Below are 224,707 nucleotides of genomic sequence, written 5' to 3' on the forward strand. Positions count from 1 at the left end.
GCCGAGCAGACTAAGGTGCCGGCAGGGCGCTGGCGGGGTATCGCTTGCGTGTGCTCGATGGAACGTCGATCTGCCACCCGGGCGCTGACCGCACGACATGGCGGTTGCATGTCGGCTACGACCTGGCAACGGCTCAAGTCGATCAGCTTGAGTTGACCGACATCCATGGTGCCGAGAACCTTCAGCGCCTCACCTACGCACCCGGTAATATCGTGCTGGCCGATCGCTACTATGCAAGACCGCGCGATCTGCGGCCGGTGATCGACGCCGGCGCAGACTTCATCGTGCGAACCGGCTGGAATTCGTTGCGTCTGCTGCAGCCGAATGGCGATCCCTTTGATTTGTTTGCCGCGCTCGCTGCTCAGCAAGAACAGGAAAGTGAACTCAAGGTTCGTATCCACGAAGGCGTGAAGGCGGCGACGCCACTGGTCCTGCGCCTGGTTATCCGGCGCAAGGATCCGCAACAGGTGGAAGCCGAGCACAAACGCCTGCTCAAGGACGCCAGCAAGCGCGGCAAACAACCCGATCCGCGCAGTCTGGAGGCGGCGAAGTACATTCTGCTGCTGACCTCGCTGCCGGCCACCTTCCCGCCGACAGATATTCTCACCCTTTATCGCTTCCGTTGGCAAATCGAGCTGGCGTTCAAACGCTTCAAGAGCCTGGCCGGTCTCGACAGCTTGCCGGCCAAGAAGCCAGAACTGGCGCAGGCTTGGCTCTACGCCAGACTGATCGTGGCCATCATCGCCGAACAGATTGCCGGGCAAGTCCCGGACTCTCCCCCCTCTGGATACGCCAATCCCACAGGCAAGCCCGTCACGCTGGCGTCTCATGAAGATCGCCCTGAGCACCATTCACGCCGCCATCCGCGGATCGCTGCTGTGGCAGGCCGTCTGTAATCTCGTCACCCGAAGTCGGCGCCACCTCTGTGAGCCGCCACGCCGACGTCGAAAACAATGCGATTATCTGAATGCCCGCCTAACCTAGCGCATATGAGGGTTAGGGTGAGGGGCAGCTCTCTGGCTCATCGAACCGAAACCTCACCCCTCCAGCTCCACAATCGCACAGCCATACCCCCCAAGCTCCAGCCTCCCCATCACCCTCTTCTCACCATCCAGCAAATCCCGCCCGGCCGGCACGCCGCCGATTGTCGCCGGCTGATCGGTATAGTTCTGCACGAAGAGCAGCCGCCGCTCGGTATTCATTCGCATCGTTACCTCAACACCCTCGGGCAGGCCGCCGACCAGTGGCTCGATGCCGGCTGAGGCAAACAGGCGTTCGGTCAGCGCCTCGGTCAGATCGGGCGTCAAATAGGTGCCGAGATAGACCACCTGGCCTTTGCCGACCTTGCGGGAGGTCGCCATCGGCTGGCCTTCGGCATAGCGGTTGGACCAGGCGGCGATGACTTCGACGTCGGGGTCGATGGTGAGGTTTTCATAGAAGTGGCCGCCGACCATTTCGCGGTTGCCGATCTTGAAGCGGCGCTGGCGGCGGTTGCTTTCGGCCGGCTTGTTCGGCGGGATGACCAGGCCGCCGGAGCGCTCCATCACATCGAACAGGCCGTTGGCGCCGGGGGCTGCGAGACGGCCGAAATCTTCGACGCGCACGCCGGTCAGTTTCGAAAGTGCGGTGCCCGGCGCGGTCTCGCGGATGACGTGGTTGTCTTGCGTGCGGGTGCCGGTGCGGGCGCCGATGACGACTGTGCCGCCGGATGCGGCGAAAGCTTTGAGCTTGGCCGTCCATTCGTCCTTCCACATCACCCAATGGGGGATATAGAAGAGCTTCAGCCTGGAAAGATCGTCCTCGGGATGGATGAAGCCGCAGGCGATGCCGCGATCAAAGCAATATTGGTGCAGCAGGATCGCATCGTCCTGCGGGCTCGGCAGACCGATCGGATAGGTCTTGTGGGCTTCCTGATTGTCGAAGTCGGAGCCGGCGATGCCGACATCCATGCGCACATAGGTGCCGAGGATCTTCGGCTGCAGCGCCGTCATCTCGGTCGCAAAGCGCGTGGCCTCCTCATAGCGATGGCGGCCGATATCGTCATGGTCGATGATGCCCATCCAGTAGATCTCGGCGCCGAAATGGGCCGGCCGCCAGCGGAAGAACATCAGGCCGTCAGCGCCGTGGGCAACGGAGGAGAGCGCCATGCGGCGCAGCTCGCCCGGCTCCGGCGTCAGCGTGCAGAAGCCCGGCTGGCTGCCGAAGCCCGATTGCTGCTCGGGCACGATGTAATTGCCGGAAAAGCCGCGGCAGATATCGAGGTGCAGCGCCTGCACCTTGGCGTGGTTGCCGAGCCGCATGAACTCGTCATAGAGCATCGGATAGATGTCATAGCCGACGAAATCGAGATCCTTGCTGAACTGGCCGCGGAAATCGATATCCCTCAAGCCGCCGAGATTGTGGAAGACGAACCAGGACGGTTTGACGGCGCGCAGGATCTCGACCTGGTCGTGCTGGAAACGCGCCGTCGAGAAGGCCAGGAAGCGGTGGTAATCCTGCAGATGGCCAGGGCTTGGGAAGGTCGGGCCGAACTCGATCGGCAGCACCACCTGGTCGAAGCTGTCATAGGCCGTCGCCCAGAAATCGCCGCCCCAGGCGGTGTTGAGCTTTGATATCTCGCGGTATCTGTCGGCGAGGAAGGCTTGGAATTCGGTGAGCGTCGCCTGGGAAAAACTCTCCGGCATGCTGGTGTTCAGTTCGTTGTCGGTCTGCCAGCCGACGACGAAGGGATTGTCGCGATAGTGCTCGGCCATAGCCTGGGTGATGCGCTTGCTGTGCTCGCGGAAGACCGGGCTTGCCGTGTCGCAGTGCTGGCGCGAGCCGTGGCTCATCGGCCGGCCCTTGCCGTCGACCCTTAAAATCTCGGGGTGCGCGGATGTCAGCCAGCGCGGCGGTGTCGCCGTCGGCGTGCACATGATGGTGTCGATGCCGTGGCGCCCGAGGATTGATATGGCGCGGTCGAACAGGTCGAAGTCGAAGGTGCCGAGCTTCGGCTCGAGAATGTGCCAGGCGAATTCGGCCATTCTGACGACGTTGAAGCCGGCTTTGGCCATGCGCTCGGCGTCGCGCTCCCAATAGCTTTCATCGACATGTTCGGGATAGTGCGGCGCACCGACGAGGAAGCGGTCGGTCTTGACGGTGTTCCATACGGAGAGGGTCTTGTCGGACACGGATGTCTTTCCTTATCTGTCGAGAATGGTCTTGCGGGCGCTGATCGTGCGGCCGCCTTCGGATGAAAAGAGATAGAGTTCGCGGGCGTCGAGCTTCAGCGCGACGTTCTGCTCGGCGGCAAAGGGCGCGACGTAGGAGAGCTGCGCCGTGATGTTGCCGGTGCCGCTCTCCGAGGCGATGGTGCGGAGATTGCCGGCATCGACATAAAGGATGGTTTCGCGGCCGAGATGCTCGACCAGCCGGATCTGGCCGTGGATCGCCCCGCCCTCGCCGCCATCGGCGACCATCGAGATCGCCTCCGGCCGGACGCCGAGCGTGAGATCGCTGCCTTTCGGCAGCGCCGTCGCCGCCGCCAGCTCGACCGTTACCGGCACGAGGCCCGGTGCGGAGACGGTGACGTTGCGGCCGGAAACCTCGTCGACGGTGACGCCGAGGAAATTCATTCTGGGTGCACCGAGGAAGCCGGAGACGAAGAGATTGTCGGGGTTGCGGTAGAGCTCCAGCGGCGAGCCGACCTGCTCGATGATGCCCTGGTTCAACACGACGATCCGGCTTGCCATGGTCATCGCCTCCACCTGATCGTGGGTGACATAGACCATGGTGGCGCCGAGTTCGGCATGCAGGCTGCTCAATTCGACGCGCATCTGGGTGCGGAGCGCCGCATCGAGGTTCGACAGCGGCTCATCGAACAGGAAGACCTCGGGCGAGCGGGTGATCGCCCGGCCGATCGCCACGCGCTGCCGCTGGCCGCCGGAAAGCTGTTTCGGCCGTTTATCCAGCTGGTCGGTGATCCTGAGGATTTTGGCGGCGCGCGCCACGGCGGCCTCGATTTCGGCCTTCGGGCGTTTCGCCATCCTGAGGCCGAAGCCCATATTCTCGGCCACCGTCATATGCGGATAGAGCGCATAGGATTGGAAGACCATGGCAATACCACGATCGCCCGGCTCCTGCTTGCTGACATCACGGCCGTTGATCAGGATCTGGCCGGAGGAAATCGCCTCCAGGCCGGCGATCGACTTCAACAGCGTGGACTTGCCGCAGCCCGACGGCCCGACCATGACGATGAACTCGCCTTGCGCCACGGAAAGATCGATACCGCGCAGCGCATGATAGGCGCCGTAATTCTTGTTGATATCTAGGAGTTCGAGACTGGTCATATCGCGGCCCTCTCTTGTTGAAACTGAAGACGCTCGCTCATCCCTTCACCGCGCCCATGGTCAGGCCGGCGATGAAGTGACGCTGCATCAGGAAGAACATCACGACCGGCGGCACGGCGACGACGATGGTGCCTGCTGAAATCAGGTTCCAGGCCGAGACCCATTCGCCGCGCAGATTGGCAAGGCCCGCCGTCACCGGCTTGACGCTGTCGCTGACGGTCAGCACCACGGCCCAGAAATAATCGTTCCAGATGAAGGTGAAGATCAGGATGGCAAGGGCTGCCAGCGCCGGCCGCACCAGCGGGATCGCCACATGGATGAGCGTCTGAAACGGCGACGCCCCCTCGGCGCGGGCAGCCTGGAACAGTTCGTCCGGAAGGGCGGCGATGAAATTGCGCATGAACAGCGTCGCAAAGCCGGTCTGGAAGGCGACGTGGAAGATGATCAGCGCCGCCGTGGTGTCGATCAGGTCGAGCTGCACCATCAGGTCGCGCACCGGGATCATCATGATCTGATGCGGCAGGAAATTGCCGCCGACGAACAGCGCGAAGATCAGCATATTGCCGGGAAAGCGGTAGCGCGACAGCACGTAGCCGGCGAGCGTCGAGAGCGCCAGCACGCCGATCACCGAGGGGATGGTGATGATCAGGCTGTTGAGGAAGTAGCGGGCCATCGGCGTCTGGGTGAAGACATCGGTGTAATTGTCGATGACGCCGATGCCGGTCGGCCAGCCCCACAGATTGCCGCCCATGACATCCTCGGTCGAGCGGAAGGAGGTGAGGATGATCGCAAACAGCGGGCAGAGCCAGAGCAACAGCACGATGACGACGGCAAGCACATAGAGGCGGCGCTGCCAGACGGCGGCTTCGGGAATGGGACGAGGATACATCAGCCTCCCCTTTCTTCGCTGCGGATGATGTGGCTGAGATACCAGGCGATGAAGACGGCCATGATCACGAAGAGCACCGAGGCGATCGCCGCGCCGTAACCGAAGCGGTAGGAGAAGATCGACTGCTCGTACATCTGGTAGGCGAGCACCGAGGACGAGCCGAACGGCCCGCCCGATGTCATCACCGACACCATGTCGAAGGAGCGCAGCGCACCGACGACGGTAACGGCAATGGCGATGAAGGTGACCTGCGTCAGCTGCGGCAGCACGATGTGCCACAGCATGTTCCAGCCCCGTGCGCCATCGACGCGGCCGGCGCCGATCAGCTCTTCGCTCAAATTGTTGAGGCCGGCGAGATAGAGCACCATGCAGAAGGTGATCTGCGGCCAGAGCGCGGCAATGACGATGGCGAAGGTGACGAAATGTTCGTCGGACAGCACCGCCGGCGCCGTCGCCCCGAAGGCCCGGAAGATCAGCGCCAGCAGCCCGAATTCCGGCGTATACACCCAGGTGAAGACGACACCGACCGTCACCGAGGCGAGCACCAGCGGAATGAAGAACAGCGACTTCAAAAAGCGCATGCCGCGGATTTTCTGATTGACCAAGAGCGCGATGGCGAGCCCGATCGGCGGGGCGGCCATGAACATCACCAGCCAGATCAGGTTGTTTTTCAGCGACACGTAGAATTGCGGATCGTTGTAGAGCTCGACGTAATTGCCAAGCCCGATCCAGACCATCGGCCCGAAACCGTCCCACTCGTGAAAACTGATCCAGACGCTGCGCACCGCCGACAGCAGGATGACGGTGAAGAAGAGCAGGATCGCCGGCGCGATCAGCAAAACCGGGGTCAGCCACCAACGCTGGCGGCGCCATAATGTCTGCATGTCCAGAACCTCATTTAGGACAAGGCAAGCGGCGAAGCCTGCCCCTCATCCGGCTGCCCGTGTCGGGCTGCCCCTCATCCGGCTGCCGCCACCTTCTCCCCGTAAACGGGGCGAAGGGGAAATGCCGCAACCTCTCCGTCCCTCGCCAACGTCGCGCAGGGCACGTCCCCTCTCCCCGCAAGCGGGGAGAGGGTTAGGGTGAGAGGCAGCCTCAAGGCGCCTTGGCTCAAATCTTGTAAATCCGCTTGCGCGTGCCCTCGAGCCGGGTGAGGATCGCCTTGCGCCGGTCGGGCTTGGCCATGAATTCCTGGAAGCCGACCAGGCCGGCCTGGGCCATATCCGGGTCGCTGTCGCGGTCGTAATATTGCGAGGTGCCCTGCACCGTCTTCATCGTCTCCACGGCGATATTGACGAGCGGATCCTTGCTCGGCGGCAGGTCGTTGCGCGGCGGCACGTTGCCGCCCGGCTCCAGATAGGTGGCCAGGTTTTCCGGCCGATAGAAATAGGCGAGGAATTCGCGGGCGCCCTGCTTGTTCTTCGCCTTGGCGGGAATGTGGATCGAATTGACCGAGAACTCCTCGAAGTGGCCGACCTTGGAATCGAGCACCGGGAACGTCGCGTAGCCAAGCTGCGGCAGGTCCGCTTCGGTGAAGGCCGAGCGCAGAAAGGCGCCGAGGTTCATCATGCCGGCCTTCTTCTGCGCCAGCAGCGCTGCGGCCTCCTGCCAGCCGAAGGAGGTGTGGTTCGGCGTGAAGAAGCCCTTTGATATCATCGCTTCCCACTGGTCGAAGACGGGGGTGAGCGCCGGATCGAGATAGCTCATCTCGCCGTTCATCAGCGCCAAATGTTTGTCGAGGCCATTGATGCGCAGATTCATCTGGTCGAACCAGCCGGCCGCCGGCCACAATTCCTTGGTGCCCATCGCAACCGGGGTGATGCCGGCGGCCTTGCACTTGTCGCCATAGGCCATGAACTCCTCGGCCGTTTTCGGCACGGTCAGGCCATGCTGCTCGAACACGTCCTTGCGGTAGAACATGCCCCAGAGCGTGCCGCCTGTGGGAAGCCCGTACTGCTTGCCGTCTTCGGTGACGGCGCCGGCCGTCGCCCCCAGCACGTCCTTGTATTTTTCCTTCTCGAAGAGATCGGAGATATCGTCGAACAGGCCGCGCTTGACGAAGGCGCGCATGCGGTTGCCTGAGAACCAGGAGCAGACATCGGGGGCGCCGGCGACGAGATAGTTGCGGATCGCCGTCTTGTGGGCCTCGTGATCCATATTGTTGATGACGACATTGACGCCAGCTTCCTTGCTGAAGCCAGCCGCTATCGCCTTCAGCGCGTCGAGTGCGGCCGCATTGTTTTCGTCGGAGATCATCGTCACCTCCTGGGCCTGCGCGATCGCAGGAATGGGAAAGCTGCCGGTGACGGCTGCGGCAGAAACCAGGCCCGCGCCCTTCAGGAAGCGTCTGCGGGTGGTCGACGGAAATTGCTTCAAAAATGTCATTGAATTCCTCCCAGTTGATCGATCGACATCTCCCGACCGCCGCCTCCTCCGTGAAACGACCGACCAGGTTTTCAGCGTTGCGATCCACCCGCAATTCCAGCGATAATCCGCTTGGCTGAGTTGATCGGCGGCCGAACTTATGCATAGATCTCAGCAGCCCGCAATAATTAATTTACAAAATTAAGGAATGCATCGTGAAGTTAAAAGGCGACCAGACCACGGCGAGAGCCATGAACCGACGCCTCATCCTCAACCTTCTCCGCCGTGAAGGGCCGAGGAGCCGCGCCGACATCGCCACCGTCATCGGCCTGAGCCCGGCCGCCGTCACATTCGTCGTCACCGACCTTCTGGAGGAAGGCATCGTCGTCGAAGGCAAGACCGTGCCCGGCCTCACCGGCCGCCGGCCGATCCCGGTCGATATCAACTACGAACACGCGCTTGCAGTCGGCTTCAAGCTGATGGTGGATTCGGTGGAGTGCGTGGCGACCGACCTTGCCACCAACCCGGTCGCCGCCATGCGGGTCAGCCTTGCCGGCCACGATCCTGACAAGGTCGCCGACCTCTTGGCCGGCACCGTGCCCGAACTGGTCAAACTCGCCGGCCGGCCCGACGCCAAGCTCGCCGGCATCGGCATCTCCATGCCCGGCGTCATCAATCACGAACAGACCGCCTGCGTGCGCAGCCACCGCTTCGGCTGGAACAACGTCCCCCTCGCCTCGCTGCTGGCTGCCCGCGTGCATGTGCCGGTCTGGCTGGAAGACGATACCAACGCCTATGCCATCGCCCAGCAGTTGTTCGGGCTCGGCCGCCAGCACCGCAACATGGCGGTGCTCGCTGTCGGCGTCGGCATCAGCTGCGCGCTGGTGATCGACGGCAAACTCTATCGCGGCGCCAATGGTGCTGCCGGCAAATTCGGCCATACGCTTTTTGAGGAAGGCGGCCGGCTCTGCGAATGCGGCAAACGCGGCTGTCTGATGGCCTATCACTCGGAACTGTCGATGCTGCGCCGCTGGCGCGAAGCAACCGGCGGCGGCGAGGAACTCGGCCTCCCCGAACTCTGCGACGCCCTCGCCTCAGGCGACGCGACCGCCACCGCCCTCGTCGGAGATTCCGGCCGCGGCATCGGCACCGCCCTTGCCAATCTCGTCAACATCACCGACCCCGAAGTCATCGTCGCCGGCGGCGAAGCCGTCTCGCTCGGCGACCCCTTCCTGACGCCGCTCCGCGAAGCGCTCGCGGCCCGAACCTTCCGCACCGCCCCGCCGCTTTTGCCCGACTGGGAGGACAACTCCTGGGCCCGGGGCGCCGCCGCGCTGGTGACGCAGAAGATCTTCGACTTCGAATCATCGGGCGGGGTGACGGATATTGCGACTCTGGCAGGAGTTAGAGGCTCGACGTCGGCGGCTTGAGATACGGGTGAGCGGCGGGTCGCCTTGTCGGACAGACCGTGCGGCGCCCCCCTCTGCCCTGCCGGGCATCTCTCCCACAGGTGGGGAGATCACAAGCCGCCCACTCTTCCTGCCCACTTACCAATTCGTCTGGCAGAATCGGTGATTGTTTGAGGAAGCCCGTGCGCCCAGCCGATCTCCCCACCTGTGGGAGAGATGGCCGGCAGGCCAGAGGGGGCTTGTACGGCACGACCTCAACCTTACGCAGATCACCCAGCCGCACCGCAGATACACTGGCTTACAAAAATGCCGGTTTCCCGACACATCCCAGGTTCAATCATCGACTGAAATGACGATGCGACCCGATGAGGCCGCGAAAGGTCAATTCAGGAAGGATGACAAAATGAAAATGATCCAGGCAATAGTGCTCGCCTCTGTTCTCGGCGGCGCGGCAGCAGTGCAGGCGGAACAGCCGATAGAGCGTACCGATCTTATCAGCAACGATATCGATGTGCCCGGCCACGAGGCCGTTCAGGTGCGCGTTGATCTGGCTCCCGGCGTTCTCGCCCCCAGGCATTCGCACCCCGGCGAAGAGATCGCCTTCGTCATCGAGGGAACGCTGGAATACCAGCTCGACGGCCGGCGGCCAGTGACCCTTAACGCCGGCCAATCCCTGTTCATTCCTTCAGGCGTCGTCCACTCGGCAAGGAACGTCGGCAGCGGCAAGGCTTCGGAGCTGGCGACCTATATCGTCCGCAAGGGAGAGACACTGGTGGTGCCGGCCAAGTGAGACCTCGCCAGAATTGGCACGGCGGCGCGAAGGCGCCGCAGGTCACGAGATAGGCCTGTCATGCGGCCTTTGCCTGAGATATTCTCGGCCGATGAAACTCAGCCAGACCATACGGTTCTGCACCTCTGAGGACGGCACGCGGATCGCCGTTGCCTCTTGCGGGAAAGGACAGGTGATCCTGCGGGCGGCGCACTGGCTGAGCCATGTCGATTACGATCTGGAAAGCCCGGTGTGGCGGCCGTGGCTCGAGGCGCTTTCAGCCAACAATCGCTTCGTGCGTTACGATCCGCGCGGCTGCGGCCTTTCGGACCGGCATGTCTCCGACCTCTCGGTCGAGGCCTGGCACACGGATCTCGATGCCGTGGCGGCGTCGATCGAGGAGCCGCGTTTCGTCCTCCTCTGCCTCTCGCAGGGCGGCGCGCTCGGCATCGCCTATGCCTTGCGCCATCCCCAGCGGGTATCGCATCTCGTCCTTCTGAACGCCTACGGCCAGGGCTCCCGCGCCAGGTCCCAGACCGATGCCGAGCGGCTGGAGTCCGAGATGCTCGTCAATTTCGTTCGCGTCGGCTGGGGACGCGACAATCCAGCGTTCTGCCGGTTCTTCACCAACCTCTTCATCCCCGATGGCACGGCTGAACAGCATCGCTGGTGGGGCGATCTCGAGCGCCATACGGCAGCGCCCGATGTCGCCGCGCAACTGCTCTGGCAGATGCAGGGGATCGATGTCATGGACCTTGCCGCCAAGCTTTCCGTGCCGACCTTGATCGCGCATTGCCGCGGCGACATGCGTGTGCCGTTCGACCAGGGCTGCAAGCTTGCCGCCACGATCCCCGGCGCAATCTTCGTGCCGCTGGAAAGCAAGAACCATGTGCTCCTGCCCGACGAGCCCGCCTGGAGCGTCTTCCAGGGAGAACTTGCTGCCTTCCTGGGACAGGATCAATCCGTGCGGTCGCGGGCCGTCCGGGACGCCGGCCTGACGCCCGCCGAGACGGCGCTTCTCGACCTGGTCGCCGAGGGGCTCGACAACCGCGCGATCGCGGAGCGGCTCGGCAAGAGCGTCAAGACCGTGCGCAACCAGCTGTCGGTGATCTTCAGCAAACTTGGTGTGCATAGCCGCTCACAGGCGATCGTCATCGCGCTCTCGGGATAGCTGGCGCAGCAGACAGATACTGCCTTTATCCGGCGCGGACGGGACATCCGTCCTCCCGCATAGGCACATTTCCGGGCTGGCGTGGGACGGCCGACCCATGACCGCCCAGACGATGGGCTTCATGCTTGGAATGATCGGCGGCAGGAGGCCGTCCGAAGTCCGGGAGGAATTTCGACATGACAGCTATCAATGAAACGACGCTCAATGAACTCGTGGGCCGTGTACTTGGCGATCTTGGCGGAGCCGTCAGCGTGCCGCTGGTGCGGATCGGCGATGCGCTCGGCCTGTACAAGACGCTGAAGGAGATCGGGCCGGCGAAGGCCGACGAACTTGCCGATGCGGCGGGATGCGCGTCGCGTTATGTGCGCGAGTGGCTGTCGGCACAAACCGCCTCGGGCTATATCTCGCACGAGCAAGGGCGGTTCTCGCTGACGCCGGAGCAGGCCTTCATCTTTGCGGAGCCGGACAGCCCGGTCAATCTGATCGGCGCCTTCGATACCGCTGCCGCCATGGTCGAGAACCAGCCGAAGGTGCAGGCCGCGTTCAAGACCGGCCGGGGCGTTGCCTGGGGCGATCAGGCCGGCTGCATGTTCTGCGCCGTCGCGCGGCTGTTCCGCCCGGGTTACGTCAATGCCCTCGTCCAGGACTGGCTGCCGGCACTCGATGGCGTCATCGACAAGTTGACGTCAGGTGCTGAGGTGGCCGACGTCGGATGCGGGCATGGACTGTCGACGATCCTGATGGCGCAGGCCTTTCCCAAGTCCCGGTTCACCGGCTACGACTTCCATATGGGCTCGATTGCGGCGGCGAAAGCCCATGCCGAGGCGCATGGTTTGACGAACCTGCATTTCGAGGTCGGCCGGGCGCAGGATTTTAACGGGCGGGACTTCGATCTGATCACCTGCTTCGATTGCCTGCACGACATGGGCGACCCGAAAGCCGCAGCCTCTCACATAAGAAGGGCGTTGAAGGACGGCGGCACCTGGATGGTCGTCGAGCCGATGGCCGGCGATACGCTCGAGGAGAACATCAATCCAGTCGGACGGCTCTACTACTCGGCCTCGACGATGATCTGCGTTCCCACTTCGCTGGCGCAGGAGACCGGGCTGGCACTTGGCGCTCAAGCAGGCGAACGGCGGCTGGCTGACGTAATCCGCTCGGGCGGTTTCACCCAGATCAGGCGCGCGGCCCAGACGCCGCTCAACATGGTACTCGAGGCAACGTGACGTTAAAGGCTGGGGCAATCAAGCCAGGGCATCGCTTGGGTCAAGCGATGCCCTCGCTCCGCCAATCAACAATTACGCCAGCCAACCGCAGCAACTCCCCTTCTCCGCTCGTCAGCGACAGATGCCGGCCGTTTGACTGATGCGGTAACATTTTGAATTACCGCATCATTTTATCGTTCAATCTATTCCGATTTAAGGATTATGCAGAAGCGCGCAGCCCTATTGCTGCTGCTGTGCCGGCGCGGGCGGCGGGGTACCGATCTTTTCCAGAACCTTCTTGGCCAGCGCCGGGTCGCTCTGGGCGGCGGTCAGGATCGAGGAATATTCCTCGACGGAGATGTCGTTTGAGGCTTGGACGGTGTCGACCATCTGCTTCTTGGCTTCTTGCTGCAGCTTCTGCTTTGCAGCCTCGTCCTTCGTCGCGCCGATCTTGGCTGAATATTCCTGCCTGACCTTGTCGACCTGCAGATAGGCAACGGCAAAGGCCTCGAGTTTCTGATCGCTGACGGCGGCGGGCGCAGCCGTGCCGCCGCTCTGCCCCTGCATCGGCGCCTGGCCCTGTGCCGGCGGCTGGGCTTGCGCCTGGGCCGTCTCCACGGCGAATGCCGGGCTGAAAGCAAGCAGGCTGAAGACCGCAGCGGTCATCGTTGCGACGGGTGTGTAACGAGTTATCATATTCGTTCCTTTTCACGTGCATGATTTGATCGGCAGCAAGCCGCCTCGGTCGACCGCCAGCCGCTCAAAGGCTGGCGAGGTCGCGACGATGGAACCTTTAAGAGGGCACGATGCGGCGGCAACGCGGCCATTTGCTGACGATTGAACGGCGGCTTTGTGACCGTCGACATGCCGGCCAGTGTGAAATTCTGCTGCGGCAGAGCGCTACAGATCCTCTCCTAGAGCGGGTCAGGTTTTTACGGAAGCGACCGAACTGCCCTTTTGTTTTTACGCAATCCCGGACGGAAAACCGCTTCGCACTTTTCCTGGAATTGCTCTAGCGCGCAAATCTCCTTGCCCCGGCCACGCACAAAATGACAGCGACCGTCACGGCCAGCATGCTCCACGTCACAGACTCATGCAGCAGGGTGGCGGCGAGCGCCAGGCCGAAGAACGGCTGGAGCAGCTGCAGCTGGCCGACGGCGGCGATGCCGCCCTGCGAGAGGCCGCGATACCAGAAGATGAAGCCGATCAGCATCGAGAACAGCGAGACATAGCCAAGGCCGATCAGCGCCGGCGTTTCGATGCCCGCCAAGCTTGCCGGCCGGTAAAGAAACGCCACCACGGCCATAACCGGCAGCGACAGCACCAGTGCCCAGGAAATCACCTGCCAGCCGCCGAGCGTGCGCGAAAGCCGGCCGCCTTCGGCATAGCCGAGGCCGCAGACAACGATTGCCGCCAGCATCAGCAGGTCACCGATCGGTGATGCCGTCAGGCCCTGCGTCAAGGCGAAGCCCGCCACAAGCGCGCTGCCCAGAACGGAGAACAGCCAGAAGGCCGGTTTCGGGCGTTCTCCGCCGCGGACCACCCCGAAGATCGCCGTTGCCAGCGGCAGCAGGCCGATGAAGACGATGGAATGGGCTGATGTGACATGCTGCAGGGCCAGCGCCGTCAGCAGCGGAAAACCGACCACGACGCCGAACGCCACGACGACAAGAGAGAGAAGATCGCGCCGGCACGGCCGCTTCTCTCGGAAGGCGATCAGCAGGCCAAGCGCCAGAATGCCGGCGATCGCCGCACGCGCGACGGTCAGAAAGACCGGATCGAACTGCATCACCGCCACGCGGGTCGCCGGCAGCGATCCGCTGAAGATCACCACACCGATAAAACCATTGATCCATCCCGATGCCATGCGGTCCATGCTGCGCTGCGCTCCTGCTATTGTTGCCCTGTTTATCGGCCGATACGACTGACTAAAACAGTGACAGTCTGATACAGTTTGGCAAAACTGTTATGGTGCGCAGGCCAGTACGGATGGATGAGAGCATAGCGGGACGCACCCGCGTCGAGATGGTCATGGCGACGATTAGGCAACGCATCGCCGGGCGCAGCCTGACGCCGGGCGCCAAGCTGCCTTCCGTCCGGGGACTGGCGGCGTCGCTGAAACTGTCGACATCGACCGTCGTCGACGCCTATGAGCGTCTGGTCGCTGAAGGCGCGATCCTGGCAAGGCCGGGCTCGGGCTTTTACGTCGCCAACCAGGCAGCACCCTTTGCCCTTGCCGAGGTCGGGCCGAAGCTCGAGCGGGCAGTCGACCCCTTCTGGATATCGCGGCAATCGCTGGAGGCTGATGAAACCGACCTGAAGCCCGGTTGCGGCTGGCTGCCGCCCTCCTGGCTGCCTGGGGAAGGCATGCGCCGCGGGCTCAGAACGCTTGCCCGCGCCGACGGGCCAGCACTTGCCGATTATGGCTCGCCGCTTGGCCTGCCGCCGCTGCGCCAGCTGATTTCGCGGCGCATGGGCGAACGCGGGATCGAGGCCTCCCCGGATCAGATCATGCTGGCCGATTCCGGCACGCAGGCAATCGACCTGCTCTGCCGCTTCCTCCTGGAACCCGGCGACACAGTGTTGGTCGACGATCCCTGCTATTTCAATTTTCACGCTTTGCTGCGAGCCCACCGGGCAAAGATCGTCGGCGTCCCCTATACGCCCTCCGGCCCCGATATCGAGCTGTTTGCGCAGGTCGTCGCCGCGGAGCGGCCGCGGCTCTACATCACCAACTCCGCCATCCACAATCCGACAGGCGCAACGCTTTCCCCGGTGACGGCCCACGGGCTTCTGAAACTCGCCGACCAGTTCGACCTCACCATCATCGAGGACGATATCTTCGCCGATTTCGAGTACACCCCGGCACCCCGCCTGGCCGCCTTCGACGGGCTCGAGCGGGTCATCCACATCGGCAGCTTTTCCAAAACCCTGTCGGCCTCGGCCCGCTGCGGCTTCGTTGCCGCCAAACCCGAATGGATCGACGGGTTGACCGATCTCAAGATCGCCACGTCCTTCGGCGGCGGCCGGTTGACGGCGGAACTGGTGCTGAATGTCTTGAGTGACGGCAGCTATCGCAAACACATGGAGACGCTGCGACAGCGGCTCTCCCGGGCGATGAGCGAGGTGACGACAAAGCTGAAGAACTTGGAGATAACGCCTTGGCTGGAGCCGCAGGCCGGAATGTTCCTCTGGTGCCGCCTGCCCGATGGCATCGACGCGGCTGATGTGGCGCGGGCGGCACTGGAAAAGAGGATCGTTCTGGCGCCGGGAAACGCCTTCAGCCTGTCGCAATCGGCGACGAATTTCATGCGGTTCAACGTGTCGCAGATGTTGGATGCGCGGGTGTTTGCGGTGCTGGGGGATGTGTTGCGCAGGCATAGCGGATGAGAGCGAACGGAGTCGTCGTTGCCCGTCGCTTACGCTTCGTGCATTCGCTCCGACCGTCGCTCACCCCCTCATCTGCCTGCCGGCATCTTCTCCCCGCTGGGGAGAAGGGGAATCGTGCGGCGTCTCGCCCTCTATATCCGCACAGCTCCGGAACAAGGGAGTAACCCCGCGCTCCCCTCTTCTCCCCAGCGGGGAGAAGGTGGCCCGAAGGGTCGGATGAGGGGGCAACACGGCACAACCGTAATCATTGTCTTTCAGCAGCACCCATCAAAACGATCGATTGACCGCCTTGTCGTTACCCAGACGGGTCACGCAGCCTTCGAGCTTGGCGAGCAGCAGATCGAAGTCGAGTGGTTTCGTCAGGTAGTCTGCCGCCCCGGCGCGTAAGCCGGCCAGTGTGTTTTCCCGGTCGGTCAGCGCCGTCAGCAGGATGAAGGGGATGTTGGAGAGCTCGGGGTGATTGATCTGAATTTCGGCCAGGAGCTGGTGCCCGTCCATCACCGGCATGGAAATATCGCTGATGACGATGTCTGGCCATTTGGACAGGATCATTTCCAGCCCTTCGGCGCCGTTCGAGGCCTCGAGCGTCCTGTAGCCGGCTTCGCTCAACTCTTCGACGAGGAGGTTCCGGATCTCGACTTCATCTTCTATGCACAGGACTGTAACCATAAGCTTTTCCCTAAGCTGCGACGTGTTGATCCGACAATAGGGAGCCTATTGGCAGACGAATGGTAAATGTTGTGCCGTTACCGAGCTCGCTCGTCACCTCGACAGTACCGCCATGCAGTTCGACGACCTGCTTGACGACGTTGAGCCCGATGCCGGTTCCGGCAATGCCCGTCGCGCTGCGGGCGCGATAATAGGGCTGGAACAGCTTCGGCAGATCATCGGCATCCATACCGATGCCGCTGTCGGAGATGGCGATCTCCAGCGTCTTCTCATCGGCCCGGGCGCGAACATGAATGTCAGGCGCGTTGGGCGAATATTTGACGGCGTTCGAAATCAGGTTGGTGAAGACCTGTTCCATCGCGCTGCGGTCGAACGTCAAATTCTCGGGTATCGGCGCGAGATCGAGATGGAACAGATGCGAGCGGCTGAGCTGGCGCTGTCTGTCGCAGCAGCTGAGGAGCAAGGCTTTCAGATCACCTTCACTCCGCTTCAATGTAATCTGTCCGGTTTCGAGCCGACCGCTGGCGAGGATGCTCTCCATCAGATCGACCATGCGCACCACCGCGCTGCGGATCACGCCGGCTTTTTCGTGAACGTAATCGCCGCTGACATTGGTGGTCGAGCGGCAGAGCCGCTGGGCGGCAGCGTCGATGATCGCGAGCGGCGTGCGAAACTCATGCGAGGCCATGGCGACGAACTGGCGCTGCAGCGCATTCACCTGGCGTTCGTGCACCAGCAGCCGGTCCAGTTCCTCCCTCTGCCGTTCGATCTCGGCCGTTCGATCGGCCACCATTTCTTCCAGGTGGTTGCGGTGGTGGGTGAGTTCAGCCTGGCTGTCCAGCAGGGTCAGCGAGGTGCGATGCAGACCTCGTCCGAGCCAGAAGACGACAGCGATCAGCAGCGCCAGGCAGCCAAGCCCAGCCGGCGCGATCTGTTGAAGCAGCATGAATCCGGGCAGGATCGGCGGCCAGACGAGATAGCCGATCGTGCCGCCGTCATAGGACGAAATTGGCACTTGGGCCCGCTCGTCTTTACTTTTCAGCGCGAAATGCAGCCCCTCGAGGCGCGCATAATGGGAAATGCTTTCGGCGGCTTTTCCATCGATGAACTTGACCGAGACGGCGATGAACTCCTCGCCCGCCTCGATCTGCATTCTGGCCGAGCTCGGCAGAATGGGCCGCGCACTTGCGATCGCCGGCCGATTGCCGATCATGATGGTGCGAACCGTCGCCAGTTGACCAAGCGGTTTAATGCCGGGATTTGCAGCCTGCTCGACAAGAACTGCGCGCATCGCTCCGGCGAGCGCGGTCATTTCCTGGCCGTCGTCGCTGCCAAGCCGCGGCGGCATGGCGTCCGCGCCGTCGCGGAACGCAAACATCAGGCGATTGGTATCGTCAAAGATATAGGTCCTGTCGTGCCCGAAATACCGGCTCGTCCACAGGCCGACATTGTCGAGCAGCCATTCATGGTTCCGCTGCTTGGCATAAAGGAAGGCGTCGTCCCATTTGGCAATGCTTTCCTGCTCCCGAGGAAGCGCCGCGATCTGCTCTTCCAATCCTTGGCCGACAAAGTCGGCCTGCCGGCGCAGCGAGAGATCGTCGACCTTTATGGCGGCGAGCCACGCAAATCCGCACAGCAACACAGCCGCCGCACAGGTGAGCGTCACCAGGACGAAGGTAATGTGGGATGTTAGCCTGACCTTCAATATCTGCAACCTTTTGATGGCACCCGCCGCCGAGAAATTGACACGCAAAGGTTGACGGACCGTGAATTATACGCTCCCCTGAGATCCGCGGCATGTCTCCGAAGGCAGTCGCGATCGTTGAAGGAGAAGCGCATGGACATCGTAGCGTCGTCAGATACGGCAGGCATCAGGATCGCACCGATCGCTGCCGCGCACATCGACAGCTTTCATCGCGCGCTCGACGTCGTCGCGCGGGAGAAAAAATACCTGTCCATGCTGGAAGCAACGCCGCTGCCGGAGACGCGCGCGTTCGTGATGGGCATGATTGCAAAAGGCAATCCGCAATTCGTTGCTATCGCCCAAGACGAGGTTGTCGGCTGGTGCGACATCAGCCGCCATTTCTTTCCGTCGCACGCCCATCGCGGAAAGCTTGGAATGGGGATCCTTCCCGCCTATCGGGGCAAGGGCCTGGGAAGAGCACTGATCGAAACGACATTGAAAGCGGCGCGAGAGGCCGGCTTCATGCGGGTTGAGCTCGATGTCTACGAAGACAACAACCGCGCGATCGCTCTCTACGAAAAAGTGGGATTTGCCAGCGAGGGAATAGTTCGGTGTGCAGCGCGTATCGACGGTCGGTATATCGATGCGGTCAGCATGGCGCTTTTGTTCGATGATAGTGGGTCGGCGTAGATCAGCGTAACGTCGGCACGCTATTTATGCCCGTCGGGGCATTGGCTCCTATTGGCGCTCCCCGCCTCATCCGGCTCCGACACGAAATCAACATCTTAACCGAGAATATCGCAACGAACGGAACAAATTCTTCCGTCCTGCGATTAGTCCGAGGCGAAAGCATCGCCGTGCATAGTCAGCGAGGAGGCAGCCATGCACATCACCCGCCGACAGTTTGCAGCCGTTGCGGTTGTGCCTTTCCTGCCGGAAATGGCGTTTGCCGCAGACGAGGAGAATGCCGTCTTCTGGCGCGTCAAATCCCCCGGAAACGATCACGTGCTCTTCGGCTACGTGCGCATCCGCGCCGACACTTTTCCAGACATCGTCGCCGAAGGAAAAACCCTGGTCGATCAGTCCAAGACAATTCTCATCGACATCAATCCGAACCTCACCTTGTCGACCGCCAAGTTCAAGAACAGCGATCTCAAGCCTGTCCTGCCGGGCCTGACGCAGCCCTATCAGGAGGAGTTCAAGACCGTCCTCGGCGCATCGCCGGCGAAGGGTTCGCTCGACAAGATCTCCGGTTTCGAGGTGAGCCTGCTGCTCCTTGGCGAAGGACAGCATGCCTTCGGGCCGGGCGCGCCGAGCATCGGCCTGGCGCTTGCAAAATACGGCGCATCGATCGGGCGCGATGTGAAGTCGCTCACATCAGACGCCGAAGTGCAGGCCGCACAAAGGCCGATGACCCTGGAGACCATCAATTCCGTTGGCCCTGCCCCGATCAGCTATCTCCTCGACCTGCGCCGCCGGATCGGACCGATCGGCGGCTATTTCGACGAACTCTACAAAGGGCGGAAAAGCCGCGAGATCGCCAGCCTCGGAGAGGAAATCACCGCCAAGGGCGTCGTCACGCCCACCGATCTGATGGACACGGACAAACTGCGAACGCTTCTGATCGAGCGGATCGCCAAGCTGCCGGCAGGCACGAATGCCTTCATTATCCTGCCGATCGGTCTGCTGAACGGTCCCTACAGTATCCTCGGCGACCTCCGATCCCGCGGCGCCGAAGTGACGGCGATCGGTTAGCTGCCGCTTTGCCGAGTGGCGTATGTTCACACCGGCGGCGCACCACCTCACCCCGGCCGCCGCACCGCGCGGATCTTGCCGCTGCCTCCGCCGCCGCAGAAGAAGCAATCGCCGCCGTCGGATTCGAGGCCGGAGACGCCGGTGCCTTCGGGCATGTCGAGCCGCTCCAGCACTTCCCCCGTTTCAGGGTCGATGCGCCTGACGTCGCTGTCGTCGCCCTCCCATGTGCCATGCCAGAGCTGGCCGTCGACCCAGGTGACGCCTGTCACGACGCGGTTGGATTCGATGGTGCGCAGGATCTTGCCGGTCTCCGGGTCGATCTGATGGATCCTGCGGCCGCGGTGCTGGCCGACCCAGAGCGTGCCTTCGGCCCAGGCAAGGCCGGAATCGCCGCCATTGCCGGGCGCCGGGATGGTGGCAAGGATGCGGCCGGTCTTCGGGTCGACCTTGTGAATGACGTCCTCGGCAATCTGATAGAGAAACTCACCGTCGAAGGCGGTTCCGGCATGAGACGCGACCTCAATGGAGTGCACCACCTCGCCGCTTTCGGGATCAAGCGCGCTCAGGCGGTCACCCGAGGCAAACCAGACGTGCTCGCCATCGAAGGTGACGCCGTTGACGCGCTCGGCGCCGGGAAAAGGTCCATATTCACGCAGGATATTCGCAGCTGATTTTTTCATCTCTTCTTTCCCTGTCATTCCACCCTGTAACTTGCGCCATCCTAGTCGCTCGGCAGCGGTCCGGGGAGTAACAAGATGGTCGGGAAACCCGATAATGGCGGGCTCATCCAGCGCCGCACTCGCCCGCGCCCCAGCGATTGCACCTTGCCTTCGCCGGCAAGCGAATCCAACGCCCGCTGCACGGTGCGGGAGCTGGCTCCGAGCGCGATCGCCAGCGCCGAACTCGACCACGCCTCTCCGTCGGCAAGAAATGCCAGCACCGCCCCGTAAGGCCCTTCGACCAGTGGCGCCATCACGGAAATCTCACCGGCGCCGCAGGGCGAAAGCGAGAAACCGCGCTTCGTTGCCGAAACCTCCGCCAGTCCCCGCAGTTCAGCGCGCAGCCGGCCGATCTCGACCCGCAGCCGCGCACGATGCGATTCATCGGCATGCTTGCCGCGAAAGGCGCGCGTTATCAGCGTGCCCCTTGCCACATCCCCCGGCCAGGCTTCGGCGAGCGTGCGGGCAAGGGCAAACAGCACCGGACGCGTCGCCAGCGAGACGGCGGCGCCCGCGTTCCACACCACGTGGCGGCAGGCATCGACGACAAGTGTGCCGGAGGAAAGCAGCGCCTCCACCTCGGCGAGCAGCAGCGGGTGTTCCTCTCCGTGTGACATCAGCCGTGCCGCCGGGGTGTCAAGCACCAGCGCGGCGGTTTCGACCTCCGCCGTCAAAGCGGGGATAGCGGCCGCGCGCGCCGCCAGCCTTGCCCGATCGAGGGCGGTGCGCGCTGCCTGCGTCTGTAAGCGCCGAACGGCGATGCCGACGCCCACCAGCTCGTGGGCAGCCCGCAGCGCCGGCGGCAGCGGTGTTGGATCGAGGGCTGCGAGCGCGCGCTCGGCCTCGTCGAGGCGGCCGATCAGCACCAGCCTGCGAATGGCGACATTGCCCGCATGGGCGGCATTGATCCTGTCGCCATGCGCTTCCAGCACCCTGCGCGCCGCTTCCAACGCCTTCGGCGGCCAGATGAGGTCGCGCGAGACGAGTGCGATCTCGGCCTCGGCGACCACGCAACGCGCCCGCGCCACCGCCTCCCGCGGGCCGAAGGCGCGCGCCGCACTCTTCAACAGCGCCTTGGCGCGCACGAGGTCGCCAAGCTGCGCCATCGCAATGCCGCGCAGCGCCAGCGCCGGCGCGTCGTCACGCAACGCCACCCGCTTCAGCGCGCCAAGCGCATCACCCGATGCCAGCGCCCGTGCCGCGGCTGTGATCAGCGAGTCCATTCAAATCCCGTCACACTTGTCACTCCCGCCATTTCGCTGCCCGGCCGTAATCTGCTTGGGACCGGCAGGCAATCCGCGCCGGATGCTACGACGATAAACAGGCAAAGGAGAAGACCCATGACGGCACAGCTCAACGCAACACGCCAGCAGTGGCTGGCAGCAAGGCTCGATTTGCTCGAGGAGGAGAAGGAATTGACGCGGCGGAGCGACGCGCTGGCGGTCAAGCGCCAGCAATTGCCGCGTGTTGGGATTGACAAGGAATACCGCTTCGACACCGACGGCGGCAACGTCTCGCTGAAGGATCTCTTCGGCGGCCGTTCACAGCTTCTCGTCTATCATTTCATGTTCGGGCCGGATTACAGCGCCGGATGCCCGTCCTGCTCGTCAATTGCCGACGGTTTCAATGGCGTCTTCGTCCATCTCGAAAACCACGACGTCGCCTTTTGGGCGGTGTCGCGCGCGCCCCTCGCCAAGCTTCAGGCGTTCAAGCGGCGGATGGACTGGAGCTTCCCCTGGGCCTCGTCCTTCGGCAGCGATTTCAATGGCGATTTCAGTGTCTGGTTCAGCGCCGAAGAGCAACGTCAGGGCGATATAGAATACAACTATCGCCGCGAGCCGCCCGCCCCCGAACCGCTCGCCGGCCAAATCGTGCAGCAATGGCAGCAGCCTGAGGGAGAAGGCCCGGTCGCCCAAATCGCCGCCATGACCGGCACCGATGTCATGACCTACACCCGCGACCGGCCGGGCGTCAGCGCCTTCGAGCTGATCGACGGCGCCGTCTATCACAGCTATTCCAGTTATGCCCGCGGGCTGGACGGGCTCTGGGGCATGTATCAATGGCTCGACCGGGCACCCAAGGGCCGCAACGAAACCGGCATCTGGTGGCGCCATCACGACCGTTACGGCAAGGAGTGAGGCCGATGTTCGCTTCCGCTCACACCCCGAAGAAAGGCGACGGCAACGCCGCTATCAACGCCGCCGAATGGCTGTCGCTGGCCGCCGCCGCCGACGGATCAGTTGGTAAGGCGGGCGCGAGTATGGCTAGCCCAGCCGGCAGGATCGCCGCCCTCTCCGACCGGCTGTCGCTCGCCGCCGCCCCGACATTCGCGCTCATGGCGCTGCTGACCGCTGCGTCCGGCGGAGCCGACATGATCTGCACGATGACGCCGGATACCTTCCAGATCGGAGGAATGGTGCCGATGTATCTGCTGATGAGCGGCTTCCACCTGGCCCCCTGGTTGCGGCTCGCCGCCGGCTGGCGGGCCTGAGCCGTCGGTAATGGTGCCAAGCGCCGCCACATCTCTCCTCCGTCATTCCTGTGCTCGTCACAGGAATGACGGAGATTGGGATGGCGTTCTCGCCAAACTTTCTGCTGAAGAGTCATGACGGGGCGATAGGCTTTCCCGCTGAACATCGCCGCTCAGCCGTCTCCGGCATTATCTCCCTGCCGACGGACCCAAGTTCATGCCCTCACCTCGATAAACCCGATCGGACCGCCGGCAATATCGTCATCGAACACTGCGCACGAGAGCTTGCCGCCAAACACGCAGGCGCTGTCGATGTTGGTGCGGTTTCCTGTCGTCACCGGGTTGGACAGTGACGGTGTATGGCCGTGAACGAGGTGTTTGCCCCAATAGTCGCCAGACTCACCGGGAGGGAACCGGATCCAGAGAAGATCGTCCTCACACTGCTTCTCCAACGGCACTGCCGGATCGACGCCGGCATGGACGAAGATGCGATGCTGATCGACATACAGCAGCGGGCGATTGGCCGCCCATTGCAGGTGCTCGGGCGGAACCCTACCGCCATAGGATATTTCGGTTTCCAGCCCGCCATTGCCGAGCCATTGGGCTCTGTTGTCGCTGTCGGCATAGGCAGCGACCATCATGTCCTCATGATTGCCTTTGAGGCAGATCCACGACCACTGGCCCGATGGACCGGCAATGATCCGGTCCAGGACACTTTTGCTGTCAGGCCCGCGATCGATATAGTCGCCGACGAAAACCACTGTCCCCTCGGGGGCATAAGTCTCGATGCGATCGATCATGCTGTCGAGCGGATCGATACAGCCGTGAATATCGCCTATGGCAAACGTGTAGCGCATGTTCCAACCCTTTCGACGGCAATGCGATGGCCGGCGGCGAATAACCAAAAGGCGCGCAGGGCGTGGCACCGGAGCGCAGGCCCCCTCGCCGTCGGCCGCATCATAACAAACGCAAAACGCGCCGCATCGCGAAAACCGACTCCGTCTCCGGCATTTACCGCGATTGCTTCTCCTTCCGCTTCAACTGCATCCGGCCGAGCACCGCGCCGAAGCGCGACCGATACTATCCCTCCGCAAACACTTGCCGGATCGCTTCCCAGCTTGCCGCATCCGGCGCCAGCAACAACCGGCCCCTGGTCATCGTCGGGTGATAAGCTTCGCCAGTGAGCAGTGCGCCATAACCGCCGGCTTCGCGGTGGATCAGCACGCCGGCGGCGTGGTCCCAGGGTTTGAGCTCGGCGTTCAGGGCAAAGCTCATCGCCCCAGATGCCACCGCCCGGTATTCATAGGCCGAGCAGCGCCATGTGGTGGTGCGGGCAAAGTGCAGCAGGCGCTGCGCATGGACCGGCTGCTCCTCAATCGGGAACATGTGCAGGGGTACGAGGCCGTGCATCTCCTCCACAGGTGCGGGTGCGGCGACGCTGAGCCTTGTCTCCGTGCCATCGCGGGCGATGTGCCATGCGCCCGCGCCCTTCCGCGCGGCGAGAAAATCACCGGTGACGGGGTAGTGGATCAGCCCGGCGACAATTTCTCCGCCTGAAACGATCGCCACAATCATGCCGAACAGCGGCAGGCCGTGGGCGAAATTCCAGGTGCCGTCGACCGGATCGATGATGACGGCGAGATCGGCTTGCCCAAGCCGTGGCAGAATGGCGGGATCGGCCGAGACCGCTTCTTCGCCCACGATCAACGCCTCGGGGAAACGCGCCGAAAGCGCCTCGGTCAGCCGCCGCTCGGCGCCGAGATCGGCATCGGTCACCAGATCGTCAGGCGCGGTCTTGGTGCGGATGCCCTCGGCGGTGACGCCGAGGAAGCGGGGCAGGATCTCTGCCTCCGCCGCCCCGCGCATATCCTGCATCACTGCGGAAAATAGCTCGTCCGGGATCTGCCTCACTTCTGGCGCGCCTCGATATAGGTCTTGAGCGCCGCCGGCTGGTCGGTCTGGATGACACTGATGCCAGCTGCCATCATCCTGCCCCAGATCGCATCAGGATCGGCAAGCGCAGCACTATCGGTGAGGCCGCAGCAGGAGACCGGATCGAGCGTATTGACCCAGAGCGAGATGCCGGCGCTACGCAGGCGCTCGTGCTGGCCGGCGAGGGTTTCCAGCTGATCGAACTTGGCTTCGCACATGAAGGGGCGCGCCGAAAGAACCGCTTCGGCAGTCTGATCGGCGCTGCCGTTCCGGAAGAACGCCTGGCCCATGAACGGAACCCCATCGATCCCATTCTGCCTTGCAAGCCAGGCCAGCGCCTCCGGCGTGCCGGCGGGGGCCTTGAGGTCGACCTGATCGGCCATGCCCATCTCCCTGACCTTGGCGGCGACGATATCCATCATTTCGAGATGCTTGAGGTCGAGGTCGACGAAGATGCGGCCGCGCACGGTTTCGAGCACCTGTTCCAGCGTCGGAATGGTGTGCGTCGTGAACGGCTGGTCCGGCCCGCCATCGGCCATGCGCAGCGGCAGGCTGGTGATCTCGGCGATCGTCATCTCCTCGGGAATGCGATCGACGCCGGCCATGCGCTCGAGCGTATCGTCATGCAGGATGAACAGCACGCCGTCGGCGCTCTGGCGGATATCGATCTCGACGATGTCATAACCGCCGGCAATGGCGTTTTCGATCGCGGCAAGGCTGTTCTCGGGAGCATGATGCCAGGCGCCGCGATGGGCAACGATGGCGCAGGGACGCGACGGGTCGGCAATGTGGTCGATATATTTCATGGTATTTCCTTTAGTTTGCGCCGAGTGCGCCTGGTATGGCCCCGCCGCTCGCCGCATCGAAGAGATGCAGGCGGGAGGCCGGGAAATGGAGAGTGAGCTGGCTATGGTCTGATATTTCGACGCCGAAGGGTGTGGCGATCCGGACGAGTGATTCGCCGAGTTCGGCCGCCAGGATCGCGTGCGAGCCGAGATCCTCGCGAAAACGCAGGGCCGCGTTAAGCGCAGGCGGCTGCCCCACCCCCTGGCCGCCGATGAGGATATCCTCGGGCCGGATGCCGAGCTGATAGGCGCCTGTGAGCGGCGCTTCCGCCACCACCTGCCCGTCGGCGAGCCTGAGCATGGCGCCGTCGCCGCTGACGGGCAGGATGTTCATCGGCGGCGCGCCGATGAATTTTGCGACGAACACCGAGGCCGGGTGATGATAGATCGCCTTCGGCGTATCGAACTGCTCGATCCGCCCCTTGTTGAGAATGAGGATGCGGTCGGCAAGCGTCATCGCCTCCACCTGGTCGTGGGTGACGAAGACGGTGGTGGCGCCGATACGGCGGTGCAGTTCGGCGAGCTCGACGCGCATGTCATGGCGCAGCTGCGCATCGAGATTGGAAAGCGGCTCGTCGAACAGCAGCACGCCCGGTTCGCGCACGATGGCGCGGCCGATCGCGACGCGCTGGCGCTGGCCGCCGGACAATTGCCCCGGCTTGCGGCTGAGATAATCGGCAAGCCCGAGCATCTTTGCCACCGCGCCGACCCGCTCGGCCCTCTCGGCCTTCGCCATGCCTGATACTTTGAGGCTGTAGGCGATGTTGTCGAAGACGCTCATATGCGGATAGAGCGCATAATTCTGGAACACCATGGCGCAGCCGCGATGTTTCGGCTCCAGATCCTGCACCTCGCGGCCGCCGATCAGTATCCTGCCGCCGCTCACCCGTTCGAGACCGGCGATCATCTGCAGCAGCGTGGACTTGCCGCAGCCGGACGGGCCGAGCACGACGGTGAATTCGCCAGCTCTCAGTTCCACATCCATTGCAGGAATGACCGTGGCTTCGGCGTCATAGGCCTTGGTGACGCCTGAGAGCGTGATGTCGGCGGCAGCGGCGCGGATGGCCATGTCGATGGCGTTCATGGTCATTTCTCCGTGAGAACGAGGCCCTGGACGAGGTAGCGCTGCAAAAGCGCGATCATCACGAGCGGAATGATTGAAACAACGACGGTGGCGGCCATGATCATCGGGAAATCGGGGATCTGCCCGTCAGCGTCGGGAATGAGCCGCGCCAGGCCGACGACGGCGGTCTGCATGTCGGGTGTCGAGGCGGCGACCAGCGGCCAGAGATATTGCGTCCAACCGCTGAGGAAGGTCAGCACAAAGAGTGCTGCGAAGCTGGTGCGCGACAAGGGCAGCAGGATATCGAACAGGAAGCGGATCGGCCCTGCCCCATCCATGCGCGCCGCCTTGAACAAATCCTTCGGCAGAGTGAGGAAGAACTGGCGGAACAGGAAGGTGCCGGTGCCGTGCGCCAAAAGCGGCGCGACGAGGCCGAAATGCGTGTTCAGCACGCTCCATTCGAGCTTCACCGGCGCGCCGAAGGTCTGGGCGATCAGCCCGTTCAGGCCGGCGACATCGAGCAGCGCGTTGATGGGCGAAAACACGTTGGCGGCCACCTGGTAGGTGGTGATGACGCGGATATCGAGCGGCAGCATGATGGTCGCGAGGATCAGCGCAAAGGCCGCCCCCGCCCAGCGGATACGGAAATAGACGATGGCATAGGCCGAGAGAAACGACAGGATGCAGGTAAAGATCGCGATGCTGAAGGCGGTCAGCATGCTGTTGAGCATCTGGACCGGGATATGCGTTTCGGCAAACACCCGCGCCATGTTGGAAAACAGCCGGTCGCCGGGATACCAGGCCAGCCCGTTGCGCAGCATGAATTCGTAGGATTGCGAGGCGGTCGACAGCGTCAGGTAGAGCGGCCCGATGATGTAGACGATGCCGACGATCAGGATGAGGCTGGCGGCGATGTTGAGAGAACGTGCGTTTTCGATCATGGTTCACCTGTCGTAATTGACGCGCCGGCCGAGCAGGAAAAACTGGGCGGCGGTGAGGATGATGACGAAGACCATCAGGATCGCCGTCTGCGTCGAGGCGCCGGACAGGTCGTAGCCGGTGAAGCCGTCGGAATAGATCTTGTAGACCAGCAGCGTCGTCGAGCCGCCCGGGCCGCCTTTGGTGATCGTATCGATCAGCGCGAAGGCCGAGGTGACGCTTTCGGTGAACTCCAGCACCAGCGTCAGGAAGAGCTGCGGCGCAATCAGCGGCAACTGTACGTCGAAGATCCGCCGCCACGGCCCTGCCCCATCCATCGCCGCTGCCTGGTGCATGGTGCGCGGGATCGACTGCAGGCCGGCGAGCAGGATGACGAAATTGAATGGGATGCCGCCCCAGACATGCGCCGATATCAGCGTGATGAAGGCATCCGTGCCATTGATGCCGGGCGCCCATATGCCGGGAAAGGCGGCGTTGAGCGGCGCCAGGATGCCGACGAAGGGATTGAAGATGAAGGTGAAGACGACGCCGATCGAGGCGCCGGCCACGGCCTTCGGCCAGACCAGAACGTTGCGCGCCGGCAGCGACATGCGGATCTTCCGGTCGGCCGCGACCGCCAGGATCAGCGGGATCAGCACCGACAGAGAGGAGGCGGTGACCATGAAGATGATGGTGCGCCTGCCGGCCTCCCAGAATTCGGGATCGGACAGCACGCGGGCGAAATTCTGCCAGCCGACGAACATCGATCCGCCGCCGAACGGGCGCTCGAGGAAGAACGACCAGTAGAAGGCCTGAAAGACAGGCACATAGAAGAACAGCACGATCAGCAGCATGAGCGGCGCCACCAGGAGAAGCGGCAGCCAGCGATGGCTGAAAAGCGAAGATTCCGAGGTCATGGAGAAGCCCTGCATTGGAAGGCCGCACGGAACGGGGGGAGCGCTCCGTGCGGGAGTTCGGATCAGAGCAGCTTCACGCCCTTATAGGTCTGCTCGAAGCGGCGCAGCAGTTCGTCGCCGCGCTTCTTGGCGTTATCGAGCGCTGCCTGCATGGTCTCGTCGCCGGCAAAGGCCTTCTGGGTCTCTTCCATGAAGACCTGACGAAACTGTACGTAGAAGCCGAGGCGGATGCCGCGAGTATCCGGCGTGCGCGGTTGGTTCATCGATTGGATGCCAACGGCGGCCGTCGCATATTTCGGAGAATTCGCCTCGCCGCTTTTTGCGATCGCATCCATCACGTCGTTGGTGACGGGCACGTAGCCGGTGGCTGATGTGAAGGCCATCTGCTGTTCGGGACGGCGCACGAAATCGAGGAAGGCCTTGGCGCCTTCGACTTCGGTCTTGTCATGGCCCTTCATGATGTAGATCGAGGCGCCGCCGACGAAGGTGTTGTGGCGCTCATAACCCTCATACATCGGCGCCAGGGCGACGGTGAGTTCATATTTGCCGTCGAAAGCCTTGGCGGAAGCGGTGTAGGAGCCCGACGAATTCTCCATCATGGCGCATTCGCCGGCGTTGAAGGCGGCGGTGAAATTGCCAGCCTTGGTGTCGGTCCCGAGCTTGACGAGACCTTCCTTGCGCCAGTCGACCAGGTTCTGCAGATGCTTGGCGGCAAAGGTGGTGTTGAAGACATATTCGGCATCGAGGCCGTCAAAGCCGTTATGTTTGGAGGCGATCGGCAGGCCGTGGCGGGCGGAGAACTGCTCCAGCACGCGCCAGGTGTCGCCATCGGTGGCGAACGGGCAGGCATGGCCCGAAGCCAAGCTTGCGGGCAGCCTCGATGATCTCTTCCCAGGTCGTCGGCGTCTTGGTGATGCCGGCTTTCTCGAGTTCGGTCTTGTTGGTGTAGAAGAGCAGCGTAGAGGCATTGTAAGGCTGCGCGAAAAGCTCGCCGGCGGAGGTTTCGTAATAGGCGCGCGCGCCGCTGATATAATTGTCCCACTTCACATCGGGCAGCACGTCCTGGACCGGGAGGACGGCGTCCGACAGCATCAGGTCGAGCGTGCCGGCGTCGAAGAACTGGATGAGCACGGGATGGTTGTTGGCGCGGAAAGCGGCGATCGCCTTCTGCATCGACACTTCGTAGCTGCCCTGGCCGACGCAGGTGATGTGATGCTCGGATTGCGCGGCATTGAACGCCTTGCACTGGTCCTGGATCGCCGTCTCAACGACACCCGTATTGCCATACCAGAATTCGATATTGGCGGCCTGCGCAGAACACGCCCCCGCCATCAGCGCGGCCGCAGCCGCCACAATGGTAATCTTCATCTTGCCCTCGCCTGTTTTGATCGGCCGGGTTCGAGCCCGTCGCCGTGACGGCCGGATTACTACACATTACGTGTAACAATTTAGTGACGGCGCGACCACTCTTGCGGCGAAGCAACGGCGCTGCTATGGGCTGCATGAGGGAAACGCCGGCGGCAGCGACGGAAATTATTACACGCCTATAGTAATTTACTGACGAAAGAGGTGCTGAAATGGCCTATTTCCCCGAGCCCCTGATCGGCCGGAATTTCCTGCGCGAAGGCGGCGGCACCGTTTCTTCCAACGAACGCGACCTCCTCAAGTTGATCTGGCGCAATCCCGGCCTTTCCCGCTCCGAAGTCACCGCCCACACCGACCTCACCCAGCAATCCGTCTATAGGATCATCGACCAGCTGGAGGAACGCGGCATCGTTTCCTTCGGCTCGCCCAAACCCGGCGCCGGCCGCGGCCAGCCGAGCCCGACGCTGCGGCTCAACGGCCGTCACGCCTATTCCTGCGGCATCTCGGTCAATACCGATGTGATCGGCATCTGCCTGATGGATATTTCAGGCAATGTTCTGGCCGAAAGCAGTGTCGTCCTGCGGGAGCGCACGATGGCCGAGGCGCTCGCTCTCGTGCGCGAGCAGCTGAGCGAACATCAGAAGGCGAACGATCTTTCGGAAGAGACCTTCTTCGGCATCGGCTTTGCCATTGCCGGCTTTCACGTCAGCGGCACGCGTTACAACGCGCCGCTGCCACTGCACGAGTGGTCGCTGATCGAGCTCGGGCCGCTCTTGACGGAATTCTTCGGCAAGCCGGTCTGGGTGCAGAATGGCGCCAAAACCGGAACGGTCGCCGAATCCATGTTCGGCGCCGGCCGCTATATCAAGCACTTCGCTTATCTGAGCTTCAATTACGGCTTCGGCGGCGGCCTCGTCAGTAACGGCGAATTGCTGCACAACGGCATCGGCAATGCCGGCGAATTCTCCGGCATATATGACCCGGAGGAAAGCAAACGCCGGCCTGCCTTGCAGTATCTGATCGAAAGGCTCACCCAAAACGGCGTCGATGTTCCCTCGATCAGCTATATGCGCAAGCATTTCGATCCAAAATGGCCAGGTGTCGCGGAATGGGTCGATGAGGTGACGCCGGCCTATAGCCGCCTCATCAATGCGATCTGGGCGATTTTCGATCCGCAGGCGATCGTCTTCGGCGGCCAAGTTCCCTACCTTCTGGCGCAGATGCTGATCGACCGCACCGAGATCTACGACCGCCCGCGCTACGGCGTGCCCCGCCCCCGCCCGAAGCTGATCATCACGGAAATTTCAAGCGACGCCTCGGCCATGGGGGCGGCCATCGCCCCGTTCAAATCGGCCTATTATTGACCTCCGGGGTTTATTGGCGCGAGCAGAAACCGACTCCCGCTCAAACGCTTGCGGCGATTGCCTCTGCTTTCGCTTGAGAAGCTCGTACATTTTTCGCCCGGAGACGACGCTGCTGATTTTCGCCGGACCGATCCTCCGCTATGATCTGATTCCGGCGCTGCCCACGCCTCCTCCCTCCGCTCGGGAAAGCAGATATCATGCGGGGCTACCTCACATCGAACCGACTGTTCGAGCACCTGGCATAAGGAGGGATTGCGAAAGCCGCTCGCAATAGGAGGTTTATGAATGAAGATGTCCGCGCCTATCTATCACCTCAAGCGCAAGGCCAAGACGCTGTCGCGCACCGAGAAAATACCGCTCAACCAGGCACTCGACCGCATCGCCCGTGACGAGGGCTACGGCAGCTGGAGCCTGCTGGCAGCAAAAGCATCGGCGGAGCCACCCGCCGGCAAGCTCTTTGCGCGGTTGCTACCGGGCGATCTCCTGCTCGTCGGCGCCCGGCCCGGCCACGGCAAAACCCTGATGGGCCTCGAACTCGCGGTAGAGGCGATGAAATCGGGCAGTCCCGGCGTGTTCTTCTCACTGGAATATACCGAAAAGGACGTGCATGACCGCTTCCGCGCCATCGGCGTGGAACAGACTCAGTTCGACCACCTGTTCGAATTCGACGGCTCCGACGCCATCAGCGCCAGCTACATCACCGGAAGACTGGCCTCTGCCCCGCGCGGCACCCTCGTGGTCATCGACTACCTCCAACTGCTCGACCAGAAGCGGGAAAATCCCGAACTCTCCGCCCAGATCCGCACTCTGAAAGCCTTCGCCCATGACCGCGGTTTGATCATGGTCTTCATCTCTCAGATCGACCGATCGTTCGAGCAGTCGCAGAAGCTCCTGCCTGACATCGCCGACATCAGGTTGCCGAACCCGCTGGATCTGACGCTGTTCGACAAGACGTGTTTCCTGAACGACGGCAAGGTGGCGTTCGGCGCTGTGGGATAGGGCTCAGAGTAGAATCCGGCCGCGGGCCTTGCGTAAGGCCCGCGATTGCAATGCGTGATGCTGCCTCAGGGATGAAGCTCACCGCGACGTCCTCCGGCGAGGCAAGCCGCAACCTCCCTCCGCCCTCATCCTTGCCCCGCAGGGGCCTCGAAGGACGAGGGCGGCCATCGCCGGTTCCGATTGTCTTCTGGGCCGAAACTGTGCGATGACCGGTCGAACCCAGATACAACGGATCAAGGTGCGGCATCGGCATGAAGAAGATCGGTTTCCTCTCGTTCGGGCACTGGACGCCCTCGCCTCAATCGCAGACGCGCTCGGCCGGCGATGCGCTGCTGCAGTCGATCGACCTTGCCGTCGCGGCTGAAGAACTCGGAGCCGACGGGGCGTATTTCCGGGTGCACCACTTCGCCCGGCAGCTGGCCGCGCCCTTTCCACTGCTATCAGCCGTCGGCGCAAGAACCAGCCGGATCGAGATCGGCACCGCCGTTATCGACATGCGCTACGAAAACCCGCTTTATATGGCCGAAGACGCTGGTGCGGCCGACCTCATCGCCGGTGGCCGGCTGCAGCTCGGCATCAGCCGCGGCTCGCCGGAACAGGTGATCGATGGCTGGCGCCATTTCGGCTATGCCCCGCCCGAAGGCCAGAGCGAGGCAGACATGGCTCGCCACCACGCCGAAGTCTTTCTTGAGATCCTGCGCGGCGAAGGTTTTGCCAAGCCGAATCCGCGGCCGATGTTTCCGAACCCGCCCGGCCTGCTGCGTCTCGAGCCGCATTCGGAGGGGCTGCGCGAGCGGATCTGGTGGGGCGCAAGCTCCAATGCCACCGCTGTCTGGGCGGCCAAGCTCGGCATGAACCTGCAGAGTTCGACGCTGAAGGACGACGAGACGGGAGAGCCGTTCCACGTCCAGCAGGCCGACCAGATCCGTGCTTACCGCGAGGCCTGGAAGGAAGCCGGCCATACGCGCCAGCCGCGCGTTTCGGTCAGCCGCAGCATCTTCGCACTCGTCGACGACCGCGATCGCGCCTATTTCGGCTATGGCAACGACGAGGACGACAAGATCGGTTTCATCGATGAGAAGACCCGGGCAATCTTCGGCCGCAGCTATGCCGCCGAACCCGACGTTCTGATCCGGCAGCTTGCCAAAGACCAGGCGATCGCCGAGGCTGACACGCTGCTGCTCACCGTCCCCAACCAGCTCGGCGTCGCCTACAACGCCCATGTCATCGAGGCAATTCTGACCCACATCGCCCCGGCGCTTGGCTGGCGCTGACGCGCCGGGCAATGGCACCGGGTGCTCACATCCGCCTGTATCGAGCGCGGAATTCGCGAGGACTGCAGCCCTCGCGCTCGTGGAAGACCCGTGAAAAATAAAATGGGTCATCCAGACCGATCATGGCGGCAACCGTTTCGATTTTTTCGTCGGTGGTGGCCAGCAGCTGTTTGGCATGGTCCATGCGGGCCCGAAGCTGAAATGTCTTGGGCGGCAGTCCTGTTTCAAGCGTGAACCGCCGGCGCAATGTTGCCGGAGACATCCCGTGCTCGGCGGCAAAGGCGGCGAGGTCGAGCGGTTCCATCGCCCGCCGCCGCAGCGCTTCCACGATCACGGCCATGTCGGGTCTTTCCCGGCGTCGATCTTCCACCCCAATTGCCTGCCTGGCGGCTGATATGACGATGCGATGCAGCATCAATGCCGCCGACGCCTGCCCCAGATGAGTATCCTCAAGCAGATCGGAGTGCAGCGTCCCGAAAAGCCGCGCCACTTCATCGAGGCGATGCAAGGCGACGACCGGGTGTCGCTCGGCAATGATCCTTAGCCTCACGAAGTCCCGCGTGAAGGATCCTTCGAAAAGCGCCCAGCGCTCGTCCCAGCCGCCTTCGTCAGGAGCGTAGGAATGGGAGCGGTTGGGAAACAGCCAGAACAGAGCAGGCCCGGTCAGGCTGAGGCGCCCGCTGGCGGCGGTCTCCAGCCAGCCCTGCCCGCGCTCCACCAGCACGACGGCGAAACTCGGAAGTTTTCGGTCGGTCACGGCATGGCGGGCATGCTGCCTGCCACTTCCGGTGACCGCCAGTCCGCCGGCTGCGCCAAGCGGAGTTCTGTAGATGGCCTCGGCGTCTCTCATGATGAGCGAAAAGTCCAGCTAGCTATTTCCTCTATGTCGGTTATCCCTGCAGATCAGCTATTTCATGGCAAGTCAATTCAAGCTGGAGAAGGCTGAAATGTCGATTGCCGCTAAAGCCATGCAGGCCCGAACACCGGAATTTCCCCTTGCCGCCCACGGCAAGACCTTGGCTGCGGAGCGGATGGGCTGGCTCACACCGACCGATCTCGCCATCGGCGTCGACGCCATCCGCCGCCGCTACCAGAACGACGGCTATGTCTGGCTGAAAGGGCTTCTGCCGCGGGCCGATGTCATCGATTTCCGCGGCTGGGTCTTCGAACGCCTCGCCGTGACGGGACTGGTCGAGCCCGGCAGCGATTTTTCCCAAGGCATTGCGTCGGCCGCCAGCTTCGACTGGAGCCTGGCGGACCGGCGCCTGATGTCGCTTGTCCGTTCCGCCGCCTATGAAGGTTTTTGCGCGCAGCCGCCGCTCACCCGTTTCATGGATGATTTGCTGCAAGGCATCTCCTATCTGCACAAGCGCAAGATCATGCGTTTCACCCAGCCGGGATCGCCGACCGCCACACCCGCTCACTACGATCTCGTCTATCTCCGCGGCGGCACCCGTCGCCTGGTGACGGCCTGGATCCCGATCGGCGACATCCCTGCCGAGATGGGCGGCCTCGTCTACCTCGAAGGCTCGCACGCGCTGGGCGTCAAGATGGAGGCCGAGTTCCAGGCCGCAAGCGGCAATCTTTCCCCTGAAGAGCGGATCAGTGCCTATAACAGCTACATGAAGGAAGGCGGCTGGGTCTCGAAGGATCTCCCAGATATGGCCGAGCGCTTCGACACCCGCTGGCTCGCCGCCGATTATGAGGCCGGCGACGTTGTGCTCCACTCGCCCTATATGATCCACGCCTCGACCACCAACCAGGACAGCAGCCGGCGGCTGCGCCTCTCCACCGACATAAGATATCAAAATGTCGACGACGAGATCGACGCCCGATGGAACAACCATTGGAGCCTCGGCGATATGCTGTAGCCCGGTTTCAGCGCCCCCGGCGGCCAAATTCCGCTGCGGTCAATACCAGCGCCGGCTGCGCAGCAGACGCGCTCTCGGAGAGGTCGGACCGGCGGCTGCCAACAGAGCAGCCAAGCGTCGGGACCTTACTGCCGCCGTGAGCGTTGATGGTCCGAGCCTTGAATCGGTTGCATGACTGACCGACTTATGGCTGGGACCGAACCGCTCGAGTTGCCTGATGCCGCGCACGAACCTGAACGACATCCTGATCTTCATGGCCGTCGTCGATGCCGGAAGTTTTATCGCCGGCGGGCAGGCCATGGGCCTGTCCCGCTCGGCGGCGGGAAAGGCCGTCATCCGCCTGGAAGACCGGCTCGGCGCCCGTCTGCTCAACCGCACGACGAGAACGCTGAGCCTGACCGATGAAGGGCGGGTATTCTACGAGCGCGGCTTGCAGATCCTCGCGTCGGTCGACGAGGCCGAAGCGAGTGTGGGAGGCCAGAGCGGCGTGCCGCGCGGCGTTCTCAGACTGACCGTACCCGATGCCTTCGGGCGGCTCGTCGTGCTGCCGCTGCTGGAGAAATATCTTCAGGCCTGGCCCGACATCCAGGTCGAAGTGAGCTTTTCCGATCACCTCGCCGACATCATCGAGGAAGGCTTCGATCTGGCGATCCGGATCGGCGCCGCGGCGTCGGACACCCGGCTGGCCTCGCGCGTGATCGCCACCTACGGTACGCGCCTCTGCGCCTCGCCGTCCTATCTTGCCGAGCGCGGCGAACCGCGCGAAATCGACGACCTCGCAGCCCATGACTGCCTGATTTTCGCCAGCCGCAACCAGAGGCAAGGCTGGCGTTTTCGCGGCAAGGGCAGTTCCTGGATCAAGGCGCAGGGACGCAGCCGCCTGAGGCTCGACAGCGGCGAGGCGATCCGCGACGCTGCCCTGGCGGGATTGGGTATCGCGCTCCTGCCCGATTTTCTCATCGCCGGCGATCTCGCAGCCGGGCGTCTTCGGCAGGTCCTGCCCGACCTTGAAGCCGATGATGCCAAGATCGTCACGCTCTATCCCGATAAGCGGCTGCTGGAACCGCGCATCCACCGGTTTATCGATCTGATGGTCGAGGCGCTGGGGCACGAGAGGTCGGGCGCGCGCTCATCGCCTTGATACGGAAGCACCGGCATCGGCAAGCGCCCGGTCGAAACCGCGGAAACTTTTCAGGCCAAGGGGAAGCAGCGTTGCGACGAGATAGGCAAACCCGGTGAACAGCAGCGCCGCGGCAAGACCGATCGTGCTGATGAGCGCGCCGCCGACGAGACCGCCGAAGGGAATGAGGGCGAAGCAGAGGGCGGTGTTCATTGCGATGACGCGGCCGGTCAGCAGTTTGGGGATGCGCTCGAAGATCACCGCCGACAGGATCGGGTTGAGGAAGCCCGAGGCGAAGCCTGCTATGGCCAGGATTGTAAAGACGAGGCCGAGCGGCGCATCCAGCGCGGTCACGAGAAAACGCGGAAAGCCGGTCAACAGGAATGCCACGGTGTAGACGATCAGGCGCGGCATCCGTTCGCCGACCGCTGCGGCAATCGCCGCACCTGCGATCGAGGCGCCTGTAAATGCCGCAAACATCGCTCCCAGCAGTTCCGGACCGTGGCCGGAATCGCGTGTCCAGACCGGCAGCAGCACCGCATGATAGGCCTGATCCAGCAGATTGGTGATCGCCACCATGACGACGATGCTGACGAGCACCGCATCGCCGCGCAGAAAGCGCCAGCCTTCGCTGAGATCGTCGAGATAGGAGGCTTTTTCGGCCGGGCGGCCGCCCGGTGCACCGGATAACTCGGGCTTGCGCCGCATATCGGGGATGCCGACTGCAACGATCAGAGCGGCGGCGGCGAAGGTGGCGGCATTGACGAGGAGCGCCTGACCCGGGCCGATCAGGCCGATCAGTGCGCCGGCACCGGCAGCACCCGCCGTCGAGGCCAGCCGCTCGATGGCGCTGGCAACGCCAGTCACCCGCTCGAGCGGCACATTCGCGAGCCTGGCGATGTCGGGAACCATCGCCTGTTTGGCGGCGTCGGACGGCCCACGCAGCACGCCCATGGCAAAGACGATAGGCAGCAGCACCGGCATGCCGAGCAGGCCGAAAAAATCGAGCAGCGGCACCAGTCCTACAACGGCCACCGAGGCGGTGTCGCAGGCAATGGCGATGCGCTTGGCGCCGACGCGGTCGATCAGCGGCCCGCCGAGCGCCTTTGCGACGACATAGGGCAGCATCTCCATCATCGCCGTCAGCCCTGTCAGGACAGGGCTGCCCGTCGTGCTCAGCACCAGCCAGGGAATGGCGATGGTCGATAGCCGCGTGCCGGAAAGCGAACACGTCTCGGCTGCGGCAAGTGCCAGGAAAGGCCTGGCCCTCCTCACGGCTCGTCCTCCGCTTCGCGATGCGGAAGGCGACCCGGAAAGGGGAAGGCGTGCAGCATGACATAGAAAGGCACGATGTCAGAATTCCGATGCGCCGCCTCGCCCAGCGGCGGGGCAGCCCGCATCGCTTCCAGGATGATGTCGGTCAGCCGTTTCGTCAGAGCCTCGGCCTGTGCCGCCGTCATTGGAATAATGATGTCATCGGCAGCAGTCGCCTTACGCCATTCGGCCGGCAGTTCGGCATATTCCTCCAGCGCCTGCTGCATCTGGCCGACCTGCAGCGAGAGTGCCGCCTGGTTGAATGCGAGGTCGAGATCGAGCGCCTCCCCCTCGGCCTCGCTTGGCGGCACCGAGGTAAGCTCATGGCTGGCGCGCCACCAGCGGTCGCGCCGTGACGCATGCGGCGCCTCCTCTATGAAGCCATATTGGGCAAGCTGGCGCAGATGATAACTCGTCGCCCCGCTGTTCAAGCCCAGCCGCGCGGCCAGCTGTGTCGCCGTGGCAGGACCGTCGATCCTCAGCATGCCGAGCATGCGCAGCCGAACAGGATGCGCCAAGGCCTTCAGCGCGGTCGGTTCGGGCACGACGCGGCTGACGGTGCGGGAGGCGACGGCATCTGCGGATGGCTTAGGGTTCGGATCTCTCATGCTTCAAGCATATAATTGCAAACATATATTTGCAAACATTTCTTTGCAAAAATGATGCGCCTGCCCGCAGGCTCAATCCTCCCGCAGGGTGAAGACCGCGCAAGGGTCGGCGATGCCGCGGAGGCTGTGTTCTCCGAGCGGCATCAAGGCGGTCGTCGTATTCGCGGCAACCGCGCCGGAAATCAGCACAGTTCGGCCGAGCGGTTTGCAGAGCCCTTCCAGCCGGCTGACCAGATTGACCGCGGGGCCGATAGCGGTAAAGTCCAGCCGGTCGGCCGCGCCGATATTGCCCCACAGGATCTCCCCGAAATGCAGCGATGCGCCGAACGGCAACGGCGCCAGCCCCTGCGCCTGGCGCAGCTGGTCGAGATGGGCCATGCCGGCACGGCTGGCGGCAACGGCCCGCAATGCGGCCTCGCAGGCGTCACGGTCGCCCTGGGCCTCGCCTGCAGCAGGCGTGACCGGAAAGATCGCCAGCACGCCGTCGCCGATGAATTTCAGCACCTCGCCGCCGAAGGCGTGCACGGCGCCGGCGACGCGGTCGAAATAGGCGTCGAGTATCGCAATCATCGCATGCGGCTCGGTCACCTCGGAGAGCGCGGTGAAGTCGCGAAGATCGGCACAAAGAAGAGCGGCGCGGATGGTCTCGCCGGTGCCGCGGGCAAGTGCGCCGGCCTGCACCCGGGCGGCACTGCGCCGGCCGAGATAGGCTTCAAGCAGCGCGGCCCGCGCCTCCCGCGCAGCAAGTGCGGCGAGCGGCGCGGCAGCAAAACGCGCGACCTCGCGCAGCCTGCTGATCTCGGCCGGGCCGAATGCGCTGTCCCCTGCCCCGTTGGCAACCCCCGCCCAGCCGAGCAGCGGGCCATCCGATGCCTGATTATCCCGCCCGATCCTCTCTTCCCACACCGGCCCGAGCCCGGCCAGCCACTCGCGCCCGGCCTCGCTCTGCGGAGCTGCAGCAAAGGCCAAGGCCTCAATGACGGCCCCGGTCTCGGCCCGCCACAGCCAGGTGCGCCGTGCGATGATCGGATGCGGCACCGAAAGCGTCAGCGCGCCGCCCGAAAGCGGCAGGCCGTCAGCCAAAAGCCGGCGCCCGAGCTCGGCCAGAAATCGTTCGGGACCAGGCGAGGCACCGGCCTCGTCAACCAGCCAGGCAAGGGGAGACGGCAGATCCATGCCGCAACATGACATCGCTCCGGGAGGTCCGCAAGAACCCCTCCCGAGGCCCTGATCCTGTCGAGAATCTCATCTCAGAGCAAAACGAAAAATAACACTTTAAACTTGCGCGGTTTTGATTCCATATATGCGGCATTCGTCATCGTGTGATTGAGGGGTACATGGGCACGATATTCTGGCCGAAAGATCCGCTGGATGGCAATGACATGACGCTGCTGACGTCGATCCTTCGGCGGTGGTGCGAAAGGTATCAGGTCGAGCTGACCGCGGAGGAGAGCAGCCGCAAGGCGAAGGAACTTGTCGAATGGTATGAATTCGGCGTCAAGGATCCTGTCGAACTCGAAGAATTGATCGACGGCAAACACTGGCTCGTCAGCACGATCTGACCGAACCGGACAATTGCCAGCTTTCATGAAAAAGGCCGGGCGAAACATCGCACCGGCCTCTCGATATTTACCTCTGAACGAGGGTCTTAGTCATCATCACGCCAGCGGCGGTCGCGATCCCAGCGCCGCTCATGGCGGCCGCGCGGGCCATCCCAACCCCCGTGGCGCCGCTCCCAGCCCCAGCGGGGCGGGCCACCGTAGTAGTAAGCCACCGGCGGGCGTCGCCAGCTGCGCCGGCATTCACCCCAGCGGGTCAGATGCCAGCCGCGGCCACAGGCGTAGTCGACCTTCGTGACATCGCTTGTGACTTTGCTCTCTACATTGATTGTCCCCATCGGCATCGCCTCAGCCGTGCCGATCGAAAGGCTGCCAGCGAGCAAGGCAGCCGCGATAGAAAGTGCCTTCATAACGAACTCCAATTCAATCCAGCCATGACCACCCTAGGGCTGCCAAATTGAACTGGGGATGAACTGTGCGTTCATGTTTGCGGGTAGAAAACGAGCGCTTTCAGACGGCCGATCGGACTCCAACCGGCCGCTTTGCCCGCACCGACAGGCGCTTCAGGTCGCCACGCCACCTGCAAGACATCGTTCATGTCCTGCCATGAAAACGGTCAGGACCCGGATCGCGCCCGGCGGCGACCTCGATCAGCCGCCCGAGATAATGCGCCCAGCCTTCGGCATGGCCGGCGCATTGATCGGCGCTCGGCAGGCCGCTATGGGTGAGCCGCAGCAGCGTTCCGCCCCCTTGCTCGATCAGGTCGATCTCGACCAGGCTGGAGCCCGGCGGCACCACCTCGCTGCCGTCCCAGCCGAAGCTGTAGGCAAGGCGATGAACCGGCACCACCTCGCGAAACGAGCCGCGCGCAAAGCGGGCGCCGGTAACGTTGACGAGGTAGAGCCCGCCCGGCTGCGGCTCGACCTGAGCCTCCGTCCCCATCCAGCGCAGAATCTTTTCCGGGTCGGTCATCAGCGCAAACACCGCGGCCGGCGGCGCCGCGATATGCGCCTCGCGGTGAACGACGAGGGGATCTTGCATGTCTCTCTCCCATGGTTTGCTATGGCGCTGCCCTCGCCTCAGGCGGGATCAGCGGGTCATGCTGTTTTGACGTGGGTGTCCTCATCGGAAGCATGTAGGCAAACGTGTACACTCAGCAAGGGCGACGGCGACATTCCTCTCCGACGCCGGCTGCTCACTGTGTCCTTCGCTCGCGCTCTGCGCACTCGCTCCTATTGTCGCTCACCCCCACAATGAAAGCATTTCACCCTATTGCCAGCCCGCCACCTTGCCCCTATTGTCCCCGCCGTTCTCAGGGCGGGGTGAAAGTCCCTACCGGCGGTATGCAGTTTCGATTGCGAGCCCGCGAGCGCCTTCTTCGGAAGGGTCAGCAGATCAGGTGAGATGCCTGAGCCGACGGTTATAGTCCGGATGAAAGAGAACGTACGTTCCTGCCGCCCTTGCGGCTGTCGGGGACGTTCGTGATCGCCTTGGGTGATGTGTCTGTTCGCCAAAGGAGATTACCATGACACCCACCCGTTATGCCTTTATCAAAGCCAGCTGGCACGCCGACATCGTCGACCGCGCCCTTGACGGCTTCTACCAGCTCGTGCCGCCCGAGCAGGTCGATGTGTTCGATGTTCCAGGCGCGTTCGAAATGCCGTTGCTGTCGCGCGACCTCGCCGCAACCGGCCGCTACGGCGCCGTCATTGCCGCCGCTTTCGTTGTCGACGGCGGAATTTATCGCCACGAATTCGTCGCCCAGGCCGTGGTCGATGGGCTGATGCGCGCCGGCATGGATACCGGCGTGCCGGTGCTGTCGGTTTCGCTGACGCCACATCAATATCAGGAAACCGAACACCATAAGCAGATCTATCGCGCGCACTTCGTCGAGAAGGGACGTGAGGCCGCAAAGGCCGCGCTCACCATCGGGAAGACTCGCGCCGCTCTTGCCGCGTAAGAAGGCGGCTCCTTCGAACCGAGGCGGCGGGATCGATCCCGCCGTCTCACCGGGTCTATTTCGACAGAATAATTGATTCGACGCCCTCGCCGCGCTGTGGTCCACTCATCGCCGACATGTATCGCCATTCTTAATGCATCCAAACCTCAAGGAGCTGAAGATGAGCAATGCAATGCGCAGTGAACCCCCCATCGAAATTCCGAAAACACGGCCGGTCGACACCAAACTCGAAGTGGTCGTCATCCCCGTTGCCGACGTCGATCGCGCCAAACGCTTTTACCAGAGCCTGGGCTGGCGGCTTGACGCCGACTTTGCCAATGATGCCGATTTCCGGGTGATCCAGTTTACCCCGCCCGGCTCCGGCTGCGCGATCATTTTCGGCAAGAACGTTACCGCGGCGCCGCCCGGATCCGCCCAGGGGCTCTACCTCATCGTCTCCGACATCGAGGCCGCCCGCCGCGATCTCATTGCCCGCGGCATCGAAGTCAGCGACGTGTTCCATGACGCTGCCGGCGTCTATGCCGGTAAGGACGAGCCCTATCTGTTCGGGCGGCTGCGCGTCGCCGGCCGCGATCCCGAGCACCGCAGCTATCGCTCTTTCGCTTCGTTCAAGGATCCCGACGGCAACGGCTGGCTGTTCCAGGAAGTCACCGCGCGCCTGCCGGGACGCATCGACGCCGATGAGACGGCCTTTGCGACTTCGAGCGACCTGGCGTCCGCCCTCCGCCGCGCGTCAATCGCCCACGGCGAACACGAGAAGCGCAACGGCGGCAAGCATGACGAAGGCTGGGCGGACTGGTACGCCGAATACATGGTCAGCGAACAAGCCGGCAGAGAGCTGCCATTGTAGGAGGCGGCAGACGCTGGGAGCACCCGCCCCGCTGGAGGACGGCCGGGGAACCATACGGCATGTCATTGCATCCCAAGTCGCATCCGCAGCGCGCAACTCAGCGCTCGAACATGTCCCGCCACTGCTTTTCGCCGATCAGGCAGTCGGTACCGGTGTCAGCGCCGGCAATTCTCTGCACCGTCACCGGTGGCGAAAGGCCGCTGATCTCCAGCACCAGCTTGCGGCGCACGGCAACGGCGAAATCCTCGATCTTGCGGACCGGCAGGACGAAGGCGCCGGGGCCGCCGATCACGCAGTCGGCATAATATGTGTCGAGCCCGTTGGGGGCATCGGAGGGCCGCAGCATGATGGCAAGGCCATTGATGATCATCCCGGCTTCAACCGCCCTATCTCGGGCCGGCGTGACCGGATTGCCCGAGTTGTTCGGGCCGTCGCCGGAAACGTCGATGACCTCCCGCCTGCCCCGAAACGGGCTGGCGATGATCATGCTGGCGCCCTGGCTGATCGCCGTGGATATGGAAGTACGCCGTTGCGTGGCGACCGGCCGAGCTTCGAGCTTGCCGGCAAAAGCGATCGCGTCCTCTTCCGTCTCGATCACCTGCCAGTCGATCACCGAATCCTCGACGACATAGCCTGCCCATTCGAAATAGCTGATGGCAATGCGGCCGGTCAGACCGCCTTTAACCGCATCAAGGAATTCCTTGTGCTTGAGCGCCTCGACATAGCCCTCGCGCTGAATGCCGATCTCTTCGAAATCCATCGACCGCGAGGTGTCGACGGCAAGTACGAGGCTGACGTCGACCTCGTTTGCCGCTGCCTGCGCTGTCGGGACGAGGCCGGAAAGACCCATGAGCACCGCAACTGTCGTCAGCATCGGCAAATCCCCGCGCCATCTAAGTCAGCGAACTCTAACACAGCTGGATCGACTCGGGACTCCCGCCCAGGTGCGCGGCTTCAATTTTCGGTGATGGCATCAGGAGGCTCAATGCAGGGGAAGCCACAAGGGCGTCTTCCACGCCTTCAGCGCCTCCAGAAAGACCTGCAGGCGCAGGGGCAGGAAGCGGCGTGTGGGATAGACCGCATGCACGAAAATTTCCTCCGAGGACCAGTCCGGCAGCAGGCGGATCAGTTCGCCTCTTTTGATCTGCTCGTCGCAATAGGTGGAAGGCAACAGCCCGATCCCGTGTCCTCGATAAGTGAAGGCGCTCACCGCCTCGAAATCCCGGCTCGAGACCGGCCCCGACACCTGCTGGCGGACCGATTTGCGGCCGCTGACGAGATGCCATTCCGCTTCGCCGTTGCGGCCGTTCAGCAGCACGCACTGGTGGTCCTTCAGGTCTTCGGGCTTTGAGGGAGGCGCCCTACCCTTCATATAGTCCGGCGCGGCGACCAGATAGCGCACGCTCTTTCCAAGCCGCTGCGCGACGATCGAGGAATCCTTGAGCTCGCCGAAGCGGATGCCGAGATCGATATTCTCGGCGATCAGATCGAGGAACAGGTTGGTGACGAAGAGATCGATCCGGATTTCGGGATAGGTCTTCAGGAAAGCCGAAACGAATTCGTAGAAGACCTCCTGCCCGAAGATGACGGGCACGGAGATCTTCAGCAAGCCTTCCGGCTTTCTCTGTGTTTCCGTCAGTGCCTGCTCGGCGTCCATAAGATGGGCGAGCGGCTCGCTGCACTGATCAAAATAGGCACGGCCCTGGGCGGTCAGGCTGAGCTTGCGGGTCGTCCGCTGCAGCAGCGTCACGCCGAGTTGCTCCTCCAGCGACGTCACCTTCCGGCTGACGGTCGACACCGGCATGCCGAGGGAATGGGCGGCGCGGCTGAAGCTGCCGTACCGCGCCACCGTCACGAAAACGGCGATGTCGTTGAGGTCTGCCATGTCGCCATTTTTGCATGGATGCAAAAGAGATTCCAGATATTTCCATCTAATCGGGGAATGAAGTTTTCGCCATATTCACCCTGCGAAAACAATCACAACCCGATGGAGGCGCATTCGCAGCCGCCCCGTCTCGAGCGACCCGGCCTCGCAAGCGCAAGACCTCCGTTGCCCGACCAAATTATGGAGTTCAACATGACTACGAGAAAGACTGTCATCGTCACGGGCGCCTCCCAGGGTATCGGAGCCGGGCTCGTCAACGCCTTCATCGAGCGCGGCTACAATGTTGTCGCCACCTCGCGCCAGGTCAGCGCCTCGGATGCCTTTCAAGTTTCGGAAAGACTGGCGGTTGTCGACGGCGACATCGGCGATGCCGAGACCGCGGCACAGGTAGCTAAAACCGCGATCGCCCGGTTCGGCTCGATCGACGCCCTCGTCAACAATGCCGGTATCTTCCTGGCCAAGCCGTTCGTCGATTTCACCATGGACGACTTCAGGAAGTTGTCGTCGACCAATCTCGAGGGCTTCATCCACCTGACGCAACGGGTCGTCGCACAGATGCTCGCACAGAAAACCGGCGGCAGCGTCGTCAGCATCACCACGCCATTGACCGATCACCCGATCGCCGGCTTCTCCGCCTCGGTGTCGATGATGACAAAGGGCGGCATCAACGCCATCTCCAAGAACCTGGCGATGGAATATGCGAACCAAGGAATTCGCTTCAATATTGTCGCTCCCGGTGTCGTGGACACGCCGCTGCACAAGGACAATCCGAAGGACTTCCTGAGCACGCTGTCGCCGATGGCTGGCATTTCCAACGTCGAGGAAATTGTCGATGCGGTCGTCTTCCTAACCGAAGCTCCGCGCGTAACCGGGGAGGTGCTGCACGTCGACGGCGGCGCACATCTGGGCAAATGGTAAACCAAGTGAAAGCGTTGGCAGCCGGCGCGGAACGACGGCTGCAGGAACTCGGCATTGTGCTTCCCCCCCAGCCGACACCCCTGGGGGCCTATGTCGAGGCGGTCAGATCAGGCAATCTGGTCTTCTTCAGCGGCATGTTGCCGGTTATCAACCGCGAGCCGCGCTATATCGGCCGCGTCGGTGGCGTCCTGACGGCTGAAGACGGCAGGAAAGCCGCCGAAACGGCGGCGCTCAGCGCACTTGCGGCCGCCAAGGACTATCTCGGCTCGCTGGACAGGGTCGCAAAAGTCGTCAAGCTCGGCGTCTACATCGCCACCGAAGGCGATTTCCGCGATCATCCGAAGGTCGCGGACGGAGCGTCGCAAATGCTGCTCCAGGTCTTCGGCGAGGAAAAGCTCTCCGGCCGAGTCGTCCTCGGCGTCGCCAGCCTGCCGCTTGGCGTGCCTGTCGAACTTGAGCTTGTTCTTGAGGTCGATGGTTGAAAGCGGGCCGCCCCTCATCCGCCTGCCGGCACCTTCTCCCCGCACGCGGGGCGAAGGGGATATGCCGCGACCTCTCCGTTCCTCGCCAACGTCTCGCAGGGCACGTCCCCTCTCCCCGTCAGAACGGGGAGAGGGTTAGGGTCATATGCGCTAGGTTAGGCGAGCATTCAGATAATCGCATTGTTTTCGACGTCGGCGTGGCGGCTCACAGAGGTGGCGCCGACTTCGGGTGACGAGATTACAGACGGCCTGCCACAGCAGCAATCCGCGGATGGCGGCGTGAATGGTGCTCAGGGCTATCTTCATGAGACGCCAGCGTGACGGGCTTGCCTGTGGGATTGGCGTATCCAGAGGGGGGAGAGTCCGGGACTTGCCCGGCAATCTGTTCGGCGATGATGGCCACGATCAGTCTGGCGTAGAGCCAAGCCTGCGCCAGTTCTGGCTTCTTGGCCGGCAAGCTGTCGAGGCCGGCCAGGCTCTTGAACCGTTTGAACGCCAGCTCGATTTGCCAACGGAAGCGATAAAGGGTGAGAATATCTGTCGGCGGGAAGGTGGCGGCCGGCAGCGAGGTCAGCAGCAGAATGTACTTCGCCGCCTCCAGACTGCGCGGATCGGGTTGTTTGCCGCGCTTGCTGGCGTCCTTGAGCAGGCGTTTGTGCTCGGCTTCCACCTGTTGCGGATCCTTGCGCCGGATAACCAGGCGCAGGACCAGTGGCGTCGCCGCCTTCACGCCTTCGTGGATACGAACCTTGAGTTCACTTTCCTGTTCTTGCTGAGCGGCGAGCGCGGCAAACAGATCAAAGGGATCGCCATTCGGCTGCAACAGCCGCAACGAGTTCCAGCCGGTCCGCACGATGAAGTCTGCGCCGGCGTCGATCACGGGCCGCAGATCGCGCGGTCTTGCATAGTAGCGATCGGCCAGCACGATATTACCGGGTGCGTAGGTGAGGCGCTGAAGGTTCTCGGCACCATGGATGTCGGTCAACTCAAGCTGATCGACCTGAGCCGTTGCCAGGTCGTAGCCGACATGCAACCGCCACGTCGTGCGGTCAGCGCCCGGGTGGCAGATCGACGTTCCATCGAGCACACGCAAGCGATACCCCGCCCAGCGCCCTGCCGGCACCTTAGTCTGCTCGGCAATCAGCGTGGCCACGATGTCGCCAAGCCAAGGGGCTGCTTTGCATAGCCGCTCGAGCAGCGATGGGTCGGACAAGCGGGCGATCCCGCCCGCTTCGGCCCATGCACAGGTCTCGCGTAGCGACATACCAAGGCCGCCATAGGCAAGCGCCAGCCGCAACAGCGTCTCGGCGTTCTTGATTTCCCGCACCCGCGTGAAAGCGCCGCGCAACCGCGCCGTTGCTTCCAGGTCAAAACCCGCCGGAAGCCAAGCGCTCACTTCCGACCAATGATCCAAAATCTCAGGACGAATCGTCATCCCAAGCTTGAATCATAACCAGATTCCTCATGTCCAGCCCTAACCTAGCGCATATGAGGGTTAGGGTGAGGGGCTGGCATCGGGTTCGTCTCCCCATCGCAACCTCAAACGATACGGGTGACGAAGAAGGTCGCTGGCGCCAGCCAACCAATAGGCCCAATCGCCAACAGCACCTCACACCGCCACCAACAACAACACATAAGCAATGACACTCACCATCAACCCGCGAAACGCGAAGGTGACGCAGCGGTATTTGTTGCGGGCGATGGTGGAGAGGATGTTGGCGTTTTCGAGATATTGATCGAAGAGATAGCGCTCGTCACGCCTGAGCGCCGCGTCGAAGAACAGATCGCGGTGGTTGTGCCAGGCGCCCCAGAACAGCGAGGTCGAGGTATCGAGACGGCGCGGCAGCACCACGAGGATCGCCGACAGAATGGAAAAGACCGAGGCTGCGGCCAGCAGGCCAGAAAACAGCATGCTCCCCGACGTGCCGGCGATATAACGCGCCGGGCTGAAGACCGCCCTCACCTCGCTGGAACTTACCAGGAAAGCCAGCATAAAGGTAAAGATATAGGCGGCCTTTTGATCGGATATCTTGATCTGATCGTAAAATATATCATTGATTTTCTTGATATGGTCGAAATACTCGACACCTATATCCGCGCTCGACGGCTGACTCAGCATAACCTCAGTTGCAGTTTCGAAGTCGCTCACGTGAATACTCCACCCTCAAGTGTTTCCCTGATATTACACTTGGCAGAGAAAGCAAGAACACGTGTGCAACGAGCTTGACTTTTCTTTTCTACACCGACAAAGGGGAAGCGGGATATGGGGTTGAGGTCATGCGGGGGCATTCCAAACACATCTTTCGCGCAGGAGTGGCGCTGGCGCTTGCTCTGCCTGGTTTCGCACCGCCGGCGATGGCCGAGCCGCTGCAGCGTGCAACACCGGTCGCCGGCTCCGTCATCGCCCGCAAGACCGGCGAAGAGGTCCGCTTTATCGACGTGTCGAATTGGCGTGTCGTCGACATCAATCAGGATCTCCTGACCGGCGACGTGCTGCGCACCAATGCCAACGGCCAGCTCGCCATCGTCTTTTCCGATCACACCCAGGTTCGCCTCGGCCGCAATTCATCGCTGCAGGTCAAGAAAATGGCCGCCACCGGCGACACGACACTGGAGCTGCAATCGGGAACGATCTGGGCGCGTGCCGAGCGCGGCGGCCAGGGCCTGACGGTCGAGACCCCTGCGGCCGCAGCCGCCATCCGCGGCACGGACTGGACGATGACCGTCGAGGGCAGCAAAACCTCGATGATCGTGCTCGAAGGCCGCGTGGCGCTCAGCAACCCGCAGGGCAGTGTCGAGGTGAACGAGGGCGAAGGAGCGGTGGCGACCATTGGCCAGGCGCCGCGCAAGCTCGTCATCGTCACGCCTGATGACCGCGAGCAGATGCTGTTTTACCTGAACCTGCGCGACGGCTTCGGCCTGATGCCGACCTCGCCGCTGCCGGCAGGCCGCATGGCCGACGAACGTCGCCGGCTGCTCGCCTTGCCGCCCGAGCGCCGCACCACCGAGGACTGGCTGGTGCTCGCCGAAGTGCAGAGCGCCTTCGACGGAAGGCAAGTGGCGGCAGCAACCCTCCAGGAGGTTCGCCGCCGCAAGCTGACATCGGCCCAGAAGGCGCGTGCCGACCTGATCGACGCCACCATCGCCGGTTCCGAAAAGCGTTATGACGACGCCGCAAGGCTGTTTGCATCGGCGATGCCGCATCTCGACCCGGCCCGCCGCAGCATGGCGCAATATGGCGGCTATTTCGCCCGCTCGCTTGCCGATCCCGCCCATGTCGAAAAACCGCCATCGGAAGCTGTCGGCCCCTATGGCGCGATCATGCAGGCCTATACGGCAGGCTTCCTGGAAAATCCCCGCGCCGCCATCGACATCATCAGGCAAGCCGAGAAACGCTTTCCCGACGATCCCACCCTGCCCGCGATCCGTGCCCAACTCGCACAGTTGATCGACGATCGCGAACAAATGCAGCAGGCGGTCGACCGTGCTTTGGCGCTCGACCCGAACCATCCAATCGCCCTTGCCGCGCGTGCCGCCTACAAGGCCGGATACAAGAGCGATATCGACGGCGCCCTTGCCGACCTGAACCGCGCCATCGAGCTTGCGCCCGGCGCATCCGGGTCGCTGAACTCGATGGGCCTGCTGCAGAGCGCCCGCGATGCCAATGGCGAGGCAGAAGCTGCCTTCCTCAAGGCGATCGCGCTCGACCCGCAAGATCCCGTCCCCCACGCCAATCTCGCCATCCTCTATCTCGACCAGTCAAGGATGAAGGATGCCAAGCGGGAGATTGATGCGGCACTCGCCGCCGATCCGGGCTTCGACATCGCCCTTCTCGCCCGCGGCCGCTACTACCTGCAGACCGGCGAGCGCGATAAGGCCCTGGACGACCTGCTGGCGGCCAGCACCGCCAATCCGGCGCATTCTCAATCGCAGCTGATGCTCGCCGCCGCCCATTACGAAAAGGGCGACCGCATCCCCTCCGAGCAGGCGCTCGACAATGCCGACCGGCTCGACAAGAACGATCCGGTCATTCCGGCCTTCCGCACCGCCGTCGACATCGACGATTATGACGCCGAGGGCGCGATCCGCAATGCGCAGGAGTTTCTCCGCCGCTCCAGGGCGCGCGGCGGCGATTACAGCGCGCTCGGCGCCAATGCGAGCGCCGGCTCGACGCTGAACGACGCCTTCCGCCTGCAGGGGCTGGATGCCTGGGGCCGCTATTATGGTGATGCCGTCTTCGATCCTTTCAAAGGCAGCGGTTATATCGATCAGTCGATCAAGGGCAGCATCTTCCCTTTCGTCAACGCGACGAGCTTCAGCGACGACAATGTCATCCAGAACCGTGGCAACGCGTCGAGCTACTCCTCCTTCATCCAGGGCTTGCTTCTCTCTCCGCACATGCTGTCCGGCCGTTCGCGCTCCGCATCGCTGTTCGAAGTGCCCTTCATCGAAGGCTCGCTCGGCGGCGGCATCAACAGCGTCGACGGCCACACGCGGCGCATCGGCGAAGCCGAAATCCAGGGCTATTCGAACGCGACGATTCCCATCAGCTTCTACGGCAACCTGACCTGGGAAGAGCTAGCGCTCGATGGCGACTACCGTGACGTCGGTGGATATGCGACCGACAATAAACTGCTGAGCGCCAACGGCTATCTGACGGCAACCGTCACGCCTGACGATCGCGTGGTGACCTTCGTGAACCATGGCAAAAACGATGGAACGTTAAACGCGCAGTCGGAAAGTACGGCGCTGACAGACCTTCTCATCTTCGGAGGCGTGCCGATTCGGACCATCGACCTGCCTCTATATACCGACCGGCGCGATGTCATCGAGAGGACCAATGCCGGCGTCGGCTGGAGCCATACCTTCGGCTATGAAAACATATTGAACGGTGCCTTGCTCTATTCGGAAAGCAAATCGCAGACAACAAGCGCCCTTCGGTTTGATGATTCGTTGCTTCTCGGCTTGCCCGATCCCGATATTATCCCCTTCCTGGACACCAGCGAGGATCTGTCCTCCAGAACCTATATTGCAGCTCTGAGCCATTCTATCGGCAGTGGACCGCTGACCTGGCGATACGGGATCGAAGGTGGCTGGGTCGATTCCAGCGTGACGACGTTCTCCCGTCTTCATGAACTTGTTCCCCTTGTCCCGATCTTTCCTGAAATCACGGATGGCCCGGATACATTCAGCAACCGCGTCAACATTGGCCGCGCCTATGTCGACGTGCTGCACGAGATCACGCCCGATCTGAAGGGCGAATATGCGCTGTTCGCCACGCGCCTGGAGGGCGACGGCATCGATATCAGCCGGCTGGAGCCGCGTTTCGGCCTTGCTTGGGCGCCCGTCCAGAACCATTGGCTGCGCGCCGCCTTCATGCGCCAGAGCCTCGATACCGGCGTTGCAACCCTTGCCCCGATCGGCATCCTCGGCTTGCAGCCAAACCAGTTCTCGGTCGGCATCGAAGGCTACACCGATACGGTAGCGCTGCAATGGGATGCCGAATGGACCGACCGCTTCTTCACTTCGGTCGAGTACCAGCATCAGGAACTGCATGATTTCTCGATCGATTTTCCGCTGATCTCGCTTCCCTCGGATACCAGCCTGCCAATCTCACGCGGTAGCATCGATCGCGCTGCCGTCACCGCCAACGTCGCGCTCGGCAACGGTTTCGGCCTTTCGGCCACCTACGCCTATATGGATTCGGAAAACAGGGATCCGCTTGAGCCGATCTATGGCGGCCCCCTTCCTTTCATACCGCAGAATTCCGGGCAGATTGCGCTGACCTGGGTCAATGAAGCCAAGGTCAAGGCAACGGTTGCCGCCAACTATATCGGCGAGCGCGACGGCGATCGGTTCGGCACGAAACTCGACGATTACTGGAGCCTCGACGCCCACTTGATCTGGGAACCATTCGACAAGCGCATGGCGCTGGAGGCATCCGCCTATAATCTGCTCGACGAAGATTTCGAGATCACGCCGGGCGTGCCCGGCTGGGGCCGCGCCTTCAAGGGCACGCTCAAAGTCCGCTTCTGATGCGGGTGCGGGACAAGCCTCGGCAGGCCAGGCAGATCAGGAGCCGGCATCTGAGGCTGCTGGTGCTGTCGCTGACCACGCTGATCGCCATTTCGCTGCTGTCGCGCCTGCCCGCCTGGTCGCTGCTGGAACTCAGAAGCTTCGACTATCTCTCGACCGTCGACGATCCCCGTCCGCCCGCGGACGGGCCCGTCATCGTTGCGATCGATGAGCCTTCGCTTGCCGATATCAATGCGCAATGGCCTTGGCCGCGCAGCCTGCATGCCGCGCTCGTGAACCAGCTGCGTGCGGCCGGCGCCCGCGTCATCGGCCTCGACATCATCATGGCCGAACCCTCTAACTCCGACAACGACGCGGCGATCGCCAAGGCGGTCGGCCCGGATGTCGTGCTCGCCGGCGATGAAACGCTGATCGAAACACCGCAGGCGTCGCAGCTGATCCGTGCCACACCGCTGCCGCAGCTGACGCAAGCGGGTGCTGTGACCGGCATCGCCTCGATCGATCTCAGCGGCGATGGCATGTTCCGGCGCATTCCGGGCTATGAGGACGGCTTTGCCGCCATGCTGATGAAGGCGGCGTCGGGAGCAGCAAACGCGGACTTGCCGGCCGGCCGGCTTATCCAATCCTTCGGCCCGGCCCGCAGCTATCCCACCGTCTCCTATTACCAGGCGCTCGATCCTGAGAATTTGCTGCCGCCGGGTTATTTCAAGGGCCGCGTCGTTCTCGTCGGCCTCAGCCTGCAGAATGCGCCCGCGATCGACAAGGGGGGTGTCGATGCCTTTGCGACACCCTATACCGTCCACACCGGCAAGCTCGTCTCCGGTGTCGAGATTCAGGCGACGATCTATGACAATATCCGCGCGGGCCTGTCGATCGCGGAAGCCCGCCTGCCGACGGTTGCCGCCTGCATCCTGATATCGGTGCTGCTGGCCGCCACAACCGTCTGGCGCTCGACGGGATGGCTGACGATCGTGACCAGCGCGGCGGCCCTCCTCGCCTTCGCGGCCGTCAGCTTTGCCGGCATCCGGCTTGCCCATGTCTTCGTCTCGCCGCTCGGGCCCACGATCGCTTATATCTCGGTCGTCTTCGGCCAAGCCGCCTTCGATTATGCCGAGGAGCGCCGCAACAAGCGCCAGATCATCCGCGCCTTCGCCCAGTATATCTCGCCCGATCTCGTGAAGCGGCTGTCGAACGACCCCTCGCAGCTGAAGCTCGGCGGCGAGCGGCGCACGCTCTCGGTGCTATTTTCCGATGTGCGGGGGTTCACCACCATTGCCGAGACGCTGAAGGACGATCCGGAGCAACTGACCGGCCTGATCAACCGGCTGCTGACGCCGCTCTCCGACGTGGTGATGGATCACGGCGGCACGATCGACAAATATATGGGCGACTGCATCATGGCTTTCTGGAATGCGCCGCTCGACGATCCCGACCACGCGCTTCACGCCGTGCGCGCCTCACTCGCCATGCAGGCGGCGATTTCGAGGTTGAATACCCAGCTGGAGCGGGAGGCGGCCACACTTGGCCGCAAGCCGCACGTCTTGAAGATGGGCGTCGGCATCAACACCGGCGAATGCATCGTCGGCAACATGGGCTCGACCCGCCGCTTCGATTATTCCTGCCTTGGCGACAGCGTCAACCTTGCCTCCCGCCTCGAAGGCGCTTCGAAGAATTACGGCGTAGCGCTCCTGCTCGGTGAGGAAACCGCAAGGCTCGTCGCCGACACCTACACCGTCGTCGAACTCGACCGCATCATCGTCAAAGGCCGCACCGTCCCCTCACCCGTCTTCACCGTCGTGCACAAGGCCGACGCAGAAGCGCTCACCGCCCACCAGGCCTTCATCGAGGCGAAGTATGCCGGGACGCTGGTGCCGTTGGATGTGGTCTTCGACAGACTGGCCGCGGATATTCCCGAACTTTCCGGCTATTATGCGATCGTCAGGGACGCGCTGACCGAAGGCGGAGAATGACGGATCTGCAGGGCGGGGTTCACGCAACCGGAGGATCTCAATCGCCTGTAATCGACTGCTTCTCGATGTCAAACCCATAGGCCCGCTGCACGAGCGCAACGCGAATTTCATATCGGGAATACCAATCTTGGCGTCCTCGACGCTGTGCCTCGACGTGATCGACGACGGACTTCCAATTGCGGATGCTTCCTTCGTCCTTCCAGTAAGAGATCAATATCCCGAAGCCATCTGCTCCGCGGGCACTTTCGAAACCAAGATAGCCCGGCTGTCGACTTGCGAGTTCGGTCATTGCATAACCCATCTCACCGTAACCGTCGGCTATATCGGTTCGCTGAGACGTAAAGCTCACCATGTAGTATGGAGGTTCCGGTAGAGAAGAAATGCGCATTCAGCATCTCGCTTGTAGTCAATAGCAATTCGATCACACTCTCAGAGAGTGCAGGCGTATTCAAGCGCTACCAAGCCGAGCCGTCAGCAGATGGCGCGAAAGAAACCATAGCAGGGCATTCGGTGTGAGCGTTGCTATCAGATCCTACGTTCATCAATCGCATAGAGGTTGGTCGGCGCGTCATGGAGCATGACCTCGCGTTCAAAACGGAAGCCGCATTTCTCAAGAACCTGTTTTGACGCGGCGTTGGCCGAGCGGACCAACCCGATCTCACGGTCCACATGTAAGTCGTCAAAGGCAAAGGCCAGGGATTCTCTGACCAGTTCTGTGGCATAGCCCCGCCCCCAGCTTTCGGGCTGCAGATGATAGGAAAGATTGAGGCCATCGAAATCTCGGGAAATGGTCACGCCGCCGAAACCGATCAGCGCCCCCTCCGTCTCGACCGCCCAGCGCCCGAAGCCGTGCTCTTTCCAATGCTTGATATCGCGCGCAAGCCGCGCCGCACTTTCTTCCGGCGAGTCCGGCCGGGGCACGGGCCGATGCGCGACCAGTTCCGGACGTGAAAAAAGTTCGGCCAGGAAATGAATGTCCGCTGGCTGAGGAATTCTGAGCCTCAACCTCGTCGTCTGCCTCGGCGCCGGCGACGCAGCGCCATGGAACTCCTTTTCGCGCATCTCTCATCCAATTCCGGAAACCGCTATATGAATATCCGGACGTCACGCCTCGACGAGCCTCAGCTTATCATTGTCCGACGCCCTAGCGACCGATTGCCCGCAGCCTCGCAACTTCAGGGGCAACGACTGCGATGAAAAGCCCGGGATCGCCAAGCGCCCTCGCCGAGAGCATCGCCCCATGAACCGAGGCCATCAGCATTTGCGCTTGCTCTTCCGGCCGCTTGTCCAACTGGAACTGGCCCTGCTCGACCCCGTCCTGTAGCACTGAGCTAAGCCATGCCGCGAGACCCTGGAAATGGGCGCGGACAGGGGAGGCAACCTCGTCCGGCAGCATCTGCATTTCGCTGGCAAGCATCGCGCAGACGCAGAAGGGCCGCGAGGCGTCGCGAATGCATGTGTTCCAATAGCCGATATAGAATTGCAGCTGATCGGCCGGGCTTGCGGCCTGCTCGCGCACCGACTGCAGACCCGCCTGCGCCTGGTTGATGTAGCGCTCCACCAGCGCCGCGACCAGCTCGGCCTTGGTCGGAAAATGATGGTGGATGCTCGCTTTCCTGATACCGATCGCAGCCGAGATGTCGGCATAGCTGAAGCCGTTATAGCCTCCTGCCACGATGAGCGACTGCGCGATGTCGAGGATTTTGTCGGACGTCGAAGCCATTGATTTCATAACGTCGCCTACCTTCTGGTAGGCAGATTGTCAAGCCTCTCACTGCATCACGGCTATCACAACAAAGTGTGCGGACGGCGCGTTGACTCCACCTTTCTATCTACCTACTAGTAGGCAGGCAAATCATAAGGAATCTCCCGATGCAAACTCCAGCCTCCTTCCAGTCCAACTGGCTGAGATCCTATTATTTCACCCGCGCCGCCTTCTCGATGGTCTGGATTGCCGCCGCCATCCTCCTTGCCGGGCAGCCACGCGCCGTGGCCTTTCTGCTGGTGGCCTATCCCTTGTGGGATGCGCTCGCCAATCTGATCGATGCCCGGGTGAACGGCGGCCTGCAGGCCAACCCGTCTCAGACGCTGAATGTCGCGGTCAGCACCGTCACGGCACTCGCCGTCATCATCGCGCTCAGCAATAGCACCTACGCGGTCCTCGCCGTGTTCGGGGCTTGGGCGATCCTCTCGGGCCTGTTGCAGCTCAATACCGGCGTGAGGCGCTGGCGCACCTACGGCGCCCAATGGGTGATGATCCTGAGCGGTGCGCAATCGGCCCTTGCCGGTGGCTTCATGATCAGCCAGTCGTTTGCCGCCACCGCGCCGACGATCCTCGATATCTTGCCCTATGCCGGGTTCGGCGCCTTCTACTTCCTGTTGTCCTCGATCTGGCTCGTCGTCGCAGCCCGCCGCAAGGCACATGCATAGGCGCTGCCCGGTCCGCGCGGCGGCGATCCGAAGTATTGCCGCCGCCGCTCATTCCTATGCTCTCGGCCCCATGCTCTCGGCGGAGATTTGCGGGAGACGACCACCTTCTTTCGCGCTATGAAGGGTGATCGCAGTTCCTGCCCATAGACCCCGAGGTCACCCCCATGGCTTTGAAAGTTCTCTTCATTGGCGGCACCGGCCAAATCTCCTATCCATGCGTCGAACGCGCCATTGCCGCGGGCCATCATGTCAGCGTCTTCAATCGCGGCTTGCGAAGCGCCGCCTTGCCTGCCGGGGTAACCTCGATCGTCGGGGAGCTCGGATCGAGCGCCTATGCCGATCTCGCCAAGGCCAATTGTGATGTCGTCTGCCAGTTCATCGCCTTCACGCCGGATCAGGTTGGGCGCGACATCGAGGTATTCTCAGGCCATTGCGGCCAGTACATCTTCATCTCCTCGGCCTCGGTCTATGAAAAACCGCCGCGTCACTACGTGATCACCGAGGAGACGCCGGCGATCAATCCCTACTGGCCCTATAGCCAGGCGAAGATCGCCTGCGAGGAACTGCTCCAGAAATCCGGCAACCTCGGCTGGACGATCGTCCGCCCCAGCCACACCGTCCGCACCGGCCTGCCGATCATGATGGGCGACGCGGACGTCATGGCGAGACGCATGCTGGATGGCGAGCCTATCATTGTCGCGGGCGACGGCCACACGCCCTGGACGCTCACCCGCTCAGTCGATCTCGCCGTGCCTTTCGTCGGCCTTTTCGGCAAGCAAGCAGCGCTGAACGAGATTTTCCACATCACCTCCGACCGCGCCCATACCTGGGACGACATCCAGAAGACCATCGCCAGACTGCTCGGCGTCGAGGCGAAGATCGTCCACGTGCCGACCGACACGCTAATCCGGTACAATCCGGAATGGATCGGCCCTCTCCTTGGCGACAAGGCCTGGACGGCCATTTTCGACAACTCCAAGGTCAAGCGCGTGGCGGGCGATTTCACCTGCGCCGAGAGCCTGGATGAAATCCTGGCCGACTCGATCATGCACCTCAAGCAGCGCATGGCGAAGAGCCGCCCGCCGCGGGGTGAACTGGATGCTCTGGTCGACAGGATTTGCGCGGAGCAAGGTGCTCTCGGCTAGGCATATTTTCCAAGGCAGCGCACCTGCAGATGCGCCACTGCGTCGCTTGAACGACCGATTTGGAAAGTACCGGCGGCTTACGTCAGTTCTTTATCACGTTGATATTGACGGTTACGTCCTTGATGGTTCCTTCGCCGTAGGACACTCTGACCTTATACATATCCTTTCCAGAGTATCCGCTGTTGGACGTATAATATTCGGACACGCCAGGAGATTTCCTGGAATTGCACCTGATCTGCGGGGCACCTGTCGGGTAATGTGAAGAAATCTTTTCGTTAACGAATTCAACCGAACCGTGCGCCGGGGCTTGCACCAACTTTATCTTCGCCATCGTCGCCGCGGTGCAATCCGCATTCAAATTGTAAGACTGGCCCATTTTTGTCCGCTCGCCACTGACGGCGCGACTGTGATCCGCGGAAACCTGGACACCATTCTTGGTAGTGACACATCCGGAAAGACCTAAAGTTACGGAAAGTATGGGCATTAGAATATGGCTTGCTCTGAAAAATCGCGCCCCCGGCATTCTTCTTTCATCCTCTGGTTTTAATAATATTACAATTCAGCTTTAACCAACTGGCAGGGTATTGCAATGGCGCGAGCCGTTCACTTGCTCGCTGTCCTAAAGAGATGGCATGACCACTGACTGCAACCGATGGGAAGCAGAATTGTGATGGAGGCTGCACACTGGAAGCTTCCGACCAGTACCAGCAAATCAACTCGCCAAAGTCAGCCCGCCATACCGGCTGATTTCATTCTCGATCTCGGCGACCAGCGTATCGAGCGCCGGATTTCGCGCCTTTCGGGCGCGGCGCACGACATAGGCCAAGGCGGGAGGCGCCGGCAGGTGGTTGGTGATGATCTCCATCTCAGGGCGGAGGTGGCGCCCGTTGAGAAGCGCCACGCCAAGGGCCGAGGTGACGGCCGAGACGATGCCGGCGGCGCTTGCGCATTCGAAGACCGTTTCGAGCAGCGTATCGCCATCCTGGCCGATATCGAGCGCCCATTGGCGGTAGAAGCATTCGTCGTCGAAGGACAGGAAAGGGATGGGGCCACCCGGCGGCAGAACGAGATCCGGATGCTTCACCCAGTAGAGCTGCTCGCGGAAAAGCACGGTGTCGGTCGGGCGAACCTCGTGGGCAAAGATCTGCACGATTGCGGCGTCGAGTTCTCCCCGCTCCAGCATCGCCCTCAGCACCAGGCTCATCCTGACCTTGGTGCGCACGGCGACATCGGGATGCAGCCGTCGAAACCGGCCCAATATCCGGGCCAGATCGCTGCAGGTCGTATCCTCGGTCAGCCCCAGCGCGATGCGCCCGGCGAGTGGCGTTTTCGTCAGGCTGAGAAGCGCTTCGTCATGCAGGCCGAGGATGCGTTCGGCATAATCGAGCAAATCCTCGCCGGCAGCGGTAAACATCGGCGCTCCCGGCCTGCGGCTCAGCAGGTCGCAATCGAGGCTAGTCTCCAGCCGCTTGATCTTGTGGCTGACGGCCGATTGCGACAGGCCGAGCGCCTCGGCGGCGCGGGTGATCCCGCCGTGGCGGCGAACGGACCACAGGACGCGCAGCGCGTCTATTTCCAATCGTCGACTGTTGAGTTCCGTCACGAGAAGCCCTCGGCTGACTGTATTGCCAAGCTATGCATGGAGGCCGTGACGCTTGCAAGCCACCATCGACAAATAGGCAGATGTGTCATATCGCGATCGAAATTTGTCATGTGCGATGCCGTTCCGCTTGGCCTATGGCTCAACGAACTTATCAAATAGAGCATCCCATGACCGATCAAGCCATCGCCCGATCCGCGCCGCATCACCGCTTCCTCTGGCCGGTTCTGGCCACGCTTCTGGTGATCAGCTGGAGTTCCGGTTTCGTCGGCATCCGCTATGCCAGTGAAGAGGCGAGCGTCGTGCTGGTCCTGTTCTGGCGCACCCTTCTCTCGGGTCTGATACTGCTGCCCTTCGCCTTGGCCATCGGGCCGCGGATGTCTCTGCGCGGCGTGTTCGGTGAGATGCTCTTCGGCGTGATGTCGGTCTTCCTCTATCTCGGCGGCTTCGCGCTCGCCATCGAGCAGCGTGTGCCGACAGGGCTGGTCGCGCTGATTTCCGACCTCCTGCCGCTGGCGATTGCCTGCCTGTCGCAACCGCTCCTCGGCGAGCGGCTGACGCGGCGGCAATGGCTGGGGACGGCGATTGCGGTGGCGGGCGTATTGCTTGTTTCGCTCGAAAGCCTGAGCTTCGGCGAAGCTCCGTTCTGGGCCTATGGGCTGACGGTCGGCTCGATGCTGGTTTTTGCGCTGGCCTCCGTTCTCTACCGTCGCCGGCGCACGGAGCATATGCCCGTGCACCAGAGCCTCTGCATCCAGACGCTGACCGGCTCGGCCCTGTTTTCCCTCTGCGCCCTACTGCAGGGCAACATCGCCCCGCCGATGACCGCCGAATTCGCCATCGGCATGGCATGGCTCGTGCTGTTTGCGACCTTCTGCGCCTATTCCGTCTATTACACCAGTCTGCGGCTATTCCCGGTGGCGCAGGTCAGCGCCGTCATCTACCTCAGCCCGCCCGTCACCATGTTATGGGCGTGGGCTCTCTTCTCCGAGCCGCTGACGGCAACGATGTTCATCGGCCTGGCGGTGACGATGGTGGGGGTCTGGATGACCACGCGGGGGTGAATGCCCTGTCTCTTGCCGCAATGCGAGAATCGCCCATCCGGTGAAGGTAAAGCGGCATCCTCCAGGGCTCCTCATCGTGAGGCGCGCAGGCCAAGGCCGAAGCTCTAAGGACACGCCGTACGCCGCTCCTTGCAATCACCCGACGTCGCCGCACCCAACCCGCCCTTCGAGCCCCTAACAGTGCATCTCAGGATGAGGTTTTCTCGGGCCTTACCTTCGCTGACAGCACGTCTATTCCCGGCGTCGCGCATCCAGCGGAGCGTCCTGCCTGTATCCATCAAAATAACGGCCGCCGTGCGAAGCGAGCGTCCGGTCGGCCAGATCGAGGAGCCGGGCTCCGTCACCCTGGACCGCCAGTCTGAACGCCGTGTCGAATTCGCTCGCCAATTGCGGGTCGAATTTGATGAGAACACGGGGCGCCCATTTTCCCCGGCCGGCCCATTGGCCATGCCCGAGCAGAATGAGATCGGCGAGCTTCTGGTAGAGTTGTGCGGCAATGGCGGCAACCTCTTCGGGCGGGCGCTTGCCGCGCAGATCGTCGGCAAGATCAGTCACCTGATAGCGCAACGCGTCATAGGTCGGACCGGCCAGCGGTTTCGGCCCCGCCGCCAGCATGCCTGCCGCCTTTTCCTGGATAGCGCGGGCACGCTCGAAATCCGGCCCCAATATGCTGCCCGTCGTAACCATATTGCCCATGATGGGATAACCGCTCTCGGCATCCTGATGGAGATAATGCGCCAGCGTCTGCGGATCATGGATGAAGGTCTCGACCGGAAACTCGTCCTCCGTGAATGATTCCCGCCAAGCTCTTTCCAGCGCCGGAAACACGACGACCAGATCGATATCCGAAAACTCGGTCCCCTCGCCGCGCATAATGGAGCCGGAGACATAGGCGAAGGCGGCCCCGGCATAGCGGCTGGCGAGAGAGCGGCGGGCGGCGGCGAGCGCCCGCTCGGCAAGTATCTGTTTCGCAATATCGTCCATGTTCTCGTCCTCGAATGCGGGAGACGAGCGGCAACAAAAAGCCCGCTCGTTTCCGGCGGGTTGGTGTCTTCTGCAATGAACGGAATTCAGTTCACGCGCCTGCCACCCACCGCCAAACGGTGGTCGTAGACATCGTGGAGACTGTGAAAATCCTGCTCATGAATGCAAGTTATCGATCGTCGGCAACAGCGTCAATCTGTCAAGCACGCTTCCCCGCCGCACTGTTTTCCGTCTAAGATCACCGAAAGACTCGTTGAACAGGAAGGCCCGCCATGCCCCATCCCGCCACCGTCATTCCGCGCCCCGCACCGGTTCTGCTGCCGGTCGAGGGCACCGATGAGCGCTTTCCGGTGCGACGCGTTTATTGCGTCGGGCGCAACTATGCTGACCATGCGATCGAGATGGGCCATGATCCCTCCCGCGAGCCGCCCTTCTTCTTCCAGAAGAATGCCGATAACCTGCTGCCGGCAGGTAATGCTTTTCCCTATCCGCCGCTCTCTAATGATGTGCATTACGAGGTCGAATGCGTGCTGGCGCTGAGATCCGGCGGCGCTGACATTCAGGCCGCAGATGCGCTCGACTGCATTTACGGTTATGCCGTCGGCATCGATTTCACCCGTCGTGACCTGCAGGGAGAAGCCAAGAAGCTCGGCCGCCCCTGGGAGCTCGCCAAGGCCTTCGAACGTTCCGCCCCCGTCTCGGCGATCGTGCCGGCAAGCCGCCTCGGTCATCCCGCCGATGGCCGGATCTGGCTGGAGCAGAACGGCAAGCGCGTCCAGGACGGTGACCTCAACCAGATGATCTGGAAGGCGCCTGAGATCATCGCCGAGCTCTCGAAGCTCTTCGTGCTGGCGCCGGGCGATGTGATCATGACCGGCACACCAGCCGGCGTCGGCGCGGTTGCCAGGGGCGACCGCATCACCTGCGGCATCGACGGCGTGGCAACGCTGTCGGTCGAGGTCATCTGAGCGGAGGATACCATGCCGATCTACGCCCTGGGCGGACTGACCCCGAAGCTACCGCCCGCCGGCTTTCACTGGATCGCGCCGGATGCGCATGTGATCGGCGACATCGAGCTCGGCGAGAATGTCGGCATCTGGTTCGGCTCGGTGCTGCGCGGCGACGATGAGCGGATCACCATTGGCGCCGGCACCAACATCCAGGAAGGCGTGATGGCCCATACCGACATGGGCTTCCCGCTGACCACGGGCAAAGGCTGCACCATCGGCCACCACGCCATCCTCCACGGCTGCACGCTCGGCGACAACGTGCTGATCGGCATGGGCGCCACCATCCTGAACGGCGGGAAGATCGGCAGCAACTGCCTGGTCGGCGCCAATGCGCTGGTCACCGAAGGCAAGGAATTTCCCGACAACTCCCTGATCGTCGGAGCACCTGCCCGCGTCGTGCGCGTGCTGGATGAGAAGGCTGTCGAGAGTATTCGCCGTTCGGCGGAAAATTATGTGGCGAACTGGCAGCGGTTTGCGCGGGATCTGAAGGTCATTGGGTGATTAGCTGGGAATTGCGGGCGTCCTCGCCCTTCGAGGCCCTTTGCGGGCTACTTCAGGATGAGGCCGGAGAGAGGTGATGGGTGTCCCACGGCACGCCTGCAAAGAAGAGAAGTAAAGTCTGGCGCTCACCAAATCCCCGGAATCCAGCGCCAGCGCACCCGCCCCATATACTCGGCATATCCCTCGAGCCCCTTGCGCAATTCCGCCTCCTCCCCCAGCGTCCGGCCGAAAAGCACCACGACCAGCAGCCCCACGGGGATCAGCGCGTAGAGCGAGCCAAGCGACAGCGCCATTCCGATGCCCAGCACGATGGCGAAGGCGTATCCGGGGTGGCGGATGACCGCATAGGGGCCGGTGTCGATCACCTTATGGTCGCGATCGGTTTGGATGCGCACCGTCGGCTCGAAGTGCCGGTTGACGGACTGCGCCCAGGTCGGGCCCAAATAGCCCGATGTCATCAGGATATAGCCGATGAAAACGACCCAATCGGGCTGCGGCGCCCAATGGAAACGCCCGTCATCGAAGGCGCCGACCGGAAGAAGAATGGCCGCAAAGAGGATGATCGTCAGTGTCGCCACCACGGCGTCCCAGGCCTTGGTGCCTTTCTGGTATCGGCTGCGCGCCGCAAACAGTTCCGGGTTCACGCGCCAGATCCAGATCATCGCGACAAATGTCAGCGCAAGAAAGAGGCCGAGAAACATCCAGCCCCGCGGCCAATCGAGCCTGCCGGCTGGCCAGAAGAGCGCGGCAAACATCAGGGCGATGGTTATCGCAAGCGATCCGAGCGATGGCGCTGCGGCTGCGAATATCTGAACGGGGCGGATGTCCTGCCGTGTCATGACCGCCGCTCCTTTCTCCTCGGGATATACGCCCACTTCAAGGTCGGGCGATCAGCTCTCGCCCCGAAGCTGGGCTTCGATCGCCGCCTTGTCGATGACCGACCAGACCTCGACGATCTTTCCGCCGCGAAATTCGTAGATCACGTTCTCGGCGAAGGAAAGGCGTCGGCCGTTCACGTCGAGCCCGAGGAACTTTCCCTTCGGCGCGCAGTCGAAGCCGAGCCGGCACGCAACGTAAGGCGGATCGGCAACCAGCGTCACAACATTGAAATAGAGATCGGGAATGTCATCGAAATCCCGCTCCAGCATTTCGACGTAACCCGACACCCCGAGCCGCCGGCCGTTATGCACCGCGCCATCATCGACGAACTGCCCGAGTTTCGGCCAGTCCTGCCTGTTCAGGCAGGCGATGTAGCCGCGATAGAGGTCCGAGAGTTCAGTCTTGGTCACGCGACTGCTCCTGCTTGTCGGCAGTTTCTGTCAGAAAGGTAGGGTCGCGGGTTGATTTGGTTATGGCAGTTCCGCTGTCGCCATCCACATCGCCGTATGTGACACGGGCCGCCAGCCCCCGTCCTTCGACGGTCAGGCACGGAACGAGATTTGAGACGGTGCCTCAGTTCTTCCCGTCGTTGATGGAGAGTTGAGGCTGCCGGTTGCTCCCTCTTCTCCCCAAGCGCAACCCGATGGCAACCCAACGTATCCCGCGTTCGCGTTGCCGGAGACTGCCGTGGCGGCAATACCTTATATCGTTGAAAAACCGCCCTACTCGGCCGCTTCCAAAAACTGGCTGTTTCGTGAGGAAGCGGCAAGCGCCTGAACCCTGGCTTCCGCCTTGGCGATCAGCTGATAGAATTCGTCCTGGGCTTCGACATCCAGTTGAATGACAGCGTTGACGTCGTCGGGCGTATCACAGACGCAGGCGACGGCAGAAATGGGACAGATGCCGCCGGGGTAACGCTTGCCGGTTCCGGTATAGGCGCGACGGCCCCAACGCTCGGAATAGATCGTTTCTTCCCGCTCGAGATGCAGGATCGTTCCCTTGCAGGCGGTCACAATGGCCGCTTTGCCGTAGGCGAACCAATGATAGTTCAGCCTTCGGAGAATATATTTGCCGGTGATATCTTCGCCAGCCAGTTCGGCAGGGTTTTCAATCATTCTGATCATGAAGGCTTCCCTCAACGTTTGCAGAATATCCTTCATCTCTGCTGACGCGGCAAGTCAAAAAACGCTGCTTTTGGAGACACTTAGTCACAAAGTGTTTCCGATTCTTACACCAGGCACTCGCCGAGGATCTCGTTGGACACACAATTCTTCGTCGAATTTCCCGCTATCTGCACCCGATTTGGGCGTTGATCGAGGTAGCGCCAGGCTTGGCGTTTGAACGACGCCGCGTCCGGTTCAGGAGAACTCACCTGCCCGCGGACCGGCAAGCGTCACGCGCCAGCCCGTGCGCGATTGGAAATCCTGAGTGGCCAGAAACGTATAGCCCGTCATGCGCCAGGGCCTCACGGCACTGGTCAGATTGTCGAGCACGTAGTCACCGCCATCCGTCCGGGCAATGAGAACGACATGGTTTTGATCATGCGGTCCAATGACCACGGACAGCGCCAACCTGTGCGATGGAAAACCAGCCTCGATCAGGTCCTTCATCTTCTGGAGGGCGTAGTCCTCACAGTCGCCACGGCCGGCAACCGGCAGGGACCAAACATCCTTGTTTCCGGAAGACGGGCGATCTTCCGCAGGGATAATGCGTCCATTTACAGCACGATTGACCTTTTGAAGAAGCGCCATCCCTGCCGTGTCGTTCGGCTGTTGCGCCGCCGTCCTGCCGCACAGCCACTTGTACTTGGCGCAGGCTGCGGCGAATCCAACTGGTGCGCCGATGCTTCTCGTCACCGGCAGCGATGATCCAGCAACCGCCTGAAAAGGCACAAGAATGAATAAAACTGCAGCAAGAGAAAAGAGACGCTTCATAGCCGATTCCCTTATTTGTCCCGCGACTATAACAGAGGCGGGATAAAAATTTATTAAAATTTTATACTTACGAATTTAACCGTATTATATAACAGATACAGATTAACCATTGTTTATTCTTCACGTTAATTCATTGTTAGTATAAGAACTCTCCCCATTAACATTCGGTTAACCTTGGGAGACGCGTAAAATGATCAGCAGAGCATCGAAATTCGGCCTTGCCATTGCTTCCCTTCTGGCAAGCAGCAGCTTGGCAACGGCAGCCCCGGCTGTCGTTAATTGCGGCAGCGCAGTTCGCGGCACACTCGAATACAGGTTGTGCATGCCGACCAGAGCAATTCAGGCCGATAGCAAATTCAGTCCCAACGATAGCGATCACGGCAGCCAAAACGTTGGCGGCGGCAAGAAGACATCCAACACCGGTTCGGTCGCCAGCAATGGGAACGATGGCAATAGCAACAGCGGTGGCAGCGGCGAAGGCGCCGATCAGGGCGACGACACCGGCGGAAAAGATCAAGACCCGGGCAAGGATGACCACCACGGAAAGAACGACCACGGCGGCAAGGATCACGATGATCACGGCGGCGGCAAGGGCGGAAAAGACCACGACCACGGCAAGGATGGCAAGGGCCACCACGGAAAGGACGATCACGGCGGCAAGGACCGCGATGATCACGGCGGCGGCAAGGGTGGAAAAGACCGCGACCACGGCAAGGATGGCAAGGGTGGTCCCGGCAAGGGCGACAACGACGGCCCCGGCAAGAACGACAACGGCGGTTCCGGCAAGAGTGACAATGGTGGTTCCGGCAAGAGCGACAATGGCGGTTCCGGCAACAGCGACAATGGCGGTTCCGGCAAGAGCGACAATGGCGGTTCCGGCAACAGCGACAATGGCGGTTCCGGCAACAGCGACAACGGCGGTTCCGGCAAGAGCGACAATGGCGGTTCCGGCAACAGCGACAATGGCGGTTCCGGCAAGAGCGACAATGGCGGCTCCGGCAAGAGCGACAATGGCGGTTCCGGCAACAGCGACAATGGCGGTTCCGGCAAGAGCGACAATGGCGGCTCCGGCAAGAGCGACAATGGCGGCTCCGACAAGGGCGACAATGGCGGTTCCGGCAAGAGCGACAATGGCGGCTCCGGCAAGAGCGACAATGGCGGTTCCGGCAAGAGCGACAATGGCGGTTCCGGCAAGAGCGACAATGGCGGCTCCGGCAAGAGCGACAATGGCGGCCCCGGCAAGAGCGACAATGGCGGCCCCGGCAAGGGCTGACCTAACGCTGGCCGGGAGTAAACTCGACCGGCGAAAGAATGCAAAAGATGAGGCCGGTTTCCGGCCTCATCTTTTGTCACGTTTGAGTTTCCGTCGACTCCATCACTTTCAGGAAGATAAGCGAAAGACACTTCGCATTCATAGGAGCCATTCACCGCTCGGACGCGCGGTGGTTGGATTCCCGCGACAAGCATAGCATTGAGCCAGGTGAAGCGACCTCATTCCGGCCCGCGCTTTACGCAGCACAAGCCTGACACAATCCGCGGATCTCGATCGTCGTCTTCTCCGGCTTGAATTTTTGGCCTCGCACCCAGCCCATCAGCCGGTGGTCGACCTCGTGGTCGTGGAATTCCATCACCTGGCCGCAGCTTTCGCAGATGGCGAAGGCGACGATGCCGTGGCTGTGGCAGTCGTCGCCCGGATGGGCGCAGGCAACGAAGGAATTGATGCTTTCGAGCCGGTGCACGACACCGTATTCGAGCAGCTTTTCCAGCGCCCGGTAAACCTGCAGCGGTGCGCGAAAACCGTGGTCACGCAGCTTGTCGAGGATGGTATAGGCGCTGAGCGGCCCTTCGGCCTTTTCGAGCACGTCGAAGACCAGCGACTGGTTCTTGGTGAGTTGCGGTGTCGTCATGAGCCTTATCCTTGCATGACTGCGCGGTGCCGCCTGAGGGGAAGCAGGCTGAGAATGAAGAGGATCAGCGCCGCGACCACGATCGACGGACCCGACGGCGTGTCGTAGGTGAGCGAGCCGAACAGCCCGCCGACGACGGCAATGGCCCCGATGACCGAGGCGAGCACCGCCATGATCTCCGGCGTCGCCGAAAAGCGCCGCGCCGCAGCCGCCGGAATGATCAGCAGCGAGGTGATCAGCATGATGCCGACGATCTTCATGGCGATGGCGATGACGACGGCCATCAAAAGCATGAAGAACAGCCGCGCCCGCTCCGGCTTCAGGCCCTCGGCCTCGGCAAGCTCGGCATTGACTGTCGCCGCCAGCAGCGGCCGCCAGAGCCAGGCCATTGCCACGAGCACGAACAGCCCACCACCCCAGATCAGCGCGATGTCGGTCGAGGAAACCGCGAGAATGTCGCCGAACAGGAAGGCGATAAGATCGATCCGCACCCAGCTCATGAAGGCGACCATGACGAGGCCGATCGCCAATGTGGCATGCGAAAGGATGCCGAGCAGCGCATCGGCCGACAGCGCCTGACGTTTCTGCAGGAAGAGCAGCAGCACCGATACGAGGGCTGCGACGGCAAAGACGGCCAGCGTCAGATTGAGTTCGAAGAGCAGCGAAAGTGCGACGCCGAGCAGCGCCGAATGGGCGATCGTATCGCCGAAATAGGCCATGCGCCGCCAGATGATGAAGCAGCCGAGCGGCCCCGTCGTCAGCGCCAGCCCGACGCCAGCGAGGATGGCGCGCACAAAGAAATCGTCAAGCATGGCGGCCCTCCCCACGGTGGGAATGGGCATGCGCGTGTCCATGTCCATGGTGGTCGTCGTGATCATGAGCATGGTCGTGCGCATGACCGTCATGCGCGTGCTCATCGCCAGCATGAGCGTGCTCATGGCCAGCATGAGCGTGATGCCCGTCATCGGGGTGGCAATGATCGGTCACCGTGCCGTCGGCATGCTGCACACGCCCATCCGGCAGGTGCGTATGGTCATGGTGATGGCTGTAGACGGCAAGCGTCTGCGCTGCGCGGCTGCCGAACAGGCGCACATATTCCGGGCTGCGGCTGACGGCTTCGGGCGTGCCGCGGCAGCAGACATGGCCGTTGAGGCAAATGACCGTGTCGGTCTCGGCCATGACCACATGCAGATCGTGCGAGATCAGCAGGATGCCGCAGCCGCTGGCGTTGCGGATCGATTTGATCAGATCGTAGAGCGCGATCTCGCCGGAGAAATCGACGCCCTGCACCGGCTCGTCGAGCACGAGCAGATCGGGTTTGCGGGCAATGGCGCGGGCCATCAGCGCCCGCTGGAATTCGCCCCCGGAGAGATGGTGCACCTCGGCGTCAAGCATATGGTCGATGCCGGCGGCTTCGAGTGCCGCACGCATGTCGCTTTCCGGCAGGGGCCCGGTCAGCGTCATCAGCCGGCGCACCGAAAGCGGCAGCGTCCAGTCGATCGCAAGCTTCTGCGGGACATAGCCGACCTTCAGACCGGCAAGACGCTCCACCCTGCCCTCATTCGGCTTCAGCACACCGATCGCCGCCTTGGCGCTGGTCGACTTGCCGGAGCCGTTCGGCCCGATCAGAGTGACGATCTCGCCGCGCGAGACGGAAAATTCGACACCGCGCACAAGCCAGCGGCCGTTGCGCAGAACGCCGACATTTTCGAGCGAAACCAGCGGTTCGCCCTTCGTATTTGCGGGAGAGAGCATCAAATTTTCCGACAGCGCTGTTGCATCCTGCTATTGCACACGTTATAGCATAACGCAATTGATGTAATAACATAACATCTGCAATTCAAGCGGAGCATTCGATGAAGCGCACCCTGGGCCCAGCCCTGAAGATCTTGGCCTTGAGAATTCCGGTCGCTCTCGCCCTGCCGGCGCTGGCGGTCCCTGCCTTGCTTTTTGCCGGCACGATGCGAGCGGCCGACGCGCCGGTCGTTGTCACCTCGATCAAGCCGATCCATTCGCTGGTTGCGGCGATCATGCAGGGCGTGGGCGAACCGGAACTGATCGTCGATGGCGCCGCCTCCCCGCATACCTACAGCCTGAAGCCGTCGAATGCGCGCGCGCTGCAGGAGGCCAAGGTGATCTTCTGGACCGGGCCCGGCCTCGAGGCTTTCCTGGAAAAACCGCTGGAGGCGCTGGGCTCGAAGGCCAGCATCGCCGAACTCGACCATGCCCCCGGCCTCGTCAAGCTGCCCTTCCGCGAAGGCGGCGCCTTCGAGCCGCATGAAGATGGTGATGAGCACCATGACGCTTCCGCCGAAGGTGAGGATCACGATCATGCCGCCGACACCGGGCATGATGATGACCACGGACAGGACAGTGACCATGACCATGGCGCCTTCGACACGCATCTCTGGCTCGACCCGATGAATGCCAAAGCCATGGCTGCCGTGATCACCACGACGCTGGTCGCCGCTGACCCCGCCAATGCGCTGACCTACCAGGCCAATGCCAAGGCGCTTGATGATAAGCTGACGGCGCTGGACACGGAAATCGCCGCCACCGTCGCTCCCGTCAAGGACAAGCCCTTCATCGTCTTCCACGACGCCTACCAGTATTTCGAGCACCGCTACGGCATCCGCGTCGCTGGTTCGATCACCGTCAGCCCGGAAACCATTCCCGGTGCCGAGCGCGTTTCGGAAATCCACCGCAAGGTCGGCGAACTCGGCGCCACCTGCGTCTTTGCCGAACCGCAATTCGAGCCACGCCTGGTCAATGTCGTTATCGAGGGCACGAACGCCAGATCCGGCGTGCTCGACCCCGAAGCCGCAACGCTGAAGGCCGGTCCCGATCTCTACTTCACCCTCATGCGCGGCATCGCCGAGAGCATGAAGGATTGCCTCTCCAGCGCATGATTGTCATGCGGCACTGCGTGGAGAACTGAGGCGGAAAGAGGCGGATGACCCCGTTCCGCCTTTTTTCGGCTCCATCTATGTAATGATATAACATTAACATGTGAGGTTTCATGGACAACAGACTTCCGGTCACGGTGCTCTCCGGCTTTCTCGGTGCAGGCAAGACGACGCTGCTGAATCACGTGCTCGCCAATCGCGACGGCTTGCGCGTCGCCGTCATCGTCAACGACATGAGCGAGGTGAATATCGACGCCGCCCTCGTGCGCGATGGCGGCGCCAATCTCTCTCGCACCGATGAGCAGTTGGTCGAGATGACCAATGGCTGCATCTGCTGCACGCTGCGCGACGACCTTTTGAAGGAGGTGCGCGATCTGGCGACCCAAGGCCGTTTCGATTACCTGCTGATCGAATCTACAGGCATCGCCGACCCCCTGCCGGTCGCCACCACCTTCGAATTCCGCGACGAGAACGGTCAGAGCCTTTCCGACGTCGCAAGGCTCGATACGATGGTGACCGTCGTCGACGCCGCCAACCTGCTTGCCGATTATGCCTCGGCCGATTTCCTCGCCGACCGCGGCGAAACGGCAGGCGACGGCGATACCAGAACCATCGTCGACCTGCTGGTCGAGCAGATCGAATTCGCCGATGTCGTGGTGCTGAACAAGATCGGCACGGCAAGCGAAAAGGAACGCGACGCCGCGCGAAAAATCATCACCGGCCTCAACCCCGATGCGACGCTGATCGAGGCGGATTTCGGCAAGGTGGCGTTAGAGGAGGCGCTCGGCACCGGCCGCTTCGATATCGACAGGGCCGAGACCCATCCGCTCTGGTACAAGGAACTGCACGGCTTCAAGGACCACGTGCCGGAGACCGAGGAATACGGCATCCGCTCCTTTGTCTACCGCGAAAAGCGGCCCTTCCATCCGGCAAAATTGCAGGCCTTTCTCGATCTCACATGGCCGGGCGTGGTGCGAGCCAAAGGCTTCTTCTGGCTGGCGACGCGGCCGCATCATGTCGGCGAGATCAGCCAGGCGGGCGCGCTCGTGCGCACCGGCAAGATGGGTCTCTGGTGGGCGGCGGTGCCGCGCGAACAATGGCCGGATGAACCGGGCTTCAAGAATGCCATCGACCCCTATCTCGACCCCGTCTGGGGCGACCGCCGCCAGGAAATCGTCTTCATCGGCGCTGATCCGATGGACGAGGCCTGGATCAGGAGAGAACTCGACGCCTGCCTCATCGAGACCGAGGTCTTCGCGCCCGATCGCTGGCGCAACCTACCCGACCCCTTCGCCAGCTGGAGCCGCCAGGCGGCATGAAGGCACCGGTTATCAAACCCTACCGCTGCGTCTGCACGGAGTGTGATCCGTTGCCGCCGATCGAGGGGCTGCATCCGTCGACGCATGAGGGAGCGACCGAGACACAGCGCAAAGCAAGGGGATTGCTCGGCATTATCGCGGAGCGGGTGATGCCACGTAGGCAGGAGTGACGGGAATGGCTGGAGGATGGGCAAAAGGCTTATTACGCGTGATTTTGAGCAATTTGCCATGCCTTTCCTTCCACCAGCGTCAGTGTGCTTGACACCCCCCTCTGCCCTGCCGGGCATCTCCCCGACAAGGGGAGAGATCGGACGTGGCCTGACCTTCCTGCACATACCGCTTCGTCAGGCTAACGCTAATTGTTTGGGGAAGCCGTTGCGCCCAGCCAATCTCCCCACCTGTGGGGGAGATGCCCGGCAGGGCAGAGGGGGGTGCCACACGGCACGCCCCTTTCCGCCCTTCGTCTCAAAACCGGAAAGGGCGGCCGAAGCCGCCCTCCTCGTATCCACAATCAACGACCACCAACAATGCTGGAGATCACGCCACTGGTGACGCCGATCAGCAGGTAGTCGTTGTCGGCGCGGACCCAGCGATAGCCGCGCGGCGGCGGTGCCAGACGGTAGCGGCGGTAGTCGTTGACGTCGTGGAAGCGGCGACGCTCGCTGGCGTTGACGCGATATCCCTTCTTCCAATGCGGCCGGATGACCGTCTTCTGGACGACGACCTTCTTGTGCACGACGACAGGCGGACGGCGATAATCGTCGGCGCTGGCTTGGGAGACAACCATCGGCGACAGAAGGAAGGAGGCGGAAAGCAGAGCTGCAAAAATCTTTTTCATGTGGGGGTTCCTCATGTTGGGCACGGGAGAAAACTAGGGCCGAAAAGATGAACCGAAACTGAAATTAAAATTAAACTTTCGTAATGGAATCCGGGAGCTTGTGGCCAGATTCTTGTATTTTAGATGAGGCTTACACACCTTACGAATAGCCGTTTTCCCAAGCCGGCACGGTCGACGCACCGCCCTGTCGATCGGATTCGATTTTCGGAGAGAATGAGCGCAGATTCAAAATCATCGCGCGTCTTGCGCACAGCCGATCAGGGCCCTCAGCTTCATCGGAGGTCGCGAGTGCGTTCGAGACAACGCAAAAAATGATGGAGGAAACCATGCCCGGCATCAGCATGCGCTATATCGTCGACGACGTCGACGCCGCCTTGGAATTCTACACGAGACATCTCGGCTTCCAGGTCGCTCTTCACCCCGCCCCCAGCTTCGCCATCCTGACCCGGGACGGTTTTCGTCTGCTCATCAGCGGCATGCTGGGGCCGGGCGGAGCCTCCCAGGCAATGCCGGACGGGCGAACGCCGGAACCCGGCGGATGGAATCGCATCCAGATCGAGGTCGCGGACCTGGAGGCGGAGGTCGCAAAGCTGCGCCAGGCCGGCGCGTCTTTTCGCAACGAAATCGTCCAGGGCATTGGCGGCAAGCAGATCCTGCTCGAAGACCCGGCTGGAAATCCGATCGAACTCTTCGAACCGCCGAAGAGATGATTGCCGCGGCAGCGATCATGCTCTCCGTATCGGGCAAATCGCCCGCAAGATCCTGACGAGCAGGCCGACACCGACATCGCTCGCAGCAAGAATGGCCGCCGCGCCTTGCTACCTCTGTCCGAGCGTGTAGTTTCGGACTCGGATCAATTCAGAGGTAGGGAAAACATGTCCGAATCCGCGGGCGGGGTCTTCGACTATGTCGGGATATTAGCCGTGCTTCTTCTCGTCGCCGCCAACGGCTTCTTCGTCGCCGCGGAATTCGCGCTGGTTTCGGTCAGGCGCAGCCGTGTCACCGAACTTGCGGCGGCAGGCCGGATGAATGCCTCCGCCCTCCAGCGCGCCGTCGACAATCTCGACGCCAACCTCGCCGCCACCCAGCTCGGCATCACCATCTCGTCGCTGGCGCTTGGCTGGGTCGGCGAGCCGGCGCTTGCCCACCTGATCGAGCCCCTGCTGTCCTGGCTGCCGGGGCAATGGGCGGCAACGGGCGCGCATACCGTCGCCATCGTCATTGCTTTCGTCATCATCACGGCCCTTCACATCGTGCTGGGCGAGCTGGCGCCGAAAAGCCTGGCGCTTCAGCGTAGCGAGGCCACTTCGCTTGCCGTCGTGCGTCCACTGGGGCTCTTCCTGGTGCTGTTCAAGCCGGCGATCTTTGTTCTGAACGGCATGGGCAATCTTGTGCTGCGGGGCGTCGGCCTTCGCGCCGGAACCGGGGAATCGTCGTTCCATTCGCCGCAGGAGCTCAAGCTGCTGGTCGCCGAAAGCCAGGAAGCCGGCCTTCTGAACCAGGTGCAGCAGCAGCTCGTCGAGCGGGTCTTCAACATCGGCGACAGGCCGATCTCCGACATCATGACCCCGCGTCTCGATATCGAATGGTTCGATGCCGACGACAGCGAGGCCGAGATCCTGAAGACCATCCGTGAATGCGGCCACGAACAATTGCTGGTCGCCCGCGGCTCGATCGACGAACCGATCGGCATGGTGTTGAAGAAGGACCTTCTCGACCAGGTTCTCGACGGCGGCAAGGTCCGGCCGATGGAGGTGATCAAGCAGCCGCTGGTGCTGCATGAGGGCACCTCGGTCGTGCGCGTGCTCGACAGTTTCAAGGCCTCACCCGTGCGGCTCGCCATCGTCATCGATGAATATGGCAGCCTGGAGGGTATCGTCACCCAGACCGACCTGCTCGAAGCCATCGCCGGCGACCTGCCGGGATCCAACGAAGAGCCGGACATCGTCGTGCGGGAAGACGGGTCGTTGTTGATCGATGCGATGATGCCGGCCTTCGACGCCTTCGAACGGCTGGGCCTGCGCGATCGTCCGGATGCCGATTTCCATACGCTTGCGGGTTTCGCGCTGCATCAGCTCCAGCATATCCCCGAGGCCGGCGAAACCTTCGTTTTCGATAGCTGGCGCTTCGAAGTGCTGGATATGGACGGCATGCGCATCGACAAGATGCTGGCGACGCGCATCCCCGCGGAAGGCTAGCCCACCGCAAGCGTCCAGAGCATTCCCGATATCGCGCAGGCAAGCAACGTGGTGATGACCGACGTCTTGAACCGGAAGATCGCGATGGCGCCGGCGGCCGACAGCGCCATGGCCGCCGGCACCGCCGATTGCAGCACCGGGATATCGAGCCGCAAGCCTGCGAGGCTGACACTCGCGACCTCGGCAAACAGCGTGTGCAGGCCGAACCAGATGGCGAGGTTGAGAATGACCCCGACCACCGCAGCCGTGATGGCCGACATTGCGCCTGCGAGCGCGACATTGCCGCGCAATTTTTCGATGAACGGCGCGCCGAGAAAGATCCAGAGAAAACAGGGTACAAAGGTCACCCAAGTCGTCAGCATCGCCGCGAGCGTGGCGGCCAGCATCGGGTTCAGCGCTCCCGGATCGCGGTAGGCGCCCATGAAACCGACGAACTGGACGACCATGATGAGCGGCCCCGGCGTCGTCTCGGCCATGCCGAGACCGTCGAGCATCTCGCCGGGTTTCAGCCAGCCGAAATGCTGCACGGCCTCCTGCGCGACGTAGGCCAGCACCGCATAAGCCCCACCGAAGGTGACGACCGCCATCTTGCTAAAGAACAGACCGATCTCGGTAAGGACGTTGCCCGGCCCAAAAGCGAGATAGACCGCCGCAACAGGCACGATCCAGAGGGCAAGGAACACCGCCGACATGCGCAGCGACCATGCAAGGTTCGGACGCGCGTGCGCTGGGATGCCCTCGCCGAGCGCCGACTCGGCATCCGAGAGCACCGGGCCGCTTCCCGCCTTGTGGCCGCCGCCCGCCTTGAAGGCTGAAAGCCCGAGCCTGCCGCCGAGGAAACCTGCGATGCCGGCGGCGAGCACGATCAGCGGGAACGGCACGTGCAGAAAGAAGATGGCGATGAAGGCCGCGGCCGCGATGCCGACCATCACCCGATTTTTCAGCGCCCGGCTGCCGATGCGGATGACCGCCTGCACGACGACGGCAAGCACCGCCGCCTTCAGCCCGAAGAACAAGCCGGCGACGATGCCGACATTGCCGTAGGCCGAGTAGATATAGCTGAGGCCGAGGATCGACAGAAAGCCCGGCAGCACGAACAGAATGCCGGCGACGAGGCCGCCCAGCGTGCGATGCATCAGCCAGCCGATATAAATGGCGAGCTGCTGCGCCTCCGGCCCGGGAAGCAGCATGCAATAGTTCAGCGCGTGCAGGAAACGGTGCTCGCCGATCCAGCGTTTCTCGTCGACGATGATCCGGTGCATGACGGCGATCTGGCCGGCCGGGCCGCCGAAGCTTAAGGCCGCGACGCGCAGCCACACCCTGAGGGCGTCGGCGAACGGGACACCGTGATAATGCCCCTCGCCCGCGTCCTTCTCCGCCGTCTCACCGGCAGGCGTACTCCCTGTCATCTCTGCCATCTCACGCCCCCTTCTTCGGCGAGGGCCAGTTGTGGGTTTCCTCGGTCGCATCACGGCACCAGCGGTAGAAGGCGTCGTAGAGAAGCATTCCGGCCTCGAGCTGCTCCAGATCGTCGGAATACATTCTGGAGAGGCCGAGCGAAGCGGCGAGCAGGCCGGGCGCCTCGGGCGCGAGATCGAGCCTGGCAGTATCGGCCGCCCGGACGATCCTTGCGAGGTGCAGCAGCGGCGCCGATGCCAGCCCGAACTCCTCGATCATCACGTCGAAGGTGCAAAGCTCGTCGCGATGGCTCCAGAACACGCCTTCGATATCGAAGGGCACGGCCTCGAAGCGGTCGCCGACCGCAAGAACCTCGGAGGTCGGCACGAACAGAAAGACGGCATCTGGATCGACGAAGCGCCGGATCAGCCAGGGACAGGCGATGCGGTCGATCTTCGGCCGCGACCGCGTTACCCAGACGGTGCGACCTTGTGCGTCTCGGCGCGGTAGCTTTGCCTCGGGCACCGCCAGCCCGCCGGCGATCCAGGCTTCGAAGCCGCCTTCGAGGCTTTCCGCGTCGATCCCGGCATGTCTGAGATAAGCCGCAACGCCGTGGCTGAGCTTGGCGCCCCTCTGGCAGACCACGACGACGGCATCCGCATCGATGCTGGACGCCCAGGATGCAACGTCGGCATGGCTGCGCCGGATCGAGCCCGGCACCAGGCGCGGATCGAGCGCGAAATCCTCCTCCGTGCGCACGTCGACGATGGCAGGCGCACCGGGAGTTCCGATGAGGCGGTTGAGCTTGTCGGGAGAAATTTCGAGAAATGACGGCATGGCGCGTCCTCCGTTGATCGGTTTACTGGACGCGATTCTTCAGCATGACGCCTCGTGGGGTGATCGCAACCCCATGCAGAAGCATTGGCAAACGGACCCCACCCTGTCAAGCACGCGCTTCAGCTGTGGCGCTGCGATCCCGCGGCCCTTCGAGGGCGGAGCCTCGAAGAGCCCGCCGCAGCATTGCTCGTTGCAGCAATCCACCGCCGGCAAACCGCCCTCCCGCCAAAGGCTCACCGGACTGCCAAAAAGCTGCTCTCGCCCACCGCCCTCACGCTGAAATTCCTGCCAATACAGACGCTTCAGTCCCGACATGGAACAAAAAGCCCACTTCGGCATTCTTCTGTCACCGAAAGAGGAGAAAGTACCATGACGTACGACCCCAATAATGCCAACGACCCCAACCGCCCGCTGAACCCAAATCTGGATCTGCGCACCACGCCAAGCGCGCGCACCAATAATACGTGGGTTGTCTGGGTCGCTGCATTGGCCGTGATCGCTGTCGCTGCATTCGCCTATTCGCAGTGGAGCACTCCGGGCACATCTCCGGATACGACAGCTTCCACGACCCAATCCGAGCCCGCGCCGGTCAAGCCGATCGCTCCGGCTGACAACAGCGCTACACCGGCACCGGCAGCACCTGCCACGCCGGCACCTGCTACACCGGCTGCCCCGGCCCAGCAGTAACGCGGTCGAACGAAGCCGGCCTAGCGCCGGCTTCGCCGCTGCGCGCTCTTGAAGAATTTTTAAGCAAACCCTACTTAAGGGCTATCATATCTGTCTCTGACGGCTGACCACGGATGTACTGGCAGCCGTCATGGAGACTGATCGAGGAAGGTCGGTGCGAATTTCGCCCGGCCTTTTTTCTTGACCTGGTCATCGACGCGAGTCCGGTATTCACACCGATTTGTCCGAGGAAATCCGAAAGAATGCCGGGAACCGTATTTGGCCGGGCTTTGATCGGAACTTATTTCGGGATCCTGTTATAGAAGGACTGGGGATCGTACACGCACTCGTAGTCGAGGAGGCACATCTTGCCGTTCGCATCCCTGACCCTTGCGGTGTCGTACTTGTCGCCGAGATTGCACCTGGCCGGCGGATAACGGAAACTGCGGCCGCCAAATCCCATGCGCAGGAACACCGCCTTGTCCTTGCGGATGATCTGCGCAAGCTGCTCGCAACTATGATCCCTGGCATTGACCTCCACCGCTTCGACGGCAAGGGCCGCCGACGGAGACAACAGAGCGACGGCTAGAAAAATGCTTTTCATGAAAACTCCTGACTGTGAGAAGCGAAGGTAGAGCGCAAGGCCCCCTGCGGCGAGTCGGCAACCACCCAAGTCATGCCGTCTGAATCGCCCGTCTCCTTCGTGCTCCCACACGCTTTAGAGAAAGGTGGATCGCTCTTCAACGGATTGTCGGGAACGCCCGCGCAATGAACTCCCGCCTCGCCTGCGATGCCCTCATCCTATCCATTAAGATGTTTCGTCTATGCTGCCGACCATGAAACCGACCTTCGGACGCAGACGCCCCGCATCACCTGAGCCACGGATTAAGGCGGCCGCGGCGCAGAAGATCGGTGCATCGCCCGACTGGCCAAAGATCAGGCAAAACGTCAGAAATGCCGCCCTCGCCCTTCTGATCGCCGCAAAGCTTGCCATTGTGGCGGTCCATGTCACCAGACTCAACGCCTCGCAACCTCTCTCGGAATATGGACCGCCGATCGCACTGATGGCGGGCTCGGTGATTGTCATCCTCGGGGGCCTTTGGCTGGCCGGCGTGAAACTCAGCGGTGGCGATTGAAAACATGGAACTTCAGGGAAAATTGTAGGACGAGGCGGGATCGAGGACGCAGGCATAGTCGAGAATGCACTGCTTTCCCTCAGCATCGCGAAAACTGGTCGTGGTGCGCTTGTCGCCAAGGCTGCATTGAGCCGGCGGATAACGGAAGCTGCGGCCGCCGAAGCCGACACGGACAAACACCTTTTTGCTCTGGCGAATGATCTGCGCAATCTCGCCGCAGCTATGATCGCCTGCTTTGACGTTCGTCACGCCGGCGGCGAAGGCCGGCAACGGCAGAGACAGGGCGATCGCAAAAATGACGCTTCTCATGGCCCCCTCCCGATATGCGAGAGGAAGATAGGGCGCGCTGGTCGATGCGGCCAGCCCGGCGCACAACTCCGACCATGTCGCCCGCTTCCACAATCATTTCCAGCAGGCCGGAAAATCCGGCCTGAATTCGAAAACATCAATCTTTTCAAGAGATTTGGTGGGTGATGTAGGGCTCGAACCTACGACCCGCTGATTAAGAGTCAGCTGCTCTACCAACTGAGCTAATCACCCGTTCGCGCTTGGCTGCGCGGTGTGACGGGGCGTATAAACAGGATCGGCAGGCTTGTCCAGCGCATCGGCGAAATTTCTTTGGTTAATTGCAAAGATTTTTCGGCATGACTGAAATGCAGCACGCAGCCCCGAAAATCGGACCCGGTTTTCGCAAAGGATTATCCGCAGATTCAAACGCATAGAGCGTCGTTGGCGCGGCCTATCGGCACGCGGGCCGCTCTGATGAAATCAAAGGTCGAGCGTGCCGCTGGCCAGCCGCACTGCCTGGCCGCCGATCCGCGCGTTGGAGATCGTCCCGCCGTCGACATCGATATGCAGATGGATGAAGGATGGCCGGCCCATCTCGACGCCTTGCTCGATCATGATCGGGTGATGCCCGTCCGTCAGCCGGTCGAAATGGTGGATCGCGCCGGAGAGTGCCGCCGCCGCCGAACCGGTGGCCGGGTCTTCGACGATGCCCATGCCGGTTGCGAACATGCGCGCATGGAACTTCGCCACGTGGTTGACGCCGCCGCGGCAATAGACATAGGCGGAAGCCAGCGCGCCGTCGACGAAGGGCACGATCTTTTCCCAGAGCTGCGGATCGAATTCCACCCGCTGCGCCGCGCCGACGTCGTGGACGGGAATAAGCAGGAAGGGAACGCCGGCGCTCCAGATCGAGGGCACGTGATTTTCGAAGCCGATCTCGGTGACCTTCAGCGACAGCGCATCGGCCATCCCGAGCTTGTCGAGCGGCATGACCGCCTGCTGCGATTTGCGCGGCAGATCGAATTCGGCAAAGCTCGCCTCGCCCTCCCTCAGCCGCACGGCGCAGCGCACCGGCCCGACATTTTCCTCCAGCACCGTGACGAGATCGCGGGTCGTGGCGCCATTCGCCCGTTCGGCGAGCGCCACGGCCGTTCCGACCGTCGGATGGCCGGCAAAGGGCAATTCGCGGCCCGGCGTGAAGATCCTGAGCTTCGCCGCATAAGCGGGATTGCTCGAAGGCTGCACGAACACCGTCTCGGAGAGATTGATCTCCCGGGTAATCGCCTGCATCGCCTCGTCGCTGAGATCGTCTCCGTCGAAGATCACCGCCAGCGGGTTGCCCGCAAGCTTTCGATCGGTGAACACGTCATAGACGCTGTAGCTTCGCGCCACATCGGCCTCCTTGAATCGGTCATCGCGCCGCCAACCTGCCCGACCAAACGGCCGAGTGCAAGGCGGTAAGTCAGATGGATGCAAGGAGCCAAGCTGGAGCGTGTCATTCGAGGCTCCAGCTTCCGCCTCTTATGAGCCCGCCTTGCCGAAATACCACTCAATCACCGGCAGCATGGCGACGTTATAAGGATGCGCCGTCGGATCGGCGGAGCGGATCGCCACCGCACCGGCGATCTCCTTGTCCTCGGCGACCAGCATGTGGGCCTCGATCCGCTTCACCATCTCATCCGCCGTCATGTCGAAGCGGAAGAGCCGCATGAGCGTTACGGTGCGCCTGGCGTGGCTGGCGTAGAGCCCCGGCCCCGCCACCGCATGGGCCAGATCCAATCCGGTCTCCTCATGGACCTCGCGGCGCATATTGGCCTCGATGTCACAACGTCCGTCGACGATATCTTCAGGCTCCAGCGAGCCGGCGGCGAAATAGACCTGGCCGGGATTGGCAGTATGGGCGCCCATACGAATCGCCACCAGCGCGCCGTCGGCGCTTTCGAGCACCGGATAGGCGAAGATGTGCAGGCCGCCTTGGCGCTGCGGCTGCCGGCGCCACCACATGAAAGCGGAAAAGGGAGTGACGTAGCCCTCCCCCGATATCCCGTCTTCACCGAACGACAGCCCCTGCTGGAACACCAGACGCCCATCGAAGAGCGCCGGGTTGGCGGCGGTTTCCTTGGCCCAGTTCTCGCGGATCGCCGCTTCCTCGGCAAGGACCAAGGGGTGGCTGCCGGGCAGGATGCGCAAATCGACGCCGGCAATCGGAAAGACGGTAGCCTCCGGCGGCCAGCCGGCGAAATCATCGGAGAAATCGCTGTTTGCAAAATTCATGTTCAAATTGGTTTTCATGTTCGCTTTCAAGGGAGATCCAGTGTCATGACGACGGGGCAGTGATCGGACGCCTTCGGCCGGTCCCAGCCGGTGCGCGGATAACGTTCCACTTCCTGCCCCGGCGGGAAGATGGTGCGATAGGGCTGGCCGCTGCGGATGATGTCAGGCAGGCGGCTGGCATTGTGGGCGGCGAGATCAGGCGAAAGCCAGAGATAATCGAGCTGGCAGAGCCACTGCTCCTGCGGCCCGCGCGTATGATAGAGCGTCCAGCGGTCGAGGGGCGCACGGCGGCGCACGACGTTTTCGGCAAAACCGTCATGGCTGAAAACGTCGAGCGCGCTTTCGGCCTCGTCCTGATGCTCGAAACGATAGCCGGCCCCGCGGCGGCCGATGACATCGACGCGCTCCTGGTAGTCGTTCATGTCGCCACAGATGGCAAAACTCTTCTTGCCCGTATGGCCGGCCCCGAAGCGATCCTCGATGATACGGCGCACGGCGCGCGCCTCGGCGCGGCGGATCGGCATCGTCGATTGCCGCCCGTCGAGCCCGTCGCGCGGATTGCCCATCGATTTGAAATGCACAACATAGAGCGAGAACGGCCGGCCGCCGATCAGCAGATCGAGCTCCAGGCAGTCGCGTTTGAAGATCTTGTCGTCGATGCGGTTGGTGAGCGCCAGTTCGTCGTCGAAGAGATCGAGATCGCGATAGGTCGTCATCGCATGGCTGCGGATGTCCTTGAGCTCGATCTTCTGGCCGTCGCGCGTTTCCTCGCGCATCAAGACGGCGACATCGATGCCGCGGCTGTCATTGCCCTCGACCAGAAATTTCTGCCGGTAGCCGTTTCCGACCATGCGGAACAGATAGCCGTATTCGAAGGCCTGCAACGCGGCCATGTTGTCGATTTCCTGCAGGCAGAGGATATCGGCATCCGCATCGGCGATCGCCAGCGCCGTCATCTGCCGCGTGTCGTCGGTCGCGGCGATCACCCGCGCCTGCTCGAGCTGCTGATAGACGCCCTCGCTCGACACCTGGAAAAGCTTGATGACGCGGTCCTGGCGCAGCTGGTTGCGGAAGCCGGTGAAATCGAAACGGGTCAGCAGGTTTTCGACATTGAAGGTGCCAAGGCGAAGCGACATGAAAAGGATCCGGTTGCGTGCGGTACCTTATCCAGCAAAAGCCGCAGGAAAAGATGGCAGGGCCAAGAAAAATGCGAATAACCGCCCCTCTTACAGCTCCCGATGCGATTATCTCGATCAAAGCCGCCACCCGGCACGGATGACGACGCGTACCGCTTCACCGGGCACGAGAGCCACGCGGCTGAAGGCGCGCAACGTCTGGCCGTTGCCGAGCGTGAGCTTGACGGCATGACGCTCGCCCTCGAAAAGCACGGCTTCGACGGTCGCCGGAGCCCCCTCACCGCCGATGGTCACATCCTCCGGCCGCACCAGAATATCGGCGCCATCGGTATTGGCCGCTTGTAGCGCATCCTGCAGCTCGTCCCACTCCAGATGACGCTCGCCGCCCAAGACCGGCAGCGTGAGAACGGCGCCGCGTCCGATCAGGCCGCCGACAATGCGCCCCTCCGGCCGGGCGTAAATTTCGGCCGGCGGCGCCACCTGCAGCAGGCGCCCCTCGGACATCACGGCAACGTCGGTCGCCAGCGCCATCGCCTCGCTCTGGTCGTGGGTGACGTAGATCATCGTCGCGCCGGAGCGCTGGTGGAACTCGCGAAACGTCTCCTCCATCTCCTGCTTCAGATGCCGGTCGAGATTGGCGAGCGGCTCGTCGAGCAGCACGACATCGGGCGATGTCACCAGGCAGCGGGCGAGCGCCACGCGCTGGCGCTGGCCGCCGGAGAGATCGGCCGGCCGCCGGTCGGCGTAATCGACGAGGCGCACGGTGGAAAGCGCCTCGCGCACTTTCGCCCGATAGGCCTCACCCGAGACACCGCGCACTTTCAGGGGGTAGCCGACATTGTCGGCGACGCTCATATGCGGCCAGAGCGCATAGGACTGGAAGACCATCGCCATGTTGCGCTTTTCCGGCGGCAGCGCTTGCGCTGCATCGGCAAGCAGCCGTTCGCCGAGATGGATCGAGCCGTCGGAGGGCGTCTCGAAACCGGCGATCATCCGCAGTACCGTCGTCTTGCCGCAGCCGGAAGGCCCGAGCAGCGCCAGGAAGCCGCCCTCGCGCACATCGAGCGAAAAGCCGCTGACGGCGGCCCGGCCGGTGCCGAAATCCTTGGCCACCTGGTTGAGGATCAGCTTCGCCATGGGACCACCCCTTTCGGCAGGCGTTTGGCCAGCAGTTCGAGCAGCAGCATCATGACGACGACCATGAGCACGACGAGCACGGAGAGCGCCGAAGCAAGGTCGGAATTACCGCTGTCGTCGAGATTGTAGATGGCGACACCGAGCGTCTGCGTGCCGGCCGACCAGAGCAGCGCGGAGATCGTCAACTCGTTGCAGGCGATCAGGAAGACGAGGATGACCGAGGCGCCGGCGGCGGGCGCAATCAGCGGCACGATGATATCGAAAAGCCTGCGGAAGAAGCCGGCGCCGGAAAGCCGTGCCGCCTCTTCCAGCGCCGGGTCGAGCTGGTGGAAAGCGCTGACGACGGGTTTCAGGCTGACGGCGAAGAAGGAGGGGAAATAGGCAATCAGGATGATCCAGATGGTGCCGTAGAGCGAGATGTGCAGGAACGGGATCGGGGCGGCGAATACCAGGATGAAGGACACGGCCATGACGATGCCCGGCAGCGAATAGGGTATCTCGATCAGGCTGGAGACGATGCGCGAAGCCATATCCTTCCGCCGCGTCAGCGCGTAGGCCGCAAGCACTGTCACCAGCAGGAGACAAAGTGCGGTGGCGGTCGCCAGCGACAGCGAATTGATAAAGGCGGTGCGCGTCACCGCCTGGCGGAAGAGGATCTCCTCGAAGGCATGCAGCGACATGGTCTTGAAGGTGAGCGGCACGCCATAGGCCGGCACCAGCGCGCCGGCGACGAGCGCAAAGAAGGGTGCGGCCAGCATGAAAAACAGGATCGCCCAAAGCAGCGGCGTGAAGAGGAAGCGCCAGGCGCCGAGCTCGAAGGCGGCACTCGCCCCCGATAGCCCGATCACGCGATAATCGCGGCCGCGCAGCGCCCGATCCTGGATCATCAGGCCGGCGACCGAGATCATCGCGATGATGCCTGAGAGCACGGCGACATCGCCGAAGGTGCGGCTGGTGAAGGCCGAGAATTTGGTGAAGATCAGCGTCGGCAGCGTGAAGATCGAGGCTGGAATGCCGAGAATGGCGGGAATGCCAAAATTGCCGGTGCAGGAGACGAAGGAGATCGCCGCCCCGGCAATGATGCCGGGCAGCGATAAGGGCAGGATGATATCGCGGAATACCCGCACGCCGGAGGCGCCGGAAAGCCGCGCAGCCTCGACCCCGTCGCGCGGCAGCGTCATCAGGCCGGCCCGGAGCGCCAGATAGACCAGCGGCGCATGCTGCACGCCATAGAGCAGCGCGATGCCACCCACCGAATAGAGCGGCTGCGGCGAGCCCATTGGCGGGGCGATCGAGAGAGCCTTGAGGAGCGGGCTCGATGGCCCCGACATCTGCAGCCAAGCCAGCGCGGTCACCTGCGGCGGGATCATCATCGGCAGCACGAAGAAGAAGCTGAGCAGCCCCTTGCCGCGAATATCGGTCAGCGTCAGCAGAAAGGCGAAGAGGCAGCCAATGATAAGCGAGATGATCGTGCCGAGAATTGCAGCGACGATGGTGTAATAGGTCGCCGACCAGAGCGACGGGTCGCCGAGCACAGTCAGAACGCTGCCATTGGCGAAGGCCGCTATCCCGGCCATGGTTAGGCGGGCGAGCGGCAGCACGCTGAGGATCAGGACCGTAAAGACGACAAACGGAAACAGCCACGCGGGCTGGCTGTTTCCGGTTTTGACATAGCCGCGCATGGAAGGATCAGTTCGAGCCGTAGATGCCCGAGAAGGTCTTCAGATCCTGGTCGGTATTCTTCAGCGCCTCTGCGGCCTTGATCGGCAGGACGTTGATGGTGTCGCGCGCCGGGAAACCTTCCGGCACCTTCATGCCGTTGCGGGCCGGGATGTAGCCGAGCTTGAGGAAACCCTCCTGGCCCTTTTCGGAGAGCACGTAATCGACGAACTTCCTGGCGGCATCGGCGTTTTTGGTGCTGGCAAGGATGCCGACCGGCTCGGTAACGGCCGATACGCCTTCGCTCGGGAAGACGAACTCGACGGGAGCGCCTTTGGCCTTCTCGCGGATCGGCAGGTAATCGACGACCATGCCGTAAGCCTTCTCGCCTGAGGCGACCGACTTCAGCACGGCGCCGTTGCCGCCGGCAGCGATCGCACCGTTTTCCGCGAGCGACTTGTAGAAGTCCCAGCCGAGGCCGGGAACGGCGGCAAGCGTCTGGGCGTGGATGAGCGCTGCACCCGAAGCAAGCGGGCTCGGCATGGTGACGAGGCCCTTGGCTTCCGGCTTGGTCAGATCCTTCCAGCTCGCAGGCTTCATCGCGGCCGAGGTGTTGTACATGATGCCGGTGGTGATGAGCTTGGTCGAATAGTAATAGCCGTCGGCGTCATAGAGCGCGGCGTCGTACTGGGCAGCCTCCGGCGACTTGTAGGCCATCAGCTTGCCGTCTTCCTTGAGGCGTTCCAGCGTGACCACGTCGGCGATCAGGAGAATATCGGCAACCGGATTGCCGGCCTGGATCTCGGCCTGGAGTTTGGCCATGATCTTCGGCGTACCGTCACGGACCCAGTCGACCTTGATATCGGGATTGGCGGCCATGAAACCATCGACCGTCGCCTGAGCATCTTCGTTCGGCTGGCTGGTATAGAGAACGAGGTTTGCGGCCGAAGCCGGAATGGCAAACAGGCTCGCGGCGAGAAGCGCTGCGGCGGAAACGATCGTTTTCATGGGAGGGGTCCTCGGGATTGCGTCGCCCCTCCCTTATTAGGGGTCGTTGACAGAGATGTGACAGGGCGCAGCGGCTGCTCACGCCCTGCGCCACTGCGTTGGCGTTACTTCGCGGCCTCTTCGATGAGCTCCGCCACCTTCTGCGGCTGCGAAACCATCACGACATGGGACGCGCCCTCGACCACGACAGTCCGCTTGGAGCCTGCCCTCTCGGCCATGAACCCAAGGGCTGCGGCCGGGATGTTCTTGTCGCCGGTGCCGTAGACAAACCATGACGGCAGCGTCTTCCAGGCGGGCTCGCCGGATTTTTCGGTCAGGGCCGCTTCCGTGATCGGCCGCTGGGCCGCCGCCATCAGGGCGGCCTGTTCGGCCGGCACGTCGCTGGCGAACTGGTCATGGAATTTGGCCTGGTCGATATAGAGATCGACACCGCCTGCGCTGAGTTTCACCGGCGCCGCCAGCGCACCGGCCAGCGAGCCGCCGGGAAACTTGCCGGCGAGATCTGCGACCGATTCCCCGGCTGCCGGCGCGAAGGCGGCGACATAGACCAGAGACTTGACGTTGTCATGGCCATTCGCGGCGGTCGAGATCACCTGCCCTCCATAGGAATGGCCGACGAGGACGACGGGGCCGGCGATGCTGCCGACGACATCGGACACATAGGCGGCGTCGCTCGAGACGCTGCGCAGCGGATTGGCGGCAGCAACGACCGGGAAGCCATCCTTGCGCAGGATTTCGACGACGCCGTTCCAGCTCGATGAATCGGCAAAGGCGCCGTGGACGAGGACGACGGTCGGCTTGGCCGGCTGAGCGACGGCAGCACCGGAAAGAAGTGCGCCCGCCAGGGCGGCGACAGCGGCAAACTTGAACATGGGTCATTTCCTTTCGTCGGTTGAGCAATGGGAGCCGAACCAGGAGCCACAGGCCGTAACCTACTCCCTTCAGCATTTAATTTGTAAGCGATTTATTTGTACGCTATATAAATAGTCTCCCTTGTTTGCGGCGTCAATAGCTTGCAAATAGATCGTGCACAAATTATATTGAAGTTAGAGGAGAGCGTGATGAAAGACACCCCATCGAATGATCTCGCCGACGTGCCGAAGATCGATGAAATGCTTTGCTTTTCAATCTATTCGGCAGGCCACGCCTTCAACCAGCTTTACCGTCCCCTGCTCGACGAGCTGGATCTGACCTATCCGCAATTCCTTGTGATGACCGCCCTTTGGACGCGTGACGATCGCACGGTGAAGGATCTCGGCGAGACGCTTTTTCTTGACTCCAGCACCCTCACTCCGCTCTTGAAGCGGCTGGAAAATGTCGGCCTCGTCACCCGCAACCGAAATCCCGCCGATGAGCGCCAGGTGCTCTTGCGTCTGACACAGAAGGGGCAGGCCCTCAAGAGCCGCGCCGCCCATGTGTTCCACTGCATCGGCAAAGCCGTCGGTCTCGACGCCGAGACCGTGAGCAAGATTCGCGATACGATCGCGTCGCTCCGCGACAACATTCACAAGAAGGACAAGGACGAGAGCTGAGGCAAGGCGGCGCCCACCGCGTCGTCGCCACGCCAGGACGATTTCCATCGACAAGCCGATCCCATATTGTACGATCTGCCGCGTGGCCCAGCGACCCTTGACCGATCGGAGTCTCAGCGCCCGCAATCTCGCCTACCCCTCACGCCGGCGTGAACACGCCACCATATGTCATTCTACAGCGTTGAGGTACGTCAATCCCGTTTCGGTGAAGGAGGAGTTTCAATGGAATATCGTCTGCTTGGCCGTTCCGGCCTGAAGGTTTCGACTTTGACCATGGGCACGATGACTTTCGGCGGCGTCGGCTGGGCGAAGATGGTCGGCGATCTCGGCGTCTCCGAGGCGAAGAAGATGATCGATATGTGCATCGATGCCGGCATCAATCTGATCGACACCGCCAACGTCTATTCCTCAGGCGAATGCGAAAACATCATTGGCGATGCGCTCGCCGGCAGGCGGCCGCAAGGTGTCCTGCTCGCCACCAAGGCCCGCTTCGGCATGGGTGACGGCCCGAACGACCGCGGCCTGTCGCGCTACCATCTGATCCGCGAATGCGAGGCGAGCCTGAAGCGCCTGAAGACCGACGTTATCGATCTCTACCAAGTGCATGAATGGGACGGCCAGACGCCGCTCGAAGAGACGATGGAAGCGCTTGATACCCTGATCCGGCAGGGCAAGGTGCGTTATGTCGGCTGCTCGAACTATTCCGGCTGGCACATCATGAAGGCGCTCGGCATTGCCAACGAGCACCGCTACCAGCGCTTCGTCAGCCAGCAGATCCATTACACGCTGGAAGCGCGCGACGCCGAATACGAGCTGCTGCCGATTTCGATCGACCAAGGCCTCGGCGTGCTGGTCTGGAGCCCGCTTGCCGGCGGTCTGCTCTCGGGCAAACACCGCCGCAACCAGGCAGCACCGGAAGGCACGCGCCAGTTCGCCGGCTGGACCGAACCGCCGATCCGCGACGAAAACCGCCTCTGGAACATCGTCGAAACGCTGGTCGCGATCGGCGAGGAGCGCGGGGTCTCGGCCGCTCAAGTGGCGCTTGCCTGGCTGATCGGCCGAAAAGCGGTGACTTCGGTCATCATCGGCGGCCGCACCGAAGCCCAGTTCCGCGACAATATCGCCGCCGCCGAGCTGAAGCTGACAGAGGACGAGCGCAACCGCCTCGACGCCGTCAGCCTGCCGCCGGTGATTTATCCCTACTGGCACCAGCTGAACACGGCGAGCGACAGGCTCGGTGAAGCCGATCTCGAACTTTTCGGCCCGCATCTCAAGCAATAGGCAATCATGGATCACGCTTTGCACGGCGAAGGATAGCGTCATAAAAGATGCACTTTCGCCGTGTTACCGTAGGACCCCGCTACTCCCCGCGAGGTTCGCCGTGCTGAAGAATTACAAGGTCCTGAAGGGTACGGCGAGCGCACTCGCTCTGGACGACGACAACGATCCCCACATCGAGATCCGTATCGAGGCGAACGGCATCAGCTACCGCATCGCGCTCAACGTCCGCTCCAAGGAATCGCCGCACGACCTACTCTACGCCAATATCGTCGATTTCAAGCACCTCGCGCTGACCGAGGCGCTCGAAGAACTGCCGATGGGCCTGACCGACATCCGCAAGGACCGTCCGGAGCTTGCGATCGATTATGTCCGCGGCGGGCTGATCGAACGCGAAGACATGGATGTCGCGCCCTTCCAACTGTCCGGCCCGAAGAACGACCTGCGTGATTTCATCGAGCCGATCGTCCAGGAAGGCATTGCCGATTCGGACGTGCATTTCTACGCCTTCGGTGAGGCCTGGGGCCCGGAGAACAACAAGCCCGACCAATATTTCGATTTCGAGCCGGGCAACGGCATTCACGACATCCACATGAACCAGGGTGACGGCGGCAGCTTCAAGGCCACCAACGGGCCGAACCAGGACGGCGCACTGCTCGTCCATTTCAACGATACCGACGAATGGGCGGCGATCTTCCTCTGCTTCCAGTCGCAGAACTGGAACACCGATGCGGCAACCGGCCATCCGGTTTCCGACAACCGCGGCGGCCAGGGCCGCGGCGAAGGCACCCGCCGGCCGCAACCGGTCGTCGCCTCGTCCCTACGCATCCTCGCCGCGCTGATCAATCCGGTGAACGGCGAAGGTGGCACCGAGGCCGAGACGGTGACGATCATCAACCGCTCCGACATGGCGGCATCGCTGGACGGCTGGAAGCTGGAGGACGAAAATGGCAGGACCCAGACACTGTCGGGAACGCTTGAGGCCGGCGAGATCCGCACCATAGCGCTCGATGCCGGAAGCGGCGGCCCGCAGCTTGCCAACAGAGGCGGCGACATCATCCTGCGCAATGCCGACGGCGCCGTGGCCGACCGCGTCGGCTACGGCAAGAGCGAGACGGCAAATGAGGGCTGGACGACGATCTTTTGATTGGCGTTTGGCTGGCTCCCTCTCCTCCCTCATTCCTGTGCTCGTCACAGGAATCCAGTGCGCCCAAGTCTTTGGGCGCGGGAGACTTCCTTCCCGAATGCGGAGTCATTCACGGCGCGGGCGCGCCGTGGCTGGATTCCTGTGACGAGCACAGGAATGAGGGAAGATAGTGAGGTGCCCCTCCCTCAATCAAAAACGATCACCCACCAATCTCGGCCGAGATCAACGCGCCCAGACGGCCGATCCCGTCCTCGATCATCTGCTCGTTGGCGCAGGAGAAGCTGACGCGGAAGGTGTTGGCGCCGGAGCCGTCGGCGAAGAAGGCCTTGCCGGGCACGAAGGCCACCTTGGCGGTTTCGAGCGATTTCGCCAGGAGCTTGGCGCCGTCCATGCCTTCCGGCAGCGTGATCCAGATGAACATGCCGCCTTCCGGCTTGGTCCAGCTCGTGCCCTCGGGCATATATTTTTCCAGAGCTGCCAGCATGCAGTCGCGGCGCTTCATGTAAGCGGCCTTGATCTTGGCGACCTGGACATCAAAGCCGCGCTCGGCAACATCAGCGATCGCCATCTGGTTGATCGTCGAAGAATGCAGGTCGGCTGCCTGCTTCATCAGCACCAGCTTGCGGATGACGGGCGCGTTGGCGACGATGAAGCCGACGCGAAGGCCGGGCGCCAGCGTCTTGGAGAAGCTGCCGCAATAGATCGTACGCGTGGTGTTGATGTCGCCCTTCTCAGCGATCTCCAGCGCCAGGATCGGCGGGATCGGATCGCTATCGTAGCGCAGCGACTGATAGGCCGCATCCTCGATGACGGCGATGTCGAGCTCTTCGGCCAGCGCCAAAACCTTCCGGCGGCCCTCGAGATCGACCGTTTCGCCGGTCGGGTTGGAGAAGTCGGCGGAGAGATAGGCGAACTTCACCTTGCCGCCGGCAGCGCCCGCAGCCGCGCGGTAGGACTCCGGCGTCCGGTTGCCGTTCGGCGTCAGCTGGTCGTAGGCCGGCTCATAGGCGTTGAAGGCCTGCAGCGCGCCAAGATAGGTCGGCCATGTCACGAGCGCGGTATCATCAGGCGACAGGAACAGCTTGCCGAGATAATCGAGACCCTGCTGCGAGCCGGAGACGATGAAGACATTGTCGAGTTCGCAGGGGATGCCGAGATCGGCCATCTGCCGCACCAGCCACTCGCGCAGCGGCTTGTAGCCCTCGCTGACCGAATATTGCAGCGCCGAATTGACGGCAGCGCCATCGAAAATATCGGCATAGGCCTGTTTGAATTCCTGATCGGGAAACAGCGCCGGATCCGGAATGCCGCCGGCGAAGGAAATGATGTCGGGCCGGTCGAGAAGCTTCAGGAGCTCGCGGATTTCGGATGCGCGCATGCGCGACGAGCGCGACGCAAACATGGTGTCCCAGTTCAGCATGGGGTTTCCTCGTATTTTCTAATATCCGTAGCTGATCACGGGGGGGAATTTATGTCAATAATACTGACCTATTTTCTTGTCGCTGAGACAAAGTTTGAAGATCCGGCATTCGAGAGCCCGAACCAGTTGGGTAGGCGTTGGAGCTTTCACGCAATGGCCTGCCCGGTTGCGTGAAAATTTGCCGCTTCGAGCGACTATTCCTCTGATCAAAAGCGGAAACCGGCCGATTCAGACCTTTCCAAAACCGGCCCGGGGGCAGTAGTGTGCCGCCCATTATTCAATGGACTATCAAGGTGCCAGCATGACCGCGACGTCGACCTCTCCTGAAATCAACATCGAACTCCACAAGTCTCCCGTCCCCGACGCCGATCGCATCAAGGCACTGGAAACACCCGGCTTCGGCAAGATCTTCACCGATCACATGGTGCTGGCACGCTGGACGGCCGACAAGGGTTGGCACGATGCGAAGGTGACGCCGCGCCGCCCCCTGGAACTCGATCCGGCAAGCGCCGTGCTGCACTACGCTCAGGAAATCTTCGAGGGCATGAAGGCCTACAAGGCAGACGATGGCCGGATTCTGCTCTTTCGGCCTGAAGAGAACGCACGCCGCTTCGCGCAGTCGGCGACCCGCATGGCGATGCCTCCTGTGCCCGAGGAACTCTTCCTGAAGGCGGTCGAAGCACTGGTCAGCATCGACAAGGCCTGGATTCCGTCCGGCGACGCCAGCCTGTACCTTCGCCCCTTCATGTTCGCCAACGAGGCGTTTCTCGGTGTCCGTCCGGCTCAGGAATATGTCTTCTGCGTCATCGCCTCTCCGGTCGGCGCCTACTTCAAGGGCGGCGCGAAGGCCGTCTCCCTTTGGGTCGAGACCGAATACACCCGTGCAGCCAGCGGCGGCACCGGCGCTGCGAAATGCGGCGGAAACTACGCAGCCAGCCTCGTGGCGCAAGCCGAGGCTTCGAAGAAGGGTTGCGATCAGGTCGTCTTCCTGGACGCCGCAGAGCATCGCTGGGTCGAAGAACTCGGCGGCATGAACGTCTTCTTCGTGATGAACGATGGATCGATAGTGACCCCGCCTCTTGGCGGCACGATCCTGCCGGGTATCACCCGGGCCTCCGTCATTGTGCTCGCCGAAGAAAGGGGGTTGCGCGTGGAGCAGCGTCCCTACTCCTTCGCGGAATGGCAAGAGGATGCCGCCAGCGGCAGGCTCGTCGAAGCGTTCGCTTGCGGCACTGCCGCAGTCCTGGCGGGCATCGGCCTGGTTCGGCATGCCGGCGGCGAGTTTCTGGTCGGAGACGGACAGACCGGCAAGCTGACCAGCGAACTGCGCCAGCAGCTCGTCGGTCTGCAGAAGGGCGTAACGAATGATGAGCACGGCTGGACGCGCCTCATTCCGGCCTGAACTCCAGACCTTCCACGCGAACGGCGGCGCCGACACCGACAGGGTGGGCGCCGTTCTCGGCCTCGCCCGCAATGCAGTCGGGCTGGCGGCAGCTCTCAGACTCGCCCCCCCGCCAGCGCGATCATCTATGCGACTTGATGGCTGAGATCCTGACGCGCGCGACGCCCGTTTCAAGGGTCTCGAGCGCATCATCGATATGGATAAAAAAGACCGACCTTGATGTGACCCAAGTGCTCGACGGCGGCGCACAACGCTTCTATCACAATGCGGGGAATGGGAATCTGGCAGCAGGGGCGCTGAGCCGGCATCTACGGACGGCACCGAATTCAATGGCAAAAATGACGATCATGCTTCCGGATAATCTGGCGGACTACGTCGCACGCCGTGTTGCAAGCGGCAGATACAGCAGTGCCGGCGCATATCTGGCGGAACTCGTCCTGAAGGATCAGAACCACCGCAAGCTCGACGACGACGAACTGCGTGATATCCTGAGGCAGGCTGAGGAGAGCGGCATCAGCGACCGGCGCATTGCCGACATTCTGCTGGAAACGAAGGCGAAGCTGCGTGACACCCCGCTATAGGCTGACCCGGACCGCAGACGCCGTGCTGTCAGGCATCGATGAATATGCCAGCCTGCATTTCGGCGAGGCGCAGGCGGATGCCTATCTTCTCGATTGGGACAGGATTTTCGTGCTTCTTTCGCGCGTGCCCTCCATGGGAGACGAGTGCGACGAACTCGGATCCGGCCTCCGCCGCCTCCTCCACATGCGCCACGTCGCTTTCTACCGCGAAATACCGGACGGCATCCTCGTCATCGACATCATCGGCGCCGACCGGCTTCCCGATAGACACCTTCAATCAAACCGACGATCGGCCGGCCCGCATGCCCAGTGACAGCACTTCCGCCTTTTACGAGGAAAATGCCGCGACATACGCCAGCCGGGCGCGCAGCCTGCCCAAACAGCAGCTCGATGCCTTCCTCGCCGGTATCGCACCGGGTGGCGCAATCCTCGAACTCGGCTGCGGTGGCGGCCAGGACAGCGCCTATATGCTGTCGCAGGGTTTCGACGTGACGCCGACGGATGGCTCGGCCGAGCTTGCAAGGCAGGCGGAAGTGTTGATCGGCAGGCAGGTGAAGGTCATGCTGTTCCAAGAGCTCGACGCCGACCGCGCCTTCGACGGCGTCTGGGCGCATGCGAGCCTTCTCCACGTCCCGCGGGCTGGGCTGCCCGATGTCTTCGCCCGCATCCACCGCGCGCTCAGAACCGGCGGCCTCCTTTACGCAAGCTTCAAGGCGGGGGAAGCCGAGGGCCATGACGGCTTCGGGCGTTACTACAACTACCCCTCCGGCGGATGGCTGTCGGAGCTTTTAACGAAAGACGGCTGGCGCAACCTCGCCATCGAGGAAAGCGATGGCGGCGGCTATGACGGCAAGCCGACCCGCTGGCTGACTGTGAGCGCAGAACGATAAAGGCCGGAGCTTTCGCCCCGGCCTCTCGCAATCGTCTAGAACGACTTAGTTGACCGACTTGTCGACCAGCTTGTTCTTGCCGATCCAGGGCATCATGCCACGCAGCTTGGCGCCGACTTCCTCGATCTGATGGCTGTCGTTGTTGCGGCGGATGCCCTTGAAGCGGGCAGCGCCGGAGCGGTATTCCTGCATCCACTCGGAGGTGAACTTGCCGGTCTGAATGTCCTTCAGGACGCGCTTCATCTCAGCCTTGGTTTCTTCGGTGATGATGCGCGGACCGGTGACGTATTCGCCCCACTCGGCCGTGTTGGAGATCGAGTAGTTCATGTTGGCGATGCCGCCTTCATAGATCAGGTCGACGATCAGCTTCACTTCGTGCAGGCATTCGAAATAGGCCATCTCAGGCGCATAACCAGCTTCCGTGAGCGTTTCGAAACCGGCGCGGATGAGCTCGACCAGACCGCCGCAGAGAACGACCTGTTCGCCGAAGAGGTCGGTTTCGCACTCTTCGCGGAAGTTGGTTTCGATGATGCCCGAACGGCCGCCGCCGACGCCGCAGGCGTAAGAGAGCGCCAGTTCAAGCGCATTGCCGGACGCGTTCTGGTGAACGGCGACGAGGCAGGGAACGCCGCCGCCCTTCTGGTATTCGCCGCGAACCGTGTGGCCCGGGCCCTTCGGCGCGATCATGACGACGTCGACCGAAGCCTTCGGCTCGATCAGGCCGAAGTGAACGTTGAGGCCGTGAGCGAAGGCGATGGCAGCGCCGTCGCGGATGTTCGCAGCGATATCGGTCTTGTAGATGTCGGCCTGCAGTTCGTCGGGGGTTGCCATCATCATCAGGTCGGCCCAGCCGGCAGCTTCGGCAACCGTCATGACCTTGAAGCCATCGGCTTCGGCCTTCTTGACTGTGGGCGAACCGGCCTTGAGGGCGATGACGAGGTTCTGGGCGCCGCTGTCCTTGAGGTTCAGCGCATGGGCACGGCCCTGCGAGCCGTAGCCAATGACGGCGACCTTCTTGGCCTTGATGAGGTTGAGATCGGCATCACGATCGTAGTAGACGCGCATTTGAAGTTCCTTCCCTTGTGCTTGTCATGTTGACTGTCATTAAGGCGAAATCAGCCGAGAACCGGCATCTCCGCCAGAACCTTGTCCGTGCCGTAGAGCCGGAGGAAGGCGGTGACCGCCCTCTCCGCCTGGCGCGCGGTATCCTTGAGGCCCGGTTCGCCGAGCAGCATGCGCACATGCAGGTCGGAAACAACAAGGCCGTAAAGCGTGTGATAAGCCTCATCGGCATCGGAAAAACGCAGCAGCCCTGCCCTCTTTCCGGCATCGATCAGCGCCATGGCGCGGCGGTCGATCTGGCGGCGGCCGCGCTCGAGCAGTAGCTTTCCGAGCTTCGAACCGTCGCGGTTCGACTGGCCGATCGCCAGCCGGTTCAGCGCCAGCGAGACATCGCCGGCCAGCACCTCCAGCAGGTCACGCGCGAAAATGACGACATGGTCGTGCAGGCTCGCCGCCGTCAGCCGCTCGCCATTACGCTCGAAGGTGCGCACCTTGCTCGCCTGATAGGCAATCATCGCCGACAGCAGTCCGTCGCGGTCGCCGAACCACTTATAGAGGCTTTCCTTCGAGCAATTGGCGGCACGCGCGACACCCGAAGTCGTCAGCGCCTTCTCGCCGCCATCGACAAGCAGCCGCAGCGCCTGCTCCAGAACGGCGTTCTGGCGCGGCGAAAACTCGCTCGGCTCTGCGGTATCGACGGACACGGTCAATGCTCCCATATACGTACCGTACGGTACGGTTCGTGAGGTTTATGCGACAAACCGATCGAGCCGTCAAGCAGGCCCGGCAGATTTTTAACGGGAAAGCTCGGGGAGACACCAGAATGGGATAGGCGCGCATCCGTCAGCATCGCATAATGTCGCCCATGCCATTGCCGGGAGCTTTCCATGTCGCGCTTGCCTGCCGCCTTTCTCGTCGCCGGAGCAGTCATCCTGGGAGCATCGCTCCTCAGCGCCGGCGCCTTCGCGCAGTCGGAAAACGAGGTCTATAACAGGATCGAGGAGCTGCACGGCAATGCCGAGGCCTTCGACCGGCCGCTGCGCCAGCTCGTGCAGGCCATGCGCTCACATGACGCCGAATCCATCGCCGGTCTTGCCGAATATCCGCTGACCGTCAAAGCCAACGGCGAGACTTATGAAGTCGAGAACGCTGAGGATTTCATCGAGAATTTCGACGATCTGGTGACGCCGGAGACGCGCCGCGCCGTCGGGCGACAGCAATATCAGGATCTCTTCGTCAACAGCGACGGCGTCATGCTCGCAAACGGCGCCATCTGGATGGGCGCGGTCTGCGAGGATAATGCCTGCGACAACAGCCATTGGGCGATCATCGCCATCAACAATTAGACGATGCCGACCATCGGACGCGACAAACCTGCTGCGACGCTGTCAGCCATCGCTGCGAAGCTTGCGCGCCAGTGTCTGAAGCTCCTTGAATGCTTCGTAACGCTTGCGGTGGAGATCGGAAATCTCACCCTCGGACGGCTGAAAACGTGTTTCCACCCTGGTGAGCTCGCTCATCGCCGCGCCGACATCGGCAAATCGCCGGCCGGCGACGGCGGCAAGGATGGCCGCTCCCAGCAACACCGGCTCTTCGGCCCTCGTGGCCACCACCGGCTTGCCGCTCGCATCGGCGAGCACCTGGCGGACGAAATCGTGCTGGCCGGCGCCGCCGCTGATGACAATGTTATCGACGGTCACGCCCGCCTCGGCCTGCGTTTCGATGATTTGCCTGAGGCCGTAGCCGATGCCGCAAAGCCCGGCGATGTAGAAGGAGACCAGGTTGTCGACATCCCGCTCCATGCCGAGACCGGCAATGATCGCCCGGGCATGCGGATCGGCAAAAGGCGCGCGGTTGCCGAGGAATTCGGGAACGACGTGCAGCCCCGTCGTCAGCTTGACGGCATCGGAAGAACGGCCCGCCTTGCGGGCGGCCATGTCAGCAAGCAGAACCGGCAGCGGAACGCCCGCGCTCTTCGCAAGCTCCCTCGCCTCGCCGGCCGCCGGATGGAACGAGAGGAGATGGTCGATCGCCGCGCCGGCAGCACTCTGGCCGCCTTCATTCAGCCACAGACCCGGCACCATTGCCGAATAATAAGGTCCCCAGACACCGGGAACGAAAGACGGTTCTGTCGTTGAGGTCATCGTGCAGGACGAGGTCCCGAAGACATAGGCAAGGTTGGCCTGCGGATCGGCGCCGACCGTTCCGACACCCCCGGCATGGGCATCGATCAACCCGGCGGCGACGGCCGTTCCGGGTGTCAGGCCGAGCTCTTCTGCCGCATTAGCGGTCAGTCCCTCACCAAGCGCCGAACCGGGCTCGACGATAGTCTTGCCGATGCGGGCAAAACCTTCCTCCGCCAGCACGCCGAGGCCGATCTGGTGGAAATAGCTGCTGTCCCAGCGCTTTTCATGGGCGAGATAGGTCCACTTGCAGGTGACCGTGCAAGTCGAACGCGACAGATCGCCGGTCGCCCGCCAAGTCAGGAAATCCGCAAGATCGAAGAATTGCCAGGCAGCATCGAACACCTGAGGCCGATTTTCCTTGAGCCAGAGGAGCTTCGGCGTTTCCATCTCGGGCGAAATGCGGCCGCCGACGTAACGCAGCACGTCATGCCCGAACGCATTGATGCGCTCCGCCTGCGCGACGGCGCGGTGGTCCATCCACACGATGATATCTCGGTCCGGATTCTCCGAAGGCCCGACGGGGAGCGGCTTGCCGCCTTCGCCGAGCACGACGAGCGAGCAGGTGGCGTCGAATCCCAAGCCGAGCACGGAAGCCGGATCGACACCGGCTACGGCAACCGCCTCCCGCACGGCCGCACACACGGCGCTCCAGATTTCGCTGCTCGATTGCTCGACGATGGAACCCGGTTCGTGAAACAGGCTGATATTCCGCTTGGCAGAGGCAAGCATGCTGCCGGCCATATCGAACAGGCCCGCCCGGGCGCTGCCGGTGCCGACATCGACGCCGATGACATATTTGGCGCCGGCTTCCGGGGTATGAGATGTATCGCTCATGGTCTCTCGTTTCAGATCGGGTTGATTGGCAGCTGCGGCCGATCTTCCAGGTCTATTTCTGGAAAGATCGCCGCGTCATGACATTACGCAGTCGCGATGACATGACAAGGAGAGCGAGGCGCGGGCCTGGCCAAACGCGACCTCTTCCCGAGACGATCGTCGTCACAGCTTCTCTCCGACATTTTCCAGAATGGCGGCGAGCTCATCTGCCCCGGTCGCAATGGCGACCGCTCCGGCAGCGTCCAGCACCGCACGGCGGCCAGCTCTCGGATCGGCCGGGTCGACGAATCCAACCGCCGTCATGCCTGCGGCTACAGCTGCCGCAACGCCATGAGCGCTGTCGTCGATCATGACGCATTTGGCCGGGCGGGCCCGGAAACGCTCGGCGCAATGCAGCAGGAGGTCCGGCGCCGGCTTCGGCCGGGGAACGAGTTCGGCACTGAAGACACTCTCGCCGAAGGCGCTCCACAGATCAAGTTTGCCCAGGCTGTTGCGCAGCCGCTGCATCGTGCTGTTTGATGCGACGCATTTCGGCCGGTTGAGATTATGGACGATGGCGGAGATACCTGGAATTGGCGTCAGCGAGCGCGCGAATTCGTCGAACAGATGCAGATGCCATGTCTGAAACAGCGCGGCTATATCGATAATTCCGTAATCGCGCCGGCACATCTCGGCGATGATGCTTTCGGAATTGCCGGTGAATTTGATATGGGCCTCCGCTGCGCTGATCGCGATACCGGCGCCTTGCAAGGTTTCGGCCAGTGTGCGGCTGGCGATCGGCTCGCTGTCGATCAGCACCCCATCGCAATCGAAGATCACGAGGTCGATGTTATCCATGGCCCCCGGCATACCGGGATAATCGATGCGGCTATTGAGCATGCCTCACCCCCGCGCCTGCAAGGCGAGATCCGGCCGGTCGGTGGTGATCTGCCGGATCGGTTTGGCAAGCCAGTATTCGAGATCGCTCAATTCGTTCGGAACCCAGGCGCCGAGACGGTCGAGCGGCACGAGTTGGGTGATCTCATCCCACTGCGCCTGAAGCAGCGACTTTTCGATGGCGATAATATCCGAACATTGTTTCATCAGGCTGAGGCCGCTCGTCAGGCCGAGACGCTCTGCCGATTTGGCATCGAAGGACGACAAGGTGCGAATTAAAGGGGCGGCCTTGCGAATATCGACAAGTACATCAGGATGAAAGCTCGTCAAGATCGAGCGCTCAGCCAGATCAAGCCGCTCGACGACGGCAAATGCCCTGGCGGCAAGCCCCTCATAAGGCGTTCCATCGGCATGGCTCTTCAGTTCGATATGAAGCTCGAGCCCCGTGCCCTTGAAGACGGCAAGCACCTCTTCCAGCGTCGGGATCGTCTCCCCGTCGCTCTCCTTGAGGTGGACGTCACGATGTTTTCCGGGGTCGAGATCGGCGACCGGGCCTTGCGCATCCGTCGTACGCTCGAGCGTCGGGTCGTGAATAACGAGCGTCTCGCCCGAACGCGTCAGGTGGATGTCGAACTCCACGCCGTCAACCGGCATTTGCGCGAGTTTGCGAAAGCCAGAAAGACTGTTTTCGGGCCAGAGGTTGCGGCCACCGCGGTGGCCGATGATATGCACCATCGTCTGAATATCCTTGAGATCGGCGTGTTACTTTCCGGAGTCCACCAGCCCCTTGGTGAACCAGCGTTGCATGAAGAGAATGACGGCCGCAGGCGGAAGCATGACGAGCAGTGCAGCGCTCATCGCAATGTTCCAGGCGGGTGCGGAGTCCGAGACGGGGACGAGTTGCTTCAGCCCGAGCACCGCGGTTCCCATCTCCTTGTCGGTGGTAAAGAGCAGCGGCCACAAATACTGGTTCCAACCGTAGAGAAACAGGATGATCGACAGGGCTGCGATGTTGGCGCTCGACAGCGGAAGGAGGATATCCTTGAAAAATTTCAGCGGGCCGGCGCCATCGAGTTTGGCCGCCTCGCAGAGTTCGTCGGGAACGGTCAGGAAGAACTGCCGGAACAGGAAGGTTGCCGAGGCAGAGGCGATCAGCGGCAGGATCAGGCCGGCATAGCTGTTGACCATATTCCATTTCAACGAGGCTTCGATGCTGTATCCCGTCAGCCGTTCGACGACAGCGGAAAGACCGATCGTCCCCGCGAACCACCGAACCGGCCCGGCGGCATCGGCGACCGCTTCATAGGTCGGAATGATGCGGACCTCGACCGGCAGCATCAGCGACACGAAAATCAGCCAGAACGCCGTCATGCGAAACGGGAAGCGGAAATAAGTCACGCCGAATGCGGCGATCAGCGAGATCGCCAACTTGCCGATGACGATGCCGGCGGTGACGATGATCGAATTCAGGAACAGTTTGGAGAACTCGCCCTGCTGCCAGGCGGCGGCGAGATTTTCGAAAAAATGCGAACCCGGCGTCAGCGGAAACGGCGCCTGCTGAACCTCCTGCAAGGTGAGCGAGCCGGCGACGAAGGCGAAGTAGAGCGGCAGGCAGACGAAAACTGCGCCGATGAGCAAGATCGCATGGCAGCAGATCGAAAGGCCGAGATGACGTTCGGGCATGACTACACCAGGTAATTGACCCGGCGCTCGAGGGCGCGGAATTGAACGATGGTGAACAGGACGGCGATCAGCATCAGCAGCACGGACTGGGCGGCCGACGAGCCGAGGTCCAGTTGCACGAAGCCGTCCTGATAGACTTTGTAGACCAGGCTGTTCGTTGCCCCCGCGGGGCCACCGCGGGTGACCGCGTCGATGATACCGAAGGTTTCGAACAGTCCGTAGACGAAGTTCATCACCACGAGGAAGAAGATCGTCGGCGAGATCAAAGGGAGCGAAATCGTGAAGAAGCGGCGAACGGGTCTTGCGCCGTCGAGCTTTGCTGCCTCCAGCAGCGAGACGGGCACGGCCAGCAACGCGGCGACGAGGAAGATATAGTTGTAGCAGACGTTCTTCCAGACCGAGGCGATGGTAACCAGCAGCTGCGCATCGAACGGACGCCGGTTCGGATCCCATTCGACCCCGAGCCCATGCAGAAACTGCGCAATCGGCCCCACCGCAGGATTGAACAGGAAGGCCCAGATCACCCCTGAGATGACAGGGGCGATCGCATAAGGCAACAGAATGATGCTCTTATAAATACCCCTGCCCCTGATCACGAAATCGGTCGCGAAGGCAAAGAGACCGGCAAGCAGAAGCGTCGCGGCGTTCTGGGCAATGGTGAACCACAGCGTGAATAGCGCGCTTCCGCGATATTCCGGACTTGCGAACAGATTGTAGAAATTCTCCAGACCGACGAAGATCTCAGTGCCGCCGAAGGGATCGACCTGAACGAAGGCCAGCGACAGTGCCTTGTAGGACGGGATGAAAAAGAAGAACAGGAGGATCAGCAGCTGCGGCGCGACAAGGCCGAAGGCGAGCCACGGCTTGTTGAAATGAGCCGACTTCAACCCGGCCTCCGAGGGCTGCACGCTCCTGCGGCCTGCCGACAGAATATTCGGGATGCGAAGGCGCCTGGCGGCGCCCCCCATCTTTCCGAAGGTGCTACTTTGCTGCATGAAGCTGCTCGTACTGGCGAAGGATCTGGTTTCCACGGGCCGCCGCCGCATCCAGCGCCTGCTGCGGTGTCTTCTGGCCGGTCCACACACCCTGGATCTCTTCCACCAGAAGCGCCATCGACTGATTGTGATTGCCGAAGCGGAAGCCGCGCGAGTTGTCCGTCGGCGTGCCCCGCGTGAGCTGAAGAATGGCAATCTCGCGGGTCGGGTGATCCTTGAAATAGCCCTCGGACTTGGCCTGTTCATAGGCGGCGTTCGTGACCGGAACGTAACCGGTCTGCTTACTCCACCAGACCTGAGTCTTCGGTGAAGCGAGGAAATTCAAGAAGGCGGCAGCACCGGCATATTCTTCCTCCGACTTGCCTTTCAGGACCCAGAGCGCGCCGCCACCGATGGTGCTGTTCTTCGGCTCGATGCCCTCTTCATGCGGCAGGAACGTCGCGCTCCAATTGAATTTTGCGCCGCTCTCGACGGCGGCATGCGCCGCGGTGGAGGCGACATAGGTCGAGCAGGTGCCGGACGTGAACAACTGGTCGGGCGAGAGGCCCTGGCCGGCAATCTGCAGGATGCCGGCATCGAGCCACGTCTTGAGGCGCGTCAACTGACTAACGACCAGTGGGCTCTTGTTGAAGATGAACTCGGTATCGAGACCGCCGAAGCCATTTGCCTTGGTGCCGTAAGGCTGGTCCTGGATCGCCGCGTAGTTTTCGATCAGGCTCCAATAGAAGTCGTTTGCGAGTGCCATCTGGCACTTCGAAATTCCCTTCTCCTTGATGGCGCTGAGCTGCTTGTCGAGCTCCTGCCAAGTCTCGCCCGGCTTGTCGAAGCCGGCTGCCTTGAAGTGATCGGCATTGTACCAGAAGATCGGCGTCGAGCTGTTGAAGGGCATCGCCGCCGGCTTGCCGTCGACGAGGTAGAAGCCGGCCACCGGGGCGAGGAAATCGTTCCAGTCGATCTTGTAACCTTCCTTCTCCATCAGCTCCGGCACCGGAATGATGGCGCCGGAATTGTACATGGTCAGGAAGCCCCGCTCGGCTGCCTGGATCAGCACCGGCTGCTGGTGGACACGGTAGGCGGCCACCATCGCCGCCATGGTCTCCTCGTAATTGCCTTTGCCGATGCCGACGACCTCATATTTGTCCTGCGAGGCGTTGAAGTCGGCAATCAGCTTGTTGGTGATCTCGGCGAGGCGGCCGCCGGCCGCATTCCACCATTCGATCTTGACGCGATCGGCCGCGCTGGCGTCGCCAGCATTGGCCAATCCCAGCGTCATCAGTGTAGCACCTGCCGCGAACGACCGGATCGTCCGCCCAATTCGGGCGCCCATCGAAGACTTTGCCGTCATTTCGTTTTCCTCTCCATTGCCGTTGTTCGCCGACCGGCACGTCCAGCGCCGGTCAACCCCTCCCAGAGTGGCGAAAACAAGGTTGGGGTTACTTGTTACAAATGTCAATAGCATGTTACAAATGTATGACGATGCTGGAGGAGGATGCCATGGCAGCTATCGAACTGATCGATCTAAAGAAGAATTACGGAGCGGTTCCGGCGGTAAAGGGGATCAATCTCACCGTCGCAGACGGCGAAATGATCGTGCTTGTCGGGCCTTCGGGATGCGGAAAATCGACCTTGCTGCGGATGATTGCCGGCCTCGAAGCCATAAGCTCCGGGCACCTCAGGATATCAGGCAGCGATGTCGGCCACATCGATCCGGCCGATCGCAACATCGCCATGGTGTTTCAGAATTACGCGCTCTATCCGCACATGACCGTTCGGCAGAATCTCGAATACGGACTCAAGAATCGCCGCGTGCCGCGCGACGAGATTGACCGGCGGATCGCCAACGCCGCCGGCATCCTGGAAATCGGAGACTTCCTCGAGCGCCACCCCCGCCAGCTCTCGGGCGGACAGCGCCAACGCGTGGCTATGGGACGTGCCATCGTCCGCGATCCCGCCGCCTTTCTGTTCGATGAACCCTTATCCAACCTCGATGCGAAGCTTCGCGTGCAAATGCGGGTCGAAATCCGCCGGCTGCAGCGGCAGCTGAAGACCACAAGCCTCTATGTCACGCATGACCAGCTCGAGGCCATGACGCTCGCCGACAGGCTGGTCGTCATGAACGGCGGCCGGATCGAGCAGATCGGGACACCAATCGAGGTCTATCGCCGTCCTGAAACCGTTTTCGTTGCCGGCTTCATCGGCTCTCCGCCGATGAACCTGATCGATCTCGACGAGCTGGGAAGCTGCGAGGTCGCGCTTCCCAGAGACACGGACCTCATCGGTGTGCGGCCGAGTGCCATCAACCTCGGCGATGGGTCAACGCATGATCTCCGGTTCGACGCCCATGTCGAATTGATCGAAACCGTGGGTGACGAGAACAACGTGCATCTGCGCATCGATGGCAGCGACAAGCGCATCGTGGCGAGCGTCCCTACCGATCGGCGTCTGCAGGAAGGCGATCGAACTTCGTGTCATGTAAAAAGGGACGGTTTGCATCCGTTCAACAAGATGACTGGCCGGCGAACCGATTGAGGGGAGTGAAGCGGATGACGACTGCCCCTTGCGATTGACAAGCGTCAGGGATTTGAGATCGATGGCCATCGAATTGGAGGCGCAGATTATTGCATGTCACAGAACAGAGGTGCTTCTTTGCAGCCCATAGCGCTCCCCGACGAGCAGATGCAGGTGCGCGTGGTCTGGCTCTATTACATGGAGGGACGTACCCAGGGTGAGATTGCAGAGGCGCTTTCAACCAACAGGCTTCGCGTCAACAAGATCATTGCCGAGGCGCGCCGATCGGGCCTTGTGACGATCACCCTCAATTCCCGGCTGACCTCCTGCGTCGCCCTGGAACAGCAGCTGGCGGCGGAATTCTCGCTCAACCGCGCGATCATCGTGCCGACCCCCGAAGACCAGGAGCTGATCCCCGTCCTGCTCGGCCAGGCGGCAGCCGATTATCTCGTGCAATTGCTGAACGGCGGCAATATAACCGGCGTCGGCGTCGGTTGGGGAGCGACGCTTCGCGAAATGGTGCGTCACATGCCCTCGCTCAGGCGGCCTGATATCTGCGTCAACTCGGTCATGGGCGGGCTGACGCACGGCATCGAAATCAATACCTTCGACATTGCGAGCGATCTTGCCCGCCAGCTCAATGCCGAGTGCTCTTATCTTGCTGGGCCGATCTATGCCGGCAGCCCCGAGTCGCGGACGGCGATTATCAGGCAGGATGTCTTCGAGACGGCCTTTCGGCAGATCGAGGCCAATGACGTCATCGTGCTCAGCATCGGTGACATGACCGAACGTTCGCTGCTGATGCGTTACGGCTTGCCGAGCAGCACAAATATAGAGGAACTGATCGCAGCCGGCGCCTGTGGTGACGTGCTCGGCCAGTTCGTCGACAAATCCGGGCGGCCGATCGAACACGCGATCAACAAATGCGCAATCGCTCCCGAACTCGAAGCCCTGCGCGCCATTCCGAACGTCATTTTCGCGTCGGGGGGCCTGAACAAGGCGCAGGCTATCGCCGCCGTGTTGCTGTCCGGCTTGGGAAACGTGCTGATTTGCGACGAAGAGACGGCCAGGCAAGCACAACAGCTTGCGCTCGATCTCCGGGCGCGCAGCGGTTCATAGAGCCGTAGCGCAACCGGCGGGGACCGAGAGAGGCGCTGCCGGCGCCGCCTTGTCGATTGCGTAGAGCTTCGCGAAGCCGGCGTCCTCGATCAGCGTCAGCCCTGCCGGCATCAAGGCGCCGACATACCGGTCGGGAATATCGGCATTGGCGACGAGGATGAAATCGAAACGCCTGCGCCAGTCAGAGAGATAAGGCGCATAGCCTCTATATTGCTGCATCATGTCGGGGCATGAGAGCACACTGATCGGCACCAGATTTCCCTCGGGAACCGCGATCTCCGACCAAGGCGGCAGAACGGAGAGCGGCTGCTTGCCTTTTGCCGTGAAGAGCGTCGGTACGAAAGCATGCGAGAAGGGTACGGCAAGCGTTGGCAGGTGCCGGAAGGTATCCAGTCCCCAGGCAAAATGCCGGTTGGAGTGGGCAAGATCGCCGACTATCTCGGCTTCGTGTCCTAGAGGCAGAACGGCCGCGCCGGCCGGCACTTTTTTCAACACGGTCTCAACGGCAGCGGCATCCTTCTGCGCCAGCCACCAATTCCAGCCGATCCAGCCCGTCCGGCCGAAAACCGCGAGATTGACGACAAGCGCCAACAACAGAGCCTGCCGGCGGGGCAAATTGGCGAAGGGGCACGCCATCGCCATGGCGACCAGCGCCGTCATGATCGGAAAACGCCAGCTGATCCACCCGGTGCCCAGCATGTGGAGCGGTGCGGCACAAGAGAGAAGCAGCAACCCGCCGGCGACGACAGCAAGGCCCGCATGCATGCGAATATCGCCGGCGCGAACGGCGCGGGTGCAGACGAGGATCAGCGGCAAAAACAGCAGGACATCCACCATCGGGACGTAGGTGGTGATGGCGGAAAGCAGGTTCATGACGATGGGGACGACGCCATCGTTCCAGACAAGGCCAAGGCCATCGCCGCCGGCGTTCGGCAAAGCGGTCGTGCGGAGATAGAGCGCGAACGGCGGCAAGGCGCAGGCGCCAATCGCCAGCGTCAAACGGCCGGCAAGCCTCAGCAGCCCTGCCTTCGATCGCACTATGTCGAAACGCCAGGAAAATTCGAGGCCGCAGACGATCGCCATATAGAAGCCGAGCGAGAAGATGTGCATCACCGTCAGCAGCAGTGCGGCGGCAAGCCGCCAGGCAAAAAGCAGAACCGGATTTCGGCGCTGCAGCCGCAGGTCGGCGCAGGCGAAGAACAAGGCCATGCCGAGGCCGATCTGGAAGTTAATGAAGCCGCCGATCATCGTGGCGCACCAGCCAAGCGACAGCATGGCGATCTGCCAATAGTGCCGGCCGCCGAAAAGCGCGCGGTGCAGGGCGATCGCGCCGAGCGGCGGCAGCACGATGGCCAGGAAAAGCAAAGCCCGCGCCAGCCTGTCGGCGCCGGCCAGCGGCCCTACCGAAGTCGCCAGAAGATCGATCCCGACATTGGTGAAGGTGCGGTTCCAATCGATCGCGTAGATTTCGGGAAACGGCTGCTCGCCGATCCCGCCGGAAAGGAGCCAAATGCGGGCGTAATGATTGGGGTAGTCGAGCACCGGCGGGAAGCGAAACAGCACCACCAGGGCCGCGGCAAGCGCGACGAAAGCAAGGATCGCAACGGTGGAATCCTGTCGGGCGATCAATTCCGCAGGCTCGGCCGCGACAAGAGGAGGAGACCCAAAAATCCGGTCCATCAGCCGATCCGACTGTTCCGTTGCGGCCCGCTCTTCTGCGGCGCGGATGACTCGCCGGATGCAAAGGCCGCATCCAGCGCGGAGCGCTTGTCGCCGGCGTTCATCTCCGAGAAAGCCGTCGGCAGCTCGACATGATCGCCGCCGCGCAGGATGGTCTCGATCATGAACATCGGCCGCCGCTTGCTCTCCTGCACAAGACGGCCGAGATATTCGCCGATGATACCGATGCAGATCAGCTGGATGGCGCTGAAGGCGCTGACAGCGGCCATGATCGACGACCAGCCGGTGACCGTCTCGTTCTGCAGCCAGCGAACGAAGGTAAAAACGAGCAGCGCTATCGCGACGCCGGCGCTGATCATGCCGAGCCATGTGGCGATGCGCAGCGGCGTCGTGGAAAAGCTGGTGATCGCATCGAGCGCGAAATTGATCATCTTGCGCAGCGGATATTTCGTCGTGCCGGCAAAACGGGCGTCCCGCTCATAAGGCAGTGCCACCTGCCTGCCGCCGATCCAGCTGACCATGCCGCGAATGAAACGATCGCGCTCCGGCATCGCCAGCAGAATATCGACGACGCGCCGACGCATCAGCCGGAAATCGCCGGTATCGCGCGGGATGGTCACCGAAGCGAGCCTGGAAAGCGCGCGATAGAAAAGCGAAGCGGAGGCGAGCTTGAACCAGCTTTCGCCGTCGCGGCGCGTGCGCTGGCCGTAAACGACATCGGCGCCGCGTTCCATGATCGGCATCATCATCAAAAGCAGCTCGGGCGGATCCTGAAGATCGGCGTCGATCAGGAGCACACGTTCGCCCCGTGACGCCGACAGCCCCGCCGTCGATGCCAGCTGGTGGCCGTGATTGCGCAGCAGACGAACGCCGAGCACCTGCGGCACTTTTGCCGCCAGATCCGAAATGATCTCCCATGTGCCGTCGGACGAGCCGTCATCGACGAGGATGAGTTCGAAGGCGTCGCCGGCAACGCTATGCGCGGCAGCGGCAGCGCGGCGGCAGAACTCGCGCAGCCCCTCTTCCTCGTTGTGACAAGGCGCGACGATGGAAAGAGACGGTGCTTGCGTCATGCGGACGGCGGTGCCTGCTTGATTGATAGCGCCAGCCTAGCTGGGAAACGTCAAACATCCTTTAATGACCGGAGCGCTGCCGCCGAACGTCCTTTGACGCTATTCCGCCGCCATGATCTCACGCCCGCCGTCGACATCGCGGGCGGGCGATGCACCGTAGAGGCGGCTGTATTCGCGGCTGAACTGCGACGGGCTCTGATAGCCGACCCGGTGGCCCGCCGTGCCGGCATCGAGACGCTCCACGAACATCAGCCGGCGCGCCTCGTGCAGGCGGAGCTGCTTCTGATACTGCACCGGCGTCATCGCCGTGACCGATTTGAAGTGATGGTGGAAGGAGGAGACGCTCATGCTGACGCGCTCGGCAAGATCCTCGATGCGCAGCGGCCGCGCAAAATTCTCCTTCAGCCAGGCGACGGCGCGCGCGATCCTGTTGCTGTGGCTGTCAGCGGTCGCGATGTTGATCAGCCGGGCACCATGCGGCCCGGTCAGAACCCGGTAGAGGATTTCCTGCTCGATCAGCGGCGCCATGGCGGGAATGTCGCCTGGACGATCGAGCAAGCGCAGCAGGCGGACGGCGGCGTCCATAAGCTCCGGCGGCGCGACGTTCACCACCATCCCGCGCTGCCCGTCGGTATGGGCAGCCGGACGCGGAATATCGATGCGGCTGAGTAACTCCAAAAGTTTTTCGGAATCGATAGCCAGCCCCAGGCAGAGATGCGGAACCTCGGGACTTGCCTCCGTGACCCGCCAGGCGACGGGCAGGTCGAGCGAGGTCAGGAGATAATCCCCGGTGCCGTAGCTGATCAGTTCCGTGCCGAGCTGCAGGCTCTTGGCTCCCTGCAGCACGAAGGCAAAACAGGGCCGGTAGCTGCTGTGCAAGGGATCGCTGGGCCTAGACCGGCGGCTGACGTGAAGATTGCCGATGGCAGTGGAGAACTCGCCGTCGCCAGGCGCGAAGCGCATCGCGATATCGACGATTTCCTGATAGGGGCTGAAAGGCAAAGTCATGCGGCAACTCTCTCTGTCAGCTGTCTGATTGTAAGCTGGCTGACGCGGCGATACTGCCCTTATCTAGAGTGTCTTTGCCATTTCGCAAACAGGCGGGCGCCTCACTTTTGCAGGATCGTGCAAGAAGCTGAGAGGATCGCTCTAACGCCCTTGCCCACATCCGGGCAATAGTCCGCCATCCGCTCAACCCCCTCGCAAAACGAAAAGGAAGGTTCCCATGCCTATTGCAAGAGGCTACGCCGCCACCGACGCTTCCAAGCCGCTGACCCCTTTCACCTTCGAACGCCGCAACCCGAACCCGGATGACGTCGTCATCGACATCAAGTTTGCCGGCATCTGCCATTCGGACATCCATACTGTCCGCAACGAGTGGAAGAACGCCGTCTATCCGATCGTGCCCGGCCATGAGATCGCCGGCATCGTCTCGGCCGTCGGCTCCGCCGTGACCAAGTTCAAGGTCGGCGACCGCGTCGGCGTCGGCTGCTTCGTCGATTCCTGCATCGGCTGCGCCGAACGCGACCTCGACCGCGAACAGTACATGCCGGGCTTCAGCGGCACCTACAATGACTTCGAAGCTGACGGCAAGACGCGCACCCAGGGCGGCTATTCCGACTCGATCGTCGTCAAGGAGGGCTATGTCATGTCCATCCCGGACAATCTGCCGCTCGACGCCTCCGCGCCGCTGCTCTGCGCCGGCATCACGCTCTATTCGCCGCTGCGTCACTGGAATGCCGGCCCGGGCAAGAAGGTCGCGATCGTCGGCATGGGCGGCCTCGGCCACATGGGCGTGAAGCTGGGTTCGGCCATGGGCGCTGATATCACCGTTCTCTCCCAGAGCCTTTCCAAGAAAGAAGACGGCTTGAAGCTCGGCGCTAAGGAATATTACGCCACCAACGACCCGGAAACCTTCACGAAGCTCGCCGGCACGTTCGACCTGATCATCTGCACCGTCAGCGCCGAGATTGACTGGAATGCCTATCTCAGCCTTCTGAAGGTGGATGGTTCCTTCGTGGTCGTCGGCGTTCCCGAAAACCCGATCCCGGTTCACGCCTTCTCGCTGGTCCCCGGCCGCAAGAGCATTTCCGGCTCGATGATCGGCTCGATCAAGGAAACGCAGGAAATGCTCGACTTCTGCGGCAAGCACAACATCGTGTCCGAGATCGAGAAGATCAACATCGATCAGGTCAATGAAGCCTATGAACGCGTCCTGAAGAGCGACGTCCGCTATCGCTTCGTCATCGACATCGCCTCGCTGGCGGCCTGAGGAAAATGGAAGGCGGCTCGAAAGGGCCGCCTTTTATGCGGCATACGCAACCTCCCTCATGCTGAGGTGCGCAACCCATAGGGATGAGCCTCGAAGCATCGCCCGCAAAAACCGCTCCGGCCCGGGCCAGTGCTTCGACAGTTTTCTCTTTTTCTTCTGTGCGGACGCGCGATGGCTGGATCCTTTACCGGCATGCCGTGGGCACCCCCTCTGCCCTGCCGGGCATCTCCCCCACAAGGGTGGAGATCGGCTGGCTTCCCCAAACAACCGACCGTCACATGAACCGCCAATTTAGGGCGAAGCATGGCTTCTTGCCGATCTCCCCACTTGTGGGGGAGATCCCGGGCAGGGCACAGGGGGTGCCCCCATCCCATGACCAAATGCGCCCGTTACGCACTCCCCCGCAAACGCAGCAGATATTCGACCGGGTTGAACGGATCAGGCCCTGAGCGCAGCCGCAAGCGCGGCGGGCAGGCTATCGGGGCGTAATGATCGAAAGCGGTTTCCATCGTCCCCGCCCCGCTCGTCAGCCCCGGCAATTGCTGCTGGACGGTCCGCACCATCTGAGAGGCCATGGTGCCTTCGAGCCGGGCGACGCCATCGGCGATCACGGAATCCGATGTCGCCGCAGCGGTTTTCGCCAGCAAGGTGAGCACGCTGCTCAGGCTCTCGACAGGCGCTTCCAGGTGAAAGCGGTCGACCGGCTCGCAGACGACGGTTTGAGCGGCCGATAGCGCCGTGGCCAACACCCAGGGCGTCAGCTGCCGAAAATCGGCGGCAGTGCTGGCGGGCGAGCTGTGCCGAGCCGCTGTCATCGCCACGTGGCAATCGATGACCTGCCAGCCTGAAATACCCTGTTTCAGCGTTTCGAAGACGGTTTCTTCGACCGCCCGATAGAAGGCTGCAGGCATTTGGCCGACATCCACTTCGAGCGCAAAGCTGTTGCCCGCCCCGGCAGGACGCCGTTCGACCCGCAGGCCGACGGTCGCCAGAAACGGATTGGGCTCCTTGAAGAGAATCTGCAGGCCGGTCCCGATCCCCACAGGCCTCTCCACCAGGATGACCGTGCTTTCCTCGAAGCCTGCCTCGAGGCCGAAATCCGTGAGCAAGGTAGATTGGATGACCTCTTTCTGCACCTCGCCGTAGAGCGAGACGAAGACCTCGTCCGTCTCTTCGTTGCGGCGTAGATTGATCAGCGGATCCTGTTCGGCCAGCTGGTTCAGCGCCAGCCAGAGCGCCGACTTGTCGGAAGGGCGGCGGGCGAGGACGCGGGTTTCGAGGGTCGGCGGCGCGAAGTGCACCCGCCCGCCTGCGAGCGGATCGCTGCCCACCGCATCGCCGATCCGGGCACCTGTTAGGCCGCTGACGCGCGCAATCTGCCCGGCACGGAGGCTCTCGGCACCACGAACCCGGCCGTCCTCAAACACGTGGATCGCGGTCACCCTTTCCGGGCCTTTCGGCAGATCGAGATATTGCCGAAGCAGCACCGTGCCGGAGGTCAGGGAGAGATAACACAATTTTTCCCCGCCCCAGCCCCGCTCGATCTTGAAGATCTTGCCAGCGACCGGACCATCCGGATCGGGTCCCCGCTCGGGCAGGATCGTCGCAATGGCCGACGCCAGGGCTGATACGCCGACGCCGGTCATCGCCGCCCCCGCAAAGACCGGATGGACCAGGCCGCTTGCCATCTGGTCTGCCAGAGCGCGTCCGAGCCTTTCCTCGGTCAGGCGCTCGGGCGCGAGCACATAATCATCGAGCAACGCTTGGTCGTTTTCCCCGAGCGCCTCGCAGAGCGTCGAAAAAAGCGGCTCGCATCCCACAGCCAACGCCTCGACCCGGGCGAGCTTGGTTCCCGCATCGACGACCGAAGATATGGCGATCGGCCGGATCGAGAGTTGCGCGGCAAGCGCCTCCACCACGTCCGGAAACCGGGCGCCGAGACGATCGACCTTGTTGACGAAGAAGACGAAGGGAACGCCGAGACGCCGCAACGCCCGCACCAGCACGCGCGTCTGCGCCTGCACGCCTTCGACCGCCGAAACGACGACAAGCGCGGCGTCCAGCAATCCCAACACCCGCTCGACCTCGGCGATGAAATCGGGGTGGCCGGGTGTGTCGATCAGATTGACGGTTCTGTCGCCGATCGCAAACGACACCACCGCGGCCCTGATCGTGATGCCGCGCTGTCGCTCGAGTTCGAGCGTGTCCGTCTGTGTATTGCCGGTATCGACGCTGCCGAGTTTGTCGATGACGCCGGCGTCGAAAAGGAGTCTTTCGGTAAGGCTAGTCTTGCCTGCATCGACATGGGCGAGAATGCCCAGATTCAAAGTGCACATGAACCACCAACTTCTCAGAATTTCGGATGTGATTTTCGTGAGAAGTGAATCGGCGCATTGGAACCTCTATCCGTTGCTACGGCTGGATGCGACACCCCAGGTGGTGAGAAGACGCGGGCGGGATGCTAAGGCGGTGTGGGGAGATGTGTCAAGCTTGGGTGTAATGCATCGGAGGCGCGGGCGCGCCGAGGATGGTTTCCTGTGTCGGCATGCCGTGAGGCACCCCCCTCTGCCCTGCCGGGCATCTCCCCCACAAGGGTGGAGATTGGCAAGCGGTTGGATCATCCGTCCCTCTCTGCTGTATCGAATAACTATGCGGTCGTTGTTTGGGGAAGCAATCGCGCCCAGCCAATCTCCCCACTTGTTGGAGAGATGCCCGGCAGGGCAGAGGGGGGTGCCACACGGCACACCCTCTCCCGCCGTCCTTCAGCTTGACGAAAAGAAGCAGACTACCCCTCCTCCCGCATCGTCTCCCGCTGGGTGATCAGCCGAGCGCTGTGCTGGCCGCTGAGATAGATCCACAGCCAGCTCCAGGCGACGGAGAAGCGTGAGCGGGTGCCGATCAGGAAGTAGATATGGGCAAGGCCCCAGATCCACCAGGCGATCCAGCCCTTCAGCTTGATCCGGCCGAAATCGATGATCGCGGCACTCTGGCCGATCGTCGCCAGGCTGCCCTGGTGCCGGTAGCGGAAGGGCGCAGGCGCCGGTTTGCCCGATAGGCGGGCGTGGATGACCTTGGCGACGTAACCGCCCTGTTGCTTGGCCGCCGGCGCAATGCCCGGCACCGGCTTGCCGTCCTCGCGCAAGACCGAGGCGGTGTCACCGATGACGAAGACGTCGGGCAGACCGGGCGCGCTCAGATCCTTTTCGACGACGACGCGCCCCGCCCGATCGGCCGGCACGCCAAGCCAGAGCGCTGCTGGCGAGGCAGTGACGCCGGCGGCCCAGACGATCGTCCGGCTGGCAACGAATGTCTCGCCGATCTTGACGCCGTCGGCGCTGCACTCGGTCACGGGCCTGCCGAGATGGATCTCGACGCCGAGTTTCTCCAGCGCCTTTTGCGCATAGGCCGAGAGCTCCTCGGCGAATGTCGGCAGCACCCGCGGGCCGGCCTCGACCAGCACGACGCGGGTCTTGCGTGTATCGATATTGCGGAACTCCTTCGGCAGCGTGAAATGCGCGAGCTCGGCGATGATGCCGGCAAGCTCGACGCCGGTCGGACCGGCGCCGACGATGGTGAAGGTCAGCAGCGCGTCGCGAACGGCAGGATCGCTCTCCATCTCCGCCTTCTCGAAGGCGAGCAGCACGCGCCGGCGGATCGTCGTCGCATCTTCCAGCGTCTTCAGGCCCGGCGCCACCGGCTCCCATTCGTCATGGCCGAAATAGGCATGCGTCGCCCCGGTCGCCAGCACCAGCGTATCGTAACCCAGAGTCATGCCGCCGCGTAAGGAAACGGTCTTTGCGCTACTGTCGACATCGGCGACCTCGCCAAGCAGCACCGTCACATCCGGCCGGTCGGCATAGAGGCGTCGGATCGGCCAGGCGATCTCGGAGGTGGAGAGAATGGTCGTCGCCACCTGATAGAGCAGCGGCTGGAAGAGATGATGGTTGCGCCGGTCGACGAGCGTGATCCTGACGCCCGCCCCTTTTAACCCGTTGACCAGCTGCAGCCCACCGAAACCGCCGCCGACAACGACGACGTGATGATCGCTCATGACATGCCCCTTTGCGCCATTTCGCTCAAAACCAAATGTGGCCATCGGCGCAATGGTTGCAACCGCCGTTTCGGCATGTCTCCCCTGCGCCGATCGCAGTCGACGGCGCTCAGATTGTCGGCTTATGGAGCGCAAGTCCGGCGGCGTCATAGCTGCCCAGAGCGAATTTCGGCTGGGCAGCGACGCAGACATGCCGCTGCGAACGGGTCGCAAGACGGTCCCCGCAACCCGTTCACAGCGGCATATGCCTAACGTGCCAAATCAATAGGGACCGACGCACTGGCGACGGGGTCCGTGATAGGGCTGGAAGGTATTGTCGAACGCCCTGTACGAGCGATAGCGCGCATAGCACCAACTCTCGTGGCTGCCGCCCCCTCCATAATAGGCTGACGATGCATAGTTCCGATAGGGCCGGCCGTAGTAGCCGTAATAGGGCCGGCGGTAGCCGTAGGGCGAGCCATAATAGCCGCCGTAGGGCGAGCCGTAGTAGCCGCCGTAGGATGACCCGTAGTACGAGCCGCCGTAATAGGGCTGTGCCAAGGCGCCGCCAATGATGGTACCGACAGCGAGACCACCCAAGGCCCAGCCCCAGTCTCCTCCATGATTATGATGGTGCCCACCGTAATAGCCGCCTCGGTAATGGCCGCCACCCCAGTGGCCGCCGCGGCCACGCCACTGCACCTGCTCTATCTGCTGTTGTGCTTCGATCCTGGGTGGGTTGATGGCCGGAAACGCCTGAGCCGGTGTGATGCCGGGGACACCGATGATCAAGCTTAACGCAACAACGGTTAGCTTTCTCATGACTGTTCTCCTCTACTTCTCCAAGTGGAGGATACATCTTCCCCCTCCTGAACCAAAGGTGAACGCTATATGTCGACAAACGTTCCATATTGAGACAAATTTAATCGCCTATAATGGCACTGATTATTATCGGCTCTTCGTGAAATCCAACCGCGCCTTTTCCAGCAGACTGTAAACGTGCCGCGCATCATCGATCCCCAGAAACTGGGGTTCGCTGGCTAGACCGGGAGTCCAGCCGCTCATCCTCCTGTTGGACGCTACGCCGAACTTGATCGTACCCCTGCCGCGGCTGCCTTCTTCAAGGCTGATCGACGGTAGGAGTTCGAGCTGGTTGATGGACAAATGTCGAAAGAGCCCGCTTCTGCGAATGATCACGCGTCTGTCGGTCAGCACGTATTCCGTCCGCGCCCGCACCGCCGCATCGATGACGAAACGTCCCGCCATTATGTAGAGGCCCATGAGCACGAACGGAATGCCCCATAATTTTGTGAAAACCGGCGTTTCGGTGCTGATGGCAGTGATTTCCCAGAAGATCGCAAAGCCGCCCCAGAAAAGCGAGAACGGCACGAGAAGGAAATCCCTTGATGTCAAAAGAAACCCTTGGGCGGGGCGCCCGGACCAGAGGAGCTTTTCCCTCGGCATGAAAAAGCTGCGAATATCGCTATCACTCATACTGTCATGCCCCTTCAAATGACGTTTTACCGGGCGTAGCTCACCGGTATCGCCATTCCATGTTTCAATTCTTCCATCGAGATCGACGCCGAGACGTCGAAGAGTTCGAGCTTGCGCACGATCTGCTTGTAGATCACGTCGTAATGCTCGACGCGCGGCAGCACGATCTTCAGGATGTAATCGTGATTGCCGGTCATCCGGTGCGCCTCGACGATCTCGGGAATGTCGGCGATGATCCGGCGGAAGGTTTCCGTCCATTCGTCGGAATGATGCGCCGTCTTGACCAGCGCAAAGACCGTCGTCGGCACCCCCATCTTTTCCCGGTCGAGCACGACGATGCGCCTGGCAATATAGCCGCTCTCCTCCAGCCGCTGGATCCGCCGCGAGCAGGCCGATACCGACAACGCCACGCGCTCGGCCAGATCGGTCACGGATATGCCTGCATCCTTTTGCAGCATGTCGAGAATGCGTCTGTCGCGATCATCCAGCATGTGTGAGAAATAGACTTCCGCCCTGGTTTTGCGCAATCTCTCCAAATCGCGCAAAATAATAGCATATATTGGACGGATAAGACAAATAAAGCAAACACACCCCGCCGGCATTGCGGCATTATTTTCGCAACTCGAAGCATGAGGAGCATGAAGAGATGGAAACGATCGGCCTGATCGGCGGCATGAGTTTCGAAAGTTCGGCGGTCTATTACCGCCTGGTCAACGAGATGGTGCGGGCCCGCAAGGGCGGTCTCGCCTCAGCCGAACTCATTCTGCATTCGGTCAATTTTGAGGATGTCGTCGCGCTTCAGAAGGCCGGCGATTGGGATGGGGCCGCCCGCCGCCTCGGCAACGTGGCCGAGCGCCTGCAGGCTGGCGGCGCAGGCTGCATCCTGATCTGCACCAACACCATGCACCTGATAGCAGATGAAGTCGCCGCCCAGGTCTCCGTGCCGCTGATCAACATCATCGACGAGACGGCGAAATCGCTGCATGCGGCCGGCCGCAAGCGTCCGCTGCTGCTTGCCACCCGCTATACGATGGAGCACGGCTTCTACGCCGATCGCATGAAACGCCTTGGCCTCGACGTCATGGTGCCCGACGCCGCCGACCGCACCACTGTGCACGACATCATCTTCAACGAACTCTGTGCCGGCAGGGTGCTCGGCAGCTCCCGCGAAAAGCTGATCGATATCATCGACCGCGCAGTCGACAATGGCGCCGACAGCATCATCCTCGGCTGCACCGAGATCTGCCTGATCCTCGATCCCGAGCGTCTGCCACTGCCGGGCTTCGACACGACTGCGATCCATGCCCGGGCGGCGGTCGAGTTCGCGCTCGGCGTAGACGAAGTGAACGAGGAAGCCGCCTGAAGTGGACGGATAATTTAGTTGACTCAGTCAACTAAATGCATGACAAAGGTCTTCGTCTGAAGGCCTCAGTTGATTGACGAGTCTGGTTTTCCTTACTCGGCGTCATCCTCGGCCTTGTGCCGAGGATCTGCTGTCGACCGGAAGCAGATGCTCGGGACAAGCCCGAGCATGACGGAGGAGTGGTTGGCCAACTTGCCATCAGCATGAGATCTCCATCTGGAGCTTACCATGTCCGATACCGCTCTCATCGAAACCGCCCGTGATTTCAACCGCTTCTACACGAACTTCCTCGGCCTCTTGAACAAGGCCTATCTCGACTCGCCCTTCACCCTGACAGATGCCCGCATTCTCTTCGAGATCGGCTCGCATAACGGCGTCAGCGCCACAGCCCTTGTCCGCGACTTGCATCTCGACCCGGCTTATCTCAGCCGCATCCTCAAGCGCTTTCGCGCCGAAGGGCTGATCGAAACCAGTCCCGATCCGGCCGATCTACGCAGCCAAATCATCAACGTCACCGATCGGGGACAAGAGCAATTCGAAGAACTCGGGAGGCGCGCCAATGCCCAGATCGCCGCCCGTTTTGACAATCTGGCGGTCGGCGAGCCGCAAGCGGTCGTTTCGGCCATGGACACGATCCGCGCCCTGCTCGATCCGGCGGCGAAGCCGGCGCCCGCTGTCATCCGCGCCCACCGCGCCGGCGATATCGGTTGGATCGTTCAGAGCCAGAGCCGTTTCTACACCGAGGAATATGGCTGGGACCTGCGCTTCGAGGCGCTGGTCGCCGAGGTCGGCGGCAAATTCCTCGCCAACTTCGATCGTGCCCTGGAATATTGCTGGATCGCCGAACGCGGCGGCGTCAATGTCGGCTCGGTCCTTGTCACCAATGGCGGCGACGGCGTCGCCAAGCTGCGACTGCTCTACGTCGACAAATCAGCCCGCGGCCTCGGGCTGGGCAAGCTGCTGGTCGACGAATGCATCCGCTTTTGCAGGCAGAAGGGCTACCGCCAACTTTCGCTCTGGACCAATGACATGCTGGAGACGGCCCGCGCCATCTATATCAATGCCGGCTTTCGCCTTGTCTCCGAAGAGAGACATCGAATGTTCGGCCCCGAAGCGAATGGCCAGACCTGGGTTCTCGCCCTCTGATTTGCTGCGTCGCAAAATTTCGCTTGATTTGGAAACGATCATTTCCTAATTAGGCAGCATGAAAACAACGACACTCCAAGAGAAGGCCCGGAGCCGCGGCCGTCCGCGGGAATTCGACGCCGAGGCGGCCCTCGACGCGGCGTTGCGCGTCTTTTCCGAGCGCGGCTATCATGCGGCCTCGATCAGCGAACTCACCGAGGCCATGGGGCTGGCCGCCGGCAGCGTCTACAAGGCCTTCGGCGACAAACGCGGCATCTTCCTCGCTGCCTTCGACCGCTACCGCGCCGTGCGTCGCGGCCTGCTCGATGCCAGGCTGGCAAGTGCTGAGACCGGCCGCGACAAGCTCCATGCGCTCATCACCTTCTTTGCCGGCTCTTCGCACGGTGAAATCGGCAGGCAGGGCTGCCTCGTCGTCGGCAGCGCCGGCGATCTCGCCCTCTTCGACGAAGAGGCGGCCGAACGTGTCGCCACCGCCTTCATCACCGACGAGACGCTTCTCGCCGACCTCATCCGCCTCGGCCAGTCCGACGGCTCGATTTCGGGTGATGTCGATATATCGGCGGCAGCACTTGCGCTTCTCTGCCTCACCAAGGGCATGCGTGTCATCGGCAAGACCGGGCGCAGCGGCGAAGAAATGGCTGCCGCAGCCGAAGCCGCGATGAAGCTGGTGACCTGACATTTCCCCGCACGCCGCCTGGAAACGGGTGGCCGCCGCCAGACCGATTTGCGATAAATCCTTTCAACCATACCGGAGTTTCTGATGAGCATTTCAGCCACCGCGCCGGATAAGGCCATTCCACGGGCGCTCTCCCCCTGGCTCACCTTCCTTTTCGCCGCCGCCTGCGGGCTGGTGGCCGCCAATCTCTATTATGGCCAGCCGCTTGCCGGCTTAATCAGTGCCGAGCTCGGCTTCACGCCGGCCGCAACCGGCCTGATCGTCACGCTGACGCAGATCGGCTACGGCCTCGGCCTGCTGCTGATCGTGCCGCTCGGTGACCTCACGGAGAACCGCCGGCTTGTGCTGCTGCTGGTTGCCGTCTCCGCCGTTGCGCTGATCGGCGCGGCACTGGCTTCAACACCCACGGCCTTCCTCGTCGCCTCGCTCTGCATCGGCCTATCATCGGTCGCCGTTCAGGTCCTGGTTCCCTTTGCCGCCAACATGGCGCCCGATGCGACGCGCGGACAGGTCGTCGGCAATGTCATGAGCGGCCTGCTCTGCGGCATCATGCTCGCCCGCCCCTTCGCAAGCTTCGTCGCGGAGGCGTCATCCTGGCACACGGTCTATTACGTCACTGCAGCGCTGATGATCGTGCTCGCCGTCATCCTGCGCGCCAACTTGCCGGTCCGCCGGCCGAATACCAAGCTGCGCTACGGCGAACTGCTCGCGTCCATGGGCCATCTCGCCATGACGTCGCGCGTGCTGCAGCGCCGGGCACTCTATCAGGCCGGCATGTTCGGCGCCTTCAGCCTGTTCTGGACCACGACGCCGCTATTGCTCGCAAGCCCGGCCTTCGGACTGACTCAGAACGGCATCGCCCTCTTCGCGCTCGCCGGTGCCGCCGGCGCCGTCGCCTCGCCGATCGCCGGCCGGCTTGCCGATCGCGGTATGACGAAAATCGCCTCGACGCTTGCCATGCTGCTCGGCATGGCTTCCTTCCTGATCAGCCATTTCGCCGGCGACGGCTCGCTCACCGCCCTGATCCTCCTGACCGTGGCGGCGATCATGCTCGATTTCGGGGTGACGACCAATCTCGTCTGCGGCCAGCGCGCCATCTATGGCCTGAACCCGGAACACCGCAGCCGGCTGAACGGCCTGTTCATGGCCACCTTCTTTGCCGGCGGCGCGCTCGGCTCGGCGCTCGGCGGTTGGGCCTATGCGACCGGCGGCTGGACGATGACCGCCTGGATCGGTTTCGCTTTCCCGGCGCTCGCCTTCCTGCTGTTCCTGACGGAAGCGCGCAGCAAGTAGAAAGGGCCGACACATAGCCCCGAAAATCGGTGTCGATTTCGGGGCTATGGGTTAATGTGAGAGGCAGGATGATTTTCTCATTTTCACAATGGACGTGCCGGCATGGAAATCGATGAAGAAAAGATCGACGATACCGTTCTCGCCTTGCTGTGGCTGACGCTGCATGACGGGGATCGCGCCTGGAAAGGTTTTGACTGGGGCGTGATGGATCGATTGCATCAGAAGGGTCTGATTCAAAATCCGGCCGGCAAGGCCAAGTCCGTCGTTCTGAGTGACGAAGGTTTGCAGCGATCGGAGGAATTGTTCCGGACGCTGTTCATGCGACCGACGCGATAATCGCCGTTTACGGCCGGTCAACGACTTTAGCTATCGGCGGAATCGAAACGCGAACGGGCGGCGCGAACGGCATCATGGTTGGCCTCCGCCCAGTTCAACAGCTGCGACAACGGCAGGTAGAGCGAACGGCCGAGTTCCGTCATCGAATATTCGACACTTGGTGGCTTGGTCGGGAAGACTTGGCGATGGACATAACCGTCCCTCTGCAGGTCGCGCAGCGTCTGGGTCAGCATGCGCTGCGAAATATCGGGAAGCATGCGCCGCAGCTCGCCGAAGCGGCGGGGCTCGGCCGCCAACACTTCCAGCAGCAGCGTCGACCATTTGCCGCCGATCTGCTGCATCATGTCCCTGACCGGACAATTGGAAAAATCGAGGCCGGCGAGATCGATCTCACGCCGCATCCCCGGCATCCTGTTCTTCAGACTGAGGACGGCGCTGCTCATCTGCTGGTTCCCTTTTGGTAACGTAGAGCCGAAAAACTGCCTCCTTTACACCGCCAAGTCAATTCCTATTCTAGTGTTACTCTCTTTTTGAGACCACCGCCAAAACACAGAAGGAAACGACGTATGAGCGAAACCATCCTGGTCACCGGTGCTGCCGGACAGCTCGGCCAGCGTGTCATCCACCACCTCATCGAAACCTACAAGGTCGCTCCGGGCAACATCGTTGCGGCGACGCGCAGCCCCGAAAAGCTTTCCAATCTCGAGAAGAGGGGCGTCGTTACCCGCAAGGCCGATTTCGATGATGTGGCCGGCTTGGAGAAGGCTTTTTCAGGCGTCGACCGGCTGCTGATCATCAGCACCGACGCGCTGGATACCCCCGGCAAACGTCTTACCCAGCACAAGGCGGCCGTCGCCGCTGCTGCCAAGGCCGGCGTCAAGCACATCGCCTATACATCGATGCCGGCGCCGGACGATTCGCTCGTCACCTTCGCGCCGGATCATCTCGGCAGCGAAAACGCCATCAAGGCAAGCGGCATCGGCTACACGATTATCCGCGACGCCTGGTATCACGACAATTACCTGCACGGCATGCCGCACAACCTGCAGGGCGGCAAATGGTACAGCGCCACCCGCGACGGCAAGGTTGCAACCATCTCGCGTGACGACTGCGCGCTGGCGATCGCCGCCGCCCTTGCCTCCGGCACCTCCGAGAGCGCCACCTACACGCTGACGGGCACGCAATCGCTGAACAACCGCCAGGTCGCCGCCATCGTCTCCGAAGCCGCCGGCAAGCCGCTCGAAGTGGTCGACGTCAACGACGAGCAGCTCGGCCAGGGCATGCGCGGCGCCGGTCTCCCCGGCTTCGTCGCCGACATGCTTGTGTCGGCCGACGCCAACATCCGCGCCGGCAAGTTCGACATCGTCACCGAAGACTTCAACAAGCTGACCGGAAAACAGCCGCAATCGCTGAAGGATTTCTTCGTGACGCACAAGGCTGCTTTGACGGTTTCGGGCAATGCCGGAGGCCATTGAGCTTTCCGCTCATCCCTGCGCTCGCCGCAGGGATGAGCGGACTCCGATTATGGATGCTGGATCGCTCATCACGGCAGATGAATCGCCGACGCGCCAGAGGTCGCCCCTCAGAATTGCGAAGCGTAGCCAGGCGGTTTTTCCCTGAGGTCAAGTCCGTATTCAAGCTCGGCCCGCATCCAAAGCACACCGCTTTCATAGGGATCGTCGGACATTGTCTCAGTTCGCGCGTCGGCGGTATTGCTGTCAGGCCAGTTCTTGACGCACGCGACGCTCTCGCGTGTCCGCTCATTCCGATCGATTGCACACCATTCTCGTCTTTCGTCGAGCGGAACCCATGCGAGACCATTCTGGAAACAGGTGATGGCCCGATATTTCGGCTCGACGACAGTGTTCCCGGCGGCATCCTCAATGCCCCAAAGCAAGGTTCCGTTCGAATTCCTCGAGACGAGCTGTCCGCCATCGCGTCCGCAACGCAACTTTGATCGCCGGTCTTCCAGGCGGCGCGGCTCGGAGACTTCACGTCCTGATGCGTCGATCCAAAACTTCCGCCCATCCTTCGATACCGCATAGACACCGGAATCGGACTGCAGCTCATCGAACTGCGGAGCGAGGGCCAACACACCGTTGGCGTCCAGTATTCCCCATTTGCCCTGAACATTGACGCCGGCATAGCCACCGCTGAAACCAGATCGGCTCTGAAATGATGGCGGATCGACAAGCAGTTTACCGTCCTGCTTGAGAAACCCCCATTTTCCATTGTACCGAACCGATACGGGGAATTCGCAAGTCATGTACGTGTTGTCAAAAAGATACGAAACCGTCGGCTTTCCATCCGCTCCAACGACCTGAATAAGGTTGCCGCGGTGGATGAATTTGATACCCGAAGGACATGCCGCCCACGCCTCGCCGTCCTCGGGGTCGGGCACCAGATTCCCGGCCCGGTTGAGCCCGATCCACTGGCCGTCCACCGATATCCTGGCCACCTCACCGGAATAATCCGGCAGTCTCGCATCGTCAAACATACGCCCACCAAGCAACCGTCCCGCCTCGTCAAGGACGCCAAATTTCTGGTCTCTGGCCACACGGTAAAACCCGTTTCGATAATCCTGGATCCAAAATTGCTGGGGGGCGAGAATAGTTTGGCCGTCCCGGCCGATCACGCCGCATTGGGTGGCGTCGGCCCGGTCACGTTGGCTGGACTGGCCTTTGTGTCCTGTCAAACCGCCATAACAGACAATTGCTCTTCCTCCACCGAGTTTGCTGGCTGTTTCGAAGCGAGGCTCGAGTTTCCAGGTTCCGTCGGGAGCAAGCAATCCGTATCGTTTATCTCCGGGTTGAGCTGCCCAAACGAAAGTGCCGAATTCGAATTCTTTAATGGCCAGCTCGTCCTTCAGGATCTTTCCTGAAGGCAGATCGACGAGCAGATAAGGTGGATTGTTCCTCTCAAGCAACAGTTCGCCGAACGTGAAACGCAGCATGCCAAAAGAATCCCCTGCGACCGCTTTGCCGGGACGAACGAGCGCCGCCCCGGCCCCGAATGGAATGGCGCGCGCATAGTTCGGTGACAGCAGAAACTTTCCCGTTCTGTCGATAATTCCTGCCTTGTCACCGACCACCACTTCGGCGTGGCCTTTGCGAAATCCCCGGGCAAGGTCGAACGCAGGCGCGATCACCATCTCGCCACTCGAATTGATATAGCCGAATTTCCCCTCGGAGCGCACAGCGGCCAGCCCCTCCGAGAAAGGAAGCGCAACTTCGAACTTGCGATCGATCCGCGGTTCTAACGTCGCTCTGTCGATATAGCCGCAGAGAGCGTAGACGCCGCCGCACCTTTCCACCCATCTTTCCGGTCGGGGATCGGCGACGCCGGTTCCAACGAAGCAGAGCAAACACGCCCATGCCGCCACGACAAACATAAGTTGACGAGTAACAACTTTCACCTAGCACCCCCCCGGTTGAAAGAACTAGGAGATGCTCGTGTGTTGGAAATGTGGCCGATTAGTCGCCGCCAATACGCAAGAAGGAAACAACCCTTCCTTAAACCGCCTGCCCGCAAGCTCTGCAAAACCGCCGCACCGTTTCCGCCATGCCGTATTCCAGCGCATCGGCGGTCAGCCCGTGGCCGATCGAAACCTCAGCCAGATCAGGAATGCGCTTCACCAGCGCGGGCAGGTTTGCGACCGTCAGATCGTGACCGGCATTGACGGCAAGGCCGATCGCCAGGGCCGCGTCCGCGGTTCGTCCCAGCGCTTCGAGGAGCGGGGCTACTCGCTCCGGCGCGTCGTAGCAGCCGCCATAGGGGCCGGTGTAGAGCTCGATCCGGTCGGCGCCGACCGCCTTGGCGATCTCGACTGCTTCAGCATCGCCATCGCCGTCGGCAAACAGCGACACCCGGCATCCCATCGTCTTCAGCCGTGCGACGGCTTCGCGCAGGAAGGCCTCGTGCTTGCGGAAATCCCAGCCGTGATCGGAAGTCGCCTGTGCGGGATCGTCAGGCACCAGCGTCACCTGCTCGGAGGCCGCGCCGGCGCAGAGCCCGAAGAATTCCTCTGTGGGGTAACCCTCGATGTTGAACTCGGCCGTAGGGAATTCGTCGTCGATCAGGTTGCGGATGACAGGCAGATCGGAAAAGCGGATATGCCGCTGGTCGGGGCGCGGATGCACCGTCAACCCGCTGGCGCCGGATCTCAGCGCAATACGCCCGAGCGCTTCGACGCTCGGCCAGGGCAAGCCGCGTCGGTTGCGCAGCATGGCGATGGCGTTGAGGTTCACGGAGAGCTTAGCGGGCATGATTTATATCCATCGGTCGCGGAAATCAGAGGCCCTGCTTTTAAGCCAAGTGCCGCGCGATGGCCAACGAGATTCGCAGATGGATGCGATGCAGATCGCTGATGGAGCCGGGCATTCACCCCGCGCGTACCGCAAATAGTAATTCCCGTCGTCTTTGAAGACGATCGGCAAATACTGCAGTGCAGCAGATGTTTTGCTGCAACACACCCGGCAACCGGCGTAAAATATGTGGTCGCGTTGCTATCCCATTTAAAAGAGATTATTTTTAGCACTTATAAAAGAGATCGTTCACGCATAACGTGGACATTGTATCGCGTAAACGTAGGCCGCGTACTGCTTCTTTCCTACTGACCAAGAACGCCCAGAGGAAGACCCCACTCGCCGCGCCTGGGAAGCAACTGGCAAATCCGCATGAGGTGCAACACGATGCCCTAGGAGGGTTCATGCCAGACGGTTCCAAACGCCTGTTTGCTGCCGCCGGTATCGCTTCGGAGGCCCGGTCGAAATACCGGTTTCTGCCTTCGGCCGCGCTGCCGCCGGATCTACCGGACGGTCCGGTGCCAATCGCCGATATGGCCAACGCATTCGGCGTTACGCACAGGACACTGCATTTTTATGAAGAAAAGGGGTTGCTTTCGGCCAATCGCATCGGCCTGATGCGGGTCTACGGCCAGGACGACGTGATGCGCATGGCCGTCATCACCGTCTGCCGCGAGACTGGCATGCCGATCGCCGTCATCCAGGAATTAATGGACGAGCTTCGCAAGGCCGATTCGCAGGAAAGGGCCGAGGCGATGTTCCGCGAGGCGCTGCAGGTGCGCAAGCGCGAGCTGACGGCGGAGATGTCGACGCTGCACCGCCAACTCCAGCAGGTGGGCGACCTTCTCGATTACGACGACGGTATCGAAGAGCCGCCGCTCAACGACAACCAGGACAGTTCAAGCCTGACCCAGCAGGAGCGGCGTTGCCTGGAACTGATGGCGGAGGGTTATTCCACCCAGCGCATCGCCCGGGCGCTCGACCTGAAGCATGACGAGACCAGGGATCTCGAAGCCGGAATTATTCTGAAATTCCGCGCCAACAACCGCTTCCAGGCGATCGCCAAGGCCGTTCTGCTCGGAATCGTGCAAGCTTAAAGCACGGACCACGCCCCGACGGCCGCCACCGTCCCTTCCCCATCCTGACCGGGATCAGCGCACGATCGTCAGCGTCTCCGCAGCGCGGGTAATCGCGGTATAGAGCCAGCGTTCCCGCGTATCGCGAAAGGCCCAGCTCTCGTCGAACAGCACGACGTCATTCCACTGCGAGCCCTGCGCCTTGTGAACGGTCAGCGCATAGCCGTAGTCGAACTCGTCGTAGCGCTTGCGGGTATTCCAGGGGATCTCGCCCTCGACATCTTCGAAGGCCTGCTTCAACAGCTTGATCTTCGCCGCCCCGCGGTCCATGTCGTCGTCTTCGGGACGGACCAGCAGGTTGATCCCGGGTTTCGTGGTTTCCTTGGACGAGGTCATTACCTGCCAGAGCGAGCCGTTAAGCAGGCCCTTGGCGGGATCATTGCGGAGGCAGACGAGCTTGTCGCCAGTCTGCGGATACTCGGCATTGAAACCTTTCAACTCGCGCAGGCGCTGATTGTAACGCCGCCGCGTCCGGTTGGTGCCGACGAGCACCTGATCGGCTTTCATCACCAGATCCTGAGTCACCTCGTTTTTCGAGATCACCTTGGCCGTGCCGTAATCGCCGTACATCACCTCGTTGCCTTCGCGCACCTGCATGGCGAGCTTGATGATCGGATTGTCGCGCGCCTGCCGGTGAATATCGGTGAGCAGGTAATCGGGGTCCTGATTGGTGAAGTAACCGCCGCCGCTGACCGGCGGCAGCTGACCGGGATCGCCGAGCACCAGGATCGGCGTGCCGAAGCTCATGAGATCCTTGCCGAGCGCCTCGTCCACCATCGAGCATTCGTCGACGATGATCAGCGCCGCCTTGGCGACCGGGCTCTGCCGGTTGATCGAAAACATCGGCGCGATCGAGGTCTTGCCGGTTTCCTCGTCCTCGACCGCCTCTTCGCCGCGCGGCCGGTAGATCAGCGAATGGATCGTCTTGGCATTGGAGGCGCCGCGCGAACGCAGCACTTGCGCCGCCTTGCCGGTGAAGGCGGCAAACAGCACGTCGCCGTCGACATTCTCGGCGAAATGCCTGGCAAGCGTCGTCTTCCCCGTTCCGGCATAGCCGAACAGGCGAAAGAGCGGCGAGCGCCCTTCATTCAGCCATTTCGAAACAGCCTTGAGGGCTTCGTCTTGTTGCGGCGCAAATTGCATGATCGGACGACTTGGCAGGATTCGCGGCCGTTAGGCAAGGCGGAAAACGGCAAATCGCCCGCGGGACGATCATCCGTCCCACCGCCGGTCCATGCCGCTGGCGCACATCGACGGGTCTCGCCCGATGACATCGGTCAGAAAGTCCAGAACCGTTTTGACGCGCAGCGGCATGTTCCGTCTTGAGGGATAGACGACGGTGATCGGCAGCCGGCTCGGCTGAAAATCCTCCATCACCGGGATCAGCCGGCCGGCGGCGATATCGGGCACGGCAATGATATGGGAGAGCACCGCCAGACCCGCGCCGGCAAGCGCCGCTCTATGAATGGCAACGGCACTGCAGGCGGTCAGCCGCGGCGAGATCCGAACCGAAATGTCTTCGGAGCCGTTCGAGAACGACCACGTCGAGAAGTCGCCCGCCCTGTTGTAGCACAGGCACTCATGGTCCTTGACGTCCTTGGGTGCGCGTGGCGGGGCCCTGCGCGCGAGATAGGCGGGCGATGCGACGAGGAAGGCCGTCGTCCAGCCGATCCGCCGGCAGACAAGGCTGCTGTCGGCAACGGAGCCGAGGCGCACTTCGAGGTCGAGGCGCTCCTCGATCATATCGGAACTCTGCTCCCTCAAGAGCAGTTCGACCGAGAGTTTCGGCTGAGCAGCAAGAAGATCGCCCAGCCGCTCGCTGAGGTAGAGGCCGAGCGGCGCCGGAACGCTGAGCCTGACCTTTCCGGAAGCCATCGCGCCATCCGATCCGGCCGCATCGCCGAGTTCCTCTACCGCTTCGAGTATCCTGAGCGCCATCGGCAGCATGCGCTCCCCCTCGGCCGTCAGCGACAGGCCGCTCGTCGTGCGGTGCAGGAAGCGGGTGTTGAAATGCCCCTCAAGGGCTGCGACCTGCCGAGACACCGCCGGCTGCGTCACGTCGAGATCGTGTGCCGCCGCCGAAAACGAGCCCGTCTCCACGACACGCTGAAAGGTCCGCAATGCCGAAACGATATCCATCCCTGCCCCTCATACTTTTGCGCATAGGCTTTATGCAGGCAGACTAAGCGAGAATGGCTTTACAGTCCAGCAATTAAGGATATCCTTTATCCATAAGGATACTAAATATCCTTAAATGGAGAGAGACATGACCCAGCGATTGAACTACGCCCAGCAGTCCCCCGAGCTTTTCAAGAAGTTCATGGAATTCAGCATGGCGCTGCGGAGCAGCGTGATCGACGAAAAGCTGCAGGCCCTCATCGAGATCCGCGCTTCACAGATCAATGGATGCGGCTTTTGCCTCGATATGCATGTGAAGCAGGCCAAGATCCTCGGCGAGACGGAACTGCGGCTCCATCACGTCGCTATCTGGCGGGAATCGAACCTGTTCATCCCCCGCGAGCGTGCAGCCCTTGCCTGGACCGAAGCACTGACGAAACTTGCCGAGGGCGGCATTCCCGACGAGATCTATGAACGGGTTCGCGGCCAGCTTTCCGAAAAGGAAATCTCCGACCTGACCTTCGTGGTCATGGCCATCAATGCCTGGAACCGCGTCAATGTCGGCTTCAAGACCGTTCCCGGTTCTGCCGACAAGGCCTACGGCCTCGATAAAGCAGGGCTGAACTAACCCTCACAATTCATTGAGAAGATTAACCTTTCACGTTGCCGCACTCCGGCAGCGAACGGAGATCTGTTATGAAAATCGTTGTCATCGGCGGAACCGGCCTCATCGGTTCGAAGACTGTCGAACGCCTGCGCCAGCGCGAACATGAGGTCATTGCCGCCTCGCCGAACTCAGGCGTCAACACGATCACCGGAGAAGGACTGGCAGACGCGCTTACAGGCGCCGAAGTCGTGCTCGACCTTGCCAATTCGCCCTCCTTCGAAGACAAAGCCGTGCTCGAATTCTTCGAGACCTCCGGCCGTAATCTTCTCGCCGCTGAAAAGACCGCCGGCGTGAAGCACCATATCGCTCTTTCCGTCGTCGGCACCGAGCGCCTGCAGGAAAGCGGCTATTTCCGCGGCAAGCTCGCCCAGGAAAAGCTGATCAAGGCCGCAGGCATTCCTTATACCATTGTGCACTCGACGCAGTTCATGGAATTCCTGAACGGCATCGCCCAATCGGGCACGGTCGGTCAGACCGTCCGCCTGTCGCCAGCCTATGTGCAGCCGATCGCTTCCGACGACGTCGCCGATGTCATGGCCGACGTAGCGCTCGCCGCTCCCGCCAACGCCACGATCGAGATATCAGGTCCGGAACGCGCCCACCTGAGCGAGCTCGTCGCCCGCTATCTGAAGGCGATGAAGGACCCAAGGACCGTCGAGGCCGATGCCGAGGCGAGATATTTCGGCGCCAGGCTCAACGACCAGTCGCTCGTTTCCGACAACGATCCACGCCTGGGTTCGATCACCTTCGAACAATGGTTCGCCAAGTCAGCCCAGCCGAAGTGATTGGCATGCGCCGGGGCGCGGCCACACCGGCCGTCCTTCTCACCCAGCAACAAGGAGATTCCCATGATCAAAACAACATTCATCGCCGCCACCCTCGCCTGCCTGGCTGCCACCGGCGTCAGCGCCGACGACGGCGGCAGGGCAGCGAAGGTCACGCTCGTCTATGAGCACGAGCTTCCGAACGTGCCGGGCAAGAGCATCAAGGGCGTGCTGGTCGAATACGGTCCGGGCGGTTTCTCCGACGGCCACACCCATCCCGATACGGCCTTCATCTACGCCACGGTGCTCGAAGGCGCGATCCGCAGCCAGGTCAATGACGGCCCGGTCAAGGTCTATCAGGCGGGCGAGAGTTTTTCGGAAATGCCTGGCGACCGTCACGGCGTCAGCGCCAACGGCAGCAAAACGAAGCCCGCCCGCCTGCTCGCCGTGTTCGTCGTCGACACCAATCAGAAAGAGCTGACCTATCCCCTGAAGAAGTAAGCGGCTCCAAAGCCGTCTGCGCGAGGCGGATGCTTGCGCGAACGGCCGACATGCTCAATCATGTGCCGCCCTACCCGGAGACAGAGATGATCTACGACGCGCTCTTCGGCAAGCCGCTGGTTTCCCTCATCGTGATCGGCTTCGCCGGCATCCTCGTCTGGTATTTCCTCTCCAGCCAGCGGCCGACAACACGGCTGGTGGTGCAAATCGTCTTTTTTGCAGTGATGACGCTGATCCTCGTCGGCAGCGGCATCGAACCCCACCGGTTTCAAGGACACGGGTCCGAGGATCCGCAAGCCTTGCTCGTCATTGTCGCGAAAACGCTCTGGTGGGTTCATCTTGCATGGGCTGTCATCGGTTTCATAAGGCTGTATCTGGTTCTGGAAGGCAGTCCCCGAGAGGCCCGCTTGCTACAGGATCTCGTCATCGGCGTCGTCTATATCGGCATGGCCCTGTCGGTTCTAGCCTTCGTCTTCGGCGTGCCGATCGGCACCCTCGTTGCCACCTCGGGTGTGGTCGCCATCATTCTGGGTCTCGCGCTCCAAAACACGCTCGCCGACGTTTTCTCCGGGATCGCGCTGACCCTCGGTCGGCCCTATGTCATCGGCGACTGGATTCTTTTGAGCGATGGCACGGAAGGGCGCGTCGTCGAGAGCAACTGGCGCGCGACGCATATACTGACCAGCGCCAACAATGTCGTCGTTTTGCCGAACAGTTTTCTCGCCAAGCTCGGCCTGACGAATGTCAGCCGGCCGGACGAGAGCCATCTCCTTGTCCTCACTATCCGCATCGCCCCGACACGGATGCCGGCATCGGTCCGCCAAGTCATGTTATCGGCGCTGACGAGCTGCAATTCGATCGTGCGCGACCCGCCGCCGGTCGTGGCATTGAAAGGGCTGGACGCCACCGCGCTCGAAGTTGAGCTGCAGTTTCGAGTGACGAGCCCCAGCCGGCGTGTAGCGGCGCGAAACGAGGTGCTCGATCTCGTCTATCGCCACTGCAAATCCGCCGGCCTGCTCCTGGCCGTTCCGGCGGCGGCCTCGGTCCTGACGGGCGGTCTGCCGACCGAGGAGAGCGCACGGCCACCCCGCGTGACACCGCTCGAACTGATCGAGGCCATTCCGATCTTTGCGACGCTGACGGCAGATGAAAAGCAGAAGCTTGCCGAGACCACCGCCGTTCGTGAATTCCGCAAGGGCGACGTGATCGTGCGGGAGGGCGAAATGCTGCCGTCGCTGATGATGGTGCGGGCCGGCATTATTGCGGCGCGGCACGGAGATGGGGAACGCGGGCGGCTCGCGCCAGGTGATTTCTTCGGAGAGACCGGACTGCTCGCCGGCATACAGGAAGTCTGCACCCTGGAGGCTCTGACCCCGGTGACGGTCTATGAAATCGATCAGGAGGCCTTCGCACCGTTGCTGAATCAGCGTCCGGCGCTGGCGGAAGAAATCGCCGAAGACCTCGCCAGCCGCGCGGAGCGCTTTCGCGACGCCGCCCTGCCCCCGGAACCCGCCCACAGCGCGCACGCCATTCTGAAAACCATCAGGACAATCTTCAGAGGGTAATTAGCCGGCGCGCTTGAGAACCCATTCGAAGGTACTCTGCCAAAGCTCGGCTGGCACTTCCTCGGACAAGGTGCCGACCAGATCGGAAAGCCGGACGCGCCGCAGCGTATCGCGCCAGGCCTCGTCGGCTTCCCACATGATGCGGGCGACCGCACAGGGCTTGCTGTCGCAATAGCCCGCCGGCCGGCAGGGATTGTTCTCCCGGATGTTCGTGCAGGTGAAACTGCGCGCCTTTCCCTCGACCGCCTCGACGATATCGAGAAAATTGATCTCGGACGAGGGTCTGGCAAGCCTGTAGCCGCCGCTCGGACCGAGCGTGGTATCGACCAGCGAGGCCTGAGAAAGGCCCTGCAGCGCCTTGGAGAGATATTCCTTCGGCAGGCCATGAAGCTCCGCGAGCGCCTTGGTGGAAAGGTACCTGCCCTCGGGCAGGCCCGCGAGAATGGCGCAACAGTGGAGCGCCCACTCGACCTGGCTTTTCAGGATCATGCAGCAACTCGTGTGATGGCTGGTTCTGCGAATGGTATTAAGGATATACTATATCCGAAAATGGATTTGATGTAAATGACCGGCAAAAGCAGCGTGTTGCGGGAGTCGAATCCGCCCCATTGGTGCCGACGGTCAATCACTCAGGGTTTATTTAGAGCGAATGATCACCCGCCGGCGATAAAACTTTTGCCTGCATGCGGAATAAAACCGCCGCGCGCCGTGTCTCATCTCAGGTATCGCAAAATTGCGTGCCCAACCTGAGGAGAGACATCATGAAATCCGTGAAATTCCTGTCCGTCGTGGCCGCCGCAGCCCTCGCCGCAAACGCTTCTTTCGCGGCCGCTCCTGTCAAGGAAGTGGAATCCGCCAAGGGCAAGGTTCTTGCCGGCGAAAACGGCATGACGCTCTACACCTTCAAGAAGGACGCCAAGGGCGTTTCCAACTGCAACGACGATTGCGCCAAGAACTGGCCGCCGCTGATGGCCGCTTCCGGTGCCAAGGCCGATGGTGCATATTCGATCATCGACCGCAAGGATGGCACGAAGCAATGGGCCAAGGACGGCATGCCGCTTTATTACTGGGTCAAGGACAAGAAGATGGGCGACATCACCGGCGATGGCGTCGGCGGCAACTGGGACCTTGCCAAACCTTGATCACAGGAGCCTTGATTGCAGGGGCCTTGATCATCAGAAAGCGGCTGGCGTGAAAACACCCGCACCCGAAAGTTTCGAGGGCCAGATCCTGGCCCTCCTCCCCTCGCTCAGGCGCTATTCGCGCAGCCTGACGCGGTCGGATGCCGATGGCGAGGATCTGCTCCAGGACTGTGTCGAGAAAGTGTTGGCGCGCCGCGGCCAATGGCGCGGCCTCAACCTGCGCGGCTGGGTCCTGACCATTATGACCAATCTCTACCGCAACGGGCGGCGCGGCAGGGCGCGCGACGGCCTGGTCGAGCTTGACGCCGCCGGGGATATGGCCGCTCCCGAGCCGCCGGCCGATCCGCTGGAGCGCGCGCGGCTCGATAACGCATTGAACAGCCTTTCGGAGGAGCACCGCGCCGTGCTGATGCTCGTGGTCATCGAAGGATACTCTTATAGCGAGGTTGCCGCTTCCCTCGACATTCCGATCGGCACCGTCATGTCCCGGCTGTCACGCGCCCGTCAGCGCGTCGCCGAGCGGCTGAAGGCCGACAACGTCATTACGCTTCGGAGACCGAAATGAACGAAGCCAACCCGATCGTCACCGAAGCCGATCTTCACGCTTATGCCGACGGCCAGCTGCCGGAAACCGCACGTGCCCGCGTCGAGGCATTCCTTGCGGATAATCCCGACGAGGCGGCGATGGTCGCCGAATGGCAGGCGCAGAGTAGCGGCATCCGGTCGCTGTTTTCAGGCTACGAGCAGGCGAAGGACACCGACCCCCTGCTCGTCGCCCACACACGCGCCGTCTCCTCTACACCGAAACGCTGGGCGATCGCCGCCGCGGCCCTCGTCGTCTTCGCGCTCGGCGGCGTCAGCGGCCATTATGTCCCCACACTGCTGGAAAGGCCGGACCTGCAGCTTGCCAGCTCCGAAAGCCTGCCGAAACAGGCCGAGACAGCGTTCATGGTCTACGCCGCCGAGGTTCGTCACCCGGTCGAGGTCTTTGCCGACGAAGAGGCCCATCTCGCCACCTGGCTCGGCAAACGCCTGGCGATCCAGAACCTGAAGATCCCGAACCTGCAGCCGCTCGGTTTCAAGCTGGTCGGCGGGCGCCTGCTGCCGGTCGATGGCAGGCCGGGCGCCATGTTCATGTACGAGAACCAGGGGGGCGAACGCCTGACCGTCATCGTCGGCCGCAACACCGAAAACCGCACGACGAGCTTCCGCTTCGCCTCCTCGGGCAATATCGAAACCTTCTACTGGATCGACGGCGAACTCGGTTATGCCGTTACCGGCGAGATCACGCGTGAGACGCTGCGCGGTGTTGCCGAGGAGTGCTACAGGCAGTTTCCGTCGTGACGATCAGCGCAACGGATCGTTGGCAAGTTCGATCGGCTGCCCGTGCGGCGTGGCTTCGGCGGCCCGCTGCCAGCTCTGCTGCAGGTCGAGAATGACGGATGCATCCGCCATGCCGCGGCTGACGAGCAGTTCGCAAAGGGCCGCCACCCAGCAATCGAAATAATCGCTGCCATCTTTAGCGCGGCCGGGCTTATGCAACTCCTTAGACAGGGTCTCAGCCCATTCGCCCCAGGCGAACAACCCCTTCTCATGCAGATGCACAGTCATGGCGAAAGCGTCCGCCGCCCAAGGCTCGGGAAAAACCGGATCACCCTCCGGCGACCTCGGCAAACCTGGTGATTGCGCCAACTGAGACGGCGTCTCACAAACGCTCAAGATAGCTCTCCCACGCATCGATGGACACCGTCAGCGACGGATCCGCTCCCTCACCCCAGATCTCACCGCCGCCGAAGACGACCGTATAAAGCCACTGCGGATTCTCGCCTCTGCCATGCGCATTGTCGTCGGGGAAGACGAAAGCCCCTTGCACCGCCTCGACGACACCCGTCTTGGCGCGCGCATAACGCGGCAGCCGCGTATGGGTGGCCGGATTGAAATTCTTCGTCCTCACCGTCTCGCCGACCGCAAAGCGCGGTGCGGTTTCGACAGGACGATCGCAAGGCCCACCTTTCGCCAGGGCGCCCGGCACCATCTCCGCCTTCAGCACCCGTTTCGGCACCGCGCCATCCTGCAGCTTTCGCCCGGACAGCAGCTCCTCGCGCGTCGCAAAAACATGCCGCGCAAGCAACGTCGAGACACCACGGATCCAGATCTCGTAATAGCTGGCGGCAAGATAATCGGCCGGCGGAATGTTTTCGCGCGCATGCCGGCTTTCATCGATCGTCCATGCGCCGAAGGCACCGCAGGAAAGCGTGATGCCGAGTGCCCGCTTTTCCCATTCGGCATGGAAACAGGGTTCGTCCTTTTCGGGCGCGACGGGCCCGAAGCCCATCTGCCCGCCGAGATCGTGCGGTCCGTTCATGGAAGAACCTCGGGGCTGCCGGTAGCCGAGACCTTCGGGGTGCCGGCAACTGCCGTGCCTATCATCGCATCGCGGCTGACGAGACCAGCAAGCGCCGCCTCGTCCATGCCTTCCGTGCCTTCCGGCCGCTCCGGGATAACGAGATAACGCAGCTCCGCTGTCGAATCCCAGACGCGGATCTTCTTCGCCTCGGGCAACGTCAGCCCGAATTCGGCAAGCACACCGCGCGGATCGATGACGGCGCGCGAGCGATAGGCCGGCGCCTTGTACCAGACCGGCGGCAGGCCGAGCACCGACCAAGGATAACAGGAGCAGAGCGTGCAGACGATCAGGTTATGGGTCTCAGCCGTGTTGAAGACGGCGCGCATATGCTCGCCCTGCCGGCCGGTATAACCGAGGCTCGCAATCGCCGCCGTCGCATCGCGCTTCAGCCAGTCGGCGAAATCGGCATCGCTCCATGCTTTGGCGACGACATGCGCGCCATTCCGCGGCCCCACCTTCGTCTCATAGGTCTCGACAATCGCGTCAATCGCCGCCGGATCGATGAGACCTTTCTCCGTTAGCAGCGTTTCCAGCGCTTTTACGCGGGCCTGCATGTCGGAGTAGTGGTTGTCGTGGTGGTGCTCGTGATGGTCGTCGTGGTCATGGTCGTGCAAGGCGATATCCTCCCGGAACCGCAGACAGGCGGCGTCCGTTTCTTCTCTCGGCGGCGGCCGGGACACCCCTTCTACCCAGCGGGGAGAAGGTGGCCCGAAGGGTCGGATGAGGGGGCCGCAGGGCACACCATTCATTGTTGCCCTTCGCTTACGCTCCGTGCATTCGCGGCTTTGCCGCTCCCCCCCTCATCGGCCTGCCGGCATCTTCTCTCCGCTGGGGAGAAGGGGAATCGTGGCAACGTCTCACTCCGCAAAAACGTCTTCTCTCCTCTTTCTATCATACACCACAACTCCGCCAAGCCCTCCTATCCGCCTCAAACTTTTCCGCTAATCTCCCGCCATGAACATTCTGATTCTCGGCGCAACCGGCTTCATTGGCTCCGTCGTCGCGGCCCGGCTCGTCGCCGATGCCCACGTCGTGACGGGGCTTGGCCGCAATCCCGCGCGTGCCCGTCTGAAGCAGCCGGCGATCGACTGGCGGCGCGCCGATCTGTCCCGCATGACGAAGCCCGAGGACTGGCACGAGCTCCTCAAGGATCAGCACGCCGTCGTCAATTGCGCCGGCGCCCTGCAGGATGGCCTGTCGGACGATCTGGCGGCCACGCAAGCCGAGGCGATGCTGGCGCTCTATGCCGCCGCCAAACGGACATCGCAGCCTCTGCTCGTGCAGATATCGGCAAGGACGGCGGGAGCGGCTGGAGATCTGCCCTTCCTCGCCACCAAGCGGTGGGCCGACGAGGCGCTGGTGGCAAGCGGCCTGCCTCATCTCATCCTCCGCCCTGCCCTCGTTCTCGGCCGCAATGCCCATGGCGGCTCGTCGCTGCTCAGGGCGCTTGCCGCCTGTCCGCTGGCGCTGCCGCTCGTCCATGCCGACAGTCCGGTCGAAACGCTTTCGGTGGACGATGTGGCGGAAGCCGTGTCGCAAGCGGTCACAGGTGGCCTCCGCGGGGATGTCAATCTTGCCGCCGGCGAGGTGCTGACGCTCGCCGATCTCGTGCGTCTTCACCGGCAATGGCTGGGCCTGCCGCCCGCCCGCGTCTTTTCCCTTAGCCCGTGGCTTGCGAGGCCGGTGACCCGGTTTGCCGATTTGGCGGGGCTGCTCGGCTGGCGTTCACCGCTGCGCTCGACGGCGATGACCGTCATGTCGGAGGGCATACGAAGCGCTAAAGGCGAAAAGCGGCCTGACCGCGACATCGGCGGCGGCAACCCTCTCGGCCAATCCCTCCGGCGTGCAGGATCTCTGGTTTGCCCGGCTCTATCTTCTGAAGCCGCTCGTCATATCAGGCCTCTCCACCTTCTGGCTGCTCTCCGGCCTGATCCCGTTGCTGGCGCTGGAGAATACATCCGCCCACTTCCTGCCGTTCATGCCGGAGACGGCGGCAACGGTGCTGACGCTTGCGACCTGCCTCATAGACATCGCGCTCGGCGCTGCCGTGCTTGTCCGACCACTGGCCAAACGCGCCCTTCTCGGCATGCTGGCCGTCTCTTTCGCCTATCTCATCGGCGCCAGCCTGCTCGAGCCGGCGCTCTGGCTCGATCCGCTTGGCGTCCTCGTCAAGGTGCTGCCGTCGATCCTGCTGACGCTGACAGCCCTTGCCACCCTGGATGAACGTTGATGCTGGAACAATGGCTGCTGCTTGCCCATGTCGTCGGCGCGACGGTGCTCTTCGGTACCGGCGCCGGCATCGCCTTTTTCATGGTGATGGCACATCGCACGCGTGATCCTATCCTGATCGCCCATGTCGCCGGAACCGTCGTCGTTGCCGATACGATCTTCACTGCCACCGCCGCCATTTTCCAGCCCGTGACCGGATATCTACTGGCGCGCTCGATCGGCTGGCAGCTGTCGGAAGGCTGGATCGCCCTGTCGCTGCTGCTTTATATCGTCACCGGCCTGTTCTGGCTGCCGGTCGTCTGGATCCAGATCCGGCTTCGCGATCTCGCCCGTGCTGCCGCGGCATCGACAAGCGCCCTGCCGTCCGCCTATTTCAGTCTCTACCGCATCTGGTTCGCCTTCGGCTTTCCAGCCTTCTTCGCTGTCGTCGGCATTCTCTGGCTGATGCTGACGAAACCGGCGATCTCCCTATTTTAACATCGGCCAGAGGCTCGCCACCAACAGCACCGCCATGCTGATATTGAACCATTTCAGCCGCATCGGATCGGAAAGCCATTCCCTCAGCGCCGAGCCGAAACCTGCCCAGGTGGAAACGCTCGGTACATTGACTGCGGCAAAAGCCAGGCCGACGATGAGCACGCTGACGAGATAGAGCTCAGGATTGGTATAGGTCGCCATCGCCGTGACCGCCATCACCCAGGCTTTCGGATTGACCCACTGGAAGGCGGCCGCCGAAAAGAACGACATCGGCTCGACGCCGCTGCGGCCTTCGCTGAGCGACCGCGACGAGGCGATCTTCCAGGCGATCCAGACGAGATAGGCGCCGCCGGCAAATTTCAGCACCGTATAGGCGACAGGCACCGTGTGCAGCAGTGCGCCGAGACCGAGGCCGACGCCGATGAGCAGCGAGAAGAAGCCGACGCCGATGCCGAACATATGCGGGATCGTTCTGCGGAAGCCGAAATTCACGCCCGATGCGAAGAGCATCATATTGTTCGGCCCCGGCGTGATCGACGTCGTGAAGGCAAAGACTACGAGGGCGAAAAACGTATCCAGCGGCATGAAACCTCCCGGGGACCGGCCATTCTTCCTGGCTGGTTTTATTTAGGTCAATCTAACTGTCCTAAATTGCTGATGCCATTACATCATTGTCATGGTGACAGGATTACTTGAAAGATAAGAATTGGCCCCAATCTCCTGCAAAATGGAAAAGATCATGCAAGACGACCCGATCCCGACAATCACCTTCCCGAACGGCGCGCAAGTGCCGGCGCTCGGCCAGGGAACTTGGGCCATGGGCGAGGATGCCGGCCATGCGAGCGCCGAGATCGAAAGCCTCAGGGCCGGCATCGATCTCGGCATGACGCTGATCGACACCGCCGAAATGTATGGCGACGGCGGCGCCGAGGAGATCGTCGGCCAGGCAATCACGGGACGGCGCGACGAGGTCTTCATCGTCAGTAAGGTCTATCCCTGGAATGCCAGCCTGAAGGGCACGATCGAGGCCTGCGAGCACAGCCTCGAACGGCTCGGCACCGACCACATCGATCTTTATCTCCTGCACTGGCGCGGCAACTATCCGCTCGCCGAGACGGTCGCGGCCTTCGAGATGCTGAAGGCATCCGGCAAGATCGGCGCCTGGGGCGTCTCCAACTTCGACACCGACGACATGGAGGAATTGCTTGGCGTGCCCGATGGCGCCAACGTCGCCGCCAATCAGGTGCTCTACAATCTCTCCCGCCGCGGCGTCGAATTCGACCTCTTGCCCTGGTGTCAGAGCCGGGGCATTCCCGTTATGGCCTATTCGCCGATCGAGCAGGGACATATCCTGCACCATCCCGAGCTTATCCGCATCGCCAAGGCCTATCAGGCGACACCCGCCCAACTGGCGCTCGCCTTCCTGCTCGAACGCGACGGCGTCATCGTCATCCCGAAGACCTCAAATGTCGAACGCGCGGCTGAGAACCGCGACTGCGTCTCACTCGATATCACCGATGAGGACTGGCAGGCACTCGACGCCGCCTTCCCGCCGCCGGCAAGGAAAAAGCCGTTGGAGATGCTGTGATCTCCAGCGGCTCGAACTGTTCCACGCCTATCCGATAATATGCCGCAGCATCTCGATTCCCTCTTCTCCCCAGCGGGGAGAAGGTGCCCGTAGGGCGGATGAGGGGGCCGGCGGCACACCCTCTCCACCTTCATTCCTTACTGCTTCGTCCAAGGAGTTCGCGGCAATGACGAGGAGGAAACGTATCGCCCAATCACGTGGCCGACGTCGTGCCGTACAGCCCCCTCATCCGCGTGCCGGCACCTTCTCCCCGTTGGGGAGAAGAGATATGCCGCGCCAACTCCGTTCCTAATGCAGCCTCACATCCCCTGCGCGCCGCGGTTCATCGCCGCGATGCCGGTGCGGCAGACTTCGATCAGGCCGAGCGGCTTCATGATCGCTACGAACTGGTCGATCTTGGACGACTTGCCGGTGATCTCCAGAATGAAGTGATCGATCGTCGCGTCGACGACCTTGGCATGGAAGGCATCGGCAAGACGCAACGTCTCGGCGCGCATCTCGCCCTCGCCGATCACCTTCACCAGAGCCACTTCGCGCTCGATCGGCCGTTCCTGACCGAGTTCGCGGGCACGCACCGTCAGGTCGACGACGCGGTGCACCGGCACGATGCGCTCGAGCTGCGCCTTGATCTGTTCCAGCACGTGCGGCGTGCCGCGTGTGACGATGGTGATGCGGGAAAGATGCGCCTGGTGTTCGGTCTCGGAGACCGTCAGGCTCTCGATATTGTAGCCGCGGCCGGAAAATAGGCCGATGACCCGGGCGAGAACGCCCGGCTCGTTGTCGACGAGAATGGAAAGCGTGTGGCTTTCGATTGCCGCCGTTTCCGGCGAGATGAAGTAAGCGGACCCCGTGGGCTGTAGGTGTGCGTTCATGGTCTTGAGTTTCCTCTTCCCTGCCGCATAACCCCGAAAATCTGAACCGATTTTCGGAAAGGCTTATGCGCAAATTAAAAATGTCAGACGAGCGCGCGGCCCTTGGCGTCGATCGCATTGGCGACCGCTTCGTCGGTGGCTTCGTCCGGCAACAGCATCTCATTGTGCGCTTTGCCCGAAGGGATCATCGGGAAGCAGTTGGCGAGATTGGCGACACGGCAATCGAAAATGACCGGTTTTCTGACCTCGATCATCTCCAGAATAGTGTCGTCGAGCTGATCCGGCTTTTCGCAGCGCAGGCCGACGGCGCCATAGGCTTCCGCCAGCTTGACGAAATCGGGCATCGCCTCGGTATAGGAGTTCGACAGACGATTGCCGTGCAGCAGCTGCTGCCACTGGCGCACCATGCCCATATACTGGTTGTTCATGATGAAGATCTTGATCGGCGCATCGTGCTGGATCGCCGCCGACATTTCCTGGATGCACATCTGGATCGAGGCGTCGCCGGCAATGTCGATGACGAGGCTGTCGGGATGGGCGATCTGCACGCCGAGTGCGGCCGGCAGGCCGTAACCCATCGTGCCGAGGCCGCCTGAAGTCATCCAGCGGTTCGGCTGCTCGAAGCCGAAGAACTGCGCCGCCCACATCTGGTGCTGGCCGACTTCGGTGGTGATGTAGGTATCGCGGTCCTTGGTATGCGCATAGAGCCGTTCCAGCGCATATTGCGGCATGATGACATCGTTGCTCTTCGTATAGGCGAAGGAGTTGCGCGCCCGCCAGCGGGCGATATCGGTCCACCAGTCTTCGAGACGGTTCTTCTCCGGCTTCTTGGGCAGCGCCCGCCACAGGCGAACCATGTCTTCGAGGACATGGCCGACATCGCCGCGGATGCCGATATCGACCCGGACGTTCTTGTTGATCGAAGAGGGATCGATATCGATATGGATCTTCTTCGAGTTCGGCGAAAAGGCGTTGAGGCGGCCGGTGATGCGGTCGTCGAAGCGGGCGCCGATGCAGACCATGACGTCGCAGTCGTGCATCGCCATGTTGGCCTCGTAGGAGCCGTGCATGCCGAGCATCTTCAGCCAGTTCTTGCCGGAAGCCGGATAGGCGCCGAGGCCCATCAGCGTCGAGGTGATCGGGAAATCGGTGAGCTCGACCAGTTCGCGCAGCAGCTTGGAGGCCTCGGGGCCGGAATTGACGACGCCGCCGCCGGAATAGATGATCGGACGGCGGGCAGTCGCCATCAACTCGATCGCCGCATGGATCTGGTTGAGGTCGCCCTGGATCTTCGGCTGGTAGCTTTTCTGGATCGCGTAATCGGCGGGCGGCGTGTAGGTGCCAGTCGCAAACTGCACGTCTTTCGGGATATCGACGACGACCGGGCCCGGACGGCCGGACTGGGCGATGCGGAAGGCCTCGTGAATGACGGCGGCGAGCTGGTTGACGTCCTTGACCAGCCAGTTGTGCTTGGTGCAGGGCCGGGTGATGCCGACCGTATCGCATTCCTGGAAGGCGTCGGAGCCGATCAGCGGGGTCGGGACCTGACCGGTCAGGCAGACGAGCGGGATCGAATCCATCAGCGCGTCCTGCAGCGGCGTGACCGCATTGGTGGCGCCTGGGCCCGAGGTGACCAGCATGACGCCGACCTTACCGGTGGAGCGGGCATAACCTTCGGCCGCATGGCCTGCCCCCTGCTCGTGGCGGACGAGGATGTGCTTGACCTCTTCCTGCTGGAAGATCTCGTCGTAGATCGGCAGGACGGCGCCGCCGGGATAGCCGAAGATATGTTCGACGCCATTGTCCTTCAGCGCCTTGAGAACGATCTCCGCTCCCGTCATCCGATTGCCTGCCGCCTGATTGTCCGTGCTCATCTGTCTGTTCCGTTTGATGCTGGGATTTGCGTTTGTGGCCGGAAGCCCGAATTTCGGGCATAAAAAAAGGCCCCGGAGGAGCCTGTCATCTAGCGCATGGGTGGCTACCGCCGGATGGTTACACCATCCTGCCCATGCGCTTTCCCACCACGATAAGAGCCGTTGCGATTTTCATGGTCGGAAGTGATAGACAGAAAATTTCGCAGCGTCAACGCATGCCGCAATAAAAATCCGTTCGCGCTCCTTTACCTCCTAAAAACCATGCTTGGAAGGTTTTGTTAAAGGATCGGCTTTATTCTTTCCCCCCATTGCAAGGAGTAGCCCTTTGCTCAACAACGACTTGCGCATGTCTGGCAAGGCAGGCGAGCATGATCGCCGCGATGGCCATGCGCCGGGGAATCGCTTTCTCGGCCGCGTTGTTGCGTGCAGCGGCTCGCGGGCGACAATTGCTGCCGTTGCCGAACAGGGCGGCACCGATCTTACCGAACTCTGGTCCGTCGGCCGGCTGATTTCGATCAGCGTCGGCCGCAACCGCGTCGTTGCCCTCGTCTATCAGATGAACACCGGCAGCCACGCCTGGGGCGAAGGCGAGGACAACACTTTCAAGATCGAGACCGAGCTGCTCGGCGAAGTCCGTGTCGATGAGGACGGGCGCGAGGAATTCTCGACCGGTATTTCGCGTTATCCCTATCTCGGCGCCATTGCCCACCGCATCCGCTCGGCCGACCTGATGCGCATCTATGATGCCGGCGAGGGTACGACCGCCGTCATCGGCAAGCTGACCCAGGACGAAAGCATCGATGCGTCGATCCATATCCCCTCGATGCTCTCCAAGCACTTTGCCGTCGTCGGCTCCACCGGCGTTGGCAAGTCGACGGCCGTGTCGCTGCTGCTGCACAAGGCGATCGCGGCCAACCCGAAACTGCGCGTGCTGATCCTCGATCCGCATAACGAATTCGCCGCCGCCTTTCCCAAGCACGCCGTCACGATCGATACCGATACGCTCGACCTGCCCTTCTGGCTGATGCGGCTGGAAGAATTCGCCGAAGTCGTCTTTCGCGGTCGCCCGCCGGTGCCGGAAGAGCTCGACATGCTGCGCGATATCCTGCCGGAGGCCAAGCGCGCCTTCCGCGGCAGCGACAATTCGCTAGTGCGCCGCACCACGGAAAAGAGCTCGATCACCGCGGACACGCCCGTCCCCTACCGCATGGCCGATCTGCTGGCGCTGATCGACGAGCGCATCGGCCGCCTGGAAGGTCGCACGGAAAAGCCCTTCCTGCGTTCGCTGAAGATGCGGCTCATCGCTGCGATCAACGATCCGCGCTATCACTTCATGTTCTCCAACAACACGATCAGCGACACGATCACCGAGACGATCGCACAGATCTTCCGCATCCCCGGCGAGAACCGGCCGATCTGCACCTTCCAGCTGGCCGGCATTCCCTCCGAGGTGGTCAACTCGGTCGCTTCGGTGCTCTGCCGCATGGCCTTCGAGGTGGCACTGTGGAGCGAAGGCGCCATTCACATGCTCGTCGTCTGCGAGGAGGCCCACCGCTACATCCCATCAGATCCAACGCTCGGCTTCGTGCCGACGCGCCAGGCGATCGCCCGCATCGCCAAGGAGGGCCGCAAATACGGCGTCTCGCTGGGGATCATCACTCAGCGGCCCGGCGAACTCGACCAGACGATCCTGTCGCAGTGCTCGACACTCTTTGCTATGCGCCTGGCCAACGACCGCGACCAGGAAATCATCCGCTCCGCCATCCCGAACTCGTCGATCTCGACGACGAGCTTCATCTCCTCGATCGGCAACGGCGAAGCGATCGCCTTCGGCGAGGCGATCAGCGTGCCGATGCGCATGCGCTTTTCCCGCGTCGAAGAAAACCTCCTGCCGAAGGCTGCCAGCGCCAACAGCAAACACAGCGAAGAAGATCCGGATACCGTCGATCTGCGCAAGATCGTCACCCGCATGCGTGCGGTAACCGTCGGACCCGACATTTCGAATTTCCAGCAGAGTTATGCGTCGTCCGTCACGAGTTCCGACGAGGCCGATGCAGCCGACGAGGATCTGGAGGCAAAGCCCTACGCGCCGCCTGATCCGTCCTCCGCTCAGCTCGAATCCTATCGGCGTGAACTGCTGCCGCAGGCGCCGCGGCTGGACCCCGCAGTGTCGCCCTCGATCGATCCCCGGCTGGACGCACTCCGCCGCGAGATGCGCCGCGAAGAGCCGGTCTTTCCCCGGCCGGCACCGCCGACGGATCAGCCCGCGATCTCCCGCCGGGAGCCCGGCACGTCGCTGCGCGAAAGCATTCTGAAAAAACCGCTGAGCAGCCTTTACAACAAGGATTGATGCTCCAGCGCTGTCAGCGGCTCGGCAAGCTCGAGCACAAGCTGCCGCTCCGTCGGCCCAAGCGGCAAGAGAGGCCGCGGCAGCGCTGCTTCGGCTAGCAAAAGATGCTCGACCAGCGTATAGACCACACGGATGCTTCCGAATTCCTTGAACAACTTCCAAAGCGGCTCAAGCAGCCCATCGAGCCTGCGTGTCTCATTGCCGTCGCCTGCAATCGCCGCCTTGGTCAAGGCAAGGGCAGTACGCGGCAGCAGACCGGCGATGACGCTATACCAGGCATCAGCGCCGGAAAGCAGCGCTTCGGCCGCGCCCCAGTCGCCGCTATAGCCGATCGCGAGACCGGTCTTTTCACGTAATGCCGCGAGTTCCCCCCGCACATCGCCGTCGGCCGGCAAGGGCATCTTCACCGCCCGGATTGTCTCGATATCGGATAGGCGCTGCAGAAGATCCCGGCTGAAGGTGAAGTGGGTCGTGCCGGGATTGTTGTAGATGCAAAGCGGCAGCGCCGCCGCTTTCGTGATCGCGAGGAAATGCTGGTAGGCTTCTTCCTGGGTGAGCGGCGTGTAGGACACGGGCGCGAGCAGAAGCGCGTCTGCACCGGCGGTCTTGGCATCCCTGGCGAGATCGATGGCATGGTCCGTCCGAAGAGCCCCGACGCCGACGACGATGGGAACACGCCCCTGAACGCATTCGACCGCCGCCTTGACGGCCCGCAACCGCTCCTCGCGCACGAGATAGGCATAGATCCCGGTGCTGCCAAGAAGGCCGATGGAGGCGACACCGGCATCACACAGAGGCTCGAGAAGGCGGCAGAGCGCTTCCGTGTTCACCCGGCCATTGATGTCGGCCGGCGTTGGCGGAAAGGCCGAAAGACCGTGAAATGGCGAAACTGAAGACATGATGCGATCCTCTGAAAGGCAGTCAATGTGAAAACAGCAGGCGCGATCCGGCGCCAGATAGCGGGTGGCGCGGCGTTCCTCATCCTAAACCGTCAGCCGTTCCCAGCTGTCGTCCATTTGGTTGCGGAACCATGTCATTTGCCGCTTGGCATATTGCCGCGTCGCCGCAGCACCCTTCTCCAGTACCTCGTCACGCGTGATCTCGCCCGTCAGCATCGCCGCAATTTGCGAGACGCCGATGGCCTTCATCACAGGCGCCTCGGCCGGCAGGTCGAGCGCCAGCAGCGCCCTCACCTCGTCTTCCGCGCCTTGGCGCAGCATCTGTTCGAATCGGCCGTTGATGCGCTGATGCAGCACCGCCCGATCCGGCAGCACGACGATCTTGCGAGCCTGGGCGCCGTCGATCACAACCGGTCCCGACCGGCCCTGGAAATCGGCGATCGATCGCCCCGTTGCCTTGACCACTTCAAGCGCCCGGACGATGCGTTGCCCGTCTTGGCGGTTGAGACTGGCCGCCATGGCGGGATCAGCCTCGGCGAGTTCGGCATAGAGCTCCTCCGGCCCCTCCTGCAGCAGCCGCGTCCTGAGTTCCTCGCGCAGTGCCTCCGGTATCCGGGGCATATCGGAGAGGCCACCCGTCAGCGCCTTGAAATAAAGCCCGGTGCCGCCGACGAAGACCGGCAGCCGTCCGGCTGCCCTCAGCGCCGGCAGCAGCGCCGAGACATCGCGAAGCCAGGTTCCCGTAGAATAGGCCGCACCTGCCGGCACATGGCCGTAGAGGTGATGCGGAACACCCTGCATCTCTTCTTCCGACGGGCGCGCGGTCAGCACCCGCAGAGTGTCGTAGACCTGCATACTATCGGCATTGACGACCGCGCCGTTATGGCGCTTGGCCAATTCGACGGCCAGCGCGGACTTGCCGCTGGCGGTCGGCCCGGTTATCAGGATCGCGTTCACTGTGCTCAGAAGGTTTTCCATCATGGCCCTCGTTGCCACGCTTGTTGCCAATCCGTCAAATCCCGTGCTGACCTCCAAGATCGCCGAACAGGCGGCCGAGGCAGTGAACGCTTCCGGCCTTTACTGGCTGGCCGACGGCATCGCTTGCGACATCGCGCTGCGTGACGGCACGGATGCGCAAGCCGCCGAGGCCAATATTCTTGCCGACATATCAGGCTTGCCGATCGACCTCGTCATTCAGGAGCAGGAGACCCGCCGCAAGAAGCTGCTGATCGCCGACATGGATTCGACCATGATCGGCCAGGAATGCATCGACGAACTTGCAGCCGAAGTCGGCCTGAAGGACAAGGTTGCGACCATTACCGCCCGCGCCATGAACGGCGAGATCGCTTTCGAACCGGCGCTGCGGGAGCGTGTCGCCCTGCTGAAGGGCCTGCCGATATCGGTCGTCGACGAGGTCATCGCCAAGCGCATCACGCTGACCCCGGGCGGCCCGGAACTGATCGCCACCATGAAATCGAAAGGCCATTACACCGCGCTGGTCTCCGGCGGCTTCACCGTCTTCACCAGCCGTATCGCCGCCACCCTCGGCTTCGATGAGAACCGCGCCAACACGCTGCTCGAAGATGGCGGCGTCCTCTCCGGCTTCGTCGCCGAACCGATCCTTGGCAAGCAGGCGAAGGTCGACGCGCTGAACGAGATTTCGGCTCACCTCGGCATTTCGCCGCAAGACGCGCTCGCCGTCGGCGACGGCGCCAACGACCTCGGCATGCTGCAGCTCGCCGGCGCGGGCGTCGCCCTGCACGCCAAGCCCACCGTCGCTGCCCAGGCGCAGATGCGCATCAACCACGCCGACCTCACCGCGCTGCTTTATATCCAGGGGTATAGGAAGACGGATTTCGTGACTGCGTGAAGGTGACATCGCGCCAGAGCAGACATACGGAAGCCCCTTCGCCCGCTATATCTTGCTGCAGGTCAAAGAGAGACGGCAAGGCGCTGCCACGCGTCTCTTCTCCCCAGCGGGGAGAGCGACTGTCTTGTTTGTCAAGCATTTTGCCATGATCGTCCGTCCCTAATAATGGCGTTGAGGATGGTGAGTAATTTGCGCATGGTTGCGACGGTCGCGACGATTTTCGGCTTGCCGGCCGCGACCAGGCGATCGCGGAAGGTCTTGAGAGCCGGGTTGTAGCGAGCGGCGACGAGCGCGGCCATGAACAGGACGGCCCGGACCTTGCCCCTGCCGCCACCGATGAAGCTCTTGCCTTTCCATTTCCCCGACTGCCGCGTCCATGGCGCAAGACCAGCCAGCGAAGCGATCTGGCGTCGATTGAGGCTGCCGAGTTCCGGCAACTCGGCCAGCAGCGTACGCGCTGTCGTCGCCCCGACACCCGGCACCGAGGTCAACAGTTCCTCCCGCAGCCGCCAGACCGGCGACTTGCGGATATGGCTGTCGAGATCGGCATCGAGGCTTTCGAGCTCGCGGCGCAAGGCTACGAGCAGGCGCTTGATGCTCTTCTGCGCCGGCTTAGCCAATGCCATGCGCAACCGGTTCTCCTCGGCAACGGTCATCTGCACGATCTGGCGCCGGCGGGCCACGAGCTCCGACAGGGCTTGCGTCTGGGCATCGCGCAACGGCCGGATCTCGGGCTTCGTCGCGAGAATGAAGGCGGCGATGACGGCGGCATCGATCGGATCGGTCTTGGCCCTGCGGCCGATCGCATGGGCATAGGCGCGCACTTGCGCCGGATTGACGACGAGGACGGTCAATCCGGCGGCCGACAGCCCAGCCACCGCCAACATCTCGTAGCCGCCGGTCGCCTCCAACCCAATCACATCGGCACCGATGGCTTTGAGCCGGGCGACCAACTCCTCGATGCCGACATGGTCGTTGCTGACGGCAAAGACCTCCCCTTGCGGCAGCACCGCAACATCCAGGCGCTCTTTCGAAACGTCGATTCCGACGACAATCTCCATCTGATCCCATCCTTGCCTAATCGGGCTTTGCCTTCGCAAGCGGCCCCGGCGACTGTTCGGGTTCAATGGAACAGCGGATGGAGACCCACGCTCTCCCACGGGCTCGCACGCCCAAAGATGCATCGGTCTTCCATCCGCCACCGCAACCGGCATTACAGCGCCAATAGCGGACAAAGGGAAGTTACAAAGGTGCCGGCAGGCGGTTGAGGGGGTGAGCGGCAAAGCCGCGAATGCGCTGAGCGCATGCGAAGAGCAATGAATGGCATGCCGGGCCGCCCCCTCATCCGACCCTACGGGCCACCTTCTCCCCGCTGGGAGAAGAGGGAGCAAGCCGCGACTGTATCAATGATATCTCGTCGCTCCTCGTCTTAGTGGCCTGTCCCCCTACCCGCTTATTCCATCGGCACCGCTACAAACCGCAGATCGCCATTCGCCGATGCGATCATCAGCTGGGCGTTGCGGCGGCCTTCCTGCTTCAGCGACTTTACCTTGGCGGCGACCGCGTCCGGCGACTTCATGAACTCCTGAGCCACCTCGACGATCACGTCGCCGGGCTTCAGACCCTTTTCGGCCGAAGCGGAGCCGGGCGTCACCTCCGTCACGACGACCCCGTCGACGCTCTCGGCAATGCCGAAAGCCTTGCGCGTCTCGGCGCTCAAAAGCGACAGCGACAGGCCGAGCACGTTCTTCGGCGTGGCCGTATCCGGTGACACCTGGCCCTGGTGTTGGTCGGGCGCCGGCGCGCCCGGTGCGGGCTGGGCCTGATCGCCGGAATCCGGCTCGTCCATGTCGTTGTTCTCGCCCGGATCCGGGGTGATCACCCCGTCATCCTGCGAACCATCGGGTGCCGCGTCGCCGGATGCAGCCGCCTGATCGCTGTCCTCGAGACGGCCGAGCTTCACCTTTACGGTCTGCTCCTTGCCGTCGCGTAGCACCACCACGTCGACTTCCTTGCCGACCGTACTTTCCGCTACGACGCGCGGCAGATCGCGCATTTCGCTGACGGTCTTGCCGTCGAATTTCAAAATTACGTCACCCGCCTTGATCGAGCCATCATCGACCGGTCCGCCCTTGATGACGCCGGCGACCAGCGCGCCCTTGGCGGTGTCGAGCCCGAGGCTGTCGGCGATATCGTCGGTGACCGGCTGGATGCGCACGCCGAGCCAGCCGCGCCGCGTCTCACCATATTCACGCAATTGGTCGACGACGCCGGAGGCAAGCTCGGAGGGTACCGAGAAGCCGATGCCGATCGAGCCGCCGCTCGGCGAAATGATCGCCGTATTGATGCCGATCACCTCGCCCTTCATGTTGAAGAGCGGTCCGCCGGAATTGCCTTTGTTGATCGCCGCATCCGTCTGGATGAAGTTGTCATAGGGCCCGGCATTGATATTGCGGCCGCGCCCGGAAATAATGCCGACCGTCACCGAACCGCCGAAGCCGAACGGATTGCCGATCGCCATCACCCAGTCGCCGATGCGCATCGTGCTGGAATCGCCGAATTTCACCGATTTCAGCGGCGCCTTCGGTTCGACCTTCAGCACTGAAAGGTCGGTCTTCGTATCCGTGCCGATCAGCTTTGCCTTGAGCTTCGACCCATTGGCGAAGTTGACTTCAATATCGTCGGCGCCCTCGATCACATGGTTGTTGGTGACGATATAGCCGGTCGGGTCGATGACGAAGCCGGAGCCGAGCGAGCTGACATTATGGTTGCCACCCTTGTTGCCCTGCTTCTTGTCGAAGAAGTCATTGAAGAACTCCTGGAAAGGCGAGCCGTCGGGCGCGCGCGGCGCCGGGCCGACGCCCTCGTCGTCCTTCACGTTCTGCGAGGTCGAGATGTTGACCACGGCGTCGAGCAGCCCTTCGGCGAGATCGGCGACCGAAGCCGGACCGTTGTTCGGCGCTCCGGCTTGAATTGGAAGAGCCGGCTGCGGTGCAGCGGCTGCAGGCGGCGCAGGAGCAGGAGCAGGCGTTTCCGGAGTAGCCGGAGCAGGTGCAACAACTCCCGGCGCTGTCGTCTGCGGCGCGGTTTGCCCATAGGCGACCCCGTTCATGCCGGCATGCGCAAGAATTGCAGCGCTGGCCATAAGCGCGAGCGTTCGTCTGAAGGGCGAGCGATTCGTGGGGGCCATCAAGCTTCCTCATAAGGGGTAAATGCGCACATTGAGCACCAGCATAAGGCGGAATGATGGAGGGCGAAATCACCTTTTCGCGAAATCCCCGTGCAATATGACGTACCCTCGCAAAAGCCTGATTCTCTCGACCTTTCCACGAAAAAAGGGCCGGCACCCGGGCCGGCCCTTTCAGGATTGTGGGGATGCGAATGGCATCCCGTGGCGTCAGTTCGCTGGCTGGGCGGGTGCTACTGGGGTAGCCGCGCCGGGAGCTGCCGCAGCCGGATTTGCCGGCGCTTTCAGGGTGCCGGCGGCATTGTCGAAATAACGGAAGAATTCCGTATTCGGCGACAACACCAGCGTCGTGTCCTGCGATGAAAGCGCTGAGGAATAAGCCGCCATCGAGCGATAGAACTCGAAGAAAGCCGGATCCTTGTTGAAGGCGTCGGCGAAGACGCGGTTGCGTTCCGCATCGCCTTGACCGCGCAGGATTTCCGCGTCGCGCTGGGCGCCCGCGGTAAACTCGACGACCTGGCGGTCGGCGACGGCCCGGCGCCGCTGGCCTTCTTCATTGCCCTCCGCGCGGATACGCTCGGCTTCGGCCAGGCGTTCCGAGCGCATGGCGTTGTAAGTGTTTGGCGCAACCTCGGGAGAAAGGTCAGTGCGGCGGATGCGAACATCGTCGATATGCAGGCCGAGATTTTCGGCATCCGTGCGCAGGTCGTCGCGGATCTCCAGCATCATCGCGACACGCTCTTCCGAGAGCGCCGCATTGTAGTCGCGCAGACCGTAGACACGGCGAAGCGATGAATCGAGCTGCGCCCTCAACCGCGCTTCCGCGGCTTCGCGGTCACCCGAGACCGTTTCGCGGAAGCGGCGGACATCCGAGATATTGTAGATCACGAAGGCATCGACGTCGAAGGTCTGGCCATCCTGAACCTGAACGCGGATATTATCGAGATCAAGCCTCAGCGCCTGCTTTTCGACCAGCTGGACGCGATCGGCATCCATGAAGCCGAAGGGCAGCTTGAAATAGATGCCGGGTTCGGTTTTGACCGTCTGGATCTGGCCGAAGCGGACGACGATTGCCTGCTCGCGGGCATTCACCACGAAGATCGACGAATAGAGCCCGACCAGCACGATGGCGAGGATGAGGAGAATGATGGGAAGTCTGTTCGATGTCATGGTTCAACCTCCCTGCTGCGCCGGCTTGCCGAGCTCATTGAGCGGCAGATAGGGCAACACACCCTGCTTCTCGTCGATGATGACCTTCTTCGAGCTCTTCAGCACCTGCTCCATCGTTTCGATGAACAGCCGCTTGCGGGTCACTTCGGGAGCCTTCGAATATTCGTCGTTGATCGCAGTGAAGCGCTGGGCTTCACCTTCCGCCTCCTTCACGACGCGGTTCTTGTAGGCGGCCGCATCTTCACGAATTCGCGCCGCATCGCCCCGCGCCTGGCCGAGCTTCTGGTTCGTGTAGCGGTTGGCGTCTTCGATCGTGCTGTCGCGGTCCCGGCCGGCACGCTGCACTTCTTCGAAGGCATCGGCGACTTCACGCGGCGGCGCCACGTTCTGAATCGTCACGCCGGTGACGGTCACGCCTGCGCCATAGCGATTCATCGTATCCTGCACGATATTGAGAACATCCACTTCGATCGGCTGGCGATTGCTGCGGAAGGCGTCCTGCGCCGGACGCCGCCCGACGATTTCGCGCATCGCGCTGTCGGAAACCTGCTGCAGGGTCTCTGCCGGATTTTCAACGTTGAAAAGATAGGCCTTCGGATCACTGACCGTGTAGAAGACGGCAAACTGCACATTGATGACGCTCTTGTCGCTTGAGAGCATCAGGCCGTTCGAAGACGATGCCGAGGTCGCCCCGATATTCAGCTGTTGCACGGTCACCTTGACCGTCTCGACGGATTCCATCGGCCAGAAATGGAAATGCAGGCCGGGCATCGAGATCTCTTCCTTCGGCTTGCCGAACCGCAGCTCGACGCCGCGTTCGTCCGGCTGCACCACGTAGACGCACTGGATCAGCCAGAAGACGGCGACGACCGCCGCAACGATCACCGCCACGCCGCCGTTGAAACCGCCAGGAACGATATTGCGCAGTTGGTCCTGTCCGCGCCGAATAATGTCTTCCAGGTCGGGCGGTCCGCCCTTGCCGCCGCCGCGCGGGCGGTTCGGCCCCTGGCCCCATGGTCCCTGATTATTATTACCGCCGCCGCCGCCCCAAGGGCCGCCGCCGCCATTCTGATTGCTCCAGGGCATCAAAACCTCGTTGTTCGTTAAGTCTTCCACGCATCCGGAACCGTGGGGGCTGACCGGTGGATGCGTTGGGACCGTTATAAGTATCGCCGCATCGGCTTTCAACGCAACGTGAGAAACTTGGTCAATTTAATTGGAAAATAGTTCATTTTCAGGCGCGTCGGCGCTCATAGACCACGTAGCGCGTGGGATAGGTATCCTTCTCGCCGGCCGCAACCGCGATCGCCTCCCCCGCCTGCCAGATGTCGGGATCGATGACGGGAAAAGACGCGTCTCCGTCAAGGTCTGCCTCGACATGCGTAATGCACATCCGGTCGGCAAGGCCGATCGCCTGCGCATAGACCTGCCCGCCGCCGAGGATGCAGACCTCGTCGACGCCGGTTTCGCGCGCCAGCCTTTCGGCCGCCGTCATCGCCTCCGGCAGCGAGTGCGCCATGGAGACATCGGGATGGTCTATCGCCGCCTGCCTGGAGATGACGACGTTCGGCCGCCCCGGCAGCGGCTTGCCGATCGAATCATAGGTCTTGCGGCCCATCACCACAGGTTTGCCCAATGTCATCGCCTTGAAGCGCTTGAGATCGCTCGACAGCCGCCAGGGCATGTCGCCATCGCGGCCGATGATGCCGTTGCGGGCAACGGCGGCGATAATGGTCCTGCGGATGTCGGCCATGCAATGTCCCGGATCAGACGGCGATCGGCGCCTTGATGCTGGCATCGGCCTCGTAGCCGATCAGCTCGAAATCGTCGAAGGTGAAGCCGAAGATGTCCTTCACATCGGGATTGATGCGCATGAACGGCAGCGGCTTCGGCCGGCGCGCCAGCTGCAGCTTCGCCTGTTCGAAATGGTTATGATAGAGATGCGCGTCGCCCAGCGTGTGGATAAAATCGCCAGGCTTCAGCCCAGTCACCTGAGCCACCATCATCGTCAAAAGCGCATAGGAGGCGATGTTGAAAGGTTTTCCGACATCATCACTATTTTTCATAAGTCAGTACCTCACGGATGCCGGATTCCAGAATCTGTTGAATGCCTAATCATCGCACGAACTGTAAGGGCCAGTCTACGATGTAGAACGTTCGCTCGAGGCACCGCTAGTCGAATGTGGGCAGCGAGGCCACATCTGGCCTTGCTGTTCCCAAGCAAACGCTACGAGAGGATGGCCCAGTCAAGGCCTTTAGAGCGAGTGCAACGAGCGTGCCTTTACGGGGACAGCCACGAGTGGCCGAACAAATATAAGCATTCGCGTCAGCGAATTCCGTTTTTGTGAGTTCGTCTCCCGCAACAGTACGCGAGATGAATGTAAAACGGGCTGGCTTTGATTCGGATGACTAGAATGAGAAGGCCGGAAGCCGCGCATATGCGCGCCGTCGGCCCCTCTCGTTCGCGCGAACCCGAAGCAGGCTTTACCCTCGAAAGTCACGACCTTCGCCGCGGTGCCCGGAACGGGCATTAGTTTGCGAGCGCCCACTCCAATGTTCGGTCGTCGATGGAACTTGCGCCGAGTAATTTCAGCCCCGCAATAAATGTTGACATTCAGGATGACATGACATAATGCTCACCATATAAACAATTTGATCCAGCTGAAATCCTTGTGGAGTTGGGGGCGCTGTCAACTTTTACCTTTCGGGGCACAGACATCGACACTGAAAGACTCATACTTCTTATCCGAACGACGCGCGGAGCTGTTTAGTCATGGGGACTGGAATGCACTTGATCTCAAGCCTTATGGATCCTCCAGTAACCGCACCTACCTGCGTCCACCTGCAATGGACTGGACTAGAACCTTGCGAAGCGACTGTAGCGGGCGCGCCCGTCTTGACCTCCTGCGGGCTGGCTGGGCCTGCATTGAGCTCAGCGGTATTGTACAGGGGGCACTTGCACACGATGGACGGTGAGTGGATGAGTACCAACTGGCCCCTCTATATAAAACCCGACCGTGGCGTCGCGCCGAGCTACACTCGCTCGCATGGTTTGAAGCAGCAATCGGCAAAAGGCGGCCATTGAGATGTCTTCGAAGCAAGAAGATGGTCGGCAATCCACGTCGCCTCATGCCGCGAATGCGGCGCTGACATCCATTGAACAGACTGCTGGAGAGCGAGGCGTCGCACCGCCCGCGAGCGCAAGCCGCTACACAGAGAAAGAATTACTTCGGCTTGCTGTTCATGAGGTAGGCCATGCATTGGTGGCTCTCTCCGTTGGATACGCATCCAGCGCGACAATCGCGCTCTCGCGGGTTTTCGATCCTGCTGCTTGGTATCTTGGCGGAATGACGGACTTTGACTTGATAGAGGATCGCCTTCCGACCGAGACGAGTCTGCTGAACCGCATCGCGGTCGGATACGGCGGGATGGCGGCTGAAGTTGTTGTGTTCAATGATCGCTCGGTTGATTCAGGTGGCATCTTTGGAAGCGACATCGAACGGGTAACAGCAATCGCACGGCGAATGGTTGGAAGCTTTGGATTCGGAAAGACTCCGGGTTACCTCGCCGCGGTCGATACCCTTGGGTACAACGCGCTGCCCGAACGGCTTGAGAAGCAGGCTTTGCGAATTCTCGACGCTGAGTATCGACGCGCTCTTGAGATCCTCGGCGGAGAACGCGATCGGATCATGTCCCTGGCCAATAATGCTGTTTCCCACAGGTCGGTAAAAATTGGTTGGCCAAATGGGCAGCCTCCGAACACCTGACGACCACGAGCAGAGTCATGCGCTCCTTGCTGCAGAGAAAAGCATTTGCCGAACCTCCCGAATTCGGAACGACGTTATGGATATCCCCCGCAACCGTCAGGGATTCGCTCTGCCGGAATACCTTGCCTATGCGAGTATCGAACGCGCAATTCGTCCGTACGCGCGTTCAGACCGTTTCGCAGTCGCTCTTGTGCTCCCGCGCTGGGAGGACAAGGCCATATACCTGCGAGCCGCGGCGGCACATTTGAATCCTTTGGACAACTTCCGAGTTTCTGATCGCGCCTACATTGGCGACGAAAAGCCGGAAACGTATGACAGCATTCTTGATGACTTCGCCAACAGGCGGACAATCGTGCTGTTTAAGGATGGCGAATCTGTACCCCAAGAGGTTGCCATCGCATTCGATAGCGTCACTCATCTGGATGTGCCCTCCATCCGGATGGTCCAGGGCATTGTCAAATGGATTTATAAGCTAGAAATCGGTTCAGAAGATGCCGAACTTCTTGCGCGAAGCGATTGGCGGCACCTGAAATTGGCCGTCGTACGCGGACGTCCTATTTCGCGGGTCCTCTCGAGCCTTCGCAAGCTTCAAGCCGCGCCGCTAAGCGCATCTGTGAAAAGGACGATCATCGACGAGACGATCTCGCTTGAACGGATGGAAGGATATGGAGAAGCAAAGAACTGGGGTCTGGACCTCGCGCGCGACGTCGGAGACTGGAGCACCGGATCGTTATCTTGGGACGATGTCGATCGCGGAATTTTGTTGTCGGGGCCACCGGGGGTGGGAAAGACCGTCTTTGCTAGAGCACTTGCACGCACCTGCAAGATGGCACTCGTCGTCGCTTCATATGCAAAATGGCAAGCGAAGGGCCACCTAGGCGATTTCCTCAAAGCGATGCAGGGGAGCTTCGGGGAGGCCCGCAAGATGACGCCATCGATTCTCTTCATCGATGAACTCGATGCCTTCGGAGACCGCAACACCGTCGACAGCGATAATGCATCCTACGACATCAAGGCGATCAATGGCTTACTCGAGCAGCTTGATGGCCTAGAAGGTCGAGAGGGGGTCGTTGTAGTCGGAGCCTGCAACAATCCAGGTTGGATTGATCCCGCTATCACGAGGCCAGGCCGTCTTGACCGCCAAGTCCGGATTGGTCTGCCAGATGCAGACGCCCGTGCAGCGATCTTTCGCATGCATTTGCGGGAAGAGCTTTCCGCCAAGGACCACCGCGCCTTTGCCGCGGCGACCGAGGGCATGACGGGAGCGGACATCCAACAGATAGTTCGGTACGCCCGCCGGAATGCAAGGCGTGGGCGACATCCCCTAACGCCAGCCGACGTCTTTCGTCATGTTCCGCCTGCTGTCCCCGTGCCACCGGATGTCATTCGGATCAATGCAATCCACGAGATTGGCCACGCCATTGTTGGCGCGGCGCTTGGGATGTCCCTCTCGACCGTTTCTATTGCGTCCACACTGAGGCTTGATCAGACCCGACAGCATGTTGGCCAAGCTGTATTCGCACGCAATGTCTGGGCCCGCCGCACCAAAGATCACTACTTAGACATTATTGCGATGACCATGGGCGGCATCGCAGCCGAGCACGTTTTCCTGGGCTGTTGGGACGATGGCGCTTCCGGCGGCGCGGGATCCGACCTGCACGAGGCGACAAAAATCGCCATCGCGTTGGAGCGGTCATATGGCATGGGCAAAAACCTCGCCTCTTACGGGCCAGCTAGTAGTCTCGATACAAACGAGATCAGGCAGGTCGACAGTTCATTGATGGCTGAGGTCGAAGTCATCCTCCGTGATCAGTTCGATAGGGCGAAAGCAATTCTTGAGGATCGCAGGGACGCATGCCTCGAGCTAGTGGACAAACTGGTGAGACGCCAGTTGCTACCGGGCTCGGAGGTTATGGAAGCAATCTGCCAGATTTCCAGTGTACCCGAGAAACATAACGACTGAGCGCGATATCGCGCCGTGCGTTTCCAGATCGTAACTGATTTGCTCGAGACTCCCCTAGCGGGAAGCGCCGGATTAGGTTGTTTCCGACCTCTTCGCGAGAGCTGAATCACGGAGGTGACGGCTCACCGCCACGCCAGGCCCGCGATCGGGGTTGCCGTCAATGAATACGATTCCTTCGGCCTCAAGCGCGGCCCGAACCTTTGATATGGATTCCACGAGTATATTCTGCTCGCACTTCTCTATCCTGACCAGAATCTGTCGGCTCACGCCAGCCAAATTTGCAAGCTCCTCTTGACTTAGGCCAAGGAGTGCCCTGCCCGCCCTGAGGGCTATCATTATCTCCGAAGTCGAATCCATGGATTCGAGATGCCGGCAAGCGCGCGCCGTTGTCAACAATTACGCGCAAGGATTCGTTGGCCACCGAATAACGCCTACGCAGCAGAGATCACAGCCCGACCAATCACCGATGCGAAATCGCCCTTGGACCCCAGTCGTCGGCAATTTTGCTCATCACTCGATGAATGGATCCAAAAGCGGACCAATCGAACAGAGTTACAGTGCAGGCAAACACCTCGGCTTTCCAAGTAGAGAAAAATGCTCCGCCGTTAAACAGACACCGAAGAAGCGTCAGCTTATGCACAGGCATTATCTTGAAGAAGCGCTCGAACTTGCCCAGCCAAGGTAGCCACTGCACTGGGTTGAATTGCATCAACTGCCGACAGAAACGAAACGGCGCCGATGAAAAGGCGGAAACGACGGAATCTGTTGGAAGTGTAGCCGAACCTGATTATCTGTGCGCACCAATCAATATGACCTGGATTCGACTATGCACGACGATCACGAAGGCAAGCTGCTCTGCACTGACTGCGTAGGAGAACCTTTTCTCAGCGCCGAAATCGCGAGAGACGGATTGGTCCTTACTTGCGACTACTGTGGCGAAGAAGGTCCGACATTCAACATCGGTGCAATTAGCGATCGGGTCGACGGTGCGTTCCAACGCCACTTCTCACGTTCTCGCATGGAGATGAACGGCTACGAGTGGGCGATGAGCAAGGATTCAGAGAGCAGTTTTGACTTCGAACCCGAAGGCGAACAAATAGTCTATGCGATCATGAACACCGCGGAAATACCTGAGTGTGCTGCTGCCGATATACAGAGCGTACTTGAAGATCGATATAAGGATTTTGAGGCCGCCCAGATCGGTGAGACCACGGAGTACGACAGCGATCTGTACTATCATGAGATTGAGGCCGACGACCGCGAGTGGCAGGAGACGTGGTTCTCATTCGAACGTTTGTTGAAGACTGAAGCGAGATTTTTCAGCGCTCATGCCTTAAGGGTCCTGACGAGCGTCTTCGAAGGGGTCCATCTGATGAAAACGCGGAGGAATTCGCCGTTGGTCGTGAATGGCGGCCCCGGAACGCCATATGAGTTCCTGTTTCGGGCGCGAGCGTTTCAATCTTCCAGGAAGCTCGAAGCAGCACTTCTTCGACCGGATAAGGAGCTCGGCCCTCCTCCCTCCCCATTCGCGGCTTCAGGCCGTATGAACGCACGGGGAATTTCGGTGTTCTACGGCGCCACTGACCCTGAAACGGCGGTAGCTGAAGTCAGGCCGCCAGTCGGAAGCGAGGTCGTCATCGGAAAGTTTCAGGTCGTCCGGCCACTGCGCCTCCTCGACCTCACCGCACTCGGCGGCGTCGGATCAGCTGGAAGTTACTTCGACCCTGACTACGCTAACGTTCTCAGCCGCAGGATGTTTCTACGGAGCCTTAGCAGGCGAATGGCGAGACCGGTCATGCCTGACGACCAGGAATTCGAGTACCTTCCGACACAAGCGATCGCCGATTTCCTTGCAACAGATACCGTAACTCCCCTCGATGGTATCATCTTCCCGTCGGTTCAGGTCGCGGATGGCAAACCGAATGTTGTCCTCTTCCACAAAGCGTCCCTGGTGGAAACGATCCTGATCCCGGACGGAGCCGAAACCGACGTCCATACAGCCCATGAGGACGATGAAGGTTGGTCCAGAGAGTACTCTGTGGTCTGGCGCCTGCGGCCCGAAGAAAAAAAGATGCCTAAAACTGAATCTACGGACATCTTCAGCGGGTTTTGGGATCCTCCGACCGATAGGGACAACGACATCGACTTCGGCAGTGGACGCGACGTGACGCTCCATATTACCCCAAAAGATCTCGAAGTGCGCGTGATCACAGGTGTTAGCTTCGGCACCGAAGATCACAAGGTCGATCATCTCGTCTATACGGCCCCAGCGGATCCAGATTTTTAAAGCAGAAGATCGCTCGAATTCGTGTCTTTGCGACCGCGATCGGTAGAAATGCCAACGACCCTTTTGGGACAGGCAGAGCACGGCGCCACCTTTGCCTAACTCCGACCTTGACTGGCCGCAATCGTTCCTCGCCAAAATTGATTGGGGCTTATCGAAGGAGAATCGGCGCGTCCGTCACGCGCTGCAGTGGAACGTAAACGGGATCGCCCACGTGTCCATCAGGAGCGATTGCGTGGCAGCCAATAACTCGAACTGCCCCTTCTCCCGGCGCTTCAAAGCCTCAGCTTTCGAATAGCCCGGCTGGACGACCGTCATCTCATACTGGTAGTCGAACTCGTCCCACCTGTTGAGCCAGCTGATCAGATCCTGAACGCTGCCCTTCTCGAGTCTCGACACCCCGCGACGCTGCCTGCTCTCGTCTTCGCGGTTCTTCAAGCGCTCGAGCAAGCGATCCGGACGTTCTCGCCAACGGATGGCCTTCTGCGTCTGCCCGCAGACCGCGTAGAGGTCGGCGACGCGCGCGGACGGGCTTGCCTCGCTGGAATACTTGCAGTGGAACATATCGACTTTCAGCGTGTCCCCGGACCTCTTGATCGCGACGACATCGGCAGTCTCGCCGGAACCATCATCGTCGAAGATCACGTCGTAGGAATGGTTCGCCAGCAGATCCTCGATAACCCGGCGCTGGATGCTGGAAGGATCCTTGGAGGCGCCCTGCGATTCCACGCGAATGTTGGTTCCAGTCCAGTCCATCGCAATAAGACGATCGGGATCGAACGCCGGAACGTGATCGTCCGGCAGCTTGAGGAGCTCGAAGTCGAGCAACATGTCGCCGTCGGCGTAGTAGATGTGCGGCGGGTCCTCCTTGAACCAGTCGACCAGAGGCTTCGTCTTCTTGCCTATCCTGACTCCTGCGTTGCCCGCCCCGCTATAGTGCGCACCAGCCTTGTCGATCGTCATGACCAGGTCGGCAAACGACGTGTCATTGCCAACCCTGAGCACGATGTCACTGCCGGGTGCCTGGGCGGCGATACGGATGTCGCAGTCATAGATCGGGATCGACTTCCCATCGATAACGATGTCGATCTTGTCGTCCTGGCTATGGAGCACCGCCTCCGGCCAGTTCACCGCAGTGGCGTGCTTGTCCGGCATCTGCTGCTGGCGCGTCGGCAAGACAAGGCGGCGGACGATGCCGTTCGTGGTGATCGAGGTGTCGAGCAGCTTCATGCCGACCTCCCTGCACCAATCGATCCAGCCGCTGAATCCGTGTACGGACTCGTACGACCAGATTTTGCCCTTGATCGAGCAGCCCATGGTGGACTTGCCCCGATGATTGTAGCCTTGTCCGAAGATGTTGGTCTTCATTCGACCCCGGTTTGCCGGATCGTCGAAGAGCATCGGTGCGATATCGCTTCCCATGAACTGCGAATACCGAATTGGCTTTCGCACGGCCTCGGACAGGCCGAGCTGGCTCAACATCAACCGCTTGTATCCGTCAAGCACGCGGAAGATCTGCTCGCCCCGGATTCTCTTCGGCGATGGTCCGGCGATCGTCTCGGCTAGTTTCGTGTGAAGATCGCTGAGGTTCGAGCTCGTAATAAACAGGAGCTGCCTCTCGTCATCCCAATGGCACGCGTAGAGATGGTACGCCGTGTTTACGGGCTGGCGCTGGGACGTCCATTTGAGCTTTTCCTCCTCCCGCCGAACGAAGACAGCCACTCGTTCCGCCTGATTGATCGACGGTCCATCGACGATCGTTCCGGGTGGATATGCATCGAGGATCAATGAGGGGTCCCACCGCTCGCACGACGTCTCGTAGACGACGGCGCTGAGACGCGGAGTAAGCGAGTCCAGGGGGAAGTCGGTAGGTGGCTCGTCGAAGCCCTCGAAAACCTCCTGCCGCCGCTCCTCACGCTTTGTATTGCGCGTACCAAGGCCCTCGAGGATAAAGTTCCAATCGGCGTCTTCGGCATAGAGCGCGCGGAGGCTGTCACGCATTCCGGGCGCGACGACATTGGCAATGATGGTCGCATCGCCTAGATCGGTGCGCGTCCGCGTGAAGCGGCCGACGAACTGGACTGTAATGGCCTCGCTCTTGTGCTTGTCATGGAGGGCAGCGATCTTCAGATCTGGAAGGTCGAATCCCTCGCCCAGCATGTCGACGCAGACGACAATCTTGCTCTGTCCAGACCGTAGCCGCTTCAAGGCATCGTCTCTTGTGGTCTTCGACATCCGACTGTGAACGACCACAGGATTGAAGGCCCCGGCTCGTTGCAGATACAGGCGGTGTACATCGATTGCGATGTCAATCGTTCGGCATCTGGCCATCACGAGATGGTCGTGTCCCGCAGCCTTATCGCGAAGGAGCGTAGCCTTGACCCGGTCGATTATCCGTTCGTCCGCGTCTTCACGGTTGAGACCGTAAACCGCCTCGAAGCGGATCTTCTTGAAATAGCCTTCCGCATATGCCTTCGCCAGTGGGTAGACGTAGATGAACTTGCCGTCCACACGACGCCCGTCGGTACGATACGGGGTCGCCGTGAATTGCAGGATCAGGCTGTTGGTGAACTGCCCTTTGAACTCACGCCATGTTCTTGCTCCTATATGATGGGCTTCGTCCACGAATAAATGGCTGGTGAGTTCGGCCATCCTGATTTGAACCGCCGGATCGGCCTGCGCGGCCGCGTCCATCGTCGTTACGATGAGGTTTGCTCTGAGGAAAATGTCATCGACTTCAGTTGGCGACTTGGGGATTGAATCCATGACAGCGACCACAGGAAGCCGCGCGTCCGCAGCCAGGCATCCGCTATCCTTCAAGACGCCCAAACTCAGGAACTTGTCAGAAATCTGGGTGCGCAGCGCATCGCTGGGAACGACTACGAGCAAGCGCTCAGGCTGCGCTACCACGAGGAGAGCGAGCATAGTTTCAGTTTTTCCGGTGCCCGTAGGCATCACGACGGTCGCTGGCGCACTCGAGGCAGTCCAATGGCCAAGCGTCGCGTGAATGGCACCGATCTGCGGTTTCCGTAGTCCCGTTTGCGTGACAACATCGCCGACGAGCCGCTCCTCTCGAAACGTGAATGCATCTCGCCATGAGCCGCGAACCTCGCCGAGCACTGGCGCGAACTCTTCCGCAGAGAGTGCCTCGGGCTTCGTGGCGAGCGGGAACACCCATGAGCCCGGTTGGTCGTCGCGCCTCAATTCGCCGACGGTTTCTGCCGCCGGGTGACGGAGGACCTCGACCTCTCCCAGGTCGGCATTCGTCTTGCGTGGGATGACCGCGATCTTCCGAGTGTCATCGATCGAGCGAAGGAACACGCCCCTCAGGCGCTTATCCGAGAACTCGTTAGCCATGAAGCGCTCTCGACGCCCCTTGTACCGAAGTTGCCGCAACGTTGCCCCGTGGATTTTGCCTGCGATTTCATATTGCGCCGGAAGCGCGATTTCGAGGTCTTCTTTGAACAGGCTGTCCACGTCGTCTCCGAGCGCCAATCAAGCAATACCAGTGATGGTAGTAGGGACGTGCGAGAGCAGCAATCAATTTCATTGAAGAAACGAGGACCTCAAGATACTTTCCACAGAGCGTTTATACAGCGGCTTTACATAGGAACCAGGCGCTCCTCGAAATGCGCCTGGAGCGTAGTTCCGCCTGTGAACTCGAAGACAGCGTACAGCGGCACCTCCGAGTCTAGGTTCTGGTGCGTGTCGTGGGCAATGACACGTGGCGTCGACGGATGCGGCATCGTTTCACCAACAGTGACTTCACGTCGCATTCTGGCACGACGCTCCATGCTGTTATTGTTTTTCAATGCCTTCAATACGAAAACGGTGTCGTTGACAGCGCCTCGCTTACGGACCAAGTGCACATGGCCTTGTCCCTTCACCGAGGGTGGACATCACCTCCCAATCGGCGTCCCAGACTTTCGTTCTCTTGGCCATTTCGTTTATCCGGGTTCGGGCCGCGGCTACTCTCAAGTCGAAATGAATCTCAAGCGTCCGGGTTCTACAAAATCCCTCGCTTCGGGGCGGCTTCTCCGCGGCATTTGCCGTTCCAGTGACCGATTATTTTTGGCGGGTCGGCCTCGTCGCTTTATCAGTGGCTTTGCGTCGAGATGGCATATCCACTTCCGCGAATAGTTTTCCCTCGTATTGCACAAACACAGCATTCACTTTGATCTTTGCTCTTTTCGCTGCGTTCTGCGCCTTCACCGATCCGCTTTCGGGCCAAGTCCAGTGACCAATCACGGGGTCAGAGTAGATTCGTGATTGAGACTTATCTCTGATAACCCACTTCCCCGCGGGTTCTCTGCGCGGGTCAACTTCGAGGATTGACCCCCGTTCAACCTTGGAGACAAACATCTTACCACGCGACGTCTTCGCGAGCTCGATCTCTGAAAGCACAGCCGATAAGTAGCCGGGGACAGTTCGAAAGAAGATCCCGAGGACATCCCGACGTGCCTTCTGGCCAACGCGAGTAGCCAGGTCCGCAGGAGGCACCTCGTCCCAAATATTCCCTTTCGCCAAGACAAGGCCCGTCGTGTAGAGCAGGTCGTCGTTAGCGCCACCGTCTGCCGCTGTTCTCGATAGATAGGAAACTACACTCGCGAGAAAATCGTCGTACGCCTTGCGATTGTGTGCAACCGCGGACTTCAGATTTGGCAAGTCCTCCGGCTCTAGGTTCCAAAGCTCTGTCATTGTCACCTCATGGTGTCCAAAAGTTTGGTGTGAGCTCAATTCCGAATTCGGAAAATCGTTCGGCTACAGCTTGGAGGTGGGCCTCTGTCTGATGTGGACGAGTACCATACCTTCCCGAGCGATTCGAAATCTTCCAGGTCTGCGTCGCTGGAAAATACTTAATCTCTCCACCGATCCGGGCAGATTTATTCGTGGTGGAAATGAGGAGCGACGGGTGGCCGAGCTTCACATGCCCTGAAGGTATATGGGAACCTCTAGCCATGGTATAAAGAAGCTCACCAGTTTCTTCGCTCACGACTTCTTCGACGGCAAACCAAACATCTCCTGCGTGGTCAACGAGCCAGAGGATCGGGTGAACGCGATGTACAGCACCAGAGAGCAGCAGACCTGTCGTTGCCGTATCCAGATATTGCTTCAAGACTGGCGCGGTGTCGTGCTCGAGCTTCTGAACGCTTGCGGGACGCAGCTGGAACTCTTGAGGCTTCACTGGCTGCCCAGCAGGCAGACACGGGCCGAAAATGGCATCAAGTTGGTCAGGTAGGCTTGTTGTAACTGCTTTGATCCCCATGGCAAATGATCTGGCACAAGAAAATAGGAAATGCAACTTCTGTGGGAGCAGCACGTCGACTCCGCGCGAGCCTCGCGTTGCGTTATTGGAATTTCGTTACAGGAAGCACCGGGCTGACGAGATTTACTTCTCAACTTGCAACGTCATTTCTATCATCGTGGGCCGATAACCCGCTGCGACGAAGAGCTGCCTCCCAGCTTCATTCCAGTAGGCCGTCGAAAGGACGAATCTGGGTCGCTCCCTCTTCCGGAGTTCGACGCCAGTGGCATCAACCAGAATTCTGCCAATTCCCTTCCGCCCTTTCGTGAGGATCGACAAAGATGTCATGGCACCCTTTAGATCGCCTGCGACCGTCAGAGCTGTTCCGTCGACTCCGCCGCGTCAGACCCCAGCCATGAGACCTTAGCCAGCGCCGTCGCAGAGGACTACTACATCGCCAGCCACGCGGGCTGCTCTCCGGCGACCTGCGCGGAAGGGACTACTCGGCTGGCTTTTGGGCAAATAGTGGACATCAGCGTCCGGCACAGCTGGGTCGCCTGATCGGAGCCGTGGAATCTCGTCCCCCGGGGAAACCACCCGTCGCCACGCTTCTCGGCAATCCCCGCTTCACAAAATTACACAGACTCGCTTCGATCGAGACCAGACTACGCCCTCACCTCGTCCGGATCGTCGCAGACAGCATCATGCAGATGGGCAAATTATATTCCGGCTGGTGACGACGCGTACAAAATGGGTTCGACATTCAGTCGTGGATTTCCGCCCAAACGTACGATGTACATCCGGGGAGTCTGTATATTTTCGTGATACGGATCGTGGTTCCGTACCGGAGCTGACCAATTATCGGGCTCTCATCAAAGTTGCAGCGTTTGTCTATGACGTGAAATGCGGACGTCCGGACGTTCACGTCCCTGGTCAGCGTGATGTCGTTGCTTGAGACTTCCTCAGGCGCTCTGCCGGCCAATTCGTTCGAGCGAGGCTGTTTCCACGTTCCGCCCAGATATTCACCAAGGTACACCCAGCCGAAGGTCTCAGTAGACGTATCCGGTAAGGAGGCGTGGAGGTCTACCGACAACTCTGATTTGTCCAACACTTCCTGCATTTTGCCGAAGTAAGGTGATCCCTCTCCTACATATGTCAGGGCAACCGCTGGCGCCCCAGCTTCATTTCCGAAGGCGTATTTATTCCAAGAGATTGCCCACTCGTGGTTCCCGGTGAATTGAACTGATGTACCGCCTGGATCCTTAAGTGCTTGCTCTGCGGTCGCCTTCGCAGAGACTACCCAAGCCGCGCCCTCCGAACAGCTCTCGTTGACCAGCTTCGTGCAATACGCATCACCTTCGGCAATCTTAGGGTCGACATATTCTTTCTGAACGTAAGCTTGACCGGACTGAACAATAACCGCACCACCGGATGCGACAAACGCTTTCAAAGCGTCTTCATTGCTTCCACCAGACGCGGCGACAGCGAGGCCACCCAAGGCGCCTGCTACCGCCGCCTTCTTTCCCACTTCACTTATCGTTCCTGTCGGCATTGCCCCAACGCCGGCGCTGAATTCACTTGTTGCCGCTGCGTACATCCCCGCTTTTATGGCAAGGTCGACGTTTCCGTGGGTGTCATTGTACGTCTTCCAAGCAGCGTAGGCGGCAGCTCCTCCCGGCCCTCCATAAGTCGCCGCAGCGCCTTGTGCCACTTGGTTCGCAAGCTCGCTTTCTTGGGTAAGCTGGGAAGCGTTTTTGTTTGTGTTCCTCATTTGATCGATACCGATGTGCCAGATCGCATCGACTACCTTTCCTTCGCGAACACGCTTCTGAGCAGCGCTCAGAACGTCTGGAATTCCTTTTACTTGGCGTTCAGCAAACCGCTCCGCCGCGTTCACGGCATCGATACCATCGTTCGCCGCCTTGATGACAGTCCGCGCGGCGTCCCTCTTCGCTTTATCGGCGTTTGTAAGTGCTTGCTGAACCGCGGTAGTCGCGTCGCTGGCAAGCCCATTTACAAACAGGGAGCTATTCGCCACGGCTTGGTTCAGGAACTTGTCCTGAGCATCCTCGACACGTCGCCAATGGCGATGCTGTACAGGGCCATCCAAAATACTACTGTTTTCAATATTCGTCCCATCTGCGGCCTCGCCCAAGGCATCAGTCGCCCGTAGAATGTACTCCTACGATGATATAATCGGAAGTTGCCGCCCCTAGGTGGGCGATACCTAATTCGAGTTATATAGATCGGTATAACCGCGGGTCCCATCGAGACCGCGATCATGGGCAGTGACCTCTCGCAATGCTGTTGGTTGCCGACGGCATGATGAACATGCTGGGCGCCGTTCCAAACGCCACGAAGGCTGCCGAGGCCTTTCTGGGTATCAAGGTTCCCGCTGACGCCTCCGGCTTTCTCGTGAACATGGCAAGCAACCCTTGGGAAGGCGCGGATGCTTTCCTTTCGTCCATCGCTATCGACGGGACGCACTTCAACCGGACGGTTCGCCGGGCATACGACCTGCTAACCGAACTGAAGCCGATCCACGAAATCCAGCATCAGGACGAACGCGATGAATCGCTCGATTGGATCGGCTATTTCGGACGCGTCCGGCATCATGCGAGCAACGCCATCCGCGTGAGATCAGAAACGGAAGCGGCTGACTACGTTCGTCGTGGCTACGCTCTGCGAATGCGCGGCAAGGACACGAACAAGGTGAACCTGATCACTGCCGAGAACATAGTGTTCTGACAACATACGGGCGGGATGCAGGCAGTGATGTCGGCACCCCGCTCTCCCGTCACTCCGTTGAAGAACCACCGGGCTTCGGGGCGCTTTTACCATCAAATGGAGCTGAATCTCTCCCTATGCTTGGCAACATATGCTGGATGCGGCCAGAGCCTCGAATCCTTCGGCAGGTGGATTCGATCCATCTGCTTCGCGAACAGCGTCCGCAGCTCCGACGGCACCTTGTTGTGCGACACAAGGATTCGATAATCGTCCGTCAGCGAGATCAGATGCCTGTCGAAGAGCCAGTGCACCGTGGCCGAGAGTGCGATGCCATTCTGGACGACATCCGGCCCGCCGTCAGCAACCGACCATATGTGTGCAGCCTGGGCCTCGGACTTGCCGCCGCCATTGACGATCCGGAGACCCGTGATCGCGCAGCGGCTGTCGTACGCGTCGCACACCTTACGCCGGAAGCTGGCCTCCCGGATTTTGCGGTTCATCAGGATCTGCTCGATGCGGCGCTCCTGCTCGACGAGCGGGAGATCGAGCAACTCCTGGGTGGGGCCGTCCACGTGGCCGGGATCGAGTTCGAGACGTATTGCATTGTCGGCCGCCAGTGTTTCGGAAAGGCCCGCTCGCACGATCGCAGCGAAGTCGGCATCGGGAATTGTCCGGATCGATTTACCTTGCAGGTAGGCGCCGACGCGCGTCCGATCCGGTATCAAACGTAGCGACGCCTCCCAGTAACTGCCGTCACGAACGAACGGCACGGGTTCGTCGAGTTCTTCATACTGAGCCATGACCGCGTAAGCGTGACTGGGATCTTCAGGATCATCGTGGATGGCAACGACCTTCGCTGTCGCGACGTAAGCCCGGCGACCACCATTGCGTTGCGGTTCTCGATAGATGATCCACTCACCTACCAAGGATTCAGCGATGTGACGGTATGGTTTGGGAAAGTGATATCGGAACGCGATATCGTCTTTGTAACCCGAGTCCCGCTTGGTGTCGAAAATCCCCTTCAATGTCGGCCCCTGCTGTCGCTCAGCATATACAATCTCGCGCCACACCAATCCTAATAGGAACGGGCTTCCCCTCGAAGCGCACTCGAAAATTTCGCCTGTGGAAGTCCTGCTCGAAACAGACGAAGACCAGCTCGAGGTCGTTCGCGCTATCACGTTTCCCCAGTAAGCTGAGCGTGACAACGATGACCCCGCTGTACCCACGGGTCAGGCGAAACGCCACGTTGCGCATTTCGGCTGTTTCCGTATCCTTCCGGTCGTCGCGGCGCTCGTACACGACCAGAAGCGCGCGGCATCCCAGGTTTGCCTCAGGATCTCGCTGATCTCTGCCTTGAATTCCTCGGCATGCATTGCGGGACCCCAGGACAATGCCTTCTCGCCGGAATCGCTGACAACGTTGAGATAGCCGTCATACTGGTAGGCACCCGACAGCGCCTGTTCGATCATTTCGAATGCGGAGTTTTCGCTGATTGCAGTCTTGAAGAGAATTGCCATCGAATCGCTGCGTGTCATTGCCGACCTGTCGGCTTGGCGCGAGACTACATGGCGCCGCCGGGGCCCACAATGAAGACTTAATTATCGCTGCAGGCCAACGGCCTCTTGGCGCCGATGCTAATGCCGTTGGTGCTCACTGATATACAGCTGAAGTCCACAATCCCACATGGGCGATCAGGAGGCCGACGGCGAAACACCCCAGTCGACCTGGCATTCCGAGTGTGAGCGACGATATGCCGTTCACCTCCTGCTCGACCTTCCTGCGAGTGCTGTACCGGACGGCGTAGTTCATCACCACCGCGAAAAACAGACCGGTTAGGAAGAAGAGGACTACCCGCGTATCTCGGGTGAAGTCCATAAGCCAAGCGAACATGCCGAAGTACCAGAGAACTGCGGCGAATGCCGAAACCAGTGGCGTCATGGTAAAAAGGGACTGTGCAACAGCCTTACTTTCAAATCTCAGCAGGCTCTTTTGATAGTCCCTTGCGATCCGATCGAGACATTTTATCGATACCGCGCCCTTCATCTTGGCCGCAGTTTCATCGACCCAGTATTCGCGCCAACTGTTTGTCGACACGAAATCTCTAAGGCCTCCTGTCAAACCCTTCACGTTCGAGATCTCGCGCAGGAACGCAGACGGACGCCCCGCGGCGAGGCGATCGGTCTTCGCGGCGATCCTGAGGAGTTCATAGTCAAGGAAGTTGGGAAACGTGAATCTTGGCTCATGGATTCGTACATAGGAAACGGCCGAAGGCGATCCGCTGTATTCGGCTTCGAGATCGGCGTGGGTAATCTCGCAGGAAATCGGAAGCGTGGCCCGATATACGCCATCCTTCCAGCCTGAATACGATGCCTTCGTGGTCTGGAAATCCGACCACGGGAGAACGGGGTTTGTCTTGTCTGCCGCATGAGCCTTTAATCCGGAAGCGATCCACTCCTTCACACACTCGGCGGCATGCGGGGGAAGTTTGGTTGCAACGCTTCCGATGACTGGTGTCATTTCCATCTTGAAGAAATAGGCATCGGTGAAGAACCCGTTGCCTGCGCAAGTTTTGCAAGTGTGGACGCCGTGTCCGCCGCAGCTGTCGCAAGTTCTCTGCTCCGTGCCGCCGCACCATCCGCACCATGTGGTGCCGTGTCCGCCGCATTTACCGCAGTTAAACCACTTGCCGTCTACGTCGCGGCTGCCCTTCTGACCGTGGCATCCGTAGCATGTGACCTTACCGGCACCTGCGGAGAAGCTGAACTCGCAGTTCTTGCAGGTCATGCGCCCGGTAGTATTGCATCCGCGGCAGTCGACGGTTCCGTCACCGCAGCCGCAGTTGCTCTGGGAGAGTGCGTAGGCCTCGTCGCACACGATCTGCGCACCGTTTCCGACGACGCCTTCGCGCAGAACGCCACGCAGCGAACTTGTGTCAAGCGCCTCGCGGAACCGGGCGTCGGCTTTTTCCTTCACCAGCGCTTGCGGGTTGTTCACGATCGGAATGTGACTTGCGTTGGCGGGATGCCCGGCGAACCGCTGCGTGCGGAAGTCGGTCGTGACGAGGAACTCGATATTCACCGCCGCAGTCGACCGCTTGAGTTCCGGAGACTTCACCACAAGCGGGAGAGTTTCGAGACCCGCGAACATCGCTATTGGTGCGAGTGCAGTCTTCAACTCCTCATCGAACACCTTGAGTGCAGGCGACGATATCTTGGCAACAGTCTGATCCATGTATCCCCCATATTCGTGCACGGTTGTCGGACGGCATAGCGGGAGCGAACTCCAACAACCTGGAGCGCGCTGGCGCTATCGTCACTGATCGCTTTTCGTTGAAATCAGTCTTCTACGTTTTCGAACCGTAGTTCGGCATTGGCGCTCGTCTTCGAGAGGCCCGCCACTTCGCAGGTGCCCTTCTTACGCACGGGAGCTTCGCCGCGCAGAACGATGGTATGCCATGACTGCCCCAGGCCACCCTCGACCCGATATCCAACAGGCGCGCATCCCTTCTTGAAGACCCAAGAGGTTCCGACAATCCTGGCGTTCGTGTCGTACATGTCCCAGGGCTTCTCCGCCATGACGAGAACGTCGCCCGGCTTGACGACATCGCGGATGGAAGCCTTGGGCTCCTTGTAGATGATGAGCCCCCGCTTCGGGTCTACTGCCATCAGTGAACCATTGTGATCGAACTCTGCTCCGCTGAGATCGCCTTCATGCACATAGGCAGAGGGCTGCTTCTTGGACGAAGCCTGTTTCTCAGCTCCGGCATCACGCGGCACGGCGCCTTCCTTGATCCACGGAGCCACGTCCGCGTAGATCAGCTTGTTGCCGTCGCACACCTTCCACATGGCATATGAGCCCTGGTAGTAGCGCCATATCGGAAAGCAAGACGCGCTCATGGAGAACTCGAGGTCGGGCCACTCGGTGTTGCTTTCGTGGGGCACGAGCTCGGTCATGTCGAAGCCGAATTCGTGCTTCCAGCCGCCAGCTCCGTCGGAAATCAGAAGGTGGACGTCCGAACCAGAAGGACCGAAACAGGTAGACGAACCATTTGCGAGTACATCCGGATAGGCGGTTACGACCAGCTCGTTGACGCCATCCTTGTTGAGGTCGATCTGCTTGATGTCGTAGGCGATCTTAGTCCCTGCACTGTGTAAGCACTCGGACATGCCGCTTTCGGCTTTGTCGATGATGACCAGGGCCTTGTCGACATCGGCCTGGCTCCAGTCGGTTGCAAAAGCATGAGCAGGGAGAACTGCAAGAGACAGGGCTACTAAAGCGTGGCGATCCATTTCTTCCCCAAATAATCGAAAATCTTATGCCTACTCGTTTAAGGGGATCGGCATAAAATGCAGTGAAGCTGAAAGGTAAAGTTGTATCGGCCCGCAAGAAAATTCGCCGTGCTCGAGCAGGTGCAGTTGTTTGATCAGATGCTGCACGTCCTTCCATCTCCACGGGAACCGATTTATCGTCGGCGGCAATACCGGGGGCTATCCGATGAAAACATACGCCATTATCAGCATCGCGGCTGCGGCATTTGCCTATGCGTCATCCACGCAGGCTGCCTGTTACGACTTGTCCAAGCAGCAACCCTCTCGGCTGAGCGGGCATCTTACCCATCGAATCTTCGGTGGGCCCCCGGAGTTCGAGGACGTCCAAAAGGGCGACACACCAGAGCCAGGCTATATCATCAAGCTTGATCATCCGATCTGCATCACGGGAGACGATTTCGCGGATCCGACGCGCTAGGCGTGTGGGTGCTGGCGTGCCTTGCGCCATAGATCTTCGAGATCTCGTTATCGGACGCGCGTCGGCCGACGATCGGAGACGTGGCCAATGGCATGTCAATGGCAACTACATTGATCGGGGAGCCGATCTTGCTCGTGGCAGTTTGGATGATGGCTGACCAATCGGGGATTGATCCGCGATGTCTGGCGATCCTTTGGACTTGGTCGAGCCGAGTGAAGGCATCATAGGACGATGCGACATCGACGAGCTTCCAACCGGAGCCATCATCCGAGATCAACGCGACGCCGCTGGGCTCGCGTTCTGTCCACGCGGCATCGATTCCGAGAACTGATCTCAATCCAAGTCCCTTCCTCGTGAGAAGCGTTCGCCTTAGCGGCGCTCAATGCCTCAGATAGCTTTTTTGCCCACTGTCAGTCATGCAGTACTGCCCGCCTCGCGGACCGGTGCATTATGCACCCGACCGACAAGAACACTGTCCGTCGTCAGCAGGCCTCATTTGGGGGGATGCCCCGCCAAGTAGGCCCACGGCGCCTCCCATGTACGCAGGACACGATCGCTTGCTCGCGCTGACCGAGCCGTCGTTGCAAATAAACGTGTCGCCTTGGCAACCAGCAATGCCGCCCTTGCGGCCGCTACAGGGTGTATTCGTGGCCTGTGCGGCCACCATCGCCGCCAGAAGAAATGCGGATGTGCCCAGGATCAGACGCATGCGACGTTTCAACGGGCTTTCCAGTTCATCACCTTTTCGGAAGCGAAATACTGATCAAGAACGCTGGCAACGCTGCGCAGTTTCGTATCGGGCGGGACGAGGTCGATGTCGCGGATCATGTCGTAGATCCAATCGCCTGTTGAGGGCGCGATCATGTCGCTGTCGGTTGACAACGTCATAAGATCGCCCTTTCCCTTGAAACTCGCGAACAGTTCCTCGACCGATCCCGCGGCCTTGTAAAAGGTCTTGAGATCAGATGGATCGGGGGCGAAAAGGCACCAGACGAAATTCTTGCCATCTGCGGTTTTGGCGATTGGAAGGTAAGCTATCCAGGTCTTGATGGTGCCTTGGCGAAACTGGTGGGTTCCGAATGCGATCTTGTCCTCGCCGTTTTCCATGAGCTGAGAGCCTTCGATAAACTCGTCTATCGTCGCCTTTGCGACTGCGAAGCCCTGTTGGCTGCTCCTTCGGTTGAGATGGTAGTATCGGTTCACGCACCCATTCACGATCATCGAGCGTGTGACCCCGGGCTTGTCCCGCATCTGATATGAACGCTCATCATAGTCGATGCCTAGGACTCGGACGCTGTCCGCATCGTCGGCAACGAAGAGCTCGTCCTTCGATGGCGCAAGGAGCTTTGGCAATTCCGCGGGAACGACGTAGAGCCTGTCCGCAATTGCGACCAGCCTCGATATGCCGAGCACCGCAGAACGATACGCATAGGCGACCGTCGCCGCATCGTAATTGTCGCTCGGGAGGTCAAGGTAGGGAGCATGAAACCCGAGCAAAGCTCCAGGTTCAAGTGATCGGTCCGGAAGCTGGTCCGGCAGGGGATCATCTTCACTTATCGGGTTGGGATCCTTCGGAAGTGCGGTCCCGCCTAGAAAGGCGATTGCGCAGGCTGAAAGGCACTGTCCACCGGAGCGCACCACCGTGGATATGCCTCGTCTGCGGAATGCCAGGGCAAGATCGAGGCCCTCGTCGTAGGATCCGCCAGGACTGTCGAGCGACACGACAATCTTTCGCCATGGATCCTGCTCGTGGGTGATGCCAGAGGAACTGAGGGCGGCATCGAGACGCTGCGCATCTCCCTGATCGATTTCGCCCTTCAAATGAAATCGAGCTTCAGCGGTTAGGCCACCTTTCAATCCTTCATAAGAGAAGTCGGCGCATGCTGCCGCATTTGAAAGAAAGCAGGCCAGACCAATCGGCGCGAGCTTGGAAAGCAGCCCGTTTTTCATTTTGCGATACCTGGGCAGAGCTGTTGGAAGACAGTAAGTGCAACATCGTATCCGGACGCCGACGAACCGTCGAGGATCTCGCCCGACTTCAGGTCACGGACGGCATAGTCGGCCATGATGTCGTCGGATTGCCTTGGCCCCTCGAATGCATAGGCTTGGCCGTACATGTCGGTCCAGGTACGCTTCCGGCAATTCCCCGTTACTCGATCGCCTACTTTGACTTCCGCCATCGTGCGCTTCACGCAAGCCATGGAGTTGTCCATTGCGTACTCCACGCAGAAAGCCTTGGCGTCCTTCGGCGTGTGCTCGACGATGATCACGGCATTGGCTGTCCCGATTCCCGTTTTGGATACTGTCGTCAGGTGCATCCCCGCGCGTGACCCGTAGTAAATCGAATGGTCCTCGGCAGCGGCGGCAGGAGACACAGCGACCGAAATGGTCGTAGCGCAGAGACCCAGTCCAAGATGGCGAAACAGCGATTTCATTGCATTCCCTCCTGTAGTGTCAGTCGCAGCAGACCTTGCGGACATACGAGTTTCCGTACGTCACCATCGCGTCCTTTGCGATCAGGCCTTGTGCTTTCAAGGCGTTGGACAGATCCTTGGCCTCCTGCTCGCCATAAACGTCATGAAGCGTCACGGCGATCCATCCGTTGGCGGCCAGATGCGCGGACAGCGGGACCGCGGATCCTTTGATGAATAAGCGGGCATCGTCGAGTGTCCGGAAGGATTTGATCTGGACGAAACGTCCGTCGCTCGCAGGCTCATCGAACTGGTCTATCCGCACCCACGAGTAGTGCATGTACCCGCTCGCCCCGCCGATTGTGACCTGATACCAGTCGCCGAGCACTTCGGTCACGACGACAGGGCTTCCATTGGGCACCTGTCCGGTCGTCTTCGAATCGCCGGTGGCCGTCATTTTGATCGGCGCGACTCCTTTCGGATGACGCACGAATCCGCTTCTGGCTAGAGGAACGTCGAGCGATGCTTCTTCGCTAGAGGCCCTATTCGTCGGCAGGTTTGCCGACCTCGACGGCGGCTGTTGCTCAACATCTGGCGCCTTGGGCGTCATTGCCGTCGCCGGAGCGACCGCTTTGGGATAGCACAGTATCTGGAAGACGGAGGGGGTAACGCGGTCGGCCAGATCTGCGGTCGAAACCGGTTCCGATTTTTCAGCGTTTTCCGGTGTTTGGGCGACGAGGCTCTGAGATTCCATGAACAGCTCGGCGACCGATGCGCGGATCGCAAAGTTGACGTTTTGCGCAGTGATACCGATATCGTCCGCAGTCTTCTTCGAGAGCGTAGCACTCGTGATCCCAAGCAGATATCCATCGCGATCCACGACCGGACCTCCGGAGTTGCCTGGTTGGATCGGCGTCGAAATCTGAATGTATCTGGTGTCGTTTCGGATCCCTGCGAGCGCGTTGACATTGCCTGTGGTGATCTTCACGGAGTCTGCAAGAAGGGTTGCCAGCGGATAGCCTACGGCAACGATGTCCTCGCCGAGCCTCGTTGGCGACTTCCGGAAAGCCAAAGGCTTCAGTTCCCCACCGGATATTTTTACCACCGCCAGATCATTGATCTCATCGATGCGGGGATCGGCAGCATCGCCCTTCCCCTTCACCTCAATCCGCCCACAATCCTGGACCACATGGGCGTTTGTCAGGATCCACCCATCGCTGGTCACCGCAAATCCCGTGCCGACGAGCTCGGCTCGTCGGCAAAGCAGGACGAGGCAATGGCCATGGACAGACCGGTGGCTATGATTACTCTGTAAGTGAAAGACATTTTGAATTCCCCAGGCGGTCGAAAACTAACGCCGCCGAGGCAGGGCTTTCAACTTTTTCTTGCAAGATTGCTTAATTGTCGGCGTACCGTGTTACACACCTGCATAACCGGAGAACCATCTTCAGCAATGAGCGCAGGTTAGCTCACACCGAAGAAGATGCCTTTCAATGCTTGACCGCCCCTCGCCTTCAAGTCGAACGTTGAACGGGTCGCACGCATGAGAAACTCGTCTTCGAGAAGCATCAATCCTGGCGTGGGATCGGCTTACCCTCGTAGCGCACGCGAAAGTTCCTCCTGTGAAAATCCTGCTCGAAGCAGATGAAGACGAGCTCTAGGTCGTTAGCACTGTCGCGCTTTCCAAGAAGGCTAAGCGTAACAACGATAACGCCGCTGTATCCACGGGTCAGCCGGAAAGCCGCGTTCCGGATGCCAGTTGCTTCCGGATCCTTCCGGTCTTCGCGGCGCTCATAAATGACCCAGAAGCGGGCAGCATCCCAAGTCTGCCGGAGGATTTCGCTGACCTCTTCCTTGAATCCTTCAGCATGCATTGCCGGCCCCCAGGAAAATGCCTTCTCGCCCCCATCGCTGATTACATTGAGATAGCCGTCATATTGGTAGGCGCCGGACAATGCCTGTTCCAATCATCTCGAATGCTGAGTTTTCGTTGATTGCGGTCTTGAAGAGAATGGCCATCGAATCCTGCGGTTTCACACGGCATGACGGGGACGGCGAGAAAACAGGGTGTCGCCTAGGCGTGCAACGGAGAGTTGGTATGGGAAACGAACGAGTCTGCATCGCTGGATCCCATCATGAACGATCGCTGCTGCTCGGCCATGACGGTTTCAAGCTGACAACGGTCCCGCTGTCGACGACGATCCAGAGTGTCCGAACCATATCGGCGGCTTCGCGAAGGATTGCTGAGATATTCGCTTGGGAAAATGTGGTCACGCCCGTTGAGGCAGCGTTCAGACGGATGATCGCATCGTGTTCGGTTCCACTTCCGGGGATGCCAGCTTGCTCGCGCAGATCGCGTACCGTGGTAATCGCACGAAGCAACAAACTCTCGATTTCGTCCGAGGTCAGTCGGTCGACTTCATTCGCCGACCTAACAAGTTCTGCGACGAACCCCGGGACGCTGCTTGTCTCCGAAGTTATGGTCATCCCCCCTCGAATTCCGTGCCGGGCAGCCAGCCGCGCGTATAACCCCTGCTGATGCATGCCCGGGCGATAGCAAGTTGTTCGCACAGCCGTTCGCGATCATTGAGAAGAGCATCGATTGTCGCGCGCGGATCCCCGCCGTGCCAAGCCATAGCTGCGTCGACGGGGTGGGGATCCGGTGTCGTATGAGATTCTGCAAGCATGTCGGATTCTCCAGTTCAGCGGAAGTATGCTCGGAGAAAATGTTGCGGCAGCGAAACGGCCTATGCAACGGCGCCTCGGCGCGAGCATGGACAGGGTAATCAGCCTAATGAGTCGTCGCAAGATTTTGTTGAAGGCATAGCAAGTCACAAGCTGCTGCGTCTCCTGCCGCCTTCGCGGCGATGATATATCTAGGCGACTGGGTGCGTTGATACAGTCAAAACGTGCAACATTCAGAGTCTTTGGTCGATCGCGCTATCGTCCCCACTTACGCTTTTTCAGCAACTCTCCTTCAAATTGTCCGGACGATTACTGTTGCTGGGACGCGTCCTATGGATGATTGGAAAGACACCCGCCGCCTTGTGCTTGCGCGGGACGGATACAAATGCGTTTCGTGCTCGACGAGGGTCAAGTCGCGCGATGCCGATGTGCATCATCTACTTCCGAGATCCATGGGCGGCTCCGATGAACCTTCGAACCTCGTGACCCTGTGCGACGGCTGCCACGCAGCCCATCATCCGAACCTCGCCGGAGGTCTTGCACGGCGCGCGATCGAACGTTGGGCCATGCGCCTCGCACGATGGCTCGACCGCGATGCTAGTTCTCTCGAATCCGATATGAATTTCGGGCCAGTCCTTCGGCTATTCGGCACATCGCACTTCCGAGGAGGCCAGCTTCCCATCGTGCTCGCCGCTCTCTCCGGCAAGTCCATCCTCGTGGTCAGTCCTACCGGGTCGGGGAAGTCGCTCTGCTTCCAGATCCCCGCACTGCTAAGGCGAGGCTGCACCATCGTCGTGAGCCCCTTGAAGACGCTCATGAGCGATCAGGTTTCCGGCTTACTCCGAAGAAAAATCCCGGCGACCTTCGTTAACAGCGCCCTTAGCGTCGAGGAAAAGGAAATCCGCTACGACATGGTTGGGGTGAACGCGGTAAAATTCCTCTATCTGGCTCCCGAGCGCTTCTTCGTGAAAAGCAAGAGCGAGCGAACGCTGCTTTCCGATAGCGAACCTGAGTTCCTGGTGGTGGATGAGGCCCACTGCGTCGACGCGTGGGGAAGAGACTTCCGGCCGGAGTACGGCCGACTTGCCGAAGTCCGGAAGAGCCTCGGCTCGCCGCCAGTTCTCGCCTTCACGGCTACAGCAGGCCAGGCGATGCAGCAGCGCATTCTCGCCTCGCTCGGAATCGAAGATGCGGAAGTCTTCGTTCGCGGCGTGGATCGGCCGAACATCGCCCTTGTCCGATGGATGGCGGCGAGATCTGCTCGCCATCACGAGATCGCCGCTCTCCTCCGCCTTCCCGTTTTCGCGGGTAGGAAAGCCATGATCTTCGTGCCCACCGCGAAGGTTGGCCACGAGCTGCAGGCGGATCTGCGCAATAACGGGCTCGAAATTCCGTTCTACCACTCAAGGCTCGGCAACGAGTGGGAACGGCAGGAACTGCTTAAGCGCTTCCAGGGCGAGAGCCGTCCGATTGTCAACCACATCATCTGCACGAACGCCTTCGGCATGGGGTTGGATGTTCCCGATGTCCGCCTCGTCATCCACTGGCAGCAGCCCGCCTCAGTCGAAGACTACCTCCAGGAATTCGGTCGAGCTGGGCGCGATGGCAAGCAGTCCGTCGCGGTTACCTTCACCGAAGGCGGGCGCGGTCACCGCCAGGATGTCGGACTTCTGAGATTCATTGCCGAGAAGACTGCCAACGGCTCCAGCCTGGACGCATCGGCGGCGCGCTCCATGTTGCAGCAACGGTATTCACAGATCGAGGATCTGACAGATCTTCTCGCCTCAAGGGAATGTTTCCGCCAAGGGATAGTCGAATATTTCGAAGGGCCGAAGGTGAAGCCCCGTCTCACCCTCGGCATGAAAATCCTGAACTGGGCCTTTAGCAAGGAGTCCGCGCCGAAACGGTTCCGATACTGCTGCGATGCGTGTGCAGCCGTGGATCGACGACTTGAGAACTTGCCGCAGCATGTGGCTTCTGTCTTCGTGAACAGGTGAGTGGCAACAAAGTCGTTTGACAACTCGATCGAAATAGAACAAAAAGTGAACAAGATGTGGAGGCAACGATGAGCGACATAGAACGAAAAACTCTATCGAGTGCGCCTACCCTCATCGCCAGGAAGTGCCACTGTGGAGACTGGGCTGGCTTCGGGTTCACGAAAGGGGATCACGGCGACTGGTGGTGCTGGAAGCATTACCCCTACAAAACGTCCGCTCGGCTTGAGGCGGCCGAGATCGTCGTTGAGTTTGGCGATAGAGCTGCGTAGAGCTTAACCTGCCTGTTTCCGTGAAGGTCAAATCTTCACGGTCTCACGCCTGTGGCCGGCATTGCCTTCCCCATGATTGCCGTTGCGTCTCGGATCCGTTTGCTTGCGATGCTGGCCACCGGATCGCCGCCGTTCTATTCGCGATATGGGAAACGAAACCGACGGAACGAACCAAAACTTCTGATGTAGGCCTCCCGCTCGGCATCGGCGGCGCTCTTGCCGATATCGCGCAGGAGATGTTCATTTAGCCGGTACCACGGAACGACCGGATTGATGGCTGCAACCCATAGATCACGCAGTCGCGCGCGCCAACGCACCCGCCGCTCGACTGCCTCTAGCATGCCCTCTTCGCCTTTACGGATGAAGCTCATTGCACTACCCTCCTACCTCGACGTGCGGCGCGGTCCGCAACGATCCTCCATCGCCGTCAAAGGGACGTGTGGCCGGATGTGATGGATTCGTAAAAGCGATGGCTATGGCGGATTCGATGAAGCGCCCTTTCCTCTCCCTGCTGGGTGGCTTCGCTTGCGCGGGCCTTGTTGCGGGGTCGCCAGCGTCTACACGCAAAGCTCGTGCTTTGATGGCCTATCTGGCGCTCCAGGCCGGACAGCCCCAATCGCGCGAAAAACTCGCCGCCCTGCTGTGGGGCGGGACGGGAGAAGAGCAGGCCCGCGCGAATCTGCGGCAAACCTTGTCCGTCCTGCGGCGAGCGTTGCAGGCGACCGGACGAGAATGGTTCCGGATCGAAGGCGACCTGGTGGCGCTCGATCTCGGCGACGGCGAACTTGACGTCAGGCGGTTTGAGGCCTTGGCTGCCAGCTCCGCGACCGAGGACCTCGAACAGGCAATCGCTCTCTATTCCGGGGAGCTCCTCGAAGGCTTCAACCTTGGGGAAGAGCCATTCGAGGATTGGCTTCGCACCGAAAGGGAACGGCTACGGATCACCGCCACTGCCGTTCTGGAAAAGCTCATTACCTGCCACGTTGGTGGGAACGAACCGGGCGCCTCCATCCCCGCTGCAACGCGGCTGCTCTCGCTGGAGCCGTTACGGGAAGATGTGCACCGCACGCTGATGCGCGCTTATGCGGCGACGGGACGTTTCAATCTCGCCCTCGCACAATACCGCAGTTGCGCCGATACGTTGCGCAAGCAGCTCGGCGTGCAGCCCGAGCCCGAAACGCGGGCACTCTACCGAGATTTGCTGGCGCGCCGCATAGCGCAGCCTGGCGGGCGATCACCAGAGGAGGGAGCGTCGTTCGAAGCCCGCCCTCAAACCCGCTATGTGAAATCGGACGGGGTTAGCATCGCCTACCAGGTGACGGGGGAGGGTCCCTTCGACGTAGTTTATGTGCAAGGCTGGGTTTCCAATCTCGACTACGCCTGGGACTCGTCGAGACTGTCGGGCGTCCTGCACCGTCTCGGTTCCTTCTGTCGCCTCATCCGCATCGACAAGCGCGGCACGGGCTTATCGGACCGTGGCACCGGTGTTCCGACCCTCGAGCAGCGCATGCAGGATGTCCGCGCTGTGCTGGATGCTGTCGGATCGCAAATGACAGTCCTGTTCGGCAGCTCGGAGGGCGGAGTCATGTGCATGCTGTTCGCCGCGACCTATCCCGAACGTACGGCTGCCCTCATCCTACACGGAGCCTATGCGCGGGGTCTCTGGTCACCGGATTACCCCTGGGGACGTACCCGAGAGGAACTCGAAGAGGAACTTCTTGCCATCGAGCGGGATTGGGGTCGCCCGGCGGACCTCGGCCGGGCGGCCCCGAGCCTCATCGACAATATGGTCGAACGCGAATGGTTTGCGGGTACCTGCGAAATTCGGCATCCCCCGCCGATGCGATCTCCTTGTGGCGCTGGGGCGTCGAGATCGACGCGCGCGATATCCTTCCCGCGATCCGAGTTCCGACCCTGATCACCCATCGAACCGGCGACCGCTGGGTCAAGCCCGAAGAAGGGCGTTATCTGGCAAGCCGCATTCCCGGCGCGACATATGTCGAACTGCCCGGCGATGACCATATCATCTGGGGCGCAGATTCCGATCGGCTGATCGACAAAATCCAGCGGTTCCTAGTCTCCGCGCCGCCAGCCCCGACCGAGAGCGCCTTGCTGACGGTCTTGCACTTCGATGTTCAAGGCGCATCCTCCGGTCGAGTGAAAGATTGGCAGGACGACGCCGTTCGACAGCTTCGCGCCGACGACGGCGAGACGATTGACCTGCGGGAATCCGGACTTATCGCTGCGTTCCGGCAGCCCAGCCAGGCGATCACCTGTGCATTGTGTCTTCGCGGCCGGCTGCATCACCTCGGCTTAGATGTTCGCGCAGGCATTCATATCGGCGAATGCGAACGGCAACGCGGCCTCTATGCGGGTCCGGTCCTTCGGCTTGCCGCAGGATTTGCGGACTGCGCAAGGCCGGGAGATATCATCGCCTCCCGCACCGTGCGCGATCTCGTTGTCGGTGCAAACCTCTCCTTTGATCTACGTGGACAGCTCGATCTGCCCGGAATCCCCGGCCCCTGGCCTTATTTCTCCGTTGAGCGGCCCTGAAGTCATAAATGTCGGGTGTCCGAGTGCGGCAACGCGATCCCGGAACTGCCTCTGACCGAGTGCACGGCGGCGGCAGATTGTGAGCATGCCGCGCTGGCCAGATGCCGCAACGACATGTCCGTCCGGTCGCCACCCTATCCGAGACGACGAGGCACGGAGCGAGCATAAATCTGAGCGTCATGAGACCTGCGTGAAGGATACGCCGCCTGACAAGCCTGAAACCAAGCCAGTGGCTTGACCTCGCCCCCAAGTTTTATCCAATTTTGCGTTCGCTCCGGCGGTTTGGGTTGCTGTATTTGGGGTAGCCGCGGGTTGCGGTCCGGAGCCATTCCGGCTGCGCAAAACCGCAGCACGTCGCGGGTTGATGGTCTGAGCGAATTCGGCGGGGTGGCATCCAGCCGATGCCCGAGTGCGGCTGAATTCGCTGGACCTCTTCGGCGAACGAACGACCTCTGTGGTGGAAGTTGCGAGCTGATTGTGTAAATTTGAACTGAATACGAAAGGCAAGCGGTGAGGCTCCATTGAAACCGATCATTTTCGTCGAATACAACAGCCTAGGCTCATGAGTATTAGTCTACCCACGCAAGAAGGGGTCGATGTCGATCGCCTCGCCCAGCTCTTTCGAAACTGTACGCAGTCCTACAAATTCCTCTTTTTTCGGGGATTCTCGCGAGATTGCACAAAGACAGATGCGAGCATATTCGATTTGATGAGATCCTAGCAGAGATGATCGTCGCCGCTTGGTGGCCCGCCATCGTCAGTCGCCTGTCGATCGGCAATGCGGCCACCAATGACACACTGACTGCGCTTCTCCACACAATCGGCGACGCGCTCCACGAGAAGCTGTCGATGCAAGAGGCGCATGAACTCTCACGCCTGTGGGTCAATCGAGAGCAATCGAGGGGATCGCTACGCTACGTACCAGGAGCATTGCTCAGTCCTTGGAAAAAAGATGCGAAACATCCGCCGCTCTATCGGATCCGAAGTGACGGTATCGAACTTTATGAACCGTGGCATAAATATCTAGTCGCCAACCTGCCGATTGTCAGTGGATGGGCCGACAGCGCCTGGCTGGGATGGATGCAGGCCCGAAATCCTAATGTACCCGTCAGCATGGAGAAGCTGGGTCCCCTTCTCGGCGGATTAGTTTGACCCTCGAGCGAAAATTTTTCCTCAAAGGGATGTCGGGCATACCGCTTGAATGCATTTACACGCAGCAACGCGTGGCTGAAGGTGACCTGAGTCTTGATCATTTTCTGCCTCGCAGCTTCGTGGGTCATGATCGCATTTGGAATCTCGTGCCCGTTGCGAGATCGGTCAATTCGGCGAAGGGAGCTCGGCTGCCCAAACAAACATATCTCGAGAGCCTGGTGCTCGTGCATCACAGCATCATCAATGGGGTACTACCGTCTGCCCGAAACACCGAGAAAACGTTTCTCGACCAATACTGCACTGATCTCCGCTTGCCAGCGGGCGAGCTCTCTAACATTCGGGTGCTTCGCGACGCCTACATCGGCGTGATGTTGCCGATGATGGCCATTGCGCAACGCATGGGCTTCCCCACTGACTGGCCATGACAAGCAACTTGCGAGGGCGCGGTGCCTGCTGCCGTCAAGTCGGGTGTCTAACGAACATCGACAGGTGAAACTGATGGTCGGTCGATGTCCGGTGTGCTCAGTTGAGTTTATTGAGTAGCGCAATCAACTGCCCCTGCTTGGAAGTATCTGTTTTCGTAAAGATAGCTCGAAGATGCGTCCTTGCGGTCTCATAGGTTACTTTGCAAATGTCTGCGACGTGGCTCAGCTCCTTACCTGTAGCAAGGAGACTTGCAATCTTGGCTTCGGTTCGTGTTAAGCCAAATAAAGCACGTGCAACGCGCATGTCATCCGGACGTTGATTTTCATCGGGATCGACCAGGATTCCCAGCGCCCATCCGGTATTGAAGACATCCAGTAGGCTGCCGCGCAGTCTGTGTATCTTCAAAACAAGATCACGTCTGCCATCACGGGCCAGCCTGATAAGCCCATCGCCATTGGCGGTTCCGCCTGGGTGCTGAATGGCGCCGCAGGCCGCCGCTCTCACACGAGCACCGTCTCCGCCGCGCGGAGTTGAAATCTGCCCCTGCCTGAGATTGATACCATGCCCGAACATGGTTTGTGCTTTCGCATTGACCCGGATAATGTTGCCGGCCCGGTCAAAAAACAATCCCGCTACATCCACCAGATCGAATGCGTCGTCCATCGCTTCTATTTTAGTGTGCGCAAGTTTTCGAGCCACCGTTCCGGCCACGGACATCTGATTGCGAAAGCGGTGTAGGATCGCCTGCTCCTCCTCGGAGAAGGGTACGTCATCGACCCCCCGATTAAGAAGAATGGCATAAAGATCGTTGTCTATATTGAAGCCCACATAAGCACCATAAAAGAAACCATGTGGCCGCAGGAATTCCTGATAGTAAGGATCTGTCCGATATTCATCTTCCGTTGCGCAATCCTTATCGGTCATGATTCCTTTCCGTTCAAGGGCAGGAATGCCTCTGGCACGAACACAGGTTTTGTAGAGTTCGTTTCGGAGATAGAACTCCGTCATTTCCTTGGCATTGTGGGTGAACTCGATGGAACCGGGGACCTGAGCGCGAATGGGCATGATGTTTGCTCCAGCCGCACCGCCCCCTCGTGCAAAAACGTCCAGCGCATCATGCCAAGGCGTGATGCCGATGGATGCCTCGAACAGTAGATCGGTAGCCTTGCCCAGTAGTTCTATGTCCACGTTCATCCGCCTTTAGTTGAAATTCCCCAAATGACAGCAACTTGGCCCACAATACCCTCATTTGCAAATGGTGGCTTTGCTTGTTCTTGCCCACGACCGTTGCCTTAGCATCGGGCCCCGCGCGAGCGGAGCAACTTTGACAAGCCCGTCGGATCATGCAGCGGCTCGATCAAGCTGCTGAAATCTGGAGGCTCGGCCGAGTTCAGTACCGAGATCGTGGTTGCAGCTAAGTCTGCGGTTGAAACGCCGCAGGATCGCTAACCCGAAGGCAACCGACGGATAGCGGACAGGTGCTATCCCCCTAAACTGCATTGGCGAATATCTGATCGCTACTCCAATTGGAGGACGCGGCTATCGCCGCCTGCCATTACCGTTACGCGGTTGATGTTTGGGGGGACACATGTTTGCTATCGCTGTAGGAGCCGCAGTCCTTCTTTCCGGCTGCACTATGGCCGACCAGAAGCTTACTAACAAGTTTAGCCGATCCCCCTTGGAAAAGTCGGGCAAACACACCTCACGGTTCAAGGCTTGCCACCGCAAGGGTCTCAGATGGTTTTTCGCAGTTTCCGCAGGCCGCACGCCAGCGGAAACAAGCGACCGTCGCACTATGCGGCATCCTCTGTCCTTTGTGGCAACGCCCATCGATGATTGAAATTTAAGCGCGAATTTATAGGGGACGTCATGCTTGAAAAACTTAAAGTAGCTCTCGGCGATCATGATCTCGCCACAATGGTGGCGGGCGATAACCGCCAGATTGGCCTTGTACGTAGAGATTGCCAAGACCTCGGAATTTCGAAGGTGACGGCGGTTGCAGATGCATACCACGAAGTGAAGAGCCAGCAGTCGATTTCAGGCGTCTGGTGTTACGACAACTTCACCGAGAGAGGTAGCAATTCAGCCGGGGTGGTGAAAAGCGACGCTTACACGGTGGAGCGGGATTGCATCATCTGGCCAGTCAACCATTACCTCGGGCTCAATCGTCATCCCACGGTGGTCGACGCCGCTTCGAAAGCCCTGCAGCAGTTCGGAACCGGGTGTGGCACCTCTGCGATGAGCGGTGGGCACTGCAGCCTCCACAAGCAAGCTGAAAAGCGATTAGCGTCATGGCTGGGCAAAGAGGCGGCTTTGCTTTTCCCGACGGGGTATAGCGCCAACGTGGGAGCTATATCAGGGTTAGCAAAGGGACCGTCCTGCTTCGTCCTGTTCGATCGCGAGTGCCACGCATCCATCATCGACGGCATCAAGCTCTCAGGCGCGAAATTCTTGCCATTCAGACACAACGACATCAGCGATCTGGCGCGAAAGCTCGACCGATATGCTGGCCAATATGAGAACGTCTTCGTAGTCGTTGAATCAATCTATTCGATGTCCGGCGAGGAATCCCGCCTTCAGGCAATATGCGATCTCAAATCCCAGCACGATTTTCTGCTCTTCGTCGATGAGGCCCATTCGTTTGGTCTCCACCCGGAGCGGACGCTTTGCAGGAAACTCGGTCTGACGGATCATGTGGACTTCGTCATGACGACGCTCTCCAAGAGCACGGCTGCGATCGGCGGAGTAGTCGCCACGAGCCACGCCTTCAAAACGTTCGTTCAAGTCGAAGCCAACGCCTACCTCTTTCAGGCCGCAATCCCTCCCGCCGACGTCGCGGCGATCATCGCGGCAATGGACGTCATCGAAGAGACGCCACACTTACTGCAATCCCTGTGGTCGAAGGTCTCATACATGCGCGGAAAGCTTCGTGATCTCGGGCTAGATATCGGGCAAGGCACCAGTCCTATCATCCCCGTCTTCATTCGTGACTCCGACACCCTTCTAAGGATGGGGCAGGATATGTTTCACGAGGGAATTTTCACGACATCGGTGGCCTACCCCGTCGTGAAACATTCGGAGGTCAGGTTCCGGTTCATTCTGAACGAATCTCATTCGTATGAGCAGATCGACAGAACGGTTGGCCTCCTTGAGAAGCTGGGGCGGCGGTACGGAGTTATAACGTAACCAGTAACAGGGCTCCACGTTGTCTCTGCTCAAAGGTGGGACGCGGATTGGAGAGGGAGGGTATCTGAACGTGCTCGATTCGCAGAATCCGTTTGTCACAGAAGTTACACCCGAAAAAGTCCAACGAGCCGATATTCAACTTTACAGCGAACGTGCTATCAATTTTGCGTCTCATTGATCTGGGGGGACACGGATGAGATCGATCTTACTTACAGCTATGATGAGTCTGAGCGGCGTCGCGTGCGCTGCTGCCGGACTGGATGACCACTTCGACGGCTCCAAAGTGGATCCCTCAAAGTGGACGACACAGCAGGTTCTCTCGCGCCAGATCGAGTTCACCAAACCTGGGCGCTGCGGGAACGCTGCGATCGACATCGTCACGAAAGACGGCGACGACGGCCTCGAATGCGAAGACGACTGCCAGAGGGCAGAACTTCGCACAGTCAAGAAGACCTGGCCGAATTTCGGCGATGAGGTATGGTTCTCGTTCAGCTTCAAGATCACAGGTGACGTACCATCCAAGGGCAGCGCACGATCCGTCATCGGGCAATGGAAAGGTCCGGGAGACAGTAGCCCAATGATCGCGCAGCGCTTCGACAACGGCGTCTTCCATATCACGGTCCAGGACAACGATGTCCGACGTGTGATCGCCAAGGCGGAGGGTGATCCCGACGCCCTCCTCAGCGCGCAGAACCTACTTGGAAACCTAGAGTTCAACGAGCAGAACGTGAATGCTATCAAGTCCCTGCAGTCGCTCGACCTGATCAGCAGGAACGCTCCGGAAGTCTCGAAGCAGTTTTTCAGCCAGAGTCTAATGCAGAGTATGGGACCGGAAGCGAAGGGCGGAGACGCGAAGGCCCTGTCGGAGGCTCTCGGCCTTCATGAAAACGGCGACCTGGTTTCTCAATTCCGGTCCCTTTCGTTCGTCGCCGAGCCCGAAAAGTACATCGGCAAGGCGGACATCGAGATCGTTCCGGAAGCGAACCGCCCGCTGCCCGATCCGCGCAAGGATTGGGTCGACATGATCTATCGCGTGAAGCCGGGCCGAACCGACAATGAATACGGACCACGTCGGGCCGCCGAAATCGACGTCTGGGCGAACGGTCAGAAGATCGTCTCGGTCAAAGGCAACATCGGCGCGACGCTGAAGAAGAAGGACAACTTTCCCCTTGCTGGGCCGTATTTCAAATTCGGCACCTATAGGCTTCGTATTCCAGGGACGTTCCATTTCGAATTCGACGAGTTTTCGCAGTCTGCTACACGAGCGGGTCTCGCACAGCTCTGCGCCACACACTGAGGTACTAGCCCCTTTGTCGCCGAGGCGAAGGCTGCGAAGCAGATCCGTCGCCTCCGCGGATGCGATATCGGCTGCTCTTTTCCTTGCGGTTCCGTTCTTTCACATTCGCTCGCCTTGCGAGCGGCCTGAGAGAGCATCGTGACGTGTGGTGTACAGCGCCGTTCCCATCGCGAAACCTTTTCTGTCCCTTCGTTGGCATCGCCATCCTTCTAAGGCAGTTTGGTATCCACCTATCCAAAGGTATCGGCGACACCTTGGTACAATGGTCTTTTGTAAGGTTTCGCGCGATCGTCTTTGCGGTCAAGCAACCGGTTAAATCCGGCGCAGTACGGAAGTAGCCAGACCCGAGACGCCTAAACATCAACACTGGAATTCTATGGGATAAGCCCTGAACGCCCGCTGCGCAGACGGCTGGCGAGGAGCTTCGGCGTCTCGTAAAATTCGGCATCCATGGAGGCAGGAATGAGTTCGCAGAAGACAATCCTGATTACCGGCGCATCCCAAGGAATTGGCGCAGGGATGGTGAGAACGTTTCTTGAGCGGGGCTACAATGTCGTCGCGACGTCGCGACGCATCAGCGAGACGTCTGGATTCGATCGTTCAAGTCCGGTGGCACTCGTCGACGGCGACATCGGCGACCCCAATACGGCCGAAAAAGTGGCAGGCGTGGCGATAGACAAATTCGGATCGATCGATGCACTCGTCAACAACGCTGGCATCTTTCTGACCAAGCCGTTTCTGGAATACACGATCGACGATTTCCGGCGGCTTTCCTCGACGAACGTCGAGGGATTCATCCATCTCACTCAACTCGCAGTCAGGCAGATGCTCCGTCAACGAACCGGGGGCAGCATCGTCAGCATAACGACTTCCCTGACTGATCATCCCATCGCCGGGGTCACCGCCTCGGTAGCCATGATCACCAAAGGCGGCATCAACGCCATCACGAAGAATCTGGCGATGGAATTTGCGAAAGACAATATCCGGGTGAACGCGGTCGCGCCAGGCATCGTCGATACGCCGTTACACGAAAACGATCCCAAAGACTTTCTCAAAACGCTGTCGCCGATGGGCACAATTTCCGGCGTCCAGGAGATCGTCAACGCAGTCGTGTATCTGACCGAAGCGGCCGGTATCACCGGGGAGGTGCTGCACGTCGACAACGGCGCACATCTTGGAAAATGGTAGGCGCGCCGCAAGCGGCCGGAGGCCCGGAGCGCCGGCTGCTGGAACTGGGCATCTCTCTCCCTCCTCCACCGACCCCGTTCGGCGCCTATGTCGAGGCCATTCAGTGCGGGTCGCTGCTGTTCCTGAGCGGCATGCTGCCGGTGATCGGTCACGAGCCGAAATACACGGGGCGGGTCGGTACCGAGCTTACTCTATCGGAAGGCTACGACGCCGCGAGGGTGGCCTGCCTGAGCGGCCTGGCCGCCGCGAAATCCCATTTGGGCACATTGGAGGCGATAGGCCGCATCGCCAAGCTCGGCGTCTACATCTCCACTGCGGAACATTTTCAGGAGCACCCCAAGGTCGCCGACGGCGCATCCGAACTGCTCCGGGACATCTTCGGGGCCGAGAAAATACCCCCGCGCGTCGTGTTAGGCGTCGCCAGCTTGCCGTTGGGGATGCCTGTGGAGATCGAGCTCATTTTCGAGGTCGCGCGGTAGTAAACCTTCTATTCATCAACCGAAGAGATGGAGGCAATCATGAACATCGAGACGCATGCAAGGGTCGGCCCCGGCCCGAATCTCCGCCACGTTGCAAGGCCATCAAAGTTCATTGGCGCAGCGGCGTTGCTGATGCTTCCCGCATTTGCACTTGCAGGCGAAGCAACGACCCCTGTGAAAGCCAACTCAGCTGAACAAACGAAATTACAAGGTGAGGCATCACAACAGATCAGGATCGATCGGCGCACGCCCGGCTACTGGCGCGTTACCTTCGACAATCCGCCGTTCAACATCTTCGGGCCTGAAAATATCCCTCAACTCGAAAAAGTGATTTCGGCAATCGAAACCGATCCAAAACTCAAGGTCGTGGTCTTCGACAGCGCAGTTCCAGGATTTTTCCTCACCCACTACAACTTCACGCCGCCGTTGGCGGACTCCACCGGCTTGCCGCCCGGACCGACCGGTCTTCATCCCCTGCCCGACATGCTGGTACGGCTGAGTAAATCGCCGGTCGTTTCCATCAGTCTTATCCGCGGTAGAGCGACGGGAGTCGGCAGCGAACTGGCGCTTGCGAGCGACATGCGCTTCGCGAGCCGCGAGAAGGCTATCCTGTCTCAATGGGAAGTCGGGGCCGGACTTGTGCCTGGTGGCGGTCCGATGGCCAGGCTTCCCCGATTGATGGGGCGCGGACGAGCACTTGAGGTCCTTTTAGGGGCGGACGACATCGACGGAGATCTCGCAGAAAGGTATGGTTACGTCAATCGCTCGCTGCCCGACGATCAGTTGGATGGGTTCGTCGACGCTCTTGCTCTGAGAATATCAGGTTTCGACCGCCAGGCGATCGCGGACACCAAACGGCTCGTCGATTTCGCAAGCCTTCCCTCGGATCCGGAGATTGGCGCCGGATGGGATGCCTTCATCACGTCGGTGCAACGTCCGGTAGCGCAGGCAAAGATCGGGAAGCTGATGGAGCTGGGGCTTCAAACAAATGCGGATGTCGAGGGCAGACTGGCTCATTACACGCAGAGCTTGGCGGACAAGTGAGGAATAGCTCGTACGCCAATGGATTCGACACGGCCGGTCTCGACGGCCGGCCGTTTTGATGCGCGGGCGTTCACGAGGGATCGAATCCTTGCGCGGTTCTCAGGGCGGTGAACCCGTCAATCGCTCGCATGATGCGTTGATTGCGTCTGGCTGCTTTCCGCCTTCACTTGTGATTGTCATGGCAAACGGTCGCTGCTCTTCCTTAAGAGCTCTGACGCCTTTTCCCCGGAATCGACGTCTATGCACGGTAGGCCACGCGTCCCGGTCGTCGAAAGCTTTGCTGGCGATGCCGATCTTGCGGTCGACGGTCGCGGCGCCTTCGGCTGCAACATCCCCGATGAGTTCGCAATCGAACGCCTGAAAAATCTTTAAAGAGGCGACATCTTACGTCTCCGATGTTACCGGCAGCCGTTCTCGAAGCTCCTTGACCAGCACCCGTTCATTTTCCGAGTAGTCCACAGGAACGTTGACGAGATGGACACCTCCGCCGTTGAACGCAGCTTCGAGGCTGTTCTTGAACCCCCTGATGTCATCGACCCTCGTAGCCTTGGCGCCGTAGGATTCGGCATACTTGACGAAATCCGGATTGCCGAACGTCATGCCGAAATCCGGAAACTCATCGACGGCCTGTTTCCAGCGGATCATTCCGTACGCATTGTCCTCGATCACGAGGACGACGAGGTTGAGCTTCAGCCGGACCGCCGTCTCCAGCTCCTGCGAATTCATCATGAATCCGCCGTCGCCGCAGATCGCCATGACGCGCCGCTGCGGATAAAGCATCGAGGCCACCATGGCGGACGGAAGCCCAGCCCCCATCGTTGCAAGAGCATTGTCCAGCAACAGGGTATTTGCCATGCGGGTCCTGTAGTTGCGGGCAAACCATATCTTGTACATGCCATTGTCGAGTGCGAGGATACCGTCATCCGGCATGACCTCGCGAATGTCGTGGACGAGGCGCTGGGGTGTAAAACGCTCCTCCGTCGCCCTTGCTGCAAGGCGCTCCAGAATGCGTGGCCGCAAGTAAAGGAGAGCGCCTGCGTTGGGCAGCCTTCCTTCTACGCGATCTGCAAGGGCTTTCAGCGATGGCCCCATGTCGCCGATGATCTCGGCCTGCGGAAAGTAGACCTGCTCGACGGTCGCTGGCTGGTATCCGACATGAACGACGCTCGGCCCCCCCTTGCCCATGATGAAGGGGGGCTTTTCGATGGTGTCGTGCCCGATCGTGACGATAAGATCGGCCTGCTCGATCGCCTCGTGGACATAGTCGCGCTCCGACAGAGCTGCGGTGCCCATGTAGAGTTCGGTCCCGCCCGGGACCGTCCCCTTCCCCATCTGGGTCGTGAAGAACGGAATGCGGGTTCTTGTGACGAACTGCGCGATTTCGGATGTCGATCGGGGCCGGGAGGAAGCCGCTCCGAACATCAGCAGCGGCCGCTTGGCAGCCATGATGAGGGCGGCCGCGCGGTCGAGCGCAGCGTCGCTTGCGGTTGGCAGTTCGAGTTGGTGCGGCGCCACCAGCGCCACGTCCTCGCATTCTTCCGCCGCAATGTCTTCCGGAAGCTCGAGATGAACCGGTCCCGGTCTCTCCTCCTGTGCGATCCGGAACGCCTCCCTCACCATAGTTGGGATCATATGGGGCGACACGATCTGCCGCGTGAGCTTGGTGAGCGGCTTCATCGATGCCACGACATCGACTACCTGGAAGCGGGCCTGACGGGACGACAGTACGCCTTTCTGGCCAGTGATCATCACCATCGGCATCGCCCCCAGCAGCGCGTAGGCCGCGCCTGTCGAAAGGTTTAGCGCACCTGGTCCGAGCGTCGTCAAGCACACGCCCGGTTTGCCAGTCAGACGGCCATATGTCGCGGCCATGAAGGCTGCCGCCTGTTCGTGCCGTGTGAGCACGAGCTGGATTGATGATTTGCGAATGGACTCGACGACGTCGAGATTTTCTTCGCCGGGAATGCCGAAGATGCGCTGAACGCCCTCGTTCGCAAGTGCGGCGACTAGGAGATCGGAACCTTTGGTCATGAATGGATGCCTGTTCTGGTTGGCATGTCGGTCGGTGGAAGCTATCGGATTGCACGATTGAACATAGTCTGCTCCATGGACAGGTCCAATCGCATTTGGGCGTATCGCTTACAGGCAAGATATGTTTGATCGGATTAACCTAGCGGTCGGTCAATCCGGCGTCGTTTCGGTCACGCGATCCGTGCGGCGGATTGTCTGAGCAGTCTAACGAGTTCACCAGGGTCCTGCACGCCTCGCCGGTAGAAGCCGATCACCCGCCATGCCAGAAAGTCGCTTTCGTCCGAAGCCCTTTCAAAGCCATTCTCTAGGTTCACTATCTCCAACGCACGTTGGCAAACGGCGATCTCCTCGGAACATAGGGGTAGGTCATCCGGATGAATTCGTTCCATGAATGGGTCCTTCTGCTCCGGCGTTACCGCTCTCGAGGACTCAGCCCTCGTCGCCAAGTATCTCTACGAAGGATTTGCCATAGGGGTAGAACAGCTCCTTGCGTCCTTGCTGCCATGCCAGCCGCAGTTCGGGCTGCATGATGTCCCAGTCCGGAAGGCACTTTCTGCAGACCGCCCGCAAATCCTGTCGAAGATCTTCGACGGTCGGTCGGCCGAAGAACCAGTACCCGTTGTAGATCTTGTAAATGATGAGGCCTGGCTCCACCACGATGACATGCGGGATCATTGGATTGTGATGGGGATCCGTATATTCGGCGATGTCCAGATCCTTCTGGACGATGCGCCTTGCATCGGAAAGAAATGGCCAATGGGCGCCGACACCGCTGCGAAACTCGTGCGTTTCGGCGATGCTGTCGGTACTGATCGTCACCATGGTGCAATATCCGACCTCCATCTCGCGATGGAGTTGCAGCAGACCTTCGGCTTGACGGCGGTCCTTGGGACAAAAGCTGCCGCGGCTAAGGACCAGCACCATGGGTTGCCATCCCTGTAACTCTGAGAGTTTTCGACGCTTGCCCGTATGATCGCTCAGCTCATAATCCGGAAGGACGGCTCCCGGTGCGATGTCCGATCTCATCTTCTATCCTTCCCTTCTCATTTCGTTTCATGGCCATTCTTTCGTTACAGATCGATCACAACGTCGCCCACCGGCCTCGAGCAGCAGAGCAGCACGTTTCCATTCGCAGGCGCATCGATCGGTTCTGGGCTATAAGAAACACATCCAGAGACGATTCCGGTTTCGCACGTGTGGCAGACGCCGGTACGGCAGGACCATCGAACGGGAATGTCACAAGCCTCGGCCATCTCAAGGAGGCTTGGGTACGTCGCGCCCCAGGGCACATTGAGACCGGTCCGGGCGAACGAAACCAAGGGTCCCGAACCTGCCGGCCCTGCGGGTACATGGGGCCGCTGTTGCTGGGAGGCCGCGATGCCTGGAGTGACTGACGGGCCTGCCCCGAAAACTTCGGTGTGGATGCGACGTTGCTCAACCCCGAGTCCCAGGAGACCGGCCGTCAGGTCCTTCATGAACCCCATCGGTCCGCAAAGATAAAAGTCGGCGTCCAATGGCAGGCCAAGCCTTTCCAGCATTGCCACATCCATACGACCAGTGCCGTTGTAGTCCTTGCCCTGTTGATCACCAGGGTCGGGCGCGCTGTAGCATATGTGCCGATGAGTGTTGCGCAGCCGGCTGAGCAGTTCGTCCACCTCTTCGGCGAAAGGATGCTCGCGGCCGTTGCGCGCGCCATATATCCACCAGATCCTCCTCGTCGAAGTCTCACTAGCCAGCGCGTGAAGCATGGCGAGCAACGGCGTCGCGCCAATACCGGCGCTCAGCAGTACGATCGGTGCCTCGCCTGGCAACAGTTTGAAGTCGCCGCGCGGGGCGCTCATTTCCACGAGGTCGCCAGCATCCACATTTTCGGCAATGAACTTGCTCGCAAGTCCATGCCCCTCGCGCTTGACGCTCACGCGGTAGCGACCAAGACTCGCGCCACCCGAGAGCGAATAGCTGCGCAAAATGGTTGGCCCTGATCGGGGTCGTAGCCGTAATACGACGAACTGTCCTGGAAGGAACGTTGTTACCTGCTGGCCGTCGCTCGGCTCGAGAACGAGAGACGTCACGCTGTCGGTCTCACGCACCTTGCGCAACACGCGAAGCGAACGAAAACCCGCCCAAGCAGGAGCCATATAGGAAGGTCCCGTCAGTCCGGCGTTTCCGCTCGGCGCGCCCTCGTTTTCGGACTGCGACAGCAAGGCCCCGAAGGACCTTCGCCATCCGGTGCTCAGTTCCGGGATCCGCATTGCGCGCTCAAGCATGTCGCGAGGGTGAGGCGGCTTGTAAAGAAGAGAATTGATCTCGGCCACGGTCATGCCCTCGGTGCCCTCGGTGCCCGAGGCCACTTTCGCAATTTCATCGCCCGCCTGAACTTCCCCTTCTTCCAGGACACGGAAATAAAAGCCAGGCCTTCCGTGGCTAACCACGAGTGCGGCCATTTCCGGAACCTCCATTCTGATACCCAATCGGTAGCAGGTGACACGCGGCTGTGTGACCTCAAAAAGGGCGGCGCCGATACGGTACCGGTCTCCGATGCAGACCTCTGTATCCGCCAAGCCGTCGACGGTGAAATTTTCTCCAAACTGGCCATAGACGAAGTCGCGGCGCCCCAGGTGCTTTTCCCAATAGCGATAGGAATCGATTTGGTAGACGAACACCGCCCGATGTTCGCCGCCGTGTCCGGCAAGGTCGGCCTGCCCGTCGCCTTCGATGTTCAGGCGCCGGACTATTCGCCGTCCCTCCACAGGCGACTTCCAGACGGCAGTGTTGACCGTCCTGCCTTGCCATTGGACGTCCCGCGGCAAGCCGACGTTGATCGAAAGCAGACGTATCATGGCTGTGCTCTCCGGCGATGATCAAAAGGCGATTCATTTCGATTGATCGTCCGAACAGACGACTCGACCTCCAAGGACCCTTTCGGTCGGCTGCCTTCACGACTGCATGAACCGTCGAGACAGAGAACAACTGAAGGCGTCCGCAATCCATTATACGATGGTATCACCGATACCTTCGCTTCGTGTCCTTTTCCGACTGCGCGCGATAAGATCATTAGCCGGTGCTTGTGCCCGACCGGGGCCCCCCGCGCCGAAACCTCTTCAGACGCCCACGCCGCCGCCAGTCCAAACGCTTCGCAATATTCAGATTGAGTCCTTGATGAAACGATACGGATCGTCTATATAAGCAGCACCTCTTCTGATCTCGCCGATCTTAGAGGTTTTTGGAAACAACACTCCGAGTTCCACCAAGACGTCGAGGCGCTGGGCGCATCGACGATCGGATAATTACGCCGATGTGGGTGAACGAGTTCCGGATCTGTAAGTCCTTTGGAAGGGACGAAAAAAATGCCCTTGTCGAAAACGAAGAACCGACTGAACGAACCTTTGCCGAACCCGATGAACGCAACGGCATTGGATCCTGTCCCTCAGCAAGAGACGCTGCCGCCCGCGCCCTCCCCAACCCCTTCGGCAAGAACGGCCGACGTGAGATCGCTCCTCGTGCCGATATCGGCGATCGGAGTCGCATTGGCAGTGATCGCCGGCGCCGGAGCAAATTGGGATTCCTGGATCGCCGGCCAGACCGTCCAATCTACGGACGACGCGGCCGTCTATGCGGACGTCTCCTCCGTGGGCGCCCGCGTAAGCGGCACGATCGAGCTGGTCACCGTGGGCGACTATGCACATGTCAAAGCCGGAGACTTGCTGTTCTCTATCGATCACGCCCCTTATGAAGTCGCGCTCCGCGCCTCGAAGGCAAGGTTAGAGGCTGCTCTGGCGCAGTTGGCGAACAATGATAGCCAGCGCTCGTTCCAACTCGCCCAGATCGACGTTGCGATGGCCCAGCGGCAAGCTTCCGAAGCTGACGAGATCGAGACGGACAAAGAGTGGCGCCGTCAGACCAGGCTCGGCCTCGAAAGCGGTGCAAGTTCGCTTCAAAACCTGGAAAAGGCGACTGCGGCCCACGATCGCGCCCTTGCCAATTCCAAGTTGACGGAAGCGACGGTCGCAGCACAACGCGCGCAACTGGACATCCTTGCGAAACAACGCAAAGCGCTGCAGGCGAACGTCGATACCGCAGCAGCGGAAGTGGCCGCCAACGAACTCGAGCTGAGCTACGCGGACGTACGCGCACCCGTCGACGGGGTCGTCGCACGACGCAACGTTCAACTTGGAAACTACGTCAGCGCCGGTACGAGCATGATCTCAATCGTGCCATTACCGCGTATCTACATTCTCGCAAATTATAAGGAAAACCAGTTGGCCTGGGTCCGGGAAGGACAGCCCGTCGACATTTCGGTCGACCTGCTTCCAGGCGAAATGCTCCACGGAACCGTTTCGAAAATATCTCCTGCGAGCGGATCGACCTTTGCGCTCCTGCCCCCGGATAACGCGACCGGAAACTTCACCAAAATCGCCCAACGTCTGACTGTACGTATCGAGCTCGATCCGACGCAAACCAACTTTGACCGACTCCGGCCCGGCATGTCCGTCGTAACGCACATCACCACACGCAAAGGGGGAAATGATGCCTAGGTTTCAGTCTCCAGGGGATTTGCCGCGACAAGGCTTTATCGCCGTGGCCATGGTCATGTCGTCGATTCTGACTGCTTTCGACGTGCGCACGGCCAGCATTGGACTGTCCGACCTACGTGGTGCATTCGGCTTAAGCTTCGACGAAGGATCTTGGCTGGCAACCTTTGCGACGGCGCCGCAGGTTCTTATTGCGCCGTCGGTGGGATGGCTGATCGCGGCTTTCGGAGTGAAACGGATGATGGTCGGACCAACCGTCCTCTATTCGGTTGTCTCGATACTCATCCCTTTCGTTAGCAACTTCGAGATTCTGGTGGCGCTCCACGCTGTCAGGGCGATCCTGCTGGGCCTCTTCGTTGGCGCCACACTGATGACGGCGTTTCGTAATCTGGACCGAAAGTTCTGGATATTTGCACTCGCATTCTACGTTCTCAGAATTCCATTCGCGCAGAATCTGGGTCTTTATACTGCGGGCAGTTACTCTCAGACCATCGGATGGCAATGGCTGTACTGGCAAGGAGCAATTGTCGCGCCAGTGATCGGCATCCTCTTCTGGCTCGGCGGGAGGCCGACCGAGATTGATCGGGAACTCCTCAAACGCGCCGATTGGGGTGGGATGGCGATCTTCGGCACGGCCTTGACGACACTCTATTTCGCCCTTGACCAAGGCAACCGCCTGGATTGGTTTCGATCCGGCCTCGTCGTAACCCTTCTGTCAGCCGCGGCGTTTCAGGCTGTCGTCTTCCTGTGGCACGAATCCCGCGTCACGGAGCCCTGGGCGCACGTTTCGATCCTTTTTTCGCGCAACATCGCGCTCGGCTTCGCCGCCATCGCCTGCTTCATGACCGCCAGCCTTGGAAGCTCTCTGCTGGAGCCCAATTTCCTGGTCAACGTGGCGCATCTGCGTCCGGAGCAGATCGGCGACTTCTCGATGCCCTATTGCGTCCTCCTGCTTGCAACGGCGACCGCCACCGCAGTGGCTCTCGTGCGGAGCGTCAAACAACGGACCACGCTAATGATAGGATTCATTTGTTTCGCGTTTTCGGCGTGGCTGGGCACGCAATTGACCAATCTGTGGTCGCTTCCGGAGTTCAGGCTGATCATCGTCCTACAGACGTTTGGCGAGGAAATCGTGTTCATGGCCGCCGTCGCGACCTTGTTCAGCAATGTAAATCCAGCCCGCGCCATCGCTCTTACCGCCTATGTTCAGGTTGTTCGCTTGATGTGTTCAGAGACGGTTGCAACCGCGATGACGACGTGGGTGCGTCAGCGTGAACAACTGCATTCATACCTGATCGGGCTGCATGTCACCGGGGCGACGCCCGGGTGGAACTCGATGCTCATTCGGTTGGGCTCCGGCTTGGAGACGGGGGGTTCTCAAGCTGATGTCGTAAAACGCGGTGTTGGCGTACTTGCCGGCATCATCCAGAGGGAGGCCCATGTGCAAGCTTACATAGACGGCTTCTGGATCACATTTGTCGCTGCGATCGCTGGACTGTTTGTCGTCTCGTTGATGACCGCCTCGCCACCACATCCGCTGACGACGTCGTCCTCGCACAATCAACCGGCATAGCGGGCGCGCCATGGACGGACATCAGATTCTCAAGGCGCTTTCCAATCAAACACGGGTGGAAATCCTGCGGTGGCTAAAGCGCCCAAAAGAGCATTTCCAAGCTCAAGAACAACCGCTGGAGATGGGGGTCAGCGCAAGCCAATTCGAGCGATCCGGTCTTTCTCAGTCGACCGTCTCCTCTCATCTGGGCGTACTTCAGCGCGCCGGCCTGGTCTCCACGCGGCGCGTTGGCCAGTGGGTGTTCTATAGCCGCAACGACCAAACCATCCGCGAATTTCTCGCCTTTCTAAATAAGGAACTTTGAAATGGACCTCGTCATCGTCGCGCGAACAACCCGCCCGCGTCGACATCTGCGTTCGACACCAAGGTACAATTGGCCTGGACGGCTAGTGGCCCTAAGTAGGAACTCTTCGACGCTCTGGCCTTGTATTGTTTCGCTCATTTACGTCCGGCAGTCGGCGCGGGGTGCCTCGCGCCGGCGCGCTTTCGCCTTGAATGGAAGGAGTTAGATCATGGAAGCCCTCGACATGCTCCGCTATAAGAGGATTCCGCTTTCCCATGGCACCGGTGCAATGCCCGCCGTCGGCTTCGGTACACTGATTCCCGAACCGCTTGCCACCAGGCAGGCTGTTGCAGCCGCGCTCGCGGTAGGGTTCCGACATCTCGATTGCGCGGAACGGTATCGAAATGAGGATGTGGTTGGCGACGCCATGCGCGAAGCTTTCGCGGCGGGAACGGTTCGCCGGAGCGATGTGTTCGTGACCACCAAACTCTGGAACACGAATCATCGTCCCGAGCGCGTGAAGCGTGCGTTTGAGGCAAGCCGACGGCGCCTACAGGTTGACTATGTCGATTGCTATCTCATTCATACCCCGTTCGCATTTAAACCCGGCGATGACCAGGATCCCAGAGATGGCACCGGTCAGATAGTCTACGATTCCGGACTCTCGTTGATCGACACGTGGCAAGCGCTCGAGCAGCTCGTCGACGAGGGCTTGTGCGGGGCGATCGGGCTTTCCGACGTGACGCTGGAAAAGCTGAAGGAGATTGTCGCAGCGGCGCGGATAAAGCCGGCGGTGGTGCAGGTGGAATCCCACCCATACCTCCCCGAATGGGAACTCCTTGATTTTTGTAACAAGCACGGGATTGTCCTGTTGGCGTTTGCCGCTTTGGGGCATGGAATGGATCCGAAGGTTTTGGAGGATCCCGTGATCACTTCCATCGCGGTGCAGCTCAACAAGACGCCTGCGCAAGTCGCGCTGGCATGGGCCGTACAGCGCGGCACGGCCTTCTTGACGACCTCCGTCAAACCGCGCCGGATTGAAGAGAACTTCGAAATTTCCGCGTTGCCGGAGGACGCCATGCGGCAATTTCGGAACGAAATCACGACGAACGTGCGGTTCAATGACGTTGTTACCACCGGCGTGCCTGGTTTCATCCCGCGGATCGAACAAGCCTGAATCGGCGATCTCCGTGAGCGGCAAATGATTGGTAAGCGACTATGAGCGGATTTTTGGCCGAAGTTGTCAACCGATGCCATCTCCTGCTGTACGCCGGGGCCCCATCTGCCCTCCTGGCCATGCGATCCATGCTCGCAGCCGGGCGGGCACTGGTGTGGGACGTGTGGTGGATCAGCGCACGGAACTCCAATGGCCGGCCCTCGACCGGGCGCTCGGGCAGCCGCTTGAGCCTTCCCTCGCCGTCTTTCGAACGGGAGGACGAGTCCTTGGTACTTGTCCTCGCAATGACGCCCGGCATCATGCCGCCCTGGACGGTCAGAAAACCACTTTCGGCGCAGCCATGCCCCGGGAGCCACGTATCTGGTGACCACCACGGGACAAACCGCGATGCGACCGCAAGCAATCGTTTCTTTGTTGATCAGAGATATTGATTTGAGCTACGCCTTATTCATGGTCAGCAAGTCGAAACCTTCAATCAAAAGACGAACGTCCATCGGGTCGCGCCGCAACCCTGAAGCGGAGGCCGCCGTCCTCGCAGCCGCCAAGGAACTCATTTGGGAAAAGGGTTACGCCGGATTTTCCGTCGATGAGGTCGCCCGCCGGGCAGGATCAGGAAAGACGACGATCTATCGATGGTACCCAACAAAAGCGGACTTGTTCGTCGCGATCTATACTGCGGAGCGGTCAGCCTTTGTGCCTGTTCCCAACACGGGAAATTTGGTCGAAGATCTGGTTCAATACACAGAAAGCTTGTGGCGGTTTTGGGCCTCTCACCCCGCCGGTGCCGCTCTACGAGGCTTGATTGCAGAGGCGCAGGGCACCTCTGAAGCGCTTGGCGCCTTGCGGGATAAATTTCTGCCCGAGCGAACTGCCGATGTTCGTCAGATGCTGTCGTCCGCGGCGGGGCGTGGCGAGTTCCCTTACGAACACGTCGATGAGAAACTTTCCCTCTGGGTCGGGTTTAGCTGGTTTCGACTTCTGATCGGGGAACTGCATCAGGCAGATACGATCCGACTGGCAATGACACAGATCGCCGCTTTGGCGATCCCTCGACCGCCTGAATGACGGAAGCGAGTCGTCTGGAGAACCAACTATCTTGGGCTCGGATCGACGCGCGTCCGAGGTCTACATCCCAGATTAAGAGATGACGGCGGAATGGAATGAGCGCGGTGATTGATGCGACTGCGAGGGTCAACGGCTTCTCAGACATTCTCGCGCCCGGGCTTTCCGTGATCTTCTGCGGGTTGAACCCTGCACTTTCGGCCGTTCGTGATGGCCACAATTTCTCGAACAGAAGCAATCGTTTCTGGCGGGTCCTGCATCTTGCTGGGTTCACGCCAGATTTACTCCGGCCTGAACAGGAGCGAGAAATCTTGAGCTACGGCTTTGGGCTGACGACGGCAGTGCCTCGCGCCACGAAAAGTGCCAGCGAGCTCACAAGCCAAGATTATTTAAGCGCAGCGTCTGCGCTAGAGCGAAAGATCAGAGAACTTGCCCCCGACAACTTCGCTTTTCTAGGGAAAGCTGGGTATGCTGCAATCGCAGCTCGAGCTACCGTCGAGTGGGGTCGGCAGCCCGACAAATTTGCCGGTGCGTCCGTCTGGGTACTTCCAAATACGAGCGGGCTCAACAGGGCATTCACACTCGAGAGATTGGCAGAGCATTTCCGCGAATTGAGATCGGCGACCTCATAGCTGCAGCGATATCTTTTGAGCGATGGACGAACCCAAACTACCCCGATACGGTCGCGCGTCCAAAACTGTGGAGCCATCGCCTCGAATGGCTTGCCCTCCATCCAAGACGTCCCCAGAGAGCCGATCGCCCTCGATCACCCGGACTTGCCACAATATCGCGCAGTAGTAGAGCTTGGAATTCCTCGAAATGCTTATTCTCCGGGCATAAACGGCAAAATATTGCCACCCGATGTGCAGCGGGTTTTTGGCAGACTACAACTGAAAGCAGTTAGCATGGCCGGGACTCGGCCGAAACGAACGGGTCTCGACTGAGTGCTCGTTCGGGCGGGCCTGAACGTCAATGACGGAAAATCTGTCGAGGATTATCCGCCTCCATCATCGGCTCGAAAGGCCAATAGAATGCCGCAATCATCGCCGAAGGGTAAACGGTGTTACCAGGCCACGACTTCGATTGATCGATTCACAGACTAGAAACTGGACAGGTGGTTCGGCTTCAAGCCATACCGCTCAGCGACCTCGTTCACCATCGCACCGGGTCGCAAGCTCTCCGAAACGATCTGCGCCTTCACCTCGTCTGGCCAGTGCCTGTGAACCTCACGTCCAGACTTCCTGGTCGTGAGAACCTCCAACGTACTCTCCATGGAGAAACTCCTGCTGCTCATCCATGGAAAGTCGATCACAGATTAAGAAGGCGAGACAACGTGGGAGGAGAACATCGGTTACGCCGAAGGCGAAACGTGTAGGTCTATATTGGCTTCGCGTCCATTGACTCGGATCTCTCAAAGGATACAGGCGGAGTCCAGACGACACTTGGTCTACTATTCGCGTTCGGCGCCTGGCCAGTCGTTCGAAGGCTCTTCTACTTCGCGCGCGGCACCCTCGACCTTGCTTGGCGTGATCCCTTTCTTTCGGAGCTCTTCAAGAGCTTCTGGACCCTTGTCGAGCTTAAGGCCCATCGACTTCAGGACCGCATCCGTCTTCGTGAACTGGACGTCGCGGTAATCCACGACCTCGATGTGGTTTCCCCAGGGATCGAGGAAGTTGAAGGGCCGTCCCTCAGGAACAGTGGCACCGGCTTCAGCGGCGAGAGTCATCACGTCGCTACGGTCATCCACTACCAGACCGAAGTGTCGGCCCTTATCGGGACTTTGCTTCCTGCCACGAGCAAGGGCGAGGAACTGGTCGCCCATGTCCAGGAAGGCCATCTGCACTCGGCCGTCGTCGTCTTTGTGGCAGCCGCGTAGTTCGAAGGAGAAGACGGCGCCGTAGAAGCGCAGTGCCTCGTCGACGTCGCCGACCACGAGGGCGATGTGGTTCAATCCTATGAGCTTTGGCTTGGAGTTTGCCATTCCATCATCTCCGTCCAGATTGTCCGACGCCTTGATAACGGCTTGCAAGTACAATGGTTCGGCGACGTTCTCGTTCGGAAGGATCGCCACGACGGTGTTTGGCATCGCCGTCGCGACCGCCAGGCGACCTGGCCCTCGGGAATGTGCGCGTCGCCATTATAGTCTTCATCCTGCGTTCAGGGTCGATGTTGGAAACTAAACATCTTCTTGGGGGGTGTTGAACCATGACCAGAGATGATTTCGCTGCGAACGATGCACCGTTGCAGAACGAAGATATTGTGATCTGCAAAAGAGTCTTCGATCATATCTGCGCCACCGGACACATAACGGGCGCTGACGCCTGCGATGAGCTCGCAACCCAGATTATCTATTTCTATCAACATGGCGTCACCAACGAAGACAGCTTGGAACAGCTACTATCGAGGATTGCTGACAAACCGGGACGGACGTGACTATGAGAACATCCCCTGTTGCGCCACATGCGACGGGCGATTGCAGTCGTCGATTGCGCCGACGGGGTAGCTGTCATGACTGGGGGCACGGCACAACCCGTCCCCTTTCCTAAGGGCATCTGGGCTGAGCACCGTCGACAAGGCATCGGGCGTGCGCTCGTCCGTGCGATAATTCGCCAACAGCCGCCATCCTACGCTCCGCACACCTTTGAACTAAAGGTGGCGTTTTCCGGCGCTCGGCATGTAAACTAATAGCGGCTCTAAGCCGAGAGAGGTAACGCAAGTGCCCCGATTCCTTGCCGTTTACACTATGAAGCCCGAAGAGCGTCATTTCGAAGCCTGCCCAAAGCCGATCTGCTGAACGACGTCGAACACAAAGCCGTTCTTGCTGTAGTCTACGACCAAAACGCGGTACCCCGCCACGGCAGCCCCCGTTGTTGAAGCGGTAGCCGATCGCCGCGACGACATCCGCACCGCCGGCACCGACAAAGTCCCATCCGGTCAAATAGATTTCAGGAAGGTCTTCTTGCGTTGAGAAAGTTCAAGCCGACCACATTCAGGCCACACCGTAGGACTATCGGGCGAGCGACGTCGGGGTATGCGTCATCGCCTCAACGAGATTTGCACGCGTAGGTGACGGCGCAAAAGGATCCGCGAAGTATTGCGTTTCTTGAGCGACGAGGCCCGCGTGAAATTCCATTATGCTCACGGTGTAAGACGGCTTGCCGTCGTAGATCAGCACGAACTCCGTGACCCAGAGGTTTCCATTTCCCAAAATGCGCTTGACCGTAAACCGCTTTTGGTTTGGCTGGACGAACCGGCTCTCCCGTATTTTGCCGCGGCCGACAATGCGCTCTCCCGATTGTGGATATTCCAGCACGGCGTTGTCACTATAGATTTCATGCTCGACTTCAAAATCGCCCGCGTCGGAAGCTATCCAATGACGTTCTAAAGCAGCTCGGCAAGCTAGATCTTCCATCTCCGTCTCCTATCGAAGCAGCGCCTTGTGATGCAGGGATCCCAATTCGATTCGAGATTCCGCCAAAAAATGACACCGCCGCCCGGGAACAGCCGGAGCTGTCCGTCGCCGAACCAGGGAACGCGTTCAAGACGCTCAGGAACCCGACCTGATCGGTTCCGTGCACCGGCAAGCGGGCACCTTCCGGCGAGTGGCCGTTCCGCCTGCCGAAGCACACAACGATCTTGGCGGGTCGGTTTCAGCGGCGGGACAGTGTCGTTGGGCGGTGTCGCCTTTCACTCGACAGCCACGAGTATTCTCGGGGAGCAGGCTACTGCGCAGCAGGCCAAGCCCCGGCGCGACATCCGCCCCACAGGATGCCAGGCAGCCGATCGACGCCGGGATCTCAGTATTACCCAAGCCACGATTGGTCCTGCAGACCGGCCGCACATGCTTCTGCTCCATGGCTGGCCTGCGTGTTGGAGGCCCACCAAGCCCCTGCGCCGCCGCAGAGCCCGATGGCTTCGCGACAATGGGTCCTACGATTTCGCGGCTGTCAACTGCTGTTCATGCAGCGGTGGAGCTAACCCCTGCGGTCGCGCCCGAAAGAAGCTTGACGAGAGCCTGAGCCCCGGCTGTAGAAGACGCCGGATTCTGTCCCGTGATCAGCCGTCCGTCCGTGATCGCGAAGCTCTCCCAGTTTGGCTTCTTTTCGAAAAGACCTCCTAGCCGTTTCAGTTCGTCCTCGACCAGGAACGGCACAACCTTGGTGAGCTGCACCTCTTCTTCCTCAGTGTTGGTGAATCCAGTGACGCGTTTGCCCTTGACGATCGGCGCGCCCTTATAGGTCACGCGATGCAGCACCGCAGGTGCGTGGCAGACTGCTGCGACCGGCTTGCCAGAATTGTAGAAGGATTCGATCAACGCAATGGAATCAGTGTTGTCGACCAGGTCCCACATTGGCCCGTGGCCGCCCGGATAGAAGACGGCATCGAAATTCTCTGAGCGCATATCCTTTAGATTCAAAGTGGAGGCGAACTTCCTCTGTGCCGCCGGATCTTGTTTGAACCGTGCCATGGCTGGCGTCTGGTTCTCCGGCAAGTCGCTTTTCGGATCGACCGGCGGCTGTCCGCCTTTAGGCGAAGCGAGTGTAAGTTCGACGCCTGCATCGCGGAAGACATAGTAGGGCGCGGCGCCCTCTTCGAGCCAGAAGCCCGTCTTGCGCCCGGTGTCTCCAAGCGTGTCGTGCGATGTGAATACCATGAGAATCTTCATTGTTCTGCTCCTAACGTTTGGTTCCGCAGCGAGATGGCTACAGGAGCGGAATATCTCACGGATCGATGGCCGCCGCATTTGCACGTTGGTATCGCCGACACCTTAGTATTGGTCCAGATCTACGCTGCGCACCGGAGGGCACCGTTCACGCGGGTGTCAATCAGCATCTCCGATGCGGTTTAGGGCCGATACGGACAAGTGCTGAGCTCTTGAGCACCCGAGCTATCTTAGTTGGCGGCGATCGCACAGGAAACTTATGCGCCCACACCAACTCAGGATCCCAATCGAAACAAACGATATTGAATAATGGCATCGGCTAGACCGGAGGGTGACCGATTTTCAGAGCGATCGGCAGGAACACGGCACCTACGTGTACCCGAGGCGACGATCGGCGATCGTAAAAGGTTGGCCCACTCTTCCAAGTCTCATGGTCTACCATCTGAACAAGACGATATCCTCTCAGCACGCTCAGATCGGGGTTTATCCGGCGTCTGATCCGTCGCATAGGACGCTTTACTGAGAACCGTCCCGGTTGGTGTTGGTGCTGGCGCTTGTCGCTTCGCCTGCGGGGATCGAGAAAGCGAATGTCGCGCCATATTGCTCGTTCGGCTCTGCCCATAGGCGCCCGCTATGGCTCTCGACAATTGCGCGACTAACCGACAGCCCTACCCCCATGCCATTTGTTTTCGTAGTGAAGAAGGGGCTGAACAGCTTTTCTGACATAACGGGATCGAAGCCAAGTCCGGCGTCCTTGACTGCAAGGCGGACGTGGTCCGATTTCTCCCGGGCGGTGGAAATTTCCAGGTCTTTTGGACGGCCGACAACGCCGCTCATCGCCTCAGTGCCATTCTTGATGAAGTTGAAGATAACCTGCTGCAATTGCACGCGGTCGCCCCTCACCGCCGGAAGATCTGAGGCGAGCCTGATCCTGACGTTGACGCCATTCTTTCGCAAATCATTATGGGCGAACCCGATGACTTCCTGGGCAATAGCGTTCAGGTCCACCACCTCGACGATGGGGTCACTTTTATTGTAAAGCGCCCGGATTCTTTCCGTCACATCGGAAGCGCGATTTGCATCCCGGATTGTCCGCTTGATCGTTTCCTGTGCACTCTCCACCTGGGGCGGATCCCTACTCAGCATGCGCAGGCCTGCGCTGGCATTTACCAGTATGCCTGAGAGTGGCTGGCTGAGCTCGTGGGCAATGGCCGCCGTGAGCTGTCCCATACCCATGACACGCGTCATGTGGGTGAGCTCCGCCTGTGCCTCACGCAGTTCATCCTGTGCGATCTTCCGATCATGTATGTCGACGTTGATCCCAAACCACTCCACGCTTCCAGCAGCGCCTACGAGAGGGTTGCCACGGCATAGAAACCACCGGTATTCTCCGTCGAAGCGGCGCCATCGCGCCTCGCACTCTCCGGGCTGCGAGGATTCCGCCATTCGCCGCCAAATCTCCCTCAGCTCCGGAAGATCGTCCGGGTGAACCGCCGACGCCCATCCCCCTTCCTTGGCTTCATCCATCGACAACCCAAGGTAGGTGCGGAAGTGACGATTTGCGAAACTGGCTCCGCCGTCGGGGAGAGCGGACCAGACCATTCCCGGAATCGTGTCGATGATAAGCCGCAGTCTCCTCTCGCTAGATGCGATATCCTCCTGCGCCATCTTCCAATCATGGATATCGATCAGGCTGCCATACCACATGAGAATATTGTTATTTTCATCGCGCATTGGCAGCGCCCTCACGTCCACCCAGCGGTATGCCTCATCGGCCGGGTGGCGATTCAAAACCTCGACGTTATAAGGCTCACCTGTGGCTACCGAATGTTGCCATATGCGGATAATTCCAGCCACTTGGTCCGGGTGAAGTCCTTCGGTCCACCAGAAACCGTCCGTTAGGTCGTCAGCCTTTACGCCGAGGAAATCCAAACCTCTCTTGTTCAGATACCTGATCGCGCCGTCAGGCGTTGCGCTCCAAAGCGCCTGAGGGATGGTCTCAGTAAGCTGACGCAAGTGGAACTCGCTGGCTTCTAGCGCTTCGGCTGCACGCTTTCGGTCTTCGATATCGATATTTAACCCGTACCAGCGAACAACCGTCCCATCTGAGTCCAGCAGCGGATTGGTTCGGAACAGGAACCAACGGTATTCGCCATCGAAACGCCGGAGTCTGGCCTCGGCCTCGCCTCCCAGCCGCGAAGACAACATGCGACCCCATTCCTCCACGAGTCCGTTGATGTCGTCGGGATGAACTGCGACAGTCCAGCCGATCCCACGAAGGCTGTCGGCGTCTTGACCGACATACCTCAGATAATTGCCGTTGAAATAATCTACCGACCCATCGGGAGCGGCCGACCACGCCATACCAGGAATCGAATTCACCACTTCCGTCAGATCGGCTTCGCGGGTCGCGTAAGGCCCGTCAACGCGACGGGCGGCCGACTGCCCGTGTTCCAGTCCGACGATTGCCTGCAGCACAGCTTGCGACAAAACTAGACGTTCAAGCTCGGTCGGAAATCCGGGGCGCCGAGAGCCAACGATCAAATGTCCTCTTTCCGCTCGCGCGCTGAGAGGCGTAACAAACAGGGATATCGTGGTTCCGGCAACGGTCAATGCGTCAGGATAAGCAGCCGTATCGGGCGACCGCGCTCGCGCCATACAGGTCTGAACATCGCTCACATCGAATTCCGCTGAACTCCGCATCATCTCGAAAGCAGTACTGCGAGCGGAGCCATCGAGGACTACGCCCGCAAAATCGACCTTCAATCCTTCCAGCAAGGCATCGAGCAACGCCTCGACAACAAGGATCTCGTAGTCTACTCGCGTTGAAGTCCTTGGCATGAGTCGCCGCCCTGCGCGCCCTCGTCGCAGTAATCTACAATACGGTACAAATGAAGCACCAGCAATATAAGCGCACGCCCACCATCGGGTTGTCCATGCTCGGCGTTTCCCCTCCAAGCCAGACGATTCAAGGCCTTTGAGATCGCCGGCGTTGAAATGTGCGACAGTTATACTTGCCCCGCCATCTTTGATGACACAGTAGGGCGCCGCAAATTCCTCCGGCCAGAAGAGGCGGCACGCTCGATCGACCCTTTCAGCATGCTCAAGAGATGGCCCGTGTGCCATTGTGCGGTGGTGCCGTGGAGAGAAGTTGGGACCGAATGCCGATACCATCGTACAATGGATTTTCGGCCAGAAACTCGCATGGTTTGCGTCCAAGGGGGCGGGATATGAATCATCGGGGCAGCCCGCGCCTACGCGTGTTATAGTCTTTGCACTCAATGAGCTTGGCGCCCTCATCAAGGAGGCAGCACATGTACCGGATGATCTCGGCGATGACTCACGCGACTAACTCGCCCTTGAATACCCTGGACGGGCCGACCGTTTTCGTGGTTGACGACGATATTTCAGTTCGCGAATCCCTGGAGCTTTTGATCGGTTCTGCGGGGTGGCGGCCAATTCTTTTCGACTCTGCCCAGGCATTCCTGGTTGCGACGCCGATTGCGGGACCAAGCTGCCTCGTCTTGGACGTGAACATGCCCGGCCTCAACGGCTTGGATCTTCAGTGCATCATCACCAAGAGTGGGAACCGCACGCCAATCATATTCGTGTCTGGCTTCGGCGACGTCCCCATGACCGTAAAGGCTCTGAAGGGTGGCGCTCTTGATTTTTTGACGAAGCCGATCGACGCCGAGGCGCTTCTTGAGGCCATACAGTCAGCCCTTGCGCAGAGCCAGGCCCTCATTCGCGATGAAGAAGAGTTGATGCGGCTTCAGGCCTGCTACGATGCCCTGACCCCGCGAGAGCGCGAAGTCATGTCCGGCGTGGTGAAAGGCCTTTTGAACAAGCAGGTTGCTTTCGAGCTCGATATTAGCGAAATCACAGTCAAGGCGCATCGTGGCCAGGTCATGCGCAAGATGAGCGCCCGATCTTTGCCGGATCTAGTGAATATGGCAGCAAAGCTCAGGATCGAGGACGTTAGGGAGGTCCACTAGCGTTCCTGAACCGATGATGGATCTTGGCGCGAAACATCACGATCATGGCTACCAGGATCATGGCTCTCACGACCGGGGGTATTGCTTGCGATGCCCAGTGCGAGCGCGAACGCACTGTCAGAGTTTGACTGGCAGGCGCAGATCCCTCCTACGACTGGCGGCCCCGTGATCTGGCCGATGGCGAACACAGCCGTCAGCAGTCCCATATAGCGGGCGTGGCGGCTCGATCGTATTCGTCGCTGAGGGCGAGACCGACTGCGTCCTGCCAGACCACCGACACAAAGGCGATCCTCTAGCAATGGGAAGTCGGCTCCGATTTTGTCCCGCGGGTGGCCCCCGCCTCCGCGGCTGATGGGGCGCGGACGCGCTGCTCGAGGTGCTCCTGGGAGCTGACGATGTGAATGTTGTCCTCGCCGAGGAGTACTACGTCAACCGTTCGACGACGACAAGCTGGATCCGTTTGTTGATGCCCTGGCTACTCGCATCTCTGGGTCGACCGCCAGGCGATCGCCGACACCAAGCGCCTCGTCGACTTGGCCAGCCTTCCCATGATCCCGAGATCGGAGCCCGTAGGATGCATTCATCTCCTCGATCCAGCGGCCCGTCGCACAGCAAAAAATCGGCCGCCGGATGGAGATGGGGGCTGCAAACCAAGCCAGAGGTCGAAACGCGGCTCGGCGGCCACTACACTGGAACCCTGGCCGAAAAGTGGGCCGAGGCGGCAGTCGATCTCCGTTGAGCTGGTATTGATCGGAATGCGCACTCGAGATCGCCGGATTGCGGTTCAGACGCTATTGCACGATGGTATCGGCATACCTATGGATTGACCAAGCTCAGCCCAGCGACCGACACCATCGGATAATGGACAGCCTTTAGTCGGCGGCGCATCGTCTCTTGGCCGCGGCGAAACCGCCGGCAAAAGTTCAGTCGACGGAGATCGAAATGACTATTCAGGAACGCGTAACACCAACGACTCCCGTTATCGGCGAGCTCGACATGAAGCTCGAAGTCGTGGTCATTCCTGTTTCCGACGTTGACCGTGCCAAGTCGTTCTACACCGGTCTCGGGTGGCGACTAGACGCAGACGTGTCCGGCAAAGATGGCTTCCGGGTAGTGCAGGTCACGCCGCCGGGATCGCCCTGCTCCGTAATCTTCGGATCCGGGATTACCTCGGCCCAACCCGGGTCGGCTCAGGGACTTCACCTAATTGTACCCGACATTGAAATGGCACATGCTGCTCTGGCCTCGCGCGGCGCTGAGGTGAGTGGCATTTTTCACGATCCAGGCGGTGTCTTTCATCACCACGGGACAGAAGATCGGCTGCCTGGCCCACACCCGTCACGCGCCAGCTATGGCTCCTTCGCCTCTTTCAGCGATCCGGATGGGAACGGCTGGATGTTTCAAGAGGTCACAGCACGCCTTCCGGGCCGCCTCGATGCAAACGGAGCCGCCTATACTTCCACTTCGGACCTCGCGAGCGCGCTTCGCCGGGCCGCCGCCGCTCACGGCGAGCACGAGAAGCGAACTGGGGGGAACCACGACGGGAAATGGCCGGATTGGTATTCGGAATACATGATCGCCGAGCAATCCGGATCGAGGTTGCCGACCTGAGATGACAGACGAGTTGAAACTCGTGGCAGTTGTTGATGATGATGAATCGGTCCGTGAGGCATTGCCCGATCTGCTCCGAGCGTTGGGCGTCCAGGTGGTGGAAGCGTTCGCTTCAGCAAGATCGTTTCTAAGTTCACCAGCGTATACTCTCGCCGATTGCCTAGTCTTAGACGTCGCCATGCGCGAAATGAGTGGCCCCGAACTCCAGCAGGAGCTCAAGACGAAAGGGCGAAATATCCCGATTATCTTCATTACCGCGATAAGGGATGAAGACCTCCGCAGGCGCCTGCTCAGGGAAGGTGCGGTCGATTGCCTAACCAAACCATTCAGCGACGACGAGCTTCACGAAGCCTTGCGGGCCGCAAAGGTGACGAAGACCTGACACGCTGCAGCGAGTGCGGTACGGATGGTGCAATTGGCGTACTCCTGGTCGCTTCGTCGCGCGCGTTTCCTCAAACAGGCCGATACGAAGGTATCGGAGATACCATAGTTCAATGGCTCGCACGTCCTCATTGGTGTGACCTTGGGTCTCGCGACACCGGGCAAACACATGCAGGAGGATGTCATGTCCCAGACACAACCAGCCATCACGCGCCGAACTCTGCTTGCACTCGCTGCCTCCGCAAGCGCCGTCGGCATTCTACCGAATGCAGCGACTGCTACGAGCGCAACTCCCGGAATAACGCCGTTTAAATACACGGCCACCGATGAGCAACTCGCAGATCTTCATCGCCGCGTCGTTGCCGCCCGGTTGCCCGACGAGGAAAATGTCGCGGACGACAGCCAGGGTGTCCGGCTCGGGACGATCAAGAAGCTCGCCAAGCACTGGAAGAGCCATGACTGGCGCAAGATCGAAACGCGTCTCAATTCGTTCCCGCAATTCATCACGGACATCGATGGTCTCGACATCCACTTTATTCATGTGAAGTCGAAGCACGAGAACGCGCTGCCCATCGTCATAACGCATGGCTGGCCAGGTTCGGTGATCGAGCAGTTGAAGATCATCAAGCCGCTCACTGATCCGACAGCCTTCAGCGGCACCGAGGCCGACGCCTTCCACGTCGTCATTCCTTCGCTGCCTGGCTACGGCTTCTCCGGCAAGCCCAGGGAAACCGGATGGAACCCGCCGCGGATTGCCAAGGCCTGGGCGGTCCTGATGGAACGTCTCGGCTACACGAAATACGTTGCCCAAGGCGGCGACTGGGGCAATGCGGTGACGGAACTGATGGCGGTGCAGGAGCCTCAGGGCCTCATCGGCATCCATACGAACATGGCCGCCACCGTGCCCGCCGATATCGCCAAGCTGCTGTCGTCAGGTGCTCCGGCTCCGGCAGATCTTTCCGCCGATGAGAAGGGCGCCTATGAGCAGCTCGACGATTTCTACAAGAACGGCCTCGGCTACGCGATCGAGATGAACAACCGGCCGCAGACGCTCTACGGCATCGTCGATTCACCTATCGGCCTCGCTTCCTGGATGCTCGACCACGATATCAGAAGCTACCGGATGATCGCGCGGTCGATCGACGGCGAGAAGGAAGGTTTGACGCCCGATGACGTACTCGACAATATCACCCTCTACTGGCTGACAAATACGGCGATTTCGTCCGCGCGGCTTTACTGGGACAATGCACATCACCCGAGCGGCGGCTTCTTTGATCCGCGCGGGATCAAGATCCCGGTCGCGGTCAGCGCCTTCCCGGACGAAATATACCAGGCGCCCCAGAGCTGGGCTGAAAAGGCCTATCCTAACCTGATTCACTACAATCGGCTGCCGAAGGGCGGCCACTTCGCGGCTTGGGAGCAGCCGGAGCTTTTCACCGCCGAGCTTCGCGCTTCATTCAAATCGCTTCGCGATCAAATCTGAGTAACACGGCGCGGGAATTCCGCGCCTACCTCCGGGCAAATTGTCATGTGGCGAAGTCTCCACTAGCGGACGCAGGCAAGTTCCGGGCTGGGTGGAAAAGTCTGCCCTTCGATTGGGTGCAGAAAGCGCGATCGGCGGCAGGTCAGAGTTTATAGGAGAACATCACAATCGGCTCGGCTGCGGCCCCCCGACCTTCGTAGAGGGCGCGAGCGGCAATGTTCTCTGTGTCTGTAACGATCCACACCTGGTGACATCCCAGCGTTTTGCCCCACGCAAAGACCTCGTCGACGAGGCGTCGCGCAACACCTCGTCGCTGGAAAGGGGGAGCCACGCCCAGATTGTCGATGTAAACATCCGACGCTTGATCGGGGTGGCTGTGAACGTAGGCTGCGACCTGGCCGATGACCTGCTTCCCGCAAACCGCAATGATCATCAGGTGCCCCGGCAATTCCAAATAGGTAGCAAGCCACTGAGGGTTAATTTCCTCGTCGAAGACCTCTTCCGCGATGTTCTCAAGCAGCCCAGCGGTATCTCGCGTGAGTCGACACGTTGTGATCACTTCCGGCATCGCTCGGTGAATCCAAATGGAGAAGACATCAAAATGCTAAGGCAACAACGCACCGACGGCAACCGGCCGTAGAGCGGGTGACTGGAACCTTACGGATACCATATAGTGCTGCACTATCCGCCGAAACTCGCAATGGAGCATCAGCATGGCAACTCTCGCGCAGATGACCGGTTCACTGCATATCCACAATTTCTATATCGGGAAGCTGAAAGCTAAGCAGGAACAGCTTTTCGAAAGCGACCCCGAATTGGCGATGCTTCTCGACAACGTGGCTGCCGTTCTGTCCGAGCACGCTGAAGTGTTGGCTGAGGAGATTACCGACATGGAATGCGATGATTGATAGCGTGGCAGTCAGACGCAATGAAACCGATAGTCCCACCAACCTGTTGGACCCTTGATCTGGAGACTCCGCCGGCCATCTGCATCGATCTCACCTCTTCGAGTCCAATCACGGCGCATTGACAAGCTTTGAGGACGAGCTGCTGGATATTGCCGCCGTCGCCCATCTCCACCTTGTCGAAGACGCCACCGACCGGATAGAGGAAGTTTCGACGCGCGATTTGCAGATCATGTTGCGTCGCGCTGCCCTGCTGGTGCGCAACGCCGCCTCAATCGCACTCGATGACGACACTGAAGGGAATGTCTCGAGCGAGCTGGTGCTGACGGGCGAGGACGCGATCAGGTATATCGTCCGGGTGTGGATGGCGAAGAACACCTATCTGCTCGACGGGAATGGTTGACGGGCGTTATGCTTGACAGACTCCGCCCACCCTCACTACGAAGTGCCCCGCCCCTTCGATTAATTTTTTTCAGGCATAGTTCGGGGCAAAGGCTGGACGTAAATGTTTAAAAGTTTCGCCGGGGTTGATCTTTTCTTTCGCCTTCAAAATCCGGTTTTCATCAAACGATACGAGATCCATATTAGCGGTCCACCGCTCGATATGGTTATTTTGTCTATCTCCGTCTTGTTTCTTTGGGTCACCAGAGCAAGCTTACTGGATCATGTCAGCCCGTACCTAAGATACATTTTGGTTATTCTGCCCAAATACCACTATGAGCTGCCATGGCTGGCGGAAAACCATCCGGAACAGGTCGCCCTTTACACGTGCCTTTCGTTTTCCCTGATCACATTCACCTTTGCGAAAACACTATTGTTGTCGCTTTATATCATCTCATCTAAATTAGGCCGAGAAGTTATAGTTGCTGATTCAAAGAGCTTCGTGAAAAAATCCTTGGTATACCTGCTCACATTCGTTACTTTTATTTTTGTTATTCCTATGCCGGTCTACGGTGCAGGCGCTTCGACAACAGTTCTCGGAAATGCGTATTTTCTCACCTTTTCCAATATAGTTTTTCTATGGATGCTGAGCGGTGGGATCTCGGCGAACGTGTTGCTGGCCAAGAGAATCAAAAGGCCGAATAGAAGGGATCAAGTGGAAGTCATTACCACTGACTGAGGCGGTGGCGGATGTTTGCCGACCGACGAGACGCCTTAGGCTGGCCGGTGTTGGGCCTTAGCGTATGTCGTCGAACTCATAAACCGCCAGTTGATCAGCGGCTTCGCGCAGCCCCTTGTACGACGCATGGCGCAGCTTCCCGTCATGGGTCCAGGCCCGGTATTCAATCTCGGCAACAAGATCTGGCCGGACGAAGACTGCATTCTGCTTCCTTCCGGTATCGACAGCGGACTTGCCGATGATCCGCTTGTCCATCTGCTTACGGAGCTCGTTCGCTGACCGTTCGTTAAAGCCGGTTCCCACTCCCCCGACATAGACGAGTTGATCTCCTTTGCGCGCCGCGAGCAGGAGCCGCCCGATGCTGCCGAAGGATGCTGTCGACTTCTCATAGCCGACGATCGCAAAGCCATCGCTCTGGATGCATTTGATCTTCAGCCAGTCGCCGAGGCGGCCGCTTCGATAGGTACTGTCGCGGTCTTTCGCGATGATGCCTTCAAGGTCGTGTTCGCAGGCTAGGCGTAGGAGAGCGTCGCCGTCGGCCTCAATCTCCTCGGATAGTCGGATATCGCCCTGCCCTCCGGCCGGCACCAGTTCCTCGAGCAGATGCCGGCGCATCTCGAGTTCGGAATTTCTGAGATCGTGTCCGTCGAAATAGAGCAGATCGAAAGCCATGAAGATGGCGTCACTCGACATCTTGCCGCCGCGACCGCCGAGCGATTGCTGCAGCAGGCCGAAATCCGACCGGCCCTGCTCGTCGAGAACCACGGCCTCGCCGTCGAGGATTGCGGTGCCAACGGGAAGCCAGGCGGCTGCCTGTTTGATTGCAGGGAAACGATGCGTCCAGTCATGGCCGCCGCGCGTGAGGATACGAACGCGGGACTGCTCGATGTGAACGGCAAGTCGATAGCCATCCCATTTGACCTCGAAGGTCCATTGCGGGCCTTTCGGCGGACGCGGCTTCAGCAGCGCCAGGCACGGATCGATGCGAGCAGGCATAGGATCGAGGAGGAGGTGCGGCTGGGCGGGATCTCGGCGGCGGCGCGCCTTGCTCCGGATTGGCGCATCAACGTCACCGAGCAGCGGCTGCGAAGGTTTGCGAGGCTTCGTCATGCCGCAACTTCATCAGCAATGCCTTAAATAGCAATTGACCAAGATTGATTATTACCCACGCCGCCACCACGCGCCGAGCTCACTCATGTGTTACCACTCTTGCGATTGAAGAGGCGTACTCCGCCCCCTATCATACATCGGCCGGGGGAAATGAGGTTAATCATGTTCCCGTTGGATGTATCACAAACCGCGCTGGACGACGCCGCGGTCGCCCTCTGCCAGAGGGTCTACAATCACGTCATTTCGGTAAAGCAACTCAACACCGACCGGGACCGCGAGGAACTGGCCAGCCGTATTATCCAATCGTTCCAGCACGGGGTGAAGGACAAGGACACCTTGGTGCGGTTGCTAATCTGACCGCGTTGCGGTGCCCGGAACTTTCCTCGCTTCAGCGCGTTCAACGCGCGAGGACGGCTAGGCCCACTCGCAGCCTCTCGTCCCCGTTTCCATGCACGCTAACTCGCCCCGCAATCTCGCGGGGCCTTTTTGTGAGCGAATGCGTACCGGAACCATCGTCACTCATCGACTGTTATGTAATACCGATCGCGCAGAGGCCGGGCCCCTGCCACCCCCCTGCACTCTGCGCCATCCTCAACCAGACTGCTGCGGAGGTTCTGTTTTTTTGCAGATGCTGGACGAAGACGAATTCACCGTCCTTTTCACAAGACGGATTTGGGAGCTCTCGGCTGAGAAAGGCTTGCCGTTCGGCAGAGAACCGACGGAATATGCGCGCAGTGTAGCACGGGCTTACTGGATGTCTCGACATAAAGAAGGCTCGAGCCCGGAAGAGTGTGCCGACGACGACGCCTCCTTTTGGCCTGAAGCCCATCACCGTCCATCATAGGGCGCCGATCAGCGCTTCTCCGACGATTTCCGAATGGCACCTAATCTGTCCGGAAGCGTACAGGAACCAGCCGGGTCGTCTCTGTCAAGAGCTGAGGCGACCGCCGAAATACGAAAAAGGCGCGTGACCTAACCCCGCCAATCAGTAAAGCGTCATCCAGTGCCTATCAGACTCTGTTGCTGGCCTTGTATCCGATTTCGAGTGCGGTGGGATTCGAGATTTTCCCAGTGCCGCGGATCGATTAATGGAGGGCTACGGGCGCAGGCGCGATCAGGGGGAACCGCGCGATTAATATACTGGTGAGTTCCTCCTGGGTACGATGGCCGCGATTGAAAAGGTCGATTGCCGCGCTGCAGATTATTTCCGATGTCTTGTCGTCCGGTTTGGCCTTGTAGTGCCTAAACCAAGATTGAACGGATAGCGAGAGCACGGCCCATTCGGTTTCTTGGACGCTCGTGACCATCATTCCTCATCTCCCCACAAGTTGAAACGCGGCCAGCTTTGCAGGGTTTCATAAGTGAGCCTGCAATCCCAGTTGTGCCGTGACGTTGAAGAATATCTCCTGCCATTCAGTGCGAGGTGACCGCACGACCGCTGGAGGCGAGATGCTCTGTAATGGCGCGCCGGATTTCGGTCACCGTGTCGAAGAGCCTGTTGTCCAGGTCGATGACATTGAAGCGGACAGCGATGAATTTGAGGCGGTTTTCGACAGGAACCGCGATCCCGACTTCCTGACCATTGAATACGACAGCTTGCTTTTGCATAACAAACCTCGGGCACGCCACACGGGAGCACCATCTTAGAAAAGTGGAACAAAGGGTTTACGACGCGTCAGATTGCCGTCGTAGGTCGGTATCGGATCGAGCCGAGATCACACGCTTGCTGCAACAATGCGAAGAAACGAAGTCGGACAAACAAGATCATCATCCTCCCTCAAGCGAGGCCAAACAACCGCTGAGTATCGCCGGCGAGGCCGGTATTTCGGAAATCCCCTGTAAAAAACGTAGTCGAGAAACTTCGAGTAAGCAACTGATTTTTGTTATTATTTAGCGTTTTGAATCGTATGATAATTACCGCAGGTGCGAAGTAACAAATGATGTACGTTCGTCCGACCCCATCGTCGAAGGCCCTTCGAAGCTTACCCGGAGATATCGCAGACTTGTTGTAGGTGTTCTCATCGGACGTCGGCGGGCTGGTCGTCGGCGGGATCCGGATCACGATCATACGCTGCTCGCCGTTCGTCGACTTCCTTCTGAATAGCGCCGTAGACCTCAATCTGCTTCGCGCCATTCGCGACAAGGGCATCCACGAATTCTTCAAGCTTGAGCCTCAGGTCATCACGCCAGCCGCTCATGACTGCTCCTCCGACTGCTGGAGGACGCCTCGGCAAAGCAGTCCCCCAAGGCGGGCAAAGGGAGGTGGCGGCACGACTGATTGGACCGACGGGCTCGTCCGGCTCGGGCTCGGGAAGCGGTGGCGCCTCGCCGGGAATGCGGTCGGGATCGTGTGGTGGCTTATCGACAGGCGGGGGCGATGGCGGCGGCACGATGGGTTCGTTCGGAACGGACATTGGGGTTCCTCCTCGCTCGCAAACGTGGGAAATGAGCGTGAGTTCCGTTGACGCTCGACCCTTCAGATACCATCTGCTGCAGCATGCCCAAGACAGCGACCACAAAGAAAGAAAGCGATGATCCCGAACTGATCAGAGAGTGGTCGCTTCCGGTGGCTGCGACGCTGGGATCCGCTGTCCGGGTCAAGGGAATCCTGCAGGAGATACGCTCCCGGCTGCCGGCCGCGGTCAGGAAGTCGCTGGACATGCAGTCGAGCGCACTCACCCTCGTAATGCCTGAGACTTCCAAGACAGCGTTCCGCGCGACCTCGTCCGTCATCTCCGCGGCACTGGAAGACATCGCAGACCTTCCGATCATTCCTCGCGAGATCGAGGAAATCCTGACGATCACAGCTTCAGAAAGGAAGCGTTGGCTGCAGGACGGACGTCTTCCGAGCGCGGGAACGAGAACGGTCCGGTTGCAAGGCCGAGCGAGACGGATCACCTTCCACGTATTCGACCCCCGGATCGTGGAAGACCTGCTGGACCGCGGCGCCGTGGACGAATGGCGTGAGGAGGACGCGGCAGCGAAGGCTGAAAACCGGAGGCGCGCAGCGTATCAGGCGAAGCTGACGCGCTCGCTGAAGAAGCAAAAGACAGCTAAACAAGTTGAACAGAGCGCTGGCGAGGCTGTGAATGGGTTAAGCGGATGGGACGATTTCGAGAGCGACGGCCTGTTGCGATAGGCCGTCGGCGCATGTTGACTGAGATTACCGATTAAAATCAGCGTATCCGCCGCCTTTGGATTGCGGTTCGAATCCTGAACTGGATCCTTGGAATAGGCCTGACCGAGGCCGAAATCACCCCGGGATGAGCTTCTTGGCGTCAGCCTCAGCAAGGTAAGGATATCCCTGTGACTCGTTCTCGCGGATCTCGGCTACGAGCTTCTTGGCGCGCGTGATGCGCTCGTTGCGCCAGGCCGCTGACTCGGTCGCCTGCAAATTGTCGAACACCGTGAAAAGGTAGTCCCGCTGATTACTCGCCAGCCAGAAGCTACGATCGCAGATCCACTTCTCGAACAGATAGGTATTGAAGACGTAGCCGTTCGCCGCATTCCAGATCTTTGCCAGACGGATCGTTGGCTTGATCAGATAGCCGTTGGCCTTGTTCTTTTCCTCCAATGTTGCGTTGAAGTCGTTTGGGCTCGTCGACTGCCAGTCGTTCGGACCGTTCGGGATCTGATAGGTGCTTCCGTAATAGTGTTGCGCGGGGACAAGCTCGAACTTGATATGGTTCAGCTCAAGCACGATGGTCGGGCTAGACTGATAGACTTCCGAGGTACTGTACTTACCTTCGACAAATTTCTTGAGACGGTCCAGATAGCTCTGCGGCTTCCGACCGCCGTTTTCGAAAACGACCATGTAGTCGACGTCCGAATGCTGATCATCGCGGCGCGGCAGGATCGTGCCGCGTGTCTGGGAGCCGAACCGGAAGTGGGACTGTAGCTTGTCGCCATCGACCTGGAACCAGCTATCCAGGCGGGTTCCGAGCGCCGCAATTGAGGTGTTGATTGACTTTCGCTCGTCCTCAGAAAGGACTGCGGAAGATGCCCGGCTCGCCAGATAGGAGTTCACGCTCATCGGGCAGCCTTGTCCACGGCGTGCGTCGACTGCCCGTCGTCGAAACCCTTCTTCGCTTTCCTGAAGTCTCGGTTTGCGAATAGCGGACTTGCCTGGTTCAGCTCGTTACGGCGCTTGGTCAAGCCTTCGAGGCCTTCGAGCGCCGCGGATTCCTCGACGTTCCACAGTAAAGTGATCTCACGGAAGACGCGGGAGTCGTTCTTGAGAGTGAGGTACTGGTCGCCGCTGCTCTTGTGCAGTGTCGCTTTCTCCGCGGGCTTAAGAAAGGTGACGAGCGCCGTAAGGACGGTGACGGCCGCGGAACCCACGCTTGCCCAGATGACATGGTCCTTCACGAGTGCCGTCCCGACGAGTGCGCTGATCACCACAGACGGTATCCCGAACCAGTAATTGAACTGGTTCCAGCGGTCGCTGGCGTTGAAATGGGCTTTGCCGGAATGCGCGCAGTCCTCCTCCAGACGCAGGAGTTCACTCGCGATCTTCGTTTTGAGCTGCTCATCAAGGTTCATATCGGATTGATACTTGAACGAAGCCGATTCTCGCAATCAAAACGCGTATTCTTGCGTCGATATCCACACTTAGGCTGGGTCTGCCGACACTATCTTCATCGTAAAGGTCTTCGGCCCATTGCAGAAATCGGAGCGGCGGAGAGGTTTCTATGAAATAGATAGTACTGATTGCTTTCGGACTAGCTGCAACGAACGCCGTTGCCGCCGATTATCCAACGGTTGGCCTAGGGTTTGCGCATGAGGGAACTCGCGGCCGCTTCGCGCCACTAGCGGCCATCCTGGACATGCTTCGCAAGGAGCTCTTGGGACTTCATTGATCTCCGGTCAGGTGACTGTTACGATTATTGCGGTTGCCTACCGAACCTGCTGCCGGGTTGAAGGGCGTATTATTTGGACTGCGACGACCCCTTTTTGTGGTCGATGTGTAATCGGCAGACGTCGACGCAGATAAGGGATCGCGATGTTCTGCGAGATTATAAAATTCTCCCAACCCAACGTAGCTATGCTCAAGAAGTCGATCCTTGGACGGTATTCGACTGTCAGGTCGTCACACGTCGACGAAGCACTTGCCTCTTCGTTTGGCTTTAGGACCTACGCGTCGATGTTGACGACGCTCCGTCAGATGACCGGCTCGACGCGTTTGATGGTGCAGATGGACACAGCTTTGCTCCAACTACGCCTCGAGCAGTTGGGGTACGCTGGCCTCGACGTACCCACGCTGCGACGCGCTGTTATAGAAACAGTATACCCGGACCCATGGTTGGGAGACGAGTTAGAGCAAACGCTGGTCCGACGACGTTTGCCTGAAGCGGCCAATTCAGGCGCCTAGAGATCGCTCGCCGCTGGCTTCTGGCCGTAGTTTCGGCTGTCAGTTTTGGGCTGAAAGGCGTCATCGGCGGCCTTCAGTGGAAGTTCCTTGCGTTCACTTTCAGTGTATCGATGTGCGAATCCCCCACGAAGATGTCGCGCGGCTGCGGTACTGCCTTCGGCCTATCCCTTGAGTCTGGATTTCCAGGCGATCCATGGGCGAACTCGTCCCCTCGCCCCGTCGGGATCGTCACATCGATCTCGCGGTCGGCCAGCCCTGACAGGTCTCCGGATAGATCGAAGAGTTGTTGGGCAACCAGGTGCACGACATCCCCTTCCCGCTGGATCTTGCCGTTGATGGCCATCAGCGATGATCCCAGCACAACGCGGCGGCGCTTTTCGAAGAGCGATGGCCAGACAACCACGTTCGCTGGCCCCGTCTCGTCCTCGATAGTGATAAACATGACACCTTTGGCCGACCCCGGCATCTGCCTCACCAGGACGAGTCCCGCCGCCATCAGCCAGCGGCCGTCACGCGCGTTCATGGCCTCCGAGCAGGTGACGATATTGCGTTTCTGCAGATCCCGCCGGAGGAATGCGATCGGGTGTTCCCGGAGCGTCAGCCCGACGTGGCCGTAATCCTCGACGACGTTGTGGCCTTCGGTCATCTGCCGAAGCTCGACTTCCGGCTCCTGCTGCTCGGCGATGACCTTGGACTCCCGCTCGGCCGCAGCAACAAACAGCGGCAACGGTTCGTCACGAAGCGCCTTGATGGCCCAGATCGCGTCCCGGCGCTGGAGCTTCAGCGACGGCAGGAAAGCGTCCGCCTCCGCAAGCTGGTTGAGCGCCTCCGTCGGAACGTTCGAGCGCCGCCAGACATCGTCGACAGTTTCGAAATCGTTGATCATGCGCGCGGCCACGATCCGGGCAACCTCCGCGACCGCCAAACCCCTGACCATGCGCATGCCGAGCCGGACCGCGTGGCGGTCGGTACCGCCAATCCGTTCAAGCGTGCAGTCCCAGCGGGATCGGTTGATGCAGACTGGCCGGATCAGGACGCCGTGGGCCTTGGCGTCGCCAACGATCTGGGCGGGTGCGTAGAAGCCCATCGGCTGGCTGTTCAACAACGCGGCGCAGAAGACGTCGGGATAATGACACTTCACGAAGCTCGACGCATAGGCAATGAGCGCGAAGGACGCCGCGTGGCTTTCCGGGAAGCCGTAGGATCCAAAACCTTCGAGCTGCTTGAACGTGCGTTCGGCGAACTCCCTCGTGTAACCGTTGTTTACCATCCCCTCGACGAGCTTTGTTTGAAACCGACTGACCCCGCCCGTGAATTTGAAGGTCGCCATAGACTTGCGAAGCTGATCGGCCTCGCCGCCCGTAAACCCGGCGCAGACCATGGCGACCTTCATCGCGCTCTCTTGGAACAGCGGCACGCCGAGCGTCTTGCTCAGCACTGCCTCCAGTTCGGGCGTCGGATATTCAGGCTTCTCCTTGCCCTCGCGCCGCCGAAGATAGGGATGGACCATGTCGCCTTGGATTGGGCCTGGGCGAACGATCGCCACCTGGATCACGAGGTCATAGAAGGTCTCGGGCTTCAGACGCGGCAGCATCGACATCTGCGCCCGGCTCTCGATCTGGAAGGTCCCGAGCGTGTCGGCCTTGCGGATCATCGCATAGGTCGCCGC

212 protein-coding genes, 1 tRNA gene, 9 pseudogenes and 1 riboswitch (1 of these 223 only partly in view) are annotated in these 224,707 nt (G+C 60.8%); of the genes and pseudogenes, 96 read left to right on the forward strand and 126 right to left on the reverse strand.

Annotated features, from left to right (window positions below):
• Positions 1–44: 44 nt before the first annotated feature.
• Entirely contained in the window at positions 45–896 is an 852-nt protein-coding gene (locus RLEG4DRAFT_RS23230; protein ID WP_003580449.1) for an IS4 family transposase, read from the forward strand.
• A 141-nt stretch (positions 897–1,037) separates the two neighbouring features.
• Here the strand turns inward: RLEG4DRAFT_RS23230 and RLEG4DRAFT_RS23235 are convergent, their stop codons facing one another.
• From RLEG4DRAFT_RS23235 to RLEG4DRAFT_RS23255, 5 genes are all read right to left on the reverse strand, one after another.
• Positions 1,038–3,170 (reverse strand): beta-galactosidase, encoded by a 2,133-nt coding sequence (locus RLEG4DRAFT_RS23235; RefSeq protein ID WP_003580450.1) that lies wholly within the window; start codon positions 3,168–3,170, stop codon positions 1,038–1,040.
• Between the two features lie 12 nt (positions 3,171–3,182).
• A complete protein-coding gene (locus RLEG4DRAFT_RS23240; RefSeq protein WP_003580451.1) occupies positions 3,183–4,328 on the reverse strand; it encodes an ABC transporter ATP-binding protein in 1,146 nt (381 codons plus the stop codon).
• 37 nt (positions 4,329–4,365) lie between these two features.
• Positions 4,366–5,217 carry a carbohydrate ABC transporter permease gene (locus tag RLEG4DRAFT_RS23245; RefSeq protein ID WP_003580452.1) on the reverse strand — a complete coding sequence of 284 codons (852 nt, stop codon included), beginning with the start codon at positions 5,215–5,217 and terminating at the stop codon, positions 4,366–4,368.
• A complete protein-coding gene (locus RLEG4DRAFT_RS23250; RefSeq protein WP_003580453.1) occupies positions 5,217–6,101 on the reverse strand; it encodes a carbohydrate ABC transporter permease in 885 nt (294 codons plus the stop codon). The genes RLEG4DRAFT_RS23245 and RLEG4DRAFT_RS23250 overlap by 1 nt, the downstream gene beginning before the upstream one ends.
• Positions 6,102–6,327: 226 nt before the next feature.
• Entirely contained in the window at positions 6,328–7,602 is a 1,275-nt protein-coding gene (locus RLEG4DRAFT_RS23255) for an ABC transporter substrate-binding protein (protein ID WP_003580455.1), read from the reverse strand.
• A gap of 194 nt (positions 7,603–7,796) precedes the next feature.
• Between RLEG4DRAFT_RS23255 and RLEG4DRAFT_RS23260 the strand changes: the two genes are divergently transcribed.
• The 4 genes from RLEG4DRAFT_RS23260 (at position 7,797) to RLEG4DRAFT_RS23275 (ending at position 12,156) form a co-directional block, all read left to right on the forward strand.
• Positions 7,797–9,011: an ROK family protein gene (locus RLEG4DRAFT_RS23260; protein ID WP_003580456.1), complete on the forward strand. Its 1,215-nt coding sequence runs from the start codon at positions 7,797–7,799 to the stop codon at positions 9,009–9,011.
• A gap of 382 nt (positions 9,012–9,393) precedes the next feature.
• Positions 9,394–9,780: a cupin domain-containing protein gene (locus RLEG4DRAFT_RS23265; RefSeq protein WP_003580457.1), complete on the forward strand. Its 387-nt coding sequence runs from the start codon at positions 9,394–9,396 to the stop codon at positions 9,778–9,780.
• Between the two features lie 91 nt (positions 9,781–9,871).
• Positions 9,872–10,930: an alpha/beta fold hydrolase gene (locus tag RLEG4DRAFT_RS23270; RefSeq protein ID WP_003580458.1), complete on the forward strand. Its 1,059-nt coding sequence runs from the start codon at positions 9,872–9,874 to the stop codon at positions 10,928–10,930.
• Positions 10,931–11,106: 176 nt separating this feature from the next.
• Complete coding sequence (locus tag RLEG4DRAFT_RS23275; RefSeq protein ID WP_003580459.1) at positions 11,107–12,156, forward strand: class I SAM-dependent methyltransferase; 1,050 nt, start codon at positions 11,107–11,109, stop codon at positions 12,154–12,156.
• 219 nt (positions 12,157–12,375) lie between these two features.
• Here RLEG4DRAFT_RS23275 and RLEG4DRAFT_RS23280 read toward each other — a convergent pair whose 3' ends face one another.
• Together RLEG4DRAFT_RS23280 and RLEG4DRAFT_RS23285 are read right to left on the reverse strand one after the other, a co-directional pair.
• Entirely contained in the window at positions 12,376–12,831 is a 456-nt protein-coding gene (locus RLEG4DRAFT_RS23280) for a DUF4168 domain-containing protein (protein ID WP_003580460.1), read from the reverse strand.
• Positions 12,832–13,147: 316 nt separating this feature from the next.
• Complete coding sequence (locus RLEG4DRAFT_RS23285) at positions 13,148–14,011, reverse strand: DMT family transporter (RefSeq protein WP_003580462.1); 864 nt, start codon at positions 14,009–14,011, stop codon at positions 13,148–13,150.
• Between the two features lie 92 nt (positions 14,012–14,103).
• Here RLEG4DRAFT_RS23285 and RLEG4DRAFT_RS23290 point away from each other — a divergent pair, with 92 nt between their 5' ends.
• Entirely contained in the window at positions 14,104–15,525 is a 1,422-nt protein-coding gene (locus RLEG4DRAFT_RS23290) for a PLP-dependent aminotransferase family protein (RefSeq protein WP_037094058.1), read from the forward strand.
• Between the two features lie 267 nt (positions 15,526–15,792).
• Here the strand turns inward: RLEG4DRAFT_RS23290 and RLEG4DRAFT_RS23295 are convergent, their stop codons facing one another.
• Complete coding sequence (locus RLEG4DRAFT_RS23295; protein ID WP_003580466.1) at positions 15,793–16,194, reverse strand: response regulator; 402 nt, start codon at positions 16,192–16,194, stop codon at positions 15,793–15,795.
• A 10-nt stretch (positions 16,195–16,204) separates the two neighbouring features.
• Positions 16,205–17,947 (reverse strand): sensor histidine kinase, encoded by a 1,743-nt coding sequence (locus RLEG4DRAFT_RS23300; RefSeq protein ID WP_051040908.1) that lies wholly within the window; start codon positions 17,945–17,947, stop codon positions 16,205–16,207.
• An 84-nt stretch (positions 17,948–18,031) separates the two neighbouring features.
• Here RLEG4DRAFT_RS23300 and RLEG4DRAFT_RS23305 point away from each other — a divergent pair, with 84 nt between their 5' ends.
• Both RLEG4DRAFT_RS23305 and RLEG4DRAFT_RS23310 read left to right on the forward strand, forming a co-directional pair.
• Positions 18,032–18,568: a GNAT family N-acetyltransferase gene (locus tag RLEG4DRAFT_RS23305; protein ID WP_003580469.1), complete on the forward strand. Its 537-nt coding sequence runs from the start codon at positions 18,032–18,034 to the stop codon at positions 18,566–18,568.
• Positions 18,569–18,760: 192 nt separating this feature from the next.
• Positions 18,761–19,633, forward strand: a complete 873-nt coding sequence (locus RLEG4DRAFT_RS23310; RefSeq protein WP_003580471.1) for a hypothetical protein — start codon at positions 18,761–18,763, stop codon at positions 19,631–19,633.
• Positions 19,634–19,680: 47 nt separating this feature from the next.
• Here RLEG4DRAFT_RS23310 and RLEG4DRAFT_RS23315 read toward each other — a convergent pair whose 3' ends face one another.
• Both RLEG4DRAFT_RS23315 and RLEG4DRAFT_RS23320 read right to left on the reverse strand, forming a co-directional pair.
• Positions 19,681–20,313 carry a Vgb family protein gene (locus RLEG4DRAFT_RS23315; protein WP_003580473.1) on the reverse strand — a complete coding sequence of 211 codons (633 nt, stop codon included), beginning with the start codon at positions 20,311–20,313 and terminating at the stop codon, positions 19,681–19,683.
• A gap of 41 nt (positions 20,314–20,354) precedes the next feature.
• The gene (locus RLEG4DRAFT_RS23320; protein ID WP_003580475.1) at positions 20,355–21,575 is read right to left on the reverse strand and encodes a hypothetical protein; all 1,221 of its coding nucleotides are present in this window, start codon (positions 21,573–21,575) and stop codon (positions 20,355–20,357) included.
• Positions 21,576–21,692: 117 nt separating this feature from the next.
• Here RLEG4DRAFT_RS23320 and RLEG4DRAFT_RS23325 point away from each other — a divergent pair, with 117 nt between their 5' ends.
• Entirely contained in the window at positions 21,693–22,490 is a 798-nt protein-coding gene (locus tag RLEG4DRAFT_RS23325) for a DUF899 domain-containing protein (RefSeq protein WP_003580478.1), read from the forward strand.
• A 5-nt stretch (positions 22,491–22,495) separates the two neighbouring features.
• Positions 22,496–22,843 carry a hypothetical protein gene (locus RLEG4DRAFT_RS23330; RefSeq protein WP_003580479.1) on the forward strand — a complete coding sequence of 116 codons (348 nt, stop codon included), beginning with the start codon at positions 22,496–22,498 and terminating at the stop codon, positions 22,841–22,843.
• A 194-nt stretch (positions 22,844–23,037) separates the two neighbouring features.
• Here RLEG4DRAFT_RS23330 and RLEG4DRAFT_RS23335 read toward each other — a convergent pair whose 3' ends face one another.
• The 7 genes and pseudogenes from RLEG4DRAFT_RS23335 to RLEG4DRAFT_RS23365 all read right to left on the reverse strand — a co-directional run bounded on the left by RLEG4DRAFT_RS23335 (position 23,038) and on the right by RLEG4DRAFT_RS23365 (position 29,796).
• Entirely contained in the window at positions 23,038–23,679 is a 642-nt protein-coding gene (locus RLEG4DRAFT_RS23335) for a metallophosphoesterase family protein (RefSeq protein WP_003580482.1), read from the reverse strand.
• Positions 23,680–23,902: 223 nt separating this feature from the next.
• Positions 23,903–24,697, reverse strand: coding sequence for an inositol monophosphatase family protein (locus RLEG4DRAFT_RS23340; protein WP_210161343.1), 795 nt, complete (start codon positions 24,695–24,697; stop codon positions 23,903–23,905).
• 32 nt (positions 24,698–24,729) lie between these two features.
• The gene (locus tag RLEG4DRAFT_RS23345; RefSeq protein WP_003580487.1) at positions 24,730–25,560 is read right to left on the reverse strand and encodes a glycerophosphodiester phosphodiesterase family protein; all 831 of its coding nucleotides are present in this window, start codon (positions 25,558–25,560) and stop codon (positions 24,730–24,732) included.
• 10 nt (positions 25,561–25,570) lie between these two features.
• Complete coding sequence (locus tag RLEG4DRAFT_RS23350) at positions 25,571–26,683, reverse strand: ABC transporter ATP-binding protein (RefSeq protein WP_003580489.1); 1,113 nt, start codon at positions 26,681–26,683, stop codon at positions 25,571–25,573.
• Positions 26,684–26,685: 2 nt separating this feature from the next.
• Entirely contained in the window at positions 26,686–27,603 is a 918-nt protein-coding gene (locus RLEG4DRAFT_RS23355) for an ABC transporter permease subunit (protein ID WP_003580492.1), read from the reverse strand.
• Positions 27,604–27,606: 3 nt separating this feature from the next.
• Complete coding sequence (locus RLEG4DRAFT_RS23360; RefSeq protein ID WP_003580493.1) at positions 27,607–28,497, reverse strand: carbohydrate ABC transporter permease; 891 nt, start codon at positions 28,495–28,497, stop codon at positions 27,607–27,609.
• 62 nt (positions 28,498–28,559) lie between these two features.
• A pseudogene (locus tag RLEG4DRAFT_RS23365) lies at positions 28,560–29,796 on the reverse strand (extracellular solute-binding protein).
• Positions 29,797–30,074: 278 nt separating this feature from the next.
• On the opposite strand from RLEG4DRAFT_RS23365, the gene RLEG4DRAFT_RS23370 reads away from it, so the two are divergent.
• The 3 genes from RLEG4DRAFT_RS23370 to RLEG4DRAFT_RS23380 all read left to right on the forward strand — a co-directional run bounded on the left by RLEG4DRAFT_RS23370 (position 30,075) and on the right by RLEG4DRAFT_RS23380 (position 33,499).
• Complete coding sequence (locus tag RLEG4DRAFT_RS23370; protein WP_003580497.1) at positions 30,075–31,226, forward strand: ROK family transcriptional regulator; 1,152 nt, start codon at positions 30,075–30,077, stop codon at positions 31,224–31,226.
• A gap of 285 nt (positions 31,227–31,511) precedes the next feature.
• Positions 31,512–32,225: a DNA helicase gene (locus RLEG4DRAFT_RS23375; protein ID WP_003580498.1), complete on the forward strand. Its 714-nt coding sequence runs from the start codon at positions 31,512–31,514 to the stop codon at positions 32,223–32,225.
• Between the two features lie 251 nt (positions 32,226–32,476).
• Positions 32,477–33,499 carry an LLM class flavin-dependent oxidoreductase gene (locus tag RLEG4DRAFT_RS23380; RefSeq protein ID WP_003580500.1) on the forward strand — a complete coding sequence of 341 codons (1,023 nt, stop codon included), beginning with the start codon at positions 32,477–32,479 and terminating at the stop codon, positions 33,497–33,499.
• A 25-nt stretch (positions 33,500–33,524) separates the two neighbouring features.
• Here RLEG4DRAFT_RS23380 and RLEG4DRAFT_RS23385 read toward each other — a convergent pair whose 3' ends face one another.
• Complete coding sequence (locus tag RLEG4DRAFT_RS23385) at positions 33,525–34,349, reverse strand: helix-turn-helix transcriptional regulator (RefSeq protein ID WP_003580502.1); 825 nt, start codon at positions 34,347–34,349, stop codon at positions 33,525–33,527.
• A gap of 97 nt (positions 34,350–34,446) precedes the next feature.
• Between RLEG4DRAFT_RS23385 and RLEG4DRAFT_RS23390 the strand changes: the two genes are divergently transcribed.
• The gene (locus RLEG4DRAFT_RS23390; RefSeq protein WP_003580504.1) at positions 34,447–35,370 is read left to right on the forward strand and encodes a phytanoyl-CoA dioxygenase family protein; all 924 of its coding nucleotides are present in this window, start codon (positions 34,447–34,449) and stop codon (positions 35,368–35,370) included.
• 217 nt (positions 35,371–35,587) lie between these two features.
• Complete coding sequence (locus RLEG4DRAFT_RS23395) at positions 35,588–36,511, forward strand: LysR family transcriptional regulator (RefSeq protein WP_003580506.1); 924 nt, start codon at positions 35,588–35,590, stop codon at positions 36,509–36,511.
• Here RLEG4DRAFT_RS23395 and RLEG4DRAFT_RS23400 read toward each other — a convergent pair.
• The 3 genes from RLEG4DRAFT_RS23400 to RLEG4DRAFT_RS23410 form a co-directional block, all read right to left on the reverse strand.
• A complete protein-coding gene (locus RLEG4DRAFT_RS23400) occupies positions 36,500–37,765 on the reverse strand; it encodes an MFS transporter (protein ID WP_003580507.1) in 1,266 nt (421 codons plus the stop codon). The genes RLEG4DRAFT_RS23395 and RLEG4DRAFT_RS23400 overlap by 12 nt on opposite strands.
• Complete coding sequence (locus RLEG4DRAFT_RS23405; protein ID WP_003580508.1) at positions 37,762–38,412, reverse strand: ArsR/SmtB family transcription factor; 651 nt, start codon at positions 38,410–38,412, stop codon at positions 37,762–37,764. Before RLEG4DRAFT_RS23405 ends, RLEG4DRAFT_RS23400 begins: the two co-directional genes overlap by 4 nt.
• 72 nt (positions 38,413–38,484) lie before the next feature.
• Positions 38,485–39,588 carry an adenylate/guanylate cyclase domain-containing protein gene (locus RLEG4DRAFT_RS23410; RefSeq protein ID WP_037094060.1) on the reverse strand — a complete coding sequence of 368 codons (1,104 nt, stop codon included), beginning with the start codon at positions 39,586–39,588 and terminating at the stop codon, positions 38,485–38,487.
• Between the two features lie 161 nt (positions 39,589–39,749).
• Here RLEG4DRAFT_RS23410 and RLEG4DRAFT_RS23415 point away from each other — a divergent pair, with 161 nt between their 5' ends.
• Positions 39,750–39,974 (forward strand): hypothetical protein, encoded by a 225-nt coding sequence (locus tag RLEG4DRAFT_RS23415; RefSeq protein ID WP_003580512.1) that lies wholly within the window; start codon positions 39,750–39,752, stop codon positions 39,972–39,974.
• A gap of 86 nt (positions 39,975–40,060) precedes the next feature.
• Here RLEG4DRAFT_RS23415 and RLEG4DRAFT_RS23420 read toward each other — a convergent pair whose 3' ends face one another.
• Positions 40,061–40,381: a GCG_CRPN prefix-to-repeats domain-containing protein gene (locus RLEG4DRAFT_RS23420; RefSeq protein ID WP_003580513.1), complete on the reverse strand. Its 321-nt coding sequence runs from the start codon at positions 40,379–40,381 to the stop codon at positions 40,061–40,063.
• 184 nt (positions 40,382–40,565) lie between these two features.
• On the reverse strand, positions 40,566–41,012 hold the full coding sequence (locus tag RLEG4DRAFT_RS23425; RefSeq protein ID WP_003580514.1) for an SRPBCC family protein: 447 nt from the start codon (positions 41,010–41,012) through the stop codon (positions 40,566–40,568).
• 263 nt (positions 41,013–41,275) lie between these two features.
• Positions 41,276–41,418: riboswitch (FMN riboswitch) on the forward strand.
• Between the two features lie 78 nt (positions 41,419–41,496).
• Between RLEG4DRAFT_RS23425 and RLEG4DRAFT_RS23430 the strand changes: the two genes are divergently transcribed.
• Positions 41,497–41,931, forward strand: a complete 435-nt coding sequence (locus RLEG4DRAFT_RS23430; RefSeq protein WP_003580515.1) for a 6,7-dimethyl-8-ribityllumazine synthase — start codon at positions 41,497–41,499, stop codon at positions 41,929–41,931.
• Between the two features lie 160 nt (positions 41,932–42,091).
• Positions 42,092–42,781: a VOC family protein gene (locus RLEG4DRAFT_RS23435; RefSeq protein ID WP_003580516.1), complete on the forward strand. Its 690-nt coding sequence runs from the start codon at positions 42,092–42,094 to the stop codon at positions 42,779–42,781.
• A gap of 97 nt (positions 42,782–42,878) precedes the next feature.
• On the opposite strand, the gene RLEG4DRAFT_RS23440 is transcribed toward RLEG4DRAFT_RS23435, so the two are convergent.
• Together RLEG4DRAFT_RS23440 and RLEG4DRAFT_RS23445 are read right to left on the reverse strand one after the other, a co-directional pair.
• On the reverse strand, positions 42,879–43,655 hold the full coding sequence (locus RLEG4DRAFT_RS23440) for a DUF1194 domain-containing protein (protein ID WP_003580517.1): 777 nt from the start codon (positions 43,653–43,655) through the stop codon (positions 42,879–42,881).
• A 108-nt stretch (positions 43,656–43,763) separates the two neighbouring features.
• Positions 43,764–44,666: a LysR family transcriptional regulator gene (locus tag RLEG4DRAFT_RS23445; protein WP_003580518.1), complete on the reverse strand. Its 903-nt coding sequence runs from the start codon at positions 44,664–44,666 to the stop codon at positions 43,764–43,766.
• Between the two features lie 192 nt (positions 44,667–44,858).
• Between RLEG4DRAFT_RS23445 and RLEG4DRAFT_RS23450 the strand changes: the two genes are divergently transcribed.
• The gene (locus tag RLEG4DRAFT_RS23450) at positions 44,859–45,584 is read left to right on the forward strand and encodes an SDR family NAD(P)-dependent oxidoreductase (RefSeq protein WP_003580519.1); all 726 of its coding nucleotides are present in this window, start codon (positions 44,859–44,861) and stop codon (positions 45,582–45,584) included.
• Positions 45,578–46,066, forward strand: a complete 489-nt coding sequence (locus tag RLEG4DRAFT_RS23455) for a RidA family protein (protein ID WP_003580520.1) — start codon at positions 45,578–45,580, stop codon at positions 46,064–46,066. The genes RLEG4DRAFT_RS23450 and RLEG4DRAFT_RS23455 overlap by 7 nt, the downstream gene beginning before the upstream one ends.
• 238 nt (positions 46,067–46,304) lie before the next feature.
• On the opposite strand, the gene RLEG4DRAFT_RS23460 is transcribed toward RLEG4DRAFT_RS23455, so the two are convergent.
• Positions 46,305–47,501 carry an IS4 family transposase gene (locus tag RLEG4DRAFT_RS23460; RefSeq protein ID WP_003580302.1) on the reverse strand — a complete coding sequence of 399 codons (1,197 nt, stop codon included), beginning with the start codon at positions 47,499–47,501 and terminating at the stop codon, positions 46,305–46,307.
• A gap of 174 nt (positions 47,502–47,675) precedes the next feature.
• Positions 47,676–48,215 carry a Pycsar system effector family protein gene (locus RLEG4DRAFT_RS23465; RefSeq protein ID WP_003580521.1) on the reverse strand — a complete coding sequence of 180 codons (540 nt, stop codon included), beginning with the start codon at positions 48,213–48,215 and terminating at the stop codon, positions 47,676–47,678.
• Between the two features lie 128 nt (positions 48,216–48,343).
• Here RLEG4DRAFT_RS23465 and RLEG4DRAFT_RS23470 point away from each other — a divergent pair, with 128 nt between their 5' ends.
• Positions 48,344–52,102, forward strand: a complete 3,759-nt coding sequence (locus tag RLEG4DRAFT_RS23470) for a FecR domain-containing protein (protein ID WP_003580522.1) — start codon at positions 48,344–48,346, stop codon at positions 52,100–52,102.
• Positions 52,102–54,072: a CHASE2 domain-containing protein gene (locus RLEG4DRAFT_RS23475; protein ID WP_003580523.1), complete on the forward strand. Its 1,971-nt coding sequence runs from the start codon at positions 52,102–52,104 to the stop codon at positions 54,070–54,072. The genes RLEG4DRAFT_RS23470 and RLEG4DRAFT_RS23475 overlap by 1 nt, the downstream gene beginning before the upstream one ends.
• A 37-nt stretch (positions 54,073–54,109) precedes the next feature.
• Here RLEG4DRAFT_RS23475 and RLEG4DRAFT_RS23480 read toward each other — a convergent pair whose 3' ends face one another.
• The 3 genes from RLEG4DRAFT_RS23480 to RLEG4DRAFT_RS23490 all read right to left on the reverse strand — a co-directional run bounded on the left by RLEG4DRAFT_RS23480 (position 54,110) and on the right by RLEG4DRAFT_RS23490 (position 55,804).
• Positions 54,110–54,460: an antibiotic biosynthesis monooxygenase family protein gene (locus tag RLEG4DRAFT_RS23480; RefSeq protein ID WP_003580524.1), complete on the reverse strand. Its 351-nt coding sequence runs from the start codon at positions 54,458–54,460 to the stop codon at positions 54,110–54,112.
• A 137-nt stretch (positions 54,461–54,597) separates the two neighbouring features.
• Complete coding sequence (locus RLEG4DRAFT_RS23485) at positions 54,598–55,134, reverse strand: GNAT family N-acetyltransferase (protein ID WP_003580525.1); 537 nt, start codon at positions 55,132–55,134, stop codon at positions 54,598–54,600.
• 82 nt (positions 55,135–55,216) lie between these two features.
• Positions 55,217–55,804, reverse strand: coding sequence for a TetR/AcrR family transcriptional regulator (locus RLEG4DRAFT_RS23490; RefSeq protein ID WP_003580526.1), 588 nt, complete (start codon positions 55,802–55,804; stop codon positions 55,217–55,219).
• Between the two features lie 140 nt (positions 55,805–55,944).
• Between RLEG4DRAFT_RS23490 and RLEG4DRAFT_RS23495 the strand changes: the two genes are divergently transcribed.
• Together RLEG4DRAFT_RS23495 and RLEG4DRAFT_RS23500 are read left to right on the forward strand one after the other, a co-directional pair.
• Entirely contained in the window at positions 55,945–56,502 is a 558-nt protein-coding gene (locus RLEG4DRAFT_RS23495; RefSeq protein WP_003580527.1) for a DUF308 domain-containing protein, read from the forward strand.
• A 164-nt stretch (positions 56,503–56,666) separates the two neighbouring features.
• The gene (locus RLEG4DRAFT_RS23500) at positions 56,667–57,647 is read left to right on the forward strand and encodes an SDR family oxidoreductase (protein ID WP_003580528.1); all 981 of its coding nucleotides are present in this window, start codon (positions 56,667–56,669) and stop codon (positions 57,645–57,647) included.
• A 712-nt stretch (positions 57,648–58,359) separates the two neighbouring features.
• Here RLEG4DRAFT_RS23500 and RLEG4DRAFT_RS23510 read toward each other — a convergent pair.
• Entirely contained in the window at positions 58,360–59,250 is an 891-nt protein-coding gene (locus tag RLEG4DRAFT_RS23510; protein WP_003580530.1) for a LysR family transcriptional regulator, read from the reverse strand.
• 167 nt (positions 59,251–59,417) lie between these two features.
• Between RLEG4DRAFT_RS23510 and RLEG4DRAFT_RS23515 the strand changes: the two genes are divergently transcribed.
• Positions 59,418–60,311, forward strand: coding sequence for a DMT family transporter (locus RLEG4DRAFT_RS23515; protein WP_003580531.1), 894 nt, complete (start codon positions 59,418–59,420; stop codon positions 60,309–60,311).
• A gap of 231 nt (positions 60,312–60,542) precedes the next feature.
• On the opposite strand, the gene RLEG4DRAFT_RS23520 is transcribed toward RLEG4DRAFT_RS23515, so the two are convergent.
• Complete coding sequence (locus RLEG4DRAFT_RS23520) at positions 60,543–61,295, reverse strand: nucleotidyltransferase domain-containing protein (protein ID WP_003580532.1); 753 nt, start codon at positions 61,293–61,295, stop codon at positions 60,543–60,545.
• Positions 61,296–61,567: 272 nt separating this feature from the next.
• On the opposite strand from RLEG4DRAFT_RS23520, the gene RLEG4DRAFT_RS23525 reads away from it, so the two are divergent.
• Together RLEG4DRAFT_RS23525 and RLEG4DRAFT_RS23530 are read left to right on the forward strand one after the other, a co-directional pair.
• The gene (locus tag RLEG4DRAFT_RS23525) at positions 61,568–62,263 is read left to right on the forward strand and encodes a fumarylacetoacetate hydrolase family protein (RefSeq protein ID WP_003580533.1); all 696 of its coding nucleotides are present in this window, start codon (positions 61,568–61,570) and stop codon (positions 62,261–62,263) included.
• Between the two features lie 12 nt (positions 62,264–62,275).
• Positions 62,276–62,806, forward strand: coding sequence for a gamma carbonic anhydrase family protein (locus RLEG4DRAFT_RS23530; RefSeq protein ID WP_003580534.1), 531 nt, complete (start codon positions 62,276–62,278; stop codon positions 62,804–62,806).
• Positions 62,807–62,931: 125 nt separating this feature from the next.
• Here RLEG4DRAFT_RS23530 and RLEG4DRAFT_RS23535 read toward each other — a convergent pair whose 3' ends face one another.
• The 4 genes from RLEG4DRAFT_RS23535 to RLEG4DRAFT_RS23550 all read right to left on the reverse strand — a co-directional run bounded on the left by RLEG4DRAFT_RS23535 (position 62,932) and on the right by RLEG4DRAFT_RS23550 (position 65,619).
• Positions 62,932–63,645, reverse strand: coding sequence for a methyltransferase family protein (locus RLEG4DRAFT_RS23535; RefSeq protein WP_003580535.1), 714 nt, complete (start codon positions 63,643–63,645; stop codon positions 62,932–62,934).
• A gap of 51 nt (positions 63,646–63,696) precedes the next feature.
• Entirely contained in the window at positions 63,697–64,095 is a 399-nt protein-coding gene (locus RLEG4DRAFT_RS23540; RefSeq protein WP_003580536.1) for an ester cyclase, read from the reverse strand.
• Positions 64,096–64,407: 312 nt separating this feature from the next.
• The gene (locus RLEG4DRAFT_RS23545; RefSeq protein WP_003580537.1) at positions 64,408–64,809 is read right to left on the reverse strand and encodes a hypothetical protein; all 402 of its coding nucleotides are present in this window, start codon (positions 64,807–64,809) and stop codon (positions 64,408–64,410) included.
• Positions 64,810–65,043: 234 nt separating this feature from the next.
• The gene (locus RLEG4DRAFT_RS23550) at positions 65,044–65,619 is read right to left on the reverse strand and encodes a transglutaminase-like cysteine peptidase (RefSeq protein WP_003580538.1); all 576 of its coding nucleotides are present in this window, start codon (positions 65,617–65,619) and stop codon (positions 65,044–65,046) included.
• Between the two features lie 190 nt (positions 65,620–65,809).
• Here RLEG4DRAFT_RS23550 and RLEG4DRAFT_RS47185 point away from each other — a divergent pair, with 190 nt between their 5' ends.
• The gene (locus RLEG4DRAFT_RS47185) at positions 65,810–66,892 is read left to right on the forward strand and encodes a hypothetical protein (RefSeq protein ID WP_003580539.1); all 1,083 of its coding nucleotides are present in this window, start codon (positions 65,810–65,812) and stop codon (positions 66,890–66,892) included.
• A gap of 235 nt (positions 66,893–67,127) precedes the next feature.
• On the opposite strand, the gene RLEG4DRAFT_RS23560 is transcribed toward RLEG4DRAFT_RS47185, so the two are convergent.
• Genes RLEG4DRAFT_RS23560 through RLEG4DRAFT_RS23570 form a run of 3 tightly spaced genes read right to left on the reverse strand, consistent with a single transcriptional unit; the run spans position 67,128 to position 69,281 of the window.
• Positions 67,128–67,526, reverse strand: a complete 399-nt coding sequence (locus RLEG4DRAFT_RS23560) for a Fur family transcriptional regulator (protein WP_003580540.1) — start codon at positions 67,524–67,526, stop codon at positions 67,128–67,130.
• A 5-nt stretch (positions 67,527–67,531) separates the two neighbouring features.
• Entirely contained in the window at positions 67,532–68,338 is an 807-nt protein-coding gene (gene znuB / locus RLEG4DRAFT_RS23565; RefSeq protein WP_003580541.1) for a zinc ABC transporter permease subunit ZnuB, read from the reverse strand.
• Positions 68,331–69,281, reverse strand: a complete 951-nt coding sequence (locus RLEG4DRAFT_RS23570; protein WP_003580542.1) for an ATP-binding cassette domain-containing protein — start codon at positions 69,279–69,281, stop codon at positions 68,331–68,333. Before RLEG4DRAFT_RS23570 ends, znuB begins: the two co-directional genes overlap by 8 nt.
• Before the next feature lie 101 nt (positions 69,282–69,382).
• Here RLEG4DRAFT_RS23570 and RLEG4DRAFT_RS23575 point away from each other — a divergent pair, with 101 nt between their 5' ends.
• Together RLEG4DRAFT_RS23575 and zigA are read left to right on the forward strand one after the other, a co-directional pair.
• Positions 69,383–70,435: a zinc ABC transporter substrate-binding protein gene (locus tag RLEG4DRAFT_RS23575; protein WP_003580543.1), complete on the forward strand. Its 1,053-nt coding sequence runs from the start codon at positions 69,383–69,385 to the stop codon at positions 70,433–70,435.
• Positions 70,436–70,545: 110 nt separating this feature from the next.
• Positions 70,546–71,751: a zinc metallochaperone GTPase ZigA gene (gene zigA / locus RLEG4DRAFT_RS23580; RefSeq protein WP_003580544.1), complete on the forward strand. Its 1,206-nt coding sequence runs from the start codon at positions 70,546–70,548 to the stop codon at positions 71,749–71,751.
• A gap of 511 nt (positions 71,752–72,262) precedes the next feature.
• On the opposite strand, the gene RLEG4DRAFT_RS23585 is transcribed toward zigA, so the two are convergent.
• On the reverse strand, positions 72,263–72,589 hold the full coding sequence (locus RLEG4DRAFT_RS23585) for an RcnB family protein (protein WP_003580546.1): 327 nt from the start codon (positions 72,587–72,589) through the stop codon (positions 72,263–72,265).
• A gap of 139 nt (positions 72,590–72,728) precedes the next feature.
• A complete protein-coding gene (locus RLEG4DRAFT_RS23590) occupies positions 72,729–72,932 on the reverse strand; it encodes a hypothetical protein (protein WP_125869652.1) in 204 nt (67 codons plus the stop codon).
• Between RLEG4DRAFT_RS23590 and RLEG4DRAFT_RS23595 the strand changes: the two genes are divergently transcribed.
• Positions 72,916–73,299, forward strand: a complete 384-nt coding sequence (locus tag RLEG4DRAFT_RS23595) for a VOC family protein (protein ID WP_003580547.1) — start codon at positions 72,916–72,918, stop codon at positions 73,297–73,299. The two genes, RLEG4DRAFT_RS23590 and RLEG4DRAFT_RS23595, sit on opposite strands and share 17 nt — an antisense overlap.
• Before the next feature lie 165 nt (positions 73,300–73,464).
• Positions 73,465–74,787 (forward strand): hemolysin family protein, encoded by a 1,323-nt coding sequence (locus tag RLEG4DRAFT_RS23600; RefSeq protein ID WP_003580548.1) that lies wholly within the window; start codon positions 73,465–73,467, stop codon positions 74,785–74,787.
• Here the strand turns inward: RLEG4DRAFT_RS23600 and chrA are convergent.
• Together chrA and RLEG4DRAFT_RS23610 are read right to left on the reverse strand one after the other, a co-directional pair.
• Positions 74,784–76,205: a chromate efflux transporter gene (gene chrA / locus RLEG4DRAFT_RS23605; protein ID WP_003580550.1), complete on the reverse strand. Its 1,422-nt coding sequence runs from the start codon at positions 76,203–76,205 to the stop codon at positions 74,784–74,786. The two genes, RLEG4DRAFT_RS23600 and chrA, sit on opposite strands and share 4 nt — an antisense overlap.
• 1 nt (position 76,206) lies before the next feature.
• Positions 76,207–77,022 carry a chromate resistance protein ChrB domain-containing protein gene (locus RLEG4DRAFT_RS23610; RefSeq protein ID WP_003580552.1) on the reverse strand — a complete coding sequence of 272 codons (816 nt, stop codon included), beginning with the start codon at positions 77,020–77,022 and terminating at the stop codon, positions 76,207–76,209.
• 369 nt (positions 77,023–77,391) lie between these two features.
• Here RLEG4DRAFT_RS23610 and RLEG4DRAFT_RS39110 point away from each other — a divergent pair, with 369 nt between their 5' ends.
• Complete coding sequence (locus tag RLEG4DRAFT_RS39110) at positions 77,392–77,709, forward strand: hypothetical protein (protein WP_003580554.1); 318 nt, start codon at positions 77,392–77,394, stop codon at positions 77,707–77,709.
• Between the two features lie 280 nt (positions 77,710–77,989).
• Here the strand turns inward: RLEG4DRAFT_RS39110 and RLEG4DRAFT_RS23615 are convergent, their stop codons facing one another.
• Positions 77,990–78,292, reverse strand: coding sequence for a hypothetical protein (locus tag RLEG4DRAFT_RS23615; protein ID WP_003580556.1), 303 nt, complete (start codon positions 78,290–78,292; stop codon positions 77,990–77,992).
• Positions 78,293–78,512: 220 nt separating this feature from the next.
• On the opposite strand from RLEG4DRAFT_RS23615, the gene RLEG4DRAFT_RS23620 reads away from it, so the two are divergent.
• Entirely contained in the window at positions 78,513–78,824 is a 312-nt protein-coding gene (locus RLEG4DRAFT_RS23620) for a hypothetical protein (RefSeq protein WP_003580557.1), read from the forward strand.
• 12 nt (positions 78,825–78,836) lie between these two features.
• On the opposite strand, the gene RLEG4DRAFT_RS23625 is transcribed toward RLEG4DRAFT_RS23620, so the two are convergent.
• From RLEG4DRAFT_RS23625 to RLEG4DRAFT_RS23665, 9 genes are all read right to left on the reverse strand, one after another.
• Complete coding sequence (locus tag RLEG4DRAFT_RS23625) at positions 78,837–79,133, reverse strand: hypothetical protein (RefSeq protein ID WP_003580559.1); 297 nt, start codon at positions 79,131–79,133, stop codon at positions 78,837–78,839.
• Positions 79,134–79,288: 155 nt separating this feature from the next.
• Positions 79,289–79,364: transfer RNA gene (locus RLEG4DRAFT_RS23630), tRNA-Lys, on the reverse strand.
• A gap of 228 nt (positions 79,365–79,592) precedes the next feature.
• A complete protein-coding gene (locus RLEG4DRAFT_RS23635) occupies positions 79,593–80,504 on the reverse strand; it encodes a PhzF family phenazine biosynthesis protein (RefSeq protein ID WP_003580561.1) in 912 nt (303 codons plus the stop codon).
• 129 nt (positions 80,505–80,633) lie between these two features.
• Complete coding sequence (locus tag RLEG4DRAFT_RS23640) at positions 80,634–81,404, reverse strand: NUDIX hydrolase (RefSeq protein ID WP_003580562.1); 771 nt, start codon at positions 81,402–81,404, stop codon at positions 80,634–80,636.
• An 8-nt stretch (positions 81,405–81,412) separates the two neighbouring features.
• Positions 81,413–82,522 (reverse strand): endonuclease/exonuclease/phosphatase family protein, encoded by a 1,110-nt coding sequence (locus tag RLEG4DRAFT_RS23645; protein ID WP_003580563.1) that lies wholly within the window; start codon positions 82,520–82,522, stop codon positions 81,413–81,415.
• A gap of 117 nt (positions 82,523–82,639) precedes the next feature.
• The gene (locus RLEG4DRAFT_RS23650) at positions 82,640–83,659 is read right to left on the reverse strand and encodes an ABC transporter ATP-binding protein (RefSeq protein WP_003580564.1); all 1,020 of its coding nucleotides are present in this window, start codon (positions 83,657–83,659) and stop codon (positions 82,640–82,642) included.
• On the reverse strand, positions 83,647–85,341 hold the full coding sequence (locus tag RLEG4DRAFT_RS23655; RefSeq protein WP_003580565.1) for an ABC transporter permease: 1,695 nt from the start codon (positions 85,339–85,341) through the stop codon (positions 83,647–83,649). Before RLEG4DRAFT_RS23655 ends, RLEG4DRAFT_RS23650 begins: the two co-directional genes overlap by 13 nt.
• A 7-nt stretch (positions 85,342–85,348) precedes the next feature.
• Positions 85,349–86,326: an ABC transporter substrate-binding protein gene (locus RLEG4DRAFT_RS23660; RefSeq protein WP_003580566.1), complete on the reverse strand. Its 978-nt coding sequence runs from the start codon at positions 86,324–86,326 to the stop codon at positions 85,349–85,351.
• A gap of 104 nt (positions 86,327–86,430) precedes the next feature.
• Complete coding sequence (locus RLEG4DRAFT_RS23665; protein ID WP_003580567.1) at positions 86,431–87,198, reverse strand: alpha/beta fold hydrolase; 768 nt, start codon at positions 87,196–87,198, stop codon at positions 86,431–86,433.
• Between the two features lie 189 nt (positions 87,199–87,387).
• Between RLEG4DRAFT_RS23665 and RLEG4DRAFT_RS23670 the strand changes: the two genes are divergently transcribed.
• The 3 genes from RLEG4DRAFT_RS23670 to RLEG4DRAFT_RS23680 all read left to right on the forward strand — a co-directional run bounded on the left by RLEG4DRAFT_RS23670 (position 87,388) and on the right by RLEG4DRAFT_RS23680 (position 90,283).
• Positions 87,388–87,858 (forward strand): MarR family winged helix-turn-helix transcriptional regulator, encoded by a 471-nt coding sequence (locus RLEG4DRAFT_RS23670; protein WP_003580568.1) that lies wholly within the window; start codon positions 87,388–87,390, stop codon positions 87,856–87,858.
• Positions 87,859–88,080: 222 nt separating this feature from the next.
• Positions 88,081–89,139, forward strand: a complete 1,059-nt coding sequence (locus tag RLEG4DRAFT_RS23675; RefSeq protein ID WP_003580569.1) for an aldo/keto reductase — start codon at positions 88,081–88,083, stop codon at positions 89,137–89,139.
• A gap of 100 nt (positions 89,140–89,239) precedes the next feature.
• On the forward strand, positions 89,240–90,283 hold the full coding sequence (locus RLEG4DRAFT_RS23680; protein ID WP_003580570.1) for a DUF2278 family protein: 1,044 nt from the start codon (positions 89,240–89,242) through the stop codon (positions 90,281–90,283).
• A 199-nt stretch (positions 90,284–90,482) separates the two neighbouring features.
• Here RLEG4DRAFT_RS23680 and RLEG4DRAFT_RS23685 read toward each other — a convergent pair whose 3' ends face one another.
• Positions 90,483–91,703 (reverse strand): PLP-dependent aminotransferase family protein, encoded by a 1,221-nt coding sequence (locus tag RLEG4DRAFT_RS23685; protein ID WP_003580571.1) that lies wholly within the window; start codon positions 91,701–91,703, stop codon positions 90,483–90,485.
• A gap of 301 nt (positions 91,704–92,004) precedes the next feature.
• Between RLEG4DRAFT_RS23685 and RLEG4DRAFT_RS23690 the strand changes: the two genes are divergently transcribed.
• From RLEG4DRAFT_RS23690 to RLEG4DRAFT_RS23705, 4 genes are all read left to right on the forward strand, one after another.
• On the forward strand, positions 92,005–93,105 hold the full coding sequence (locus tag RLEG4DRAFT_RS23690; RefSeq protein ID WP_003580572.1) for a branched-chain amino acid aminotransferase: 1,101 nt from the start codon (positions 92,005–92,007) through the stop codon (positions 93,103–93,105).
• A gap of 329 nt (positions 93,106–93,434) precedes the next feature.
• Entirely contained in the window at positions 93,435–93,686 is a 252-nt protein-coding gene (locus RLEG4DRAFT_RS23695; RefSeq protein ID WP_003580574.1) for a ribbon-helix-helix domain-containing protein, read from the forward strand.
• On the forward strand, positions 93,670–93,999 hold the full coding sequence (locus RLEG4DRAFT_RS23700; protein WP_003580576.1) for a type II toxin-antitoxin system RelE/ParE family toxin: 330 nt from the start codon (positions 93,670–93,672) through the stop codon (positions 93,997–93,999). Before RLEG4DRAFT_RS23695 ends, RLEG4DRAFT_RS23700 begins: the two co-directional genes overlap by 17 nt.
• Positions 93,989–94,576, forward strand: coding sequence for a class I SAM-dependent methyltransferase (locus tag RLEG4DRAFT_RS23705; protein ID WP_003580578.1), 588 nt, complete (start codon positions 93,989–93,991; stop codon positions 94,574–94,576). The genes RLEG4DRAFT_RS23700 and RLEG4DRAFT_RS23705 overlap by 11 nt, the downstream gene beginning before the upstream one ends.
• Positions 94,577–94,621: 45 nt before the next feature.
• Here RLEG4DRAFT_RS23705 and ilvC read toward each other — a convergent pair whose 3' ends face one another.
• Positions 94,622–95,641, reverse strand: coding sequence for a ketol-acid reductoisomerase (gene ilvC, locus RLEG4DRAFT_RS23710; protein WP_003580580.1), 1,020 nt, complete (start codon positions 95,639–95,641; stop codon positions 94,622–94,624).
• Positions 95,642–95,691: 50 nt separating this feature from the next.
• Positions 95,692–96,357, reverse strand: a complete 666-nt coding sequence (locus RLEG4DRAFT_RS23715; protein ID WP_037094067.1) for a TetR/AcrR family transcriptional regulator — start codon at positions 96,355–96,357, stop codon at positions 95,692–95,694.
• A gap of 168 nt (positions 96,358–96,525) precedes the next feature.
• Here RLEG4DRAFT_RS23715 and RLEG4DRAFT_RS23720 point away from each other — a divergent pair, with 168 nt between their 5' ends.
• On the forward strand, positions 96,526–96,984 hold the full coding sequence (locus RLEG4DRAFT_RS23720; protein ID WP_003580584.1) for a hypothetical protein: 459 nt from the start codon (positions 96,526–96,528) through the stop codon (positions 96,982–96,984).
• 42 nt (positions 96,985–97,026) lie between these two features.
• On the opposite strand, the gene RLEG4DRAFT_RS23725 is transcribed toward RLEG4DRAFT_RS23720, so the two are convergent.
• From RLEG4DRAFT_RS23725 to RLEG4DRAFT_RS23750, 6 genes are all read right to left on the reverse strand, one after another.
• A complete protein-coding gene (locus RLEG4DRAFT_RS23725) occupies positions 97,027–98,658 on the reverse strand; it encodes an FGGY-family carbohydrate kinase (RefSeq protein ID WP_003580585.1) in 1,632 nt (543 codons plus the stop codon).
• Between the two features lie 162 nt (positions 98,659–98,820).
• Complete coding sequence (locus RLEG4DRAFT_RS23730) at positions 98,821–99,537, reverse strand: HAD-IA family hydrolase (protein WP_003580587.1); 717 nt, start codon at positions 99,535–99,537, stop codon at positions 98,821–98,823.
• Positions 99,538–99,540: 3 nt separating this feature from the next.
• Positions 99,541–100,269, reverse strand: a complete 729-nt coding sequence (locus RLEG4DRAFT_RS23735; RefSeq protein WP_003580589.1) for a glycerophosphodiester phosphodiesterase family protein — start codon at positions 100,267–100,269, stop codon at positions 99,541–99,543.
• A 27-nt stretch (positions 100,270–100,296) separates the two neighbouring features.
• On the reverse strand, positions 100,297–101,217 hold the full coding sequence (locus RLEG4DRAFT_RS23740; protein ID WP_003580591.1) for an ABC transporter permease subunit: 921 nt from the start codon (positions 101,215–101,217) through the stop codon (positions 100,297–100,299).
• A 2-nt stretch (positions 101,218–101,219) separates the two neighbouring features.
• A complete protein-coding gene (locus RLEG4DRAFT_RS23745) occupies positions 101,220–102,185 on the reverse strand; it encodes an ABC transporter permease subunit (protein ID WP_171898273.1) in 966 nt (321 codons plus the stop codon).
• 13 nt (positions 102,186–102,198) lie between these two features.
• Complete coding sequence (locus RLEG4DRAFT_RS23750) at positions 102,199–103,557, reverse strand: extracellular solute-binding protein (protein WP_003580595.1); 1,359 nt, start codon at positions 103,555–103,557, stop codon at positions 102,199–102,201.
• Positions 103,558–103,706: 149 nt separating this feature from the next.
• Between RLEG4DRAFT_RS23750 and RLEG4DRAFT_RS23755 the strand changes: the two genes are divergently transcribed.
• Together RLEG4DRAFT_RS23755 and RLEG4DRAFT_RS23760 are read left to right on the forward strand one after the other, a co-directional pair.
• Complete coding sequence (locus RLEG4DRAFT_RS23755) at positions 103,707–104,741, forward strand: sn-glycerol-3-phosphate import ATP-binding protein UgpC (protein WP_003580598.1); 1,035 nt, start codon at positions 103,707–103,709, stop codon at positions 104,739–104,741.
• 93 nt (positions 104,742–104,834) lie between these two features.
• Positions 104,835–105,839 (forward strand): sugar-binding transcriptional regulator, encoded by a 1,005-nt coding sequence (locus tag RLEG4DRAFT_RS23760; RefSeq protein WP_037094069.1) that lies wholly within the window; start codon positions 104,835–104,837, stop codon positions 105,837–105,839.
• On the opposite strand, the gene RLEG4DRAFT_RS23765 is transcribed toward RLEG4DRAFT_RS23760, so the two are convergent.
• From RLEG4DRAFT_RS23765 to RLEG4DRAFT_RS23775, 3 genes are all read right to left on the reverse strand, one after another.
• Positions 105,834–107,519, reverse strand: a complete 1,686-nt coding sequence (locus tag RLEG4DRAFT_RS23765) for a hypothetical protein (protein WP_003580601.1) — start codon at positions 107,517–107,519, stop codon at positions 105,834–105,836. The two genes, RLEG4DRAFT_RS23760 and RLEG4DRAFT_RS23765, sit on opposite strands and share 6 nt — an antisense overlap.
• Positions 107,519–108,592 carry a glycosyltransferase family 2 protein gene (locus RLEG4DRAFT_RS23770; protein ID WP_003580602.1) on the reverse strand — a complete coding sequence of 358 codons (1,074 nt, stop codon included), beginning with the start codon at positions 108,590–108,592 and terminating at the stop codon, positions 107,519–107,521. Before RLEG4DRAFT_RS23770 ends, RLEG4DRAFT_RS23765 begins: the two co-directional genes overlap by 1 nt.
• A 99-nt stretch (positions 108,593–108,691) precedes the next feature.
• Entirely contained in the window at positions 108,692–109,600 is a 909-nt protein-coding gene (locus RLEG4DRAFT_RS23775) for an AraC family transcriptional regulator (RefSeq protein WP_003580603.1), read from the reverse strand.
• Positions 109,601–109,817: 217 nt separating this feature from the next.
• Here RLEG4DRAFT_RS23775 and RLEG4DRAFT_RS23780 point away from each other — a divergent pair, with 217 nt between their 5' ends.
• Positions 109,818–110,864, forward strand: a complete 1,047-nt coding sequence (locus RLEG4DRAFT_RS23780) for an NAD(P)-dependent alcohol dehydrogenase (RefSeq protein ID WP_003580604.1) — start codon at positions 109,818–109,820, stop codon at positions 110,862–110,864.
• Positions 110,865–111,253: 389 nt separating this feature from the next.
• On the opposite strand, the gene RLEG4DRAFT_RS23785 is transcribed toward RLEG4DRAFT_RS23780, so the two are convergent.
• The 5 genes from RLEG4DRAFT_RS23785 to RLEG4DRAFT_RS23805 form a co-directional block, all read right to left on the reverse strand.
• Positions 111,254–113,200 (reverse strand): elongation factor G, encoded by a 1,947-nt coding sequence (locus tag RLEG4DRAFT_RS23785; protein ID WP_003580605.1) that lies wholly within the window; start codon positions 113,198–113,200, stop codon positions 111,254–111,256.
• A gap of 449 nt (positions 113,201–113,649) precedes the next feature.
• Positions 113,650–114,915, reverse strand: coding sequence for an NAD(P)/FAD-dependent oxidoreductase (locus RLEG4DRAFT_RS23790; protein ID WP_003580606.1), 1,266 nt, complete (start codon positions 114,913–114,915; stop codon positions 113,650–113,652).
• A 261-nt stretch (positions 114,916–115,176) separates the two neighbouring features.
• The gene (locus RLEG4DRAFT_RS23795) at positions 115,177–115,716 is read right to left on the reverse strand and encodes a BA14K family protein (RefSeq protein ID WP_003580607.1); all 540 of its coding nucleotides are present in this window, start codon (positions 115,714–115,716) and stop codon (positions 115,177–115,179) included.
• Positions 115,717–115,842: 126 nt separating this feature from the next.
• On the reverse strand, positions 115,843–116,388 hold the full coding sequence (locus tag RLEG4DRAFT_RS23800) for a PH domain-containing protein (RefSeq protein ID WP_003580608.1): 546 nt from the start codon (positions 116,386–116,388) through the stop codon (positions 115,843–115,845).
• A 26-nt stretch (positions 116,389–116,414) separates the two neighbouring features.
• Positions 116,415–116,879 carry an Lrp/AsnC family transcriptional regulator gene (locus RLEG4DRAFT_RS23805; RefSeq protein WP_003580609.1) on the reverse strand — a complete coding sequence of 155 codons (465 nt, stop codon included), beginning with the start codon at positions 116,877–116,879 and terminating at the stop codon, positions 116,415–116,417.
• A 155-nt stretch (positions 116,880–117,034) separates the two neighbouring features.
• On the opposite strand from RLEG4DRAFT_RS23805, the gene RLEG4DRAFT_RS23810 reads away from it, so the two are divergent.
• From RLEG4DRAFT_RS23810 to RLEG4DRAFT_RS23830, 5 genes are all read left to right on the forward strand, one after another.
• The gene (locus tag RLEG4DRAFT_RS23810; RefSeq protein ID WP_003580610.1) at positions 117,035–117,751 is read left to right on the forward strand and encodes an aspartate/glutamate racemase family protein; all 717 of its coding nucleotides are present in this window, start codon (positions 117,035–117,037) and stop codon (positions 117,749–117,751) included.
• 228 nt (positions 117,752–117,979) lie between these two features.
• Positions 117,980–118,897, forward strand: a complete 918-nt coding sequence (locus RLEG4DRAFT_RS23815) for a bifunctional helix-turn-helix transcriptional regulator/GNAT family N-acetyltransferase (RefSeq protein ID WP_003580612.1) — start codon at positions 117,980–117,982, stop codon at positions 118,895–118,897.
• Positions 118,898–118,955: 58 nt separating this feature from the next.
• Positions 118,956–119,573: a TetR/AcrR family transcriptional regulator gene (locus RLEG4DRAFT_RS23820; RefSeq protein WP_003580614.1), complete on the forward strand. Its 618-nt coding sequence runs from the start codon at positions 118,956–118,958 to the stop codon at positions 119,571–119,573.
• Between the two features lie 84 nt (positions 119,574–119,657).
• Entirely contained in the window at positions 119,658–120,866 is a 1,209-nt protein-coding gene (locus tag RLEG4DRAFT_RS23825) for an MFS transporter (protein ID WP_003580615.1), read from the forward strand.
• Between the two features lie 102 nt (positions 120,867–120,968).
• Positions 120,969–121,202 (forward strand): DUF6429 family protein, encoded by a 234-nt coding sequence (locus RLEG4DRAFT_RS23830; RefSeq protein WP_003580617.1) that lies wholly within the window; start codon positions 120,969–120,971, stop codon positions 121,200–121,202.
• A gap of 26 nt (positions 121,203–121,228) precedes the next feature.
• Here the strand turns inward: RLEG4DRAFT_RS23830 and RLEG4DRAFT_RS23835 are convergent, their stop codons facing one another.
• Positions 121,229–121,645, reverse strand: a complete 417-nt coding sequence (locus tag RLEG4DRAFT_RS23835; RefSeq protein WP_003580618.1) for a winged helix-turn-helix transcriptional regulator — start codon at positions 121,643–121,645, stop codon at positions 121,229–121,231.
• A 123-nt stretch (positions 121,646–121,768) separates the two neighbouring features.
• Between RLEG4DRAFT_RS23835 and RLEG4DRAFT_RS23840 the strand changes: the two genes are divergently transcribed.
• Positions 121,769–122,677, forward strand: coding sequence for an SDR family oxidoreductase (locus RLEG4DRAFT_RS23840; protein ID WP_003580619.1), 909 nt, complete (start codon positions 121,769–121,771; stop codon positions 122,675–122,677).
• A gap of 107 nt (positions 122,678–122,784) precedes the next feature.
• On the opposite strand, the gene RLEG4DRAFT_RS23845 is transcribed toward RLEG4DRAFT_RS23840, so the two are convergent.
• Both RLEG4DRAFT_RS23845 and RLEG4DRAFT_RS23850 read right to left on the reverse strand, forming a co-directional pair.
• Complete coding sequence (locus RLEG4DRAFT_RS23845; RefSeq protein ID WP_245277976.1) at positions 122,785–124,617, reverse strand: WG repeat-containing protein; 1,833 nt, start codon at positions 124,615–124,617, stop codon at positions 122,785–122,787.
• A 97-nt stretch (positions 124,618–124,714) separates the two neighbouring features.
• The gene (locus tag RLEG4DRAFT_RS23850) at positions 124,715–125,467 is read right to left on the reverse strand and encodes a pyridoxine 5'-phosphate synthase (RefSeq protein WP_003580621.1); all 753 of its coding nucleotides are present in this window, start codon (positions 125,465–125,467) and stop codon (positions 124,715–124,717) included.
• 443 nt (positions 125,468–125,910) lie between these two features.
• Here RLEG4DRAFT_RS23850 and RLEG4DRAFT_RS23855 point away from each other — a divergent pair, with 443 nt between their 5' ends.
• The gene (locus RLEG4DRAFT_RS23855; protein WP_003580622.1) at positions 125,911–126,603 is read left to right on the forward strand and encodes a MerR family transcriptional regulator; all 693 of its coding nucleotides are present in this window, start codon (positions 125,911–125,913) and stop codon (positions 126,601–126,603) included.
• 54 nt (positions 126,604–126,657) lie between these two features.
• On the opposite strand, the gene RLEG4DRAFT_RS23860 is transcribed toward RLEG4DRAFT_RS23855, so the two are convergent.
• Positions 126,658–127,785 (reverse strand): ATP-dependent DNA helicase, encoded by a 1,128-nt coding sequence (locus RLEG4DRAFT_RS23860; RefSeq protein WP_003580623.1) that lies wholly within the window; start codon positions 127,783–127,785, stop codon positions 126,658–126,660.
• Positions 127,786–127,854: 69 nt separating this feature from the next.
• Positions 127,855–128,781, reverse strand: coding sequence for a LysR family transcriptional regulator (locus tag RLEG4DRAFT_RS23865; RefSeq protein ID WP_003580624.1), 927 nt, complete (start codon positions 128,779–128,781; stop codon positions 127,855–127,857).
• Between the two features lie 127 nt (positions 128,782–128,908).
• On the opposite strand from RLEG4DRAFT_RS23865, the gene RLEG4DRAFT_RS23870 reads away from it, so the two are divergent.
• From RLEG4DRAFT_RS23870 to RLEG4DRAFT_RS23885, 4 genes are all read left to right on the forward strand, one after another.
• On the forward strand, positions 128,909–129,388 hold the full coding sequence (locus RLEG4DRAFT_RS23870; RefSeq protein WP_003580625.1) for a carboxymuconolactone decarboxylase family protein: 480 nt from the start codon (positions 128,909–128,911) through the stop codon (positions 129,386–129,388).
• Positions 129,389–129,456: 68 nt separating this feature from the next.
• Positions 129,457–130,212 (forward strand): SDR family oxidoreductase, encoded by a 756-nt coding sequence (locus RLEG4DRAFT_RS23875; RefSeq protein WP_003580628.1) that lies wholly within the window; start codon positions 129,457–129,459, stop codon positions 130,210–130,212.
• A 63-nt stretch (positions 130,213–130,275) separates the two neighbouring features.
• Positions 130,276–130,692, forward strand: a complete 417-nt coding sequence (locus tag RLEG4DRAFT_RS23880) for a cupin domain-containing protein (RefSeq protein WP_003580629.1) — start codon at positions 130,276–130,278, stop codon at positions 130,690–130,692.
• 86 nt (positions 130,693–130,778) lie between these two features.
• Positions 130,779–132,257 (forward strand): mechanosensitive ion channel family protein, encoded by a 1,479-nt coding sequence (locus tag RLEG4DRAFT_RS23885; RefSeq protein ID WP_037094743.1) that lies wholly within the window; start codon positions 130,779–130,781, stop codon positions 132,255–132,257.
• Here the strand turns inward: RLEG4DRAFT_RS23885 and RLEG4DRAFT_RS23890 are convergent, their stop codons facing one another.
• The gene (locus tag RLEG4DRAFT_RS23890) at positions 132,258–132,746 is read right to left on the reverse strand and encodes an RrF2 family transcriptional regulator (RefSeq protein ID WP_003580633.1); all 489 of its coding nucleotides are present in this window, start codon (positions 132,744–132,746) and stop codon (positions 132,258–132,260) included.
• 272 nt (positions 132,747–133,018) lie between these two features.
• Here RLEG4DRAFT_RS23890 and RLEG4DRAFT_RS23895 point away from each other — a divergent pair, with 272 nt between their 5' ends.
• Genes RLEG4DRAFT_RS23895 through RLEG4DRAFT_RS23905 form a run of 3 tightly spaced genes read left to right on the forward strand, consistent with a single transcriptional unit; the run spans position 133,019 to position 134,743 of the window.
• A complete protein-coding gene (locus RLEG4DRAFT_RS23895; RefSeq protein ID WP_003580634.1) occupies positions 133,019–133,399 on the forward strand; it encodes a COG4315 family predicted lipoprotein in 381 nt (126 codons plus the stop codon).
• Between the two features lie 49 nt (positions 133,400–133,448).
• Positions 133,449–133,964, forward strand: a complete 516-nt coding sequence (locus RLEG4DRAFT_RS23900; RefSeq protein WP_037094074.1) for an RNA polymerase sigma factor — start codon at positions 133,449–133,451, stop codon at positions 133,962–133,964.
• Entirely contained in the window at positions 133,961–134,743 is a 783-nt protein-coding gene (locus RLEG4DRAFT_RS23905; RefSeq protein WP_003580636.1) for an anti-sigma factor family protein, read from the forward strand. Before RLEG4DRAFT_RS23900 ends, RLEG4DRAFT_RS23905 begins: the two co-directional genes overlap by 4 nt.
• A gap of 3 nt (positions 134,744–134,746) precedes the next feature.
• Here RLEG4DRAFT_RS23905 and RLEG4DRAFT_RS23910 read toward each other — a convergent pair whose 3' ends face one another.
• The 3 genes from RLEG4DRAFT_RS23910 to nthA are packed head-to-tail and all read right to left on the reverse strand — an operon-like array spanning position 134,747 to position 136,420.
• Complete coding sequence (locus RLEG4DRAFT_RS23910) at positions 134,747–135,118, reverse strand: nitrile hydratase accessory protein (protein ID WP_003580638.1); 372 nt, start codon at positions 135,116–135,118, stop codon at positions 134,747–134,749.
• On the reverse strand, positions 135,105–135,764 hold the full coding sequence (gene nthB / locus RLEG4DRAFT_RS23915; RefSeq protein ID WP_003580639.1) for a nitrile hydratase subunit beta: 660 nt from the start codon (positions 135,762–135,764) through the stop codon (positions 135,105–135,107). Before nthB ends, RLEG4DRAFT_RS23910 begins: the two co-directional genes overlap by 14 nt.
• On the reverse strand, positions 135,761–136,420 hold the full coding sequence (gene nthA / locus RLEG4DRAFT_RS23920) for a nitrile hydratase subunit alpha (protein ID WP_037094076.1): 660 nt from the start codon (positions 136,418–136,420) through the stop codon (positions 135,761–135,763). The genes nthB and nthA overlap by 4 nt, the downstream gene beginning before the upstream one ends.
• A 340-nt stretch (positions 136,421–136,760) precedes the next feature.
• Between nthA and RLEG4DRAFT_RS23925 the strand changes: the two are divergent.
• Positions 136,761–138,036 (forward strand): annotated as a pseudogene (locus RLEG4DRAFT_RS23925) (SDR family oxidoreductase).
• Entirely contained in the window at positions 138,036–138,512 is a 477-nt protein-coding gene (locus tag RLEG4DRAFT_RS23930) for a DUF2269 family protein (RefSeq protein WP_003580643.1), read from the forward strand. Before RLEG4DRAFT_RS23925 ends, RLEG4DRAFT_RS23930 begins: the two are co-directional and overlap by 1 nt.
• Here RLEG4DRAFT_RS23930 and RLEG4DRAFT_RS23935 read toward each other — a convergent pair.
• Positions 138,504–139,097, reverse strand: a complete 594-nt coding sequence (locus RLEG4DRAFT_RS23935; protein ID WP_003580644.1) for a LysE family translocator — start codon at positions 139,095–139,097, stop codon at positions 138,504–138,506. The two genes, RLEG4DRAFT_RS23930 and RLEG4DRAFT_RS23935, sit on opposite strands and share 9 nt — an antisense overlap.
• A 154-nt stretch (positions 139,098–139,251) precedes the next feature.
• Here RLEG4DRAFT_RS23935 and RLEG4DRAFT_RS23940 point away from each other — a divergent pair, with 154 nt between their 5' ends.
• Positions 139,252–140,100: an aldo/keto reductase gene (locus tag RLEG4DRAFT_RS23940; RefSeq protein WP_003580646.1), complete on the forward strand. Its 849-nt coding sequence runs from the start codon at positions 139,252–139,254 to the stop codon at positions 140,098–140,100.
• A gap of 299 nt (positions 140,101–140,399) precedes the next feature.
• On the opposite strand, the gene ilvN is transcribed toward RLEG4DRAFT_RS23940, so the two are convergent.
• Positions 140,400–140,972, reverse strand: coding sequence for an acetolactate synthase small subunit (gene ilvN / locus RLEG4DRAFT_RS23945; RefSeq protein ID WP_003564820.1), 573 nt, complete (start codon positions 140,970–140,972; stop codon positions 140,400–140,402).
• 83 nt (positions 140,973–141,055) lie between these two features.
• On the reverse strand, positions 141,056–142,846 hold the full coding sequence (locus RLEG4DRAFT_RS23950) for an acetolactate synthase 3 large subunit (protein ID WP_003580648.1): 1,791 nt from the start codon (positions 142,844–142,846) through the stop codon (positions 141,056–141,058).
• Positions 142,847–143,171: 325 nt separating this feature from the next.
• Here RLEG4DRAFT_RS23950 and RLEG4DRAFT_RS23955 point away from each other — a divergent pair, with 325 nt between their 5' ends.
• On the forward strand, positions 143,172–145,196 hold the full coding sequence (locus RLEG4DRAFT_RS23955; protein WP_003580650.1) for an ATP-binding protein: 2,025 nt from the start codon (positions 143,172–143,174) through the stop codon (positions 145,194–145,196).
• Here the strand turns inward: RLEG4DRAFT_RS23955 and RLEG4DRAFT_RS23960 are convergent.
• Complete coding sequence (locus RLEG4DRAFT_RS23960) at positions 145,181–146,095, reverse strand: dihydrodipicolinate synthase family protein (protein ID WP_003580652.1); 915 nt, start codon at positions 146,093–146,095, stop codon at positions 145,181–145,183. The genes RLEG4DRAFT_RS23955 and RLEG4DRAFT_RS23960 overlap by 16 nt on opposite strands.
• Positions 146,096–146,179: 84 nt before the next feature.
• Positions 146,180–147,076 (reverse strand): tRNA (adenosine(37)-N6)-dimethylallyltransferase MiaA, encoded by an 897-nt coding sequence (gene miaA, locus RLEG4DRAFT_RS23965; protein WP_171898234.1) that lies wholly within the window; start codon positions 147,074–147,076, stop codon positions 146,180–146,182.
• Here miaA and serB point away from each other — a divergent pair.
• Positions 147,075–147,965: a phosphoserine phosphatase SerB gene (gene serB / locus RLEG4DRAFT_RS23970; protein WP_003580655.1), complete on the forward strand. Its 891-nt coding sequence runs from the start codon at positions 147,075–147,077 to the stop codon at positions 147,963–147,965. The two genes, miaA and serB, sit on opposite strands and share 2 nt — an antisense overlap.
• A 131-nt stretch (positions 147,966–148,096) precedes the next feature.
• Here the strand turns inward: serB and RLEG4DRAFT_RS23975 are convergent, their stop codons facing one another.
• From RLEG4DRAFT_RS23975 to thyA, 6 genes and pseudogenes are all read right to left on the reverse strand, one after another.
• Positions 148,097–149,026, reverse strand: coding sequence for an IS110 family transposase (locus RLEG4DRAFT_RS23975; protein WP_003580657.1), 930 nt, complete (start codon positions 149,024–149,026; stop codon positions 148,097–148,099).
• Between the two features lie 392 nt (positions 149,027–149,418).
• The gene (locus RLEG4DRAFT_RS23980; protein WP_003580658.1) at positions 149,419–151,155 is read right to left on the reverse strand and encodes a Do family serine endopeptidase; all 1,737 of its coding nucleotides are present in this window, start codon (positions 151,153–151,155) and stop codon (positions 149,419–149,421) included.
• Between the two features lie 207 nt (positions 151,156–151,362).
• On the reverse strand, positions 151,363–152,322 hold the full coding sequence (hflC, locus tag RLEG4DRAFT_RS23985; RefSeq protein ID WP_003580659.1) for a protease modulator HflC: 960 nt from the start codon (positions 152,320–152,322) through the stop codon (positions 151,363–151,365).
• A 3-nt stretch (positions 152,323–152,325) separates the two neighbouring features.
• Complete coding sequence (gene hflK, locus RLEG4DRAFT_RS23990; protein WP_003580661.1) at positions 152,326–153,408, reverse strand: FtsH protease activity modulator HflK; 1,083 nt, start codon at positions 153,406–153,408, stop codon at positions 152,326–152,328.
• A 148-nt stretch (positions 153,409–153,556) separates the two neighbouring features.
• Positions 153,557–154,075: a dihydrofolate reductase gene (locus RLEG4DRAFT_RS23995; protein ID WP_003580663.1), complete on the reverse strand. Its 519-nt coding sequence runs from the start codon at positions 154,073–154,075 to the stop codon at positions 153,557–153,559.
• Positions 154,076–154,088: 13 nt separating this feature from the next.
• A pseudogene (gene thyA, locus RLEG4DRAFT_RS24000) lies at positions 154,089–154,367 on the reverse strand (thymidylate synthase); the annotation flags it as partial.
• A 1,041-nt stretch (positions 154,368–155,408) separates the two neighbouring features.
• On the opposite strand from thyA, the gene RLEG4DRAFT_RS39130 reads away from it, so the two are divergent.
• Both RLEG4DRAFT_RS39130 and RLEG4DRAFT_RS24010 read left to right on the forward strand, forming a co-directional pair.
• Positions 155,409–156,089 (forward strand): hypothetical protein, encoded by a 681-nt coding sequence (locus tag RLEG4DRAFT_RS39130; protein WP_085061927.1) that lies wholly within the window; start codon positions 155,409–155,411, stop codon positions 156,087–156,089.
• 76 nt (positions 156,090–156,165) lie between these two features.
• Positions 156,166–158,052 carry an AAA family ATPase gene (locus RLEG4DRAFT_RS24010; RefSeq protein WP_003580664.1) on the forward strand — a complete coding sequence of 629 codons (1,887 nt, stop codon included), beginning with the start codon at positions 156,166–156,168 and terminating at the stop codon, positions 158,050–158,052.
• Positions 158,053–158,124: 72 nt separating this feature from the next.
• Here RLEG4DRAFT_RS24010 and RLEG4DRAFT_RS24015 read toward each other — a convergent pair whose 3' ends face one another.
• Positions 158,125–158,409, reverse strand: coding sequence for a helix-turn-helix transcriptional regulator (locus tag RLEG4DRAFT_RS24015; RefSeq protein WP_125869653.1), 285 nt, complete (start codon positions 158,407–158,409; stop codon positions 158,125–158,127).
• Positions 158,410–158,878: 469 nt separating this feature from the next.
• Between RLEG4DRAFT_RS24015 and RLEG4DRAFT_RS24025 the strand changes: the two genes are divergently transcribed.
• Entirely contained in the window at positions 158,879–160,339 is a 1,461-nt protein-coding gene (locus RLEG4DRAFT_RS24025; protein WP_003580667.1) for an RES family NAD+ phosphorylase, read from the forward strand.
• Positions 160,340–160,513: 174 nt separating this feature from the next.
• On the opposite strand, the gene RLEG4DRAFT_RS24030 is transcribed toward RLEG4DRAFT_RS24025, so the two are convergent.
• From RLEG4DRAFT_RS24030 to RLEG4DRAFT_RS24055, 4 genes are all read right to left on the reverse strand, one after another.
• A complete protein-coding gene (locus tag RLEG4DRAFT_RS24030; RefSeq protein ID WP_003580668.1) occupies positions 160,514–163,813 on the reverse strand; it encodes a DEAD/DEAH box helicase in 3,300 nt (1,099 codons plus the stop codon).
• 588 nt (positions 163,814–164,401) lie between these two features.
• Entirely contained in the window at positions 164,402–165,034 is a 633-nt protein-coding gene (locus RLEG4DRAFT_RS24040) for a hypothetical protein (RefSeq protein ID WP_003580670.1), read from the reverse strand.
• 7 nt (positions 165,035–165,041) lie between these two features.
• Positions 165,042–165,656, reverse strand: coding sequence for a hypothetical protein (locus tag RLEG4DRAFT_RS39135; protein WP_003580671.1), 615 nt, complete (start codon positions 165,654–165,656; stop codon positions 165,042–165,044).
• 688 nt (positions 165,657–166,344) lie between these two features.
• A complete protein-coding gene (locus RLEG4DRAFT_RS24055) occupies positions 166,345–167,736 on the reverse strand; it encodes a hypothetical protein (RefSeq protein ID WP_003580673.1) in 1,392 nt (463 codons plus the stop codon).
• 146 nt (positions 167,737–167,882) lie between these two features.
• Here RLEG4DRAFT_RS24055 and RLEG4DRAFT_RS40340 point away from each other — a divergent pair, with 146 nt between their 5' ends.
• Entirely contained in the window at positions 167,883–168,329 is a 447-nt protein-coding gene (locus RLEG4DRAFT_RS40340) for a hypothetical protein (RefSeq protein WP_003580675.1), read from the forward strand.
• 92 nt (positions 168,330–168,421) lie between these two features.
• On the opposite strand, the gene RLEG4DRAFT_RS24065 is transcribed toward RLEG4DRAFT_RS40340, so the two are convergent.
• The 4 genes and pseudogenes from RLEG4DRAFT_RS24065 to RLEG4DRAFT_RS24080 form a co-directional block, all read right to left on the reverse strand.
• Complete coding sequence (locus tag RLEG4DRAFT_RS24065) at positions 168,422–169,333, reverse strand: HNH endonuclease (RefSeq protein WP_003580676.1); 912 nt, start codon at positions 169,331–169,333, stop codon at positions 168,422–168,424.
• 19 nt (positions 169,334–169,352) lie between these two features.
• Positions 169,353–169,825 (reverse strand): annotated as a pseudogene (locus tag RLEG4DRAFT_RS24070) (hypothetical protein).
• A 133-nt stretch (positions 169,826–169,958) separates the two neighbouring features.
• Positions 169,959–171,539: a hypothetical protein gene (locus tag RLEG4DRAFT_RS24075; protein WP_003580679.1), complete on the reverse strand. Its 1,581-nt coding sequence runs from the start codon at positions 171,537–171,539 to the stop codon at positions 169,959–169,961.
• Positions 171,540–171,643: 104 nt separating this feature from the next.
• Positions 171,644–172,597 (reverse strand): hypothetical protein, encoded by a 954-nt coding sequence (locus RLEG4DRAFT_RS24080; RefSeq protein WP_003580681.1) that lies wholly within the window; start codon positions 172,595–172,597, stop codon positions 171,644–171,646.
• 205 nt (positions 172,598–172,802) lie between these two features.
• Here RLEG4DRAFT_RS24080 and RLEG4DRAFT_RS40990 point away from each other — a divergent pair, with 205 nt between their 5' ends.
• On the forward strand, positions 172,803–173,054 hold the full coding sequence (locus RLEG4DRAFT_RS40990; protein ID WP_003580682.1) for a hypothetical protein: 252 nt from the start codon (positions 172,803–172,805) through the stop codon (positions 173,052–173,054).
• A gap of 717 nt (positions 173,055–173,771) precedes the next feature.
• Here RLEG4DRAFT_RS40990 and RLEG4DRAFT_RS24090 read toward each other — a convergent pair.
• From RLEG4DRAFT_RS24090 to RLEG4DRAFT_RS24110, 5 genes and pseudogenes are all read right to left on the reverse strand, one after another.
• Positions 173,772–175,004, reverse strand: coding sequence for a hypothetical protein (locus RLEG4DRAFT_RS24090; protein WP_003580683.1), 1,233 nt, complete (start codon positions 175,002–175,004; stop codon positions 173,772–173,774).
• Positions 175,001–175,489 (reverse strand): hypothetical protein, encoded by a 489-nt coding sequence (locus RLEG4DRAFT_RS24095; RefSeq protein WP_003580684.1) that lies wholly within the window; start codon positions 175,487–175,489, stop codon positions 175,001–175,003. Before RLEG4DRAFT_RS24095 ends, RLEG4DRAFT_RS24090 begins: the two co-directional genes overlap by 4 nt.
• A 19-nt stretch (positions 175,490–175,508) precedes the next feature.
• Positions 175,509–176,690: a trypsin-like peptidase domain-containing protein gene (locus tag RLEG4DRAFT_RS24100; protein WP_348529954.1), complete on the reverse strand. Its 1,182-nt coding sequence runs from the start codon at positions 176,688–176,690 to the stop codon at positions 175,509–175,511.
• A 343-nt stretch (positions 176,691–177,033) separates the two neighbouring features.
• Positions 177,034–177,484 (reverse strand): annotated as a pseudogene (locus tag RLEG4DRAFT_RS24105) (hypothetical protein).
• Between the two features lie 114 nt (positions 177,485–177,598).
• Complete coding sequence (locus tag RLEG4DRAFT_RS24110; protein ID WP_003580692.1) at positions 177,599–177,952, reverse strand: hypothetical protein; 354 nt, start codon at positions 177,950–177,952, stop codon at positions 177,599–177,601.
• Positions 177,953–178,482: 530 nt separating this feature from the next.
• On the opposite strand from RLEG4DRAFT_RS24110, the gene RLEG4DRAFT_RS24120 reads away from it, so the two are divergent.
• Positions 178,483–180,147 (forward strand): RecQ family ATP-dependent DNA helicase, encoded by a 1,665-nt coding sequence (locus RLEG4DRAFT_RS24120; RefSeq protein ID WP_003580696.1) that lies wholly within the window; start codon positions 178,483–178,485, stop codon positions 180,145–180,147.
• A gap of 403 nt (positions 180,148–180,550) precedes the next feature.
• Here RLEG4DRAFT_RS24120 and RLEG4DRAFT_RS24130 read toward each other — a convergent pair whose 3' ends face one another.
• Positions 180,551–180,787 (reverse strand): hypothetical protein, encoded by a 237-nt coding sequence (locus tag RLEG4DRAFT_RS24130; RefSeq protein WP_003580699.1) that lies wholly within the window; start codon positions 180,785–180,787, stop codon positions 180,551–180,553.
• A 209-nt stretch (positions 180,788–180,996) separates the two neighbouring features.
• On the opposite strand from RLEG4DRAFT_RS24130, the gene RLEG4DRAFT_RS47195 reads away from it, so the two are divergent.
• Positions 180,997–182,334, forward strand: a complete 1,338-nt coding sequence (locus tag RLEG4DRAFT_RS47195; RefSeq protein ID WP_245277977.1) for an alpha/beta hydrolase — start codon at positions 180,997–180,999, stop codon at positions 182,332–182,334.
• Positions 182,268–182,969, forward strand: coding sequence for a hypothetical protein (locus tag RLEG4DRAFT_RS47200; RefSeq protein WP_085061928.1), 702 nt, complete (start codon positions 182,268–182,270; stop codon positions 182,967–182,969). The genes RLEG4DRAFT_RS47195 and RLEG4DRAFT_RS47200 overlap by 67 nt, the downstream gene beginning before the upstream one ends.
• Before the next feature lie 253 nt (positions 182,970–183,222).
• On the opposite strand, the pseudogene RLEG4DRAFT_RS40350 reads toward RLEG4DRAFT_RS47200, so the two are convergent.
• Positions 183,223–183,387 (reverse strand): annotated as a pseudogene (locus RLEG4DRAFT_RS40350) (IS3 family transposase); the annotation flags it as partial.
• Between the two features lie 257 nt (positions 183,388–183,644).
• On the opposite strand from RLEG4DRAFT_RS40350, the gene RLEG4DRAFT_RS47205 reads away from it, so the two are divergent.
• Both RLEG4DRAFT_RS47205 and RLEG4DRAFT_RS47210 read left to right on the forward strand, forming a co-directional pair.
• Positions 183,645–184,121 (forward strand): hypothetical protein, encoded by a 477-nt coding sequence (locus RLEG4DRAFT_RS47205; RefSeq protein WP_245277978.1) that lies wholly within the window; start codon positions 183,645–183,647, stop codon positions 184,119–184,121.
• Positions 184,118–184,546: an HNH endonuclease domain-containing protein gene (locus RLEG4DRAFT_RS47210; protein WP_037094094.1), complete on the forward strand. Its 429-nt coding sequence runs from the start codon at positions 184,118–184,120 to the stop codon at positions 184,544–184,546. Before RLEG4DRAFT_RS47205 ends, RLEG4DRAFT_RS47210 begins: the two co-directional genes overlap by 4 nt.
• 97 nt (positions 184,547–184,643) lie before the next feature.
• Here RLEG4DRAFT_RS47210 and RLEG4DRAFT_RS24150 read toward each other — a convergent pair whose 3' ends face one another.
• Positions 184,644–185,735 (reverse strand): helix-turn-helix transcriptional regulator, encoded by a 1,092-nt coding sequence (locus tag RLEG4DRAFT_RS24150; RefSeq protein ID WP_171898235.1) that lies wholly within the window; start codon positions 185,733–185,735, stop codon positions 184,644–184,646.
• Between the two features lie 681 nt (positions 185,736–186,416).
• Here RLEG4DRAFT_RS24150 and RLEG4DRAFT_RS24155 point away from each other — a divergent pair.
• From RLEG4DRAFT_RS24155 to RLEG4DRAFT_RS24175, 5 genes are all read left to right on the forward strand, one after another.
• Complete coding sequence (locus RLEG4DRAFT_RS24155) at positions 186,417–187,733, forward strand: aminotransferase class I/II-fold pyridoxal phosphate-dependent enzyme (protein WP_003580705.1); 1,317 nt, start codon at positions 186,417–186,419, stop codon at positions 187,731–187,733.
• 193 nt (positions 187,734–187,926) lie between these two features.
• On the forward strand, positions 187,927–189,030 hold the full coding sequence (locus RLEG4DRAFT_RS24160) for a heparin lyase I family protein (RefSeq protein ID WP_003580706.1): 1,104 nt from the start codon (positions 187,927–187,929) through the stop codon (positions 189,028–189,030).
• A gap of 462 nt (positions 189,031–189,492) precedes the next feature.
• Positions 189,493–190,218, forward strand: a complete 726-nt coding sequence (locus RLEG4DRAFT_RS24165) for an SDR family NAD(P)-dependent oxidoreductase (protein ID WP_003580707.1) — start codon at positions 189,493–189,495, stop codon at positions 190,216–190,218.
• Positions 190,212–190,697 (forward strand): RidA family protein, encoded by a 486-nt coding sequence (locus RLEG4DRAFT_RS24170; protein ID WP_003580708.1) that lies wholly within the window; start codon positions 190,212–190,214, stop codon positions 190,695–190,697. Before RLEG4DRAFT_RS24165 ends, RLEG4DRAFT_RS24170 begins: the two co-directional genes overlap by 7 nt.
• A 39-nt stretch (positions 190,698–190,736) precedes the next feature.
• Positions 190,737–191,741, forward strand: a complete 1,005-nt coding sequence (locus tag RLEG4DRAFT_RS24175; RefSeq protein ID WP_003580709.1) for an enoyl-CoA hydratase/isomerase family protein — start codon at positions 190,737–190,739, stop codon at positions 191,739–191,741.
• Between the two features lie 99 nt (positions 191,742–191,840).
• Here the strand turns inward: RLEG4DRAFT_RS24175 and RLEG4DRAFT_RS64455 are convergent, their stop codons facing one another.
• From RLEG4DRAFT_RS64455 to RLEG4DRAFT_RS24195, 4 genes are all read right to left on the reverse strand, one after another.
• On the reverse strand, positions 191,841–192,107 hold the full coding sequence (locus RLEG4DRAFT_RS64455) for an aldehyde dehydrogenase family protein (protein WP_125869689.1): 267 nt from the start codon (positions 192,105–192,107) through the stop codon (positions 191,841–191,843).
• 18 nt (positions 192,108–192,125) lie between these two features.
• Entirely contained in the window at positions 192,126–193,772 is a 1,647-nt protein-coding gene (locus tag RLEG4DRAFT_RS24180; protein WP_003580710.1) for an acetolactate synthase large subunit, read from the reverse strand.
• 429 nt (positions 193,773–194,201) lie between these two features.
• Entirely contained in the window at positions 194,202–194,798 is a 597-nt protein-coding gene (locus RLEG4DRAFT_RS24190) for a peroxiredoxin family protein (protein ID WP_003580712.1), read from the reverse strand.
• A 44-nt stretch (positions 194,799–194,842) separates the two neighbouring features.
• Positions 194,843–196,612, reverse strand: a complete 1,770-nt coding sequence (locus RLEG4DRAFT_RS24195; RefSeq protein WP_003580713.1) for an MOSC and FAD-binding oxidoreductase domain-containing protein — start codon at positions 196,610–196,612, stop codon at positions 194,843–194,845.
• Positions 196,613–197,119: 507 nt separating this feature from the next.
• Between RLEG4DRAFT_RS24195 and RLEG4DRAFT_RS24200 the strand changes: the two genes are divergently transcribed.
• From RLEG4DRAFT_RS24200 to mug, 6 genes are all read left to right on the forward strand, one after another.
• On the forward strand, positions 197,120–198,307 hold the full coding sequence (locus RLEG4DRAFT_RS24200; RefSeq protein WP_003580715.1) for an HlyD family secretion protein: 1,188 nt from the start codon (positions 197,120–197,122) through the stop codon (positions 198,305–198,307).
• 55 nt (positions 198,308–198,362) lie between these two features.
• Positions 198,363–199,877 (forward strand): MFS transporter, encoded by a 1,515-nt coding sequence (locus RLEG4DRAFT_RS24205; RefSeq protein ID WP_245277979.1) that lies wholly within the window; start codon positions 198,363–198,365, stop codon positions 199,875–199,877.
• A 10-nt stretch (positions 199,878–199,887) separates the two neighbouring features.
• A complete protein-coding gene (locus tag RLEG4DRAFT_RS24210) occupies positions 199,888–200,181 on the forward strand; it encodes an ArsR/SmtB family transcription factor (protein WP_003580719.1) in 294 nt (97 codons plus the stop codon).
• 208 nt (positions 200,182–200,389) lie between these two features.
• Positions 200,390–201,337, forward strand: coding sequence for an aldo/keto reductase (locus RLEG4DRAFT_RS24215; RefSeq protein WP_003580721.1), 948 nt, complete (start codon positions 200,390–200,392; stop codon positions 201,335–201,337).
• A gap of 363 nt (positions 201,338–201,700) precedes the next feature.
• Positions 201,701–202,402 carry a TetR/AcrR family transcriptional regulator gene (locus RLEG4DRAFT_RS24220; RefSeq protein WP_245277980.1) on the forward strand — a complete coding sequence of 234 codons (702 nt, stop codon included), beginning with the start codon at positions 201,701–201,703 and terminating at the stop codon, positions 202,400–202,402.
• Between the two features lie 95 nt (positions 202,403–202,497).
• Positions 202,498–203,031 (forward strand): G/U mismatch-specific DNA glycosylase, encoded by a 534-nt coding sequence (gene mug, locus RLEG4DRAFT_RS24225; protein ID WP_003580725.1) that lies wholly within the window; start codon positions 202,498–202,500, stop codon positions 203,029–203,031.
• 467 nt (positions 203,032–203,498) lie between these two features.
• Here mug and RLEG4DRAFT_RS24230 read toward each other — a convergent pair whose 3' ends face one another.
• Positions 203,499–203,672, reverse strand: a complete 174-nt coding sequence (locus RLEG4DRAFT_RS24230) for a transposase (RefSeq protein ID WP_003580727.1) — start codon at positions 203,670–203,672, stop codon at positions 203,499–203,501.
• Positions 203,673–203,849: 177 nt separating this feature from the next.
• On the reverse strand, positions 203,850–204,485 hold the full coding sequence (locus RLEG4DRAFT_RS24235) for a VOC family protein (protein WP_003580730.1): 636 nt from the start codon (positions 204,483–204,485) through the stop codon (positions 203,850–203,852).
• A 119-nt stretch (positions 204,486–204,604) separates the two neighbouring features.
• Here RLEG4DRAFT_RS24235 and RLEG4DRAFT_RS24240 point away from each other — a divergent pair, with 119 nt between their 5' ends.
• Positions 204,605–204,832, forward strand: a complete 228-nt coding sequence (locus RLEG4DRAFT_RS24240; protein WP_003580732.1) for a hypothetical protein — start codon at positions 204,605–204,607, stop codon at positions 204,830–204,832.
• A 327-nt stretch (positions 204,833–205,159) separates the two neighbouring features.
• Here the strand turns inward: RLEG4DRAFT_RS24240 and RLEG4DRAFT_RS47215 are convergent.
• The 4 genes and pseudogenes from RLEG4DRAFT_RS47215 to RLEG4DRAFT_RS24255 all read right to left on the reverse strand — a co-directional run.
• A pseudogene (locus RLEG4DRAFT_RS47215) lies at positions 205,160–205,349 on the reverse strand (hypothetical protein); the annotation flags it as partial.
• Positions 205,350–205,406: 57 nt separating this feature from the next.
• On the reverse strand, positions 205,407–205,811 hold the full coding sequence (locus RLEG4DRAFT_RS24245; RefSeq protein ID WP_003580733.1) for a nuclear transport factor 2 family protein: 405 nt from the start codon (positions 205,809–205,811) through the stop codon (positions 205,407–205,409).
• A 546-nt stretch (positions 205,812–206,357) separates the two neighbouring features.
• Positions 206,358–207,065: a type 1 glutamine amidotransferase domain-containing protein gene (locus RLEG4DRAFT_RS24250; protein ID WP_003580736.1), complete on the reverse strand. Its 708-nt coding sequence runs from the start codon at positions 207,063–207,065 to the stop codon at positions 206,358–206,360.
• Positions 207,066–207,578: 513 nt separating this feature from the next.
• Positions 207,579–209,903, reverse strand: a complete 2,325-nt coding sequence (locus tag RLEG4DRAFT_RS24255; protein WP_003580737.1) for a PAS domain S-box protein — start codon at positions 209,901–209,903, stop codon at positions 207,579–207,581.
• Between the two features lie 473 nt (positions 209,904–210,376).
• Here RLEG4DRAFT_RS24255 and RLEG4DRAFT_RS24260 point away from each other — a divergent pair, with 473 nt between their 5' ends.
• From RLEG4DRAFT_RS24260 to RLEG4DRAFT_RS24275, 5 genes and pseudogenes are all read left to right on the forward strand, one after another.
• The gene (locus RLEG4DRAFT_RS24260; RefSeq protein ID WP_003580739.1) at positions 210,377–211,057 is read left to right on the forward strand and encodes a response regulator transcription factor; all 681 of its coding nucleotides are present in this window, start codon (positions 210,377–210,379) and stop codon (positions 211,055–211,057) included.
• Positions 211,058–211,338: 281 nt separating this feature from the next.
• Positions 211,339–211,796: pseudogene (locus RLEG4DRAFT_RS64460) on the forward strand (enoyl-CoA hydratase/isomerase family protein); the annotation flags it as partial.
• Between the two features lie 203 nt (positions 211,797–211,999).
• The gene (locus tag RLEG4DRAFT_RS24265) at positions 212,000–212,668 is read left to right on the forward strand and encodes a VOC family protein (protein WP_003580740.1); all 669 of its coding nucleotides are present in this window, start codon (positions 212,000–212,002) and stop codon (positions 212,666–212,668) included.
• Position 212,669: 1 nt separating this feature from the next.
• On the forward strand, positions 212,670–213,050 hold the full coding sequence (locus RLEG4DRAFT_RS24270; protein WP_003580742.1) for a response regulator: 381 nt from the start codon (positions 212,670–212,672) through the stop codon (positions 213,048–213,050).
• Between the two features lie 183 nt (positions 213,051–213,233).
• Entirely contained in the window at positions 213,234–214,532 is a 1,299-nt protein-coding gene (locus RLEG4DRAFT_RS24275; RefSeq protein WP_003580743.1) for an epoxide hydrolase family protein, read from the forward strand.
• Between the two features lie 142 nt (positions 214,533–214,674).
• Here the strand turns inward: RLEG4DRAFT_RS24275 and RLEG4DRAFT_RS24280 are convergent, their stop codons facing one another.
• Complete coding sequence (locus RLEG4DRAFT_RS24280; RefSeq protein ID WP_003580745.1) at positions 214,675–215,100, reverse strand: GNAT family N-acetyltransferase; 426 nt, start codon at positions 215,098–215,100, stop codon at positions 214,675–214,677.
• Positions 215,101–215,245: 145 nt separating this feature from the next.
• Between RLEG4DRAFT_RS24280 and RLEG4DRAFT_RS24285 the strand changes: the two genes are divergently transcribed.
• Positions 215,246–215,440 (forward strand): hypothetical protein, encoded by a 195-nt coding sequence (locus RLEG4DRAFT_RS24285; RefSeq protein ID WP_003580747.1) that lies wholly within the window; start codon positions 215,246–215,248, stop codon positions 215,438–215,440.
• Positions 215,441–215,548: 108 nt separating this feature from the next.
• Here RLEG4DRAFT_RS24285 and RLEG4DRAFT_RS64465 read toward each other — a convergent pair.
• A pseudogene (locus RLEG4DRAFT_RS64465) lies at positions 215,549–215,630 on the reverse strand (peptidase); the annotation flags it as partial.
• 6 nt (positions 215,631–215,636) lie between these two features.
• Here RLEG4DRAFT_RS64465 and RLEG4DRAFT_RS24290 point away from each other — a divergent pair.
• Both RLEG4DRAFT_RS24290 and RLEG4DRAFT_RS24295 read left to right on the forward strand, forming a co-directional pair.
• A complete protein-coding gene (locus RLEG4DRAFT_RS24290; RefSeq protein WP_432416827.1) occupies positions 215,637–215,840 on the forward strand; it encodes a CopG family transcriptional regulator in 204 nt (67 codons plus the stop codon).
• 102 nt (positions 215,841–215,942) lie between these two features.
• A complete protein-coding gene (locus tag RLEG4DRAFT_RS24295) occupies positions 215,943–216,557 on the forward strand; it encodes a hypothetical protein (protein ID WP_003580750.1) in 615 nt (204 codons plus the stop codon).
• Between the two features lie 57 nt (positions 216,558–216,614).
• Here the strand turns inward: RLEG4DRAFT_RS24295 and ligD are convergent, their stop codons facing one another.
• Positions 216,615–217,667 (reverse strand): non-homologous end-joining DNA ligase, encoded by a 1,053-nt coding sequence (ligD, locus tag RLEG4DRAFT_RS24300; RefSeq protein ID WP_003580752.1) that lies wholly within the window; start codon positions 217,665–217,667, stop codon positions 216,615–216,617.
• Between the two features lie 162 nt (positions 217,668–217,829).
• Between ligD and RLEG4DRAFT_RS24305 the strand changes: the two genes are divergently transcribed.
• Entirely contained in the window at positions 217,830–218,024 is a 195-nt protein-coding gene (locus tag RLEG4DRAFT_RS24305; RefSeq protein WP_003580754.1) for a hypothetical protein, read from the forward strand.
• A gap of 1,056 nt (positions 218,025–219,080) precedes the next feature.
• On the opposite strand, the gene RLEG4DRAFT_RS24315 is transcribed toward RLEG4DRAFT_RS24305, so the two are convergent.
• Positions 219,081–219,275: a hypothetical protein gene (locus RLEG4DRAFT_RS24315; protein ID WP_003580757.1), complete on the reverse strand. Its 195-nt coding sequence runs from the start codon at positions 219,273–219,275 to the stop codon at positions 219,081–219,083.
• A 410-nt stretch (positions 219,276–219,685) separates the two neighbouring features.
• Complete coding sequence (locus tag RLEG4DRAFT_RS24320) at positions 219,686–219,865, reverse strand: hypothetical protein (protein ID WP_003580759.1); 180 nt, start codon at positions 219,863–219,865, stop codon at positions 219,686–219,688.
• A 299-nt stretch (positions 219,866–220,164) separates the two neighbouring features.
• Between RLEG4DRAFT_RS24320 and RLEG4DRAFT_RS24325 the strand changes: the two genes are divergently transcribed.
• Entirely contained in the window at positions 220,165–220,806 is a 642-nt protein-coding gene (locus tag RLEG4DRAFT_RS24325) for a hypothetical protein (RefSeq protein ID WP_003580761.1), read from the forward strand.
• 114 nt (positions 220,807–220,920) lie between these two features.
• On the opposite strand, the gene RLEG4DRAFT_RS24330 is transcribed toward RLEG4DRAFT_RS24325, so the two are convergent.
• The 3 genes from RLEG4DRAFT_RS24330 to RLEG4DRAFT_RS24345 all read right to left on the reverse strand — a co-directional run.
• Positions 220,921–221,700, reverse strand: coding sequence for an SMODS domain-containing nucleotidyltransferase (locus RLEG4DRAFT_RS24330; protein ID WP_003580763.1), 780 nt, complete (start codon positions 221,698–221,700; stop codon positions 220,921–220,923).
• Positions 221,697–222,209, reverse strand: a complete 513-nt coding sequence (locus RLEG4DRAFT_RS24335; RefSeq protein WP_003580765.1) for an SLATT domain-containing protein — start codon at positions 222,207–222,209, stop codon at positions 221,697–221,699. Before RLEG4DRAFT_RS24335 ends, RLEG4DRAFT_RS24330 begins: the two co-directional genes overlap by 4 nt.
• A 902-nt stretch (positions 222,210–223,111) precedes the next feature.
• A protein-coding gene (locus RLEG4DRAFT_RS24345) for an error-prone DNA polymerase (protein WP_003580768.1) crosses the window boundary here: on the reverse strand, positions 223,112–224,707 show its 3' portion. 1,668 nt of this gene lie beyond the right edge of the window; 1,596 of the gene's 3,264 nt are visible here — the last part of the coding sequence; its start codon lies off the right edge, out of view; the stop codon is at positions 223,112–223,114.

The organism is Rhizobium leguminosarum bv. trifolii WSM2297 (genome assembly GCF_000271845.1).

Coding starts and splice junctions, on each gene's coding strand:
- RLEG4DRAFT_RS23240 (WP_003580451.1), bottom strand. CDS start 4,328: ATGACCAGTCTCGAACTCCTAGATATCAACAAGAATTACGGCGCCTAT.
- RLEG4DRAFT_RS23245 (WP_003580452.1), bottom strand. CDS start 5,217: ATGTATCCTCGTCCCATTCCCGAAGCCGCCGTCTGGCAGCGCCGCCTC.
- RLEG4DRAFT_RS23250 (WP_003580453.1), bottom strand. CDS start 6,101: ATGCAGACATTATGGCGCCGCCAGCGTTGGTGGCTGACCCCGGTTTTG.
- RLEG4DRAFT_RS23255 (WP_003580455.1), bottom strand. CDS start 7,602: ATGACATTTTTGAAGCAATTTCCGTCGACCACCCGCAGACGCTTCCTG.
- RLEG4DRAFT_RS23265 (WP_003580457.1), top strand. CDS start 9,394: ATGAAAATGATCCAGGCAATAGTGCTCGCCTCTGTTCTCGGCGGCGCG.
- RLEG4DRAFT_RS23270 (WP_003580458.1), top strand. CDS start 9,872: ATGAAACTCAGCCAGACCATACGGTTCTGCACCTCTGAGGACGGCACG.
- RLEG4DRAFT_RS23275 (WP_003580459.1), top strand. CDS start 11,107: ATGACAGCTATCAATGAAACGACGCTCAATGAACTCGTGGGCCGTGTA.
- RLEG4DRAFT_RS23280 (WP_003580460.1), bottom strand. CDS start 12,831: ATGATAACTCGTTACACACCCGTCGCAACGATGACCGCTGCGGTCTTC.
- RLEG4DRAFT_RS23285 (WP_003580462.1), bottom strand. CDS start 14,011: ATGGACCGCATGGCATCGGGATGGATCAATGGTTTTATCGGTGTGGTG.
- RLEG4DRAFT_RS23290 (WP_037094058.1), top strand. CDS start 14,104: ATGGTGCGCAGGCCAGTACGGATGGATGAGAGCATAGCGGGACGCACC.
- RLEG4DRAFT_RS23295 (WP_003580466.1), bottom strand. CDS start 16,194: ATGGTTACAGTCCTGTGCATAGAAGATGAAGTCGAGATCCGGAACCTC.
- RLEG4DRAFT_RS23305 (WP_003580469.1), top strand. CDS start 18,032: ATGGACATCGTAGCGTCGTCAGATACGGCAGGCATCAGGATCGCACCG.
- RLEG4DRAFT_RS23310 (WP_003580471.1), top strand. CDS start 18,761: ATGCACATCACCCGCCGACAGTTTGCAGCCGTTGCGGTTGTGCCTTTC.
- RLEG4DRAFT_RS23315 (WP_003580473.1), bottom strand. CDS start 20,313: ATGAAAAAATCAGCTGCGAATATCCTGCGTGAATATGGACCTTTTCCC.
- RLEG4DRAFT_RS23320 (WP_003580475.1), bottom strand. CDS start 21,575: ATGGACTCGCTGATCACAGCCGCGGCACGGGCGCTGGCATCGGGTGAT.
- RLEG4DRAFT_RS23325 (WP_003580478.1), top strand. CDS start 21,693: ATGACGGCACAGCTCAACGCAACACGCCAGCAGTGGCTGGCAGCAAGG.
- RLEG4DRAFT_RS23330 (WP_003580479.1), top strand. CDS start 22,496: ATGTTCGCTTCCGCTCACACCCCGAAGAAAGGCGACGGCAACGCCGCT.
- RLEG4DRAFT_RS23335 (WP_003580482.1), bottom strand. CDS start 23,679: ATGCGCTACACGTTTGCCATAGGCGATATTCACGGCTGTATCGATCCG.
- RLEG4DRAFT_RS23340 (WP_210161343.1), bottom strand. CDS start 24,697: ATGCAGGATATGCGCGGGGCGGCGGAGGCAGAGATCCTGCCCCGCTTC.
- RLEG4DRAFT_RS23345 (WP_003580487.1), bottom strand. CDS start 25,560: ATGAAATATATCGACCACATTGCCGACCCGTCGCGTCCCTGCGCCATC.
- RLEG4DRAFT_RS23350 (WP_003580489.1), bottom strand. CDS start 26,683: ATGAACGCCATCGACATGGCCATCCGCGCCGCTGCCGCCGACATCACG.
- RLEG4DRAFT_RS23355 (WP_003580492.1), bottom strand. CDS start 27,603: ATGATCGAAAACGCACGTTCTCTCAACATCGCCGCCAGCCTCATCCTG.
- RLEG4DRAFT_RS23360 (WP_003580493.1), bottom strand. CDS start 28,497: ATGACCTCGGAATCTTCGCTTTTCAGCCATCGCTGGCTGCCGCTTCTC.
- RLEG4DRAFT_RS23370 (WP_003580497.1), top strand. CDS start 30,075: ATGGCCTATTTCCCCGAGCCCCTGATCGGCCGGAATTTCCTGCGCGAA.
- RLEG4DRAFT_RS23375 (WP_003580498.1), top strand. CDS start 31,512: ATGAAGATGTCCGCGCCTATCTATCACCTCAAGCGCAAGGCCAAGACG.
- RLEG4DRAFT_RS23380 (WP_003580500.1), top strand. CDS start 32,477: ATGAAGAAGATCGGTTTCCTCTCGTTCGGGCACTGGACGCCCTCGCCT.
- RLEG4DRAFT_RS23385 (WP_003580502.1), bottom strand. CDS start 34,349: ATGAGAGACGCCGAGGCCATCTACAGAACTCCGCTTGGCGCAGCCGGC.
- RLEG4DRAFT_RS23390 (WP_003580504.1), top strand. CDS start 34,447: ATGTCGATTGCCGCTAAAGCCATGCAGGCCCGAACACCGGAATTTCCC.
- RLEG4DRAFT_RS23395 (WP_003580506.1), top strand. CDS start 35,588: ATGCCGCGCACGAACCTGAACGACATCCTGATCTTCATGGCCGTCGTC.
- RLEG4DRAFT_RS23405 (WP_003580508.1), bottom strand. CDS start 38,412: ATGAGAGATCCGAACCCTAAGCCATCCGCAGATGCCGTCGCCTCCCGC.
- RLEG4DRAFT_RS23410 (WP_037094060.1), bottom strand. CDS start 39,588: ATGGATCTGCCGTCTCCCCTTGCCTGGCTGGTTGACGAGGCCGGTGCC.
- RLEG4DRAFT_RS23415 (WP_003580512.1), top strand. CDS start 39,750: ATGGGCACGATATTCTGGCCGAAAGATCCGCTGGATGGCAATGACATG.
- RLEG4DRAFT_RS23420 (WP_003580513.1), bottom strand. CDS start 40,381: ATGAAGGCACTTTCTATCGCGGCTGCCTTGCTCGCTGGCAGCCTTTCG.
- RLEG4DRAFT_RS23425 (WP_003580514.1), bottom strand. CDS start 41,012: ATGCAAGATCCCCTCGTCGTTCACCGCGAGGCGCATATCGCGGCGCCG.
- RLEG4DRAFT_RS23430 (WP_003580515.1), top strand. CDS start 41,497: ATGACACCCACCCGTTATGCCTTTATCAAAGCCAGCTGGCACGCCGAC.
- RLEG4DRAFT_RS23435 (WP_003580516.1), top strand. CDS start 42,092: ATGAGCAATGCAATGCGCAGTGAACCCCCCATCGAAATTCCGAAAACA.
- RLEG4DRAFT_RS23440 (WP_003580517.1), bottom strand. CDS start 43,655: ATGCTGACGACAGTTGCGGTGCTCATGGGTCTTTCCGGCCTCGTCCCG.
- RLEG4DRAFT_RS23445 (WP_003580518.1), bottom strand. CDS start 44,666: ATGGCAGACCTCAACGACATCGCCGTTTTCGTGACGGTGGCGCGGTAC.
- RLEG4DRAFT_RS23450 (WP_003580519.1), top strand. CDS start 44,859: ATGACTACGAGAAAGACTGTCATCGTCACGGGCGCCTCCCAGGGTATC.
- RLEG4DRAFT_RS23455 (WP_003580520.1), top strand. CDS start 45,578: ATGGTAAACCAAGTGAAAGCGTTGGCAGCCGGCGCGGAACGACGGCTG.
- RLEG4DRAFT_RS23460 (WP_003580302.1), bottom strand. CDS start 47,501: ATGACGATTCGTCCTGAGATTTTGGATCATTGGTCGGAAGTGAGCGCT.
- RLEG4DRAFT_RS23470 (WP_003580522.1), top strand. CDS start 48,344: ATGCGGGGGCATTCCAAACACATCTTTCGCGCAGGAGTGGCGCTGGCG.
- RLEG4DRAFT_RS23475 (WP_003580523.1), top strand. CDS start 52,102: ATGCGGGTGCGGGACAAGCCTCGGCAGGCCAGGCAGATCAGGAGCCGG.
- RLEG4DRAFT_RS23480 (WP_003580524.1), bottom strand. CDS start 54,460: ATGCGCATTTCTTCTCTACCGGAACCTCCATACTACATGGTGAGCTTT.
- RLEG4DRAFT_RS23485 (WP_003580525.1), bottom strand. CDS start 55,134: ATGCGCGAAAAGGAGTTCCATGGCGCTGCGTCGCCGGCGCCGAGGCAG.
- RLEG4DRAFT_RS23490 (WP_003580526.1), bottom strand. CDS start 55,804: ATGAAATCAATGGCTTCGACGTCCGACAAAATCCTCGACATCGCGCAG.
- RLEG4DRAFT_RS23495 (WP_003580527.1), top strand. CDS start 55,945: ATGCAAACTCCAGCCTCCTTCCAGTCCAACTGGCTGAGATCCTATTAT.
- RLEG4DRAFT_RS23500 (WP_003580528.1), top strand. CDS start 56,667: ATGGCTTTGAAAGTTCTCTTCATTGGCGGCACCGGCCAAATCTCCTAT.
- RLEG4DRAFT_RS23515 (WP_003580531.1), top strand. CDS start 59,418: ATGACCGATCAAGCCATCGCCCGATCCGCGCCGCATCACCGCTTCCTC.
- RLEG4DRAFT_RS23520 (WP_003580532.1), bottom strand. CDS start 61,295: ATGGACGATATTGCGAAACAGATACTTGCCGAGCGGGCGCTCGCCGCC.
- RLEG4DRAFT_RS23525 (WP_003580533.1), top strand. CDS start 61,568: ATGCCCCATCCCGCCACCGTCATTCCGCGCCCCGCACCGGTTCTGCTG.
- RLEG4DRAFT_RS23530 (WP_003580534.1), top strand. CDS start 62,276: ATGCCGATCTACGCCCTGGGCGGACTGACCCCGAAGCTACCGCCCGCC.
- RLEG4DRAFT_RS23535 (WP_003580535.1), bottom strand. CDS start 63,645: ATGACACGGCAGGACATCCGCCCCGTTCAGATATTCGCAGCCGCAGCG.
- RLEG4DRAFT_RS23545 (WP_003580537.1), bottom strand. CDS start 64,809: ATGATCAGAATGATTGAAAACCCTGCCGAACTGGCTGGCGAAGATATC.
- RLEG4DRAFT_RS23550 (WP_003580538.1), bottom strand. CDS start 65,619: ATGAAGCGTCTCTTTTCTCTTGCTGCAGTTTTATTCATTCTTGTGCCT.
- RLEG4DRAFT_RS47185 (WP_003580539.1), top strand. CDS start 65,810: ATGATCAGCAGAGCATCGAAATTCGGCCTTGCCATTGCTTCCCTTCTG.
- RLEG4DRAFT_RS23560 (WP_003580540.1), bottom strand. CDS start 67,526: ATGACGACACCGCAACTCACCAAGAACCAGTCGCTGGTCTTCGACGTG.
- znuB (WP_003580541.1), bottom strand. CDS start 68,338: ATGCTTGACGATTTCTTTGTGCGCGCCATCCTCGCTGGCGTCGGGCTG.
- RLEG4DRAFT_RS23570 (WP_003580542.1), bottom strand. CDS start 69,281: ATGCTCTCTCCCGCAAATACGAAGGGCGAACCGCTGGTTTCGCTCGAA.
- RLEG4DRAFT_RS23575 (WP_003580543.1), top strand. CDS start 69,383: ATGAAGCGCACCCTGGGCCCAGCCCTGAAGATCTTGGCCTTGAGAATT.
- zigA (WP_003580544.1), top strand. CDS start 70,546: ATGGACAACAGACTTCCGGTCACGGTGCTCTCCGGCTTTCTCGGTGCA.
- RLEG4DRAFT_RS23585 (WP_003580546.1), bottom strand. CDS start 72,589: ATGAAAAAGATTTTTGCAGCTCTGCTTTCCGCCTCCTTCCTTCTGTCG.
- RLEG4DRAFT_RS23595 (WP_003580547.1), top strand. CDS start 72,916: ATGCCCGGCATCAGCATGCGCTATATCGTCGACGACGTCGACGCCGCC.
- RLEG4DRAFT_RS23590 (WP_125869652.1), bottom strand. CDS start 72,932: ATGCTGATGCCGGGCATGGTTTCCTCCATCATTTTTTGCGTTGTCTCG.
- RLEG4DRAFT_RS23600 (WP_003580548.1), top strand. CDS start 73,465: ATGTCCGAATCCGCGGGCGGGGTCTTCGACTATGTCGGGATATTAGCC.
- chrA (WP_003580550.1), bottom strand. CDS start 76,205: ATGGCAGAGATGACAGGGAGTACGCCTGCCGGTGAGACGGCGGAGAAG.
- RLEG4DRAFT_RS23610 (WP_003580552.1), bottom strand. CDS start 77,022: ATGCCGTCATTTCTCGAAATTTCTCCCGACAAGCTCAACCGCCTCATC.
- RLEG4DRAFT_RS39110 (WP_003580554.1), top strand. CDS start 77,392: ATGACGTACGACCCCAATAATGCCAACGACCCCAACCGCCCGCTGAAC.
- RLEG4DRAFT_RS23615 (WP_003580556.1), bottom strand. CDS start 78,292: ATGAAAAGCATTTTTCTAGCCGTCGCTCTGTTGTCTCCGTCGGCGGCC.
- RLEG4DRAFT_RS23620 (WP_003580557.1), top strand. CDS start 78,513: ATGCTGCCGACCATGAAACCGACCTTCGGACGCAGACGCCCCGCATCA.
- RLEG4DRAFT_RS23625 (WP_003580559.1), bottom strand. CDS start 79,133: ATGAGAAGCGTCATTTTTGCGATCGCCCTGTCTCTGCCGTTGCCGGCC.
- RLEG4DRAFT_RS23640 (WP_003580562.1), bottom strand. CDS start 81,404: ATGAAAACCAATTTGAACATGAATTTTGCAAACAGCGATTTCTCCGAT.
- RLEG4DRAFT_RS23645 (WP_003580563.1), bottom strand. CDS start 82,522: ATGTCGCTTCGCCTTGGCACCTTCAATGTCGAAAACCTGCTGACCCGT.
- RLEG4DRAFT_RS23650 (WP_003580564.1), bottom strand. CDS start 83,659: ATGGCGAAGCTGATCCTCAACCAGGTGGCCAAGGATTTCGGCACCGGC.
- RLEG4DRAFT_RS23655 (WP_003580565.1), bottom strand. CDS start 85,341: ATGCGCGGCTATGTCAAAACCGGAAACAGCCAGCCCGCGTGGCTGTTT.
- RLEG4DRAFT_RS23660 (WP_003580566.1), bottom strand. CDS start 86,326: ATGAAAACGATCGTTTCCGCCGCAGCGCTTCTCGCCGCGAGCCTGTTT.
- RLEG4DRAFT_RS23665 (WP_003580567.1), bottom strand. CDS start 87,198: ATGTTCAAGTTTGCCGCTGTCGCCGCCCTGGCGGGCGCACTTCTTTCC.
- RLEG4DRAFT_RS23670 (WP_003580568.1), top strand. CDS start 87,388: ATGAAAGACACCCCATCGAATGATCTCGCCGACGTGCCGAAGATCGAT.
- RLEG4DRAFT_RS23675 (WP_003580569.1), top strand. CDS start 88,081: ATGGAATATCGTCTGCTTGGCCGTTCCGGCCTGAAGGTTTCGACTTTG.
- RLEG4DRAFT_RS23685 (WP_003580571.1), bottom strand. CDS start 91,703: ATGCTGAACTGGGACACCATGTTTGCGTCGCGCTCGTCGCGCATGCGC.
- RLEG4DRAFT_RS23690 (WP_003580572.1), top strand. CDS start 92,005: ATGACCGCGACGTCGACCTCTCCTGAAATCAACATCGAACTCCACAAG.
- RLEG4DRAFT_RS23695 (WP_003580574.1), top strand. CDS start 93,435: ATGGCAAAAATGACGATCATGCTTCCGGATAATCTGGCGGACTACGTC.
- RLEG4DRAFT_RS23705 (WP_003580578.1), top strand. CDS start 93,989: ATGCCCAGTGACAGCACTTCCGCCTTTTACGAGGAAAATGCCGCGACA.
- ilvC (WP_003580580.1), bottom strand. CDS start 95,641: ATGCGCGTCTACTACGATCGTGATGCCGATCTCAACCTCATCAAGGCC.
- RLEG4DRAFT_RS23715 (WP_037094067.1), bottom strand. CDS start 96,357: ATGGGAGCATTGACCGTGTCCGTCGATACCGCAGAGCCGAGCGAGTTT.
- RLEG4DRAFT_RS23720 (WP_003580584.1), top strand. CDS start 96,526: ATGTCGCGCTTGCCTGCCGCCTTTCTCGTCGCCGGAGCAGTCATCCTG.
- RLEG4DRAFT_RS23725 (WP_003580585.1), bottom strand. CDS start 98,658: ATGAGCGATACATCTCATACCCCGGAAGCCGGCGCCAAATATGTCATC.
- RLEG4DRAFT_RS23730 (WP_003580587.1), bottom strand. CDS start 99,537: ATGCTCAATAGCCGCATCGATTATCCCGGTATGCCGGGGGCCATGGAT.
- RLEG4DRAFT_RS23735 (WP_003580589.1), bottom strand. CDS start 100,269: ATGGTGCATATCATCGGCCACCGCGGTGGCCGCAACCTCTGGCCCGAA.
- RLEG4DRAFT_RS23740 (WP_003580591.1), bottom strand. CDS start 101,217: ATGCCCGAACGTCATCTCGGCCTTTCGATCTGCTGCCATGCGATCTTG.
- RLEG4DRAFT_RS23745 (WP_171898273.1), bottom strand. CDS start 102,185: ATGGGGGGCGCCGCCAGGCGCCTTCGCATCCCGAATATTCTGTCGGCA.
- RLEG4DRAFT_RS23750 (WP_003580595.1), bottom strand. CDS start 103,557: ATGACGGCAAAGTCTTCGATGGGCGCCCGAATTGGGCGGACGATCCGG.
- RLEG4DRAFT_RS23755 (WP_003580598.1), top strand. CDS start 103,707: ATGGCAGCTATCGAACTGATCGATCTAAAGAAGAATTACGGAGCGGTT.
- RLEG4DRAFT_RS23760 (WP_037094069.1), top strand. CDS start 104,835: ATGTCACAGAACAGAGGTGCTTCTTTGCAGCCCATAGCGCTCCCCGAC.
- RLEG4DRAFT_RS23765 (WP_003580601.1), bottom strand. CDS start 107,519: ATGGACCGGATTTTTGGGTCTCCTCCTCTTGTCGCGGCCGAGCCTGCG.
- RLEG4DRAFT_RS23770 (WP_003580602.1), bottom strand. CDS start 108,592: ATGACGCAAGCACCGTCTCTTTCCATCGTCGCGCCTTGTCACAACGAG.
- RLEG4DRAFT_RS23775 (WP_003580603.1), bottom strand. CDS start 109,600: ATGACTTTGCCTTTCAGCCCCTATCAGGAAATCGTCGATATCGCGATG.
- RLEG4DRAFT_RS23780 (WP_003580604.1), top strand. CDS start 109,818: ATGCCTATTGCAAGAGGCTACGCCGCCACCGACGCTTCCAAGCCGCTG.
- RLEG4DRAFT_RS23785 (WP_003580605.1), bottom strand. CDS start 113,200: ATGTGCACTTTGAATCTGGGCATTCTCGCCCATGTCGATGCAGGCAAG.
- RLEG4DRAFT_RS23790 (WP_003580606.1), bottom strand. CDS start 114,915: ATGAGCGATCATCACGTCGTCGTTGTCGGCGGCGGTTTCGGTGGGCTG.
- RLEG4DRAFT_RS23795 (WP_003580607.1), bottom strand. CDS start 115,716: ATGAGAAAGCTAACCGTTGTTGCGTTAAGCTTGATCATCGGTGTCCCC.
- RLEG4DRAFT_RS23800 (WP_003580608.1), bottom strand. CDS start 116,388: ATGAGTGATAGCGATATTCGCAGCTTTTTCATGCCGAGGGAAAAGCTC.
- RLEG4DRAFT_RS23805 (WP_003580609.1), bottom strand. CDS start 116,879: ATGCTGGATGATCGCGACAGACGCATTCTCGACATGCTGCAAAAGGAT.
- RLEG4DRAFT_RS23810 (WP_003580610.1), top strand. CDS start 117,035: ATGGAAACGATCGGCCTGATCGGCGGCATGAGTTTCGAAAGTTCGGCG.
- RLEG4DRAFT_RS23815 (WP_003580612.1), top strand. CDS start 117,980: ATGTCCGATACCGCTCTCATCGAAACCGCCCGTGATTTCAACCGCTTC.
- RLEG4DRAFT_RS23820 (WP_003580614.1), top strand. CDS start 118,956: ATGAAAACAACGACACTCCAAGAGAAGGCCCGGAGCCGCGGCCGTCCG.
- RLEG4DRAFT_RS23825 (WP_003580615.1), top strand. CDS start 119,658: ATGAGCATTTCAGCCACCGCGCCGGATAAGGCCATTCCACGGGCGCTC.
- RLEG4DRAFT_RS23830 (WP_003580617.1), top strand. CDS start 120,969: ATGGAAATCGATGAAGAAAAGATCGACGATACCGTTCTCGCCTTGCTG.
- RLEG4DRAFT_RS23835 (WP_003580618.1), bottom strand. CDS start 121,645: ATGAGCAGCGCCGTCCTCAGTCTGAAGAACAGGATGCCGGGGATGCGG.
- RLEG4DRAFT_RS23840 (WP_003580619.1), top strand. CDS start 121,769: ATGAGCGAAACCATCCTGGTCACCGGTGCTGCCGGACAGCTCGGCCAG.
- RLEG4DRAFT_RS23850 (WP_003580621.1), bottom strand. CDS start 125,467: ATGCCCGCTAAGCTCTCCGTGAACCTCAACGCCATCGCCATGCTGCGC.
- RLEG4DRAFT_RS23855 (WP_003580622.1), top strand. CDS start 125,911: ATGCCAGACGGTTCCAAACGCCTGTTTGCTGCCGCCGGTATCGCTTCG.
- RLEG4DRAFT_RS23860 (WP_003580623.1), bottom strand. CDS start 127,785: ATGCAATTTGCGCCGCAACAAGACGAAGCCCTCAAGGCTGTTTCGAAA.
- RLEG4DRAFT_RS23865 (WP_003580624.1), bottom strand. CDS start 128,781: ATGGATATCGTTTCGGCATTGCGGACCTTTCAGCGTGTCGTGGAGACG.
- RLEG4DRAFT_RS23870 (WP_003580625.1), top strand. CDS start 128,909: ATGACCCAGCGATTGAACTACGCCCAGCAGTCCCCCGAGCTTTTCAAG.
- RLEG4DRAFT_RS23875 (WP_003580628.1), top strand. CDS start 129,457: ATGAAAATCGTTGTCATCGGCGGAACCGGCCTCATCGGTTCGAAGACT.
- RLEG4DRAFT_RS23880 (WP_003580629.1), top strand. CDS start 130,276: ATGATCAAAACAACATTCATCGCCGCCACCCTCGCCTGCCTGGCTGCC.
- RLEG4DRAFT_RS23885 (WP_037094743.1), top strand. CDS start 130,779: ATGATCTACGACGCGCTCTTCGGCAAGCCGCTGGTTTCCCTCATCGTG.
- RLEG4DRAFT_RS23890 (WP_003580633.1), bottom strand. CDS start 132,746: ATGATCCTGAAAAGCCAGGTCGAGTGGGCGCTCCACTGTTGCGCCATT.
- RLEG4DRAFT_RS23895 (WP_003580634.1), top strand. CDS start 133,019: ATGAAATCCGTGAAATTCCTGTCCGTCGTGGCCGCCGCAGCCCTCGCC.
- RLEG4DRAFT_RS23905 (WP_003580636.1), top strand. CDS start 133,961: ATGAACGAAGCCAACCCGATCGTCACCGAAGCCGATCTTCACGCTTAT.
- nthB (WP_003580639.1), bottom strand. CDS start 135,764: ATGAACGGACCGCACGATCTCGGCGGGCAGATGGGCTTCGGGCCCGTC.
- RLEG4DRAFT_RS23930 (WP_003580643.1), top strand. CDS start 138,036: ATGCTGGAACAATGGCTGCTGCTTGCCCATGTCGTCGGCGCGACGGTG.
- RLEG4DRAFT_RS23935 (WP_003580644.1), bottom strand. CDS start 139,097: ATGCCGCTGGATACGTTTTTCGCCCTCGTAGTCTTTGCCTTCACGACG.
- RLEG4DRAFT_RS23940 (WP_003580646.1), top strand. CDS start 139,252: ATGCAAGACGACCCGATCCCGACAATCACCTTCCCGAACGGCGCGCAA.
- ilvN (WP_003564820.1), bottom strand. CDS start 140,972: ATGAACGCACACCTACAGCCCACGGGGTCCGCTTACTTCATCTCGCCG.
- RLEG4DRAFT_RS23950 (WP_003580648.1), bottom strand. CDS start 142,846: ATGAGCACGGACAATCAGGCGGCAGGCAATCGGATGACGGGAGCGGAG.
- RLEG4DRAFT_RS23960 (WP_003580652.1), bottom strand. CDS start 146,095: ATGTCTTCAGTTTCGCCATTTCACGGTCTTTCGGCCTTTCCGCCAACG.
- serB (WP_003580655.1), top strand. CDS start 147,075: ATGGCCCTCGTTGCCACGCTTGTTGCCAATCCGTCAAATCCCGTGCTG.
- miaA (WP_171898234.1), bottom strand. CDS start 147,076: ATGATGGAAAACCTTCTGAGCACAGTGAACGCGATCCTGATAACCGGG.
- RLEG4DRAFT_RS23975 (WP_003580657.1), bottom strand. CDS start 149,026: ATGGAGATTGTCGTCGGAATCGACGTTTCGAAAGAGCGCCTGGATGTT.
- RLEG4DRAFT_RS23980 (WP_003580658.1), bottom strand. CDS start 151,155: ATGGCCCCCACGAATCGCTCGCCCTTCAGACGAACGCTCGCGCTTATG.
- hflC (WP_003580659.1), bottom strand. CDS start 152,322: ATGACATCGAACAGACTTCCCATCATTCTCCTCATCCTCGCCATCGTG.
- hflK (WP_003580661.1), bottom strand. CDS start 153,408: ATGCCCTGGAGCAATCAGAATGGCGGCGGCGGCCCTTGGGGCGGCGGC.
- RLEG4DRAFT_RS23995 (WP_003580663.1), bottom strand. CDS start 154,075: ATGGCCGACATCCGCAGGACCATTATCGCCGCCGTTGCCCGCAACGGC.
- RLEG4DRAFT_RS39130 (WP_085061927.1), top strand. CDS start 155,409: ATGTCTTCGAAGCAAGAAGATGGTCGGCAATCCACGTCGCCTCATGCC.
- RLEG4DRAFT_RS24010 (WP_003580664.1), top strand. CDS start 156,166: ATGGATATCCCCCGCAACCGTCAGGGATTCGCTCTGCCGGAATACCTT.
- RLEG4DRAFT_RS24015 (WP_125869653.1), bottom strand. CDS start 158,409: ATGGATTCGACTTCGGAGATAATGATAGCCCTCAGGGCGGGCAGGGCA.
- RLEG4DRAFT_RS24025 (WP_003580667.1), top strand. CDS start 158,879: ATGCACGACGATCACGAAGGCAAGCTGCTCTGCACTGACTGCGTAGGA.
- RLEG4DRAFT_RS24040 (WP_003580670.1), bottom strand. CDS start 165,034: ATGACAGAGCTTTGGAACCTAGAGCCGGAGGACTTGCCAAATCTGAAG.
- RLEG4DRAFT_RS40340 (WP_003580675.1), top strand. CDS start 167,883: ATGCTGTTGGTTGCCGACGGCATGATGAACATGCTGGGCGCCGTTCCA.
- RLEG4DRAFT_RS24075 (WP_003580679.1), bottom strand. CDS start 171,539: ATGGATCAGACTGTTGCCAAGATATCGTCGCCTGCACTCAAGGTGTTC.
- RLEG4DRAFT_RS24080 (WP_003580681.1), bottom strand. CDS start 172,597: ATGGATCGCCACGCTTTAGTAGCCCTGTCTCTTGCAGTTCTCCCTGCT.
- RLEG4DRAFT_RS40990 (WP_003580682.1), top strand. CDS start 172,803: ATGAAAACATACGCCATTATCAGCATCGCGGCTGCGGCATTTGCCTAT.
- RLEG4DRAFT_RS24090 (WP_003580683.1), bottom strand. CDS start 175,004: ATGAAAAACGGGCTGCTTTCCAAGCTCGCGCCGATTGGTCTGGCCTGC.
- RLEG4DRAFT_RS24095 (WP_003580684.1), bottom strand. CDS start 175,489: ATGAAATCGCTGTTTCGCCATCTTGGACTGGGTCTCTGCGCTACGACC.
- RLEG4DRAFT_RS24110 (WP_003580692.1), bottom strand. CDS start 177,952: ATGACCATAACTTCGGAGACAAGCAGCGTCCCGGGGTTCGTCGCAGAA.
- RLEG4DRAFT_RS24120 (WP_003580696.1), top strand. CDS start 178,483: ATGGATGATTGGAAAGACACCCGCCGCCTTGTGCTTGCGCGGGACGGA.
- RLEG4DRAFT_RS24130 (WP_003580699.1), bottom strand. CDS start 180,787: ATGAGCTTCATCCGTAAAGGCGAAGAGGGCATGCTAGAGGCAGTCGAG.
- RLEG4DRAFT_RS47195 (WP_245277977.1), top strand. CDS start 180,997: ATGGCCTATCTGGCGCTCCAGGCCGGACAGCCCCAATCGCGCGAAAAA.
- RLEG4DRAFT_RS24155 (WP_003580705.1), top strand. CDS start 186,417: ATGCTTGAAAAACTTAAAGTAGCTCTCGGCGATCATGATCTCGCCACA.
- RLEG4DRAFT_RS24160 (WP_003580706.1), top strand. CDS start 187,927: ATGAGATCGATCTTACTTACAGCTATGATGAGTCTGAGCGGCGTCGCG.
- RLEG4DRAFT_RS24165 (WP_003580707.1), top strand. CDS start 189,493: ATGAGTTCGCAGAAGACAATCCTGATTACCGGCGCATCCCAAGGAATT.
- RLEG4DRAFT_RS24170 (WP_003580708.1), top strand. CDS start 190,212: ATGGTAGGCGCGCCGCAAGCGGCCGGAGGCCCGGAGCGCCGGCTGCTG.
- RLEG4DRAFT_RS24175 (WP_003580709.1), top strand. CDS start 190,737: ATGAACATCGAGACGCATGCAAGGGTCGGCCCCGGCCCGAATCTCCGC.
- RLEG4DRAFT_RS24180 (WP_003580710.1), bottom strand. CDS start 193,772: ATGACCAAAGGTTCCGATCTCCTAGTCGCCGCACTTGCGAACGAGGGC.
- RLEG4DRAFT_RS24190 (WP_003580712.1), bottom strand. CDS start 194,798: ATGAGATCGGACATCGCACCGGGAGCCGTCCTTCCGGATTATGAGCTG.
- RLEG4DRAFT_RS24195 (WP_003580713.1), bottom strand. CDS start 196,612: ATGATACGTCTGCTTTCGATCAACGTCGGCTTGCCGCGGGACGTCCAA.
- RLEG4DRAFT_RS24200 (WP_003580715.1), top strand. CDS start 197,120: ATGCCCTTGTCGAAAACGAAGAACCGACTGAACGAACCTTTGCCGAAC.
- RLEG4DRAFT_RS24205 (WP_245277979.1), top strand. CDS start 198,363: ATGTCGTCGATTCTGACTGCTTTCGACGTGCGCACGGCCAGCATTGGA.
- RLEG4DRAFT_RS24210 (WP_003580719.1), top strand. CDS start 199,888: ATGGACGGACATCAGATTCTCAAGGCGCTTTCCAATCAAACACGGGTG.
- RLEG4DRAFT_RS24215 (WP_003580721.1), top strand. CDS start 200,390: ATGGAAGCCCTCGACATGCTCCGCTATAAGAGGATTCCGCTTTCCCAT.
- mug (WP_003580725.1), top strand. CDS start 202,498: ATGAGCGCGGTGATTGATGCGACTGCGAGGGTCAACGGCTTCTCAGAC.
- RLEG4DRAFT_RS24230 (WP_003580727.1), bottom strand. CDS start 203,672: ATGGAGAGTACGTTGGAGGTTCTCACGACCAGGAAGTCTGGACGTGAG.
- RLEG4DRAFT_RS24235 (WP_003580730.1), bottom strand. CDS start 204,485: ATGCCAAACACCGTCGTGGCGATCCTTCCGAACGAGAACGTCGCCGAA.
- RLEG4DRAFT_RS24240 (WP_003580732.1), top strand. CDS start 204,605: ATGACCAGAGATGATTTCGCTGCGAACGATGCACCGTTGCAGAACGAA.
- RLEG4DRAFT_RS24245 (WP_003580733.1), bottom strand. CDS start 205,811: ATGGAAGATCTAGCTTGCCGAGCTGCTTTAGAACGTCATTGGATAGCT.
- RLEG4DRAFT_RS24250 (WP_003580736.1), bottom strand. CDS start 207,065: ATGAAGATTCTCATGGTATTCACATCGCACGACACGCTTGGAGACACC.
- RLEG4DRAFT_RS24255 (WP_003580737.1), bottom strand. CDS start 209,903: ATGCCAAGGACTTCAACGCGAGTAGACTACGAGATCCTTGTTGTCGAG.
- RLEG4DRAFT_RS24260 (WP_003580739.1), top strand. CDS start 210,377: ATGTACCGGATGATCTCGGCGATGACTCACGCGACTAACTCGCCCTTG.
- RLEG4DRAFT_RS24265 (WP_003580740.1), top strand. CDS start 212,000: ATGACTATTCAGGAACGCGTAACACCAACGACTCCCGTTATCGGCGAG.
- RLEG4DRAFT_RS24270 (WP_003580742.1), top strand. CDS start 212,670: ATGACAGACGAGTTGAAACTCGTGGCAGTTGTTGATGATGATGAATCG.
- RLEG4DRAFT_RS24275 (WP_003580743.1), top strand. CDS start 213,234: ATGTCCCAGACACAACCAGCCATCACGCGCCGAACTCTGCTTGCACTC.
- RLEG4DRAFT_RS24280 (WP_003580745.1), bottom strand. CDS start 215,100: ATGCCGGAAGTGATCACAACGTGTCGACTCACGCGAGATACCGCTGGG.
- RLEG4DRAFT_RS24285 (WP_003580747.1), top strand. CDS start 215,246: ATGGCAACTCTCGCGCAGATGACCGGTTCACTGCATATCCACAATTTC.
- RLEG4DRAFT_RS24295 (WP_003580750.1), top strand. CDS start 215,943: ATGTTTAAAAGTTTCGCCGGGGTTGATCTTTTCTTTCGCCTTCAAAAT.
- ligD (WP_003580752.1), bottom strand. CDS start 217,667: ATGACGAAGCCTCGCAAACCTTCGCAGCCGCTGCTCGGTGACGTTGAT.
- RLEG4DRAFT_RS24305 (WP_003580754.1), top strand. CDS start 217,830: ATGTTCCCGTTGGATGTATCACAAACCGCGCTGGACGACGCCGCGGTC.
- RLEG4DRAFT_RS24315 (WP_003580757.1), bottom strand. CDS start 219,275: ATGCAAAAGCAAGCTGTCGTATTCAATGGTCAGGAAGTCGGGATCGCG.
- RLEG4DRAFT_RS24320 (WP_003580759.1), bottom strand. CDS start 219,865: ATGAGCGGCTGGCGTGATGACCTGAGGCTCAAGCTTGAAGAATTCGTG.
- RLEG4DRAFT_RS24325 (WP_003580761.1), top strand. CDS start 220,165: ATGCCCAAGACAGCGACCACAAAGAAAGAAAGCGATGATCCCGAACTG.
- RLEG4DRAFT_RS24330 (WP_003580763.1), bottom strand. CDS start 221,700: ATGAGCGTGAACTCCTATCTGGCGAGCCGGGCATCTTCCGCAGTCCTT.
- RLEG4DRAFT_RS24335 (WP_003580765.1), bottom strand. CDS start 222,209: ATGAACCTTGATGAGCAGCTCAAAACGAAGATCGCGAGTGAACTCCTG.